This window comes from Curvibacter sp. Hmag1.1 (assembly GCF_059769165.1).
Genome location: NZ_JBMBGX010000002.1, coordinates 1556716 through 1782168, shown reverse-complemented (window position 1 = coordinate 1782168; position 225453 = coordinate 1556716). Strand labels below are relative to the sequence as shown.

Annotated in this window: 225 protein-coding genes and 7 pseudogenes (2 of these 232 cut by a window edge); 144 read left to right on the top strand and 88 right to left on the bottom strand. The window is 57.1% G+C overall.

From position 1 onward, the window contains the following. The 5 genes from ACOAP0_RS09050 to ACOAP0_RS09030 form a co-directional block, all read right to left on the bottom strand. Window positions 1-11, bottom strand: partial view of a DUF411 domain-containing protein gene (locus ACOAP0_RS09050; protein WP_138517140.1) — the 5' end (the start) only. Its footprint begins 463 nt before the window's first position; 11 of the gene's 474 nt are visible here — the first part of the coding sequence; the start codon lies at window positions 9-11; the stop codon falls past the left edge of the window. Between the two features lie 123 nt (window positions 12-134). After that, window positions 135-476: a copper-binding protein gene (locus ACOAP0_RS09045; RefSeq protein WP_138517138.1), complete on the bottom strand. Its 342-nt coding sequence runs from the start codon at window positions 474-476 to the stop codon at window positions 135-137. 53 nt (window positions 477-529) lie between these two features. Continuing rightward, window positions 530-1015 (bottom strand): cupredoxin domain-containing protein, encoded by a 486-nt coding sequence (locus tag ACOAP0_RS09040; protein WP_294766513.1) that lies wholly within the window; start codon window positions 1013-1015, stop codon window positions 530-532. Window positions 1016-1053: 38 nt separating this feature from the next. Further along, window positions 1054-2466 (bottom strand): multicopper oxidase family protein, encoded by a 1413-nt coding sequence (locus tag ACOAP0_RS09035; protein WP_294766515.1) that lies wholly within the window; start codon window positions 2464-2466, stop codon window positions 1054-1056. 12 nt (window positions 2467-2478) lie between these two features. Then, window positions 2479-3585 (bottom strand): TolC family protein, encoded by a 1107-nt coding sequence (locus ACOAP0_RS09030; protein WP_294766518.1) that lies wholly within the window; start codon window positions 3583-3585, stop codon window positions 2479-2481. 140 nt (window positions 3586-3725) lie between these two features. Here ACOAP0_RS09030 and ACOAP0_RS09025 point away from each other — a divergent pair, with 140 nt between their 5' ends. From ACOAP0_RS09025 to ACOAP0_RS09015, 3 genes are all read left to right on the top strand, one after another. Next, complete coding sequence (locus ACOAP0_RS09025; protein WP_498391384.1) at window positions 3726-4412, top strand: heavy metal response regulator transcription factor; 687 nt, start codon at window positions 3726-3728, stop codon at window positions 4410-4412. Then, window positions 4409-5821 carry a heavy metal sensor histidine kinase gene (locus tag ACOAP0_RS09020; RefSeq protein WP_498377745.1) on the top strand — a complete coding sequence of 471 codons (1413 nt, stop codon included), beginning with the start codon at window positions 4409-4411 and terminating at the stop codon, window positions 5819-5821. The genes ACOAP0_RS09025 and ACOAP0_RS09020 overlap by 4 nt, the downstream gene beginning before the upstream one ends. Window positions 5822-5991: 170 nt before the next feature. Further along, window positions 5992-6279, top strand: coding sequence for a CopK family periplasmic copper-binding protein (locus ACOAP0_RS09015; protein ID WP_214123551.1), 288 nt, complete (start codon window positions 5992-5994; stop codon window positions 6277-6279). Window positions 6280-6418: 139 nt separating this feature from the next. Here ACOAP0_RS09015 and ACOAP0_RS09010 read toward each other — a convergent pair whose 3' ends face one another. Beyond that, window positions 6419-6658, bottom strand: coding sequence for a hypothetical protein (locus ACOAP0_RS09010; protein WP_214123550.1), 240 nt, complete (start codon window positions 6656-6658; stop codon window positions 6419-6421). Between the two features lie 337 nt (window positions 6659-6995). Here ACOAP0_RS09010 and lspA point away from each other — a divergent pair, with 337 nt between their 5' ends. The 7 genes from lspA to ACOAP0_RS08975 all read left to right on the top strand — a co-directional run bounded on the left by lspA (window position 6996) and on the right by ACOAP0_RS08975 (window position 11468). Further along, window positions 6996-7520 (top strand): signal peptidase II, encoded by a 525-nt coding sequence (lspA, locus tag ACOAP0_RS09005; RefSeq protein ID WP_214123549.1) that lies wholly within the window; start codon window positions 6996-6998, stop codon window positions 7518-7520. After that, the gene (locus ACOAP0_RS09000; protein WP_214123548.1) at window positions 7517-7933 is read left to right on the top strand and encodes a disulfide bond formation protein B; all 417 of its coding nucleotides are present in this window, start codon (window positions 7517-7519) and stop codon (window positions 7931-7933) included. Before lspA ends, ACOAP0_RS09000 begins: the two co-directional genes overlap by 4 nt. Then, window positions 7930-8586 carry a DsbA family protein gene (locus ACOAP0_RS08995; RefSeq protein WP_498377747.1) on the top strand — a complete coding sequence of 219 codons (657 nt, stop codon included), beginning with the start codon at window positions 7930-7932 and terminating at the stop codon, window positions 8584-8586. Before ACOAP0_RS09000 ends, ACOAP0_RS08995 begins: the two co-directional genes overlap by 4 nt. 15 nt (window positions 8587-8601) lie before the next feature. Then, on the top strand, window positions 8602-9228 hold the full coding sequence (locus tag ACOAP0_RS08990; protein ID WP_498377748.1) for an SCO family protein: 627 nt from the start codon (window positions 8602-8604) through the stop codon (window positions 9226-9228). A 14-nt stretch (window positions 9229-9242) separates the two neighbouring features. Further along, entirely contained in the window at window positions 9243-10520 is a 1278-nt protein-coding gene (locus tag ACOAP0_RS08985; protein ID WP_498377749.1) for a L,D-transpeptidase family protein, read from the top strand. An 88-nt stretch (window positions 10521-10608) separates the two neighbouring features. Then, window positions 10609-10989 (top strand): DUF3703 domain-containing protein, encoded by a 381-nt coding sequence (locus tag ACOAP0_RS08980; protein WP_498377750.1) that lies wholly within the window; start codon window positions 10609-10611, stop codon window positions 10987-10989. Window positions 10990-11027: 38 nt separating this feature from the next. Then, complete coding sequence (locus ACOAP0_RS08975) at window positions 11028-11468, top strand: copper chaperone PCu(A)C (protein ID WP_498377751.1); 441 nt, start codon at window positions 11028-11030, stop codon at window positions 11466-11468. A gap of 266 nt (window positions 11469-11734) precedes the next feature. Here ACOAP0_RS08975 and motA read toward each other — a convergent pair whose 3' ends face one another. Beyond that, window positions 11735-12592, bottom strand: a complete 858-nt coding sequence (motA, locus tag ACOAP0_RS08970) for a flagellar motor stator protein MotA (RefSeq protein ID WP_214123542.1) — start codon at window positions 12590-12592, stop codon at window positions 11735-11737. 277 nt (window positions 12593-12869) lie between these two features. On the opposite strand from motA, the gene ACOAP0_RS08965 reads away from it, so the two are divergent. After that, on the top strand, window positions 12870-13124 hold the full coding sequence (locus tag ACOAP0_RS08965; protein WP_498377752.1) for a hypothetical protein: 255 nt from the start codon (window positions 12870-12872) through the stop codon (window positions 13122-13124). A gap of 91 nt (window positions 13125-13215) precedes the next feature. Here the strand turns inward: ACOAP0_RS08965 and ACOAP0_RS08960 are convergent, their stop codons facing one another. Next, a complete protein-coding gene (locus ACOAP0_RS08960; RefSeq protein ID WP_498377813.1) occupies window positions 13216-13347 on the bottom strand; it encodes a double zinc ribbon domain-containing protein in 132 nt (43 codons plus the stop codon). Between ACOAP0_RS08960 and ACOAP0_RS08955 the strand changes: the two genes are divergently transcribed. Then, window positions 13288-13497 (top strand): hypothetical protein, encoded by a 210-nt coding sequence (locus tag ACOAP0_RS08955; protein WP_498377815.1) that lies wholly within the window; start codon window positions 13288-13290, stop codon window positions 13495-13497. The two genes, ACOAP0_RS08960 and ACOAP0_RS08955, sit on opposite strands and share 60 nt — an antisense overlap. Window positions 13498-13569: 72 nt before the next feature. Here ACOAP0_RS08955 and ACOAP0_RS08950 read toward each other — a convergent pair whose 3' ends face one another. Further along, on the bottom strand, window positions 13570-15882 hold the full coding sequence (locus tag ACOAP0_RS08950) for a heavy metal translocating P-type ATPase (RefSeq protein ID WP_498377753.1): 2313 nt from the start codon (window positions 15880-15882) through the stop codon (window positions 13570-13572). Window positions 15883-15958: 76 nt separating this feature from the next. Between ACOAP0_RS08950 and cadR the strand changes: the two genes are divergently transcribed. The 5 genes from cadR to ACOAP0_RS08925 all read left to right on the top strand — a co-directional run bounded on the left by cadR (window position 15959) and on the right by ACOAP0_RS08925 (window position 20049). Continuing rightward, complete coding sequence (gene cadR / locus ACOAP0_RS08945) at window positions 15959-16390, top strand: Cd(II)/Pb(II)-responsive transcriptional regulator (protein WP_498377754.1); 432 nt, start codon at window positions 15959-15961, stop codon at window positions 16388-16390. A gap of 46 nt (window positions 16391-16436) precedes the next feature. Next, window positions 16437-17489, top strand: a complete 1053-nt coding sequence (locus ACOAP0_RS08940; RefSeq protein WP_214123601.1) for a DMT family transporter — start codon at window positions 16437-16439, stop codon at window positions 17487-17489. Between the two features lie 2 nt (window positions 17490-17491). Beyond that, window positions 17492-18067: a hypothetical protein gene (locus ACOAP0_RS08935; protein ID WP_214123537.1), complete on the top strand. Its 576-nt coding sequence runs from the start codon at window positions 17492-17494 to the stop codon at window positions 18065-18067. A 109-nt stretch (window positions 18068-18176) separates the two neighbouring features. Beyond that, entirely contained in the window at window positions 18177-18893 is a 717-nt protein-coding gene (locus ACOAP0_RS08930; protein WP_498391383.1) for a hypothetical protein, read from the top strand. A gap of 121 nt (window positions 18894-19014) precedes the next feature. After that, window positions 19015-20049: a DNA-binding protein gene (locus ACOAP0_RS08925; protein WP_498377756.1), complete on the top strand. Its 1035-nt coding sequence runs from the start codon at window positions 19015-19017 to the stop codon at window positions 20047-20049. Between the two features lie 70 nt (window positions 20050-20119). Here the strand turns inward: ACOAP0_RS08925 and ACOAP0_RS08920 are convergent, their stop codons facing one another. Continuing rightward, entirely contained in the window at window positions 20120-20296 is a 177-nt protein-coding gene (locus ACOAP0_RS08920) for a DUF3606 domain-containing protein (protein WP_214123534.1), read from the bottom strand. 116 nt (window positions 20297-20412) lie between these two features. Between ACOAP0_RS08920 and ACOAP0_RS08915 the strand changes: the two genes are divergently transcribed. The 7 genes from ACOAP0_RS08915 to ACOAP0_RS08885 all read left to right on the top strand — a co-directional run bounded on the left by ACOAP0_RS08915 (window position 20413) and on the right by ACOAP0_RS08885 (window position 24837). Further along, entirely contained in the window at window positions 20413-20703 is a 291-nt protein-coding gene (locus tag ACOAP0_RS08915; RefSeq protein ID WP_498391381.1) for a YHYH domain-containing protein, read from the top strand. A gap of 187 nt (window positions 20704-20890) precedes the next feature. Beyond that, the gene (locus ACOAP0_RS08910; RefSeq protein WP_294766581.1) at window positions 20891-21139 is read left to right on the top strand and encodes a hypothetical protein; all 249 of its coding nucleotides are present in this window, start codon (window positions 20891-20893) and stop codon (window positions 21137-21139) included. A gap of 18 nt (window positions 21140-21157) precedes the next feature. Next, complete coding sequence (locus tag ACOAP0_RS08905; RefSeq protein ID WP_498377758.1) at window positions 21158-22051, top strand: hypothetical protein; 894 nt, start codon at window positions 21158-21160, stop codon at window positions 22049-22051. Between the two features lie 89 nt (window positions 22052-22140). Beyond that, entirely contained in the window at window positions 22141-23478 is a 1338-nt protein-coding gene (locus ACOAP0_RS08900; RefSeq protein ID WP_498377759.1) for a hypothetical protein, read from the top strand. Then, window positions 23475-23801, top strand: coding sequence for a hypothetical protein (locus ACOAP0_RS08895; protein WP_498377760.1), 327 nt, complete (start codon window positions 23475-23477; stop codon window positions 23799-23801). Before ACOAP0_RS08900 ends, ACOAP0_RS08895 begins: the two co-directional genes overlap by 4 nt. 9 nt (window positions 23802-23810) lie before the next feature. Further along, complete coding sequence (locus ACOAP0_RS08890; protein WP_498377761.1) at window positions 23811-24518, top strand: hypothetical protein; 708 nt, start codon at window positions 23811-23813, stop codon at window positions 24516-24518. Further along, window positions 24511-24837, top strand: coding sequence for a KfrB domain-containing protein (locus tag ACOAP0_RS08885; protein ID WP_498377763.1), 327 nt, complete (start codon window positions 24511-24513; stop codon window positions 24835-24837). The genes ACOAP0_RS08890 and ACOAP0_RS08885 overlap by 8 nt, the downstream gene beginning before the upstream one ends. A 111-nt stretch (window positions 24838-24948) precedes the next feature. On the opposite strand, the gene ACOAP0_RS08880 is transcribed toward ACOAP0_RS08885, so the two are convergent. Together ACOAP0_RS08880 and ACOAP0_RS08875 are read right to left on the bottom strand one after the other, a co-directional pair. After that, on the bottom strand, window positions 24949-25674 hold the full coding sequence (locus ACOAP0_RS08880) for a hypothetical protein (RefSeq protein WP_498377764.1): 726 nt from the start codon (window positions 25672-25674) through the stop codon (window positions 24949-24951). Between the two features lie 245 nt (window positions 25675-25919). Beyond that, window positions 25920-28871, bottom strand: a complete 2952-nt coding sequence (locus ACOAP0_RS08875; RefSeq protein ID WP_498377765.1) for a Tn3 family transposase — start codon at window positions 28869-28871, stop codon at window positions 25920-25922. Between the two features lie 151 nt (window positions 28872-29022). On the opposite strand from ACOAP0_RS08875, the gene ACOAP0_RS08870 reads away from it, so the two are divergent. Then, a complete protein-coding gene (locus ACOAP0_RS08870; RefSeq protein WP_498374837.1) occupies window positions 29023-29640 on the top strand; it encodes a hypothetical protein in 618 nt (205 codons plus the stop codon). 483 nt (window positions 29641-30123) lie between these two features. Continuing rightward, window positions 30124-30915, top strand: coding sequence for a metallophosphoesterase (locus tag ACOAP0_RS08865; protein WP_498374836.1), 792 nt, complete (start codon window positions 30124-30126; stop codon window positions 30913-30915). Here ACOAP0_RS08865 and ACOAP0_RS08860 read toward each other — a convergent pair whose 3' ends face one another. Next, entirely contained in the window at window positions 30916-31527 is a 612-nt protein-coding gene (locus ACOAP0_RS08860; RefSeq protein WP_498374834.1) for a hypothetical protein, read from the bottom strand. Window positions 31528-31658: 131 nt separating this feature from the next. Between ACOAP0_RS08860 and ACOAP0_RS08855 the strand changes: the two are divergent. Next, window positions 31659-31798: pseudogene (locus tag ACOAP0_RS08855) on the top strand (hypothetical protein); the annotation flags it as partial. 28 nt (window positions 31799-31826) lie between these two features. Here the strand turns inward: ACOAP0_RS08855 and ACOAP0_RS08850 are convergent. Together ACOAP0_RS08850 and ACOAP0_RS08845 are read right to left on the bottom strand one after the other, a co-directional pair. Next, entirely contained in the window at window positions 31827-32924 is a 1098-nt protein-coding gene (locus tag ACOAP0_RS08850; protein WP_498374833.1) for a hypothetical protein, read from the bottom strand. Between the two features lie 200 nt (window positions 32925-33124). Then, window positions 33125-34204 (bottom strand): annotated as a pseudogene (locus tag ACOAP0_RS08845) (YifB family Mg chelatase-like AAA ATPase); the annotation flags it as partial. 248 nt (window positions 34205-34452) lie between these two features. Here ACOAP0_RS08845 and glnK point away from each other — a divergent pair. The 7 genes from glnK (at window position 34453) to ACOAP0_RS08810 (ending at window position 41572) form a co-directional block, all read left to right on the top strand. Continuing rightward, a complete protein-coding gene (glnK, locus tag ACOAP0_RS08840) occupies window positions 34453-34791 on the top strand; it encodes a P-II family nitrogen regulator (protein ID WP_087495551.1) in 339 nt (112 codons plus the stop codon). Between the two features lie 13 nt (window positions 34792-34804). Next, a complete protein-coding gene (locus ACOAP0_RS08835; RefSeq protein ID WP_087495550.1) occupies window positions 34805-36319 on the top strand; it encodes an ammonium transporter in 1515 nt (504 codons plus the stop codon). A gap of 149 nt (window positions 36320-36468) precedes the next feature. Continuing rightward, complete coding sequence (locus tag ACOAP0_RS08830; protein WP_498374832.1) at window positions 36469-37347, top strand: aldose 1-epimerase; 879 nt, start codon at window positions 36469-36471, stop codon at window positions 37345-37347. Further along, entirely contained in the window at window positions 37344-38255 is a 912-nt protein-coding gene (locus tag ACOAP0_RS08825) for an SMP-30/gluconolactonase/LRE family protein (RefSeq protein WP_498374831.1), read from the top strand. Before ACOAP0_RS08830 ends, ACOAP0_RS08825 begins: the two co-directional genes overlap by 4 nt. Before the next feature lie 105 nt (window positions 38256-38360). Further along, window positions 38361-39515, top strand: coding sequence for a glycolate oxidase subunit GlcE (gene glcE / locus ACOAP0_RS08820; protein ID WP_498374830.1), 1155 nt, complete (start codon window positions 38361-38363; stop codon window positions 39513-39515). 1 nt (window position 39516) lies between these two features. Further along, window positions 39517-40752, top strand: coding sequence for a glycolate oxidase subunit GlcF (glcF, locus tag ACOAP0_RS08815; RefSeq protein WP_498374829.1), 1236 nt, complete (start codon window positions 39517-39519; stop codon window positions 40750-40752). A 70-nt stretch (window positions 40753-40822) separates the two neighbouring features. After that, the gene (locus tag ACOAP0_RS08810; RefSeq protein WP_498374828.1) at window positions 40823-41572 is read left to right on the top strand and encodes a FecR family protein; all 750 of its coding nucleotides are present in this window, start codon (window positions 40823-40825) and stop codon (window positions 41570-41572) included. A 71-nt stretch (window positions 41573-41643) separates the two neighbouring features. Here ACOAP0_RS08810 and ACOAP0_RS08805 read toward each other — a convergent pair whose 3' ends face one another. The 3 genes from ACOAP0_RS08805 to ACOAP0_RS08795 all read right to left on the bottom strand — a co-directional run bounded on the left by ACOAP0_RS08805 (window position 41644) and on the right by ACOAP0_RS08795 (window position 48722). Next, window positions 41644-43641, bottom strand: coding sequence for a hypothetical protein (locus tag ACOAP0_RS08805; RefSeq protein WP_498374827.1), 1998 nt, complete (start codon window positions 43639-43641; stop codon window positions 41644-41646). Between the two features lie 2 nt (window positions 43642-43643). Beyond that, window positions 43644-47798 (bottom strand): autotransporter domain-containing protein, encoded by a 4155-nt coding sequence (locus tag ACOAP0_RS08800; RefSeq protein ID WP_498374826.1) that lies wholly within the window; start codon window positions 47796-47798, stop codon window positions 43644-43646. A 438-nt stretch (window positions 47799-48236) separates the two neighbouring features. Further along, window positions 48237-48722 (bottom strand): glutathione peroxidase, encoded by a 486-nt coding sequence (locus tag ACOAP0_RS08795; protein ID WP_498374825.1) that lies wholly within the window; start codon window positions 48720-48722, stop codon window positions 48237-48239. Between the two features lie 108 nt (window positions 48723-48830). On the opposite strand from ACOAP0_RS08795, the gene ACOAP0_RS08790 reads away from it, so the two are divergent. Then, complete coding sequence (locus tag ACOAP0_RS08790) at window positions 48831-50051, top strand: GGDEF domain-containing protein (protein ID WP_498374824.1); 1221 nt, start codon at window positions 48831-48833, stop codon at window positions 50049-50051. 29 nt (window positions 50052-50080) lie between these two features. On the opposite strand, the gene lplT is transcribed toward ACOAP0_RS08790, so the two are convergent. Beyond that, window positions 50081-51364 carry a lysophospholipid transporter LplT gene (gene lplT / locus ACOAP0_RS08785; protein WP_498374840.1) on the bottom strand — a complete coding sequence of 428 codons (1284 nt, stop codon included), beginning with the start codon at window positions 51362-51364 and terminating at the stop codon, window positions 50081-50083. A gap of 126 nt (window positions 51365-51490) precedes the next feature. Between lplT and alr the strand changes: the two genes are divergently transcribed. Together alr and ACOAP0_RS08775 are read left to right on the top strand one after the other, a co-directional pair. Beyond that, the gene (gene alr, locus ACOAP0_RS08780) at window positions 51491-52585 is read left to right on the top strand and encodes an alanine racemase (RefSeq protein WP_498374823.1); all 1095 of its coding nucleotides are present in this window, start codon (window positions 51491-51493) and stop codon (window positions 52583-52585) included. 6 nt (window positions 52586-52591) lie between these two features. Then, window positions 52592-53803, top strand: a complete 1212-nt coding sequence (locus ACOAP0_RS08775; protein WP_498374822.1) for an HD-GYP domain-containing protein — start codon at window positions 52592-52594, stop codon at window positions 53801-53803. Here ACOAP0_RS08775 and ACOAP0_RS08770 read toward each other — a convergent pair whose 3' ends face one another. Further along, window positions 53804-56383, bottom strand: a complete 2580-nt coding sequence (locus tag ACOAP0_RS08770) for a cation-translocating P-type ATPase (protein ID WP_498374821.1) — start codon at window positions 56381-56383, stop codon at window positions 53804-53806. It abuts the gene before it with no gap. A 178-nt stretch (window positions 56384-56561) separates the two neighbouring features. Here ACOAP0_RS08770 and radA point away from each other — a divergent pair, with 178 nt between their 5' ends. From radA to waaF, 11 genes are all read left to right on the top strand, one after another. After that, entirely contained in the window at window positions 56562-57929 is a 1368-nt protein-coding gene (gene radA / locus ACOAP0_RS08765; protein WP_498391515.1) for a DNA repair protein RadA, read from the top strand. Between the two features lie 39 nt (window positions 57930-57968). Beyond that, window positions 57969-58304, top strand: coding sequence for a hypothetical protein (locus tag ACOAP0_RS08760; protein WP_498374820.1), 336 nt, complete (start codon window positions 57969-57971; stop codon window positions 58302-58304). Window positions 58305-58373: 69 nt separating this feature from the next. After that, the gene (locus ACOAP0_RS08755) at window positions 58374-58808 is read left to right on the top strand and encodes a DUF1924 domain-containing protein (protein WP_498374819.1); all 435 of its coding nucleotides are present in this window, start codon (window positions 58374-58376) and stop codon (window positions 58806-58808) included. Between the two features lie 27 nt (window positions 58809-58835). Further along, window positions 58836-59363: a diheme cytochrome c gene (locus ACOAP0_RS08750; protein WP_498374818.1), complete on the top strand. Its 528-nt coding sequence runs from the start codon at window positions 58836-58838 to the stop codon at window positions 59361-59363. Between the two features lie 15 nt (window positions 59364-59378). Then, a complete protein-coding gene (locus tag ACOAP0_RS08745; RefSeq protein WP_498374817.1) occupies window positions 59379-60140 on the top strand; it encodes a cytochrome b/b6 domain-containing protein in 762 nt (253 codons plus the stop codon). 89 nt (window positions 60141-60229) lie between these two features. Then, entirely contained in the window at window positions 60230-60898 is a 669-nt protein-coding gene (locus ACOAP0_RS08740; RefSeq protein ID WP_498374816.1) for a winged helix-turn-helix domain-containing protein, read from the top strand. Between the two features lie 2 nt (window positions 60899-60900). Beyond that, window positions 60901-62250 (top strand): ATP-binding protein, encoded by a 1350-nt coding sequence (locus tag ACOAP0_RS08735; protein ID WP_498374815.1) that lies wholly within the window; start codon window positions 60901-60903, stop codon window positions 62248-62250. A 58-nt stretch (window positions 62251-62308) separates the two neighbouring features. Continuing rightward, on the top strand, window positions 62309-62767 hold the full coding sequence (locus tag ACOAP0_RS08730) for a glycerate kinase (RefSeq protein WP_498374814.1): 459 nt from the start codon (window positions 62309-62311) through the stop codon (window positions 62765-62767). A gap of 50 nt (window positions 62768-62817) precedes the next feature. Then, on the top strand, window positions 62818-63768 hold the full coding sequence (locus ACOAP0_RS08725) for a branched-chain amino acid transaminase (protein ID WP_087495534.1): 951 nt from the start codon (window positions 62818-62820) through the stop codon (window positions 63766-63768). 2 nt (window positions 63769-63770) lie between these two features. Beyond that, window positions 63771-63977, top strand: coding sequence for a zinc-finger domain-containing protein (locus ACOAP0_RS08720; protein WP_087495533.1), 207 nt, complete (start codon window positions 63771-63773; stop codon window positions 63975-63977). Then, window positions 63970-64971: a lipopolysaccharide heptosyltransferase II gene (gene waaF / locus ACOAP0_RS08715; protein WP_498374838.1), complete on the top strand. Its 1002-nt coding sequence runs from the start codon at window positions 63970-63972 to the stop codon at window positions 64969-64971. The genes ACOAP0_RS08720 and waaF overlap by 8 nt, the downstream gene beginning before the upstream one ends. 284 nt (window positions 64972-65255) lie before the next feature. On the opposite strand, the gene ACOAP0_RS08710 is transcribed toward waaF, so the two are convergent. Further along, entirely contained in the window at window positions 65256-65936 is a 681-nt protein-coding gene (locus tag ACOAP0_RS08710) for a nucleoside/nucleotide kinase family protein (protein ID WP_498374813.1), read from the bottom strand. A gap of 131 nt (window positions 65937-66067) precedes the next feature. Between ACOAP0_RS08710 and ACOAP0_RS08705 the strand changes: the two genes are divergently transcribed. The 5 genes from ACOAP0_RS08705 (at window position 66068) to ACOAP0_RS08685 (ending at window position 70699) form a co-directional block, all read left to right on the top strand. Next, window positions 66068-67060 carry a substrate-binding domain-containing protein gene (locus ACOAP0_RS08705; protein ID WP_498374812.1) on the top strand — a complete coding sequence of 331 codons (993 nt, stop codon included), beginning with the start codon at window positions 66068-66070 and terminating at the stop codon, window positions 67058-67060. 167 nt (window positions 67061-67227) lie between these two features. Continuing rightward, window positions 67228-68187, top strand: a complete 960-nt coding sequence (locus ACOAP0_RS08700) for an ABC transporter permease (protein ID WP_087495529.1) — start codon at window positions 67228-67230, stop codon at window positions 68185-68187. Then, on the top strand, window positions 68187-68975 hold the full coding sequence (locus tag ACOAP0_RS08695) for an ATP-binding cassette domain-containing protein (RefSeq protein WP_498374811.1): 789 nt from the start codon (window positions 68187-68189) through the stop codon (window positions 68973-68975). The genes ACOAP0_RS08700 and ACOAP0_RS08695 overlap by 1 nt, the downstream gene beginning before the upstream one ends. A 15-nt stretch (window positions 68976-68990) precedes the next feature. Then, window positions 68991-69443: an RbsD/FucU family protein gene (locus ACOAP0_RS08690; protein ID WP_481874910.1), complete on the top strand. Its 453-nt coding sequence runs from the start codon at window positions 68991-68993 to the stop codon at window positions 69441-69443. Continuing rightward, entirely contained in the window at window positions 69440-70699 is a 1260-nt protein-coding gene (locus tag ACOAP0_RS08685) for an ROK family transcriptional regulator (RefSeq protein WP_498374810.1), read from the top strand. Before ACOAP0_RS08690 ends, ACOAP0_RS08685 begins: the two co-directional genes overlap by 4 nt. 5 nt (window positions 70700-70704) lie before the next feature. Here ACOAP0_RS08685 and ACOAP0_RS08680 read toward each other — a convergent pair whose 3' ends face one another. The 3 genes from ACOAP0_RS08680 to ACOAP0_RS08670 all read right to left on the bottom strand — a co-directional run bounded on the left by ACOAP0_RS08680 (window position 70705) and on the right by ACOAP0_RS08670 (window position 74125). Continuing rightward, a complete protein-coding gene (locus tag ACOAP0_RS08680) occupies window positions 70705-71958 on the bottom strand; it encodes a sensor histidine kinase (protein WP_498374809.1) in 1254 nt (417 codons plus the stop codon). A gap of 2 nt (window positions 71959-71960) precedes the next feature. Continuing rightward, window positions 71961-72677: a response regulator gene (locus tag ACOAP0_RS08675; protein ID WP_087495524.1), complete on the bottom strand. Its 717-nt coding sequence runs from the start codon at window positions 72675-72677 to the stop codon at window positions 71961-71963. Window positions 72678-72781: 104 nt separating this feature from the next. Further along, complete coding sequence (locus tag ACOAP0_RS08670; protein WP_498391380.1) at window positions 72782-74125, bottom strand: AmpG family muropeptide MFS transporter; 1344 nt, start codon at window positions 74123-74125, stop codon at window positions 72782-72784. 40 nt (window positions 74126-74165) lie between these two features. Between ACOAP0_RS08670 and ACOAP0_RS08665 the strand changes: the two genes are divergently transcribed. After that, entirely contained in the window at window positions 74166-75032 is an 867-nt protein-coding gene (locus ACOAP0_RS08665; protein ID WP_498374807.1) for a M48 family metallopeptidase, read from the top strand. A 114-nt stretch (window positions 75033-75146) separates the two neighbouring features. After that, entirely contained in the window at window positions 75147-75794 is a 648-nt protein-coding gene (locus ACOAP0_RS08660) for a PEP-CTERM sorting domain-containing protein (protein WP_498374806.1), read from the top strand. Between the two features lie 71 nt (window positions 75795-75865). Here the strand turns inward: ACOAP0_RS08660 and ACOAP0_RS08655 are convergent, their stop codons facing one another. Beyond that, window positions 75866-76657: an exodeoxyribonuclease III gene (locus ACOAP0_RS08655; protein WP_498374805.1), complete on the bottom strand. Its 792-nt coding sequence runs from the start codon at window positions 76655-76657 to the stop codon at window positions 75866-75868. Between the two features lie 10 nt (window positions 76658-76667). On the opposite strand from ACOAP0_RS08655, the gene pyrE reads away from it, so the two are divergent. Then, window positions 76668-77339, top strand: a complete 672-nt coding sequence (pyrE, locus tag ACOAP0_RS08650; protein ID WP_087495521.1) for an orotate phosphoribosyltransferase — start codon at window positions 76668-76670, stop codon at window positions 77337-77339. A gap of 3 nt (window positions 77340-77342) precedes the next feature. After that, complete coding sequence (locus tag ACOAP0_RS08645) at window positions 77343-78005, top strand: DUF4124 domain-containing protein (RefSeq protein ID WP_498374804.1); 663 nt, start codon at window positions 77343-77345, stop codon at window positions 78003-78005. A 3-nt stretch (window positions 78006-78008) separates the two neighbouring features. Here the strand turns inward: ACOAP0_RS08645 and gatB are convergent, their stop codons facing one another. The 3 genes from gatB to gatC are packed head-to-tail and all read right to left on the bottom strand — an operon-like array spanning window position 78009 to window position 81360. After that, a complete protein-coding gene (gatB, locus tag ACOAP0_RS08640; protein ID WP_498374803.1) occupies window positions 78009-79526 on the bottom strand; it encodes an Asp-tRNA(Asn)/Glu-tRNA(Gln) amidotransferase subunit GatB in 1518 nt (505 codons plus the stop codon). Between the two features lie 2 nt (window positions 79527-79528). Then, complete coding sequence (gene gatA / locus ACOAP0_RS08635) at window positions 79529-81046, bottom strand: Asp-tRNA(Asn)/Glu-tRNA(Gln) amidotransferase subunit GatA (RefSeq protein ID WP_498374802.1); 1518 nt, start codon at window positions 81044-81046, stop codon at window positions 79529-79531. 14 nt (window positions 81047-81060) lie between these two features. After that, window positions 81061-81360 carry an Asp-tRNA(Asn)/Glu-tRNA(Gln) amidotransferase subunit GatC gene (gatC, locus tag ACOAP0_RS08630; RefSeq protein WP_498374801.1) on the bottom strand — a complete coding sequence of 100 codons (300 nt, stop codon included), beginning with the start codon at window positions 81358-81360 and terminating at the stop codon, window positions 81061-81063. Between the two features lie 201 nt (window positions 81361-81561). On the opposite strand from gatC, the gene ACOAP0_RS08625 reads away from it, so the two are divergent. The 4 genes from ACOAP0_RS08625 to mrdA are packed head-to-tail and all read left to right on the top strand — an operon-like array spanning window position 81562 to window position 86047. Continuing rightward, a complete protein-coding gene (locus tag ACOAP0_RS08625) occupies window positions 81562-82605 on the top strand; it encodes a rod shape-determining protein (protein WP_498391379.1) in 1044 nt (347 codons plus the stop codon). A gap of 32 nt (window positions 82606-82637) precedes the next feature. Next, window positions 82638-83561 carry a rod shape-determining protein MreC gene (mreC, locus tag ACOAP0_RS08620; RefSeq protein ID WP_481874919.1) on the top strand — a complete coding sequence of 308 codons (924 nt, stop codon included), beginning with the start codon at window positions 82638-82640 and terminating at the stop codon, window positions 83559-83561. Beyond that, complete coding sequence (gene mreD, locus ACOAP0_RS08615) at window positions 83558-84088, top strand: rod shape-determining protein MreD (protein WP_087495515.1); 531 nt, start codon at window positions 83558-83560, stop codon at window positions 84086-84088. The genes mreC and mreD overlap by 4 nt, the downstream gene beginning before the upstream one ends. A gap of 12 nt (window positions 84089-84100) precedes the next feature. After that, window positions 84101-86047: a penicillin-binding protein 2 gene (mrdA, locus tag ACOAP0_RS08610; protein ID WP_087495514.1), complete on the top strand. Its 1947-nt coding sequence runs from the start codon at window positions 84101-84103 to the stop codon at window positions 86045-86047. A gap of 6 nt (window positions 86048-86053) precedes the next feature. Here mrdA and ACOAP0_RS08605 read toward each other — a convergent pair whose 3' ends face one another. The 4 genes from ACOAP0_RS08605 to ACOAP0_RS08590 form a co-directional block, all read right to left on the bottom strand. Further along, window positions 86054-86818 (bottom strand): sulfite exporter TauE/SafE family protein, encoded by a 765-nt coding sequence (locus tag ACOAP0_RS08605; protein ID WP_498374800.1) that lies wholly within the window; start codon window positions 86816-86818, stop codon window positions 86054-86056. A gap of 291 nt (window positions 86819-87109) precedes the next feature. Further along, a complete protein-coding gene (locus ACOAP0_RS08600; RefSeq protein WP_498374799.1) occupies window positions 87110-88849 on the bottom strand; it encodes a GMC family oxidoreductase in 1740 nt (579 codons plus the stop codon). Further along, window positions 88846-90111 (bottom strand): putative Na+/H+ antiporter, encoded by a 1266-nt coding sequence (locus ACOAP0_RS08595; RefSeq protein WP_498374798.1) that lies wholly within the window; start codon window positions 90109-90111, stop codon window positions 88846-88848. Before ACOAP0_RS08595 ends, ACOAP0_RS08600 begins: the two co-directional genes overlap by 4 nt. Window positions 90112-90116: 5 nt before the next feature. Then, the gene (locus tag ACOAP0_RS08590; protein WP_498374797.1) at window positions 90117-90902 is read right to left on the bottom strand and encodes an enoyl-CoA hydratase/isomerase family protein; all 786 of its coding nucleotides are present in this window, start codon (window positions 90900-90902) and stop codon (window positions 90117-90119) included. Between the two features lie 62 nt (window positions 90903-90964). Here ACOAP0_RS08590 and ACOAP0_RS08585 point away from each other — a divergent pair, with 62 nt between their 5' ends. The 5 genes from ACOAP0_RS08585 to ACOAP0_RS08565 are packed head-to-tail and all read left to right on the top strand — an operon-like array spanning window position 90965 to window position 95330. Then, window positions 90965-92128, top strand: a complete 1164-nt coding sequence (locus ACOAP0_RS08585) for an MlaE family ABC transporter permease (RefSeq protein ID WP_498374796.1) — start codon at window positions 90965-90967, stop codon at window positions 92126-92128. Then, entirely contained in the window at window positions 92125-92922 is a 798-nt protein-coding gene (locus ACOAP0_RS08580; protein ID WP_498374795.1) for an ABC transporter ATP-binding protein, read from the top strand. The genes ACOAP0_RS08585 and ACOAP0_RS08580 overlap by 4 nt, the downstream gene beginning before the upstream one ends. Window positions 92923-92934: 12 nt before the next feature. Further along, complete coding sequence (locus ACOAP0_RS08575; RefSeq protein ID WP_498374794.1) at window positions 92935-93942, top strand: MlaD family protein; 1008 nt, start codon at window positions 92935-92937, stop codon at window positions 93940-93942. A gap of 56 nt (window positions 93943-93998) precedes the next feature. Next, window positions 93999-94664: an ABC-type transport auxiliary lipoprotein family protein gene (locus ACOAP0_RS08570; protein ID WP_498374793.1), complete on the top strand. Its 666-nt coding sequence runs from the start codon at window positions 93999-94001 to the stop codon at window positions 94662-94664. A 15-nt stretch (window positions 94665-94679) separates the two neighbouring features. Further along, window positions 94680-95330 (top strand): LON peptidase substrate-binding domain-containing protein, encoded by a 651-nt coding sequence (locus ACOAP0_RS08565; protein ID WP_498374792.1) that lies wholly within the window; start codon window positions 94680-94682, stop codon window positions 95328-95330. Between the two features lie 17 nt (window positions 95331-95347). Here ACOAP0_RS08565 and ACOAP0_RS08560 read toward each other — a convergent pair whose 3' ends face one another. Next, window positions 95348-95983, bottom strand: coding sequence for a MarC family protein (locus ACOAP0_RS08560; RefSeq protein WP_087495505.1), 636 nt, complete (start codon window positions 95981-95983; stop codon window positions 95348-95350). 119 nt (window positions 95984-96102) lie between these two features. Here ACOAP0_RS08560 and ACOAP0_RS08555 point away from each other — a divergent pair, with 119 nt between their 5' ends. Continuing rightward, complete coding sequence (locus tag ACOAP0_RS08555) at window positions 96103-97008, top strand: amidohydrolase family protein (RefSeq protein WP_498374791.1); 906 nt, start codon at window positions 96103-96105, stop codon at window positions 97006-97008. Between the two features lie 13 nt (window positions 97009-97021). On the opposite strand, the gene ACOAP0_RS08550 is transcribed toward ACOAP0_RS08555, so the two are convergent. Further along, the gene (locus tag ACOAP0_RS08550; protein WP_498374790.1) at window positions 97022-97768 is read right to left on the bottom strand and encodes an SDR family oxidoreductase; all 747 of its coding nucleotides are present in this window, start codon (window positions 97766-97768) and stop codon (window positions 97022-97024) included. A gap of 92 nt (window positions 97769-97860) precedes the next feature. On the opposite strand from ACOAP0_RS08550, the gene ACOAP0_RS08545 reads away from it, so the two are divergent. Further along, the gene (locus tag ACOAP0_RS08545) at window positions 97861-98880 is read left to right on the top strand and encodes a Bug family tripartite tricarboxylate transporter substrate binding protein (protein WP_498374789.1); all 1020 of its coding nucleotides are present in this window, start codon (window positions 97861-97863) and stop codon (window positions 98878-98880) included. Window positions 98881-98908: 28 nt separating this feature from the next. Beyond that, on the top strand, window positions 98909-99592 hold the full coding sequence (locus tag ACOAP0_RS08540) for a dienelactone hydrolase family protein (protein WP_498374788.1): 684 nt from the start codon (window positions 98909-98911) through the stop codon (window positions 99590-99592). A gap of 31 nt (window positions 99593-99623) precedes the next feature. On the opposite strand, the gene ACOAP0_RS08535 is transcribed toward ACOAP0_RS08540, so the two are convergent. Both ACOAP0_RS08535 and hemB read right to left on the bottom strand, forming a co-directional pair. Beyond that, window positions 99624-100742, bottom strand: coding sequence for a magnesium transporter CorA family protein (locus ACOAP0_RS08535; protein WP_087495500.1), 1119 nt, complete (start codon window positions 100740-100742; stop codon window positions 99624-99626). Window positions 100743-100815: 73 nt separating this feature from the next. Next, complete coding sequence (hemB, locus tag ACOAP0_RS08530) at window positions 100816-101829, bottom strand: porphobilinogen synthase (RefSeq protein WP_498374787.1); 1014 nt, start codon at window positions 101827-101829, stop codon at window positions 100816-100818. 478 nt (window positions 101830-102307) lie between these two features. Between hemB and ACOAP0_RS08525 the strand changes: the two genes are divergently transcribed. From ACOAP0_RS08525 to ACOAP0_RS08425, 21 genes are all read left to right on the top strand, one after another. Then, window positions 102308-102736: a CopD family protein gene (locus ACOAP0_RS08525; RefSeq protein WP_498374786.1), complete on the top strand. Its 429-nt coding sequence runs from the start codon at window positions 102308-102310 to the stop codon at window positions 102734-102736. 12 nt (window positions 102737-102748) lie between these two features. Further along, window positions 102749-103843 carry a VanZ family protein gene (locus tag ACOAP0_RS08520; protein ID WP_481874935.1) on the top strand — a complete coding sequence of 365 codons (1095 nt, stop codon included), beginning with the start codon at window positions 102749-102751 and terminating at the stop codon, window positions 103841-103843. Between the two features lie 9 nt (window positions 103844-103852). After that, window positions 103853-104203, top strand: coding sequence for a (2Fe-2S) ferredoxin domain-containing protein (locus ACOAP0_RS08515; protein ID WP_313876885.1), 351 nt, complete (start codon window positions 103853-103855; stop codon window positions 104201-104203). 64 nt (window positions 104204-104267) lie between these two features. Next, the gene (locus tag ACOAP0_RS08510; RefSeq protein WP_498374784.1) at window positions 104268-104900 is read left to right on the top strand and encodes an alpha/beta hydrolase; all 633 of its coding nucleotides are present in this window, start codon (window positions 104268-104270) and stop codon (window positions 104898-104900) included. A 62-nt stretch (window positions 104901-104962) separates the two neighbouring features. After that, window positions 104963-106147: a D-alanyl-D-alanine carboxypeptidase family protein gene (locus ACOAP0_RS08505; protein WP_498374783.1), complete on the top strand. Its 1185-nt coding sequence runs from the start codon at window positions 104963-104965 to the stop codon at window positions 106145-106147. 113 nt (window positions 106148-106260) lie between these two features. Then, window positions 106261-106638 carry a 30S ribosomal protein S12 gene (gene rpsL / locus ACOAP0_RS08500; protein ID WP_011466063.1) on the top strand — a complete coding sequence of 126 codons (378 nt, stop codon included), beginning with the start codon at window positions 106261-106263 and terminating at the stop codon, window positions 106636-106638. Window positions 106639-106801: 163 nt separating this feature from the next. Then, window positions 106802-107275 carry a 30S ribosomal protein S7 gene (rpsG, locus tag ACOAP0_RS08495; protein ID WP_087495494.1) on the top strand — a complete coding sequence of 158 codons (474 nt, stop codon included), beginning with the start codon at window positions 106802-106804 and terminating at the stop codon, window positions 107273-107275. Between the two features lie 146 nt (window positions 107276-107421). Beyond that, entirely contained in the window at window positions 107422-109524 is a 2103-nt protein-coding gene (gene fusA, locus ACOAP0_RS08490) for an elongation factor G (protein WP_087497295.1), read from the top strand. A gap of 110 nt (window positions 109525-109634) precedes the next feature. Then, on the top strand, window positions 109635-110825 hold the full coding sequence (tuf, locus tag ACOAP0_RS08485) for an elongation factor Tu (protein ID WP_313867780.1): 1191 nt from the start codon (window positions 109635-109637) through the stop codon (window positions 110823-110825). Between the two features lie 21 nt (window positions 110826-110846). Next, the gene (rpsJ, locus tag ACOAP0_RS08480; RefSeq protein ID WP_068674876.1) at window positions 110847-111161 is read left to right on the top strand and encodes a 30S ribosomal protein S10; all 315 of its coding nucleotides are present in this window, start codon (window positions 110847-110849) and stop codon (window positions 111159-111161) included. Window positions 111162-111358: 197 nt separating this feature from the next. After that, window positions 111359-112033: a 50S ribosomal protein L3 gene (gene rplC, locus ACOAP0_RS08475; RefSeq protein WP_087495493.1), complete on the top strand. Its 675-nt coding sequence runs from the start codon at window positions 111359-111361 to the stop codon at window positions 112031-112033. After that, the gene (rplD, locus tag ACOAP0_RS08470; protein WP_087495492.1) at window positions 112033-112653 is read left to right on the top strand and encodes a 50S ribosomal protein L4; all 621 of its coding nucleotides are present in this window, start codon (window positions 112033-112035) and stop codon (window positions 112651-112653) included. Before rplC ends, rplD begins: the two co-directional genes overlap by 1 nt. Next, a complete protein-coding gene (rplW, locus tag ACOAP0_RS08465; RefSeq protein ID WP_087495491.1) occupies window positions 112650-112976 on the top strand; it encodes a 50S ribosomal protein L23 in 327 nt (108 codons plus the stop codon). Before rplD ends, rplW begins: the two co-directional genes overlap by 4 nt. A 2-nt stretch (window positions 112977-112978) precedes the next feature. After that, window positions 112979-113803 (top strand): 50S ribosomal protein L2, encoded by an 825-nt coding sequence (gene rplB, locus ACOAP0_RS08460; RefSeq protein WP_087495490.1) that lies wholly within the window; start codon window positions 112979-112981, stop codon window positions 113801-113803. Window positions 113804-113814: 11 nt separating this feature from the next. Next, on the top strand, window positions 113815-114093 hold the full coding sequence (gene rpsS, locus ACOAP0_RS08455) for a 30S ribosomal protein S19 (protein WP_087495489.1): 279 nt from the start codon (window positions 113815-113817) through the stop codon (window positions 114091-114093). 10 nt (window positions 114094-114103) lie between these two features. Beyond that, window positions 114104-114433 (top strand): 50S ribosomal protein L22, encoded by a 330-nt coding sequence (rplV, locus tag ACOAP0_RS08450; RefSeq protein WP_075585605.1) that lies wholly within the window; start codon window positions 114104-114106, stop codon window positions 114431-114433. A gap of 16 nt (window positions 114434-114449) precedes the next feature. Next, entirely contained in the window at window positions 114450-115331 is an 882-nt protein-coding gene (gene rpsC, locus ACOAP0_RS08445; RefSeq protein ID WP_087495488.1) for a 30S ribosomal protein S3, read from the top strand. 2 nt (window positions 115332-115333) lie between these two features. Further along, the gene (gene rplP / locus ACOAP0_RS08440) at window positions 115334-115750 is read left to right on the top strand and encodes a 50S ribosomal protein L16 (RefSeq protein ID WP_087495487.1); all 417 of its coding nucleotides are present in this window, start codon (window positions 115334-115336) and stop codon (window positions 115748-115750) included. A gap of 16 nt (window positions 115751-115766) precedes the next feature. After that, window positions 115767-115976, top strand: a complete 210-nt coding sequence (gene rpmC / locus ACOAP0_RS08435; protein ID WP_087495486.1) for a 50S ribosomal protein L29 — start codon at window positions 115767-115769, stop codon at window positions 115974-115976. A 10-nt stretch (window positions 115977-115986) separates the two neighbouring features. Further along, window positions 115987-116256, top strand: coding sequence for a 30S ribosomal protein S17 (gene rpsQ / locus ACOAP0_RS08430; protein WP_087495485.1), 270 nt, complete (start codon window positions 115987-115989; stop codon window positions 116254-116256). A 92-nt stretch (window positions 116257-116348) separates the two neighbouring features. Then, window positions 116349-116855 (top strand): peroxiredoxin, encoded by a 507-nt coding sequence (locus ACOAP0_RS08425; RefSeq protein ID WP_313867928.1) that lies wholly within the window; start codon window positions 116349-116351, stop codon window positions 116853-116855. Between the two features lie 16 nt (window positions 116856-116871). Here ACOAP0_RS08425 and ACOAP0_RS08420 read toward each other — a convergent pair whose 3' ends face one another. Together ACOAP0_RS08420 and ACOAP0_RS08415 are read right to left on the bottom strand one after the other, a co-directional pair. Continuing rightward, complete coding sequence (locus ACOAP0_RS08420) at window positions 116872-117366, bottom strand: GNAT family N-acetyltransferase (protein ID WP_498374781.1); 495 nt, start codon at window positions 117364-117366, stop codon at window positions 116872-116874. A gap of 125 nt (window positions 117367-117491) precedes the next feature. Continuing rightward, window positions 117492-117989, bottom strand: a complete 498-nt coding sequence (locus ACOAP0_RS08415) for a TlpA disulfide reductase family protein (protein ID WP_498374780.1) — start codon at window positions 117987-117989, stop codon at window positions 117492-117494. A gap of 15 nt (window positions 117990-118004) precedes the next feature. On the opposite strand from ACOAP0_RS08415, the gene ACOAP0_RS08410 reads away from it, so the two are divergent. The 6 genes from ACOAP0_RS08410 (at window position 118005) to ptsP (ending at window position 123021) form a co-directional block, all read left to right on the top strand. After that, the gene (locus ACOAP0_RS08410) at window positions 118005-118709 is read left to right on the top strand and encodes a DUF4197 domain-containing protein (RefSeq protein WP_498374779.1); all 705 of its coding nucleotides are present in this window, start codon (window positions 118005-118007) and stop codon (window positions 118707-118709) included. Beyond that, the gene (locus ACOAP0_RS08405) at window positions 118706-119227 is read left to right on the top strand and encodes a hypothetical protein (protein WP_498374778.1); all 522 of its coding nucleotides are present in this window, start codon (window positions 118706-118708) and stop codon (window positions 119225-119227) included. Before ACOAP0_RS08410 ends, ACOAP0_RS08405 begins: the two co-directional genes overlap by 4 nt. Continuing rightward, the gene (locus ACOAP0_RS08400; RefSeq protein ID WP_498374777.1) at window positions 119224-120447 is read left to right on the top strand and encodes an MFS transporter; all 1224 of its coding nucleotides are present in this window, start codon (window positions 119224-119226) and stop codon (window positions 120445-120447) included. The genes ACOAP0_RS08405 and ACOAP0_RS08400 overlap by 4 nt, the downstream gene beginning before the upstream one ends. Before the next feature lie 22 nt (window positions 120448-120469). Continuing rightward, window positions 120470-120916, top strand: coding sequence for a PTS sugar transporter subunit IIA (locus ACOAP0_RS08395; protein ID WP_087495478.1), 447 nt, complete (start codon window positions 120470-120472; stop codon window positions 120914-120916). After that, window positions 120885-121154: an HPr family phosphocarrier protein gene (locus tag ACOAP0_RS08390; RefSeq protein WP_313867921.1), complete on the top strand. Its 270-nt coding sequence runs from the start codon at window positions 120885-120887 to the stop codon at window positions 121152-121154. Before ACOAP0_RS08395 ends, ACOAP0_RS08390 begins: the two co-directional genes overlap by 32 nt. A gap of 85 nt (window positions 121155-121239) precedes the next feature. Continuing rightward, window positions 121240-123021 (top strand): phosphoenolpyruvate--protein phosphotransferase, encoded by a 1782-nt coding sequence (ptsP, locus tag ACOAP0_RS08385; protein ID WP_498374776.1) that lies wholly within the window; start codon window positions 121240-121242, stop codon window positions 123019-123021. 75 nt (window positions 123022-123096) lie between these two features. On the opposite strand, the gene ACOAP0_RS08380 is transcribed toward ptsP, so the two are convergent. Next, window positions 123097-123942, bottom strand: coding sequence for a DMT family transporter (locus ACOAP0_RS08380; RefSeq protein WP_498374775.1), 846 nt, complete (start codon window positions 123940-123942; stop codon window positions 123097-123099). A 46-nt stretch (window positions 123943-123988) separates the two neighbouring features. Beyond that, window positions 123989-125035, bottom strand: a complete 1047-nt coding sequence (mgrA, locus tag ACOAP0_RS08375; RefSeq protein WP_498374774.1) for an L-glyceraldehyde 3-phosphate reductase — start codon at window positions 125033-125035, stop codon at window positions 123989-123991. A gap of 140 nt (window positions 125036-125175) precedes the next feature. Here mgrA and ACOAP0_RS08370 point away from each other — a divergent pair, with 140 nt between their 5' ends. The 9 genes and pseudogenes from ACOAP0_RS08370 (at window position 125176) to ACOAP0_RS08330 (ending at window position 136053) form a co-directional block, all read left to right on the top strand. Beyond that, entirely contained in the window at window positions 125176-125652 is a 477-nt protein-coding gene (locus ACOAP0_RS08370) for a hypothetical protein (protein ID WP_087495473.1), read from the top strand. Between the two features lie 216 nt (window positions 125653-125868). After that, the gene (locus ACOAP0_RS08365; RefSeq protein ID WP_498374773.1) at window positions 125869-126531 is read left to right on the top strand and encodes a TnsA endonuclease N-terminal domain-containing protein; all 663 of its coding nucleotides are present in this window, start codon (window positions 125869-125871) and stop codon (window positions 126529-126531) included. After that, a complete protein-coding gene (locus ACOAP0_RS08360; protein WP_498374772.1) occupies window positions 126528-128441 on the top strand; it encodes a transposase in 1914 nt (637 codons plus the stop codon). The genes ACOAP0_RS08365 and ACOAP0_RS08360 overlap by 4 nt, the downstream gene beginning before the upstream one ends. Beyond that, window positions 128438-129340 (top strand): TniB family NTP-binding protein, encoded by a 903-nt coding sequence (locus ACOAP0_RS08355; protein WP_498374771.1) that lies wholly within the window; start codon window positions 128438-128440, stop codon window positions 129338-129340. The genes ACOAP0_RS08360 and ACOAP0_RS08355 overlap by 4 nt, the downstream gene beginning before the upstream one ends. Before the next feature lie 5 nt (window positions 129341-129345). Further along, window positions 129346-130353, top strand: a complete 1008-nt coding sequence (locus tag ACOAP0_RS08350) for a TniQ family protein (protein WP_498374770.1) — start codon at window positions 129346-129348, stop codon at window positions 130351-130353. Between the two features lie 143 nt (window positions 130354-130496). Then, window positions 130497-131743, top strand: a pseudogene (locus ACOAP0_RS08345) (IS256 family transposase). 486 nt (window positions 131744-132229) lie between these two features. Next, window positions 132230-133150 carry a phosphoribosyltransferase-like protein gene (locus ACOAP0_RS08340; protein ID WP_498374769.1) on the top strand — a complete coding sequence of 307 codons (921 nt, stop codon included), beginning with the start codon at window positions 132230-132232 and terminating at the stop codon, window positions 133148-133150. An 8-nt stretch (window positions 133151-133158) separates the two neighbouring features. Continuing rightward, window positions 133159-135171: an ORC-CDC6 family AAA ATPase gene (locus ACOAP0_RS08335; protein ID WP_498374768.1), complete on the top strand. Its 2013-nt coding sequence runs from the start codon at window positions 133159-133161 to the stop codon at window positions 135169-135171. Window positions 135172-135177: 6 nt separating this feature from the next. Further along, a complete protein-coding gene (locus ACOAP0_RS08330) occupies window positions 135178-136053 on the top strand; it encodes a hypothetical protein (RefSeq protein ID WP_498374767.1) in 876 nt (291 codons plus the stop codon). 6 nt (window positions 136054-136059) lie between these two features. On the opposite strand, the gene ACOAP0_RS08325 is transcribed toward ACOAP0_RS08330, so the two are convergent. Continuing rightward, window positions 136060-137019 carry a site-specific integrase gene (locus ACOAP0_RS08325; RefSeq protein ID WP_498374766.1) on the bottom strand — a complete coding sequence of 320 codons (960 nt, stop codon included), beginning with the start codon at window positions 137017-137019 and terminating at the stop codon, window positions 136060-136062. 30 nt (window positions 137020-137049) lie between these two features. On the opposite strand from ACOAP0_RS08325, the gene ACOAP0_RS08320 reads away from it, so the two are divergent. After that, a complete protein-coding gene (locus ACOAP0_RS08320) occupies window positions 137050-138240 on the top strand; it encodes an HsdM family class I SAM-dependent methyltransferase (RefSeq protein ID WP_498374765.1) in 1191 nt (396 codons plus the stop codon). A 134-nt stretch (window positions 138241-138374) separates the two neighbouring features. Here ACOAP0_RS08320 and ACOAP0_RS08315 read toward each other — a convergent pair whose 3' ends face one another. The 12 genes from ACOAP0_RS08315 to ACOAP0_RS08260 form a co-directional block, all read right to left on the bottom strand. Next, window positions 138375-138779 (bottom strand): hypothetical protein, encoded by a 405-nt coding sequence (locus tag ACOAP0_RS08315; protein WP_498374764.1) that lies wholly within the window; start codon window positions 138777-138779, stop codon window positions 138375-138377. Between the two features lie 2 nt (window positions 138780-138781). Beyond that, complete coding sequence (locus ACOAP0_RS08310) at window positions 138782-139702, bottom strand: zinc dependent phospholipase C family protein (RefSeq protein WP_498374763.1); 921 nt, start codon at window positions 139700-139702, stop codon at window positions 138782-138784. Between the two features lie 131 nt (window positions 139703-139833). Beyond that, entirely contained in the window at window positions 139834-140145 is a 312-nt protein-coding gene (locus ACOAP0_RS08305; protein ID WP_498374762.1) for an HU family DNA-binding protein, read from the bottom strand. A gap of 101 nt (window positions 140146-140246) precedes the next feature. Continuing rightward, a complete protein-coding gene (locus ACOAP0_RS08300; protein WP_498374761.1) occupies window positions 140247-142073 on the bottom strand; it encodes an alpha/beta hydrolase family protein in 1827 nt (608 codons plus the stop codon). 49 nt (window positions 142074-142122) lie between these two features. Further along, window positions 142123-142680: a hypothetical protein gene (locus ACOAP0_RS08295; protein ID WP_498374760.1), complete on the bottom strand. Its 558-nt coding sequence runs from the start codon at window positions 142678-142680 to the stop codon at window positions 142123-142125. Between the two features lie 180 nt (window positions 142681-142860). Beyond that, complete coding sequence (locus tag ACOAP0_RS08290) at window positions 142861-143154, bottom strand: acyl carrier protein (RefSeq protein WP_498374759.1); 294 nt, start codon at window positions 143152-143154, stop codon at window positions 142861-142863. Between the two features lies 1 nt (window position 143155). Further along, window positions 143156-144382 (bottom strand): beta-ketoacyl-[acyl-carrier-protein] synthase family protein, encoded by a 1227-nt coding sequence (locus tag ACOAP0_RS08285; RefSeq protein WP_498374758.1) that lies wholly within the window; start codon window positions 144380-144382, stop codon window positions 143156-143158. 13 nt (window positions 144383-144395) lie between these two features. After that, a complete protein-coding gene (locus ACOAP0_RS08280; protein ID WP_498374757.1) occupies window positions 144396-144968 on the bottom strand; it encodes a toxin-activating lysine-acyltransferase in 573 nt (190 codons plus the stop codon). Window positions 144969-144976: 8 nt separating this feature from the next. Further along, window positions 144977-150427, bottom strand: coding sequence for a calcium-binding protein (locus ACOAP0_RS08275; protein ID WP_498374756.1), 5451 nt, complete (start codon window positions 150425-150427; stop codon window positions 144977-144979). Between the two features lie 42 nt (window positions 150428-150469). Beyond that, window positions 150470-151087, bottom strand: coding sequence for a hypothetical protein (locus tag ACOAP0_RS08270; protein ID WP_498374755.1), 618 nt, complete (start codon window positions 151085-151087; stop codon window positions 150470-150472). Continuing rightward, a complete protein-coding gene (locus ACOAP0_RS08265) occupies window positions 151084-152577 on the bottom strand; it encodes an HlyD family type I secretion periplasmic adaptor subunit (protein WP_498374754.1) in 1494 nt (497 codons plus the stop codon). Before ACOAP0_RS08265 ends, ACOAP0_RS08270 begins: the two co-directional genes overlap by 4 nt. Before the next feature lie 23 nt (window positions 152578-152600). Next, the gene (locus ACOAP0_RS08260; protein WP_498391376.1) at window positions 152601-154805 is read right to left on the bottom strand and encodes a type I secretion system permease/ATPase; all 2205 of its coding nucleotides are present in this window, start codon (window positions 154803-154805) and stop codon (window positions 152601-152603) included. A gap of 2265 nt (window positions 154806-157070) precedes the next feature. Between ACOAP0_RS08260 and ACOAP0_RS08255 the strand changes: the two genes are divergently transcribed. The 4 genes from ACOAP0_RS08255 (at window position 157071) to ACOAP0_RS08240 (ending at window position 161801) form a co-directional block, all read left to right on the top strand. After that, complete coding sequence (locus tag ACOAP0_RS08255; RefSeq protein WP_498374841.1) at window positions 157071-157541, top strand: hypothetical protein; 471 nt, start codon at window positions 157071-157073, stop codon at window positions 157539-157541. Window positions 157542-158611: 1070 nt separating this feature from the next. Continuing rightward, window positions 158612-158908, top strand: a complete 297-nt coding sequence (locus ACOAP0_RS08250) for a helix-turn-helix domain-containing protein (RefSeq protein WP_498374842.1) — start codon at window positions 158612-158614, stop codon at window positions 158906-158908. A gap of 799 nt (window positions 158909-159707) precedes the next feature. Further along, entirely contained in the window at window positions 159708-161285 is a 1578-nt protein-coding gene (locus ACOAP0_RS08245; protein ID WP_498391374.1) for an SNIPE associated domain-containing protein, read from the top strand. Between the two features lie 351 nt (window positions 161286-161636). Next, complete coding sequence (locus ACOAP0_RS08240) at window positions 161637-161801, top strand: hypothetical protein (RefSeq protein ID WP_498374844.1); 165 nt, start codon at window positions 161637-161639, stop codon at window positions 161799-161801. A gap of 41 nt (window positions 161802-161842) precedes the next feature. On the opposite strand, the gene ACOAP0_RS08235 is transcribed toward ACOAP0_RS08240, so the two are convergent. The 7 genes from ACOAP0_RS08235 to ACOAP0_RS08205 all read right to left on the bottom strand — a co-directional run bounded on the left by ACOAP0_RS08235 (window position 161843) and on the right by ACOAP0_RS08205 (window position 169165). Next, a complete protein-coding gene (locus ACOAP0_RS08235) occupies window positions 161843-162448 on the bottom strand; it encodes a plasmid pRiA4b ORF-3 family protein (RefSeq protein WP_498374845.1) in 606 nt (201 codons plus the stop codon). Between the two features lie 47 nt (window positions 162449-162495). After that, window positions 162496-164109, bottom strand: coding sequence for an IS66 family transposase (gene tnpC / locus ACOAP0_RS08230; protein ID WP_498374846.1), 1614 nt, complete (start codon window positions 164107-164109; stop codon window positions 162496-162498). 76 nt (window positions 164110-164185) lie between these two features. Then, a complete protein-coding gene (tnpB, locus tag ACOAP0_RS08225) occupies window positions 164186-164494 on the bottom strand; it encodes an IS66 family insertion sequence element accessory protein TnpB (RefSeq protein ID WP_498391372.1) in 309 nt (102 codons plus the stop codon). 20 nt (window positions 164495-164514) lie between these two features. Beyond that, window positions 164515-164922: a transposase gene (locus tag ACOAP0_RS08220; RefSeq protein WP_498374848.1), complete on the bottom strand. Its 408-nt coding sequence runs from the start codon at window positions 164920-164922 to the stop codon at window positions 164515-164517. Window positions 164923-165573: 651 nt separating this feature from the next. Beyond that, window positions 165574-168081: an HD domain-containing protein gene (locus ACOAP0_RS08215; protein WP_498391371.1), complete on the bottom strand. Its 2508-nt coding sequence runs from the start codon at window positions 168079-168081 to the stop codon at window positions 165574-165576. Next, window positions 168066-168530, bottom strand: coding sequence for a hypothetical protein (locus tag ACOAP0_RS08210; protein WP_498374850.1), 465 nt, complete (start codon window positions 168528-168530; stop codon window positions 168066-168068). Before ACOAP0_RS08210 ends, ACOAP0_RS08215 begins: the two co-directional genes overlap by 16 nt. 65 nt (window positions 168531-168595) lie before the next feature. Then, window positions 168596-169165: a hypothetical protein gene (locus ACOAP0_RS08205; RefSeq protein ID WP_498391370.1), complete on the bottom strand. Its 570-nt coding sequence runs from the start codon at window positions 169163-169165 to the stop codon at window positions 168596-168598. A gap of 239 nt (window positions 169166-169404) precedes the next feature. On the opposite strand from ACOAP0_RS08205, the gene ACOAP0_RS08200 reads away from it, so the two are divergent. After that, the gene (locus ACOAP0_RS08200) at window positions 169405-169644 is read left to right on the top strand and encodes a S1/P1 nuclease (RefSeq protein ID WP_498374852.1); all 240 of its coding nucleotides are present in this window, start codon (window positions 169405-169407) and stop codon (window positions 169642-169644) included. 315 nt (window positions 169645-169959) lie between these two features. Here ACOAP0_RS08200 and ACOAP0_RS08195 read toward each other — a convergent pair whose 3' ends face one another. The 3 genes from ACOAP0_RS08195 to ACOAP0_RS08185 all read right to left on the bottom strand — a co-directional run bounded on the left by ACOAP0_RS08195 (window position 169960) and on the right by ACOAP0_RS08185 (window position 177642). Further along, a complete protein-coding gene (locus ACOAP0_RS08195; protein WP_498374853.1) occupies window positions 169960-171066 on the bottom strand; it encodes a phosphorylase family protein in 1107 nt (368 codons plus the stop codon). A gap of 56 nt (window positions 171067-171122) precedes the next feature. Further along, entirely contained in the window at window positions 171123-176645 is a 5523-nt protein-coding gene (locus ACOAP0_RS08190; protein ID WP_498391369.1) for a molybdopterin cofactor-binding domain-containing protein, read from the bottom strand. A gap of 82 nt (window positions 176646-176727) precedes the next feature. Beyond that, the gene (locus tag ACOAP0_RS08185; protein WP_498374855.1) at window positions 176728-177642 is read right to left on the bottom strand and encodes a heme-binding protein; all 915 of its coding nucleotides are present in this window, start codon (window positions 177640-177642) and stop codon (window positions 176728-176730) included. A gap of 321 nt (window positions 177643-177963) precedes the next feature. Between ACOAP0_RS08185 and ACOAP0_RS08180 the strand changes: the two are divergent. Continuing rightward, window positions 177964-178483: pseudogene (locus ACOAP0_RS08180) on the top strand (IS5 family transposase); the annotation flags it as partial. 49 nt (window positions 178484-178532) lie between these two features. Here ACOAP0_RS08180 and ACOAP0_RS08175 read toward each other — a convergent pair. The 13 genes and pseudogenes from ACOAP0_RS08175 to ACOAP0_RS08115 all read right to left on the bottom strand — a co-directional run. Further along, on the bottom strand, window positions 178533-179057 hold the full coding sequence (locus tag ACOAP0_RS08175; protein ID WP_498374856.1) for a hypothetical protein: 525 nt from the start codon (window positions 179055-179057) through the stop codon (window positions 178533-178535). Between the two features lie 26 nt (window positions 179058-179083). Then, window positions 179084-180679, bottom strand: a complete 1596-nt coding sequence (gene tnpC, locus ACOAP0_RS08170; protein WP_498374857.1) for an IS66 family transposase — start codon at window positions 180677-180679, stop codon at window positions 179084-179086. Window positions 180680-180926: 247 nt separating this feature from the next. Continuing rightward, window positions 180927-182486 carry an IS66 family transposase gene (gene tnpC / locus ACOAP0_RS08165; RefSeq protein ID WP_498374858.1) on the bottom strand — a complete coding sequence of 520 codons (1560 nt, stop codon included), beginning with the start codon at window positions 182484-182486 and terminating at the stop codon, window positions 180927-180929. A gap of 110 nt (window positions 182487-182596) precedes the next feature. Then, the gene (gene tnpB, locus ACOAP0_RS08160) at window positions 182597-182932 is read right to left on the bottom strand and encodes an IS66 family insertion sequence element accessory protein TnpB (RefSeq protein ID WP_498374859.1); all 336 of its coding nucleotides are present in this window, start codon (window positions 182930-182932) and stop codon (window positions 182597-182599) included. After that, window positions 182929-183090 carry a hypothetical protein gene (locus ACOAP0_RS08155; protein WP_498374860.1) on the bottom strand — a complete coding sequence of 54 codons (162 nt, stop codon included), beginning with the start codon at window positions 183088-183090 and terminating at the stop codon, window positions 182929-182931. The genes tnpB (ACOAP0_RS08160) and ACOAP0_RS08155 overlap by 4 nt, the downstream gene beginning before the upstream one ends. Before the next feature lie 60 nt (window positions 183091-183150). After that, window positions 183151-183414 carry a transposase gene (locus ACOAP0_RS08150; RefSeq protein WP_498391368.1) on the bottom strand — a complete coding sequence of 88 codons (264 nt, stop codon included), beginning with the start codon at window positions 183412-183414 and terminating at the stop codon, window positions 183151-183153. Window positions 183415-183676: 262 nt separating this feature from the next. Next, window positions 183677-184711: an IS110 family RNA-guided transposase gene (locus tag ACOAP0_RS08145; protein WP_498374862.1), complete on the bottom strand. Its 1035-nt coding sequence runs from the start codon at window positions 184709-184711 to the stop codon at window positions 183677-183679. Between the two features lie 18 nt (window positions 184712-184729). Continuing rightward, window positions 184730-185038, bottom strand: a complete 309-nt coding sequence (gene tnpB / locus ACOAP0_RS08140) for an IS66 family insertion sequence element accessory protein TnpB (protein ID WP_498374863.1) — start codon at window positions 185036-185038, stop codon at window positions 184730-184732. Continuing rightward, entirely contained in the window at window positions 185035-185430 is a 396-nt protein-coding gene (gene tnpA / locus ACOAP0_RS08135) for an IS66-like element accessory protein TnpA (protein ID WP_498374864.1), read from the bottom strand. Before tnpA ends, tnpB (ACOAP0_RS08140) begins: the two co-directional genes overlap by 4 nt. A gap of 69 nt (window positions 185431-185499) precedes the next feature. Continuing rightward, window positions 185500-186099: pseudogene (locus tag ACOAP0_RS08130) on the bottom strand (S1/P1 nuclease). Window positions 186100-186281: 182 nt separating this feature from the next. After that, on the bottom strand, window positions 186282-186650 hold the full coding sequence (locus ACOAP0_RS08125) for a HepT-like ribonuclease domain-containing protein (protein ID WP_498374865.1): 369 nt from the start codon (window positions 186648-186650) through the stop codon (window positions 186282-186284). Beyond that, entirely contained in the window at window positions 186647-186937 is a 291-nt protein-coding gene (locus tag ACOAP0_RS08120; RefSeq protein WP_498374866.1) for a nucleotidyltransferase family protein, read from the bottom strand. Before ACOAP0_RS08120 ends, ACOAP0_RS08125 begins: the two co-directional genes overlap by 4 nt. Before the next feature lie 241 nt (window positions 186938-187178). After that, window positions 187179-187691: pseudogene (locus ACOAP0_RS08115) on the bottom strand (IS1595 family transposase); the annotation flags it as partial. A gap of 359 nt (window positions 187692-188050) precedes the next feature. Between ACOAP0_RS08115 and ACOAP0_RS08110 the strand changes: the two are divergent. The 15 genes from ACOAP0_RS08110 to ACOAP0_RS08040 all read left to right on the top strand — a co-directional run bounded on the left by ACOAP0_RS08110 (window position 188051) and on the right by ACOAP0_RS08040 (window position 198808). Beyond that, complete coding sequence (locus tag ACOAP0_RS08110) at window positions 188051-188494, top strand: LexA family protein (protein ID WP_313878302.1); 444 nt, start codon at window positions 188051-188053, stop codon at window positions 188492-188494. Window positions 188495-188514: 20 nt separating this feature from the next. Then, entirely contained in the window at window positions 188515-189816 is a 1302-nt protein-coding gene (locus tag ACOAP0_RS08105) for a Y-family DNA polymerase (protein ID WP_498374867.1), read from the top strand. Window positions 189817-189819: 3 nt separating this feature from the next. Next, window positions 189820-190608 (top strand): hypothetical protein, encoded by a 789-nt coding sequence (locus ACOAP0_RS08100; RefSeq protein WP_498374868.1) that lies wholly within the window; start codon window positions 189820-189822, stop codon window positions 190606-190608. Between the two features lie 328 nt (window positions 190609-190936). Continuing rightward, complete coding sequence (locus tag ACOAP0_RS08095; RefSeq protein WP_498374545.1) at window positions 190937-192484, top strand: IS3 family transposase; 1548 nt, start codon at window positions 190937-190939, stop codon at window positions 192482-192484. A 210-nt stretch (window positions 192485-192694) separates the two neighbouring features. Then, on the top strand, window positions 192695-192832 hold the full coding sequence (locus ACOAP0_RS08090) for a transposase (RefSeq protein ID WP_498374870.1): 138 nt from the start codon (window positions 192695-192697) through the stop codon (window positions 192830-192832). A gap of 73 nt (window positions 192833-192905) precedes the next feature. After that, entirely contained in the window at window positions 192906-193274 is a 369-nt protein-coding gene (locus ACOAP0_RS08085; protein ID WP_498374871.1) for a hypothetical protein, read from the top strand. Between the two features lie 72 nt (window positions 193275-193346). Continuing rightward, a complete protein-coding gene (locus tag ACOAP0_RS08080) occupies window positions 193347-193628 on the top strand; it encodes a copper-binding protein (RefSeq protein ID WP_498374872.1) in 282 nt (93 codons plus the stop codon). Next, window positions 193625-194275, top strand: coding sequence for a hypothetical protein (locus ACOAP0_RS08075; protein WP_498374873.1), 651 nt, complete (start codon window positions 193625-193627; stop codon window positions 194273-194275). Before ACOAP0_RS08080 ends, ACOAP0_RS08075 begins: the two co-directional genes overlap by 4 nt. 10 nt (window positions 194276-194285) lie before the next feature. Further along, window positions 194286-194612 carry a heavy-metal-associated domain-containing protein gene (locus tag ACOAP0_RS08070; protein WP_498374874.1) on the top strand — a complete coding sequence of 109 codons (327 nt, stop codon included), beginning with the start codon at window positions 194286-194288 and terminating at the stop codon, window positions 194610-194612. Continuing rightward, a complete protein-coding gene (locus ACOAP0_RS08065; protein WP_498374875.1) occupies window positions 194609-195004 on the top strand; it encodes a hypothetical protein in 396 nt (131 codons plus the stop codon). The genes ACOAP0_RS08070 and ACOAP0_RS08065 overlap by 4 nt, the downstream gene beginning before the upstream one ends. Before the next feature lie 452 nt (window positions 195005-195456). Continuing rightward, on the top strand, window positions 195457-195837 hold the full coding sequence (locus ACOAP0_RS08060; protein ID WP_498374876.1) for a hypothetical protein: 381 nt from the start codon (window positions 195457-195459) through the stop codon (window positions 195835-195837). 99 nt (window positions 195838-195936) lie between these two features. Continuing rightward, on the top strand, window positions 195937-196590 hold the full coding sequence (locus ACOAP0_RS08055) for a hypothetical protein (protein WP_498374877.1): 654 nt from the start codon (window positions 195937-195939) through the stop codon (window positions 196588-196590). Further along, complete coding sequence (locus tag ACOAP0_RS08050; protein WP_498374878.1) at window positions 196587-197243, top strand: hypothetical protein; 657 nt, start codon at window positions 196587-196589, stop codon at window positions 197241-197243. Before ACOAP0_RS08055 ends, ACOAP0_RS08050 begins: the two co-directional genes overlap by 4 nt. A gap of 17 nt (window positions 197244-197260) precedes the next feature. Continuing rightward, window positions 197261-197692: an HAD domain-containing protein gene (locus ACOAP0_RS08045; RefSeq protein ID WP_498374879.1), complete on the top strand. Its 432-nt coding sequence runs from the start codon at window positions 197261-197263 to the stop codon at window positions 197690-197692. Between the two features lie 315 nt (window positions 197693-198007). After that, window positions 198008-198808 (top strand): metallophosphoesterase, encoded by an 801-nt coding sequence (locus tag ACOAP0_RS08040; protein ID WP_498374880.1) that lies wholly within the window; start codon window positions 198008-198010, stop codon window positions 198806-198808. A gap of 123 nt (window positions 198809-198931) precedes the next feature. Here ACOAP0_RS08040 and ACOAP0_RS08035 read toward each other — a convergent pair whose 3' ends face one another. Both ACOAP0_RS08035 and ACOAP0_RS08030 read right to left on the bottom strand, forming a co-directional pair. After that, window positions 198932-199216, bottom strand: a complete 285-nt coding sequence (locus ACOAP0_RS08035; protein ID WP_498374881.1) for an HU family DNA-binding protein — start codon at window positions 199214-199216, stop codon at window positions 198932-198934. Window positions 199217-199240: 24 nt separating this feature from the next. Then, the gene (locus ACOAP0_RS08030; protein WP_498374882.1) at window positions 199241-199675 is read right to left on the bottom strand and encodes a hypothetical protein; all 435 of its coding nucleotides are present in this window, start codon (window positions 199673-199675) and stop codon (window positions 199241-199243) included. 307 nt (window positions 199676-199982) lie between these two features. Here ACOAP0_RS08030 and ACOAP0_RS08025 point away from each other — a divergent pair, with 307 nt between their 5' ends. The 3 genes from ACOAP0_RS08025 (at window position 199983) to ACOAP0_RS08015 (ending at window position 202919) form a co-directional block, all read left to right on the top strand. Beyond that, on the top strand, window positions 199983-200681 hold the full coding sequence (locus ACOAP0_RS08025) for a hypothetical protein (RefSeq protein WP_498391367.1): 699 nt from the start codon (window positions 199983-199985) through the stop codon (window positions 200679-200681). Window positions 200682-201109: 428 nt separating this feature from the next. Further along, window positions 201110-201274, top strand: coding sequence for a hypothetical protein (locus ACOAP0_RS08020; protein WP_498374885.1), 165 nt, complete (start codon window positions 201110-201112; stop codon window positions 201272-201274). Window positions 201275-201392: 118 nt separating this feature from the next. Beyond that, window positions 201393-202919 (top strand): amidohydrolase family protein, encoded by a 1527-nt coding sequence (locus tag ACOAP0_RS08015; protein ID WP_498374886.1) that lies wholly within the window; start codon window positions 201393-201395, stop codon window positions 202917-202919. Between the two features lie 417 nt (window positions 202920-203336). Here ACOAP0_RS08015 and ACOAP0_RS08010 read toward each other — a convergent pair whose 3' ends face one another. Next, window positions 203337-203978 (bottom strand): hypothetical protein, encoded by a 642-nt coding sequence (locus ACOAP0_RS08010; protein WP_498374887.1) that lies wholly within the window; start codon window positions 203976-203978, stop codon window positions 203337-203339. 13 nt (window positions 203979-203991) lie between these two features. Then, a complete protein-coding gene (locus tag ACOAP0_RS08005; protein WP_498374888.1) occupies window positions 203992-204369 on the bottom strand; it encodes a hypothetical protein in 378 nt (125 codons plus the stop codon). Between the two features lie 916 nt (window positions 204370-205285). Between ACOAP0_RS08005 and ACOAP0_RS08000 the strand changes: the two genes are divergently transcribed. From ACOAP0_RS08000 to ACOAP0_RS07990, 3 genes are read left to right on the top strand one after another with little or no spacing between them, the layout of a single operon-like run. Continuing rightward, window positions 205286-206311 carry an AAA family ATPase gene (locus tag ACOAP0_RS08000; RefSeq protein ID WP_498391366.1) on the top strand — a complete coding sequence of 342 codons (1026 nt, stop codon included), beginning with the start codon at window positions 205286-205288 and terminating at the stop codon, window positions 206309-206311. Next, the gene (locus ACOAP0_RS07995; protein ID WP_498374890.1) at window positions 206250-208841 is read left to right on the top strand and encodes a S8 family peptidase; all 2592 of its coding nucleotides are present in this window, start codon (window positions 206250-206252) and stop codon (window positions 208839-208841) included. The genes ACOAP0_RS08000 and ACOAP0_RS07995 overlap by 62 nt, the downstream gene beginning before the upstream one ends. A gap of 23 nt (window positions 208842-208864) precedes the next feature. Next, the gene (locus tag ACOAP0_RS07990) at window positions 208865-209752 is read left to right on the top strand and encodes a hypothetical protein (RefSeq protein ID WP_498374891.1); all 888 of its coding nucleotides are present in this window, start codon (window positions 208865-208867) and stop codon (window positions 209750-209752) included. Between the two features lie 266 nt (window positions 209753-210018). On the opposite strand, the pseudogene ACOAP0_RS07985 reads toward ACOAP0_RS07990, so the two are convergent. The 5 genes and pseudogenes from ACOAP0_RS07985 to ACOAP0_RS07965 form a co-directional block, all read right to left on the bottom strand. Then, window positions 210019-211139 (bottom strand): annotated as a pseudogene (locus tag ACOAP0_RS07985) (IS3 family transposase); the annotation flags it as partial. A gap of 199 nt (window positions 211140-211338) precedes the next feature. Next, window positions 211339-212982: a hypothetical protein gene (locus ACOAP0_RS07980; RefSeq protein ID WP_498374892.1), complete on the bottom strand. Its 1644-nt coding sequence runs from the start codon at window positions 212980-212982 to the stop codon at window positions 211339-211341. Window positions 212983-213051: 69 nt separating this feature from the next. Further along, window positions 213052-214077, bottom strand: coding sequence for a lipoyl synthase (lipA, locus tag ACOAP0_RS07975; protein ID WP_498374893.1), 1026 nt, complete (start codon window positions 214075-214077; stop codon window positions 213052-213054). A 43-nt stretch (window positions 214078-214120) separates the two neighbouring features. Next, on the bottom strand, window positions 214121-214768 hold the full coding sequence (lipB, locus tag ACOAP0_RS07970) for a lipoyl(octanoyl) transferase LipB (RefSeq protein WP_498374894.1): 648 nt from the start codon (window positions 214766-214768) through the stop codon (window positions 214121-214123). A 61-nt stretch (window positions 214769-214829) separates the two neighbouring features. Beyond that, the gene (locus tag ACOAP0_RS07965; RefSeq protein ID WP_498376078.1) at window positions 214830-215132 is read right to left on the bottom strand and encodes a YbeD family protein; all 303 of its coding nucleotides are present in this window, start codon (window positions 215130-215132) and stop codon (window positions 214830-214832) included. A 252-nt stretch (window positions 215133-215384) separates the two neighbouring features. Here ACOAP0_RS07965 and ACOAP0_RS07960 point away from each other — a divergent pair, with 252 nt between their 5' ends. Genes ACOAP0_RS07960 through ACOAP0_RS07920 form a run of 9 tightly spaced genes read left to right on the top strand, consistent with a single transcriptional unit; the run spans window position 215385 to window position 222537 of the window. Beyond that, window positions 215385-215885 carry an ATP synthase subunit I gene (locus ACOAP0_RS07960; protein WP_498374895.1) on the top strand — a complete coding sequence of 167 codons (501 nt, stop codon included), beginning with the start codon at window positions 215385-215387 and terminating at the stop codon, window positions 215883-215885. Window positions 215886-215898: 13 nt separating this feature from the next. Continuing rightward, window positions 215899-216777 carry a F0F1 ATP synthase subunit A gene (atpB, locus tag ACOAP0_RS07955; protein ID WP_087495438.1) on the top strand — a complete coding sequence of 293 codons (879 nt, stop codon included), beginning with the start codon at window positions 215899-215901 and terminating at the stop codon, window positions 216775-216777. A 60-nt stretch (window positions 216778-216837) separates the two neighbouring features. Continuing rightward, window positions 216838-217086: a F0F1 ATP synthase subunit C gene (atpE, locus tag ACOAP0_RS07950; protein ID WP_019429175.1), complete on the top strand. Its 249-nt coding sequence runs from the start codon at window positions 216838-216840 to the stop codon at window positions 217084-217086. Between the two features lie 36 nt (window positions 217087-217122). Then, window positions 217123-217593, top strand: a complete 471-nt coding sequence (locus ACOAP0_RS07945) for a F0F1 ATP synthase subunit B (protein WP_087495437.1) — start codon at window positions 217123-217125, stop codon at window positions 217591-217593. Window positions 217594-217602: 9 nt separating this feature from the next. After that, the gene (locus ACOAP0_RS07940) at window positions 217603-218133 is read left to right on the top strand and encodes a F0F1 ATP synthase subunit delta (RefSeq protein WP_087495436.1); all 531 of its coding nucleotides are present in this window, start codon (window positions 217603-217605) and stop codon (window positions 218131-218133) included. A gap of 48 nt (window positions 218134-218181) precedes the next feature. Then, window positions 218182-219735, top strand: coding sequence for a F0F1 ATP synthase subunit alpha (gene atpA, locus ACOAP0_RS07935; protein ID WP_087495435.1), 1554 nt, complete (start codon window positions 218182-218184; stop codon window positions 219733-219735). Window positions 219736-219764: 29 nt separating this feature from the next. After that, a complete protein-coding gene (atpG, locus tag ACOAP0_RS07930; RefSeq protein WP_087495434.1) occupies window positions 219765-220643 on the top strand; it encodes a F0F1 ATP synthase subunit gamma in 879 nt (292 codons plus the stop codon). Window positions 220644-220701: 58 nt separating this feature from the next. Then, a complete protein-coding gene (gene atpD, locus ACOAP0_RS07925) occupies window positions 220702-222117 on the top strand; it encodes a F0F1 ATP synthase subunit beta (protein WP_087495433.1) in 1416 nt (471 codons plus the stop codon). A gap of 3 nt (window positions 222118-222120) precedes the next feature. Next, a complete protein-coding gene (locus ACOAP0_RS07920) occupies window positions 222121-222537 on the top strand; it encodes a F0F1 ATP synthase subunit epsilon (RefSeq protein ID WP_087495432.1) in 417 nt (138 codons plus the stop codon). Between the two features lie 62 nt (window positions 222538-222599). Here ACOAP0_RS07920 and ACOAP0_RS07915 read toward each other — a convergent pair whose 3' ends face one another. The 3 genes from ACOAP0_RS07915 to ACOAP0_RS07905 are packed head-to-tail and all read right to left on the bottom strand — an operon-like array spanning window position 222600 to window position 224649. Then, entirely contained in the window at window positions 222600-223115 is a 516-nt protein-coding gene (locus ACOAP0_RS07915) for a TPM domain-containing protein (protein ID WP_498374896.1), read from the bottom strand. Further along, the gene (locus ACOAP0_RS07910; RefSeq protein WP_498374897.1) at window positions 223115-224014 is read right to left on the bottom strand and encodes a TPM domain-containing protein; all 900 of its coding nucleotides are present in this window, start codon (window positions 224012-224014) and stop codon (window positions 223115-223117) included. The genes ACOAP0_RS07915 and ACOAP0_RS07910 overlap by 1 nt, the downstream gene beginning before the upstream one ends. Before the next feature lie 5 nt (window positions 224015-224019). Further along, entirely contained in the window at window positions 224020-224649 is a 630-nt protein-coding gene (locus tag ACOAP0_RS07905; protein WP_498374898.1) for a LemA family protein, read from the bottom strand. Window positions 224650-224732: 83 nt separating this feature from the next. On the opposite strand from ACOAP0_RS07905, the gene ACOAP0_RS07900 reads away from it, so the two are divergent. Beyond that, a complete protein-coding gene (locus ACOAP0_RS07900; protein ID WP_498374899.1) occupies window positions 224733-225188 on the top strand; it encodes a YybH family protein in 456 nt (151 codons plus the stop codon). 38 nt (window positions 225189-225226) lie between these two features. Continuing rightward, a protein-coding gene (locus ACOAP0_RS07895) for a YheT family hydrolase (protein WP_498374900.1) crosses the window boundary here: on the top strand, window positions 225227-225453 show its 5' end (the start). 757 nt of this gene lie beyond the right edge of the window; 227 of the gene's 984 nt are visible here — the first part of the coding sequence; the start codon lies at window positions 225227-225229; the stop codon falls past the right edge of the window.

Genomic DNA, 225453 nt, shown 5'->3' with positions numbered 1-225453 from the left:
TGAGTGCCCATGGTTTGCTCCTTTGTAGTTTGACGACAAAACACCATTTCCGCTTTGACAAATAACAAGGCGCCATAACGGCGCCTTGTTATTTCCGGAAACTGCCTGCAAGCCTCACTTGCGTACAGGTAGTCTTACTTGACGGGTTGGATCTCGGTGACCACCAGCTTGCCGCCGTCGTTGATCACGGCAAACTTCACCTTGTCACCGGCTTGCACCTTGTCCAACATTGCTTTGTCCTTTGCCGTAAAAATCATGGTCATACCGGGCATGTCCAGGTTTTTGATGTCTCCATGCTTGATGGTGACCTTGCCAGCTTCCTTGTCAACTTTGCGGACTTCACCGTCCGTCATGGATGCCATCTGCGTTGCATCCATTTTGGAATGGTCCATCTGTGCGTTGGCAATGCTAGGCACGCCGACCATGGTCGCCGCGACGACGGCGATAGCTGTAAGAGCGCGTTTGATGGGTTTCATATTGAAAAATCCTGTACTTAAGAGAACGAAATTTTTAGAAGTAGCTGTACGGCTTACTTGGCACCGACCTTCACTTGACCTTTCATGCCGGCCTCATAGTGACCGGGCATCAAACAGGCGAAGTTGACGGTTCCTGCTTTGGTGAATTGCCAGACGATTTCACCTTGTTTGCCGGAGTCCAGCGTGATCTTGCTGGGCTCATCGTGTTCCATGCCGGGGAACTTCTTCATTTGTTCCAAGTGTTCCAGCAGCTCTTTCTCGGTGCCCAGGCTCAGCTCGTGCCGGACCTTGCCCACGTTCTTCACCACAAAGCGGATCGTCTCACCCTTCTTGACCTGGATCTCAGAGGGGGTGTAGCGCATGCTATCGGCCATCTCCACGGTCACTGTGCGAGTGGCCTTGGCGGCGACGCCAGCTTTTCCGATGGCGGACTCTTCATCATGGCCGCCGGCGTGATTGCCGCTGGCCAGGGCTCCAGTGGAAATTGCCGCAATGCTGGCGACAGCGATGATGGAAGAGACAAATTTTGCAAACTTCATGGTGGGTTCCTTGGGTTAAAAAACAGTGGTGTACGAGATCAGTGCCCCGAGTGCGACGACGGTTTGCGCGCATTCAGAACGGTGGTGGGGGTTGGTTTGTCGCTTACGGGCTTGCCCGAGGCGATCTCTGAGCGCAGCCGCGCAGGTTCAGGGAGCACACCTGTGAATTCCTGGGCCACAGTGCCAGCGGGGAATTGGTACGGGCCCGGATCGCTGTAGTCCCCCGGCTTTTGGTCCTTGCGCACCTTGAGCACGGTGAACATACCGCCCATTTCGACGGGACCAAACTGGGCTTGACCGGTCATCATGGGGGCAGTGTTTTCGGGAATGGGCATTTCCATTTCACCCATGTCGGCCATGCCGCGCTCGCCCATGAGCATGTAATCGGGTGTGACTTTCTGGATCTTCTTGATCAATCCCCGGTGGTCCACCCCCACCATGGTGGGCACGGTATGCCCCATGGCGTTCATGGTGTGGTGGCTCTTGTGGCAATGCATGGCCCAGTCACCTTCTTCGTCGGCGACAAACTCAATTTGGCGCATTTGCCCCACAGCCACGTCGGTAGTGACTTCGTACCAGCGAGAGGACGGCGGAGTGGGCCCGCCATCGGTGCCGGTCACCAGGAACTCATGCCCATGGACGTGGATGGGGTGGTTGGTCATCGTCAGGTTGCCCACGCGGATGCGGACCCGGTCGTTGTGGCGCACATTGAGGGTGTCGATGCCCGGGAATACGCGGCTGTTCCAAGACCAGATGTTGAAGTCGGTCATCGTGTTGATCTTGGGCGTCTTGGTCCCAGCTTCCACGTCAAAGGCGTTCAGCAGGAAGCAGAAGTCCCGATCCACATCACTGATATGGGGGTGTTTTTCCTTGGGGTGCGTCACCCAGAATCCCATCATGCCCATAGCCATCTGGACCATTTCGTCCGCATGCGGGTGGTACATGAATGTCCCCGGCCGACGCGCGACAAACTCGTACATATAGGTCTTGCCAACCGGAATAGCCTTCTGGTTGAGGCCACCCACGCCGTCCATGCCGCTGGGCAGTCGCTGGCCGTGCCAATGGATGGTCGTGTGCTCAGGAAGCTTGTTGGTGACGAAAATGCGTACCCGATCTCCTTCCACCACCTCAATGGTGGGGCCTGGGCTCTGACCGTTGTAGCCCCACATATTGACTTTGAAGCCCGGCGATACTTCGCGTTCAACGGGCTCGGCGACCAGGTGAAACTCCTTGACGCCATTGTTCATGCGCCATGGCAGGGTCCAGCCATTCAGGGTCACAACGGGGTTGTAGGGACGCCCGGTCGTGGGAATGAGCGGTGGCGCTGTGTTCACTGAAGTCTGAATGACCGGTTCCGGCAAGGTGGCCAGCGCGGAGCGAGCCACCGCCATACCCGCTACAGCAGTAGCAGCACCTGCAAAAAATCGACGACGGGAATTGGTTTGATCCATGGTGTTTCCTAGTTATTTCTCAGCCGTGGCGCCTGCGCCCACGCCCACAAAGCTGGCAGGTGCGCCGCCTTGCAAAACCAGTTGCAAATCAGCTTCGGCAATCAGGAGGTCGCGCTTGGAATTGATCGCGGAGACATTGGCCTGCAGCTGGGCGCCGGTCTCTGCCAGGAGATCCCAGACGCTCAACAACATTCCGTTGTACCGAAGCACGGTTTCGTCGTAGACAAACTGCCGCAATGTCTGCTCTTCTTGCGAAAGACGGGCAGCGGCGTAACTAGCTTCATAAATGTCAAAAGCCTGCCTTGCGGTTGCTTGAACGCGCATGCCCTCGGCACGCGGGAGCACCGGACGCAGGGCCTTCAGCCCTTTTTGAACAGCGTCTGCGGTGATCAGTGGCGCGCTGACGTCTGGCAAACCATCCGGCAAGCCCACGCTAGATGCCGTTCCCTGCAGTCGGAGCGCTTTGAGCAAGGCAATGTGGGCCTGTTTGGCTTCAGCCTCTGCCTTCAGGGTTTGCAGCTTGACGCCACCCAGCCTCGACTGGGACTGGGCCTGTTCCATGCGACTCCAATTGCCGACGCGCGCCATACGACGGGCCAGTTCGGCAGCGGCGGCAGACGCTTCTTGCATGTCGCGCTGCGACTTTAGGCTGGCTTGCGCGGCCACGGCCCCCCACCAGGCTTTGCGGGCGTCTACTGCGGTGTCGAGAATCGCGTCAAATTCGTCCACGTGGCGGCGTACGGCAGGATCGACCTCCAACCAGCGCCCTTGGGCAATATGCTCCTGGTTGGCTGCGCCCAGCTGGGATAGGGACGATCCGAGTTCGGGGCGCGCACGCCATGCTTGTCGAACAGCGGCATCGGCCGTCTTGAGCCAAAAGTCCGGCGCTACTGCGGGAGCTTCCTTGGATGCGGTGTCGTTGGCTTGCTCCCACTTGAGGACATCGGCATGCCCCCGCTTGAATTGGGAGACCGCTTCGTTGGCTTTACGCCAATCCGTGGAGCCTTGCTCCACAGGCTCTAGGGAGGTCGGCTGGGCGGATGCAACACCAGCCAGTGCGCACAAAGCGAGCGTTGCCAACCGTAACGGTTTGCGTCGCTGGTTCGGAACACGGTGCATGAGAGTCCTTTGGGGTTGTGTGAAACTGGCTGAACTCTATCGAGGCAGTCCCAACGCCAACCTGTCGTTCAGATTACAAATTTGTAATCTTCTGCAGTGACTAGGCCTGTCGGTGCACACTCGGGAAAAGGACGCCGACTGTGAAGATACTGATCATTGAAGATGAGCCCGAAACGGGCGAATACTTGCGCCAAGGCCTCAAAGAGGCCAGCTTTATCGTGGACTTGCTCCACAACGGAAACGACGGTTTGCACGCTGCCCTGGAAGACGAACATGACCTCATCATCCTGGACGTGATGCTCCCAGGCATGGATGGCTGGGAGGTGATGCGCAATCTGCGTCGCAAAGGCAATGAAGTTCCGGTGTTATTTTTGACAGCCAGAGACCAGGTGGAGGGCCGGATCAAAGGTCTGGAGTTGGGCGCTGACGACTACCTGGTCAAGCCGTTTTCATTTGCAGAGCTGCTGGCCCGTGTTCGCACCATCTTGCGGCGCGGCAAGTCTGGTGTCGAAGCCACCTCACTGAAAGTGGCTGATCTGGAGCTGGATTTACTGCGCCGCCGCGTGACCCGTGCGGGAAAACGCATCGATTTGACTTCCAAGGAATTTGGTTTGTTGGAGCTGCTGATGCGTCGGCAAGGTGAGGTTTTGCCACGCTCCCTCATCGCCTCGCAGGTCTGGGATATGAACTTTGACAGTGATACCAACGTTATCGAAGTGGCGGTGCGGCGCTTACGCAGCAAGATTGACGACGCGTTCGAGCCCAAGCTGCTCCAAACCGTACGCGGCATGGGCTATGTTCTGGAAAATCCGCTAACCATGCCATGACGAAGCGCTTCTCACTCACCACCCGTCTTACCCTGTTTTACACACTGGCATCAGCCACCGTTCTGCTGGGCCTGGGAGGGGTGACTTCGCTGGCGATGAATCAGCACTTCGAGGACCTTGATCGCAGCCTCCTGGAGGACAAGATCCACCTCGTCCAGGAAGTCGCATTGAAGGCCACGTCGCGCAAGGATTTTGAGGATCGCCTGAACGACGTACTGCATAGCCATGAAGGACTCATCGTTGCGGTTCAGGCCAGTGGCAAGATTCTGTATGAGACTGCACCGCTCAAGATACCGGACAGGTACGCAAGCCAAATCGGGCGGGATTTGCGCTCGCAAAGCGTATCGAACTGGCAAGACGCAGGGCATCAGTACCGCGCATTGGGCACGCTGATCGCCACAGATTTCCAACGGGATGAGCCTTTGGCAGTGTGGGTAGCCTTGGACACCAAGTCGCACGATCATTTCCAGGCGCATTTTCAGACGACGTTGGTGTTTTATGTGACTCTCGCCACGCTGTTCAGCGGATTGCTGGGGTGGCTTGCTGCAAACCGCGGATTGGCGCCACTGCGGATCATGCGAACGCGTGCCCAAGCCGTGACCTCGAACAAGTTCGAAGAGCGCATGCCGGTCGAAGCCGTCCCGGTAGAAATGGCGGACCTAGCCAGCACCTTGAACGACATGCTGGACCGCCTGCAGGAAGACTTTCGTCGTCTTTCAGAGTTTTCGTCAGACTTGGCACACGAGCTCAGAACGCCGATCAGCAATCTGCTGACGGAAACCCAAGTCACGCTATCGACAAAGAGAAGCAACGAAGACTACCAGGACGTGCTGGCATCCAATTCAGAGGAGCTGCAACGTCTAGCCAGAATGGTGTCGGACATGCTCTTCCTTGCTAAAACGGAGCACGGTCTGGCACTGCCAAGCCAAGAGACTGTTGAGGTAGAGGTCGAGGCGCAGGCCTTGTTCGACTTCTACGAAGCACTGGCAACGGACAAGGATATTCGCCTGGAGTTGACTGGCAGTGGCGCGATCAGTGGTGATCGTCTGATGCTGAGGCGCGCACTGAGCAACCTGCTTTCCAATGCGATACGTCACGCTACGCCGGACTCCACGGTCTCCATCCACATTGAATATACGCATGACTGGACGGAGGTGAGCGTCACCAATCCTGGGAACACCATCAGCCCGGATATGCAACCGCGTCTCTTTGATCGCTTTTTCCGGGTGGACAAATCTCGAACCCATCCCGAGAGTGATGGCGCGGGGTTGGGCCTGGCCATCACACGCGCCATCATGGATACGCATGGCGGTGGGATTGCGGTTTCGTCCGAGGCCGGCATGACGCGCTTCACGCTGCGGTTTCCCAAAGCCAGTGGCCTGACAGCAAATACCAACGCGCCGGTCTGATTCGGACCGACAAGACCACGGCAGTGCTTGACCAAAACATGACGTACTTGTAACGTGCAGGTCATGCTTGTGTTGGGGGCAAATTTCTACATTGGAGTCAACGGTGCAGCGATTGCATCGTACCCACGAAATACCTCGTGGGGTTTACTCACATTGAAGGAGTTTGAATTATGTCCATTCGCAAATCTGTCCTCGCCTTGGCCTTGGCCGTTCCCTTTGCCTCCGCCTTCTCCATGGATCTCGCCATCGACAAATCGATTCCGTTGAAGGACGGCTCGGTCGTTCATCAGTTCAAGAATGGCAAGATGGCAATGGAAGACAAGTACGGTCGTCCCACCCGGATGAATGCGGGTGAAACCATGACTGCGGCCGACGGGACAACGATCACGATGAACAGTGACGAAGTCGCACTGCTGTCTTCGGTGATTCGCGACCACTATGGTCGTCCGGTCAAGTGAGTTGGCGTCAGGAGTCTAAAATAAATGCTGCCGAAATGTTGACAGCAGTTTTTGGCAATTAAGTTCAGAGCCCCTCGGGGCTCTTTTTTTATTCAGACCAGGTACTCGCCGCTGCTGATCGCTATTCCTTGTGGTTCACTCAAAACTTGAAGCTACTACAATGTTGCCCATGCGCAAATGGCTTGCCGTTTTCTTGTTGCTGGTAATTCCGATGCAGTTCGCTTTGGCTGCAACGGCTGGCTATTGCCAGCACGAAATTGGCGTAGCTACCAAGCACCTGGGACACCATGGCCACCAGCATCAGGTGCAGCCAGGGGAGCTCTCCCAGTCGGACAAGTCCCCATCCAAAGGTTTTGATTTGGACTGTGGCAGTTGCCATGCGGGTTGCTCCTTGGCAGTGGCCACCGCTGTCGGTAGTTCAGTCCTTCCTGGCATTGCCGTCATTGAGCCAAGCGCCGATCGCGTCTTGGCCTCACTTCCGCTTAAGGTTCCAGATCGCCCTCAGTGGCTCTCCCGGTCTTAACCGGGGGTTAGCTTTCGCTTGGGTGGTTGGTCAGTCGCTTTTTGGCACTGGCTAGCCATCCTCGCAAAGCGCATTCAATACCCCGCCACGGTGCGTTCTCGCACTGCTGGTTGGCGTACTTCAATCCAGGCACGCCGAATGCATTGGCCCAGCCCACAAGGCTGGGAATACCAACATTCCTGGAACTGTTCCTATGCCTTCAATCGGGCTATTCCGATACCCGCGCCTGGTTTGGCTCTTGTTTGTCGCGCTACTGGTAGCGGCAGATCAACTCGCCAAGACCTACTTTGCCAACACCATTGCACTGGGATCTGGGATTGAAGTCACCAGCTGGTTCAACCTCGTCCACGTCCTCAACACCGGTGCTGCCTTCTCCATCCTGGCAGATGCCGGTGGCTGGCAGCGGTACTTCTTCATCGCCATTGGGGTCGTTGTAGTCATCGGAGTCACATTTGCTTCGCTGATGCGCAGAACAGACCCCTTTGAGCGCAAGGTAGGGGCGCTTGTCGTTGCCGGCGGGGGTGGAAATCTCATCGATCGCATTCAGTCGGGCGCAGTGGTGGACTATCTGGATTTGCATTGGCGAGGGCTGCATTGGCCGGCCTTCAACCTTGCCGACATCTTTGTCGTCGCAGCTGTATTGGCCTGGCTGATCCTGAGCCTCAAGTTGCAGCTTCAATCCACATCCAAGAGCCAGTTGCCGGAGACTGGGGCATGAAGGCGCCATGGCGTGTACTGCTACTGGCCTGGATCGTGTCCGTCCTTGCAACCCTAGGTGCACTGTTCATTGGCGAGGTCATGTTGATGACGCCGTGCACCCTGTGCTGGTACCAGCGGATTTGCATGTTTCCCATGGCCATCATCCTGGGCATAGGGTGTTTCAACGATGACCGCCGTAGTGCGGTCTATGCAATGCCATTTGCCATCGTCGGCAGCGGCTTTGCGGCATACCACTGCCTGCTCGTTGCGGACTTGATACCCAAGATCTGGGTTCCTTGTAGTGCGGGCGTCTCGTGCGCCGACCAGGAACTGGCAATCCTCGGGGGACTGCAGATCCCCTGGCTCTCAGTTGCAGCTTTTCTGACCATCTTGGTCTTGCTTACTCACTATCTCAAGAAAACATCCAAATGAACTCCAAAAAAATCACCGTCGCCGTCTTGGTGGCCGTTGTACTGAGCTTTTTCGCCTTTGGCATGTATTCCTATCAACAGCGGGTGAAGAATTCGCAGCAAGACAAGGTCAGCCAGGCAGAGGCGCGCTTGGTCCGCATGCATTCCCCGGTCCTGGGGCCGGTCAATGCGCCGGTCACGATCGTCGAATTCTTTGACCCGGCTTGCGAGACCTGCCGCGAGTTCTATCCCATCGTCAAAGAACTGCTGAAAAAGTACCCCAACGACGTACGGTTGGTGGTGCGCTATGCGCCGTTTCATAGGAATTCAGACCTCGTGGTCAAGATGCTGGAGGCATCCAAGGTCCAGGGTAAGTACTGGGAAGTGCTGGATGCCGTTCTGGCTGACCAACCTCTGTGGGCATCCCATGGGGAACCCAACTTGTACGTTGCATACCAGTCGGCGGTTCGGGTTGGTGTAGACCTTAATAAGGCCTTGTTTGATGCCCAATCCCCGGCGGTGACCGCAGCGCTCAAACAGGATGTTGAAGACTTGACCGCGCTGGAGGTGACCAAGACCCCTACGTTTTTTGTGAACGGCAGAAGCTTGCCCAGCTTTGGTGCTGCTCAGTTGGAGTCTTTGGTGGCGGAAGAAGTCGCCAAGATCAAGAAGTAAGCGGACCTCTGCGCCATGGACACCCACACTCCACACTTCAGCCCCATTCGTCGTAGCTTTTGCGCTACCGCAGCCCTGGGTATCGCAGCTGGATTCGCTTTGAACGGATGCTCACCCCGGCCCCCCAAGTTTGATAGCACCGACATCACTGGCGCGGACTATGCCAAGGACTTCCAGCTCAAGGATCACGGCGGGAACATGAGAAGCCTGGCTGACTTCCGCGACAAGATCGTAGTGATCTTCTTTGGTTTCACCCAATGCCCGGACGTCTGTCCGACCTCCATGAGCACGATGCCTGGCGTCAAAGAACTTCTGGGAGATCTTGGCAATCGGCTGCAGGTGCTGTTCATCACGGTGGACCCCGAGCGAGACACGCCGCGCTTGCTCAGCGAGTACATGCGGAACTTTGACCCGACATTTCTGGCCCTGCGGCCTGAACCAGCTCAACTCCAAGGACTGGCTGACTCCTTCAAGGTGTACTACCGCAAGGTCCCAGGCAAAACGCCTACCTCGTACACGATGGACCACTCGGCCGGCAAGTACATCTTCGACACCACGGGCAAGGTGCGCCTCTTTTCCAGCTACGGCACAGAGGCCAAAGTCATTGCCAGTGATATCAAGAAGCTTCTTGCTTACAAGTAATGCCGGAGACGTGGATGGATTTGAAAGAACGACCTTGGGCTAGGCCCTTGCGCCGAACCCGGCTACTGCATGTGTCTGCAGCCTTTTGTCTGGTGATGGGCATCAGCACCGAGGCGCTTGGAACAACTGACAAGAAGGTAAAACCCAAGCCAAAACCTGCCGCGCGAGCTGAGCAGCCCCGCGATGGTCTGGCCGAAGCCCGGCTGATTGAGGTGTATCGCCAAATTGGGAATGCCAATACGCAGGATGCGTTGAAGCTGGCCTCCTCATTGGTGGCCGACTATCCCCATTTCCAGCTGGCCCAGTTGGTGCTGGGCGATCTGCTCTCTGCACGGTCACGCCCAATCCAAGGCATAGGGGATGTGCCTGCTGATCTTGCCCAAGCCGGCGCAAAGAATCTGCAGGCACTCCGAGCGGAGTCTCAACTCCGCATTGCGGCCATCAAGGAGCCACCTCCCGCCGATCGGATTCCGGCGCAGTTCGTTGCATTGGCAAAGCGCAACAAGCACGCCATCGCGGTGGACACGGCAAAAGCGCGTCTCTATCTGTTCGAAAACACCGAAGCTGGCCCCCGGCTACTGGCCAACTACTACATATCCGTGGGCAAGGCGGGTGTCGGGAAGAACGTGGAAGGTGATCAGCGGACGCCCTTAGGAGCCTACTTCATCACCAGCAACCTGGACCCTACGAGCTTGAAGGATCTGTATGGGTCTGGAGCGCTTCCAGTGAACTACCCCAACGTACTGGATCTGCGCCGTGGGAAGACTGGGGGTGGTATTTGGCTGCATGGCACCCCGTCCACCCAGTTCACCCGCGCGCCCCAGGCGACGGATGGTTGTGTGGCCGTGGCCAATCCCGATCTTCTGCGGATCATCAACACCGTGGAGATTCGCACCACCCCCGTGTTGATCGGCAGCAACTTCCGCTGGGTCCAACCTTCCCACCTGGGCGCAGAGAAGAAATCTTTTACGGAGACGCTCCAGTCCTGGGCCCAGTCCAAAAGACCGGGCCGCGAGGCAGACATGATGCGGTTTTATGCCAATGACTTCAATGCCGAGGGCAAGGACTTGGTCCGCTTCAGTTCCTCGCTGCGCTCGGAGATTGCTCAACGGGGTGATCGCCCCGTGGAACTCAAAGACGTTTCACTGATTCGCTGGACGGACGATGCCGACACCATGATCGCAACCTTTGACGAACTGGCGGCTGGAGAAAAGACCGGCCGTACCGTGCGCCAGTATTGGCAATGGCGAGGCAATGCCTGGAAGATCATCTATGAAGGCGTGATCGGATAGCCCCAGTGGAAAACCAATTGACTCTGTAGCTACTACAGGTTGAACAATCTATGCCGATGATTTCATCAAGACTCGGAACTATCCAGCCATGCCAATACCAGCCAATAGCAACTTCTACAGTACAGATACTTACCAGCGCCTGATTGAGCACTACCGAAGTGCCGCCCATGAGCCGGATGGGCAGCGTTGGCGGTTGCTGGAAGCCGCCCACATCGTGGGGCAGACACGCTTCTTTCCGCACTTGCAAGTCCATTGTTTAATGCTCTCGCTGGCCTTGGAAAGACGCATGCCGAAGGAGGTGCTGGGACAGCTTTTTAGAATCGCACTGGTTCCCTTGGGGCATCTGTTCAGGCGCCTGCCAATTGGCAACTCTGGCCGCGCGGATATCAGTGCATTCCGGGCGATGGCGCCTTCGACCGAAGTACTCCAAGTGATTGCTGCTGCACGGGCTGCAAATTTTTCCCGCTGATGGGCCTGCATGACCTATTTCAGGGTGGGCATTGATCGATGAAACTGCTTCGAAAAATTGCGCTATTGGTTCTTGTCGAACTGTGCTTTGTGACGGCTCGGGCCCAAGTCGTCGCCACCGAAGCCTGGGCGCGTCCCAGTGATCCCGGTGAAAGATCAGCGCCGGTCTATATGCAGCTTTTGTCACCCAAAGACACGAAGCTCATCTCAGCCCGATCGTCGTCCGCAGAAGCTGTAGAAGTGCATGGGGCGGCTCAGGACAAAGGCGGCAAGACGATGCACCCCGTGGTCGATCTTCAATTGCACGCCGGCAAAACTCTGGAGTTCAAACCGGAGGGCTACCATTTGATGCTTGTGGACGTTAAAAAACCGATCCGTGCAGGGTTTGAGGTGCAGATCACGCTGATCTTTCAGAGTGCGGATGGTGCGCGCGAAGTCGTTTACGTGCATGCGCCTGTGTCACTGACCAAGCCGAAGTAATCTTGCCCGTCAGAGTGGCAAACACGTGTTGTCTGCTTCACTGTCTTCCTGGTAGTTTTTTGGGGCTCTTGGTCTTTCGTGTCCCTAAGACGATAAGAACCAGCAGAAAGCCTCCATGAAGCACCGTGTCTGCAGGCGAATCGGATTGAACGATCGCAACCAGTTGCACTACGCCGATTAAGACCAACAGGAGACGGCCGCCCATTTGCATGGCCGCATCCCGCCTCGTGGGCTTCACCCCTGATGGCAGGTCGTCCCCAACCGTTTTACTTCTTCTTGACATGTGCCTCCAGCTCCGAAAACGTGGGGCGCTCGGTGGAGAACAGAATCTGGCGGCCGAACTCAACCGCTGTGGACGGGTTGTAGCCTTGCATGCTGGCCAGCAGAATGGTCTTGATGCATTGCAACTCTTTGCCGCCTTCCTCAACCTTCTGCTCCAACAGGCCTGCCAAAGGCTCGGCAAAGGCATATGCCAGCAAAATCCCCAGGAATGTTCCCACCAGGGCAGAGCCGATCATCCCCCCCAGTACTGCCGGCGGCTGACCCACTGAACCCATGGTGTTCACAACCCCCAACACCGCAGCCACAATCCCGAATGCAGGCAGTCCGCCCGCAATACGCTGGATGGCAGCGACGGCTGCATGTGCCTCCACATGGTGCGCTTCAATGGCGCCATCCATGATGTTTTCGATCTCGTGGGCATTCAGGTTGCCCGACACCATCATGCGCAAGTAGTCGGTGACGAACTCCACGACGTGGTGGTCAGAGCCCACATTGGGATGTTTCTTGAAAATCTCTGACTGTTCGGGTTCTTCAACGTCTTTTTCGATGGCCATCAGGCCTTCCTTGCGGGCCTTTTGAAGGAGGTCGAACAGAAGTGCCATCAGCTCCATGTAGCGGTCCTTGGTGTACTTGCTGCCTTTGAAGCAAGACCCCAGACCTTTGATGGTGGCCTTGATGACCTTCATCTGGTTGTTGGCGACAAAGGCTCCCACAGTGGCACCACCAATCGTTATCAGCTCAAACGGCAATGCCTTGAGCACAACGCTGATGTTGCCACCGTGAATAATGAACACGCCAAACACGCAGGCGATGCAGATAAGCCATCCGACGATTACAAACATTTCAAATTCCTAGTCTGGAGCAAGTGGTGGCAGCGGGGCCGGAGTGCGGACTCTGTCCGTGGAGAGAGGCGCGAAACGCGCCGCATGGGCAATGCAGAAATGCACAGTGCCCCTCGTTGCAGGGCAATTCATCTGTGACAGTAGGGAGACACGGAAACAGGCGATCTGCGCCGTGTCTAAGGGGATGAATCAAGGTCCAAGGCCACTCAGGTGGCGATGGAGCTTGATGTCAAGAGAGGGCTCGTGGAGGTCGGAGAAGCCCAGCCAAAACCGGCGTTTGCCTCGCGACCGCAAGCGCACCAACTGCGTGTTGAGGGCGAAACACGGACAGTTTTGCGGGTTCATCGCCGATGACCGCGGCGATATCGGCAACAGCGCCGACATGGGCATGAGAAGCGGTATCCGCCTCACCTGTTTTGTGAGCCGTTTGATCAAGGTGGTGCTGATAAAACGCATGTGGCTCACCAGGTGTCTGATAGGAGTCTTCCCGCGCGTGCTGCACCAAACTCAAGGAGCTAAGGACTGCCAGTGACTGCCAAAAAATGACAGCCAATAGGAAAAGAGCGCGGTATTTCCCAGACATCGAAGAAATTCTAGCTTCAATTCCCCAATCCCCCGAACTATCAGCCGGCTGGTTTCCCACATTGCCCGCAGAACCTGGTCCCCACCATCAGCGTGGCCGCACACTGGGTGCAATGGGCAGGCTGCGTGGACTTCCCGCAGGATTGGCAGAACTTGGCATCTGCTGCATTCAGGGTGTTGCAGGCTGCGCAAGCGACTCCACCAAGGTTCGGAGGCCTACTCCCGTAGCTGTCGCCATGGCCACCGTGACGTGGCGCGTGGTGCTCCTCTCGATGATGGCCATGGTGGTTGCCACCGTGACCGCCGCCATGGCCGCCGAATAGTCTGTCGAAAAAGCTCATTGCATTGGTTCCGTTCTCTTACCTAGGGATTGTCTGAATCAGGCCACGCAAACTTCACTTGCGAAGCAAGCGCAGTCCGTTGCCAACCACCAGCAAGCTCGCACCCACGTCCGCAAAAACGGCCATCCACATCGTGCCTGCGCCCGTGAGGGTCAGGACCAGGAACACGGCCTTGATGCCGAGTGCCAGAACAATGTTCTGTACCAACAGCGCATGGGTGCTGCGGGAGAGACGAACAAAACGGGGCAATTTGCGCAGGTCGTCGTCCATCAAGGCCACGTCGGCAGTCTCAATGGCGGTGCCGGTGCCGGCAGCGCCCATGGCAAAGCCAATATCTGCCCGGGCCAGCGCAGGAGCATCGTTAATGCCATCCCCCACCATACCGACGGCTCCACCTTGACCGAGCATGCTTTCGATCACCTTGAGCTTGTCTTCAGGCAACAGATCGCCCTTGGCTTCGTCGATTCCAACTTGATCGGCAATGGCTTTTGCGGTGTGGGCGTTGTCGCCGGTCAGCATGACCGTCTTGATACCCAAGTCGTGGAGTTCAGCGATGGCCTGGCGGCTACTGTCCTTGACGGTATCAGCCACGGCAAACATGCCATGTACCTCCTGGTCGTCGGCCAGCAGAATGACGGTCTTGCCTTGCTCTTCCAGTACAGACAGGCGGGCTTCCAATGCGTTGGAGCAACGGCCTTGTTCGTGGATGAGGCGGTGATTGCCCAAATAGAAGAGCTTTCCGTCAATGACGCCTTTGGTTCCTCGACCCGGCAATGCCTCAAATCCGTCCACATTGCGCAGCACAACGTTGTCTCGCTTAGCCGCCTCGGTGATGGCTTTGGACACGGGATGGTCTGAGCGACCGGCCAAGCTTGCAGCGAGACTGCGCAGTTCGGCCTCATTCATTGCGCTGAGCGTCACAAAGTCAGTTTGCGCAGGTTTGCCGTGGGTAATGGTGCCGGTTTTGTCGAGGGCAATGATCTTGAGCTTGCGGCCATCTTCCAGATAGACGCCGCCTTTGACCAGGATGCCCTGGCGAGCGGCGGCTGCCAGGCCGCTGACGATGGTGACAGGGGTAGAGATCACCAAAGCGCATGGGCAGGCAATCACCAGCAACACCAGTGCCTTGTAAATCCACGCAAACCACAGCCCGCCCAGCAGAAGTGGCGGCACGATGGCCACCGCCAGGGCAATGGCGAACACCACGGGGGTGTAGACGCGGGCAAATTGGTCCACAAAGCGCTGGGTAGGTGCACGCGCGCCTTGTGCTTCTTCCACTGCGTGGATGATGCGCGCCAGGGTGCTGTCGTTGGCAGCGGCAGTCACCAGGTACTCAAACGAACCAGACTCATTGATCGTGCCGGCAAACACCTGGTCGCCTTCGGTTTTTTCTACGGGGAGGCTTTCCCCGGTGATGGGCGCTTGGTTGATGGTCGAACGGCCGCTGACGATTTTTCCGTCCAGGGCGATGCGCTCGCCCGGCTTGATACGGACGCGAGCGTTAACCGCAACCGATTTGGCGGCCATGTCTTTCCAAGAGCCATCGGCTTGCAACACAGTTGCAGTTTCCGGCGTCAGTTGCATCAAGCCGCGAATGGCATTGCGAGCCCGGTCAAGCGACTTGGCCTCGATCAACTCGGCAATGGTGAACAACACCATCACCATGGCGGCCTCTGGCCACTGTCCCAGGAAGAGCGCCCCCGTGACGGCAATGCTCATCAGTGCATTGATGTTGAGATTTCCATTGCGGATGGCAATCCAGCCTTTTTTGTAGGTCGTGATCCCGCATGCGAAGACTGCAACCAATGCCAGCACAGCAGCCATCCAGGTGGGTAACCCGGCCCATTCAACCGCTTCCGAGGCTATCGCGGCCACGCCGGCCAACGCCAAGGGCCACCAAGGTTTGGCAGGTTCCGGTGTCGGCTCTTCCAAAGCGGCGTTTTCAGTGGCGACTTCTGGGGTGAAGCCGAGGGAGCGCACGGCGGCCAGAATGGGTTCCAAGTCTTTCGGTGCGTGGGTGACCGTCAAGACCCGCTGCATTAGGTTGAACTCCAGTCCGCTTACGCCGGCCATGCCGCCCAGCTTCTTGCGCAGGAGCCCCTCTTCGGTGGGGCAGTCCATCTGCATGATGCGGATCGGCGTCTGAACGCCCCCATCACTGCGGGCGGGCTTTGCCAGTGGCACCAATGGCTGAGTAGCCGACGCCTCACTGCTGCAGCAGTCGGTCGCACAAGAGCTGGCCTTGCCCGGTTCTTCCAGTTTGATGGATGGGGCAGCGCAACAAGCGTCATCATGGGAATGGGCGTGCCCATGGCCATGATCTTGGTGATCGTGATCGTGCGAATCGTGTTTATGGGAGGCGGACATAAGGACTTTCCATTGAATATGTCCAAATTACACAACCTGTAGTTACTATAGAGTCAAGACATTTCTGGAGGCCTTCATGAAAATCGGCGAATTGGCCCAAGTGGCGCAGTGCACAGTGGAGACGGTTCGGTACTACGAAAAGGCGGGCCTGCTTCCTGAGCCGGCGCGGACACAGGGAAATTTCCGGATTTACGGTCCTGAACACCTTGAGCGCCTGCGGTTTATCCGCAATTGCCGGGCGCTGGATATGAGCCAAGAGGAAATCCACACTTTGTTGGATCTTGCGGATCAGCCTGCCGATGGTTGTGGCGCCATCAACGATGTCTTTGACCAGCACATTGCTCATGTGAATGAGCGAATTCAGGAGCTCACACATCTCAAGAAGCAGCTTCGGGAGCTACGCGAACGCTGCGCGTCAGAACAGGCGGTCGATTCCTGTGGAATTTTGCAAGGCCTTGCGTCCATGGAGACGGAGGCCAAGATCGAACGCCACACTCATCTGGGTTGAACTCGCCGTTTCAGCCGCACCGAACACACCCATCGCGCATATTCAAATGATATTTTCAAATCGGGCTGCACTTTTTGCTTTGGGGGCCGCCATCTTGTTTGGTGCCAGTACACCGTTTGCCAAATTGCTGGTTGGTGACATGTCGCCCATCCTTCTTGCAGGTTTGCTGTACTTGGGCAGTGGAATCGGGTTAGGTCTAATTCGCTTGATTCGTGATCGTGGGTGGCGAGCATCTGAACTGCCGCCAGGGGAGTGGCCTTGGCTGCTCGGAGCCATCCTGTTTGGCGGTGTATTCGGGCCCTTGGCCTTGATGTTTGGTCTCACAAGCACCAGTGGATCAAGCGCATCCCTCTTGCTGAATCTCGAAGCTGTTTTGACTGCCACCATAGCCTGGCTGGTTTTCAAGGAGAGCGCTGACAAACGTTTGGTATGGGGCATGGTGGCCATCGTGGCTGGCGGTGTTGTGCTGTCGTGGCCAGGCCAGACTTCCAATTCCTTAGACTGGGCCGGGCCGGTGTTGGTTGGGGTCGCCTGCTTGTGCTGGGCTATCGACAACAACCTGACCCGGAAGGTCTCTGCGTCGGACGCGCTCTTCATTGCCAGCAGCAAAGGAGTGGTCGCAGGCTTGGTGAACACTGCGATGGCTGCGATGTTGGATGTTCCTATGCCTGGCTTTGCAACCATTGGCGGGACGATGACCGTGGGCCTACTAGGTTACGGATTCAGTTTGGCAATGTTTGTTTTAGCCCTGCGTGGACTGGGTACTGCGCGCACAGGCGCATATTTTTCGACCGCTCCATTTATTGGAGCCGCTGTGGCACTACTGATGTTGGGAGAGCCCACCGGACTTGCATTCTGGGCGGCAGCTGCGCTTATGGGGATAGGTGTATGGCTGCATTTGACGGAAATCCATGACCACATGCATGCCCATGAGCCCATGCAGCATACGCACTCGCATTCACACGATGCGCACCACCAGCACACACATGACTTTGAGTGGAGTGGCGACAAGGCCCATGTGCACCCCCACACGCATGACATCTTGCACCATCATCACAGGCATTTCCCTGATATCCACCATCGACACGGTCATTCTTGAGTATGGGACTCAAAGCAGATTTTGACGAGGTTACGCAGCACTGGGATCGTTCACCATGGAGAGTGAAGGTGTTCCTTAGTGTCGCGTTGTTTCTGGCGACCAGTTCGCTGGCGTCCTTGTCAGAGGTCGTTTTTAAGTGGAAAGGCTTCGTACTCGACGCACTGGTGTTCTACCGCAGCAATCTTTCTCAGCCGGTTGCCGAGCTGCTCACAAAGGTTTTCGCGCACACATTCCCGGAGAACTTCGTTGATTGCGCTGTGCTTTTGGGGTTATTTCACGGAGCGCTTATTCGTGCATTGCTTCTAAGACGCGGAAAACCTTTGACCCGAATCTCCGATTTGGGTTACTTGGTGTTCTCATACCTAGGAATGCTTTATCTGACGGCGAAACCAACCGTCCCTGCAACCTCATCGATTCCCACGAAGGAGTCTTCCGTATGGATTCTTTATCCCGCGTTTGTGGTCCTGCTGTATCTTTTGACGAAAGGGGCTGAGCGGATTCTGGCCATGTCGTACATGCTCATCCCTGTTGTTGGCGTCGGGATCATCGCCGCTGTTTCCGCAGGTTTGGCGCGATGAATCCGTGTATCAACTGTCGGTACTGACCAGTGATCATTGGTAGCACAGATCTATTTGAAACTCATTAAGTAGCTACTTAGCGGTTAGTAGCTACTTTGGCACCTTAAGCATGACACAGAGTCCAAACCCCAATGCAAGGCTGGTTGCCATACTGCAGGTCGAAAAAGAAGCCCGAGTTCAGTGCCAAGAACCGGGCTGTGCCCATGGGGTATACCGAGCCATTCATGTTGTCGATGAAAACGGCAAGTTGACGGTGCTGGGCTCGACTTGCTTTGCCAAGCGGTTTGGTGGGGCCAATGCACTTGGTCAAGCCAAGTTTGGCGGTGGCAGTGGACGTTTGTTGACTACAGCAGAGCGCGAACTTCTACGGGGCAACACTGCGGCTCTTCTGGACTTGCTGGAGAAAGAGCAGCAGATGCACGCCCAGATCATGCAAGACAAGTTGCGAGCACTGCATGCAGCCTTTCATAGCCGTAAACCCTTGGTGGAGCCAAGCCCCAGACCCCAGCGAGAAGATGCACAACGCTTTGGTATTCCTTGGACCTGGGCCAAACCCTTGTCTTCCATTGCCTATTTGCCGATGCGGGATGGTACCGCCTGGGTGCGGGTTCAACATCGAAACGGTGAGCACCTGCTGATGCCCTGGCCCACGTTCGAGGGATGGGATGAGGCGCTTCCAAGCAGCGTCGGTGTGGCCGATCCAGAACTTGGTGGCTTGCGGGTGCATGATTTGGCCGAATCGATCAAATATTTGAAAGCCAAGGCCAGATTTATGCGGGTCGGGATTTGGCGCGAAGTCATTGGCCCGTCCAAAACAGAAAAATGACATATCGCATTTGATAATCCACCATTATCAAATCTCAATATTTCTGAAATTTCAATCTTGCACTCCATGAAACTGGTATGTATTATCGTGGTATGTAATTAGTATCAAATAAAGGTAAGTCATGGCCAGGTCAGGAATTTACAAATCTGAGGTCGTACGGGCACGCAGTAAGCTGTTGGCCACTGGAATCAACCCGTCCATTGACGCAATTCGAACCGAATTGGGCACTGGTTCCAAGACCACTATCCACCGATATCTGAAGGAAATTGAAGAGGAAGAAGGCGGTGCAACCGGCACCAAAGTGGCCGTCAGTGAGGCTATCCAGGACTTGGTTGGCCGCCTGGCAGCTCGGCTGAATGAGGAAGCGGATGCCCGTTCGACCGAGGCCCTAGCCGTCAGCGCAGCCAGTCTTGCTTGGGCTCAGAAAGAAAACACTGCGCTAAAGGTAGAGAGCCAGACAGTACGCGACCAATTGGAGCAGGTACAGCGCAGCCTTGCAGGTGAAAAGGCCGATCACACCAAGACCCAGAATGCACTGTCGAGCAAGACACTTGAGGTCACGGAGCTCAACCAGAGGGTCCTGGGCCTGCAGGAGCGGCTGGAGGCCGAAGAACGGCACCGGCAATCGTTGGAGGAAAAGCACCAGCATGCCCGCGAAGCACTGGAGCACTTCCGCACCTCCGCCAAGGAACAGCGGGAGCAGGAGCAGCGGCAACATGACCAGCAAGTGCAGTACTTGCAGTCCGAGTTGCGCAAGGTAACCGATACCCTGACCGGCAAGCAGCAGGAACTCATGCGGGCCCAGCAAGAAGGCGTCCGACTGATTGGAGATCTGACGCGGGTACAAGCCGAGCTGCATCAGGCCCAAGAAGAGCTGAGAAAGTTGCGACCACTGAAAGATGCGCTGGCGTTCGAACAGCGGCGAACCGAAGGGTTGGGCCAAAAGTTGGTGGTGGAAGCTGCTGCCAATCAAACTCTGACGACCAACATCGGCGAAATACAGGCCAAATTCACAGCGCTACAGGAGGTAAATCAGGGCCTGGAGTTGGATCTGGCTGTAGCAAAGGCTGCCGTATTAGCTCAAGAAGGCGTTGTGGCCAGCATGCTGCAGCGCCTCAGCGCGACAACACCTGCACCAGAAGCCGGCACTCTATAATTTGCTCAACATAGCCGCCACGCCTCTTAACAATGCGCAACCTTGGCGGCTTTTTCTTGCCTGGGTGGGACTATTTGGAAAGATGGCGCCGTACGTCTGCGACCATGACGCCCACAGCCTTTACTGCAGCGCGCAACTGAGTTTCCGTGCATTTGAACTCTGTGCACCAATGCTTGACTTCCCAGGGTTCGTTTACGTTCACACGGGAACGGTCTTGCGGACCGCGCTTGCTCAAATCGTCAGCCATGGCATCTCCTTGGATATTTTCTCCGAGCGTGACCACGCTCAGTTGAAAGCCATTCTTACGGGAGAAGTTGGTGCTTGGATATCCCCCAAACGGGTGAATTTGCGAAAAATCCTTAAATGATTCGGATGTGGACAGCGGTTTACCAACCACGTTCACCCGTTTGGGGGATTTGCAGACCCGCATGTACACGTCAGACTCGCCAGCAGCGAATCGAGCAGCCACATAGATGGATCAGCGCTGGACTGTGCCCACGCAGACCGTGGGAATGTTTTGGTGAGACCCCCATGAAGAAAATCGTTTTGTTCGCGCTCTTGCTGGTATCCAGCCTCGTTTTTGCGCACTCCGGCGGGACCGACAAAGACGGCTGTCACAACGATCGGAAAGCGGGAACACGACACTGTCATTGAACCATCCTGCTGTGTTGGGAGGTGCGGTTCCATAAACCTCTCTGCCATCGAAGGCGCTTACATGGATGCGTCGGTACTTCAACTACAGAGATGGCGTTTGGACACCATAGGTAGTGTCTTGCCTTGTATCCAAACACCATATACAGTGGTGTTGCGCTTTCTTTCCAAAAAGAAAAGGGGTCTTTATATGGCAACCAATTCAAAACAAACATCACCTTCTGTGGCTTCCCTTGCGGGAAAGACGCTGCAAAGCGGCAATGCTTCACAGGTGCAGAAGCAACTTGCTGCCTCTGCCTTGGCTCAGGCACGTACCGGGAAGCAAACTGGCGCAGCGATTGAAGCTACGGCGTCAAAGGCCTTGCGCAGCAGCTCCGCCAGTGCCACAACCCAGAAACTGGCCGGCTCGGTGGTTTCGCAGTCCAACCGCAAGCGCTGAAAAAGGGAACGCCATCCTGTGTCATTCAGCTACAACGGCTACTCCGTAGCAGACATTGAAGTTACGGGTGTTTTTGGCCGTGCAGGGGTTGGCGTTTCCCTGCTGTGTTTATGTATCGCCTTTCATGTCCCCGAAACTGCGTTGGCGGAGGTCAGGCTTCGCAATTTCCAGTTGCGGATCAACGTAGAAGGTGATGCTGGCAAGGTTCCTTCGTTTCTGGGCTTTGCTGAGCCTGAAATTCCTCTGGAGCTGGCCACCAGGAGCGGCCAAAACCCAAGGCGCCTGATATTTGAGCTGCCACTCGCGGAAGGTCAGTTGTTTGCTCTGGAAAAACTTCGTGGTGGAGACGATCTCCATCTCAAGCTGCGATTCACTGCCTTGGCAGATGGACCCAACGGAGCCTGGCCACAGCAAGACGAAATCAGTCATAGGCTCAATCTCAGCGAATGGTCAAAGGTCTTGAAAGAGCTGCAGGGACCGGAGTACATGGTCATCGGCATTCCCCTGCCCAAGTGTGCACAGGATCATGTCCTGACGGAAGCCGTTGGTCGAATTCGACGGGCTCATGCCCACTTGGTAGACGGGCGGTTCGACGCCGTGGTTTCAGAATGCCGCCTGGCCGTCGAAAGCGCCGCACTGGCGACTGGTGAAAAGTCGGCGATTGACGCCACTGCACAGAAATTGAAGTCTGCCAAACGCGACATGACGAAGCTCGAACGAGAGTTTTCTCTGATGGAAGCCGTTCGGCATTACACGCAGCTTGCCCATCACGTGGATGACCGTGGTGCCGCGGAATACTACAGCCGAGACGACGCGAACATGCTTCTTGCAACGGCTGCGGCACTCGTCTCGTCTTCCCTCGCGCGCCTTCAATCATCGGAAATTCATGGGCTGAGCGCCGCAAAAGTTTGAATGGATGAATTGGGATGCAGAATGCTTCCCTAGGGGGGACGTGGTGGCAAAGGCTTGCGCGTCCAGGCTGAAAAACACTAAAAACGCCCATGAAGCATTTAGCGAAAATCGACGTACCGCTGTACTTACGCAATAAGAACCAAGCCAAGCTCGGTAGGCGCGCCAACCGCATTTGGCGCGACAAGCGCCGCAAGGAATCCCACCACGAAATCATCGGAAAGCACTTTGGAACGCGCTCTCGAATCATTGAGATGGTTGCAGGCAATACCGTTGCCAAGGAAATTCTCAAAGGCAAGGTGACATTCCAGGCACCCGCAGTTTTTTCCTTGATTGAGAATCCCGAAGGGACTTTGCACGCGCTGATCCCGTTGGCCCGCCAGCTCCTGGTGCGTCGTTTCAGGCGTATCGCGATCAATTTGAGCGAGGCAAAGAGCTACGACCTTGGTGCTAACGCCATTCTGGATGTACTGGTGGACGAGCTGCGGGTGCAAGCCCGTCGAACCGGGCGCCGCCTGCATTGGAGTGGAAGTTATCCATCCGACCCGGGGCTACGTCGATTTGTGCGGGCCATGGGAGTCATCAAGAAGTTGGAGGTCAAACATGAGTACCCCCTTCCCGAAGAGGCCGCGGGCTTGGAAGTCTTCGATTGGCGATGCAAGCATTACATCCGCGCCGTGCGTCCCAATGAGTCGGACCTGAAATCACGCGTTACCCAAAAATTCGCTGATCACATCAACGGCTGCCTCAAGCGTGTGTCCAAGACGCTGACACCGCCAGCTCGACACCGGCTCTGCCAGTACATCGGAGAGGTCATTGACAACGCAGAAGAGCATGCAGGCATGCTTGATTGGTCGATTCAAGGGTATCTGGATACGAATTTGGCAGTTCCACTCTGTGAAATCGTAATTTTTAGCTTTGGACGAACGATTGCCCAGACTTTTGAGGCATTGCCTGCCGGCCACTACACACGCGATCAGGTTCAGAATTACATTGATTTACACCAACAAGGGGGCTTGTTTACTGCCGGGTGGCGCCCAGATGACCTATACACACTGATAGCGTTGCAGGGACATGTCAGCACCAAAAACAACAGCACTACAGACACCAGAGGCAACGGCAGTGTGGACCTGATTGAGTTTTTTCAGAAGGTGCACGCGGAATGTGCCAAAGAGTTTCCTGATTCCAAAGCCCGTATGGCCTTGGTATCTGGATCAACCCACGTCCAGTTCGATGGAACTTACAAAATGGAGCCGAATCAGAACGGTGTAAGGATCATCGCCTTCAATAAGGCTAATGATCTGCACCAAAGACCCGATAGTAGGTTTGTCCACGAGTTGAAGGGGGTTTACTTCCCTGGGACTATACTGAGCATCAAATTTCCACTTTCGACTGCCAAACTCAGCACTAGCGAGGGGGACGGCAAATGAATGAAAAAGTCAGCACTGTGATTGATCTCGCAAAGTACAACGGCCCCGTCTATACAGGCCGCCAACGTGGCGAACTGCTACGGGAGACTCTGCATCTGGATGCCATGGATGCCGAAGGCACTACCGTGAGCGTCGTGGTACCTACGGAAACCTACACTGTCAGCAGTTCCTTCTTCTTGGGGCTGTTTGGCCCTAGCGTTGTCAAAGCAGGAAGTAAGGAAGCTTTTTATAAGCGCTACGACTTCCAGGCACCAGCCTTCCTCCAGGAGGTGATGGACGGCTACGTTGCACGTGCGTTGCAGACAAGAAACCTGTTTGCATAGGCTTGGTTGGTGACATCGCCCCAGGCCGGTGCTCCTAAGCAAGCCGCTTCTTCGACGGCCCAGGCGCCATCGACTGCCGGTTCCGCTCCTCAATCCGTTGAACAAACCAAGTCCACTACGTTAGTGGTGGGGATGCCTTGCGAAGTGGCTACTGGGCCAACGTCCGCTGTCGTGCTGATGTGCAAACCAGATGAGGCTTGGTGGGAAAAGGGATTACTGACGCTCCCATCGCTTATTACGAGCATTGCGGCATTGATCTTGAGTGGGTTGGCGTACAAGTACAACCGAGCCAAAGATCAACGAGCGAGAAAACAGTCCATTAGCGACGATTTCTGGCTACGTAAAGTCGTCTCTCCGGTGGCCATAGAGCCCTTTGTGAAGTTCGTCATCTCTTTGTCCAGTACGCTTCCATCAACGACTTCGTCCGCCGAAGACACCAAGAAGTTTTGGGCGGCAGGCACCACCAATTTTGGGGAGTTCAGTGCATCCTTCTTCAACCTTGAGTTGATTTCTGCAGATCTTCACAAGGAGGTTGCGGGGCTACTGGAAGCCATGGAGGATGAGTTTTCGGACTACTGTGGTGCACTTCAACAGTACTTGAACGACAACACGCAACCGGTCCCGGACCACAAACAGACGCTATTGAACCTGGGCAAAACGAGTCGCGCCATGATGCAGGCTATCGCCAAATTCCAGGCCAATGTTGGTGATGACTGAGCCTTCATTGGATGACATGGTGGCCTGGGTAACTGCCTCACAGGGTGAACTGGAGGAAGTCTTGGCTGAGCGCCAATACTGCGGCCCGGTCCTGAAAATGTCAGAGCACCATGCACTTCAGAAAATTGGCCGAAGAAACTACACCATTCACAAATTGGATGAGCTGAACAGTATTCCGGAGCTGAATCACCCAAAAACGACCATCAGGTACAGAGACGGCCGGGGTTCCATCTTGGATGATGACTCGCTCCACGGTGGCGGGGTGGCCCATGTGCGAGACATCCTGTCCCATGCATTGAAGAAGTTTCCCGCCCGATAGCGCCGGCCCTGGCCAAGATTGTTCTTGGCAAGATCCGTTGGTGACATACAAGGCTTTATGCGCACATTTAATTTAACGCGCGCACATGAATCCAGCAAAAAATGTGATGTCTCAGTTGCGCGGTGGAGCGGGCACAATGGAAATTTGGTTGCTGCTGCGCAAAGAGGTGAATTGAGGCGCGTCCCGGGTGGCAATGACAGCTTCATAGGACGAGCTGCAGCCGGTATCAATGGCGCTGACCTTGGCAAACGCCTGGTCAAACCAGGTCAATCGTTCCTCCAAGTCCAGCCCTTCGGCCAGCCGCTTCACGAAACTGTTGATTTCCTCCAGTCCAACGGCTTTTTCAAAGTTATTGCTGCCGCTACCGACGTGAAGCAGCATGGGACTGGCGTTGGCCCGTCTGGCATAGAGCTGCACAGCGTGGGTGAATGGGGTGAACAGGTATAGGCTGGAGAAAAATGCGCCTTTGTCCGGGTCAAAGAATGTCACGATGGACTGGTTTTCCATCAACGCCTCGCCATTGAGCATCCGGTCTCGGGCATCAAAGTCGAATGCCAAATGGACAAAATCGCTCACGCACTCCAACGCGGTCTGGCCATCGCTCACATCGGCAAATGCTCCCAGGTAGCCATGGTCACCAACGATGCCCGCAATCCCAACGGCCTGGTTTGCGTTCTTGCTCAGGTAGATTTTCTGAACACCGTCGATGATGGTGTTCCCTGTCGTGGTGATGGAAATGCCCCCGGCGGACATGCTGACTGGCCCATCTGACTTCCCTCTACGGTCGGCGGCAAGCAAGGAATAGTCCTTGTGCAGGATGTTGAGTACAAAGGTCATGTGTTCAATAAACAGACAAATGCTGTTGTTGTGGGTCAAAAATAACTGCCTAAACGCGGGGCAGAAGTGCCCAGTTTCCCTCGAATTGGGGATCCCTGCGACGAACAGCTAAAAAGGGCTAACCGCTACAATTTGCACGCAAATCAGTAACGCTTAAAATTTGAGTGCCTTGTAAGTCATTGATTTATATAGGTTTAGTTTTTCAAACCGCTACAATTTGCACGTAAATCAGAAACGCCTAAAAATTAAGCACCACCACTGGCCCTGCGTTTTTGGGGTGGCTGATCCAACAAAGCATCGGCATAGCGTTCCACGCCAAACGCCATCAGCCCACGAAAATTGATGTGCCCGAAGTGGACTGGTCCCATGCGGCGCAACCAAAGATCTTCAATAGGGTACTTTTCCTTGCGCCAGCGATCGACGACTTGCTGCATCTTCATGGTGTTCCAGGCAATCACCAAATTGGTCAATAGCGCGTGTGAGCCAGAAACCGCCCGGATTTCGTCCCGCCGGCGTCCGCGCTCCGCAGCCAGCCGGCCGAAATAGATAGCCCGTTGCAACTGGTGCACGGACTCCCCACGGTTTAGCAAGGTATGTATTTCACGCCGAAACTCAGGGTTGCTGAAGTAGTCACACAAAAACAGCGTGCGCAGCAGGCGGCCCAATTGGTCAGCCGCCTTGTGGGTGGGATCGCCTTGGGCCGACGAGCCCATCTTTTCGAGCAGTTCTTTGGGGGTCACCAGACCGCTGCGAATCGAGGCAACGAGGCGTAGCAACTCATCCCACCCCTTGTGAATCGCACGCTCAGACACATTCGTGAGCGCGATACGCTCCAAGTTCTCGGGTATCTTGATTGACCGTGGCAAGTAAAGCCGACGTTCCGCGAGATCCCGCATCTGGGGACACAAATCAAAACCCAGAAACTTGCTAAAGGTCATCGCGACGAATGTGTAGCCATGGGTGTCAACCGCCAACAAAGACAACCGCATGCGTTCATCGGTCTGCATTGCGTTGTATTCCTCAACTCCGCTGACTGCCACTGACCCTTGCCGTTCGTTGTGGACGATAGGTTCGTCATGGGCAACCCCGTAGACATCCAGGACGTGGGTATAAAGACCAATGGCCCTGGTGCGACGCCGGGGGTCGGTTCTGGAGTTGTACAGGTGCCGGGAAGCGTCCAGCGCCATCATGTCCGAAGACGCCTTGGTACCCGAGCCCCAATTGGCCGTGATGGCGTGCTGGCGCTGGAACTCCACAACACGGTCGTTGGCCCGACGCAGGCGCCCATGCGCCTCCAGGGAGCGCATCGCCGCAGAAATATGAGCGACTTCGACGCCTGGAATCATCGCTGCCACACCTTTGGCATCGTTCTCCGTACCGTGCGCCAGCAGTGCCGCGTAGCAAGAGACCAGTTCCTGGGTGGACTTTGCGCGTCGGCCCAGCAGAACTTCGCTAAATCCGGTGGCGGCGTCCATTTCTACAATGATGTCGCCGATCTGAACCTCCCCGATGCTGGAAAACATCGCATTCCGGCTCGCGTCAATGGCCTGGTCCTGTGCCAACGCCTCCATCTGGGGCAAATGCACCAGGCCACTGTCGTCAATACTGACTTCACCAGCCTCCACCGCTTCGGACAGGGCTTGCAGGGCGACCTCCAGGTGGGCGTAGAGTCGGGTGAGGAATTTTTCTGGATCAGCATTCAGGCTCAACGCACTGATCAAGCGCAGTCGATCTTTCTTCCATTGCGCCGGAGGGATGAGCAAATCTTCTCGGTTGCGGTAGTCCCAGCTGTGGTCGACCCAAAGCCGGGAACTGCGAAAACCATGGCGAACTGCCAGCATGGTTGCCGCCTTCAACGCGGCGAATGCCTTGCTTCGGTCTTTGTCATTGAGCAGATCGTGCCAGCTCGGGTCGACAATGCTCACATCAAAATCCGCAGGAAGCTCCTTGATGCCTTTGGCTTCGAGTTCCTTGAGGGCCGTTACTTGTTTGAGCGGCTTTTGTGCCAAATCCCCCTTGATCTCCAAATCGGAGAAGACATTCAGCAGGGAGGTCACCTTGGTAGTGTCGTCAATCAGAGACTGGCGAACCAGCGCGGCGTGACCAATTGCGGCAGCGGACTCGTCGTTGGGTATGAGCTTCTTGAGGGCTTCGATTTTCTCGTCGGAAGTGGTTCCTTCCGCATGGATGATCAATCGCATTTCATCCCGCTGCTGCCGGTATTCGACTGCGGTACGCGCCTGCTTGCTGAGGACCCGCCCAGAGGCATGCCGTACCAAATCGTTCACACGGCGTCCGGTCAAATACATCAGGGTGTCGGTGAGATCCAGCAAGGTGACTCGCAAGAAGCATGTGACCTCCAGCATCTGGGTGTCATCGCTTAGGCGTCTGGTGTCAAAAGGCGGACGGTTCGCAACTGCCTGGGCATAAGCGCGCATACGCGCGGTGGATATGTGACTGAGCGGCCACTTGTCGACTTCAAGCGTCTTGAGATAGGTGATCTTTTCTGAGACTTCAGTCAGGGTGGTTGGGCTATGTTTACCTGGTGGTGTCTTGAGCCATTCCAGCATGGTGCCGCCCGTGCGCCCGCGGCGTGGTGAGAACACTGCGGAAACCATGTGCTTGCGTACGGGAGTAGGAATTTCCTTCTTGATTCCCGCCATGGCCAAGGCCTCTGTGGAGGCAAATGCATTGCGAGCAAGATCACGTAAAACCCGGTCTGAAGAAAGAAGAAAACGGCGATCAAATAACCATCGCTCTGCAGCCTGAACCAAGTCATCCACAGAAGCTGCCGTCTTCGTCAGCTCGGCCAGCGCTATTGCCAATTCGGCCAAATCAGCGTCATCAACATCGCTGATTCCTGCTGCTTCGCGGGCCCATTTTTGATGGTCGTAAAGGGTGGCGACTCGCTTGTAGATGGTCTTCAGTGAGCCTATAGCTGTTTCACTCAAACCAAGTGAGTGACACAACGACTTGAGCAGGGTGCGTGGGAGGTAGGTCGCACGGTCGAGGACTCGACCGGTTGCTCGGAGCACCACGAGCTGAACGGCTGCCCCAAGCCTGCGGTCCGTCCGGAAGCGGTCGCGGATTGCCGAGATGTCCCCAGAGCTCAGCTTGAAAGACTGTTCGACATCAAAGTCCGACAGGGATTTTGGAAGCTCCTTGGAGCCGACGAATCGCAAATGAAATCCGGCCAAAGCATCTCCCTGTGGGGTTGCAATTGCCGAACACTATAACTGGCGAGGGGATGCTAAATCGAGGGCAAGAAAACCAAGGGTTTACCCTTGGTAGAAAGCGCGACAATTTGCACGCAAACCTAGATTACCCCCTAAAACGGAAAATCAATTCATGAACAAGAAGTCTTTCAAGCTGTCCAATGGCGAAACTCTGGACGTCGGGATCTTCACAGGAGAGGTGCTGGACAGCAACAAGACCAGACACACGACGGTCCACCAAGGCAAAGCGGCCGTCGGCGCCAACGTTGTGGTGCCTGGCCAGGTGTACTCCGAAGTGCACACTGAGCACGAGGTGTGGTTGCGGGATGCCGACGGGAAGGAACGAGCCATTGATTTCGGGGAGTTGAGGGTACCGGTTCGAACCGGCCACCAGGTGACAGTCTTTTATGCAGGCCCGGCAACTGCGGAAACTTGGCGAATTGCCATGATCAAAAATGACACCACCGGCAGCTGGGACACTAAACCCGATCTCTGCAAGTCCCTTGGAGCAAATGATGCAACGTATCTCAAGGATTTCTTCCGAGTGATTGGAATTCCGCCGGTACTCTTCTTTGCCATCCTTGCGGTGGGTTCGCTGCCTTGGCCAAAGGCGGCCACTGACTGGCTGGTTGGGGCGGCTTTCCTGATCCCGATTGCCTACTTCCTCTACAAAATCAACAACATCATCAATCGAAAGATGAAGGTTGAACAGGAGCTCGAAGCCTTAATGAGGAGTTTGGTTCAAGCTTAATTGCCCTTTGGGGTAGTTGTCCTGTGTTCTCACGATTTGGAAGACGCTGGTCTTCGGTAATCATTAGCCGAGTTGAATGCGATAACCGATATCGCCTATTCATCCGGTTGCGCGGGCCAGCCGTTCCCGCTATCCTGTCCCTTCAAATCTGTCGTATCTCATGAGCCACGCTGCCTACGTTTCCCCCTATGAGTTGCCTCTCAACTCACGGGTTGCGCGCGCCCATGCTTCTTCAATAGTCCGCTGCTCCACCATGGTCGTGCCCGAACGAATTTGTCGCTCGACAGTCACTTCCCCCTGGAGCCCGGATTTCCCTTCACCCCGCCGAACCTGATCCCCTGACGGCGTCCCCGGGCTCCTCCCCCTCAATAGAACCAGGAGCCCAGAATGAGCAACGAACAGAATCTTTCGTCCGACACCAGCCTCGATCAAAGCGAGCGGTCGGCCGCCGAATCCCGGGCAACCGCCCTGAAGCTCCTGATCTTGTCCGATCTGCACTTGGATGTGGCGGCCATGGCCCTGGAGCAGGATGGCCAGTGCATCGATCGGGATGCTGATCTGGTTGTGCTGGCCGGCGACATCGACGAAGGAACCCGCGGCCTGCGCTGGGCACGGGAGTCCTTCCCGGACAAGCCCATCATCTACGTCGCCGGCAACCATGAGTTCTACGAGCACTCCTGGGGCGGACTTCTGGATGAGCTGCATGAGCAGGCCACGAAGTTGGACATCGCCTTCTTGGAGAACCAGGTGCTCGAATACAACGGTCTCCGCTTTCTGGGCTGCAGCCTTTGGACGGACTTCATGCTGTACGGCGAACAGCGCCAACCTAGTGCGATGCAAGCAGCGCAGTCCTGGCTGAATGACTATCGGTGGATCCATGTTCAACAACAGGACATCCCGCAGGGGATGGACTGGGTGAACCCGGGAACCCTGGTGCCGGAGCTGACGCAGGTGCGGCACCAGGAAAGCCTGGCTTGGCTGGAGCGGGAGTTGGCCAGGGGCGGTCCAGAATCCACTGTGGTGGTGACGCACCATGGGCCGCACCCGAACTCGGTGCCAGCTCAGTATCTGGGCGATCCGCTGTCGCCGGCGTTTGTGTCAGATTTGGGGCATCTGATGGGCAAGGCCAAGCTATGGGTGCACGGGCATGTGCACTCCAGCATGGACTACGTGGTGAATGGAACCAGGGTGGTGTGCAATCCGCGGGGGTATGCGCACCGGCGGGGTGGGCAGGAGAACGAGGGGTTCAGGTCGGGGTGGCTGGTCGAGGTCTAGTCACACTGGATAACTGTCATCCAAGTCACGTACCAAATTCGAGTTAATCAATGGCTCAAATGTCTTCTTTCTGTCCAACTTGAGAATTAGTCTGCGATTGAGAAAACATACATGCTGCCAGCGACTGATCAATTCTTTGCCGCGGAGTCCACTTTCTAGCGCGGCAATCAGCTCAGTTTCAAGGCCTTTAATTTCCTCGGCCAACGCCGCGAGTTCATCGCGATATTTCTCAAACTCGAGAAGCTTGGCCCCATACTCGTGATCAACCTTGTTTGAAAGAGCGGTTGTAAGCAATGAGACGGCGAGGGGGATGCCAATCAGCTCAATTAACTTCAACTCCCATTGCTGCCCCTGAATTGCTGCAGCAATTGTTGTAATTGCATTGGTGTCATTGCGTTCAACGGAACGTTCCAACGCCCTCTGAGCAACGGAGTTGGATTGGTCTAGATGCCAGGATAGCAAGACAAATATGCACAACAGCAAGAACCCCAAACCAAATGGTACCCAAGGCCTCACTTTCCATTTCCACCCGGAGTAGTCGTAGATGGTTTTCGCTGTGAAGGCGAGGCAAAGTGCCATCACCATTCCAAGAGCAGTGGACACGCTGTTCATTTCAGTACCTCCGTGAGTTTTTGAGTAGCATACCGAGCACCCATGGATTGCTTCACTTGAAGTCCTTCAGCTCTTCCCGGGTGGGTCTAGTGCGCGGCACCATTGCCAGCTCAGTGGCCAAGGCGGTGGCCAGCTTGCCTGCACTCCTGGCCTACTACAACGCCCGAAGACCTCATTCAGCCCTGGACTATCGGCCTCCGGCTTTCCCCCCCTTTGGGTGAATAACCCATTGCAACTCGACGCCTCGTCCGCCGAGCGACCAAGAGGATGATCGTTCTCGCAAAACTTCAAACAGGAGACTACAACTTGGGAGGAAGCGCTCCAAGCCCTCCATTGGGCCAATCCAAGTTGGCTTGTTTAAAAGCAGCTTCTGCAAGAATTTCTGTCAAGTGCGCCGCTTCTCGTTGGATCGCATATTGAGCCCGTAATACATTTTTTTGCTCATTGCTAGCGGATGCAAATGCTTGGGCCGTTGCCGTTGCGGTGTCATATGCAGCCTTGTAAGTGTCAAAAGCTGTTTTGGCCGTGGTTACATTTTTTTGTTTTGCCTCAGCTTCCACCTGCGCAGAAACCCCCTTCAATCTGTTATCAACGGTATCCTGAATGGCCGATTTCTGCGCAGTAATGGCATTGGCCAGTGCAGTAGTGAAGGCATTGGGCTGTGATGTTTCTACGAGAGTGAACTGAATATTCATTGGTCCTTTGGCTTCACCCAGAGAAAACCAAGGTAGCGCATACCCCGCTCCATTGTCAGTCGGTCGCAATACGTCTTGAATCTCTTCTGCGGTTGCATTAACTACAGCAAAGCCGATTGGCTCAGACGCAACTGTTCGTCCTTTTATGGTTGTGGCGGGTGATAGGAAGGCAAGTGAGACGGCAACATCACGACGTGAACAAGTCCGAAATACCGGACATGAGGGTTCAAGAAATGCTGGATATTTCCATTCAAGCACAACTGGCCGCATAGTCTTTTGGCCTTCGCTACCTGTTGCCGTCGCCGCCACAAAAAAGATTTTTGCGTAGAAGGCATCCTTGTTTGGTTCCATCTCTTTGCCGAGTGGCATGGAACTCACATATAAACACTTCTTCCCGTTCAAACTTGCATTTCCATAGGCTGAGCTCGGTACAGATGCAAGATCATTGATTGATTCGACGGGCAATATGACCTCGAAAGTTGACACTTTAGGGTTGTCAAGATAAGTCACTACAACATCGATTGCCGTACCCAAAAGGGAACGCACCACAGCAGTCGCAATGTCGCCGGGTATTGATGTGGCTGAGACTCTGGACTGAGCCGTACAACTTGCCACCGCTGCAGTAAGCCCTCCCGCATATGTCGGAGCTACCCATCCTCCAATAATGATTGTGAACAGGCTGACAAGAAGTTTTGTGCGCATGTTGCCTCCCCTTGATTTTTTGCTTATCACCGGCAATAGCCAGCTACTTTTAATTTGATCATGAAGTTATGCCCATGCATATCCCCCATTCGGGGGAGGTAAAAACTTCTCATGCAGTTTTTTGCTTAGAACGCAAACCTCGCCCATGCTGATCTATTGGTTCTTCGGCTTTCTCCCCGCAACAGGAGATTTCTCACAAAAGCTGCGATCAATTGAAATCGCGCCGGAAACTCGGCGCGCCGGGCCGCCCGAGCAATGGTGATGGTGCCAGTTTCGAGTGGTTCCCGCAGCGCCTCCAAGGCAGGGCGTGGAAACTCCGGGAGTTCATCCAGAAACAGGACACCGTGGTGCGCCAACGAGATTTCACCGGGTCGTGGAGGTGAGCCCCCGCCCACCAGGGCCACGGCGCTGGCGGAGTGGTGCGGGCTGCAGGTGGGTCGCTGCCCCCAGCGTTGCATGTCAAACCGTCCACACAAGCTACCAATGGCGGCACTCTCCAAGGCCTCATCGGTATCCAGATCCGGCAAAAGATTAGCAAACCGCTGCGCCAACATGGATTTTCCGGAGCCTGGTGGGCCAACCAAAAGGAGGCTATGGCCTCCAGCAGCAGCAATCTCCAAGGCACGTTTGGCGGCTACCTGCCCTTTGACATCAGCGAGGTCCGGGCCGATGTTGGCGCGCTGAGGAGCAGCTGCTTCTACCCGTACCCAGCCTTCGGGGTCCTGCTCCAAGGGAGTGCCATCGGCATCCTTGGCTTGGCCGCCCGGCGCAAAGTGGTGCACCACATCCAGCAAATGCCTCGCACGGATGACCCTGGAGTCGGGTACCAGCGCGGCCTCTTCGGCATTGCCGGGCGGCAACACCAATTGCGGGCGGGCGGTGGTCTTGCGCAAAGCCAGTGCCATGGCCAAGGCGCCCCGCACAGCGCGCAATTCACCGGACAGTGACAACTCCCCCGCAAATTCAAAACCTGCCAGTGCACCGGCATCGATCTGCCCGCTCGCCGCCAGAATGCCCAGCGCAATCGGCAAATCCAGTCGCCCGGAATCTTTGGGCAGGTCGGCTGGAGCAAGGTTCACGGTGATCCGCTTGTTGTTCGGGAACTCCAGACCACTGTTCTGGATGGCACAGCGCACCCGCTCGCGGGCCTCTTTGACTTCCACATCCGCCAGACCGACCAGGGTGAAGCTCGGCAAACCGTTCGCCAGATGCACCTCGACCGTCACTTGCACCGCTTCCAGCCCCAATAAGGCGCGACTTTGCACCAAAGACAAGCTCATAACCCTGATTTCCCAAAAAGGTGCGCAATAACTCGGTGCATTGCGCGACTCTGCACTAAAGCAGTGCATGCTGTGGTTTTATACAGGTATCTTAGCGTAAGCCCGCCTAATAGGTGGGGATTTTTGCTAATGCAAGCATTCAGGCAACTTGGCACGGCTTCTGCTTTATCGACCCTAGCTCCTGAAACCTGGCAAGACTTGCGACCAGGCCCGGACTCTGTAATCAACTATCAAGCTGAGGTGAACACATGAAACTCGTGACGGCCATCATTAAACCGTTCAAGCTCGATGAGGTGCGCGAAGCCTTGTCCGGCATGGGCGTGCAAGGCATTACCGTGACCGAAGTCAAAGGCTTCGGCCGTCAAAAGGGACACACAGAGCTGTACCGCGGTGCAGAGTACGTGGTGGACTTTCTTCCCAAGGTCAAGATTGAAGCAGCGATTGACGACGCTCTGGTGGAGCGCGTGATCGAGGCTGTTGAGGGTGCAGCCCGTACCGGCAAGATCGGTGACGGCAAGATTTTTGTCTACGACTTGGAACAAGTGGTGCGTATCCGTACCGGTGAAACCGGCAAAGAAGCGCTGTAAAAAGAAAGAGAGCATGAACATGAAAAAACTTCTCGCCACGCTGGCGCTCGGCATGAGCCTGCTGACAGCAGGAACATTCGCCCTGGCCCAAACCGCCGCTCCCGCAGCTGATGCGCCCGCGGCCACTGCCTCCGCTCCTGAAGCCGCTGCACCTGCAGCAGCCCCCGCAGCTGCTCCTGCCGCTGCTGAAGCGGCACCTGCTGCTGCACCTGCCCCCGTTCCCAACAAGGGCGACACCGCCTGGATGACTATCTCCACTGCGCTGGTTCTGTTCATGACAGTTCCCGGCTTGGCTTTGTTCTACGGCGGTCTGGTCCGCAGCAAGAACATGCTGTCCGTGCTGATGCAAGTGTTCGTAGTGACCGCACTTATCTATGTGCTGTGGGCTGTCTACGGATACACCTTGGCTTTCGGCGGTGACGGTGCCTTCTTCGGTACTTTCGACAAGCTGTTCCTCAAGGGCATCACCGTGGACTCGGTGGCCGCTACCTTCAGCAAAGGTGTGGTGATTCCGGAGCTGACATTCGTCGCTTTCCAAGCCACATTCGCCGCCATCACTTGCGCACTGATCGTGGGTGCATTCGCCGAGCGCATCAAGTTCTCTGCCGTGCTGGCTTTCTGCGTGCTGTGGTTCACTTTCAGCTACCTGCCCATGGCTCACATGGTCTGGTACTGGGCCGGCCCTGATGCGATCACTGACGCTGCCTCCCTGGAAAAAGTGGTGGCGGCTGCGGGCTACCTGTGGGCCAAGGGCGCACTGGACTTCGCTGGCGGCACTGTGGTGCACATCAACGCAGCGGTTGCCGGCTTGGTCGGTGCCTACGTGGTGGGCAAGCGTATCGGTTACGGCAAGGAACCCATGGCTCCTCACAGCCTGACATTGACCATGGTGGGCGCTGCCATGCTGTGGTTCGGCTGGTTCGGTTTCAACGCCGGCTCCAACCTCGAAGCCAACGGCCTGACTGCTCTGGCCTTCATCAACACCTTGTTGGCAACTGCTGCTGCCACCTTGGCCTGGATTACCGGTGAAGCTTTGTCCCGCGGCAAGGCCTCCATGTTGGGCGCTGCCTCCGGTGCAGTGGCTGGCCTGGTTGCTATCACTCCTGCTTGCGGTTTCGTGGGCCCCATGGGTTCCATCGCGATCGGCCTGATCGGCGGCTTTGCCTGCCTGTGGGGTGTGAACGGTCTGAAGCGCCTGCTGGGTGCTGATGACTCTCTGGACGTGTTCGGTGTGCACGGTGTTGGCGGTATCGTCGGCGCTTTGTTGACCGGTGTGTTCGCTGCACCTTCTTTGGGCGGTACGGGTGTGTACGACTACGTTGCTAACGCAGTCGGCGCTGAATATTCCATCGGCAGCCAAGTGTGGATCCAGTTGCAAGGCGTGTTGGTCACCATCGTGTGGTCTGCAGTCGTGGCATTCATCGCATTCAAGTTGGTGGACTTGGTGATCGGTCTGCGCGTCTCTGAAGAAGAAGAGCGCGAAGGTCTGGACATCTCCAGTCACGGTGAAACTGCTTACAACCGCTAAGCACTGAACGCAGCGCACTGCGCTGCAGTTTCGAACCAGTTTCTTCTTGAGACTTGAGCCCGGTAACCGCGAGGTTGCCGGGCTTTTTTGTGTCCGGGCGGTGCACAATGCCACGCTGTTGCATTCACCCTTCAAAACGGAATCCCTCTATGAGTACGCCCCTGACCCTGCGCCACGGACCTTTGCGCTGCGACATCTGCCCCGAACTCGGCGGCTCCATTGCCGGCATGTGGATGTATGAGGTTCCGGTGATGCGGTCTACCCCGGGCACAGAGCTCACGAGCGTGCGCCAGTCAGCAAGCTTTCCGCTCGTGCCATTTTCCAACCGCATCGGCTATGGGCAGCTGCAATGGTCCGGCACCAGCCACCCGTTGGTGAAAAACTTTGACCCCGAACCCCATACCATCCATGGCATCGGCTGGGAGCGGCCCTGGACGGTGTTGGAGAGCACGGAGAGCTTTGCTTTGCTGGCTATGGAACATAAGGCAGACGCCGCCTGGCCGTTTGACTTTGACTGCTCGCAAGTATTCAAACTCGAAGACGGCGCCCTGGAAATGAGCCTGAGCGTGACCAACCAGAGCCGGACCCCCGCGCCGGTGGGGCTGGGCTGGCACCCCTACTTCGTTAAGCGTGCCGACGCGACAGTGCGGTTCGCCGCCAGTGGCCGCTGGGAAATGGCGGCCGACAAACTACCTACCCATCGTGAGCCTCATGCCGGGCTGATTCAGCCGACTGCCGCATTGACGGTGGACCATTGTTTTGACGGCTGGGATGGTGTGCTCACGCTCAAGGACAGCCAACTGCAGGTCACCGTGCGATCTGCGCTCAGCCGCCTGGTGGTGTTCACCACGCCAGAGCGCGACAACATCGCCGTGGAGCCGGTAAGCCATGTGAACAACGCGCTGAACCTGATGGGTGCCACCGGCGCCAGCGCAGAGAGCCTGGGCGTCGTCACCTTGCAGCCGGGTGAAAGCTTCAGTTGCAGCATGCGGGTAGAAGTGCGTTCTACTGAAGAGGTGCAGGCATGAGCTGGCAGGCCCTGAGCGACGACGTGTTTGAACTGGGTGAATCCCCGTTCTGGCATCCAACGGAGCAGCAACTGTATTGGGTGGATATTCCCGGCAAGGCAATTTTGCGTGCCAATATTTACATGGGCTTTGTGCAGCGTTGGGACATGCCCAGCGAGCCCGGTTGCATTGCACCGGCTGCCAAGGGTGGTTTGGTCATCGCCCTGCGCGATGGGGTGTTCCGCGCGCAGGAGTGGGGCGGCGAGCTTGAGCGCATTGCCACCTTGCCCTATGACACGGCAGTGATTCGTGCCAACGATGGCAAGTGCGATGCACTGGGCCGTTTCTGGGTAGGCACCATCGACGAACCCAAGGCGGGCCGTGCTGCAGAGCTTTTTTCGGTGGACTGCCGCACCGGCAGCGCCACGGTGCAGCGCCATGCCGGTGATGCGTTGACCGCCAACGGCCTGGCATGGAGCCCCGACAACCGCACCGTGTTTTGGTCGGATACGCCCAACCACCTCACCCACGCCTGGGACTATGACCTCGCGTCCAACCTCCTGAGCGCACACCGGGTTTGGCGTACTTATGACCCCAAACCCGCTGGATGGACGTTCGAAAACACGGCCTATGCCGGCCGCCCCGACGGTGCCGCCGTGGATGTGGAGGGCAATTACTACGCCGCAATGTTCGAGGGGCGGCGCATTTGCAAATTCGCGGCTGATGGCAGCTTGCTAGATAGCTGGGAGACACCTGCGCAGTGCCCGACCATGCCTTGCTTCGGGGGCGAAGATCTAAAAACGCTGTACATCACCACTGCGCGCCATGGCCGCAGTGCGGCCGAGCTGGCGCAGTTTCCCCTGTCGGGAGCGGTGTACTTCATGCGGGTCGATGTGGCCGGCCTGCCGGTACATTTTTTCGCGGATTGAGCGGCTGGCAAGTCGTGCTCTGCCAACGCGGGGCGCAAATTTCCGGCGCTTTTGCATTCAAAAAATTCACACAAGGGGCAGGAGCGGCCGCTTACCATTGCCGCCATGTCCCAATCGCTCGACGCCCTTCAGCCCTTCGTTGACCAGATCCGCCAAGCCGCTGCGCAGCGCACGCCGCTGCAGATCCGTGGTGGTGGCAGCAAAGACTTTGTTGGCTGTTTGCAACCCGCAGCTTTGTTGGACACCCGCGGTTTGACCGGTGTGGTGGACTACGCTCCCAGCGAGCTGGTGGTCACCGTAGCTGCAGGCACGCCTTTGTCAGAGCTCGAAAATCTTTTGCTCGCTCAAGGGCAGTGCCTGCCCTTCGAGCCGCCGCACTTCGGATGGTCCGGCAGTGCCAGCCAAGCCACCGTCGGGGGTATGGTGGCCAGCGGGCTGGCCGGCCCGGCCCGCGCCAGCGTGGGCAGTGTGCGTGACTATGTGCTGGGTCTCAAGCTCATCAACGGGCAAGGCGAGCTGCTCACCTTCGGGGGCCAGGTCATGAAGAATGTGGCGGGTTACGACGTGTCGCGACTCATGGCAGGCGCCATGGGCACGCTGGGTTTGATCACCGAGGTCTCCCTCAAGGTGCTGCCGCTTGCGCCCAGTGAGGCGACTTTGGTGTTCCCCCTGCCGCAGGCGGACGCACTCGAGCACTTGCACCGCTGGGGCGGCGAGCCCTTGCCCTTGAATGCCAGTTGCTGGGTGCATGACGCATCAGCAGGGCAGGCGGGGCGGGATCTGTTGTTTGTCCGGCTGCGGGGTGCTGCAGCTGCTGTGGAAGCGGCGTGCGCTCGCATGCTGAAAGAGGTGCCCGGGGAGCGTATGGACACTGCGCAAGCGGCTGCAGATTGGGCCTTGTGCCGCGACCAGAAGCTCCCTTTCTTCACCGCTGGAGGCCAAGCCGACTACGTGCTGTGGCGCCTGTCGGTCGCCCAGACTGCGCCGGTGCTGGACCTGCCCTGGCCCCAGCTGGTGGAATGGCATGGCGGCCTGCGTTGGCTCTGGGCGCCCTTGCAGGCAGGCGCACGCTTGCAGGCGGCCGCCAAAGCTGCGGGCGGAAATGCTACTGTTTTTGTAGCTGCTGGCGCAGATACTACGGGCGCCAAGTGCCAAAATCATTCGCAATCTGCGGGGCAGGGCGCTTTGCTCAAGCGCTTGAAGGCTGCATTCGACCCGGCCGGCATTTTCAACCCCGGTCGCCTCTACTCCGACTTCTGACATGCAAACCCACCTCGCCCCCGAATACCAGAATACCGCCGATGGCCAGGCCGCAGAAGCCATTCTTCGCAAATGTGTGCACTGCGGCTTTTGCACCGCGACCTGCCCTACCTACCAATTGCTGGGCGACGAGCTGGATGGGCCACGCGGCCGCATTTACCTGATGAAACAGGTGTTGGAGGGGCAAGAACCCACCCGCGCAACCCAGATGCACCTGGACCGCTGCCTGACCTGCCGCAACTGCGAAAGCACCTGCCCCAGCGGTGTGGACTACGGGCATCTGGTGGACATTGGCCGCAAACTGGTGGATGCCAAAGTGCCCCGCCCCGCTGGCGAAAAAGCCCTTCGTTGGGCTCTCAAGGAAGGCCTGCCGTCCCCCCTGTTCGGGCCGGCGATGAAGCTGGGCCAGCTGGTGCGTCCGCTCTTGCCCCAGACCCTGAAAAACAAGGTGCCGGTGCCGCAGGATGCAGGCGCCTGGCCCGCGCGGCCCCATGCGCGCAAAGCCTTGATGCTGGCCGGTTGCGTGCAGCCCGCCATGTCGCCCAACATCAACAGCGCCACCGCACGCGTGCTGGATGCGGCAGGCATACAGCCTGTCGTAGCCCCCGCCGCCGGTTGCTGCGGTGCGGTGAAATTCCACCTGAATGACCAGGACGGCGGCAAAGCCCACATGCGCGCCAATATCGATGCCTGGTGGCCCTACGTCGAGCAAGGCGTGGACACTTTGGTGATGAATGCTTCCGGATGCGGTGCCACGGTGAAAGACTATGGCCACATCCTGCGTGATGACCCCGCCTACGCAGAGAAGGCCGCCCGCATCAGCGCGTTGACCAAGGATTTGAGCGAGCTATTGCCGGAACTCGTGCCCGTGTTGAAACCACGCCTGCAGCTCGGCGCTGACACGCCTGCCTTGGTGTTCCACCCGCCCTGTACCTTGCAGCACGGCCAGAAGCTCAGGGGTGGCGTTGAGACGCACATGGACGCATTGGGATTTGCCGTGCGGGTAGCGGCCAACGAGGCGCACCTCTGTTGTGGGTCAGCCGGCACGTATTCGGTGCTGAACCCTGAAATTTCCTACCAGCTTCGTGACCGCAAGCTGGGCCACCTAGCACCTGCGGCCCACGAGGTCATCATCAGCGCCAATATCGGCTGCATCAGCCACTTGCAAAGTGGTACTGAAGCCGCAGTCCGTCACTGGATCGAGGTATTGGACGCAGCATTGACTTCCATCGGCTAGTCCTTGCTTTCATAATGCACGCTAGCGCCCCGACAAGAGGCGCCTGGTTTTCAACCAATTCAGGGTGCTTATGAATTCACACGACGACATCGACGATCCACGCCGTCAATGGCTGGTGCGGGCTCTCGCGGCTGGATGGTTCGGTGCGGCGTTGCCGCAAGCCATGGCGCAAGGCCTCAACATTTTTGGTAGCAAGCCGGCAAAATTGCCACCCGGTCAATCCATCTATGGAATCACCGGTGATGTACGGGTGAATAACATTCCCGCGACTCTAAGCACAACCATCAAGCCCGGAGATACGGTGCAGACGGGCAAGAGCAGCGAAGCGATTTTCGTGGTGAATACTCACGCCATGATTCTGCGAGGTGACAGCAAGCTGGAGATTGAGTCTCCGAGCACCGTACCGGATACATCTGTGACGGGGTATGTGATTGGCGGCTTGCGGATGTTGACGGGCAAGCTGCTCTCTGTGTCGCGCAATTCCCCGATGTCGGTCAAGACATCGGCCTCCACCATCGGCATCCGGGGAACCGGGTTTTATATTGAGTCCGATCCGGACCTCACCTATTTCTGCACCTGCTACGGGTCAACCGTGGTCCAAGCCAATGACGATCCGGAAAGCCGTGAGGAAGTCGTATCGCGTCACCATGACCGCCCGCTGTACATCGTCAAAGATGGTGGCAAAGGCAAAAACATCCGCAGCGCCCCGTTTGTGAATCACACCGATCAGGAGTTGGCACTGATAGAGACACTAGTGGGCCGGACCAGTCCCTTCGTTTTCTCGAAGGATAGCTATAGCGGCCCCCGGCGCTCGTATTGATTGCACAAGCAGCTATAAAAATAGTAGCGAAAGCAAAGGAAGCCTAAGCTCCCTTTGCTTTTTGGCAATGCCTATTCCGGGGCTCCGTTGAGTATCCAGGCCACAAACTTGTCGTAGTCTGTGCGTGCAGCGTCGCCAACTGCCGCTGAGGTGTTGAATCCAGTGCGAAGTCCGCCGTTGTGGTGGTTGCCGGAGGGCTTGCGCAGCAGGGGGCTGGCGACGATGTCTGTGAAATTGATGCGTCCGCGCACCTCGGTATAGAGCCAGCTGCGGTTGGTGGCGTCTGCGCCATTTCCGGTCCCCGCACGGTCGAAGTCGTCGTAATAGATGGGTGGAACGCCGGAGGTAGTGCTGATGTTCTGGCCGCTGACATGGCAGGAGATGCAATTGCCATTGATTCCCTGCTGCAAGACGGTCCGTATGTCGGGGTTGAAGCGCAAGGCTGCGGGGTCCCATGCCAGTGCGGGGTTCACCTCGAGGGTTAGTGTTTTGGCGGTGCTGGTACTGGTGGCGTTGGCGGTGACCAGCTGAACGGTGTAGGTGCCCGGGCCGCTGACAGTCAGCGTCGGGTTCGCTGCGGTACTGCTACTCAAGCTGGCCGTCTGACCGCCCGGCACGGAGGTAACGGTCCAGCTGTAGCTGGTGGAAAACAAGCTCATACCTGCGGACAGGGCTGGCGTCAGGGTCTTGACGACCCGGTCGGGGCCGGGGTCTGCGACGGCGCGCCCCGGTTTGATGGCCCCGCCGGAGAATCCTTTGGTGCTGAGGTAGTTGGCCATGGTGTTGTACATGTCCGGAGTGCTCCAGTGCTTGTCGTACACCAGCTTGGCCAAGGGCATGTTGCCACGGTCCACCACGTGGGCCCTGATGCGGTCCGCATAGCCGTCAAACGCAGTGAAATCTTCGAAATTGATGTCGGACTGGTTGCCGGTTCCCCGGATGCCGTGGCATACACGGCACGCCTGTGTCACCGTCTTTTTGTACAAATCCACTTGGCCGGCGGCGGTCCAACTGGTGGGTACATAGCTGTCCGTGGTTTCGCTGCTCGCGTTGGGCAGGCCATTGCCTCCGTAAATGTTTTTCAGGTGGGCCGCCGCAGCACCTTGGTATTCGTTGGGGTTGGCTACGCGCCTGCAGGTGTCCTCTGCAAAGCCAGTAGGTGTTGCCGTTCCGTTAGGTAGGTTGTGGCCGCAGAGCACCATCTGGTTGATGGTTTTGATTTTTCCCTCCAATGCAGCCCGTGTGTAGCCGGACAGAGTGGAAAAATCGAATGACGCGGGCTCAAACGCATGGAGCTGTGCGCCAACGTCCCCCCGCGCACCGGATGCGGAGTTGCTAATACGGGGAAACAGCCCGCTGGGTGTCAGTGGATCACCTCGTCCGCCGTGGCAAGAAATGCAGATCGTGGGCAGGGCTTTGTTGCCACGTCCGTCCAGGTTGGCTGCAGTGAGTCGTGCGCCGGTAATGGGGTCGTAGGTGTAGAGTTTGACGAACTTGATCGCATTGGGTGTAGGGTTGGACGCTCCACTTTCCACCACACTGAATTCAATGGCATTGGTGCCAAGGTGCCACTTGTTTTCGCCCACAATGGCTGCTTGCAAACTGAAGGTGGAGTAGCCCCCGTAGCCGCCAACCATGTAGTTTTCCACCACGAAGGCAATGTTTCCGGTGTTGCTGTCCCTGCGGGCTGTCATCTTCCTGCCGTACCCGAGGTCACGCTGGTCTCCGATGATGATGGTCTCTTCCGTGATGCCCGCGCCAGCAGTGCCGAAACCATTCTTGGCCTTGAACTTCGCCAGGGTGTCGCGTTCGTTGTTGGGGTCAATGGCTGCGTAGTAGGCGTTTGCATAGGCAACCGAGTCGACCTGCAGCGTACTGTTGCTCTGACGTTGGGGATTTGGAAAAAGGAGAAAGCTATCTGGTCCAGTGGTGGCTGCGGTGACCTTGGAGGTCGGATCAACATCTCCGCCCGAGCTGCTGCCACTGCCGCCTCCGCCGCAGGCTGAAAGCAAAGTGCCCAGCACGAAGGCTGCGCAGACGAGGGGGAGACGGGCGTTGAGTGTCGGCATGATCAGAAGCGCATCAGATAGCTGGCAGACAGCTGGTTGGCGGTGTAGCTGCGCGGAGAGCTGGCCCATGTGGGGCGGAGCGTGGGGGTAGATTCCACGTAGCGCCAAGAGAAATCCATGGAGTCTCTGGCCCCCAGTCCGATGTTGTAGCCAAGAGTTGCCAATACTGTGCTGCCTCCAAACCGGTAGCTGAAGAACTGGCCGCCCATATAGGCGTCGTCTTGGACCAAAACCTTGGCGAGCGTAATGTTCTCAAGTGATGAGAGCCCCGTGGACACGATATCGCCCTCGCGGTACTCACCGCTGAGGTACACAGTGGCGTTGTTCCTCAGGCTGTAGTCCAAGTTAAAGCGCAGGGCTGTATCCACGGTTTGGAATACGGAACTATTTGCATAACGCCGGTTGTTGGAAAGAGCAGCAAATATTGTGATTCGGTCTGTCAGGGGCCGCGAAGCCGTGAGGCCTGCAGCAAATTTGTAGCCGTCCCGCAGGCTAGATTGGTGTTTGAGCGCTGTGGCCTTGAAAAAGAGGCCATAAGTCGGGGTGTCGAATTCAGCGTCAGCTCGGTATTGGAGTGCAGTTTCCCCTGTCAGGTTGAGATTGCTCAAGCCGTTGTAGGTCTGAAACCGTTCTCCGCCTGCTGATCCTGTAAGCAACAGGCGGGAGTTTCCACCCAGGAAAAACATTCGGGTTTGGCTGGCATTGAAGGTGTAAATGCTGTCGGCACGGATATCGGAATTGAGTTTGGCGCGGGTAATGTTGTCATCCCAGGTGTACCCGGCATCCACTTGGATCTCGTTGCTGTCGTCAAAGTTTTGCTCTACGCCTTGAAGCAGATTCGGCAACCCTTTTGCACCAAGCTCTTTGATGAGCTTAAGCCTCAGTGCATAGCTGGACTCGTAACTTCCAACCTGGGTTAGTTGGTAGTCCAATCCGAAGGCCCATCCATCGCGGAAAAGGAATTCACTGCCAACCCCGAAAACTAAAGCACCTCGCTGGCTGCCGCTGGAGGCGATGGCATAGCGGGTGCCATTGATCTGGTCCGCATACGACATGGCCGCTTCACTCTTGTTGCTCAAGTCTTGCCGCCATTCCACCCGGGCTCGAGGTATCGCCCAGCCAAAGGAAGTCGCATGAGTAGACTCGCCGCGCAGGCCAAGCGTGCCTTGCAGTGCCGAGTTGGTTTGGTCGTAATAGGTCAGCGAATAACTGCCAGCTCCCGTCTCGGTGTTCTCTCCCAGTTTGTCAGTGGAAAAATCCAGTCGCACATAAGGCGAAATCATGTTGACCTTTTCACGGAACTCCAAACCCGTCCCCAACGATCCGAATAGTTGGTAGCCCTTGCGATTACTGACTGCATAGGCATTCGCAGCTGAAACGTAGCGGTTCATATCGAAGTCCAACATTCCCACACCCAGCATGCCTTGAACGTACCCGCGTTCACCAGTCATGTAATTGCCATAAACGGCCAGCGAATAACCCCTTGCTTGGTTGCGGGTGCCGTCGGTGCCGATGTTGGTGGTGTCCTGCGCATAGCCAATTCCCATACCCACAGTGAGTTTGTCACTCAACACGCGGTCTACTCCTACGCTGATTCCTTTGGAGTTGAAGTCGGATGCGCTGACAGAGCCATTTGCGTCACGCGCGCCAAAACTGATAACGCCCTCTGCCCAAACTTTGGGGCCGGGCAACATCCCCGAGGGCACTACCTCAGCAAAGCCCTGAGACAGACTCGCCAAGTTCACGGAGCGGTTTTGCGCGAAGTCACTTGCAAGGTTGTATAGCGGGTTCTGTGACAAACCGAGTTGGCCAGCTGCAACATTTACTGCGTTGCTCAAGGGGAGCGAAGCGGGGGTATTCGTCGCGGGCAATTGAATGGGATCGCTACTCCCAATTGAGCCCAGTTGCGACAGGGTATTGGAAGATTTGAGTACTACGCCGTCATTCCGGCTGGAGAGCGTTGTCAAGGCGACGCTCGGGCTATTGTTGAGGCGAATGTTGCGGGACGTGGCTTGTTGAACCAGTGCCTCCATATGCCTGCCAAAATTTGAGATCTGGCTTTGCATGATTTGTTGCGAGGTGTCTATTTGAGCGGCAATGATGGCCGTCGTCGCTTTGTCTTGCGTGGGATCAGGCCTTCCAGTCACAGTGATGTTGACCGCCCCTGCGCTGCTACTGGAGCCGCCCGAAAATTGGGCTACAGCAGTGAATACATCTGTTCCAAAAAAGTTGTTGACTGGTGTGTAAGTTGCATTTGTCCCGCTGATGGAAAGGGTGCCATGGGCTGGTTGAACCGATACGGTGAACCCTGAGGGGGACAAGGTCGGGAACATGCAGGCCTTGAGGTCAATCAGTTTCGCATTGTTGAGTGGTGTGCTGACAGAGCAAGGAGCAGGCGCTGGTGCACCCACGGAAAAATTCACGGTCACCGCTGCACTAGCGCCGACTGCGTTGGAGGCAGTAAACGTCACAGCAACGCTGCCGCTTGGCGTGTTGGGAGTGCCGGAAATGACCCCGGTAGAAGCGTTAAAGCTCAAACCGGCGGGAAGCGTCCCAGACGTTTGTGCAAAGCCCGTCAGTGGTGGATTACTTGCAGTGATGTTTATAGGTGTCATTGCTACACCCAATGCCAAGGCCGCAGTGGTCCCGTTAGTCGGGCTCGAAATCACGGGTACTGCGTTTGGTGAAATCGTGAAGGTTACCGATTGCGACCCGGTGACATTGCCGGAATTGGTAGCCCCCAAAGTTGCAACAAATACTCCGCTACTCGTGGGTATTCCGGATACCACACCGGTGTTGGTGTTCAGGCTCAGACCGGGCGGGAGGCTTCCGGAAACCAGGCTGTAGCCGGTAATGGGGCCATTGGCTCCATTGGTCGTGATCGAATATGCCGTTGCGTTCACTCCCACACTGCCGGAAGCAGTGACGCTGCTGGAAATGATGGGTGCACTGGTTGAGTTCACCCGCATTACAACTGTGAGCGTCCCGGTTCCTGACAAATTGGTGGCTCCCAAGACTACAGAGTAGTCGCCGCTGGATGTGGGTGTGCCAGTGATGGCGCCGGTGGAAGTGTTCACGCCAAGGCCGGGAGGAAGGCCGCTGGCACTGTAGCTGCCCGCAGTGATGGGTGGATTCGTGGCGTTGATCTGGTAAGTGCTGATAGGAGAGCCGACAGTTCCGACGACGGAAATGGCTGGTGAAGGGGAAAGAGCAGGGGACGTCGAAATAGCCGGTACACCGGCAGATGACACATTGATCGTAAACAACTGGCTCACCATGCCGGCACTGGTGGTCGCCTGTAGTGTGACCGGAAAGCTGCCTGCAACGGTGGGAGTGCCAGAGATCTGGCCGGTTGCACTGTTGAAGTTCAAGCCGCTCGGCAAGCTTCCTGACAAGTTGTATGCACTGGGCGAGGCCGGGTATGTGGTGATCTGAAATGGGGCAATGGCTACGTTCTGTGTATAAGTGACGGTAGCCCCATTGGTGATGCCCGCCACATCCAGCGCTAAGGTTTTATTGACTGTCCCGTTATTGACAGCTCCGTTGATGGTCGCACCCAAGCTCACCGAGAAGGCTCCGGTCACGGTCGGTGTTCCGGTGATCTTCCCGGTAGTACTGTCAATGTTCAGGCCAGCAGGCAGGCCGGAGGCGCTAAAGTTACTCGCAGTACCGTCGTTGGAAGTAACTTGGTACACGGGACTTCCGGCCGAATAGGCCTGCCCCTTGTACCCTGAGGCAGTACCGGCACTCGTGATCCCCAGAACGGTTACAGCAATGGTGCGACTGTCACTTCCGGCTGGATTCACCACGCTGACACTGAAGCTGTCTGAACCGGTAAAGCCTGATGTCGAGGTATACGCTGCCTGGTACACCATTGACGTGCTGGCACCGGATTGAGAAAAGCTGGTACTCCCATTGGTCGCGGAGGAACCGGTAACCCCGTTGGAATCCTGGGCTGTGCCGCTGGAACCGTTTGTAGCCAAAAGCGGGTAGACATCTTTGCTTGCCAATGCACCGGACCGCACGCTCATTGCCAAGGCTGGAGCACCGTTCGCAACAGAAAAAGCGGGCGCCTTGTACTGACCGATGTAGAGTGAAAGCAGAAACAGATCGCTGGCAGTTGGAATCGCGTGTGCCACGCCGAAAGACAGATACATTTTTCCGGCAGGGCTGGACAACGCCGAGGAAATAAAGGATGGGTTATTGGATCCGGTTAAATGATTCGGGTAGGGGTTTGATGAGGAGTTTGGCGCAACGGCGGCGTTCGAGATGTGGCATCCCGAGCATGCGCCCCAGCCGGAGATGGCGCTCTGGTAATAACTGCGGGCCGCGGCTACTGACTGGGCGTGCGCTATGGATCCGCTGCTGCCTATCACAAAGAACAGCAGGGCAAATCCCAACATATTGATAAATGCCGCTCGCCAACGATGGCTCAGTACACTGCTGCATAGCTCTGACAACGCAGAATCTCCCTACGACTTTGAGGTGTATCAAAGCGGGAATGTAGCGAATCAACCCCGTCTCGGGGCGCTTTGTGTCTGCTGAACTGCTGAACGGTTAAGCGGGTGTTGCGCCGCTTCAACAAACGGGCGGGTTCAAGGGTGAAGAGCCGCTTCGATGTCCTTGGCCAGGCTGGCGGGTGTGTCCGTCGGCGCATAGCGCTTGAGGACCTGCCCGTCCTTGCCGATCAGGAACTTGGTGAAATTCCATTTGATCGCCTTGATGCCCAGGAGACCGGGCGCCTCTTTCACCAGCCACTGGTACAGCGGATGGGCATCACTGCCGTTGACCTCAATCTTGGCCATCATGGGAAAACTCACGCCGTAGTTGAGTTGGCAAAACGAAGAGATTTCATCATTGCTGCCGCTGTCCTGGGCGCCGAACTGGTTGCAGGGGAAGCCCAGCACCACCAATCCCCGGTCGCCATATTCTTTGTGCAGATCCTCCAACCCGGCGAACTGCGGGGTGAAGCCACAAGCGCTGGCCGTATTGACGATCAGCATGGCCTTGCCTTCGAATTCCTTCAGTGAAACCGTCTTTCCCTGGATGGTCTGGGCTTCAAAGTCGTAAACGCGCGTCATAAAAACTCCTCGGTGGGCAAACTCCAATCTCAACCATACCAGTTGCGTAAAGAGCTTGTGCTGGCATGCCAATGCTGGGAAGATTTGTCATGGGGAAGGAGACCATGCTTGGAACCATCACAAGAGACCACCGGATTTCTCGCCCGCTGGCGCGCCTCGCAAGAGGCCAATCACCAGGTGCAGGGCGAGGCCACCATGGAGTCGTTGCGTCGCTTCCGGGGCGTGGCTTGTTTCACTGCACCCCTGCACGCCATTCTGGCGCTGGTGTTTGCGTCCTACTCGCCTCCCTCCGCGCATCCTGAATTGGCGCATTGGGCCGGTGCCCTGGTCGATGCCCAGCTGGCAGCGTTTGTAGGTGTGGCGATTGCCGGCTTGATGACGCACGCGCTGTTGCGCCGGCGGCAGCGCGCCAATGCTGCCGCGATAGCCCTGCAAATTGCGATATCGGCCTTGTATCTTTACTTCGGCGCCCATGTCACTTTGATCGATCTGGTGTTCAATGCCGGGGCCGGGTTGGCCAGCTACCTCATGATTTGCATCATGTTCGGTGTTCTCTCGCTGATGCGGCCGGCCATTTCCGTACCTGTGTTCGGCATGACGTACCTTGTGTTCGTATACATGCTGGAGCACGCATCGGTGAACCCATTGCAGCTCACGAGTCTGCATGTCATCGCGGCGGTTGCTCCGGCTTTGGCGTTGGTCACTGCGTGGATGAACTGGTCGCAATATGCCAAGTCGGTTCTGCTGCGCCGCCAGCTCAAACGTAGCAACGAGGCACTCGTCGTCCAGCAGCAGGAGCTCGCGTTTCTGGCGGACCACGACGCCCTGACCGGGCTCTACAACCGGCGCGAGTTCATCCGTTTGGCGCAGATGGAACTGCTCAGAGCCACCCGTGTGCCTTGTGAAACCGCCGTCATCATGGTCGACCTGGATTTCTTCAAGAAAATCAATGACCGCTATGGCCATCCCGGGGGCGATGCCGTGCTCAAGGCCACTGCCGCGTGCCTGAACCAGGCATTGCGCGCCACGGATACGCTGGCCCGCTTGGGAGGTGAAGAGTTCATTGTGCTGCTGCCGGCCACGGGCCGGGAGGGCGCACTGCAGGTGGCCACCAAGCTGCGGGATGCTGTGCGTAACACTGCCATCGAATTCGACGGCGGGCTGATTGCCGTTACTGCCAGTTTCGGGGTCAGCAGCGTTCCGGCGCAAAAGCACGGCACCGTTGATGCCATTTACGCCGCCGCAGACAGGGCCTTGTATGTGGCCAAACAACTGGGGCGTGACCGCGTGGAGTACGCTGCCCCAGAAGCCTCAGAGCTGCGACCCTAACCCCGTAGGCCCGGCGCTGCCAACTTCAATCAACCGTGCAGGTTGTCGTTGCGCGCGATGTCCAGCAGATGATTTACTTCGGCCGCGTGATCGCGGCAATTGCGCTCATGCCAGCGCTTGATGAGCCACATGAAGCCGGCCACCACAATGCCGAACGCGCTGATGGCGCCGAACGCCGACAGCCCCAAGCTGGTCGACAAGGCGTAGAACCCGCCCAAGCCCAGAATGCAGGCCTGCTCGTTGAAGTTCTGAACCGCGATAGAGCGGCCTGCGCCCATCAAGTTGTGGCCCCGGTGCTGCAGCAAGGCATTCATGGGTACTACCAAAAATCCGCCCAGGCCACCCAGCAGAATCAAGAACGGAGCTGCCACCCAGACGTTGTTGATGAAGTTCAGCAAGATCACCAGCAGGCCCATGGCAATGCCCAAGGGAATGACGTTCACGGCATGCTCCAAGCGCATCCGCAAAGAAGCCACCACCGCACCGACGGCGGTACCGATAGCCACCACGCCGACCAGCGCCGAGGCTTGGGTGACGCTGTAGCCCAGCGCCGCTGCGGCCCAAGCCAGCACGATGTAGCGCAGGTTGCCGCTCACGCCCCAGAACAGGGTGGTGGTACCCAGAGAAATCTGGCCCAGCTTGTCTTTCCAGAGTTTGCTGTTGCAGGTCCAGAAATCTGGCAGCAGGCTCAGCAGGTTCTTGGGCATGGCGCGCATGCTCACGCCCGTTTCCGGAATGCGGGTGTTGAACCAGGCGGCAATCAGGTACACAAAAATCAGAACGCCGATCGCTGCTTCCGGTGCGGTGTCAATGCTGGTGGTAATGAACGGGAAGTCAAATGACAGCAGCGCGCTCGAAATCATCGGGCCTACCAATTGCCCGCCCAGCAACACGCCCAGGATGATGGATGCGATCGTCAGCCCCTCAATCCACCCGTTGGCCTTGACCAGTTGGGAGGCGGGCAGCAGCTCGGTAAGGATGCCGTACTTGGCCGGGGAGTAGGCCGCAGCCCCCAAACCCACAATGGCATAGGCCATGAGCGGATGGGTGCCGAACAACATCAGCAGACAGCCTACGACCTTGATGCCGTTGCTGATCAGCATGACTTTGCCTTTGGGCATCGCGTCCGCAAAGGCGCCTACAAAAGGCGCCAATGCGACGTAAAACAACGCAAACATGGGTACCAGTGCAGCTTGCTGCCATTCCGGAGAACCGGAACTGCGCAACAACTGGACGGCTCCCACAAACAAGGCGTTGTCGGCCAGCGAGCTGAAAAACTGCGCTGACATGATGGTGAAGAAGCCGCGTTTCATGGGCGGGGTCAAGGCGTATTAGCGGGGCTAATGCGCAGGATATTGTTGTGAGTCTCCAAACGTGCAACGGTTATAGCACGGCAGGGAATGTCAAAATCTTCGCAGTCCCTTCTTGCCTCTCACTCCATGCCACGTCCCATACAAGCCACTATTCATACCCAGGCCCTGCGCCACAACCTCGAAGTCTGTCGCCGCGCTGCGCCGGATGCCCGTATCTGGGCCGTGGTCAAAGCCAACGCCTATGGCCATGGCATTGAGCGTGCTTTCGAGGGCTTGCGGGGGGCGGACGGCATTGCGTTGCTGGATCTGGAAGAAGCCCAGCGGGTACGCAACCTGGGTTGGCGCGGGCCCATCCTGTTGCTTGAGGGCGTGTTTGAACAACGCGACCTGGAGCTGTGCTCCCGCCTGGGGCTGTGGCACACCTTGCACTGCCAGGAGCAGATCGACATGCTGGCCATCCACAAAACCAACGAGCCACACCGCGTGTTCCTCAAGGTCAACTCCGGCATGAACCGTCTGGGCTTTCAGCCGGAGCAGGTGCGCTCGGCCTGGACCCGCCTGAACGCCTTGCCTCAGGTGGACGAAATTTCGCTCATGACCCACTTCAGCGACGCCGACGGCCCCAAAGGCATTGCCGGCCAGATGGCCGTGTTCAAGCAAGCCACTGACGACCTGCCCGGTGAGCGCACCGTCAGCAACAGCGCGGCCACCCTGCGCCATTCCGGCCCCGGCCTGGTATCAGACTGGGTGCGTGCCGGCATTGCCACCTATGGCAGTGCGCCGGACTACCCGGAGCATGACATCGCGCATTGGGGTCTGCAGCCCACCATGACACTTGCTGCAAAAATCATAGCTACCCGCGCATTGTCTGCGGGCGATACGGTTGGATATGGTTCCAACTTCACAGCCGACAAGCCCATGCGCATCGGTGTGGTGGCCTGTGGCTATGCCGACGGCTACCCCCGTATCTGCCCCACAGGCACCCCGGTGCTGATCAATGGCGTGCGCAGCCGCGTCGTGGGCCGTGTCAGCATGGACATGATTACCGTCGACCTCGACCCGGTGCCCCAGGCCGGCATGGGCTCCGAAGTCACTTTGTGGGGCCGCGCAGCCAACGGTGCGGTGCTGCCGATTGATGAAATTGCCTCGACGGCTGGCACCGTGGGCTATGAATTGATGTGTGCGCTCGCACAGCGGGTACCGGTGGTCGTGGCAGACTAGCCCCCCATGAAATATGTGCCTATCCCCATTGCCATGCTGGAAGTGGGCCGGCCTTTGCCTATCGACATCTGGAGCGATACCGGCCAGCTGCTCCTGAAGAAAGGGCAACCGGTAGTCTCCGAGCAGCACCGCGACAAGCTCCACGCCTTCAACGCCAGCTCCACGCCGGGCGACGCCATGGCCTGGCAGCGTGCCTACGAGCGCATGGTGCACGAGATGCTGCGCGACGGTGTGGATGTGCAAACCATTGCCAAAGCGCCTATGCCCTCCCGCATCCGCGAGGTGGACTATGTGGTGGGCACCCCGCTGAGCGGCGGCTGGCCGGATTTGCAGGACGTGCTGCGCGGCATCCTCTACCAAGGCGGCTTGGCCATCAACCCGCTATCCCGCCTCGACGGAATTGCCCGCAGCGTGCTCAAATTGCTGGCGGCTGATGCGGACGATGCCTTGTTTCGCCTGTTCCAGATGCTGGGCGACAACAGCCTGGGCTACTGCTCCACCCATGCGCTGCTCACCGGCGCCATCAGCCTGCTCACCGCGGAGAAACTGGGTCTGGACGCGAGCCTGCGTCGCAGCCTGCTGGACGCAGCCCTGACCCAGAATATCGGCATGGCACGGGACCAGGACAGTCTGTCCCGCCAGAACACGGCACCGTCAGAGTGGCAGCGCAAGCTGATTGCTGAGCATGCAAGCCTGAGTGCCGACACCCTGCGCAACCTGGGGTTGGAAGACGAGGACACGCTGGATCTGGTCCGCTGGCACCACCAACCACAAAGCATGGATGCTTTGCCCCGCAATCGCATGGCGCGTCGCGTGCTGGCGACGGCGGATGCCTTCGTCGCCAAAATGGCAGCCCGCAAAACCCGGTCGCCCTTGCCGCCGATTGCAGCCGCCAAGTCGATTTTTGCCGGCACCGAAGGAGACGCAGCCAATGTGGGTGCTGCGATGGCCACCACTACGGGCTTCTACCCCCCCGGCACGTTTGTCCTGATCGCCAATGGCGACACCGCGGTCGTTGCCCAGCGGGGCACGCGGGCCAATGCCCCCTGGGTGGTACCGGTGATGGACAAGAACAGCATGCCCGTGGTGCAGTACATCTGCCGCGACACCAACGACCCGGCTTGGGCTTTGGTGACGCCCCTGAACTTCCAGTCGGTGAAGATAGCCGTCAGTGCCGACCGGGTGCAGCGCGCCCGCAGCCGGCTGCCCAAGGCCTGATCAGGCACCCGGCGGGGTGGGGTCTTGGTGGCCTGCCCATTTCAGACCCGCGCAGGCCAGCAAGGTAAGCGCTACCAAAACTGCGCACACGCCCCATTGCTCTGCATTCAGTGCCGCGAAAGCCGCCAATTGCCGTATCCATGGTACGTACACCATGGCCAGCAACACACCCAGTGCCACCGCACATACGCCCCATAACACGCCATTGGGACGCAGCAGCCAGGCGCGCGGGTTCAGATGCGCGCTGCGGTTCATGAAGATCAGGCTCAGGTTGACCAGCAGCAGGGTGGCAAACGCCAGGGTGCGCGCATGCTCCGGGCTGGCATGGGCCAAGCCCCAAGCCATGGCACCCATGACCGCCATCAGGCCGACCACGCCCTGGGCCAGTGCCTGCCAGAGCGTGCCACGGTTCAGCAAAGCCGCCTTCACATCGCGCGGGGGCAGTTGCATGCCGCTTTGCTCGGCGGGCTCGTTTTCAAACACCATGGAGCAGGCCGGGTCTATCACCAGTTCCAGAAAGGCAATGTGCAACGGGAACAAGGCGGTCGGCCAGCCCAGCAGCACCGGCAGCAGCGCCATGCCGGCAATCGGCACATGCACCGCCAGCACATAGGCCATGGACTTGCGCACGTTGTCAAAAATGCGCCGGCCCAACCGCACTGCGGCAGTGATGGACGCAAAGTTGTCGTCCAGCAGCACCAGCGCGGCGGATTCGCGCGCCACATCGGTACCGCGCTGGCCCATGGCAATGCCCACATGGGCCGCTTTGAGGGCCGGGGCGTCGTTCACACCGTCGCCGGTCATGGCCACGATCTGTCCTTCGGCTTGCAGGGCCTTCACGATGCGCAGCTTTTGCACCGGCGCCACCCTGGCGCACACCCGGGTGTGGCGCATGCGCTCGCGCAAGGCTGCGTCGTCCAGCGTGTCGATGTCGTCGCCACTGAGCACTTCATCGGCCGCCGAGTTACCCGGCCCTGTGGCTGCGGTGAGGATGCCCGCGTGTTTTGCGATGGCAGTGGCCGTGCCCGGGTGGTCGCCGGTGATCATCACCACCCGGATACCTGCCTGCAAACACTCCGCCACCGAGTCGGCAATACCAAGGCGCAGCGGGTCTTCCAGCCCGATGAGGCCGAGCAGAGTGAAGTCGAAATCGTGCTCCTGCCCCGGCAGGGTGATGGTGCCCGCCGCCCCCGGCACCCGGCTGGACGCCACGCCCAGCACCCTTAAGCCCTGGTCTGCCAGCGCTGTAGCAGCCGCTTGGGCACGGGCCAATTCGACGGGTGGCAGGTGACACAGGTCGAACACAGCTTCGGGCGCGCCTTTGGCGGCCACGATGTGTGCATCGCCGTCATTGGCCGTCCACACATGCGACATGGCGCGCAGCTGCGGGCTCAGGCCGTATTCGCGCACGAGGGTCCAGTCGCGGTGCAGGTGCTCGGTATCTTGCAGGGTCTGGGCACCCAGCCGGTGGAAGGCCTGTTCCATCGGGTCAAACGGCTCCTCCACACTGGCCAGAATGGCGTACTCGGCCACGCGGTGAAACGCCTCCGGCAGCGCGTGGGGCTCGCCGTCAGGGAGGGCCAGAGTTTGATCTGCTGCCGTGCCACCATAGGCAAACAAGGCGGCCACCCGCATGCGGTTTTCGGTCAGGGTACCGGTCTTGTCGACACACAGCACCGAGGTCGCACCCAAGGTTTCAATGGCGGCCAGGCGGCGGGTCAGCACCTGCTGCTTGGCAAGCCGCCAGGCACCCAATGCCGGCAGCACGGTGAGGATGACGGTGAACTCTTGTGGAAGCAAGGCCATGGCCAGCGCGATCCCCGAGAGCAGTGCGGCGGTCCAGTTGCCGTGCATCAGTCCACTGGCCAATATCAGCAGCAAGCTGGCAGCAAACGCCACCACTGCCAGGCGTTTGACCAGCACGGTCGTTTGTTGCTTGAGCGGCGAGTCTTCCGGGCCGAGCCCGTCCAGCGCGCTGCCGATGCGCCCCATGGCCGACGCCGCGCCGGTGTGTTCCACCCGCGCCAGCCCGTGGCCGCGCACCAGCAGGGTGCCGCCGAAGAGGGCGGCGTCGCCCCCGGTGGCGGCCTTTTCAACGGGCACCGATTCGCCGCTGAGCATGGACTCGTCCGCCATCACATCGCTGCCGCTCAAGAGCGTGGCATCCGCGGCCACCCGGTCGCCCTCGGCCAGTACCAGCACATCGCCGGGCACCACGGTGCTGCCCGGCACGGCTTGGGCCTTGCCGTCGCGCAGCACCTGGGCCTGCGGGCTGGCGAGCTGGCGCAGGGCTTGCATGGCGTGTTCGGTTTTACCCTCCTGGTAGAGCGTGAGCGCCACCACCATGACCACCAGCCCGAGCAGAATGCCGCCCTCTTGCCAGTCACCCAGCAGTCCGTAGAGCACGGCCGCCCCCAGCAGTAGCAGGAACATGGGCTCGGTCAGCGTCTCGCGGGCGATGGCGGTCCAGCGCCGTGAGCCGGCGCCGGGCAGTGCGTTAGGGCCGTGCGTGGCCAGCAACTCGGCGGCCTGTACGTTGCTCAGTCCTTGGGACGCAGTGCTGTCGGCAGTGGGGGCCATTGTTTCAGGTGAAATTGGCATGTAGCCCTTGTGAAATGTGCGCGAGCAGCTCCTGATTTGGTAGCAAACTCCCGGGGCACTTTTCATCATGCTAGAGATGCAGGGCGTTGCCGTCTGTGATCTGGCGCATGGTCTGCGCAGTTTGGTATCTGTGGTTTTGTACAGTATTATTCCCGCCATGGCCAAAGACAAAACCATCTACACCTGCAACGAGTGCGGCGGCACCAGCCCCAAGTGGCTGGGCAAATGCCCGCACTGCAACGCCTGGAACACGCTGATCGAATCCGTGGCCAGCAGCGATGGCCCGGCCAAAAACCGCTTCGCCTCGCTGGCCAAGACGGCCGAGGTCACGGTGCTCTCCGACATCGAAGCCCAGGACGTGGAGCGCACCCCCACCGGCCACGAGGAACTGGACCGTGTGCTGGGTGGTGGCATGGTGGAGGGCGGCGTGGTGTTGATCGGCGGCGACCCCGGCATTGGCAAGTCCACACTCTTGTTGCAGGCGCTGGATTCGCTGCAGCGCTCCGGCAAGAACACCCTCTACGTCACCGGCGAAGAGAGCGGGGCGCAGGTCGCGTTGCGCTCGCGCCGCCTGGGGCTGGACCACTCGCAGGTGAAAGTGCTGGCCGAGATTCAGCTCGAAAAAATCCTCGCCACCCTGGAGGCCAACCGCCCGGACGTGGCGGTGATCGACTCCATCCAGACCGTGTACTCCGAGCAGCTCACCAGCGCGCCGGGCTCCGTGGCCCAGGTCCGCGAGTGCGCAGCCCACCTGACCCGTGCGGCCAAAGCCAGTGGCACCGCCATCGTGCTCGTGGGTCATGTGACCAAAGAGGGCGCTCTGGCCGGCCCGCGCGTGCTGGAGCACATGGTGGACACGGTGCTGTACTTTGAGGGCGACACGCACAGTCAGTTCAGGTTGGTGCGCGCCATCAAAAACCGCTTTGGTGCGGTGAATGAGATTGGCGTGTTCGCCATGACCGAAAAAGGCCTGAAGGGCGTGAGCAATCCGAGCGCCATTTTTCTGAGCCAACACGCCGAGCCGGTGCCCGGCAGTTGTGTGATGGTCACGCTGGAAGGCACCCGCCCGTTGTTGGTGGAGATTCAGGCGCTGGTGGACATGGGTGGCCCGTCGCCACGGCGCTTGAGCGTGGGCTTGGACAAAGACCGCCTGGCCATGTTGCTGGCGGTGTTGCACCGCCACGCGGGCGTGGCCTGTATGGACCAGGATGTGTTCATCAACGCGGTGGGCGGCGTGCGCATCGGCGAGCCGGCGGCTGACTTGGCAGTCATGCTGTCCATTACCTCCAGCCTGCGCGGCAAGCCCTTGCCCAAAGGCTTTATCGCGTTTGGCGAAGTGGGTCTGGCCGGGGAGGTGCGCCCCGCGCCGCGTGGGCAGGAACGCCTGAAGGAAGCCGCAAAGCTCGGTTTCACCATGGCCGTGGTGCCCAAGGCGAATGCGCCCAAAAAACCGATTGAGGGCATGACCATCCACGCGGTGGAGCGGGTGGAAGAAGCCATGAATGTGGTGCGCGGCTTGACCTGAGGCAATACGCCCCGGCCCGCAACTGCCTACACTGCAGGCATGCGCTGGCTGAACAAACTGCCTCAATCGATCCGCTCAGCCTCCGGGCTGGAGTGGGCCTTGTGGCGCAAACTGCCGCTCATTGCCCTGGCGGGCACCGCGCTGCCTTTGTTGGGGCTGGCGCTCTACCACGCAGGCGTGGATGCCGGTAACCCTGCAGAGGCGCGGGCGCTGCAGCTGGCGGATTTCATCGTGTTCGGGGTCATCGTGTTCCACTGGACGCTGGTGATCACCGCAGCCATCGGGTGCGTGGTGGTCATGGTGATGAAGGGCCCCGCCTATGTGGCTGACGGGCTGGACGTCAGCCACAGCGAGCAACCGCGCGCCGACCTGTAGCGCGCCGCAGCGCAGCGCTTAAGACCTGCTTAATCTTCGCGGGCCACCATGCAGGTCATGGAGGTCACCATGTCACTCATCCCCGTTACAGCAGTTGCTGCAGCCCGCTTTGCAGCGCGCACGCTGGCATTCGCTACCGTCCTTGCCGTCACCCAGGCTGGAACTGCCTGGGCCGGCACCCCGCAAGAGCAGCTGGGCACCTTGAGCGCCCAAGCAGGCCGCAGCCCGAATGGGGCGCAGGGCCAGCAGTTTTTCAATGCCAAACATGGCCGCGAATGGAGCTGCGCGTCCTGCCATAACGCCCAGCCCACGGGCGAGGGTAAGCACGCGAATACGGGCAAATCCATCTCCGCGCTTGCGCCCGCTTTCAACCCCGAGCGCTTCACCGATCCCGCCAAAAGCGAGAAGTGGTTCCGCCGCAACTGCAATGACGTGCTCGCCCGCGAATGCACGGCCGCCGAGAAAGCCGATGTGCTGGCCTGGCTGATGAGCCTGAAGCGCTGAGTTGTGCCCCTTCGCAAAGGAATAACTATGAAAAACAAGCCCCTGACGCTCGTCCGATATGCGCGAGCAGCTATGAAATGGATAGCAATAGTGCTGCTGGCCGGCGCTGGCCTGGCGCGCGCAGACAGTCCGCAGCGCGTTACGCCGCTACCCAAGTACCAGCAGGAGTGCGCCGCTTGCCACTTGGCGTATCCGCCCGGCATGCTGCCCGCCGCATCGTGGAAGCGACTCATGGGATCGCTGTCCACCCATTACGGTACCGATGCATCACTCGACGAAGCCAGTGTGCGGGACATCAGTGGCTGGCTGCAAACCCATGCCGGTACGTACAAGCGGGTGTCTGAAGAGCCGCCGCAAGACCGCATCACCCGGTCGCAATGGTTCGTGCGCAAGCACAACGAGGTGGATCCGCAAATCTGGAAGCAGGCGGCTGTCAAAAGCGCTGCCAACTGTGCGGCCTGCCACAGCGCGGCCGACAAGGGCAGCTTCCGCGAATCCGAAATCCAATTTCCCAAAGGCCTGGACGCGCGCTTTCGCCGCAACTGGTCTGATTGATGGAGAGTTAAGTTCATGTCTTCCACTTCATTGCCCGGCCCGGCAGCCATGGCCTCTGCCGGAAACCCCGTCCCCGCCACGCGTAGCCGCCGCATCGTGGATGCGCCCACCCGGGTCTTCCATGCCTTGTTTGCACTGTGTTTTCTGGGCGCGTACCTCACCGCGGAGGGTGAGGCTATGCGGCTCTTGCACGTCACGCTGGGTTACAGCATGGCCGGCTTGCTCGTGTTCCGGTTGGTGTACGGCTTGGTCGGGCCCCGCCATGCGCGCTTGAGCCTGCTGGCAGGCAAGCTCCGGTCGTTGCCGCAATGGCTGGCATCCGTGGCCCACGGCACCTCAGACCGGGCCTGGGCTGCGGTGAACTGGCGCCAAGGGCAGAACCTGGCGCTTGCGGTGGCGGTCGTCGCCTTGATGGTGCTGGTGGTGCCGCTCACGCTGTCGGGCTACGCCACGTACAACGAATGGGGCGACTGGCTGGGAGACGTGCACGAACTAGCCGGCAATGCATTCCTGGTCGTGGTGCTGGCGCATGTGGGCATCGTGCTCTTGCTCAGCCTGCTGCGTCGCAAGAATATGGCGATGCAAATGGTGCACGGCCGCGGGCAAGGGCCGGGCCCCGACTTGGTGAAACGCAACCACGCGTGGCTGGCGGTCTTGGTACTGGTTGCGGTGCTGGGCTACTGGAGTTGGGAGTGGCAGCAGTCCCCTAACGGCTTGATCTCTGCGCAGGCTGTCACTGACCTCCTGAGCGGGCGGGAGTCCGGCGATTCCGATTGAGCAACAAGCAAGAGTTACGCGCGCTCGGTGCGTGCAAAATGACAAGGCGCACTCCCTGTGCCACTCCCTGAGTTTTGATGGAATGACCCATGCGTATCCTGCTGGCTGAAGACGACTCCATGCTGGGCGATGGCCTGCGCGCCGGCCTGCGGCAGATGGGTTTTCAGGTGGACTGGGTGCGCGACGGCGTGGCCGCCGAGCGCGAGCTGCGCGCCGTGGACTACGTCGCTGCAGTGCTCGATCTGGGCCTGCCCGGCAAAGATGGCATGGAGGTGCTGCAGGCCCTGCGCGCCGCACGCAACACCACCCCCGTGCTGGTGCTCACGGCCCGTGACGCGGTGCCCGACCGCATCCGTGGGCTGGACGCCGGTGCAGACGACTATGTGCTCAAACCGGTGGATCTGCACGAGCTGGCTGCGCGTCTACGTTCACTGGTACGCCGCTCGCACGGGGTGGCGCAAGACATGTTGCAGGCCGGCGCGCTGAGCCTGGACCCGTCGGCCCGGCAAGTCACGTGGATGGACGAGGCCGTACCGCTGTCTACCCGCGAATTTGATTTGCTGCATACCTTGATGCGCAGTGCCGGCCGCGTGCTGTCGCGTGAGCAGCTGGAGCAGCAGATGTACAGCTGGGGCCTGGAGGTCGAGAGCAACACCATCGAAGTGCATATCCACCACCTGCGCCGCAAGCTGCAGGCAGATGTCATCCAGACCGTGCGCGGTGTGGGCTACATGCTCAACCCCAAAGCAGGCATTTGACGATGATGCGCCTGCACTCCATGCAACTGCGCCTGCTGGCCTATCTGTCGGCCGGCGTGGCACTGGTCTGGCTGGCTGCTGCGGCCTGGACCTGGGTGGACGCCCGGCATGAACTCGATGAGCTGCTCGACAGCCATCTCACCCAAGCGGCCGCTTTGCTGGTGGTGCAGCAGTCGCATGTGGACGATGAGGCGGACGACGAGGAAGCGCCTGTTCTGCACAAATACGCACCGCGTGTCGCGTTTCAGGTCTTCCACGAAGGCGTGTTGGTGGCCCGCTCGGGCAACATCGGAACGACGCCCATGAGCCGCGAAACCCGCGGTTTCGACACCGTGGCCCTGGACAACGGCGAACGCTGGCGGGTGTTTGCCACCCGCGGCAGCAAGCGCGATATCCAGGTGTATGTGGGTGAGCAACTCGATTCGCGCAACGGTATCCTCAAGGCCGTGTTGCGCGGCATGTTGCTGCCGTCGATGCTGGCCTTGCCACTGTTGGCAGCCCTGATGTGGTGGGCTGTGCGCAAAGCCATGGCGCCCTTGGATGCCTTGGGTCAAAGCTTGCGCAGCCGCGCCCCGGACAGCACGGTGCCGGTACCCCGCGACGACTTGCCCACGGAAATGCGGCCCATGGTCGATGAGCTCAATGCCTTGTTGCAACGCATCGAGGGCATGGTGGCGTCAGAACGCCGCTTTACGGCCGATGCGGCCCATGAGCTGCGCACGCCCATCGCCGCCATCCGCACCCAGGCCCAGGTGGCCATGGGCGCGGTGGATGATGCGGACGAGCGCCGCCATGCCCTGCAAAACACCCTGGCCGGATGCGACCGGGCGGCCCGACTTGTCGACCAACTGTTGACCCTGGCGCGGTTGGACGCCCCCGTAGCCGCTGCTGCCACCGGGCCTACCGATCTGAGTGCCCTTGCCCGCAGTGTGGCAGCCGACATCGCTCCCCAGGCCTTGGCCCAAGGACAGGATCTGGAGCTGCAAGCGCCCTCGGCCTGCATGGTGGCTGCCGATGAAACCCTGCTGCGCATGCTGCTGCGCAACCTGCTGGACAACGCGAGCCGGTACTCCGGCCCCGGAGCGAGCATTTGGGTGGAAGTGACGGCCTCCGGCGGCATGGCGCATTTGACGGTACAGGACGGCGGACCCGGCTTGACGGATGCGGAGATGGCTCGCTTGGGCGAGCGCTTCTTCCGGGTACTGGGGTCGGCCCAAACCGGTAGCGGCTTGGGCTGGTCCATCATGCGGCGCATTGCCGAGGCTACGGGTGCCCGCGTGCAACTCGGCCGTTCAGGCACGCTGGGAGGCCTGCAAGTCCAGGTGCGCTGGCCACTGGCGACAGTGGGATAAGACCCGATTTTCGGCAGGGCGTCTCCTGAAAGGACCGCGGAGCCTGCCAGAATTACGCATGTTTTTTCAAAAAATCCAACGTTTCGTGATCCCCTTGGCTGCGCTGGCGGCCTTGGTCTTGAGTTACCGCCACTACAGCTGGCCGGGTGTGGCCCTGGTGGGCGGCGCTCTGGTGATGTGGCAGTTGCTGCATTTCACCCGCATGTTGCAGGTGCTCAAGCGGGCGGCCAACCGGCCCATCGGACATGTGGACAGTGCCGTGATGCTGCACGCCAAGTTGCGCCCCGGGGTGCCCCTGCTGCACGTGGTGGCCATGACCCGCTCGCTGGGCCAGCTCGAATCCCCCAAAGACACCCAGCCGGAGCGCTTCCGTTGGTCCGATACCTCCGGCAGCAGCGTGTTGTGCGTGTTTCTGGGTGGCAAGTTGCAAAGCTGGGAGCTGTTCCGGCCCGAGCCGCCAACGACTGAGGAGGCGGCAGGAACCCCGGCGGCCGCGGCTGTGGACGTCGCCCCGTAAAATCTTCTTTTTTGCAAAACCTGCAACCGAATTACTTCAAGGACACCCCGATGAGCGTACTACCTCCCTCCATGTCTGATCGCGACGGAAAAATCTGGATGGATGGCCAGATGGTCGAATGGCGTGATGCCAAGATCCACGTGCTGAGCCATACGCTGCACTACGGTTGCGGTGCTTTTGAAGGTGTGCGTGCCTACAACACCGTGAACGGGCCGGCCATCTTCCGCCTGCAGGAGCACACCGAGCGCTTGTTCAACAGCGCCAAGATTCTGCGGATGGCCATTCCTTTCACCCAGGAACAAGTCAACGACGCCCAGTGCGCCGTGATTCGCGAGAACAAGCTGGAATCCGGTTACCTGCGCCCCCTGACTTGGATCGGCGACAAGAAGCTGGGCGTGTCCCCCAAGGGCAACACCATCCACTTGATGGTGGCCGCATGGGCATGGGGCGCGTACCTGGGCGAAGAGGGTATGCGACGTGGCATCCGCGTCAAAACCAGCAGCTACACCCGCCACCACGTCAACATCACCATGACGCAAGCCAAGGCGGTGAGCAACTACACCAACTCCATTCTGGCCAACATGGAAGCCACAGATGATGGCTACGACGAAGCCCTGCTGCTCGACAGCTCCGGTTTCGTGTCCGAAGGTGCTGGCGAAAACATCTTCGTGATCAAGAACGGCGTGATCTACACCCCTGACTTGTCCGCTGGCGCCCTCAACGGCATCACCCGCAACACCGTGTTCCACATCGCCAAGGACCTGGGCCTGGAAATCGTGCAAAAGCGCATTACCCGCGATGAGGTCTACATCGCTGACGAAGCCTTCTTCACCGGAACCGCTGCAGAAGTGACCCCTATCCGTGAACTCGACCGTATTGAGTTGGGCAAGGGCGACTATGTGGGCAGCCGTGGCCCGATCACCGAAAAAATCCAAACCGCGTTCTTTGACATCGTCAACGGACGCAATCCCAAATACGCCCACTGGCTCACGAAAGTCTGATCATGTCCAAAGCTGTTGTTGAACTCCTGGCCAAAGACCTGAACCACCAGGGTGGTGTGTTTTGCCCCAGCCCGGTGGCAGGCATGCAAACCTGGAACACCCACCCCAAGGTCTACCTCGACGTAGGCCGCGCCGGCGAAGCCAAGTGCCCTTATTGCGGCACGGTGTACAAGCTGAAGGACGGCGAGCATTTCGACGGACATCATTAAGGCCCTGGTCATCGCGCCCCAATGGATAGGGGACGCGGTGATGACAGAGCCGCTGCTGCGTCGCTTGGCGGCGCGGGGCGAGCGCATCACGGTGGTGGCGGTGCCTTGGGTGGCACCGGTCTACCGTGCCATGCCCCAGGTCGCCGAGGTCTTGGTCCTGCCCTTTGCGCGCGGAGGCGTGCAGTGGGCCGCCCGCCGGGCGTATGCCGCTGCCTTGCGCGGCCAATTTGCCAAGGCCTACGTCTGCCCCAACTCCCTGAAAAGCGCGCTGATCCCGTTCTGGGCAGGCATTCCTGAGCGCATCGGCTACACCGGCGAGCTTCGGTTCGGGGTGCTGAACCAGCGCCTGCCCAATCCGTCTGAGGGCAGCCGTCCGCCCATGGTGGCGTTTTATTCCGCCCTGAGTGGTGAATCCGGCGTGGATGCAGACCGGCCTGCTTTGCAGGTGGCAGCAAATGCCATTGCCGCCGTGCTGGCGCCGCGTGGCTTGCAGGCGCAGGGCTTCTATGTGGTGGCGCCTGGTGCCGAGTACGGCCCGGCCAAGCGCTGGCCTGCCACCCACTTTGCATCCATGGTCACACGGCTGGACAAGCCTGTCCTGCTGCTCGGCTCCGCCAAGGACGACGCGGTGTGCAACGAGATCGCGGAGGCGGTGAACGCCGTCCGCCCCGGCCACTGTGTGAATCTTGCCGGACGCACCAGCCTGGACGAAGCCGTGGCGCTGATTGCCGGTGCCCATGCGATGGTGAGTAACGATTCCGGCCTCATGCATGTGGCTGCGGCATTCGGCGTGCCGCAGGTCGCGATCTTCGGATCCTCCAGCCCGCTGCACACGCCGCCGCTGAATCCGGCCGCCACAGTCTTGTGGCTGAAGAACGACCCCTCCTACCAGCCCCCTCTGGATTGCGCGCCCTGCTTCAAGCGGGACTGCCCGCTCGGCCACACCCGATGCCTGAACGACATCACCCCGGACAGGGTGCTATCGGTTTTGTAGCTGCCCGCGCATATTCCATGAGCGCCAGATCCAGATTTGGCACAAAAAAAAGCCACCCGAGGGTGGCTTTATAAAGTCCCCGGAGGGACGTCGTTGGAACCTGTTGAAGGAGGCCTATGCTTGGTCTTCTCTTCTATCCTTGTGAACTGTGACAGCAGCTGGGATGAATTTTCGTGCGGCGTCGCACAAAGCGGTATCCCCCATTCGGGTGAATTTGCACACTTTGCCGCACATTTTTTCATTCTTCAGCTTTTTTCAGGTGTCCCCATACGAGCCGCTGCGGCTTAAAACCCGGAAAGAATCCAGTCCGCCCGGTGCCGGGTTGCTGCAATGCGCACGGCATTGGGCTCGTCGGTGTCTCGTATCCAGTCGCGAGCTGCCTGTTCGCTGCGGCCGAAGCGCATATGCCGCTCCAGCAGGCGCTGGTGGCGGGTCACGGCATCCAGGTCGAGGTACCACGCCTCGTCGAGCAGGGCGCGCACTTCTGCCCATGGGCCTTCTTCCATCAGCAGGTAATTCCCTTCGGTGATCAGCAGTGGTTTGTCGCCTTCCAGCGCAATGCTTCCGGCGATGGACTCCTCCAGGCTGCGGTCAAAGTCGGGCGCATAGATAGTTTCACCCGGGGTCTGGTGGCGCAGGCGCTTGAGCAAATCCACAAAACCGGCACTGTCGAAGGTCTGCGGGGCGCCTTTGCAATGACGCAGCCCCAAGCGGGCCAACTCCCGGTTGGCGAGGTGAAAGCCGTCCATGGGCAGGTACTGGCTGCGGTCGGCAAAGTGGCGTTGCAGAGCCTGGGCCAGTGTGGACTTGCCGGCGCCCGGCCCGGCAGCAATGCCGAGAATGACGCGGCGCCCTCGGCCCAGCAGCGTTTCCACGCGCGCTATGGCCTCCAAAGGCAGGGTGAAGGCGGGAGCGGGGGCGGTTTCCGGAGTCGAAATATTTGCGGCCTGATTAGGGTTTTCCATAATTAAAGTAACTTGATTTAGTTGGTCGGTGAAGTTTATAGTCCGTCCACGCCGAAACCAGAGCGTAGTTCCCCGGGGCCCATTCCCGGGGTTTCATGACCACAAGTGTCGTACCGACCGAGGAGACTTGAATGAAAAAATCCACCACCCTGGCGCTGACCGCCATCGCATTTGCCGCTTCCGCTGCCACTTCTGCATTCGCCGCAGAGCCCGTGATCGGCCTGATCACCAAAACCGAAAGCAACCCTTTCTTCGTGAAGATGAAGGAAGGCGCGGAAGCCGAAGCCAAGAAACTGGGCGCCAAGTTGTTGAGCGCTTCCGGCAAGCAAGATGGCGACACCGCTGGCCAGATCGCCGCGATGGAAAACATGGTTGCCGCCGGCGCCAAGACCATCCTGATCACTTCTTCCGGCGACGCCATCGTCCCCACCATCAAGAAAATCAAGGCCCAAGGCGTGCAAGTGATTGCCTTGGACAGCCCCGTTGACGAAGCTGATGCCTTGTTCGCAACCAACAACTACAAGGCTGGCGAATTGATCGGTGCTTATGCCAAGACTGTGTTGGGTGGCAAGAAGCCCGTGATCGCGACCATGGACTTGTTCCCCGGCCACCCAGTGGGCGCACAGCGCCACAACGGTTTCCTGGCTGGCTACGGCTTGAAGTCCCTGGACGCCAAGAGCAACGAATTGGCTCAACCTGCTGAAGTGGTCTGCATGGCTGACAGCTACGGCGACGCTGCCAAGGGTCAGACCGGCATGGAAAACTGCTTGCAGAAAAACAGCAATATCAACGTGGTGTACGCCATCAATGAACCCGCTGCTGCAGGTGCGTACAAGGCGCTGAAGGCCGCTGGTAAAGAAAAAGATGTCGTGATCCTGGGTGTGGACGGCATGTGCTCCAACGGTGTGGGCAACGTCGAGAAGGGCGTGATCGCTGCGACCAGCATGCAATACCCCCTGAAGATGGCTGCAATGGGTGTGGCTGCCGGCGTGAAATACGCCAAAGACGGCAAGCGTCAGACCGGCTACACCGACACCGGTGTAGACCTGGTGGTGGGCAAGGCTGTGGCCGGCATCAAGAGCATCGACACCAAGACCGCTCGCGGTCAATGCTGGGGCGATTAATGGCCGAAGCGCCGGTCGGGCTTTGGGCCTGAATCGGCAAGGGGTCAGCCACTGCTGACCCCCTCTCCGGAAGCCCTCGGGATGGGGGCTTTCGTTTACTCTTCCCTTTGTGCATAGCCCGGTGGCACTGATTGTCCCTTGCCGCAGATCTAGCAAAGTTGACTTCCATGAACACGCTCAAAGCCAAACTTCCCCCCATGGGAACCTTAGGTCCGGCTATTGCCCTCGTGCTGGCCTGCGCCTTCTTTTCTTTCCAGCATGAGAACTTTCTCACGCTGAAGAACTTTTCCCTGATCCTGCAGCAAGTCATGGTGGTCGGCACGATCGCGATCGGCCAGACCCTGATCATCCTGACCGCCGGCATCGACCTGTCCTGCGGCATGGTGATGGCACTGGGCTCCATCGTCATGACCAAGTTCGCTGCCGACTACGGGCTGAGTGCTCCGGTCGCCATTTTGTGCGGCATTGCAGCGACAACCTTGTTCGGCCTGATCAATGGCTTGCTGGTAACCCGAGTCAAGCTCCCACCCTTTATCGTGACCCTGGGGACATTGAACATCGCGTTCGCCATCACCCAGCTCTATTCCCGCGCCCAAACAGTAACCAACATCCCCGACGGCATGAATCTGTTGGGTGAAACCTTCACCCTCGGTGCGGCCCGCGTACCCTTCGGCGTGGTGCTCATGCTGACTTTGTATGTGGCTGTCTGGATTTGGCTGCGTGACACCGCCCAAGGGCGCCACGTGTACGCCGTCGGCAACAGCCCCGAAGCCACCCGTCTTACCGGCATCTCCACAGAAAAAGTGCTGCTGGGTGTCTACGTTCTCGCAGGTGTGTTCTATGGCATCGCGTCCACATTGGCAGTAGCCCGTACCGGTGCAGGCGACCCGAATGCCGGTCAGACCGAAAACCTGGACGCCATCACCGCCGTGGTACTGGGCGGAACCAGCCTCTTCGGCGGCCGCGGCATCATTATTGGCACCCTGGTCGGCGCACTGATTGTGGGTGTGTTCCGCAACGGCCTGACGCTGATGGGCGTGTCCTCGGTGTACCAGATTCTGGTGACCGGTATTCTGGTGATTCTGGCGGTCGCCACGGATCAAATGTCCCGCAAAGGAGCACGTTAATGAGCGCCCCGCAAATCGTGATGCAGGCCAAGGGCCTGGTCAAACGCTATGGTCAAGTCACTGCTTTGGATGGCGCGGACTTTGAACTTCGCGCCGGTGAAATTCTGGCGGTGATCGGTGACAACGGCGCAGGCAAGTCATCGCTGATCAAGTGCCTCTCCGGAGCCACCATTCCCGACGAAGGTGAAATCCTTCTCGACGGCAAAGTGATTCGCTTCAAGAGCCCTATCGACGCACGCATGTCAGGCATCGAAACGGTGTACCAGGACCTCGCTGTGGCGCCAGCCATGACGATCTCAGAAAACCTGTTTCTTGGTCGTGAACTGCGCCGCGCAGGGTTGCTGGGCAAACTCGGCTTCATCGACAAGAAGCGAATGCTCACTGAGAGCATCACCCGCATGAACGATCTCAAGGTCGGCATCCGCTCCATGACGCAAGCGGTGGAAACGCTGTCTGGCGGTCAGCGCCAATGCGTCGCGGTGGGGCGGGCGGCAGCATTTGCACAGCACGTGGTCATCATGGATGAGCCCACTGCAGCACTCGGAGTCAAAGAAGGCAACATGGTGCTCGAGCTGATCCGCCGTGTGCGCGACAAGGGCTTGCCAGTCGTGCTGATTTCTCACAATATGCCACACGTATTTGAGGTGGCAGACCGCATTCACATTGCCCGCCTGGGCAAGCGCGCGGCGGTGGTCAACCCCAAGAAAATCAGCATGAGTGATACCGTGGCGGTGATGACAGGTGCCAAATCGGTAGACGATCTGCCTGAAGACGCGTTGGCTTATTAAGAAAGAGGCAAGACCTTGCTCAAGGGAATCGATCCGGTCCTGACGCCGGAATTGCTGAAGGTGATGATGGAAATGGGCCATGACGACACCATCGTGCTGGCTGATGCCAATTTCACCGCAGTGCGCTATGCCAATGGCAAACCACTCATCCGTTTGCCAGGCATTGGCATGGCACGCGCTGTCGCGGCCGTGACATCGCTGATGCCGCTGGTAGCGGACGAGCGACACCCGGTGGGCTTCATGCATGTGAGCGGGCAGCCCGAGGGTTACCGCTCTGCGCTCCAGCGGGAAGTGCTGGAAACCTTGGAGCCCGGCTTCCTGCAAGGGCAAACGGCCGAGCCTATTGAGCGCTATGCCTTCTATGAACGCACAGCGTCGGCCTTTGCCATTGTCCTCACAGGCGAGTTGCAGCCTTTCGGGAATTTCTTGTTACGCAAGGGAGTGATCGGCGACAATCTCCGACCATGAACTTCGTCGAATCCCTGCCGAACGCACGCGCTGATGCACTGGCCCCGCCAGTGGCCACGGCGCCCCCGGTATTGCGGCCACGTGGCTCGAACCACGTGGGCATGCGCCAGTTCAATGAACGTGTGGTTCTGCAGGCGGTTCGACTGAACGGAAGTTTGCCCAAGGCAGACTTGGCCCGATTGACCGGGCTGACAGCCCAAACCATCGGCTTGATCACCACCCGTCTCGAGGACGACGGACTTTTGCTGCGGCAAGACCGGGTACGCGGCCGTATTGGCCAGCCCTCCGTGCCCATGGCTCTGAACCCGGACGGTGCTTTCTCGCTCGGCATCAAGATCGGCCGGCGCAGTGCAGACTGGTTGTTGGTGGATTTCACCGGCGCGGTTCGTGCCCGTGAAACCCTGCCATATGACTTTCCGGATGCGGAAGCTCTGTTGCCTGAAGTGCAAAAACGCATGCGCGCCATCCAGGATGGTTTGGGCCCCTTGGCGCAGCGCATCGTGGGTGTGGGCGTAGCCGCACCCTTCAATTTGGGCGGTTGGCACAAGATGCTGGGCTTGTCCGAGACAGTGTCTGACCAGTGGAACCATATTGACCTGGCTGCCCAGGTACAGGCCATGACGGATGTGCCGGTAAGTTTTGCCAAAGACACGCAAGCCGCGTGTGTGGCGGAGCTGGTGTCCGGCCGTGGTCGTGATCTGAAAAGCTTTTTGTACCTGTTCGTCGACACCTTTGTAGGTGGCGGCTTGGTGCTGAACTCGCATCTGCACGGCGGCATCCACGGCAATGCGGGTGCGGTAGCGTCTTTACCCTTGCAAGTGGCCAGCGGCGGTGCAATTCCTGAGCAACTGCTGGCCCATGCCTCTTTGTGGGAGCTGGAGCAGCACTACAAAGAAAAAGGCCTGGACCCCACAGCGGCCTACGATGATCGTGCCCTAGAAGGTGCTTATGCACTCTTAACGGATGCCTGGATTGCCAGTGCGGCCCAAGGCTTGGCGCAGTGCGTGGTGAGCGGCACTGCTTTTTTGGATCTGGATGCGGTGGTGATTGACGGGTCGTTCTCCCGCACCATGCTGAAGCGGCTGATTGACCAGACCACATTGGCGCTTCGCAATTACAACTGGGAAGGCCTGTGGCCTGCCAAAGTCATTGCCGGCAGCATCGGTTCCGACGCTCGCGCCCTGGGCGGCGCCTTATTGCCCTTGCATGAAAACTTCGCACCGGACCGCGACCTGTTTTTGAAGGTCACCTCCTGAATCGATTAGCCCCTGCGCAAGGGCAGCCGGATTTCAAAGCACGCACCGCCTTCAGGCCGGTTGCTGCACTTCACGCTACCCCCATGCCGCTCGGCAATGGACTTCACCAAGGCCAAGCCCAGCCCGACACCGCCTTCCCGCTCGGAAGCGCCGGGTAGCCGGTAAAACGGCTCGAAGATGCGCTCTTGTTGTTCCGGCGGAACCCCGGGCCCCGAATCACGCACCTGCAACACCGCCCAATCGCCGTCCTGCCGCAGATTCAAATGGACTTCTCCAGCTCCGTATCGGCGGGCGTTTTCCAGCAGGTTGCGCACCGCGCGCCGCAATAACTTGGCCACACCGGGTACCGCAAGCTCAGCCGCTTCCACATCCAGCTGTGCCTGATTGCGCGCACATTCTTCAGCCGCCAGACCGATTAACTCCACGGCTTCAATCGTCCCGAGGTCGGCCTCTTTGGCGTCCAGTCGGCTGGCGAGCAGGATCTCTTCGATCAGCTGATCCAGCTCGCTGATGTTGCGTGAGATCTCTTGCTTGAATGCCGGGCTGGGCGAGCTTCCCATGAGCTCCAGGCCCATGCGGATGCGCGCGAGCGGTGACCGCAACTCGTGCGATGCATTCGCCAACAGAGACTTCTGGGACGCGAGCAAGGTATCGCGGGATTTGACCAATGTCTCTATCTGCTCCGCAGCATGGTTGAAGCGGGAAGCCAGAAAGCCTACCTCGTCGTCGCCTTGCATCGCTACACGCGCACTCAGGTCGCCATTGCCCCAGCGTTCGACGCCATGTTGCAAACTCTCCAAGCGCCGCGTGAGCCGCCGGATGATGGGGTAGGTGCCCAGCGCCACCGCCAATGCCACCAGCGCCAAAGTCCAGACGAAGCCGAAGGGGGCACGGAAGCTGCTGTTGGGCGGGCGCGGAAGGTGCAAATGAAAGGTCTGGCCGTCTTGCATGCGCACCAGAAATTCGGGGCCACGGCCAAAACGTCCAGGACGGTTTTCATCCAGGGCGTCGGGGCCGTCGTCCTTGTTATCGGCGGGAGGCGGCGCTTCGCCCATGCCCAGACCGGGGACTGGGGGCGGTGGCCTGCTCAAACGGGCTCGGCCGCTGCCAATGACTTCGCCATATTCATTGCGGACCACCACTTCCCGAAGGGGCGGCTCGCTGGTCATGCGCCAAGCCCAACCCGCGAGCAATGTCAGCACGATCACCGTCAGCACAACGGCGAGCCAGATGCGGACGTAGAGCCGGTGCAGGAACACGGTCAGTCCTGCTGGCGGGCGAACACATAGCCGACGCCGCGCACAGTCAGAATGCGCTTGGGGTCTTTGGCGTCCACTTCAATTGCCGCGCGGATGCGGCCCATGTGCACGTCAATCGAGCGGTCAAAGGCTTCCAGCTCGCGGCCCCGCACGGCCTCCATGATCTGGTCACGGGTGAGCACACGGCCTGCACGTTCAGCCAGTGCCACGAGCAAATCAAACTGGTAGGAGGTCAGTTCACAGGGTTTGCCTCCCACAACCACTGTGCGTGCATCCCTGTCAATTTCCAGGGTGCCAAAGCGAAGGGCTTTGCTGTTGGTTGCCGGAGCCTCGCCTTTGCGACGCAAGATGGCGCGTATGCGAGCCAGCAACTCGCGGGGCTCAAAAGGTTTGGGCAGGTAGTCGTCAGCGCCGATTTCCAATCCGATGATGCGGTCCATGGCATCGCCTTTGGCGGTCAGCATGAGTACCGGCACTTGGCCCATGGCACCGGGGAGGGCGCGGATGCGACGGCAGATCTCCAGGCCGTCCATGTCGGGCAGCATCAAGTCCAGGATGACCAGATCGGGAGCGTCATGTCCGGTGTCGGGTGCAAGCCGGGCGAGCCCGCTGTGCCCGTCGCCGGCATGGGCCACGGAGAATCCGGATTGGTCCAGATACTCGGCCACCATGGAGGCAAGCCGGGCATCGTCTTCGATCATGAGCAGGTTTTGGCGCATGCCCGCAGTCTAGTCCCGGACGCTACGGAAGGTATGCGCCGGGTCTGAAGTTTCCGTAAAGTTGGGTAAATTTCGCTATATAAATGATAGCTTTCCGCGCACATTCAATGGGCGGGAGAGTCAGTTTTCATTCTGGACGCAAATGCAATCAGCACCAATACCGGAACCCCCAGGCAGGCGGTACCGATGAAGAACTGGGTGTAGCCGAATGCGTTGACAAAGTCGCCCGAGAACCCGGCCAGAAACTTGGGCAATAGCACCATCATGGAGCTGAACAACGCATATTGCGTGGCGGAGTAGCGCACGTTCGTCAGCGACGACAGGTAGGCCACGAATGCAGCGGTGGCTATCCCGCTGGAGAAGTTATCTGCTGAAATGACCGCAATCAGGGCGTGCAGGTCATGCCCGCGGCTACCGAGCCAGGCAAATAGCAAATTGCTGCCGGCACTCAGCACCGCACCCAGCATCAGTACCCGCAACACCCCCATCCGCATGGCCAGTGCACCACCCACAAACGCACCCACCAGTGTCATGATCACTCCGTAAACCTTGGTGATCGAGGCCACTTCTCCCTTGGTGTAGCCCATATCCACATAAAAGGGATTGGCCATGATGCCCATGACTACGTCGCTGATCCGGTAGCTCGCAATCAGGGCCAGGATCAGGGCCGCATGCCAGCGGTGCCGTTTGAAGAATTCGGAAAAGGGTTCTACCAAAGCACTTTGCAACCACTCTGCCGCATTGCGCGCCGGCGCCAACGGGCGCGGTGCTGGCTCCCGGGAAAAGATCACGGTGAGCATGCCCGGCAACATGCTGAGCGCCATGACCAGGTAGGCGGTGCGCCACGCGGCGTATTGGTACAGCTCCGCATTGGGGGTTTCACTGGCGGCCGCAATCCACAGGGCGCCTGCACCGGCCCAGATCATGGCCAAGCGGTAGCCCGCCATATAGGTCGCAGACAAGGCAGCTTGGTGCTGGCTGTCGCCCGACTCAATCCGGAAGGCATCCAGTGCGATGTCTTGCGTGGCGGAGGCGAAAGCCAATGCAATCGCGCACCACACCACGGGCGCCAAGGCCTGCTTTGGATCGGTGAAAGCCATGATGCACAAAGCCAGCATGATGGCGCTTTGCGCCAGGATGAGCCAACTGCGGCGTCGGCCCAGCAAACGCGTTAATACTGGAATGGGCAGGCGATCCACCAGCGGTGCCCACGCCCACTTGAAGCCGAAGGCGATGCCCACCCAACTCATGTGGCCGATGGTGCTGCGGTCCACCCCCGCTTCACGCAGCCAGAAGCTCAGGGTGCCGAATACCAGCAAAAACGGCAGTCCCGCGGAAAAACCCAGCGAAAGCATGCGCAAAGAGGCAGGCTCCGCATAGACCCTGAGGGTGTCCCGCCAGTGGGGTTTGTCATCGGGGCGCGGGGTGTCAGGCGTTACAGAGCTCATCGGGGAATAATACCTGTCCACTCAGGAGTCTTAGCCAGCCATGCCGACCGTTCTCGTTGATTTGCCAGTCACCCGTCGCTCATTCCACCTTGGTGTCGCTGCGTTGGCTTTCGCCATCGCCGCGCTGGCTGCTTTGCCTGCCGTTGCGCGTGAGGGGGTGGACGTGGGCGGCAACTCGGCTTTCAGCAAGCTGGTGCCTGCTGAAGAAATAGAACAATCCGCCGCCCAGCAGTACGCGCAGATGTTGGCTAAGGCTGATCAGCAACGGGCGCTGGCCGGCAAAGAGCACCCGCAGCTGCAGCGCCTGCGCGCGATCGCCCGGCGCATCATTCCTTATGCAAACGAATGGAATCCGCGTGCCAGAAACTGGCAGTGGGAGGTCAACCTGATCGGATCCAAACAGATTAATGCGTTTTGCATGCCGGGCGGCAAGATTGCCTTCTACACCGGCATTCTGGACACCCTCAAACTCACCGATGACGAGGTGGCGATGGTCATGGGGCATGAAATCGCCCATGCCTTGCGGGAACACGCCCGGGAGCGCATGGGCAAAACGGCGGCCACCGGCTTGGGCGCGAACTTGCTGAGTCAGGTATTGGGGCTGGGTCAGGTCGGGCAAACCGTCACCCAATACGGCGCGCAGGTATTGACTTTAAAGTTCAGCCGCGAAGACGAATCAGAGGCCGACCTCGTAGGGCTGGAGCTCGCAGCCCGGGCGGGCTACGACCCGCGCGCCGGCATCAGTCTGTGGCGAAAGATGTCCGCTGCCAACAAAAATGCCCCGCCGCAGTGGCTTTCCACTCACCCTGCTGGCGACACCCGCATTGCTGACATGGAGGCCGCCATGCCCCAAGTGGTACCTCTGTATAACAAGGCGCAGAAACCGAGCAAGAATGCGACACCTTGAGCTTTGCAGCGGAAAGCGTGACAAAAATCACACAGCATTAGTCTGCGTGGACTATTGCTGCGATGCAACCCACCCACGAAAATTACAAGTACTTACACACCTAAAGGGAGCGCTATGCGCAACATTCTAAAAACCACTTTCGGCGGGCTACTGGTTGCTCTAACCCTCGCAGGGCAAGCTGCAGCAACAGTGGCGCCGGTGTTCACGATCAATGACACGAAGAAAACCACGACTGTAAATTTGAGCTCTACGTCTTCAAGTAACCGTTTCGATGTGGGTGTTCCCTCGGGCTTTAGTCTCGTAGATACCAAAATCGGAAGCTTTCTGTCCCTGAGCAGTGCCGCTGATCTGGTGTTCACGTTTGTCGGCGAAGAGGCTGGATACAACAACGTATTCGGTGCGATCAAGTTCAAACCATTTGATATAGGCTTGTTTTCCAACAATGCGTCAACAGCTGGTTCGACTTCATTCACTTTCTCCAACGTGGCTTCCGGTCATTTGAACTTCGGTTTCCTGTCCGACGCAAAGATTGGTCAGTACTTTGGGAACGGGAGCCTGAACATTGGCCTCAAGCTCAGCGATGACCACCGGAGTGCTTTGCTGATGTTCAATGACTCATACAAAGGGGACAAAGACTATGACGATATGGTTGTGAAAGTTTCCATAATGGCAGCAGTCCCTGAGCCTGAAACTTACGCGTTGATGTTGGGTGGGTTGGCAATGATCGGTGCCCTCGCTCGCCGGCGTAAACAGCAGGCTTAATTCTCTCCTTTGCAATGTTTAAAAAGAGCCCTAAGGGGCTCTTTTTTACTGATTCTGAAAAGGTTAGTTCGTCACAGAGAAAAGTCGTAGCTCACGGTGATGGGCGCGTGGTCAGAGAACTTTTCTGCCTTGTAGATGGCAACCTCTTTGGCTGTCGCAGCCAGGGCCGGCGTAGCCAGGTGGTAATCCAGGCGCCAGCCTACGTTCTTCGCATATGCCTGTCCGCGGTTACTCCACCACGTGTAGCAGTCGTCGGTGGCCGTAGGCTCCAGCTGGCGATACACGTCGACCAAGCCGCCTTCGCTGAGGGCCTTGCTCATCCAGGCGCGCTCTTCCGGCAAAAAGCCTGAGTTCTTCTTGTTGCCTTTCCAGTTCTTCAGGTCGACTTCCTGGTGCGCGATGTTCAAGTCTCCGCACAGCACGAGTTCCCGTTCTGCCCTGAGCTGCTGGAGGTGAGGGTAGAACTCGGCGAGAAAGCGGAACTTGGCCGCCTGTCGCTCTTCGCCTGAAGAGCCGCTGGGAAAGTACGCGCTGATGATGGAAAACTTGCGCGATGGGGTGTCGAAACGCAACTCAACATAGCGGCCTTCGGCGTCAAATTCGGCAGAACCGTAGCCGATGCGCACATCGCTCGGGGCATGTTTGGTGTAGACCCCGACGCCGGAGTAGCCCTTTTTCTCGGCAAAGTGAAAGTGTCCCTGGAGCTCACCGAAATACTCGAAGCGCCCGGCGATATCAGGTGCCTGCGCTTTCACTTCCTGCACGCAAATACAATCAGGCTGCGCCTGCGTGAGCCAGGCTTCCAGGCCTTTGCTGGTGGCGGAACGGATGCCGTTGAGGTTGAGGCTGGTTAATTTAAACAAGGAATTCCCCATGTCGGATAAAGACCCGTTGGCCCAAGAGTTTGTGCAGTTTGCAATCGAGTGCGGGGTGCTGCGGTTCGGCGAATTCAAAACCAAGGCCGGCCGCATGAGCCCCTACTTTTTCAATGCCGGGCTGTTTGACGACGGGGCCAAACTCGGACGGCTCGCCGGATTCTATGCGCAGCGTTTGCTGGCGAGTGGCATCGAGTTCGATATGGTGTTCGGCCCGGCCTACAAGGGCATTCCCTTGGGCGCGGCCGTGGCGATCGAGCTGGCGCGTCTCGGCCGTAATGTGCCATTTGCCTACAACCGCAAAGAAGCCAAAGACCATGGCGAAGGCGGCACTTTGGTGGGCGCGCCACTCAAGGGTCGCGTGTTGATCATTGATGACGTGATGTCTGCTGGAACCGCGGCACGTGAGTCCATCGCCATCATTCAGGCCGCTGGTGCGACCCCCCATGCTGTCTGCATCGCCCTGGACCGCCAGGAAATGGCGACAGAGAACGGCCAGGATGTGCCTTACAGTGCAGTGCAGTACGTGCGCGAGCAGTTGGGTCTGAAGGTCTGCGCAATTGCGAAGCTGGGGGATTTGATGCAGTATCTGGATCAAAGCACGGGCTCTACCCAGGATGCCCAGCGCGTGTTGGCCTATCGCCAACGTTACGGGGTTGAAGAAAGATAATTCATGAACAAGGCAACGATCGCAGCCTACCTGGCCCTCGCGGCATGGGTGGCCGGTACCTCCACCTATGTCAGCGCGCAGGCCGTTGCGCCTGTGCAAGGCGGGGTGTACACCTGCGTAGACGCCAAGGGCCGCAAATTGACCTCCGACCGGCCTATCGTGGAATGCATTGACCGCGAACAGAAGATTCTGAATCCCAGCGGTACGGTGCGTGCCAAAGTGGGCCCCAGCCTGACCGCTAAAGAATTGGCGGAAATCGAAGCCAAGGAAAAGCGCGAAGCCGAGGAGCGCAACCGCACTGCCGAAGAAAAGCGGCGTGACCGGGCCCTGCTGACCCGGTACCCCAGTAAAGCGGTGCATGACCAGGAGCGCGCGGATGCCTTGTCGCAAATCACAGTGGTGATCAAAGCGGCGAGCAACCGGCTCGAAGAGTTGGGGAAACAGCGCCGCTCAATCGACGAAGAGATGGAGTTCTATAAAAAGGACCCCACCAAAGCCCCGGCGTATGTGCGTCGCCAACTTGAAGAAAACACCCAGAGCCAAGCAGTGCAGCGCCGTTTCATCGGGGAGCAGGAAGCTGAAGTCAAACGCGTCAACGAGCGCTTTGACGATGAACTGGGGCGGCTGAAACAGCTCTGGGCTGCCGCAGCCGCGGTACCGAAATAACCATTAATTGGCGAGTTTGCTGCGCAGCAGGTCGTTGACCTGTTGCGGGTTTGCCTTGCCTTTGCTGGCCTTCATGATCTGACCCACCAAGCCGTTCAGGGCCTTTTCGTTCCCCGCCTTGAACTCAGCAACGTTCTTGGCATTGGCAGCAATCACGTCATCGACGATGGCTTCCAATGCGCCGGTGTCGTTCATCTGCTTGAGATCGCGGTCAATGATGATCTTTTCAACATATGCTGCCAGATCAATGATGTCGTTATGACGTTCAGCGCAAAGCGCTTGGAATGCAGTCTTTGCACCGCCCCCGTTGATCTCGCCGGACGCAATCCGCTTCACGATTTCGCCGACTGCCCGCGGGTTTGGGACCTCAGGATCGTCGATGGATATCCCCTGCTTATTCGTGAAAGCTGAGACTTCACCCAAGACCCAGTTCGCTGCGAGTTTGGGTTGGCCACTGATCTGTGCCGTAGTCTCGAAATACTTTGCGATCATCTGGCTTTGTGTAAGCTGTGTCGCATCGTATTCACTCAGACCGTAGTCCGCCTGGAAGCGTGCAGCCATATTGCGGGGCAATTCGGCCATTTGCGCGCTTACCGTCTCGATCCACTGCTCTGAAATACATAGCGGCGGCAGGTCGGGGTCGGGGAAGTAGCGGTAGTCGGCCGCATCTTCTTTGGTGCGCATGGCGCGTGTTTCACCCGTGTCGGGGTTGAATAGCACGGTGGCTTGTTGGATCTCGTGGCCGTCTTCAATCTGCTCGATCTGCCAGCGCACCTCGTAGTCGATGGCTTGCTGCATGAACTTGAAGCTGTTCAGGTTCTTGATCTCGCGGCGGGTGCCCAGGGGTTGGCCGGGTTTGCGAACCGACACGTTGGCGTCGCAACGGAAGGAACCTTCCTGCATGTTGCCATCGCAAATGCCGATCCAGGTCACGATCTTGTGCAGTTCTTTCGCATAGGCCACGGCTTCTGCACTGGAACGCATGTCTGGCTCCGTCACGATTTCCAGCAGTGGCGTACCCGCGCGGTTCAGATCGATACCGCTTTGCCCGATAAAGTCTTCATGCAGCGACTTGCCGGCGTCTTCTTCCAAGTGCGCGCGCACCAGGCGCACGGTTTTCTTTTCGTCACCCAAGAAAAACTCCACGGCTCCGCCTTGCACCACCGGAATCTCAAACTGGCTGATCTGGTAGCCCTTGGGCAGGTCAGGGTAGAAGTAGTTTTTGCGGGCAAAGATGCTGCGCGGAGCAATATGCGAGTTGATGGCCATGCCAAATTGGATGGCGCGCTCGACCGCGCCTTTGTTCATCACCGGCAAGGTGCCGGGCAGGGCCAAGTCCACTGCGCAAGCTTGTGTGTTGGGCTCTGCACCAAAGGCCGTGCTGGCGCGCGAAAAAATCTTCGACTGGGTCGAAAGTTGGGCGTGGGTTTCAAAGCCGATGATGACCTCGTAGCCATGCACCAGCGGGCCGGTGGGGCGGCCTTGTTGTTGTGCTTCGAATGTGTTCACAGTCTCACTCATGTTCAGAATCCTGCGGGCTTGGCCAGGTGGTAATCGGTGGCTTGCTGGAAGCGGTGGGCTGCGTTGAGCAGGCGCGCTTCGTCGAGGTAATTGCCCAACAACTGCATGCCGATGGGCAGACCTTTGTCAGCTTCAGACTTGGCAAAGCCGACGGGGATGCTCATGCCTGGCAGTCCGGCCAGTGAGCCGGACAAGGTGAAGATGTCGGCCAGGTAGTTGGCGACAGGATCATCCGATTTTTCACCGATCTTCCATGCCACGGTAGGTGCCACGGGCCCGGCGATCACGTCGCATTCCTTGAACGCGTTCTGGAAATCGTCCGCGATCATGCGGCGGATCTTTTGCGCCTGCAGGTAATAGGCGTCGTAATAACCATGGCTCAGCACATAGGTGCCGATCATGATGCGGCGTTTCACCTCGTCGCCAAAGCCTTCGGCGCGGGTCTTTTTGTACATGTCGGCCAAGTCGCCGTAGTTCTTGGCGCGGTGGCCGAACTTCACACCGTCAAAGCGGCTCAGGTTGCTGGACGCTTCTGCGGGCGCAATGATGTAGTACACCGGGATGGACAATTCGGTGCGTGGCAGAGCAATGGGCACCAGCTTGGCGCCGAGTTGTTCGTACTGTTTGAGCGCGGCATCCACTGCGCTTCGCACATCGTCGGACAAACCGTCCCCGAAAAACTCTTTCGGTACGCCTATGCGCAGGCCTTCGATGCTGTCGTTTAGCTTGCGAGTGAAGTTCTCCGCGGGCGCGTCCAGAGAAGTGGAGTCACGGTCCGGGTCCGGGCCGCACATCGCGGACAACAGCAAGGCGCAGTCTTCGGCACTGCGGGCCATGGGACCAGCTTGATCCAGACTAGAGGCAAATGCCACCATGCCGTAGCGGGAAGCACGGCCGTAGGTGGGTTTGATGCCGGTGATGCCGCAAAACGCGGCCGGTTGGCGGATGGAACCGCCAGTGTCGGTGCCTGTCGCAGCGGGTGCCAGGCGGGCTGCGACCACGGCCGCGCTGCCGCCGGAGGATCCGCCCGGAATGCGAGAGGTGTCCCACGGATTGAGTACCGGTGCGACGGTGTCGCTGCCCACTGCCGCAACCGCCGTGTTTTCGTTGCTCGAGCCCATTGCGAACTCGTCGCAGTTCACTTTGCCCAGGGTTATTGCACCTGCTTCTGCCAGCTTGCTCACCACGGTGGCATCAAACGGCGAACGGTAGCCCTTGAGCATGCGGGAGCCGGCGGTGGTGGCGAAGTCTCGGGTCACAAAGATGTCTTTGTGGGCCAATGGCAGGCCTTCCAGCGCACCAGCGGTTCCGGCAGCAATGCGTGCGTCGGCGGCCTTGGCCTGCGCCAGTGTGGCATCTGCGTTGAGGTCTACGAACGCCGCAAGGTTGGCGTGTGCTTGGCTGCGGTCTAGAAAATGCTGAGCCAATTCAGTGGCCGAAACTTGTTTGTCTGCAATCGCTTGCACCAGTTCCTGAACACTCAGGTCGTGCGGCGCGCGGGTGGAGAGAGGAGTCGTCATAACTTTACGTGGCTTTACTCAATGACCTTGGGGACCAGGAACAGGCCGCGCTCGACGGCGGGGGCACTGCGCTGGTTGGCTTCACGGTTGTCGGGCTCGGAGACGGCGTCGTCCCGCAGGCGCAAGGTGATGTCCTGGATGGCGGCTACCGGGTGTGCCAAGGGTTGAACACCCGTGGTGTCCACAGCCCGCATGGTCTCGACAATCCCAAAAAAACCATTCAATTGTGTGAGCATGCGCTCACTTTCATCGGGCTGCAATTCAAGGCGCGCCAAGTTGGCAATGCGGGCGATGTCGGAAGATGTCAGTGACATGGGTGTAGAAGAGTTGAAACCAAGGGTAATTCGTGTGAAACCACGGTTTCCCCTGAGAGTTATTCACAGGCGATGGGTTATTATCCTGCCTTTGGCCGAGAGACCGGAAAACCCCGGACTTTGACGTCAAGCTTACGATTTCAAATTGTTAAAACCGGTGATGCAGCGCCGAAGCGTGCTGTGTGCCTGAGAGGATATGTAATGTTTGGAGCTTTCCGTCAGTATTTTTCTACTGACCTGGCGATTGACCTCGGTACCGCCAACACCCTGATTTTTGTGCGTGACAAGGGCATCGTTCTTGACGAACCCTCCGTAGTCGCCATCCGCCACGAAGGTGGCCCCCAAGGCAAGAAAACCATCCAGGCCGTAGGCCGCGAAGCCAAGGCCATGTTGGGCAAAGTGCCCGGCAACATCGAGGCGATCCGCCCGATGAAAGACGGCGTGATTGCCGACTTTACGGTGACTGAGCAGATGCTCAAGCAGTTCATCAAGATGGTGCACCCCCGCGGCGTGTTCAAGCCCAGCCCCCGTATCATCATTTGCGTGCCTTGCGGCTCCACCCAAGTGGAACGTCGAGCTATCCGTGAATCCGCGCTCGGCGCAGGCGCCAGCGACGTGTACCTGATTGAAGAACCCATGGCAGCAGCCATCGGTGCCGGTTTGCCAGTGGCTGAAGCCAGTGGCTCCATGGCGGTAGACATCGGTGGTGGTACGACCGAAGTGGGCGTGATCTCCCTGGGCGGCATGGTCTACAAGGGCTCGGTCCGTGTTGGCGGCGACAAGTTTGACGAAGCCATCATCAACTACATCCGCCGTAACTACGGCATGTTGATCGGTGAGCCCACTGCAGAGGCCATCAAGAAACAAATCGGTTCTGCATTCCCCGGCTCTGAAGTCAAGGAAATGGAAGTCCGCGGTCGCAACCTGTCTGAAGGTGTGCCACGCAGCTTCACCATCTCCTCCAACGAAATCCTGGAAGCACTGACGGACCCGTTGAACAACATCGTGTCCGCCGTCAAGAACGCCTTGGAACAAACCCCGCCTGAATTGGGTGCCGACATTGCCGACCGCGGCATGATGTTGACCGGCGGTGGCGCCTTGTTGCGCGACCTGGACCGTTTGCTGGCCGAAGAAACCGGTTTGCCGGTGTTGGTCGCTGAAGACCCGCTGACCTGCGTGGTGCGAGGTTGCGGTATCGCACTGGAGCAGATGGAACGTTTGGGCTCCATTTTCACCAGCGAATAAACGCTTCGAGTTACTGAACGCCGGACGCAGCGATGCCACTCGGTACGCTGGACAGAGATCCTCCCCCCTTCTTCCGTCAGGGCCCTTCGGCCCTGTCCAAGCTGGCCGTCTGTAGTGCCTTGGCACTGCTTTTGATGGTGGCCGACGCGCGCTTCAAGGTCATGCAACCTTTGCGTGTTGCATTGGCCGCCGTGCTGTATCCGGTGCAGTGGCTGGCGTTACAACCCGTGGAGTTGGCGGGGCGCATGGGCAATTATTTTTCCACGCTCGCCACCGCAGAGACGGCCCAGGAAGAAGCCCGCCGCAAACTCAGCGTCCAGTCGCAGCGGGCCAACCAGGTTGAGCAGCTGGAGTTGGAGAACCAACGCTTGCGCAAGTTGCTGGATCTGTCGCAACGCTTGACCACCGACTTCCGTGCTGCACAGGTGATCTACGAAGCTGCAGACCCTTACACCCGCAAAGTGATCATTGACAAGGGCTTGATGCACCGGATGGTGGTGGGTTCTCCGGTGCTGGACGAAGCCGGCGTGATCGGACAAATCACCAATGTGTATCCCCTCGTGAGCGAAGTGACCCTGATCACCGACCGCGACCATGCCATTCCCGTGCTGAACGTGCGCACGGGCGCGCGGGGCGTCGCCTTTGGCGACACATCGACCCATGCCGATGCTTTGGAGCTGCGCTACATGGCGGCCAATGCAGACGTTGCCGTAGGCGACCTGTTGACGACCAGTGGTGTGGACGGTGTGTACCCCCCGGGCTTGCCGGTAGCCCGTGTGGAGAAAGTGGAGCGCAAAGTGGATGCCGTGTTCGCCCGCATTTACTGCGTCCCGCTCGGTCTGGTATCGGGCGCCGAACACGTGATCGTGTTGGACCCTCTGGGAGACAAAGTGCCAGCGCGTCCCGCGCCAGAAGCGCCGGTGCCTGCTGCCAAATCACGGGGGGCGCGACCATGATCATGCGTCCGGGCCAACAATTGTTGCTGCCGGCCAGGCCCCTGTTCATCTGGAGCAGTTTGCTGGCTGCGCTCTTGCTGAACATGTTGTTGAACATGGGCTTGTGGGGGCGCGCTGCGTGGACGCCGGACATGCTCGCCCTCGTGTTGGTGTTCTGGACGGTCCACCAACCCTTGCGTATCGGCATCGTTGCAGCGTTTTTTTTCGGTTTGCTGATGGATGTGCACCAGGGCGCATTGCTCGGTCAACACGCCATGTCCTACACCGTGCTCAGCTTTTTGGCGATCACGGTGCATCGCCGTTTGTTGTGGTTTACCGTGCCTTCCCAAGCTGCGCAGGTATTGCCTTTGTTTGTGGCTGCGCACGCATTGGAGTTGCTGTTGCGCATGTCCGGCGGTGGAGCCTTCCCCGGCTGGTCATTGCTGTTGGCGCCGGTGTTGGAGGCCGCCCTGTGGCCTGTGGCCAGTGTGGTGCTGTTGGCGCCTCAGCGTCGTGCTCCGGACCCCGATGAAAACCGCCCTTTGTAAGGCGCAGGCTGCATGACCGAGTTACGCAATGTCCAGGCGGATCTGGCGCGCTTCCGGACCCGGGTGTTCGTGGTCAGCGTGCTGGTGCTGGTGTGCTTCTTTTTGTTGTTTGCCCGCTTGGTGTATCTGCAGATCTTCCGGCACGATGACTTGCGCGCCCAAGCGGAAAGCAACCGTACCTCCATTGTTCCCATCGTGCCTAACCGGGGCCTGATCGTGGACCGTAACGGCATCGTGCTGGCCACCAATTATTCTGCATACACACTAGAAATCACCCCCTCCAAAAGCGGCGGCGTGGAAGAAACCTTGGACGAGCTTTCCAAGGTGGTGGATATCACGCCCCGCGATCGCCGGCGGTTCAAAAAGCTGATGGAAGAGTCCAAGAGCTTTGAATCCCTGCCGATCCGTACCCGATTGACAGACACGGAAGTAGCGCGCTTTGCTGCGCAGCGATTCCGTTTTCCCGGCGTGGAGATCAAGGCCCGACTGTTCCGCAACTACCCTTACGGGGATCTCGCCAGCCACGTGATCGGCTATATCGGCCGCATCAACCGTGCTGAAAAAGAGAAGATTGACGACAGTGAAGATCAAGCTAACTACCGCGGCACCGAATACATCGGCAAGCTGGGGGTAGAGCAAAGCTTTGAGTCGGTGCTTCATGGCATCACTGGGGTGGAGCGCATTGAAACCTCTGCAGGTGGCCGCGCAGTACGCAAGCTGGCCAGCAACCCTTCCACTCCCGGCAACGTGGTGGTGCTGTCCATCGACATCAAGTTGCAGAAGTTGATCGAGGACATGTTCGGCACCCGTCGCGGCGCCTTGGTGGCCTTGGACCCCAAGACTGGGGAAGTGCTGGCCTTTGTGAGCAAGCCCACATTCGATTCCAACCTGTTCGTGGAAGGCATTGACCAGGAAAACTGGCAGATGCTCAATGAGTCCATCGACAAGCCTTTGCTCAATCGCGCCTTGCGCGGCACGTATCCGCCGGGTTCGACTTACAAGCCATTCATGGCCATGGCTGCTCTGGAAACCGGCACCCGCACACCACAGACACTGATCAACGACCCGGGCTTCTACATGTTCGGTGGCAACCGCTTCGGCAGCCCGGAAAACGAACGCGGCGGCATCATGGACATGCGTCGTGCCATTGTGGAGTCGAGCAACGTTTATTTCTACTCGCTGGCCAATGAGTTGGGCGTAGACACCATGCACGACTTCATGGCGCCTCTGGGTTTCGGCCAGATCACCGGCATTGACATCAATGGGGAAGTGCGCGGTGTGTTACCCAGCCAAGCCTGGAAGCGCAAATACTACAAGCGCCCCGAGCAGCAAAAGTGGTACGCCGGCGAGACGATTTCATTGGGTATCGGTCAGGGCTACAACAGCTTCACCATGCTGCAGATTGCCCAGGCGGTGTCTACCCTGGCAAACAACGGCGTCAAGCACAAACCTCAACTCGTCACTGCGACGCAGGACGCCACGACCCGGGTGCGCACACCCGTGGCGCCAGAGCCTCCCATTGACCTCGCCTTCAAGCCGGAAAACCTCAAGGTGGTCAAAGATGCCATGGTTGGTGTGACCCAGGGTGGTACCGGTACGCGTGTGTTCGCGGGTGCAGGTTATGTGAGCGGGGGCAAAACCGGTACGGCGCAGGCGGTGAGTCTGGCCAAAAACCAGAAATACAACGCTTCCACCATGGAAGAGCACCAGCGCGATCACTCCTTGTACGTGGCCTTTGCGCCTGCTGAGGATCCCAAAATCGCCCTCGCGGTGATCGTCGAAAACGCAGGCTTTGGCGCTGCTGCTGCTGCCCCGATTGCCCGACGCACTTTCGACTATTGGCTGCTCGGCCAGTACCCCAGCGAAGAAGACTTGGCGGCGGTGAGTCAGGGCAAAGCCACCGCGCCCATCGGCAAGCCCCGCGTAGCCGCCGAGCTACCGTGGCCACCTCCGCGCTAACGCGCCTTACATGCCTCGTAAAAACGCGTCGTAAGCGGTCTTGAGAATCAGCGCGGAGACGACGGCGATGAACACCGAGCGTACAAACCCCGTACCGTGCTTCAGTGCCAAGTGGGTACCTGCCAGGCTGCCGATGACATTGGCCACGGCCATAACGACCACGTAGTGCCACCACACGTGCCCGGTCAAGGTAAACAGCACAAGTGCCGCTGAGTTGGAGGCGGTGTTGAGCAGTTTGGCGCCGGCGGAGGCATGCAAGAAGTCATAACCCAGCACACGGACCAACAGAAACACAAAAAAGCTGCCGGTGCCGGGGCCGAAAAATCCGTCGTAAAAGCCGATGCCACCCCCAATGGCACATGCCATGAACACTTCCTTGCGGCCGCTGAACTGTGGCAGGTGGTGGCGGCCCAGTTCTTTTTTCGCCAAGGTGTAACCCAGTACCAGGACAAGAATGAAGGGCAGCGCCTTGCGCAGGTACTGGGGCGAGATCTGGGTCACCAGCCACGCACCCGAAAGTGCTGCTGCAAAGCACACCAGCGTTGCGGGCAACAAGGCGCGCCAGGGCAGACTCACCTGACGGTTGTAGCGCACGGCGGCAAAAGCCGTGCCCGCTACCGCGGCCCCCTTGTTGGTACCAAACAGGGTCGCCGGATGGGCTGTGGGAAACAAGGCAAACAAGGCAGGCGTCAGGATCAAACCACCCCCGCCCACAATCGAATCAATAAATCCGGCAAGTCCGGAGGCGAGCGAGGCGATGAGCAATTCCATGCAAGGATTGTCGCATCCGCCTGTCGGAGCTTTCTGCTATGAATTCAGGAGCTGGTCACGCATATCTGGTGGGCGCTAGCCAAGCATTTGTCTCTGAAAATAAAAAAGCACCGGGGGTGCCGGTGCTTTTGTAAAGCTGCATCGTTATGTGCAGAGTTATTGGTTGTGTTCTTAGCCGTCTCCTCGGCGTCGTTTCAAGTCCGGCCTTGTGGGCCTCGCAGTTGCTGTTCGGTTCAGCGTTGGCACGAACTGTATCCGCCCTTCCTGCGGTCCGGCATCAGGACAAACCCTTCATTGGCGCAGCTCGGCATCCTCGGCAATCCATTGCGCGGCCTTCTCCGCAATCATCAAAGTGGGTGAATTGGTGTTGCCGCTGGTAATGAGGGGCATCACACCCGCATCGACCACTCGCAAGCCGGCCACGCCCCGCACTTTGAGGCGGCTGTCCACCACGGCCATGGGGTCGTGGTCCGGGCCTTCGACCCTTCCCATCTTGGTAGTGCCCACCGGGTGGAAGATAGTGGTGGCAATATCCCCCGCCAGTTGGGCCAGCTCAGCATCCGTCTGGAACTGCACACCCGGTTTGTATTCTTCGGGTTGGAACTTCTGCAGGGCGGGTTGCGCGACGATGCGACGCGTGATGCGCAGAGAGTCTGCGGCCACCTTGCGGTCTTCGTCGGTGCTCAGGTAGTTCGGCGCAATTTTCGGGGCACTCCGGAAGTCGTTGGACTGGATGCTGACTGCCCCACGGCTGGTGGGGTTCAGGTTGCACACGCTCGCGGTAAACGCGTTGAAGCTGTGCAGGGGCTCGCCGAACGCTTCCAGGCTCAAGGGTTGTACGTGGTACTGGATGTTGGGGTAGGCCTGGTCCGGGCTGCTGCGGGTAAAGGCGCCGAGCTGGCTGGGCGCCATGCTCATGGGGCCGCTGCGCTTGAGTGCATATTCCAACCCGATCCTGGCTTTGCCCCACAGGCTGTTGGCCTGGGTGTTAAGGGTCGTGGTGTTTTTGACCTTGAAGACGGCGCGAATCTGCAGGTGATCCTGCAAATTCGCACCAACGCCGGGTGTGTCCTGTACGACCGGAATGCCATGCTCTTGCAGGAGTGTCCCCGGGCCGATGCCTGAGAGTTGCAGGATCTGCGGTGAGCCTACGGCGCCAGCACACAGCAAGACCTCGTTGCGGGCAGTAGCGGTCACCATTTCGCTGCCGCTCCAGACCTGCACGCCCGTGCAGCGCAGGGGCGCATCCATAGTTCCGCTACCGCTGTGGGGCTCCACAACCAGCTTGGCGACCTGGGCACTGGTCCACAGCTCGAAGTTGGGCCGGGCGTAGCACATGGGGCGCAAAAAAGCCTTGGCGGTATTCCAGCGCCAGCCTGCGCGCTGGTTCACCTCGAAGTAGCCCACGCCTTCATTGCTGCCGCGGTTGAAGTCGTCGGTGGCAGGTACACCGGCCTCTGTGGCGGCTTGTGCAAATGCGTCGAGGACGTCCCAGCGCAGGCGCTGTTTTTCCACCCGCCATTCGCCGCCCGCCTGGTGGTGGCGAAGCACCTTGCCGTAATCGGTGCTGTTGTGCTGGATCAGCGGGGAGGCCGTTCCCTTGGCACCATGCAGTGCGTTGGCGCCCTTGTAGTGGTCTTCATGGAGCTTGAAGTAAGGCAAGCTGTTGTCCCAGGTCCAGCTGGCGTCGCCGGTGAGCTGGGCCCAACGGTCGTAGTCGCGGGCCTGGCCGCGCATGTAAATCATGCCGTTGATACTGCTGCAGCCGCCCAGCGTTTTGCCGCGCGGGTAGCGCAGGCTGCGCCCGTTGAGTCCGGCTTCGGCAGCAGTCTGGAACAGCCAGTCAGTGCGCGGGTTGCCGATGCAGTAGAGGTAGCCCACCGGGATGTGAATCCAGTGGTAATCATCTTTGCGCCCTGCCTCGATCAGAAGCACGCGCTTGGATGCATTGGCGCTCAACCGGTTCGCGAGCAGGCAGCCTGCAGTACCTGCGCCGATGATGATGTAGTCGAAAGTGGTGTCGTTGTTCATAGCATCAGGAAGCAGGCCGCAGCCACTGCGGTGGGGAGCAAGGCACCGAGTAGCAAGCCGCCCGCGCCTATCGATTGGTCTTCAAAGCCTTGACGCAGCAAGGCCACGCCGGCCGGGTTGGGCGCATTCGCGATGACGGTGAGGCCGCCACCCGCCACGGCACCGGCCACCAGCATGTACTGCGCAGCCGGTGAAATACCTTGAATCAGCGAGCCCAGGTAGGTGAGCGCGGCATTGTCGGTGACCGCAGTCAGTACCAGAGCGCCGAAGAAAAGTTCGGTGGGTGCAAGGCTGGACACGATGGGCTGCAGCCACCACTGCTGCATGCCGCCGAGAACGACGAGACCGGCAAGAAAGAAGCCGACCAGCAGGCCCTCTTTGAGGATCAGCGGACTCTGGAAACGGGCATAGGCCTGGGTGTAACCAAGGAAGAACAGGAACAGGCCCAGGAACAGCACAGGGTGGTGGGCCAGCACGACGACGCCAGCCAGAAATGCCAGATGCACCAGACTGACCAGCCAAGGTACTGCTTCTTGGGCGGCTGCCGCATTTGCGGCAATGGCAGCTGGCAAGTGCTTGCGCAAAACCCAGGCCATCGCACTGGCGTTGATCAACACAGCCAATGCCGCTTTCCAGCCGAACTGGCTGGCCATGAAAGCCGTGTCCCAGTTCCAGGTGGATGCCACCATCAGCACGGGTGGCGCGGCGTAGGAGGTCAATGTGCCTCCAATGGAAATGTTCACAAACAACACGCCCAAAGCGGCGTACTTGAGGCGCTCCGGCATGTCCGGCCGGAAGATCTGGGGTGCCAGCATCAGGGCTGCCAGGGTCATGGCTGCGGGCTCAGTAATCAGCGAGCCTAGCAGCGGCACCACTGCCAAGCCCAGCCATGCCAGTACCAGCGGCGCAGGCAAAGGTACTAAATAGCTGATGCCGGCCAACAGGGAGCGCACCGCTTCCAACACCGGCCGGGATGCGGCCACCACCATGACCACGCATACAAACAGCGGCTCGGTGTACTGGCGCGACTCGGCGTAATCAATGGCTTCTTTGCTTCCCGCTATTAAGGCCATGGCTGCCACCAGCACGAACGCCCAGAAGCCGAACACCACTTCGACTTCCCCCAGCAAATGCAAAAGACCTGCATGGGCGGGATGGCGGTGCGCGAGCGATTCAAAAAATTTGGCACAGAAGGTGTGCACCAGCGCTATGCCAAAGAGCACGGCACCGACGATATTCAACAGGGAAGGGGCGTCAGTCATGGTGATCATTGACCCGTCCAAACGGGTTTGCGCTTTTCCTGAAAGGCTTTCTGGCCCTCCTGAGCGTCTTCGGTCAGCGTGAAAAGCGCAATCTGGCTTTCCGTAAAGGCCATGGACTCTTCAAACGCCATGGTCTCTACGGACTTCATGGTGTAAAGCCCGCGGCGGATGGCGGCCGGCGACTTGTCCAGCAAGCGGTCCAGCAGCCATTGCAGCTTCTCGTCCACATCATCCGCCACATGGTTGACCAGCCCATATGTCAGGGCTTGTGCGCTGGTGATGGGCTCACCGGTAATGCACATCTCGGTCAATACCCGGCGTGGAATCAGGTGCTGCAGCACGGTCAGCACCTGCGCGGGAAATACCCCGACCTTCACCTCCGGTAACCCGAAGGTCGCATGCGTGGACGCCACCGCCATGTCACACATGGACAGCAGGCCCATGCCACCGGCCAGGCAAAAGCCGTTGACCCGTGCAATCAGGGGAATGTGGCTGGCCCGCGCTGCGCGCAGGAGCTGCGCCAAGTGGGCGTGGGGTTCAGAGAAGTTCCCCGTGAATACTTTGGAGGCTTGCAAATCGGCCCCCGAGCAAAAGGCCTTGGGTCCTGCGCCGGTAATGACGATGGCCCGAATATCCCGCTGCTGCTGGGCTGCGCGTATGGCCTGTGCCATTCCGGCAATGACGCCATGGCTCATGGCGTTGCGGCGCTCTTCGCGCTGGATGGTGAGCCACAACACGCCTGCGCGTTGCTCAATGGCCAGCTCGTCGGAAATGGGGTCTTGTTCTTGCATGTTCTGTCGGTCTCCTGCCGGTATTTTGCGTGGTTTCCTGACTGCCATGGTGAGCAGGTACCATGCGCACCTTAGCCACTCTCTATTGCAGCCTCGTGGAGGATACCCAGCCCGGACTTCAGCTCGCCCAAGACCCCGAGGGTCCCCGGGTGATCCTGCGTGGCCGCTGGACCGCCGATGCGCTCTCTGCGAAGCACGTCTGGCAGCCCCTGGAGAAGGCACTCCAAGGCGTGCCGGGTAATGGGGCACCCGCAGTAGCATGGGACCTGCGTGAGGCCCAGCGGATCGATCACACCGGTGCCCAGGTGCTGTGGAATGCGTGGGGCCGCCAATGGCCGGCCAAGCTCCAGGCCGAGCCGCTGCAAAAGGCGCTGTTGGACCGGGTCGCCAAATTCACGGTACCGACCCCACCCGTTGAGCGTCTGGACTGGCATGCCCTGTTGGTTTCGCTCGGGCGCAAGCTGGCCCGCGTGGAGAGTCACCTCGGTGGCATGGTGCGCCTGATCGGGCAGTTGATGCTGGATGTGCTGCAGCTGCTGCGACACCCCCTTCAAGGGCCATGGCGCGATGTGTCGGGGCACTTGTACCGCATAGGTGCTACCGCCCTGCCCATCACCGCCCTGGTGGGCTTTTTGATCGGTGTGGTGCTGGCCTATCTGATGTCCAAGCAGCTGCGCCAATACGGGGCCGACAGCTTCATCGTCAATATTCTGGGCATGTCGCTGATCCGCGAGTTGGGTCCGGTGCTGGCTGCCATTCTGGTGGCGGGGCGATCGGGTTCCGCCATTACTGCGCAGATCGGCGTCATGCGGGTGACGGAAGAGCTGGACGCCATGCGCGTCATGGGCATACCCAAGGGTTTCCGCCTCGTCATGCCCCGTACGTTGGCAATGGCCATTGCCATGCCTCTGGTGGCGGTCTGGACCACGATGGCGGCCCTGTTGGGTGGCATGCTGGCTTCTGACTTGTCCATGGGACTCACCCCGGCTTATTTCTTTACTGCCTTGCCCAAGACGGTGGAAATTTCCAACCTCTGGCTGTCCCTGGTCAAGTCCTGTGTGTTCGGGGTGTTGATTTCCCTGCTGGCCTGTCACCACGGTTTGCGTGTCAAGCCCGACACCCAGAGCCTGGGCGAGGGCACCACGGCTTCGGTGGTGAGTTCCATCACCATGGTGATTCTGGTGGACGCGCTGTTTGCGGTGATTTTCAAATCGGTGGGCCTATGAGCGACGCATTGGAGCCCATGGTCCGGATTGAAAAGCTCTGGTCGGTGTTCAAGACGGCGGGCGTGTCTACGGTCATTCACCAGGACCTGGATCTCACGGTAGCCCCCGGTGAAATGTTGTCCATCGTGGGTGGCTCAGGCGGTGGCAAAACGGTGTTGCTGCGCCAGATGCTGGGGCTGGAGACGCCCGCGCGGGGCACGGTCACCGTGCAAGGCCGTCCGGCTGCAGAGCTGGGCCGGGCCGGTGCGTCCAGCCGGGTGGGCATGTTGTTCCAGCATGGGGCTTTGTTCTCTGCCTTTACCGTATTGGAAAACATTGCTTTCCCTCTGCGTGAGCTGGGCACCTTGCCACCTGCGCTGGTGCGCGATGTGGCCATGGTCAAGCTGCAGATGGTGGGGCTGGATGCCAAACACGCCCACAAAATGCCGGCGGACCTGTCTGGAGGCATGATCAAGCGGGTGGCTTTGGCCCGCGCCTTGGCCATGGACCCGCCCTTGATTTTGTTGGACGAACCCACTGCAGGTCTGGACCCGGACAGTGCGGATGGCTTTTGCGCGCTGCTGAAAAGCCTGCATCAAGAGTTGGGGTTGACCGTGGTCATGGTGACACACGACCTCGATACCATCTTTGAGTTGAGCACCCGTATCGCGGTAGTGGCCGACAAGCATGTGGTGGTGGATGCCGCACCCGATGTGGTGGTAGCGTTTGACCACCCCTTTGTGCAGGACTTTTTCCGCGGCGGTCGGGGTCACCGTGCGCAAGTGCTCTTGCATTCCGCTGCCAATGCAGGTTAGATAGAACGACGTATGGAAAACAAATCCCACGCTTTTGCTGCCGGCGCATTCGTTTTGGTGCTGTTGGCCTTGATGACAGCACTGGCCGTCTGGCTGACCCGCGACACCACCGAGCAACGCGTGTTCGAAATCTCCAGCCCCGAAGGGGTGACTGGCCTTCAGTCTCAGGCAGCTGTCCGCTACAAAGGCGTACTGGTGGGCCGGGTGACCGAGATCGCGCTGGACCCGGTGCAACGCGGCAATGTGCTCCTGCGCATTGCCGTCAATGAGACGGCACCCATCACCAAAAGCACCTTTGCGGCATTGGGCTTCCAGGGCGTGACCGGCCTGGCATTTATCCAGTTGGATGACAAGGAAGAGGGCAGCGCGGCCTTGGTGGCGCAAGGCGATGCGGTGCCGCGCATCCCCATGCGGCCCAGCATGGTGTCCCGCCTGTCAGAGCAAGGTGGAAACCTGCTCACCCAACTGGAGCAAGCCAGCATCCGCATGAACAGCTTGTTGGCCACCGACAACCAGAAGCAGCTTATGGGGGCCATCGGCAACCTGAGCCAGGCGGCCGCCAATATCAGTGCTTTAACGCAGCGTGCCGGTGCTGTTTTGGGTGCCGAGGGTGCCCCGGACGCGGTGAACCTGCCCCGTATGGTGCAGCAGGCCGACGTCACTTTGAAAAGCATGCAATCCACAGCTGAACGTTTGAGTACCAGCGCAGAAGCGGTGCGCAACTCTGCCGACGAGTTCCGGCGGACCAACCGTCGTCTGAATGAGCCGGGCGGCACCTTGGACAAAATTGCACAAAGCACCGAGGCGCTGGCCACCACCAGTCGGCAGGTGCAGAGCCAATTGCTGCCACGCCTGAACCGCACCGTGGAAGACACGGGCCGCACCGTGCGCCAGGTGGGCCGCGCAGCAGAAACGCTGGGCGACAATCCGCAAAGTGTGCTGTGGGGTCGCAGCAGCACGGCGCCGGGCCCCGGTGAACGGGGCTTTGTGGCACCACCTGCTGCGGCGACTGCCCCATGAGCTGCATTGACCCTCGCGCCCCCGTGCATATGGAATCACGAATGTTGAGATTTGCTATGAAATCAGGAGCTGCTCGCGCATATTCCACGCGCGCCAAGGCCTTATTTGGCTTGATGTTGGCAGGTGTGCTTGCGGGGTGTGCCGCGCCGCGACCCGGCACGGCGCTCGTCTATGACTTCGGTCCCGGCGCCGTAGCGCTGGCGCCCGCCAACCGCATGGCACCGCTGCCGCCCCTGGTGCTGGCGGAAGTGCAAGCGCCGCAGTCGCTGGACAACACCTCGGTGCTGTACCGGCTGAATTACAGCGATGCCCACGTGCTGCAGCCGTATGCCCAGGCCCGCTGGAGCATGCCGCCGGCCCAATTGCTGCGCCAGCAACTTCGTGCCGCCTTGAGCGCGCAGCGCGCCGTGTTGAATGCCAATGAAGGTGTCCAGTCCCCGGCGGGCGCCTTGGTTCTGCGCTTGGAGCTCGAAGAGTTCAGCCAGATTTTTGACTCCCCCCAAGCCAGCAGCGGCCTGCTGCGCTTGCGCGCAACGCTCTCCCAGTCGGCACCCGGAGGCGAGGCGCTGGTCGCCCAGCGTGTGGTGCTGGTGAAGAGCCCGTCCGTAAGCCCGGATGCAGCGGGTGGCGTGCGTGCCTTGGCCGCAGCAGCGGCCCTGGCCGTAGAGCAGCTGGACCAGTGGGTGCAGCAAACCCAGGCCGCTTTGCCGGCCAAACTCTGAGCACCGGGCCACTGTATGCCCGAGTTGCTGACGCTGCAGTCCCTGCCGCTGTTTCCGCTGAACACGGTGCTGTTTCCGGGCGGGAGCCTGCAGCTGCAGATTTTTGAAGTCCGCTACCTTGACCTGATCGGCCGCTGTCACAAAACCGGTGCGCCTTTCGGTGTGGTCTCATTGCTTCAGGGTGAAGAAGTGCGCCGGGCAGCGCCGGCTGGCGAGGGGTTTGCCCAAGAGGACTTTGTCGACATAGGCACCCTGGCCACCGTGACCGAGTTTTCGGCCCCGCAGGCAGGGCTCATGCTGGTGCGTTGCACGGCCGGAGAGCGCTTTCGCATCACCCGCCGCGAGCGGCTCAAACACGGATTGTGGGTTGCCGATGTGCAAGGCTTGCAACCGGACAAAGTGATGCCGGTCCCCGAAGACTTGAAAGTCGTTGCGCAGGCGCTGGAGTCTTTGCTGGACAACCTGCAGCAGCGCACGGATGCCGCCCAACTACCGGTGCAGCCGCCCTACCGGTTTGATGACTGCGCCTGGGTGGCCAACCGCTGGTGTGAGCTGCTGCAGCTCCCGCCACCACTGCGCCAGGGGCTGATGCAACTGGACAATCCGCTGTTGCGTCTGGAGCTGGTGGGCGACTTCCTGAGCCGCAACGGCATCGCCGGCGCCTGAGTGTGGGCCGGACGGGTTTAGTGCCCGCTCAGCACCGGGAACAGTTTGGTCAGGCCGTCGCTCATCACTTCCACCGCGAGGGCTGCGAGGATCAGGCCCATCAAGCGGGTCATCACATTGATGCCGGTTTTGCCCAGCACGCGCGCTATCGGCTGCGCCAGTGAAAAGCACAAGGCGGTGGCCAGGGCGACCACCACGCCATAGCCCACCAGGGTGCTGAGCTGGAAAAAGGTTTTTGCCTTGTCGGCATAAATCACCACGGTGGACATGGTGGCCGGGCCGGTCAGCAATGGAATGGTCAGGGGCACCACGGCAATGCTGGCGCCCATGGCGGCTTTCTCCGCGCCGTCCTGCAATTCATGGGTGCTGGTCTTGGCTTCGGCGGGTTGGGCGTTCAGCATGTTGAGCGCACTGGTCAGCAGCAGCATGCCGCCGCCCACCTGGAAGCTGGCCAGCGAGATGCCGAAGAATTCCAGAATCTGCAGACCCAGCAGGGCGCTGACCGCAATCACCACAAAAGCACTGAAGGACGATACCCAGATGGTGTTGCGCCGCTGCGCGCCGGAAAAGCCCTGGGTGTAGTGGATGAAAAACGGCACGATGGCCAAAGGGTTCACGATGGCCAGCAAGGTCACCAGAGGTTTGAGATCCATAGCAGGGTCCGGTTGAGGCTGCCGGTGCGGCAGAGCGCGCATGGTAATGCACCTTGGCAGTGCGCGCCTCCGTAAAAACCGCTACAAAGCAGCTTGAAACTCTCACTGGAGCAAACACCATGACACAGCGGGTTGGGACATGGCTGGCAGTCGCAGGCTGGTGGGCTGCGTCAGCTGCTTACGCGGCAGACTATGCCGGGCCCATTTTTGATGCGCACTTGCACTACAACGTGGAGGCCCAGCAGGCGCACCCTGTGGACGACGTGCTGGGCCGCATGCAACGCAGTGGCGTGCGTGCCGTGCTGGCCAACTCCCGCCCGAATGACGGCACCCGCACGCTGGCAGATGCCGGCGCCCAGACTCGCGCTGCTGGCGTCACGGTGGTGCCCCTGGTGCGCCTGTACCGCGACCGGGCGGATTACGACAACTGGTTCCGCGACCCGACCATTGCCACCATGGTGGATACCGAGCTCCGCCGTGGCACCGCAGCCGGGCCCTACCGGGGGCTGGGTGAATTCCATTTGTACGACAGCGCCAATGCTGCCGGCCCGGTGGCGGTGCAGCTCATGGCCCGCGCCGAGCGCGAGGGGCTGGTGGTGCTGGCGCATGTGGACGATGTCGCCATTGACGGCTTGCTGCGTGCCACGCCTTCGGCCGGTGCCCGCAGCCGGCTTATTTGGGCCCACACCGGCATAGGTGGAGTGCCGGTAGAGCGGGTGCGTGCGCTGTTGCGCCAGTACCGGGGCTTGATGGGCGAGCTGTCTTACCGGCCGGGGCTGACCTGCTCTGCCGGGGGAGCTCCGGTGCTGTGCCCCGAGTGGCGGTCTCTGTTGCTGGACTTTCCGGGCCGCTTTGTGATCGGTTCAGACACCTGGGTCAACCAGCGCTGGCAGTACTACGAGGCCGTGATGCAGGAGTACCGCAGCTGGTTGGGGGACTTGCCCCCGGCGGTGGCGCGCCAAGTGGCCTGGGGCAATGCGGCGGGCTTGTTCGGCCTGCCGGCGGAGCCCGCCCCGCGGCCTTGAGGCGACGCAGGCTTTAGCGCCCGCCTGCCACGTCGATCAGCGCGCCGGTGGTGTAGCTGGCCTGCGGGCTCATCAGCCAGAGGATGCTGGCTGCCACCTCTTCGGCACGGCCGGGGCGCTGCATGGGCACCTGCGGCGCCAAGCGCTGGGCGCGGTCCGGCTGCCCGCCGGAAGCGTGGATGTCGGTGTCGATAATGCCAGGGCGTACCGCATTCACCCGCACCCCTTCACCCGCCACTTCACGCGCCAAGCCCACGGTGAAGCTGTCAATCGCCCCCTTGCTGGCGGCGTAGTCCACATACTGCCCGGGCGAGCCCAGCGTAGCCGCAACGCTGGAGAGATTGACGATGCTGCCACCTTCTCCGCCGTAGCGGGTGCTCATGCGGCGCACCGCCTCGCGGGCGCACAGCATGCTGCCCAGCACGTTCGTGTCCAGCATGCGGCGCAGGCGCGGTAGTGTCATGTCGGCGACCCGGCAGGCCTGGTCCACCACGCCTGCACTGTTCACCAGCGCGCTGATGCGGCCAAGCTTGGCGTCCACTTTGGCAAACATGGCCAGTACTTGGGCTTCATCAGCCACATCCGCCTGCACGGTCATGGCATTGCCGCCTTGTTGGCGGATGTGCCTGACCACCTCATCGGCAGCGAGGGAGTTGCTCGCGTAATTCACAGCGACGGCGTAGCCGGCCTCTGCGGCAGCCAGGGCGGTTGCCGCGCCAATGCCACGGGAACCGCCGGTAATGAGAACAATGGGTTGCATGCGCCCATGGTACCGGCGTGGCCCGGTTTTGGCTTACGCTTGCACGTTGCGGCCGCACCGAGCGGCATCCCCCCATGAATTCGGAGAGCTTTATGACAACTTGGTTGACTCAGGCAATGGCAGGCGCGCGCAGCGCCTTTTCCCACAGCGTTCGCACTTCTTCGAGCGCTGCAGCGGCTGCATTGATGGCGCTTACGTGTGCCGGCGCGGCCCATGCCCAAACCGGGCCGGTGCGCATCCTGGTGGGTTTTCCGGCAGGCGGCGGTACCGACGCGATTGCCCGCACCCTGGCCGACAAACTCAAAGACCAGCTGGGCGTGGCCGTGGTGGTGGAGAACAAAGCCGGAGCCGGCGGCCAGATTGCCGCCCAGGCGCTCAAGGCCGCAGCACCGGACGGCAACACCCTTTTCCTGAGCCACGACCACACCATCTCCATCCTGCCGCAGGTGGTCAAAAACCCCGGGTTTGAGCCTGCCAAGGACTTTGTGCCCGTAGCCGGGTTCGCTACTTTTGTGAATGCGCTGGCTGTCTCCGGGGGTACGCCTGCCAAGACCACCGCCGAATACATGGCCTGGGTGCGCACCCAAGGCGGCAAAGGCACGCTGGGCGTGCCTGCACCGGCCTCGACACCGGAATTCCTGGTGAGGGTGCTGGGCGAGAAATACAAGCTGGACCTGGTGGCGGCCCCCTACCGTGGCAGCGCCCCCATGATGGCCGACATGCTGGGCAACCAGATCGCCGCGGGTGTGGGTTCCGTGCCGGACTTCATCGAGAACCACAAGGCCGGCAAGATCCGCATCGTGGCCGTGCTGGGCGGTAGCCGCCAGGCCATCCTTCCGGATGTGCCCACTTTCAGCGAGCTGGGCTTGGCCGGTCTGGAAGACATGCCGTACTACGGCCTGTTTGCGCCGGCCGGCACTCCAAAGGCCACACTGGACAAGTTGTCGGATGCCTTGGCCAAGGTCATTGCACAGCCAGATGTCAAACAGCACCTCACCTCGATGGGCCTGACCGTAGGCTTTATGAATCAGCAGCAGCTCGCCAAGCGCGAACAGGCGTATACCGATGTCTGGGCCAAGATGATCAAGGCCAGCGGTTTTCAGGCCCAGTAAATTGATTTCTCGTATTCAGGACACCCCCATGGGCAGCACCATCACCCTCACCGCCGCCGACGGCACTTCCATTCCCGCTTACCTTGCCACTCCGGTGGGGGCGCCCAAGGGCGGGCTCGTGGTGTTGCAGGAAATCTTCGGGGTGAATGCCCATATCCGCGCGGTGGTGGATGGCTTCGCGGCGGACGGATATCTGGTGGTGGCGCCTGCTACCTTTCAGCGCGTGCAGGCAGGTGTGGAGCTGGGCTACACCAAAGACGACATTGCCGCCGGCGCAGCCTTGAAAGCGCAGGTGGAGGCTTTGCCGTCTCCCGGCGTGATGCAGGACGTGCAGGCCGCAGTGGACTACGCAGCCCGTGTCGGCAAAGTGGCGGTGATGGGTTACTGCTGGGGCGGTTGGCTCAGCTGGCGTGCGGCCGAGCAGGTGAAGGGCTTGGCTGCTGCGGTGCCTTACTACGGTGGCGGCATGACTACGCCGGTCGAGGCAGCTCGCGTGCCCGCTTGCCCGGTGTTGGCGCACTTTGGCGAGCAGGACCACGCCATTCCCATTGACACGGTGCATGCGTTTGCCAAGGCCCAGCCCGGTGTGGAGGTGCAGATCTATCCGGCCCATCACGGCTTTAACTGCGACCACCGAGCAGCCTACAACGCTGAGGCTGCGGCCTTGGCCCGCCAGCGGACGCTGGCATTTTTGCAACAGCACGTAGGCTGAGCGGAAAAGGGCAGGGCAGAACCCACTCGCGTTAACGGGTGGTACGGGCGAGGTAGCGTTTGCGCCAGAAGACGAGCGCCAGCCCGGCCGCTGTCAGGCCCATGGCGCCCAAGGTCCACCAGAAGCCGCTTTGCTGGTGCAGCAACGGGATGAAGTCGAAGTTCATCCCGAAAATGCCGGCCATCAGGTTCAACGGCAAAAAAATGGCGGTGAGCACCGTCAAGGTGCGCATGATGTCGTTGGTGCGGCTGCCTTGCACGCTGAAGTGCATTTGCACCGCGGTTTCCACGCTCTGCTCCAGCCGGCGCACGTGGTGCACCACGCGCTCGATGTGTTCCAGTACATCCCGGCTGCGCACTTGCAGCAGTTCGCGCTCTCGGGCTTCCAGGGGGCTTTCCGGTTCCGGCCAGGTTTTGATGGCCTCAATCCAGTCCTGAATGCTGGAGCGCTGCTCCTCGCACACGTCGTCCAGTTGATGCAGTGCCATTCGCGCTTCCAGCAAGGCGCTCCAGTTGGTGAAGCGTGCACGCGGACTGAGCAACTCACTCTGCCAGTGGTCCAGCTGTTGGGTCAGTTCGCGCCGCAGGGCGAGGTAGCCGTCCACCATGGAGTTCACGATGCGCAGCATCAGGTCTGCAGGGCTGGTGGGCAAGCGTGCACCCGCGGCACGGGATTCAGCGCTGGCGGTTTGCAGCAGCTTGTCGGCGTAGGTGTCGCGCACCGTGCAGTCGTCGGGGTGCACCGTGAGCAACACGCGGTCAAACACGGCAAAACCCACGGGGCTGGTATCTATGCGCCGCAGAATAGGTGGCCCGCTCAGGCGACCGGCGGGTGCACCGGTAACCGGCGCTGCACCTGGTTTTGCCGTGGAACTCGCCGCCAGGCGGCGGAACACCAGCACGTCGTACTGCGAGGTGTAGTCGTAGTGCGAGGGCAGCTGCTTGTTGATCAGGTCGGAGATGTGCAGATCCACCAACTGCACGCCGCACAGGGCTTGCAACGCGGCCTGCACGCGCATCTGCTCTGCCTCAAACTCCGGGCGTCCACAGGCGATCCACACATAGCCCTGCTGCTCCAGACCTTGTGCGGACAGGGCTTCCAGGTCGGCGCTTTCGCGGATGTGCCCCGGCTCGATGTGAAAGATGCGCATGGCGTGCCTTGTAGATAAAAAAGTGCTGCTACCGCTCGTGGAATGTGCGCGGGCAGCTCCTGATTTGATAGCGTCAGGCTTTCAGGGCACGAGCTGCGTCAAGGGCGAAGTAGGTCAGGATGCCGTCTGCCCCAGCGCGTTTGAAGGCCAGCAGGCTCTCCATCATCACCGCGTCATGGTCCAGCCAACCATTCTGGGCGGCGGCTTTGAGCATGGCGTATTCGCCGCTCACCTGGTAGGCAAAGGTAGGCACCTTGAACTCGTCTTTCACGCGGCGCACCACGTCCAAGTAAGGCATGCCGGGTTTGACCATCACCATGTCAGCGCCTTCGGCAATGTCCATCGCCACTTCGCGCAGTGCTTCGTCGGTATTGGCAGGGTCCATCTGGTAGACCTTTTTGTTGCCCTTGCCCAAGTTGCCGGCGGAGCCGACTGCGTCACGGAAGGGGCCGTAGAAGGCCGATGCGTACTTGGCGCTGTAGGCCATGATGCGGGTGTGCACCAGCCTTTCGCCTTCCAGGGCGTTGCGGATGGCGCCTATGCGTCCGTCCATCATGTCACTGGGCGCCACAATGTCCACGCCGGCACGGGCCTGGGTCAGCGCCTGCTGCACCAATTGGGCGGTGGTTTCCTCGTTCAGGATGTAGCCGTTTTCTTCGGGGCGGGTGTCGGGGATGCCGTCCTGGCCGTGCGTGGTAAACGGGTCCAGCGCCACGTCGGTCATCACCCCAAGCTCGGGGAATTCTTTTTTCAAGGCGCGCACCACACGAGGTACCAGACCGTCAGGGTTCAGGGCTTCGGCGCCGTCGTAGGTTTTGAGGGACTGGTCGACCACCGGAAATAAGGCCATGACCGGGATTTCCAGCTTCACGCACTGCTCGGCCACCGGCAGCAGCAAATCCAGGCTGAGCCGCTCCACGCCGGGCATGGATGCAATTGGCACGCGCTGTGCTTGTCCGTCCACCACAAAGACCGGGTAGATCAGGTCATGGGCGGTCAGGGCGTTTTCACGCACCAGGTTGCGTGTGAAGGTGTCGCGGCGCAGGCGGCGCGGGCGTCCGGCGGGGAAAGGTGCGTAAGGGGTCATGCCCAAAATTGTGCCCGAAAGCCGTGCGGCCCAGTGGTCTGACCGTTTAGTCAATTTGCTGAATACCTCAGCGAATAGGAAGGGTATTGCCAAAAAACGCTTGTCACACGCCGGCAACATTGCTAAATTCCGCTCCGGGTAGCTTGCTATCCCCCGCTTTTCCTCCCTGAGCGGGGCCTTGATGTGTGACAGCAAAAAAGGCTTACCACCCCAGCCGTGTGCTGGGGTTTTTTTGCCTGTACTTTCCCCTTTCTCCTTTTTGCTTGGAGGAGATCGGGCGGGCTGAGCGTTTTGCTCCGTGTCCCCCGGCCTTCGGCCTCCTCCTTGACCTGCGCAAAACGCTCAGCCCGCCCTAGGAATGTTGCGCACGCCAGTGCCTGCGACTGCACCATTTGCCGCCGGGCGGCCCCAAGGCAAATGAGCCCCCTTGGGGGGCAGCGACCCGCGCAGCGGTGGAGCGTGCGGGCTACACTTGCTCATGCTCTGGATCAAAACCCTCCACATCGTATTTATCGCCAGCTGGTTCGCCGGCTTGTTCTATCTCCCTCGCATTTTTGTGAATCTGGCGATGGTGCCCGCAGGCTCTGATGCCGAGCGGGCGCGCTTGCTGTTGATGGCGCGCAAGCTGCTGCGCTTCACCACCTTGCTGGCCGTGCCAGCCTTGGGTTTGGGTCTGTACCTCTGGGTGGGCTACGGCATTGGTATGGGACCCGGCAGCGGGTGGATGCACGCCAAGCTCACGCTGGTCTTGCTGGTCATCGGTTATCACCATGGGTGCTCCTTGATGCTGCGCAAGTTGGAAGCCGGTATCAGCCAGCACAGCCATGTGTTTTATCGCTGGTTCAATGAGATTCCGGTGCTCTTGCTCACGGCCATCGTCATCCTTGTGGTGGTGAAGCCTTTCTGACGACGCTTTGCCATGCACAAGTCCACCGCATGGCCTTTGGCTGCGCTGTACGCAGCGCTGGTGGTTTACGCGAGCCTGTTTCCATTTGTGGAATGGCGCGATCAGGGAATCGCCAGTTGGGAGTTTTTGCTGGCGCCAACGCCCCGCTACTGGACAGGGTTTGACGTCGCAGTCAACGTGGCCGGATACGTGCCATTGGGCGGCCTGGTCGCGCTAGGTGCCTTGCGTTCGGGGTGGCGGCGCTCTTCCGTTTGGTGGGCGCCTGTTGGCGTGATGCTGCTCTCCCTGTGCATGGAAGGGCTCCAGAGTTACTTGCCGTCGCGGGTGCCCTCCCGGGAGGACTTTTTGTTGAATGCTGCGGGGGCTTGGGTGGGTGCGATAGCGGCATTTGTGCTGCAAAAGGCAGGTGCAATTGATCGCTGGAACCAGTTGCGCAGCCGGTGGTTTGTGCCGCATTCCCGTGGTGGCATCGTGCTCTTGTCGACCTGGCCGGTGGGCTTACTCTTTCCCGCATCGGTGCCCTTGGGGCTGGGTCAAGTGGTGACCCGGCTGGAGGCGCTGCTGCAGTCCTACGTGGAGGATTCGAGTTTTGAGGCGTGGCTGCCGGTGCGTGATACCGAGTTGTTGCCGCTTGCGCCCGGCACAGAGTTGTTGTGCGTGGCCTTGGGTTTGTTGATTCCCTGCCTCTTGGGCTTTTGTGTAGTTCGTCCGGTGTGGCGGCGCATGGTGGTGGTGGGGGTGACCACCGGGTCTGCCATCCTGGTTTCAGCCTTGTCCGCCGCGCTCAGTTGGGGGCCGCTGCATGCCTGGGCGTGGTTGGATGTGCCAGCCCAAATCGGCTTGTTCACCGGGGCTTCGCTGGCGCTGCTGTTTGTCTTTGCCTCCTGGCGGGCCAGTGCCGCATTGGCTTTGCTCTCTCTCGGGGTGTATTTGAGTTTGTTGAACCAGGCGCCGGAGAGTCCGTATTTTGCGCAGACTTTGCTGCTGTGGGAGCAGGGGCGCTTCATCCGCTTCAATGGCTTGGCGCAGTGGGTCGGCTGGTTGTGGCCCTATGTGGCATCGGTTTATCTGCTCGGACAAATTGGCCGCCGGGATGCGAAAAACTAGAATCCCGCCATGACCGACACCACACAAACCACCACCTCTTACTACGAGCGCCACATCTTCTTCTGCCTCAATGAGCGCAAAAACGGGGAAGACTGCTGTGCACACCACAATGCCCAAGAGGGTTTTGACCGTTGCAAGCAGCTCGTCAAAGAAGCCGGTTTGTCCGGCCCCGGCCAAGTGCGGGTCAACAAGGCGGGTTGTCTGGACCGCTGTGCTGCCGGCCCGGTGGCGGTGGTGTATCCGGAGGCCGTTTGGTACACCTTTGTGGATGCCCAAGACATTGAGGAAATCGTCGAGTCGCATCTGAAGAACGGCAAAGTGGTGGAGCGCTTGTTGACGCCCGCCCATCTCGGCCGCTGATTTGAGTAAAAAGTGCCGGTAGCGCCCGCCGAATGTGCGCGAGCAGCTACTGAATCCATAGCAAATGAATTCCTCTACCCAAAAGTTCCAGATCGCGGGTCCGTCCGGCGTGCTGGAAGGGCTCATCGATGAGCCTGTTGATATCCCTGCGCAGGCCTGGCGCGGTACGGCGGTTATTGCTCACCCTCATCCGCTGTTTGGCGGAACCATGGACAACAAGGTGGTGCAGACGGTGGCGCGCGCCTTTGTGCAGACGGGGTGGCGTGCCGTGCGCTTTAATTTTCGAGGTGTGGGTGGCAGTGCGGGCTCTTACGACAACGGCACTGGCGAACTGCAAGACCTGCTGGCTGTGGTGGCGCACGCCGCCCCTGAAGGGACGCTCGCGCTGGCGGGATTTTCGTTCGGAGCATTTGTAACGAGCCACGCGGTGGCTGCCATGACGGGGCGTGACCTTGCCAAGGTTGTGCTGGTGGGCACTGCGGCGAGCCGCTTCGAGGTAGCGCCCGTGGCGCCTGACTTGCACGACCGCACCCTGGTGCTGCACGGCGAGCAGGATGACACCGTGCCCTTGGCTGATGTAATGAACTGGGCCCGTCCCCAAAGTCTGCCGGTGACGGTGGTGCCCGGTGGCGGCCACTTCTTTCATGGACAATTGCCCTTGTTGCGCAGCCTGGTGGCGCGTCATCTCCGGGCCTGACTCTGCGGGCCCGATCGCAAGGCTTGCGCCTCTCCCTCTTTGATTCCCAACTTGACTGACCTATGAAATTCTTGATTGCCTCCGTTTTGGCGGCCCTGAGCTTTGCCGTTGCCGCACAGGCTCCGCGTCCCCCTGAAGTGGCTGCCCGCGCTTATTTGCTGCTGGACGTTACTTCTAACCAAATCCTGGCATCCAAGGACATGGATATGCCGGTGGAGCCCGCCTCGCTCACCAAGTTGATGACGGCTTACCTCGTGTTCGACGCGTTGCGATCCAAAAAAATCGACTTGAAGCAGACATTCCCCGTCAGTGAGCGCGCCTGGAAGATGCCGGGCTCGCGCATGTTCATCGACCCCAAGATGCAGGTGCCCGTCGAAGACCTTATCAAAGGCATGATCGTGCAAAGCGGTAATGACGCTACGATGGCTCTGGCCGAAGGCGTGGGTGGATCGTTGGAGCGCTTCGTTCAGATGATGAATGACCAAGCGAAGGTGCTGGGCATGAAGAACACCGGCTACCGGAACCCGGAGGGTTTGACAGAGGCTGGCCACATCACGACTGCCCGTGACCTCAGCATCCTGGCCACTCGACTCATGAGCGACTTCCCGGACTACGTGGGTTACTACGCGATCAAGAAATACCGCTATCCCGGTACACCTGCTGCCAATGACAGCAACCGCAACCTTTTGTTGTTTCGCGATCCCACGGTCGACGGTCTGAAGACGGGCCACACGGATGCCGCCGGCTATTGCCTGGTGGCCACCGCCAAACGTGACTTCCCTGCGCTGGCAACGGCGGGCGCACCTGCAGGTACTCCGGCCGCCACTGGAAGCCGTCGTCTCCTGTCCATCGTGCTGGGAACCGAGAGTGAAAATGCCCGCGCCAACGAATCCCAGAAGCTCTTGAACTGGGGTTACACCGCTTTTGAAGCGGTAAAGCTATATGACGCCGGCGCTGCCGTTGTCACTCCCAAGGTCTGGAAAGGTGCCAATTCCGAAGTCAAGGCTGGACGTGCGCAGGGTGTGATCGTTGCAGTGCCTGCGGGTACCGCCGCACAACTCAAGACTGAAGTCGTCCGCAATGAGCCTATCGTGGCGCCTGTGGCCAAGGGTCAAGTACTCGGTACCTTGAAGGTGCGTGCCGGCGACCAAGTGGTGGCTGAAGTGCCGCTTTTGGCGCTCGACGGTGTGGAGCAGGCAGGGATCATCGGTCGTGCCTGGGACGCCTTGCGCCTTTGGATCCGCTGATTGCCGCAAGTAGTTTGCGTGGAAACCCTTGATCTGCTACATTAGAAGGCTTTTCGGAAATTCCGAAGGGATTCACGTTTTCGTAATATTCAAACGTTTAGGGACGTTTTTCAATGCCAACCATTAACCAACTCGTGCGTCAAGGCCGTGAGGTCGAGACCATCAAGTCGAAGAGCCCTGCTATGCAGAACTCTCCGCAGCGTCGCGGTGTATGCACTCGCGTGTACACAACGACTCCCAAAAAGCCTAACTCCGCTCTGCGTAAAGTTGCCAAAGTGCGCTTGACCAACGGTTTTGAGGTGATCTCTTACATCGGCGGTGAAGGCCACAACCTGCAGGAACACAGCGTGGTGCTGGTTCGCGGCGGTCGTGTCAAGGACTTGCCCGGTGTGCGTTACCACATCGTTCGCGGTTCTTTGGACTTGCAAGGCGTGAAAGACCGCAAGCAATCCCGTTCCAAGTACGGTGCTAAGAAGCCAAAGGCTAAATAAGCTCTGTAGGTTCGAATTTTTCGGTGCTGTTCCCCGCGTGGCGCGGAGATACAGCGAAGTGACCCGAAGCCCGGAATTGTCCGTGTGGGTCGAGTAAGTGGGAGTTTTGAATAACTCTCGCGGTGTCTGAAAAGATACCAACTGAAGCAATATGAGGTGAAATATGCCACGTCGTCGCGAAGTCCCTAAACGTGAAATCCTGCCGGATCCCAAGTTCGGCAACGTCGAGCTGTCCAAATTCATGAACGTGATCATGGAAGGCGGCAAAAAAGCAGTTGCAGAGCGCATCATTTACGGCGCACTCGAGCTGATCGCCAAAAAGCACCCCGATAAGGATGCTCTGGAAGCGTTTACCGTTGCAATCAACAACGTCAAGCCCATGGTGGAAGTGAAATCCCGCCGCGTGGGTGGTGCCAACTACCAAGTGCCTGTTGAAGTGCGTCCCGTCCGTCGCTTGGCTTTGTCCATGCGCTGGATCAAGGAAGCCGCTCGCAAGCGTGGTGAAAAGTCCATGGCTCAGCGACTGGCCAACGAAATGTTGGAAGCCACTGAAGGCCGTGGCGGCGCCATGAAGAAGCGTGACGAAGTGCACCGTATGGCTGAAGCCAACAAGGCCTTCTCTCACTTCCGTTTCTAAGCAACGGAAGTCGCGGCTTTCAGAGCTTGGCAGGTCCGGGCAGCGCAATGGCGCTGTCATGTGGGCTGGCCATACTCTGAAAGTCGTTTGTCTTGCTGCATTGTGCGGCAGACCCTCTCAAGAATTTGATCAACCAAGGATCCATCATGGCTCGCACTACCCCCATTGAGCGCTACCGCAATATCGGTATTTCTGCGCACATTGACGCCGGCAAAACCACCACGACCGAGCGTATTCTTTTCTATACCGGCGTGAACCACAAAATCGGCGAAGTGCACGATGGCGCGGCCACGATGGACTGGATGGAGCAAGAGCAAGAGCGCGGTATCACCATTACCTCCGCGGCTACTACTTGCTTCTGGAAGGGCATGGACTCTTCCTTCGCTGAGCACCGCATCAACATCATTGACACCCCCGGACACGTGGACTTCACGATTGAAGTGGAGCGTTCCATGCGCGTGTTGGACGGCGCCTGCATGGTTTACTGCGCAGTGGGTGGCGTGCAGCCCCAGTCTGAAACCGTTTGGCGTCAGGCTAACAAGTACAAAGTGCCACGTTTGGCCTTCGTGAACAAGATGGACCGTACCGGTGCCAACTTCTTCAAGGTCGTGGACCAGATGAAGCTGCGCTTGAAGGCCAGCCCTGTGCCTATCGTGATCCCAATCGGTGCCGAAGAAAACTTCACCGGTGTGGTTGATCTGCGCAAGATGAAAGCCATCATCTGGGACGAAGCTTCCCAAGGTATGAAGTTCACCTTTGAAGAGATCCCCGCAGAACTCGTGGAAACCGCTAAAGAGTGGCGCGAAAAGATGGTCGAAGCGGCTGCTGAAGCCTCTGAAGACCTGATGAACAAGTACTTGGAAGAAGGTGAGCTGTCCGAAGAGGAAATCACTGCCGGTCTGCGCGCGCGCACCATTGCTGGTGAAATTCAGCCCATGTTGTGCGGTACTGCGTTCAAGAACAAGGGTGTGCAGCGCATGTTGGACGCCGTGATTGAACTGATGCCTTCTCCTCTGGACGTGAAGGCCATCAAGGGCTTTGACGAAGACGAAAAAGAAGTCACCCGTAAGGCTGACGACAACGAAAAGTTTGCTGCTTTGGCGTTTAAGCTGATGACCGACCCGTTTGTGGGTCAGTTGACTTTCGTTCGCGTGTACTCCGGCGTGCTGAAAAAAGGCGACACCGTTTACAACGCTGTGCGCGGCAAGAAAGAACGTATCGGCCGTATCGTGCAAATGCACGCTAACAACCGCGAAGAAGTGGATGAAATCCGCGCTGGTGACATTGCTGCATGTGTGGGCTTGAAGGATGTGACCACAGGTGAAACCTTGTGCGACCCCGCAGCCGTGATCACTCTGGAGCGCATGGTGTTCCCTGACTCTGTGATCCGTCAAGCCGTCGAGCCGAAGACCAAGGCTGACCAGGAAAAAATGGGTATCGCTTTGAGCCGTCTGGCTGCAGAAGATCCATCTTTCCGCGTGCAGACAGACGAAGAATCCGGCCAGACAATCATTGGTGGTCAAGGCGAATTGCACTTGGAAATTATTGTTGACCGCATGAAGCGCGAATTCGGCGTGGAAGCTAACGTGGGCAAGCCTCAGGTGGCTTACCGCGAAACCATTCGCAAGAGCGTGTCCGATGTCGAAGGTAAGTTCGTTCGTCAGTCCGGTGGTAAGGGCCAATACGGTCACGTAGTGTTTACCGTTGAGCCGAACGAAGCCGGCAAGGGCTTTGAATTCGTCGACGCGATCAAGGGTGGTGTGGTTCCCCGTGAATACATCCCCGCAGTGGAAAAGGGCGTGATTGAAGCGCTGACCCAAGGCGTGATGGCGGGCTATCCCGTGGTGGATGTCAAGGTCACGCTGACCTTCGGTTCGTACCACGACGTGGACTCCAACGAAAACGCGTTCAAGATGGCCGCTATCTTCGGTTTCAAGGAAGGTTGCCGTAAGGCCAATCCCGTGATTCTGGAGCCCATGATGGCTGTGGAGGTGGAAACACCTGAAGACTACGCCGGCAACGTGATGGGCGATTTGTCTTCACGCCGCGGTATGGTGCAAGGTATGGACGACATGGTTGGCGGTGGCAAGGCGATCAAGGCTGAAGTTCCATTGTCCGAAATGTTCGGCTACTCCACATCGCTGCGTTCGATGTCGCAAGGTCGTGCAACCTACACGATGGAATTCAAACACTACGCGGAAGCCCCGCGTAACGTGTCTGAAGCCATCATGGCAGCGCGCGCAAAGTAATTTTTTGTTGTCTGCGACGGTGTGCCGCCCTGTTCCCGTGCGGGGCGAATCAGCAACATCGTGCAGACGTAAAACCAACACACGGGATTAGCTCTTTGGAGAATTGAAACATGGCAAAAGAAAAATTCACCCGTACCAAGCCCCACGTGAACGTGGGCACGATTGGTCACGTGGACCACGGCAAGACAACCCTGACGGCTGCTATCACCACCGTGTTGGCTGCAAAGTTCGGCGGATCTGCCAAGGCCTACGACCAGATCGACGCTGCTCCTGAAGAAAAAGCACGCGGTATTACCATCAACACCGCTCACGTCGAATACGAAACCGCTAACCGCCACTACGCTCACGTGGACTGCCCCGGCCACGCTGACTATGTGAAGAACATGATCACTGGTGCTGCCCAAATGGACGGCGCTATTCTGGTTTGTTCCGCTGCTGACGGCCCCATGCCCCAGACCCGCGAGCACATCCTGTTGGCTCGCCAAGTGGGCGTTCCTTACATCATCGTGTTCCTGAACAAGTGCGACATGGTTGATGACGAAGAATTGCTCGAACTGGTGGAAATGGAAGTTCGCGAACTCCTGTCCAAGTACGAATTCCCTGGCGACGACACCCCCATCGTGCGTGGTTCCGCCAAGTTGGCCATGGAAGGCGACAAGGGCGCTCTGGGCGAAGAAGCCATCATGAAGCTGGCTGACGCACTGGACACCTACATCCCCACCCCTGAGCGTGCAGTGGATGGCGCATTCCTGATGCCCGTGGAAGACGTGTTCTCCATCTCCGGTCGTGGTACCGTGGTGACAGGTCGCGTTGAGCGCGGCATCATCAAGGTCGGCGAAGAAATCGAAATCGTCGGTATCAAAGACACCCAGAAGACCACCTGCACAGGCGTGGAAATGTTCCGCAAGCTGTTGGATCAAGGTCAAGCTGGCGACAACGTCGGTATCCTGTTGCGCGGCACCAAGCGTGAAGACGTCGAGCGCGGCCAAGTGCTGTGCAAGCCCGGCTCCATCAAGCCCCACACCCACTTCACCGGCGAAATCTACGTTCTGTCCAAGGACGAAGGCGGCCGTCACACTCCTTTCTTCAACAACTACCGTCCCCAGTTCTACTTCCGTACCACGGACGTGACCGGTGCGATCGAGTTGCCTGAAGGCAAAGAAATGGTGATGCCTGGCGACAACGTGTCCATCACTGTGAAATTGATCAACCCCATCGCCATGGAAGAAGGCCTGCGTTTCGCTATTCGCGAAGGCGGTCGTACCGTGGGCGCCGGCGTGGTTGCCAAAATCATTGCGTAATTCGCACATTAAGGAATTACGATGGCCGCCAAGCAAAAAATCCGCATTCGCCTGAAGGCGTTTGACTACAAGCTGATCGATCAATCGGCAGCTGAAATTGTTGACACTGCTAAGCGCACCGGCGCGATTGTCAAAGGTCCCGTGCCTTTGCCAACACGCATGAAGCGCTTCGACATTCTGCGTTCACCTCACGTGAACAAGGCAAGTCGTGACCAGTTTGAAATCCGCACCCACCAGCGTTTGATGGACATCGTGGATCCAACGGATAAAACCGTGGATGCTTTGATGAAGCTCGACCTGCCTGCTGGCGTGGACGTGGAAATCAAACTGCAATAAGCAGACCAGCCCGGCGTGAAAATGCCGGGCCAATAACGTGAGTGGGTTGGGGCTTGCGCAAAACGCGAGCGCCGGCTATACTCGCTAGCTCTGCTCAGAGGCCGATGGCTTAGGGGCGGAGTTTTATTAACAGTCTTTCATCATCAAAACACAGCAGCCAATTGAAGTTGCTGTGGGTGGAAGTTACGGAGAAAACAATGAGTCTTAGCAATCACTTAGGGTTGCTGGGTCGCAAAGTTGGCATGATGCGTCTATTCACGGACGACGGGGACGCAGTTCCCGTTACCGTGGTGGATGTGTCTAACAACCGTGTGACACAGGTGAAAACCCAAGAGAACGACGGCTATGTGGCCTTGCAGGTCACATTCGGTGCACGCAAAGCTTCGCGTATCACCAAGCCCGTTGCTGGCCACTTGGCCAAAGCTGGTGTTGAAGCCGGCGAAATCATCCAAGAATTCCGCGTGACTGCCGAATCCGCTGCGAAATACGCAACAGGCGCAACTGTGCCTGTGACCGACGTGTTTTCAGTGGGGCAAAAGGTGGACGTGCAGGGTACTTCGATTGGTAAAGGCTACGCCGGCACCATCAAGCGCCACAACATGTCTTCCCAGCGCGCATCCCACGGTAACAGCCGCTCGCACAATGTGCCCGGCTCTATCGGTATGGCTCAGGATCCAGGTCGCGTTTTCCCCGGAAAGCGCATGACCGGTCACTTGGGCGATGCCACCGTGACGACTCAAAACCTCGACGTTATCCGTGTCGACGAAGCTCGCCAACTCCTGTTGATCAAGGGAGCTATCCCTGGATCCAAGGGTGGTTTCGTGACTGTTCGTCCAGCTGTCAAAGCCAAAGCCTCTAAAGGAGCGAACTGATGCAAGTCGAACTCCTGAATGAACAAGGTCAGGCAACTTCCAAATACGATGCTCCTGAAGCCGTATTCGGTCGTGACTACAACGAAGATCTGGTGCACCAAGTGGTTGTAGCCTTCCAGGCTAACGCCCGTCAAGGTACACGTGCGCAAAAAGACCGTGAACAAGTCAAGCACAGCACCAAGAAGCCTTTCAAGCAAAAGGGAACCGGTCGCGCTCGCGCTGGTATGACCTCCTCGCCACTGTGGCGCGGCGGCGGTCGTATTTTCCCGAACATGCCTGATGAAAACTTCGGCCAGAAGATCAACAAGAAGATGTACCGCGCAGGCATGGCATCCATCTTGTCTCAGCTGGTGCGCGAAGGCCGTTTGGCCGTGGTGGATTCCCTGAAAGTGGAGTCTCCCAAGACCAAGGCTTTGGCTGCAAAGTTCAAGGCAATGAATCTGGAATCCGTGTTGGTGATCGCTGATGAGGTTGATGAAAACCTGTATCTGGCATCCCGTAACCTGGTGAATGTTCTGGTGGTTGAGCCCCGTTATGCTGACCCCCTGTCTTTGGTCCACTACCGCAAGGTGTTGGTGACTAAGGCTGCCATGGACACACTCAAGGAGATGTTTGCATGAGCCACGGTCCCAATCTGACCAAATTCGACGAAGGTCGTTTGATGCAAGTGCTCGTCGCCCCCATCGTGTCCGAAAAGGCCACCATGGTTGCTGAAAAGAGCAATGCTGTGACTTTCAAGGTGCTGCAAGACGCTACCAAGTATGAAATCAAGGCCGCAGTGGAATTGATGTTCAAGGTCGAGGTAAAAGGCGTTTCTGTGGTGAACACCAAGGGCAAGACCAAGCGTTTCGGTAAGTCTGTTGGCCGTCGCGACAATGTTCGCAAAGCCTACGTGACCCTGAAGCCCGGTCAAGAGCTGAACCTCGGCGGGGAGGCTGCGTAATCATGGCTGTCATTAAAATGAAACCAACTTCCCCAGGCCGTCGTGGCGTGGTGAAGATTTCGCGTGACCACCTGTACAAGGGTGCGCCTCATGCAGCTTTGTTGGAACCCCAGTTCCAGCAAGCCGGCCGTAACAACAACGGCCACATCACTACCCGTCACAAGGGTGGTGGTCACAAGCATCACTACCGCGTAGTGGATTTTGTCCGTAACAAGGATGGCATCCCCGCGAAAGTGGAACGCATTGAGTACGATCCAAACCGCTCCGCACACATCGCATTGGTGTGCTACGCAGACGGCGAACGCAAGTACATCATCGCCCCACGTGGCTTGGAAGTCGGCGCAACCATTCAAAACGGTTCCGAAGCTCCCATCCGCGTTGGCAACACATTGCCTATCCGCAACATTCCAGTGGGTTCCATCATCCATTGCGTAGAGTTGCAAGTGGGCAAGGGTGCTCAGATCATCCGCTCTGCCGGTACTTCCGCCACACTGTTGGCTCGTGAAGGCACATACGCCCAGGTGCGTGTGCGTTCCGGAGAAGTCCGCAAGATCCACATCGACTGCCGCGCGACCATCGGTCAAGTGGCCAACGAAGAGCACAGCCTGCGCCAGTTGGGCAAGGCCGGTGTGAAGCGTTGGATGGGTATTCGCCCAACCGTCCGTGGTGTGGTGATGAACCCTGTTGACCACCCACACGGTGGTGGTGAAGGCAAGACCGGTGAAGGCCGTCATGCAGTCGATCCTTGGGGTAATCTGACCAAGGGCTACCGTACCCGTAACAACAAGCGCACGCAGGTCATGATCGTGTCGCGTCGCAAGAAGTAAGGGGTAGGTAAATGACTCGTTCACTGAAAAAAGGTCCTTTCGTCGACCATCACCTGATTGCCAAGACTGAAAAGGCCGTGGCAACCAAGGACAAGAAGCCGATTAAGACTTGGTCCCGTCGCTCCATGATCTTGCCCGAGTTCATCGGCTTGACCATCGCCGTTCACAACGGCAAGCAGCACGTGCCTGTCTATATCACCGATCAAATGGTTGGCCACAAGTTGGGTGAGTTCGCGCTCACACGTACTTTCAAGGGTCACCCTGCGGACAAAAAAGTCCAGAAGAAATAAGGAGGTGACCATGGAAACTCGTGCAACCCTTCGTGGCGTCCGTTTGTCTGTTGACAAGGGTCGTCTGGTCGCGGACCTGATCCGCGGCAAGAAAGTTGATCAAGCTCTGAACATCTTGCAATTCACACAGAAAAAAGCTGCTGTGATTATCAAGAAGGTTCTGGAGTCCGCTATTGCCAATGCTGAACACAACGACGGCGCTGACATCGACGAATTGAAGGTGAAAACCATCTACGTTGAGCAAGGTGCTTCTTTGCGTCGCTTCACAGCCCGTGCAAAGGGTCGTGGCAATCAAATCCGCAAGCCCACGTGCCATGTGTACGTGACGGTTGGAAACTGAAAGAGGCCAGGAAGATATGGGACAAAAAATCCACCCAACCGGCTTTCGTTTGGCGATCAGCCGTAACTGGTCTTCTCGCTGGTACGCAAGCAACCGTGATTTCGCCGGCATGTTGTCGGAAGACATCAAGGTTCGTGAGTACCTGAAGGCCAAGCTCAAGAACGCTTCTGTGTCTCGCATTCTGATCGAGCGTCCTGCCAAGAACGCACGTATCACCATTTTCTCGGCACGTCCGGGTGTGGTGATCGGCAAGAAGGGTGAAGACATCGAAAACTTGAAGCGTGACCTCGGCAAGCAATTGGGCGTGCCAGTGGCAGTGAACATCGAAGAAGTGCGCAAGCCTGAAATCGATGCAAAGCTGATTGCTGACAGCATCACCCAACAGCTCGAAAAGCGCATCATGTTCCGTCGCGCCATGAAGCGTGCCATGCAAAACGCTATGCGTTTGGGCGCTCTGGGTATCAAGATCATGTCGTCTGGCCGTTTGAACGGTATCGAAATTGCACGTACCGAGTGGTATCGCGAAGGCCGCGTGCCTTTGCACACACTGCGTGCTGATATCGACTACGGTACATCTGAAGCCAAGACAACATACGGCATCATTGGCGTGAAGGTTTGGGTCTACAAGGGTGATACCTTGGGACGCAACGATCTGCCAGCAGCCGTTGAGCCTCGCGCTGAAGAAGAGCGTCGTCCACGCGGTCCCCGCCGTGACGATCGTGGTGCACGCCCAGGCGCTGCTCCTCGTGGTGCACGTCGTCCCGCAGGTGGCAATGCCGCTCCTGCTGATGGCAGCGACAAACCCGCTGAAGCACTTGGTGCTGACGCTAAACCCGCCGTTAAGCGCGTTCGCAAAGTCGCCGCGCCAGCTGCAGCAGCTGACGGTAAAGGAGAATAATCATGTTGCAACCCGCTCGCCGGAAATACCGCAAAGAGCAAAAGGGCCGTAACACCGGTATCGCAACCCGCGGAAGCTCGGTTGCCTTCGGTGACTTCGGTCTGAAATGTACTGACCGCGGCCGTCTGACGGCTCGCCAGATTGAAGCTGCACGTCGTGCAATTTCCCGTCACGTGAAGCGTGGTGGCCGTATCTGGATCCGCGTGTTCCCTGACAAGCCGATTTCCCAGAAGCCTGCTGAAGTGCGTATGGGTAACGGTAAAGGTAACCCCGAGTACTACGTGGCTGAAATTCAGCCCGGCAAGATTGTGTTCGAGATCGTCGGCGTGCCCGAAGAACTTGCTCGCGAAGCTTTCCGTTTGGCCGCTGCGAAGCTGCCACTGCGTACTACATTTGTCAGCCGCATGATCGGCCAGTAATTCAGGAGATATCGAAATGACGAAAGCTGCTGAACTGCGCCAAAAAGACGTTGCTGGCCTGCAAAACGAAGTTAAAGAGCTGCAAAAAGCCCACTTTGGCCTGCGTATGCAAAAAGCCACGCAACAGATCAACAACACCGCTTCGGTGCGCATTGCGCGCCGTGACATTGCTCGCGCCAAGACTATTCTTGTCGAGAAGCAAAGCGCTGAAAAATCCGCCAAATAAGGAGCGATAAATGACGGAAGCTAAAAAATCCCTCAAGCGCACCTTGATCGGCAAGGTGGTCAGCGACAAGCGTGCTAAGACAGTGACCGTGCTGATTGAGCGCCGTGTGAAGCACGAGCTCTACGGCAAGATCGTTGCAAAGACCAGCAAGTACCACGCCCACGACGAAAAGGGCGAGTACAAGTTGGGCGATGTGATCGAGATCACTGAGAGCAAGCCCATTTCCAAAACCAAGAACTGGGTTGCTACCCGCTTGGTGGAAAAGGCAGCTGCGGTTTAAGTCTATAAGACTTGGTCACTGCAGTTGAATAAGAAACGGCCCACAATGTGGGCCGTTTTCATTGGTACTTACACATTGCATAAGGAGCAAACATGATTCAAGTAGGCGATACCCTTCCCGCGACCACATTGATGGAGTATTCCGAAGTGGAAGGCGAAGGCTGCAGCATTGGTCCCAACCCCGTGGATGTTGCAAAGGCTACAGCTGGCAAGACGATCGCTCTGTTTGCCCTTCCCGGCGCCTTTACACCTACCTGCTCTGCGAAACACGTTCCAGGCTATGTGGAAAGCGCAGAAGCCTTCAAGGCTGCGGGTGTGGATGAGATCTGGTGTGTCAGTGTGAATGACGCCTTCGTGATGGGCGCTTGGGCGCGCGACCAGAAGACCGGCACCAAGGTCCGTATGCTGGGTGATGGCGATGCAACCTTCACCAAAGCCACCGGCCTCACCCTGGATCTGACAGGCAAGGGTCTCGGCTTGCGTAGCAACCGCTACTCCATGCTGGTCAAGGATGGAAAGGTGGCTACCTTGAACGTGGAAGCTGCTGGCAAATTCGAAGTGAGCGACGCCGGCACCTTGTTGGCCCAAGCGAAGGCCTGATGACTTGACGCAGGGCCTAGAGCTCTGCCTTTAAATAGTGCGCCCCCGCTATCGGGTTGAAATAGTAGGGGGGCACTTCTTCAAAGCCCAGCTCCGCATACAAAGCTCGGGCAGTTTCCATATCATCCAAGGTATCCAACAAGATGCAATCGTAGCCTCTGGCGCGGGCAGCATCCATGATGGTCTCTGCGAGCAGGCGCCCGATTCCCAAACCGCGATGGCCCGGCTTCACAAACAGCCGCTTCATTTCGGCGGCGTTGGGGTAGTCCGCAGTGTCAAGTGGTCTGAGAGCACAGCACCCAGCCCAAGCATCATCCACCTCAGCCAGAAGCAATGCGCCCCTTGACGCGTCGTAGTCTCCGGGAAGGCCGCTCAATTCTGCTGAAAAATTCTGGAAACACAGATCCACCCCCAATTGGCTGGCGTATTCCTGGAAAAGCTCGCGCACTGCATCGAAATCGGCAGCGGTTTCAGCGAAACGAATTTTGGGAACGGGGAGAGGTGCGGACATGGGGGATGAACAGGACGCTGAAAATCTGCGCTAGGCGCACAGCATCACTTTATCACCGCCAAAAACCACCAGCGCAACCTGCCTGATGGCGAAGAGCCCCTCATTGCTTGCCCGAGCGGAACGACTCACGTTTCCTGGAGCAATTTCTCAATCAAACGGTGCAATTCTGCGAAGTCCGGCTGGCCGACATAGCGCTTTACGATCTCTCCGCGCTTATCCACGAGGTAACTGGTGGGCGTTAAGGTGACCTCGCCCCAAGACTTTGCGACAGCGCCGGTGTTGTCAATCGCCACATCGAACGGCAATTTGCGTGTCTGCGCGAAGTTGACCACGTAGCTGGGCGGATCGTAAGCCATGGCCACCGCAATCATGTTGTAGCCCTTGCCCTTGTACTTCTCATAGGTCTCTACCATGTGCGGCATCTCGGCCACACAAGTTGTACAGCTCGTCGCCCAGAAATTCACCAGGGTGACACGCCCGCGCAGGTCTTTGGTCTGCAACTGGCTACCATCGAGCAGAACGAAGGTGGACGCAGGTGCATCGTGTTTGCTGGTGGTCAAAAAAGCGGCTGCGCCTACGACGCAAGCCGCTACGATGCTACCCAACACCCAATGTTTTTTCATACGCAGGAAGTTCTCATGGATCGTCGCCAGTTTAATTCTTTCTCACTCGGTGCAGTCGGCTTGTGGGCCACCTTGGCACACCAACACGCCTATGCGTTGACATTGGCAGAACTGACCAACGCCGATGCCACCAAGGGACTGAAGGCCGCGCTCGACAAAGGCGCTTCCGCAGCCATTTCTCAGCTTGGAGTGTTGGATGGATTCCTCGGAAACGAAAAAGTTCGCATCAACCTGCCTTCGTATCTGGAAGATGCTGCCAAGCTCTTGCGTACCTTCGGACAGGGCGCTCGCGTGGACGAGCTGATTACTTCCATGAACCGTGGCGCAGAAGCGGCCGTCCCGATGGCCAAAGATGTGTTGACCAAAGCCGTACAAGGCATGACCGTTCAAGATGCCAAAGGCATTCTGGGCGGCGGGGACACCGCCGTCAGCCAGTTCTTCGCTGAAAAGACGCGAGCTCCCTTGGCAGTTAAGTTCCTGCCCATCGTGACTCAGGCAACCGCCAAGGTCGGTATGGCGGACAAATACAACCAACTGGCAGGCAAAGCGTCCGAACTCGGATTGATGAAAAAGGAAGATGCCAATATCCAGCAGTATGTGACGGCCAAAACACTGGATGGTCTGTATTTCATGATTTCCGAGGAAGAAAAGAAGATCCGTCAGAACCCGGTCGCCTACGGCAGCAGCATCTTGACCAAAGTGTTCGGCGCGTTGAAATGACGGGGTGGTCCGCGGTGTGTCTGCGCATGGGGGGGCTGCTCACGCTGGCGGCTTTGCAAGCATGTACGCCGGCGTTGAATTGGCGTCAGGTCCAACTGCAGGACTTGAAGGCGCGCCTTCCTTGCAAGGCCGACACAGCGACCCGTCCGGTCCCCCTGGCCGCCACGCCACTTGATTTGCAGATGATGGGTTGCGAGGCGGATGGGGCCCTATTCGCCATCAGCCATGTACGCGCTCAGGACACCGAGGCAGCCACCCAAGTAGTGCAGCAATGGAGAGCATTTGCACTGCAGGCGCTGCGCACGGAGGCTTCTCAACCCGCATCGTGGCAAGCACCAGCGTGGGCCACGCAAGCCGTATCGCTGCGTGCAGATGGCCAAAATCCGAAAGGACAGCCCGTGCAAGCCCGCCTGACATGGATACGCCGTGGCGCAGATGTCTATCACCTCGCGGTGTATGCAGAGACGCTGACGGAGTCCATTACGCAACCCTTTCTTGAAGACCTGCAAACCCCATGAATCTTCTAACTCGCCAGCGCGCCATTGCCGTGTTCGTCGCGTTTGCGCTGGCGTACTTCTTGTCGGCTTTGATCCGCGCCATCACTGCCACCATTGCACCTACCCTGGTAGCTGAATTCCAACTCCGCTCGGCAGACCTCGGTCTGCTCGCAGGCGGTTACTTTCTGGGCTTTGCCGCCATACAACTCCCCTTGGGGCGATGGCTCGACCGCCATGGCCCGCGCAAAGTCGAACTCGCCTTTCTGGGCGCGGCTCTCGCAGGTTGCATAGCCTTTGCAAAGGCAGACGGATTCCAGGGTCTGTTGCTCGCGCGCATCTTGTGTGGTGTGGGCGTGTGTGCCTGCCTGATGGCACCGCTGACCGGTTACCGCCGCTGGTATGCCCCGGAGCAGCTCATGCGCGCGAACTCATGGATGTTGATGGTCGGCGCTTTCGGCATGGTTGCCTCAACTCTGCCGGTTCAGTGGCTGTTACCCGCCATCGGATGGCGAGGCATCTTTCTGCTGCTCGCAGCTTTGGTTGCCATCAGCATGGCCGTGATTGCCTGGCAGGTACCGGCCTGGACAGGACAGAGAGATAGCGAAGCACCCAGTGCCAAGACCAACACCGGGTACAGCGAAGTGTGGCGCAACCCCTATTTCAGAGCCCTGGCTCCATTGGGATTCTTCAACTACGGCGGCCTCGTCGCCATGCAAACCCTGTGGGCCGGCCCCTGGATGACCAAGGTGGCTGGCTACACCGCGGCCGAGGCAGCCACGGGACTCTTCTGGCTCAATGTGGCCATGTTGCTTGCGTACTGGGTGTGGGGCATGGCCAACCCTTGGCTCGCCCGCAAAGGATATGCAGCCGAAATCCTGATTCGCCGGTGGACGCCCTTGACCTTTGCCCTCCTTGCTATATTAATCATAGCTACTCCCGCATATCCGGTGGGTGCCGCTGTCATATTTACTTTGTATTGTGTGGCTACGACAGTCGTGGCACTGGCGCAGCCTGCCGTGGGCATGGCCTTCCGCTCCGAGCTGGCCGGTCGCGCCCTGTCGGCTTACAACCTCGTGATCTTCGCCGGTGTTTTTGCCGTGCAATGGGGAATAGGCCTGTTGCTCGATGCGTTCAAGGTGGCGGGCCTTGCAGAGCCGGCTGCGTACCAATCGGCTTTCGGTGTTTATGGCCTTGCATGCGTGCTTGCTTATCTGGTGGCATGCCGGGCAAAGGCGCCATAATCAAAGCCCACTCTGACTTTGTATGAACACAGGCATCCTCATCATCGCCCATGCACCTCTGGCCAGCGCGTTGCGGGCCTGCGTGTTGCACGTCTATCCGGACGCCGGAGATGGCGTAGTCGCCCTCGATGTGCCCCCGAGTGAGAATCCTGAAATCACGCGGGCGGCCGCCAAAGCCTTGCTCAGCCGCTTCGACACCCCTCAAGCCCTGGTGCTGACCGATGTGTTCGGTGCCACCCCCTGCAACGTGGCGCAGAAAGTCGTGGACGGGCATATGTCCAAGCTTGTGGCGGGCGTGAACCTGCCCATGCTGTTGCGCACCGTGAACTACCGGAACGAAGCTCTGGACGTGCTCGTCACCCGGGCGCTCGCCGGAGGGACCCAGAGCATCATGCAAGTCGCCGTGACGGCACCCCAGAACCAACATCGCAAAACCCATGATCAGCACCAACACGACCATAGTCAATAAACTGGGCCTGCACGCACGCGCTTCCGCCAAATTCACCAAGTTGGCCGGCAGCTTCCCCTGCGAAGTCTGGATGTCCCGTGGCGAACGCCGCGTGAATGCCAAGAGCATCATGGGCGTCATGATGCTGGCAGCCGGCATCGGCTCCGAGATCACGCTGGAGACCCACGGTGAGCGCGAACAGGAAGCCATGGACGCGCTGCTTGCACTCATCAACGACAAGTTCGGAGAAGGCGAATGACTTCCACAGGCGGTGCAGGGCCGTCCCAAGCCGCTTGCGCCCCCTTGGGGGGCAGCGAACCACGCGTAGCGGGGAGCGTGGGGGCATGACATTCTCTATCCACGGTCTGGCCGTCTCGCGCGGCATTGCCATCGGCCGTGCCGTGCTTGTGGCGTCCAGTCGCGTGGATGTGGCGCACTACTTCATCCAACCTGAAGAGGTCGAGGCCGAGATTGCCCGCGTCCGTGCCGGGCGCGACGCCGTGGTTGAAGAAATCGCTCGCCTGCAGGCCAGCATCAGTCGCATGGGCCCCAAAGAGGCACCTACCGAATTGGCGGCCTTGCTCGACGTGCACCTGATGCTGCTGCAGGATGAAGAGCTGGTCGGCGGCGTCAAGCACTGGATTACCGAGCGCCTGTACAACGCCGAATGGGCGCTGACCACCCAGCTTGAGATCGTGGCCCGCCATTTCGACGAGATGGAAGATGCCTACCTGCGCGAACGCAAGGCGGACATGGAGCAAATCTGTGAACGCGTGCTGCGAGCCATGAAGGGCGCACAGTCTCCGGTCGTACAACCCACCCAACGCGGTGGCCGCAAGGGCTCTCAGCAGGACCTGTTGCTGGACGACACGGTGGATGTGCCGTTGGTGCTCATTGCGCATGACCTGTCCCCGGCCGACATGCTGCAGTTCAAGCAAAGTGTGTTTGCCGGCTTCATCACCGACGTGGGCGGCAAAACTTCGCACACCGCCATCGTGGCACGCAGCATGGACATTCCCGCCGTGGTGGGGGCTCGCACCTGCAGCCAATTGGTGCGGCAGGACGATTGGGTCATCATCGATGGCGACGCCGGCGTGGTCATCGTGGACCCGTCCCCCATCATCCTGGCCGAATATGGCTTTAAGCAGCGTCAAGGCGAATTGGAGCGTGGGCGCTTGCAGCGTTTGCTGCACACCCCGGCTGTCACCATGGATGAAGAAAAGATCCAGTTGCTGGCCAATATTGAAATGCCGGAGGACGCCCAACACGCCCTCAAAGCCGGCGCGCTGGGTGTGGGCCTGTTCCGCAGCGAGTTCCTGTTCATGGGGCGCCACGGCAAATTGCCGGATGAAGAAGAGCAGTACCAGGCCTACAAAAAAGCGGTCGAAGGCATGCAAGGCCTGCCGGTCACCATCCGCACCGTGGACGTAGGTGCCGACAAGCCGCTGGACGAATCGGTGCGCGACGACGCCCACCTGAACCCCGCGTTGGGCTTGCGGGCCATCCGCTGGAGCCTGGCAGACCCTGCCATGTTCCTCACCCAGCTCCGTGCCATTTTGCGGGCGGCGGCCCACGGCAAAGTGCGTTTGCTCATACCCATGCTCGCGCATGCCAGCGAAATCCGGCAGACGCTGGCGCATGTGGATCAAGCACGCGCGCAACTTGACCGTCGCGGTCTGGCCTACGGCCCCGTGCAATTGGGTGCCATGATCGAGATTCCGGCCGCTGCGCTGAGTCTGCAGCTGTTCTTGAAGTATTTCGACTTTCTCTCCATCGGCACCAACGACTTGATCCAGTACACGCTGGCGATTGACCGGGCCGATGAGTCGGTAGCCCATTTGTATGACCCTTTGCATCCGGCCGTGCTGCGTCTGGTAGCCGACACCATTGCTGAATGCCGTGCCCAGGGCAAGGACGTAAGCGTGTGCGGTGAGATGGCCGGGGACGTGACCCTGACCCGCTTGCTATTGGGTCTGGGGCTGCGCAGCTTCTCCATGCACCCCGCACAGATTCTGGCCGTCAAGCAAGAAATCCTGCGCTCGGACACCAGCAAACTGGCGGCGTGGGCCCAGCGGGTCCGAACGGCGGAAGACCCCGCCCTGGAGTTGGCGGGCGGCTACGTGTGAGTGCAGTGCGCTGCGCTATGTTTTTTATAGCTGCTCGCGCATATTCCATGGGCGCTAGCGCCACATTTCATTGAATTATGGTTTGGCGCGTGAACCCAAAATAGCTGCCCCCACGATCATGGCGGCAGCCAACGCCACACTGGCGCTAGGCCACTCGCCTCGTATCCAGAGCAGACCCAGGGTGGACAGCAACGGTGTCAAAAATGACAACACGCCGATGGTGCGTGCATCCCCGCGTTTGAGCGCCGCATCCCAGAGGTAAAACGCGCCGCCCAAAGGGCCCAGGCCTAACGCCGCCAGAAGCTGCCAATCGTGTGTACTTAGCGTGACGGATGGCTCCAGGAGCATGTGGCACAGCAGCGAGAGCAGCCCCGACACCAGCCCGAACAAGCCAATGGCCGCATTCGGGAAGGGTGGCACCCGCCGCGTCATCAGTGAATAACTTGCCCAGACGAATGCAGAGGCCATGGCCGGCAGGTAACCCCAGGCCCATCCGCCCATGTCACTGCCCGCATGACGGCCGCCCAGAATGGCCAATGCCGCACCTGCAAAGCCCAGCAAGGCTGCGGCTACGTGCAGCGCACGCAGACGCATACCGGGCAGAAACAGCGGGGCCATCAACACAATGCCCAGCGGCCACAGGTAGTTCACCAGGTTGGCTTGCACCGGTGGCGCATGGCGCAGGGCGATAAACAGCAAAAAGTGAAATCCGAACAGCCCGTACACCCCCAGTGCCAAGGTGGTGGCGGGCACCTTCCATTCGCTTACCCGCCCGCGCGATAGCACCAGGCCGATCACGCTGCCGATGACCAAGCCCACTCCAGTGAGCAGAAATGGCGGCACGTGGCCCAGAGAAACCCCCAAGGGGGCCAGGCTGCCCCAGAGGGCGATAGCGGCAAGCGCGAGAAGAGAGGCGTTCATTCGCTGAAGCTTAGCCGCACCGCATTCTCAATCCGGGGTATGCGGTTCAGGCCAGTCGCTGGTCGGTGGAAGGGCGCTTCCACAGGTTGATGCCGCCGTCCACCGCGTGGCCATCAATCGCAGCCAACTCTTCCGCGCTGAAATTCAGATTGCCCATGGCGCCCACCAGGTCCACGATCTGCTCGGGCTTGCTGGCGCCTATCAGCGCGGAGGTGACGCGTGCATCGCGCAACACCCACGCAGTGGCCATCTGGGCCAGGCTCTGGCCGCGGGCTTGGGCGATCTCGTTGAGGGCGCGCACATGCTTGAGGTTTTGCTCACTCAAATGGTCCTGCTTGAAGGAGCCACCACCCGGGCGGTTGATGCGCGCGTCTGCAGGCACACCGTTGAGGTACTTGTTGGTCAGCAGGCCCTGTGCCAGCGCGCTGAAGGCGATGCAGCCCATGCCGGTTTCATCCAGCGCGTCCAGCAGGTCTTCCTCGATCCAGCGGTTCATCAGGCTGTACGACGGTTGGTGAATCAGCATGGGCACGCCCATGCTCTTCAAGATGGCTGCCGCTTCGCGGGTTTTGGCGCCGGAGTAGCTGCTGATGCCGGCGTAGAGGGCCTTGCCCTGTTGCACAGCGGTGGCCAGCGCGCCCATGGTTTCTTCCAGCGGGGTGTCCGGGTCAAAACGGTGGCTGTAGAAGATATCCACGTACTCCAGGCCCATGCGCTTCAAGCTCTGGTCCAGGCTGGCCAGCACGTATTTGCGCGAGCCACCGCCCTGTCCATAAGGGCCGGGCCACATGTCGTAACCGGCCTTGCTGGAGATGATCAGCTCGTCACGGTAGGGCATGAAATCGCGGCGAAGGTGTTCGCCAAAATTGGTTTCAGCGCTGCCATACGGGGGGCCGTAGTTGTTGGCCAGATCGAAGTGGGTGATGCCCAAATCGAAGGCGGTACGCAGCATGTCGCGCTGAGTCTGGAACGGTGTGGCATCACCGAAGTTGTGCCACAGGCCCAGCGACACCGCTGGAAGTTTGAGGCCGCTTTTGCCGCAAGTGCGGTAGGGAACACGTCCGTCGTATCGGTCAGAGGCTGCGTGGTACATGGTGTGTTGGATGGGTGAAAGTGACAACTGAGGATCGCTATTGTTGTTCATTTTTTATGCGCTTAAATTCAGAAGCGGAATGCCCCGATTTCTGTCGATGTCACGGGAGTTGGAGTCGGTCTCCCTGCATACTCCACGCCATGAACTTGAACGAATCAGACATGAAGACCCAGGAGCCCCGTCTCTGGATCAGCGACGGCTGGACGGCCCGCGTGGTGAAAAACGAAGACGACGATGGATGGGCGGTCGCGATGACGGCCGACGGTGCCTCGGAGCCCGCGCTGGTCGGCCCCTGGACAATGGGGCGCGACAAAAAGAACCCCAAGCCGCTGGACCAGAGTGCCTTTTTGACCTTGGTGAAAACGGCGCGTGAATTCGTGCGCCGCAGCGAACAGCAGTTGCACGCCACCCTGCATCAGAGTCTGGAAGTGGCAGCCGGTGAAGGGCGCGTAAGGGTCTATCTAGACATCGAACCCGATGACGAAAACCCCAGCGCCACACTGACTGCCCGTGACGAAGGTGACGATCTGTTGGCGCAGGTCAAAGTGTCCCCTGCCTTCAAGCTGAGCCGCGCCAGCGCAGTGGCCTGGGTGGAGAGTGGCTACGCCAAGCCTTGAAGCAAAAATAGCTGCTGGCGCACAGTGCGTGTGCGCGAGCAGCTATTGAATTGGTAGCGCTTTGGGGTTCAGACCGCAGGTGCACTTGTGAACGATCAGTTGATTTTGAGAAAATAGCCCTCGATTTGGATAAAAAAATCAGAAGTTAATGAGAACATATCCAGAAGTTAATGATTCTGGATTGAAACACGGCCTCCGAATCGCTAGACTGGCTATATGCCCGTTCGCAAAATTCCCAAAAACCACCTCTTCGTCACAGGAGGTTACTCCAGCCGCAAAAATATGGAGATGGATGCGTTCGAGTCCTTGTTGGAGAAAGACTACCTTCTGCTTCTGGACTTTGACGACACAGTGGAGTCATTTGAGGTGCAGCCGGTTCATATTCCGGTGAAGGGCGTACCGCGTGGCTATGTGCCGGACATACTTGTGAAATACAGGCCAGATCCCGAAACGGGTGAATGTCAGCGCCCCTTATTGGCAGAAGTGAAGCACAGTGACTTCCTCAACAAGCATTCCGTCAAATACGCACCCAAGTTCGCCGCTGCCGTGCTTTTCGCGGAGAACCTGGGATGGGAATTTCGTACGGTCGATGAATCGGATATCCGTGTACCAAGGTTGAAGAACATCAAGTTTCTGAGGGAGTACCGCAATGTCAACCTGTCTGCGGATGACTGCGACCGAGTAAATCAGGTCATAGAAATCCAAGGCGGTAACTCTTCATCTGACCGTGTACTTTCAGTACTGGCGCCAACGGATGATGCCCGACTGTATTGGCTGCCTGTAATCTGGGCCATGGTTCAACAAAAAAAGCTCCTTACGGACTTGAATATTCCGTTTGCCAGTGACGTCGCACTTCGTTCCAATGGGAGCGTTTCTTGAGCAATAAAGCCACTCCAACTCAGTACTGGATCAGCAAAGGCGCTACGGTGACCAATGCTGGCCGCGAATATGTCATCTTGAACCTTGCCGACATCAATTTAGTCCTCGCCAGAGATGTTGAGACCGGCAACAAAGTACTACTCAGAATTGGCGATCTAGGACCGCCAACGCAAGTGCCTGCAAAACCCGGTGCAGTGACTACAGAAATGGATTTACTGCAGGCCACCGAGTTTGACTGGGCTGTTGCCAAAAAGAGGCGAGAGTGGATTGAGCCTTTGCTCCTCAATCACTATCAGCGCTCTAACGCGGTGTACGACAGGATTGCGGAAGAGGCAGGGGTCAGTAGAGCGACTGTGTACCGATGGGTCACGGCTTACCGGTCCACAGGCATGCTTTCGTCATTGTTGCCTATGTACCGCAATCGCGGGGGTAAATCAAAGTCACGGATCGCGCCAGAGGTTGAGGCCATCATCTCAAAGACACTGAAGGACTTCCACGACACAGACCAACACCGATCCATTGCCGCCACAATCAAAGAGATCCGCAGGCTGTGCTCCAACGCAGAACTAAAGTTGCCCGCGATCAACACCATTCGCGCAAGGATTAGCCAAACCAACGGACCAGAGAGAACTTTGGCACGCTATGGTGCAGCGGTAGCCCACGCCAAGCACCAGCCGATCAAAGGTGTGATACCGGACGCGGAATGGCCATTGAGCATCGTGGAGGTTGACCACACCCAGCTGCCGGTCATGATCGTCGACGATAAGCATCGAAAGTCCATCAAGCGTGCTTGGATAACATTAGCTATCGATGTCTTCAGTCGTGTGTGCCTTGGCATGTTCCTTTCGCTGGAAGCTCCCTCCGCCATGTCAGCGGGAATGTGTATTACCCACGCGATCCTGCCTAAAGAAGCATGGCTCAGGCGCAAAGGGATAAGCAGCATCGAGTGGCCCATGTGGGGTTTGATGGGCGTCCTGCATATGGATAACGCCCGCGAGTTTAGGGGGCACATGTTTAAGGCGGCATGCCGTGTCTATGACATCGACATCCACCTGCGCCCGGTCAAGAAACCTCGCTATGGAGCGCACATTGAGCGTTTGATGGGCACCGTCTCGGAAGGGCTCAAAACCGTGAAAGGGGCGACGTTTTCGGGACCAGACGAACTCTACGAATACGACCCTGAGGGCAATGCCTGCATGACAATGGGCGAGATCGAGAAGTGGCTTGTGCTGTTTTTTGCGAGGTACCACTTGGAGGACCACGGCGGCATTGGTATGCCTCCGTTAGTCAAGTGGCGACAAGGGTTGCTGGGAACCAAAGACAAACCTGGTCGTGGCTTGCCCGCTAGGCGCACGGATGAAGAACTGTTGCGTATCAACTTCACACCCTTCATCGAACGGACTATTCAGGCCTATGGCGTTGTCATCGATGACGTCCATTACTACCACGACATCTTGCGAGCCTGGATGGGCGTCATGGATCCGGAGTTTCCGAAGCACAAGCGCAAATTCAAATTTCATAGAGATCCGCGCGATATCAGCCAACTCTACTTCTACGACGAGATATCCAAGCGCTATGTGGCCATTCCTTACAGGGACAGTAGTCTGCCGCCAGTGAGTATTTGGGAACTGCGCAGTGCTCAGGGTCTCGCCGAGGAGCGAGGTATCTCCAAAGAAAATGAGAAGGCGGTTTTCGCCATCATCAATGAGCAACGCGCGCTCGAAGAGGAAGCTGCGGGCAAAACCAAGGTTGCCCGCCGCGAAGCGCAACGACGCGTAGAGCATGAGAAGACCAGAACTGAGAAGAAAAAGACCATGCCCAATGTCGCAGCTCCAGTTAAGTCTTCAGCGCCACCACCGGCGGTCCGGGGTTATAACCCCGATGATGTGCAAGCATTGGACGACGAATGACCAATTCATCCCAAGCCTATCCGCACCTCAACGACGCTGCCAGGGCATTGATTGACGCTTCGGATGCCGTACGCATCAAGTCGATTCAATCCGGAACTTGGTTGGGATACGCCAGAGCCAAAGAAATACTGGCGCGACTGGAAGAGCTATTGGAATACCCGCGTATTACGCGCATGCCCAATATGTTGCTCGTAGCTCCCTCATTCAACGGCAAGACATCCATTCTGGAGCGTTTTCTGGAACTGCATCCGGTGGATCTGGATGCTGCTGCGGAGATCACGACTTGTCCGGTAGTGATGGTGGAGTCGCCGCCTAACCCGGACGTGTCCGCTTTTTACAGCCGAATCCTTGATGCGCTAATGGCGCTTTACAAGCCTACGAGTTCTCCCCAAGAGAAGAACACTCAAATCAAATTGCTGTTCCGTCAGATGGACGTCAAGATGCTCATCATTGACGAAATCCACCATCTCATCGCCGGCAGCCTTAACAAGCAGCGTGACTTCAGAAATGCCCTGAAAAGTCTCGGCAATGAAACCAAGGTGGTTATCGTGGCGGCGGGTATTGAGGATGCTTACAACGCATTCAATACAGATCCGCAAATGTCCAGCCGGTTTACTCCTGAAGTACTTCCGTTGTGGAAGGCCGATCTAAACTTTGGAACCTTGCTAGCCACTTTGGAGAAGCGAGCGCCGCTTAAGAAAGCCTCCGATCTCAAGTCCCCCGAGAAAATGCAAGCGATCCATGACCGCAGCGAAGGTACCTTGGGCGATATGTGTGATCTCTTCAAGGCTTTGGCGATTGATGCCATCAAGACAGGCGCAGAAGAGATCACTCTCAAACAGATCAATTCGCTGCGCTGGATGCCTCCTTCCAAACGCAAAGAACATCAGCGGTTCTAGCGTGTATGCGAGGCCTGACATCACCGTTATGGCCGATACGCTACAAACCGCTCCCAGACGAGCTTCTTTCCTCATGGCTTGTGCGTCTGGCCAGGGGCCACGGACTACGTGTGCAAACGTTTTGTAATCTGATTTTTGGAAACCAGTTACAGGTCTGGAATCGGGATATTGATCGCTTGGGCCCGAACTGGATTGTTGATGTTTTGGCAGAGCGGACTGGAACACCCATTGAGGTAGCCCGCGCGACTACGTTGCGAAGTTATGAGGGGCGCCTGTACCCGGTGTTTCGTTCATCGGGTGCTCTCCAATGGATCACTACACTGCAACTGTTTCATAGGACACGGCAGGGCTTCGGCATGCAGTACTGTCCACAATGCCTGTTGGAAGATCAGATTCCGTATTTCCGCAAAGAATGGCGCGTGGCGTTTGTGACTACCTGCTACCGTCATCAGTGCATGTTGCGTGACAGATGTGTGGCATGTGGAGCCGGCGTGGCCTTTCACCGGGGGGATATGGGCAATTTGCAAGGCCACCATCGGGAGTCGATTGCCGACTGCTTTGCGTGCGGGGAAAGTTTGGCCGGTGGCTTAGTGGATCCCATTGAGCCTTACGTACCCGCAGTAATGAACTGGTTGTCAGGAATTTATGCTTCAGTAATGTCCAGCGACCTGAGCGCAACAGATTTGAACAATCTCAAAGTGATGCGACAACTGGCACTTTTGTTTCTGTCACGGTATTCAACAGTGAAGCTTCACGACCATGTCTGCGGTGAGCTTGGCTTGCAGCCAGTAGCACTGGCATACGGAAAACTTGGGTTTGAATCACGGCTACTAGTGGAGCGGCACCATGTCATTCAACTGATCGGTTGGATGATGATGGATTTGGAGCCTCGGCTGCGCAGTGCATGGCGGGCAAAAGCTGTGCGTTACAACCACATGCTCAAAGACTTTGACAAAGCACCGCAGTCCTATCTGGAGATTGTTGAGGGCTTTGCAGACTGGCGGGCTGAATGAAAAGAAACCCGCAACCTCCCAAAGAAGAGCCGAAACCACGGTGGAAATTCATATGCCTAGAGTCATTGGCGTTCTGCATTGGCACCCACCGAGCCTGTCAGAAATTTTGTGTTTGAGGCATACCATGTCACCAAGGAGCATGTATGCCGAGCAAGACAAGGAAGGCTGCAGCCGCACAGGCGCTGCCAACGATACCCAAAGAACTCATTGACCAGTTTGTCAATGGCCCCATGAGCGCAGAAGCGGTGAATGCCGCTTCCATGGCCTTCAAGAAGGCGCTGATTGCACGAGCCCTGGGCGCCGAACTCACCCATCACCTGGGCTACGCCCCTGGAGCAAACAAGCCTACTGATGCCAGCAACCACCGCAATGGTGCCACGGGCAAGACCGTCCTGACAGAGGACGGCCCCCTCCGCATCGAGGTTCCCCGCGACCGCGCTGGAAGTTTCGAGCCTTTACTCATCCCCAAGCACGAACGCCGCTTCACGGGCTTTGACGACAAGATCGTGGCCATGGCATGACGATGCGCGAGATTCAGGGCTTCCTGGCCGAGCAGTACGCCACTGAGGTCTCGCCGGAATTCATCAGCTCAGTCACAGATGCGGTGATGACCGAGGTGACAGCCTAGCAGGCACGCCCCCTGGAGCCCGTGTATCCGGTAGTCTTCTTTGACGCCTTGCGGGTGAAGATTCGAGAGGATGCGGTGGTGCGCAACAAGGCCATTTACCTGGCCCTGGGTGTGCAGAGCGACGGAACGCGTGACATTCTGGGTCTGTGGATCGAGAACACCGAAGGTGCCAAGTTCTGGATGAAGGTGTTCAACGACCTCAAAACGCGGGGTGTGAATGACATTCTGATTGCCGTCACTGACGGACTCAAGGGGATGCAGGAGGCACTGGGTGCAGTGTTCTCGGCCACCACGCTGCAAACCTGCATCGTCCACTTGATTCGCAACAGTCTGGACTATGCCAGTTGGAAGGACCGCAAGGCGCTAGCGGCGGCCATCAAGCCCATTTACACAGCGGCCAGTGCAGAGGCAGCCCTGGCGGAATTGGTTGCGTTTGAGACGGGTCCATGGGGTGCCAAGTTTCCCACTGTAGCGGCAGCCTGGAGATGCAACTGGGACAAGGTGATTCCGTTCTTCGCCTTCCCGGCACACATCCGGCGGGTGATCTACACCACCAATGCCATTGAGAGTGTCAATGCCAGGCTTCGCAAGATCATCAAGACACGGGGGCACTTCCCTTCGGACGATGCTGCTTCAAAGTTGATTTGGCTGGCCCTGAGAAACATCACCACCGATTGGGGGCGTGCCAGCAGAGACTGGAAAGAGGCGATGAACCAGTTCGCAATCCTCTACGAAGATCGCTTCACCAACAAAGTCAATTAAGATGAAATCCGCTTGCCCAATACCGTGGGTAAGCAATCCCGCCTCACACACAGAAATTCAGACACTCCCCACCCACCTTTTTCCGTTCTTTTACACGACACACAAGAATTTATTCATGAATTCCGCATTAATTTGCTCTAAATTGTCCTTCAATATACAAAAGCCTCACTTTTGACTCTTCACCTATCAGTTCTATCTCTAGAATAAATTTTGCTTCGTAAATCAATGGCGAAATTTCTGTTCAATCCATTAACAAATTCACCCGAATGGGGGATGGTTTGAAGGGTGTTATTGCGAAAAAATCACTGTTGGTGAGGCCATTTCACTACGAAATGGCTTTGAAAATGACTTACAGGGGGGGTCATTGAGCGCAATGCGATGTCACTCTATCGGGCTGGCAGAGTATCCAGAGCCGTTTCTCCATATGCAAGATCGGTCGAGACAGCAATTCACTTCGTTAATTCGACAATTCGTAGATTGCCCAAAATGAGTTCTGGGTTCTTCATTCCTGATTCGAATGCGCGCTTTTCAACAATGGTTGAGAAACGCTTTGATGTCCTCATTAAAAAACGTGTGTTGCACGGAATTGAAGTATTGCAATTGAGAAACTGGCTCGGCAACTTTCAGTCGGACGAAGCCAGATATCTTGCCGCTCAACTTCTTGATTCGCTGGTATATCGAAGTGACAAGATGCTGGAAAGCAGCTCAAACCATGTCCTTCAAATGATCCTGCCGAACGTGTTGTCCGACGCAGGGGTGTACAAAGCTAGCGATTTGCATACCTTCCTAGAACGAATTGGTAAAGGCGATGCAAGCCTTGGAATTCGATTTGTTGTTGTCGATGGTACCTTCACCAGGGAGCCTGGGAAAAGCGGTAGTACTGTACTTCGCACATTTGGTCGGGCAACCGGTGTGCCAGACTCCTTATTCATGCGCCCCGAAAACTTGAGTGGTTTGGGTAGGGACGTAAGGGCGTTGGTTTTTTTAGATGACTGCTTAGGAACCGGCACGCAGTTCATTAAATACAGTAAGGACTACAAGCTCAAGAATCAATGCGCAATTCGAAAGTTGATTTATGTTCCCTATGTTGCGCATGAAGACGGCATTCGGGCATTGCACAACAACTTCCCTGAACTAATAGTGAGGCCAGCAGAGACGCTAGGAGCGAATTCCGATTTCTTTGCCGCCGATCCTCAGAATCCATCGATTTGGGCGCGTGACAAAAAGAATTCCGTTGCTGACGTAAAAGCGTTTTACAAAAGGATTTTGAAGGATCGAGGTGTGAATCCTAATGAAAGTGAACTCTGCTTAAACCTTTCACTCGCCTTTTCCATGTCCGCGCCGAACAACACGCTCAAAATCTTTCATACCACTGAAGGGCAGTGGTCACGCCTGGTGATAAGGTAGCTAGCTTGATGACTTCCAGAAAAATTGCCGATGCATTTCTAAACAATCGGGCAGAGTTGCTCCCCGACGATGTCTGGGGGCGATATATTGTTCCGCCACTGTTCGGGCGAAAGGCGATTTTTGAAGAACGCAAAGCGCAGCGTATTCAGGGGGGCAGAGGATGTGGCAAGACTATGTTCATCCGGTATTTGTGCCATCCAACACGCTTCAGTCCAACCCGTCGCAATATTTCCAGCGTGGAATTTAGCTGGTTAGGACTGTATTGGCGTCCTGACACTCAGTTCTGCCGATTGATGAAGGAGATCTGGCTTGGGGATAGGGATGCCCAATTGGCCTTTATTCACTATGCTACTTTAGTGATATTAAATGAGGTGGCCTGTTGCATAGACAGCATTGCGAATGCTGATTTGGAGGGCGGTCCTTGTGATTTGCGGAATATGAAGTTGCCGCCAGCGGTGTGTGAATTCCTAGGTGGGAAAGTCGACACTATAGAAGGCTTAAAGGATTTTTCGGCCGTTGAAAGGGCCAAGCTTGAACTCTGGGTTCAGAACCCAAGTCTGGAACGGCCAATCATGCTGAGGTTCGAGTCGGTTCTCGAGCAAATCGCAAACAAACTAGCAACAGCGGATCTTCGACTGAAGAACATATTCTTTCGGATTTTCGTTGATGAGTTCGAGAATCTTGAGGAGCATCAACGACGCTTGGTATGCGATTATGTAAAGCACCCGACAAAGCGCTTCAGCGTGAGCTTTGCAATGAGGCAGCACGCGATTTCGCATTTTCTCACGAGTGGAAGCGAGCAGATAGTTGAAGACCATGACGTCAAGACCATCGATCTTGAAGGTGAGCTCAGCAAGAATGATGGACGCGACTTTCAGCTGGTCGCCGCTGAATTTTTGATCCTTGGGCTGATTCGAAGCGGGCACATCTCCGATGGGGGCGTAGTCACCCAAGAGCGGCTCATGGATGTAGCTTATTTGCCAGAAAGGAATCTGGATAGCTACCGTACAGCGGTGTTAGCCCGGGCCCGCGATGTATTGCCTGCCTTGACCTCTCGCGAAGTCGCAGCCGCTGTCATGACTGATAAGGCATTGTGCAACCGTCTAAAAGAAGCGGTCGATAAGGGACTACGTCTGCATGGCGAAAAGAACTTGAAGAATGACGATTTCTTCAATTCCAAAAGGCCTGAAGCGAGTATTGTTGCTGCTGCTGCTTTGAACAGACTTAAGCCAGGTCCAGCTGAAGTGCATCGGCAAATGAAATTGCTGGACGGCGAAGACGCGGCAAGCAGTTCGTTTCATGGATTGATAGACAACAACTTGCATGGTTGTTTGTTCTATCTCTATATCGGCTTGCCCCGTAGAGCCAACCTTCTTTATGCTGGTTTCGACCGTTTTTGCTCATTAGCATCGCCGAACCTGCGATTCTTCCAGGAGCTGTGTCATGTGGCATTCCTTCTCAATCAGGAGCAACAGGGCAGTGTTCAGAGCACAGCGTTATCTGTAGACGTCCCGGTAGAGCTCCAAGCAGAAGCCGCCGAACAGGTAAGTGAGACTTTCTTGAACGAGATTTTACGTCTTGGTCTGCAAGGAACGCAGCTCTTGGAGATCATGCGACGTCTAGGCCGGTTGTTTGAGGCGGCGCATCGCCGCCCGAGTCAAAGTGAGGTTGAAATTAATCATTTCTCGATCGACGAGTCCGATAGAGTTGGTCTGAGCAAAGAGTCCAAAGACCTGATTACGCAAGCGAAAATTTGGTCAGTTTTCTATGAAGAGCAAGACACCAAAAACAAAAGCAACTACGACTTGGTTCAAACAGACATCATTCCCAATCGAATCTTTTGCCCGTCCTTCGGAATAAGCTATCGAAAGAAGAAGAAACTGACCCTGACCGCGGCTCAAGTTAACACAATCATGACCGGCAGTGGGGAGCAGTTCGATGCCATTCTTCGAGACTACTCAGAGCGCTGGCGTGTTGGCGACGCCCCAGAGACGCCTACCACTCGCGACTTCTTCCAGTAGCCGTATATGCGCATCACCTTCCAAAAAGAATTGGACGAGGGAACAAAAGGACTTCGGACCACCTACGACATCGCATTTTTTGGGCAATGTATAGACGATCGCGGAAAACATTCAATTGACTTAACCAAGTCGGCTTCCAGATTCAGCCACCTGATCAACTACGTCCCTGAGGATTTTGTGCTTGTCAGTGGAGCTGATCGATTCAGAGCGGATGCCTCGAAGGCATTTTGTGCGAAGTTTCCCGGCACAAGCGTATTGCTTGATGCAACAACTCTTGACGTACCTGAGCTGCTACTTCTTTGTCGTCATTACTTTTCTGACAATGCCACCAAACACATTGGATTCATCTACGTTGAGCCAGAAGGCTACAAAAGCAAACTGAGTGCATCTTTCAGTCCTTTTCATCCTATTCCAGGTTTCACCCCTGAACTGAGTTCAACACGTGTTGGTCGTCTACTAGCATTCCTTGGTTTTGAACCAACCAGGCTACACCGTGTATTGTCGGCTGAAGAGGGATCAAATATTAAGGCATTCTCAGTTGCGTTCGGGGTTCCACCGTACAGGGCGAGTTGGGAAATGCGGGCAATGATGCCTAATGCTGACGTGTTGAATGAGCAAAATGCGGCTGAAGATGTGCACTATGTAGGCGCCAATAACCCTTTGGCGGCCTACCGCCTCATTGAGCAGACTTCGAAAACAGTTTCCGATAAATCGGAGCGCCTCATACTGGCTCCTCTGGGTACAAAGCCTGCATCGATTGGCGCAGTGCTATTTGCTGCTTTACATCCTAATGTGCGAATCATGTTTGATTTTCCGCTACGTGCAGCAGATCGGACCTTTGGAGTTGGCCGAATACACCACTATGGCGTGAGCCCAAATTGATGTTTTTTACAGGTGGGTCACCGTCTTCGTGAGCTGATCAATCATTTGAGGTGAAAGGTCCGTGCCTGTGCTATTCGTCAAAATCGACGTGAGCCCAGCGCGGTAGGCCTTATCGCCGGCGTGGCAAGGCGCTGGTTCGAGAACTTGCATAAAGGCTCGCCTGAGTCTTTGTGGCGACGCATTGGGCGCATCGCCTAATGCGGATCTCACGCAACGCCGTACTTTCCAGTGCTGGAGGCCTTCTTCAGAACTGCCGGTCGTGAATAAAAAAGCGGGCTGTACCGAGTGTTCGGTGTTGAGCTTACGTCTGAGGCGAAGGTAAGCCATCATCGTTGGCCTCAAGTGCCCCGGGAGGCGCAGGTGACGCGCCTGCTCACCATCGATTTCCGTCAGAACCTCATCACGTAACAATTTGACTTGATCGAGCTTCATGTTTGCGAGCTCGGACGTCGTTGCGCAGCACCAAAATGCCATGTTGGCGAGGAGTGCATCGCGCAGCTTTCTGTAGTCATGCGTCGTTTCGGTCGCAAGGAGTACGTTCTGAGCTTGGCGTATAAGGTCCAATAAGTTGTAGTTTGCTACCTCTCTTCCTTTTCCCGCGAGCTGCATGACGTTGTCTGGCTTCATGCTCCATTTCTCCCCATTCTTCGCCTTGCCAGTTAGCACCAACCAACGCAAGTATGCCTGGATAATTCGTCTGGTCTGATCGAGACTAGGGCCATTGAGTTTTGTATTCGGTTCGCGTTTTAACAGTCGCTTGCTTGCGACAAATTTCACAAACTCAGCAAGGTCCATATTTTGAAGTTCTGCGAAGCTGGTGACTCGCTTTCGGACGCACACCCACTCCGAGAATCGGTCGATCTCGACTGAATACGACCTTACCGTGTTCGGCTTAAGGTGGCGCTCCTGAATCCAAGATTGCGCGGATTGTTTGAGCAGAAAGTGGAAGCTAGATATGTCTTGCATTGTGTCAGATTATAAATATAATCTGACACAATGCGCAATCGATACTCTTCTGCTAAACAAGAGCTTGGTCAGTTTTTAACGCCTGCTCCCATTGCGAACTTGTTAGCGAGTTTGCTGCCGCCGGGCGGAGAAAGCATACTTGAGCTAGGTGCGGGTGCTGGAGCGTTGCTGGAGGCGGTGTCTAGTCGCATGCCACACCTGGATGTGACGGCGGTCGAGAAGGATGTGGCTCTTAAGAGAGAGTTGCGTGCAAGGGGGCTCGCCAGCCTGTTAATTGGGGGGGATGCAACGTCTCCAAAAACTATTCGGCGACTGGCGGAGCGGGCGCCCTTCGACTACATCGTTGGTAACCCTCCATACGCAATGGGAGTTTCCAGGAAGGCATCGATAAAGCTACTTGAGCAATATGGTTTGTATAACGCACAGCGCGGAGTGAGGCTGGATACTTACTTCCTTGCGCAGTCAATTTCTATGATGGCTACCACAGGGGCCGGCGCGTTCATTCTGCCCATGCCACTTTTCTCTGATGGGTCGTATGCGACATTTCGGCAAGCACTGCTGCAGCGTTTCTCGAACATTACCATTGTTGAACTTCCAATAGACACCTTTGGAAATGCGGAAGTATCGACTGCGATTTGCAGCTTCAGTGGCCTCGAAGGGAGGCGTAAGAGGGTCAAAGTCGCACGGGCAAATTCACAGGGGCAGATTGAGGACTCGATCGAAATCGCAATGCGGCAGGCCGTGGAAAGGATGGATTTCAGCTTCCACAAAGAACGGCTGCACTTGGATGCATTGATAGGTGATGCCACCCACAACCTGCGTGGACTAGGAGCGCAAGTTGTGCGGGGAAGCGCAACTTCTTCGGAACTGAAAGAGATCGGAATTCAATACTTGCACACATCGGATCTTCCAACTTCCGGAATTGGAGAGCTGGTGTACAACCGGAGCGCCGAAAACCGATACCAAAACGCAGGCGAGGGTGACATTGTTGTGCCGCGTGTAGGTACACGATGCCTATTTCGACAAGCCGTAGTGCTCAAGGGAGAGGTTCCCTTCACTGAGAGCGTGTTTCGCATTCGGGTTGACCCAAAGGTGCGCGACGCTGTCTTGAATAGTCTCGCGGGCCCGATAGGCCAGTCCTGGCGCCGCCTACATGCAAGGGGCGCGTGCGCAAAGCACATTACGGCGACGGATCTGTTTGATCTGCCGATCAGTATTTAGCGTCTTAGGCATCCGATAATTCAATAATTATGCAAATCAAATCCTCCCAACACGAAACTGGTACCAGAGACTAGTCCTGCAAGCCATAAACGTAACGCTCCTGCAGGCAAGTTACACCGTAAAGAGCTAGCTTCTTAAGGACAAGCTGCCGGACTCAACGAAAAAGTGCAGATGCGATCAGGTTCATCCCTCCAATGATGTTTGTCTATTCCTGGCGTGCAGGATAGGTCCTCAAGTAAGGCCTTTGCCCCTCCCTCTGTACACACCAAGACCACGACGCCTTTCTCTCCGCGCTGGAGAAGAAGTTTGTCAGTACCTAGCTGTGGCTTGAGAGTAGGGTTGTCTGCAAAGGCTTTATCGAGAAGCGCTTGGTCACTTTCAGATTTGCCAGTGGGGCTAAACAGAACTGCAGCATCTACGTGCGCCGTCAGTTTCGTGAGCGCAGAGGCTTTGTCAAACATGTGCTGAGGCTCTTGAGCACTCGAGCACGCCAGAAAGACTGTAGAAGTGGCTGCAACCAGCCAGTATTTCTTACTCATTGTTAGTTCCTCCAAAACACATACTTGCCTGTCGACACTGATCTCCCTGTGTCAAGGTTCCAGTCTTCCAAACCATCCACGAAAGACGTGTTCTTGCTGATCAGTGCGTTGTCGATGCCAGTCCATACATGAATAATGTTGGCAAGGGCCTGCTCGAATAGCTCCTCGTAACTCATCACCCACTCGGGAGTCTTGAGATGTTGCGTGTAGGCCTTGTTCAACTGTGAGAGATCCGGATACAGCAAACCTTCGTTGGCGGCTACATGCCTGGCGAATGGAAACAGCTTCGTAGTGGAGCCGACACTTTTTAGAATGGTGCAAAAACCTGCATGCCACCGGTCGGGCTTTGCTTGTGGGCCCCCATCTTTTTCTGGGTTGGAGTAAGTCGCATTGAGCATCTGGACCCACACCTTATTGATCGTCAGGTCCAGCATGAGTCCGTTATCCGGAGCACAGCAACTCGCGATTCCCGTATTCAGGTGCTTTGTGAGTCCGACGTCGCCTAAATCCAGCGTACTGAAGATGAGTGCATCTTGGTGCATCTCGCATAACCGGTGTGCGGACTTGTTCTGTTCATAGGGTCCCACAATGCCTTCGACGATGGGATGAATGGTCATATCGGCAGTCATGTGACACGCCACCCCAAGAAGCCAACTGGTTGCTTTTTGTCTTTCCACACCTTGCAGCTTCTGCACGGCATTGATACCAGATCGAAGCAAGGTAGCCGTGTTCTTGTAGTGCATCTGGTCCGCCCAGTACCCTTGCCCGGGCCCTCCCAAATAGGGATAGTCCGGACTCACGCATCCTAGTTCAGCAAATGGAAACCAAGTGCCAAGGGCGTAGAGGCTTTCTTTACTTAGCTTTCCTCTGGCAAGACTTTTTGCTTTGTTAACAGCAGTGATATGGGCATATGCACCGGGCATTTTTAACTTCTCCTTCTAGTTCTGAATCTCATGGGTCAATGGGTACAAAGTGAACTGAACTCCCGTAAGGCTGATCTCCGATCACGGAACCCACTGCAAAGTTGCCGGCTGCAGGTTTTGAATCGCCAGCGCTAACTCTCTCGACATGCAAAGCCCCCCGAGTTGCCACCGGCCATTCGGCTTCGAAGTTCTTTTCCTTCTTTGAACCGGATACTTCGTGTGGAACGCCTTTTCAGCTTTTCGCCCGTGCGAGGATTGCGGTACGTCGTACTGGGGCGAGTACGAGCCTGGAGGATTCCGAAGTTCCGGATCTCAATCCGGCGTCCTTTGACCAAAGCGTTCGCCATTTCATCGAAGATCAGACGTACAGCTAGCTCTGTGTCTTTCTTGTCGATTTCATTGAAGCGATTTGCAAGTTGGTTGATGAGATCTGAGCGATTCATCAGTTGTTCCAGTATAGATTTACGCTAGGTCAATGGGGCAATACAAGAGCTAGTCCAGTACAACCAGCTACTTTTGCTGGATGTACTGTCTGGCAGTTCAACTAGTTACCTGTGAACAAGTTCGTAAGATGGTTGGTGACTGCGGTCTGAGTTGCAGGGATACTGAGTACGCCACCATGGGTGGCAGAGTTACTTTCGTGATAGCTCAATGACACCTGCGACCCCTTGGACTGCATAGTGGTCAGCAGGGCTTGAGTGCTGGAAGGAAGCACCGTGGTGTCAGCAGATCCTTGAACAATCAAGGTGTTACCGGGCAACTTCACTTGGCCCGGCTCATTCATATTCAATACCCAAATGACGGCCGGCGTATTGATCGCAGAATTGATGACACCGGAATAGCCAGCTGGTGTTGCACCGCCACTTGCTGCGTATTGAGTGACATCATTGGTGATGGACGTGCTGAATTCAACTAGGCACTGCGTCGCTACCTTGTCGTCATAGACAGCCAGCATTCTTACGCCGAACACGCTATTTTTAGATACCGGTGTTGGCGTACTTTCGGTTCCCTTGACCAAGTACGCGGCGTAGAGATTGCTGATTCCCACCGCCTCGTAGCCTACCGAGTAGTTTGCAGGATTGGCCGAACTGGTTTGAATGCCTGCCCACATGGTGTTCAGCGACGATTTCAAGTTAGATGCCGGGGCAATGGCGATGGCGCCTTTGTAGCTCAAGCTTGACTCTCGTTTCTTGGCCAGTCCAGCGAATTGGGCACCTGCCAAGGCGGCATGCCCACCCTGGGAGTGACCCATCGTCGCCCACGCGCCAGAAAGCTGGGTCGTCAGTAGCTTCTTGGCGCCAACAGCTGCCAGTGCCATGGAGCGCCCGGCACTGCCAAGGTCAAGATAAGGGTGACCCGCCGTTACCCCCATGCTGGTGCTACCCAGTCCCTCGTAGTCCGGAGCAACGACCACAATACCTCTTGAAACCAGCAACGCCACGAGGTCCGCATATCCCCATGTGCCGGTGGCTTTCATGGTCACACTCGGCGCACAGTTTTGTCCAACACCTGCGGTACCGTGACCGAAGACCACCAGAGGCCAACCACCCTGCGGCATCGTAGTCTTCGGTGTAAACAACATCGCCGTGGCATTGATCTGCTTACCCAATGCGCTTGGCATTTTGTAAGCGAAGAGCCTGCCGGTCGCCACATTGGAGAGAGTCGCCGCCATGTTCAAGGGATTGACATCCGAGGATTCCAAGGCGATTGATCCGGCAGCGTCTTGTGCCGCCTTGATGGTTTCTTGGAGTTTTGTCAGACGTTGTTGTGCGGTCGTGCCGATTGGCAGATCCTTTTGCGCCTGTTGGAGTTGCGCAGCCAGTTGTCGTGCGGCTCCGTGGACAACGCTATTTCCGGAGGCGATATGGTCATCGTGAGGGTTGGTGTCCGATGGCAGCCCCAATTCTTCCAACACGCGTGTTCTGGCAACGACAGAGGAAACATTGTCTGTCTTTACCTTGCCCACAATCATGGTGGTGATGGGGGTCACGACGGATGGCTGCGCCGCTGATGTCGCCATGGTGTATGCCGACTTACCAGCCGCCAGCAAGGTAAGACCTCCGTCATCGGAGTCTTTGGCGGAATCGGAAATCTCCGCGATGACATTCAGCCCGCTGGTGTCTATGCTTCCCGTATCCAGTTTGTACTTGCCCCCACTATCCGTCGTTGCAGAGGGCTCACCTGTATCGCAAGCTCCGTTGGAGTTGACATCCAAGCAAACCTTAGCGCCCTCGATATAGCCATCGATCACTGTGCCGGATAGGGTGTTTGGAGTGGAACTGCCGCTGCCTCCACCTCCGCAAGCAGCTAGAAGAACAGCAGTAATTGTGGATAGAGCAATGGCATGAGGTTTCAGCTTGATAGTTCGCATGATGGTTAGTAGGTAGGGTTGAGAATTAGTGGGTTGGGTGGAGTCGTTATCAGGGTTCGAAAGAGCCGACGAAAGATGGTTTCAGTGGATGCTTTTTGCGTGGTGTGATGGGCAAATTGATCACAAGATTCGAGGACCCGATGAAGCCCTTTCGCATCACTGGGTCCGGAAGCGCTACCTTGCGCAAACTGATCTCATCGGAAACCGGCAGAGTTGCGTTCAAATGAAATTCACTATCTACAGGTGCATTCCAGTTTTGACTGGCTCGGAAGATCGCCGCTCTCACGTCTGCGGAGTCCAGTAGCTCTTTGTATGATCCATTGACCCGCACGTAGTCGCCATTTGGATCGATCGTTAAGAGTCCGAACTCCAGTTCCCATCGGACAATCCCGATTGCCACAAATGTGGGGCCTGATATGGTGAACGCTTTCAATCCTTTGGGAGTTAACGCGACCGTCATGATGGAACGCTGCAGACGTACCTCCAACGGCGCACGAAAGTACTTCTCCTTGATCTTCCTCAAGGGTCGACTGCGCTTGGATTTTCGGAAACCACCAGATGTACCGGAATGATTCAAGATACTCTTTGCATTGTTGACATCTATCATTTCAGCGCCCCAATATGTGCGTTCATTTCGGTTGGTACCGGCAGCTGAATGCACCTATGGACCTTCTGGACACTACGAGCAGGAATGCAAACGCAGCCTCCCACACAGGCACACCTCGACGTTGTGAAGCCAGTTGGAATCATCTCCGCCATAGGCCTGCCCAAATGCAAAAGGTCCACATCACTGTTGCGGGCTAGTCGATGCCTTAAGCGACGCTTCTTGCAGGGTATTGGTCACCAGTTCCAGAACGTCACCAATCCTTTGCAACTTCACCCCTTGATCCAAGGGAATGGTCGTTTTGAGTTCTTCTTCCAGCAGAAAGAACATCTCCGCGAGATCCAGCGAATCCATCTGCAAGGACTCAAAGCTGGTTTGCAAGTTGAGCTCTTCCACTGGCCTCCTCATTCGCTTGGCCAGCGTCTCGCAGATCAGCTTGGTAAGCTCGTCCGATGTGGGGGTAGGCGGTAAGGTCATTTCATTCATGGCTTTTGAAGACAAGTGAGACATTCGTTCCCCCAAAGGCAAAGCTGTTGGAGAGGCAAATGCCTTGTGGTGGTAGTGGTGTGGCCTGAAGTGGCGCCTTGAAGCGAATCAGCGAATCAAGCTTGCGAACCCCAGTGTTCGGCGGACATTTCTTGAGGCGCAGAGCATTGATGGAAAGAATCGCTTCCATCGCACCTGCAGCACCCATCAAATGTCCTGTCGCGCCCTTGGTGGAGCTCACCAATGCGTCCGATGTCTGAAACAAGGCATTCAGGGCTTCAATCTCTGATGTGTCACCAGCAAGCGTTCCGGTAGCGTGTGCGTTGACATAGGCCACCTGATGGGTTTTGACACCGGCTTGCTGGAGTGCGGCGTACATGGAGCGCAATTGCGGCTCCGCATGGGGGTGCGTCACACAATCAGGATCATTGACCTGGGCATATCCAATGCAATGCGCAAGGACCTGAGCTCCCCGCGCTTGCGCATGACTCCCGCTTTCCAACACCAAACACGCTGCGCCTTCGCCCAATACAAAGCCGTTGCGAAGCTGGTCAAAAGGACCATGCCAATCCATGTGAGGTTGGTTAGACACTGACTTTGCCAGTGCACCCAATGACTCCCATGCTTTGACGACACCTGGCACTATCAATGCTTCAGATCCTCCGACGATCGCCACGTCACACCGACCTTGGGCAATGGCTAGCATGGCTTCACCTATAGCCACTGCAGATGAAGCGCAGGCATTAGAGTAGGTCATGACCAGACAATCCAACCTTGCCCATGCGGCAATGCTCGCTGCACTGGCATGGTTCATGGCTTTGGGAATCGTCAAGGGCGATACCCTGCCGGAGAGGTCATGTTGCCCAAGGTACAAACGTTGATAGGCATCATCCAGGGTGGCTGCACCTCCGAAACCGGTACCCCACGCTAGCATGCCGACTTGGACCGGATCAAGCCCGGCTATCTGCATCGCCTGCTTTGCAGCGAACACGGACATTTGGGTAACCCGGTCTGCATCCTCAACCCGTCGGTCAAACATTCCTTCGGGAAGAGTTTGTGTGAGCTTTGCGGCCCAAAGATCAGTAGCGCCCGGGAGTTCACTCAGGCGGTGACGGGCCACAGCAGTTTTTCCTGCAAACACAGGTGCTAGATGTTGGACGCCCCATCCATAGGCGGACACAGCTCCCCAACCGGTAACAACGACTGAGCGATCTAACATGGTGCTCACTGAACTAGGCTGCCGCTGCGGGTGTATTTAACTGCGCTCGATGCTCTGCGCGCTTTGACGCTCCCTCCAGGTCCACGGGGGGGTTCATATCTGGATCCTGGGCTTTTCCTGCAGCATTGGCGCCGTGGATGTAGATGATCTGCATTTCGTCCGAGCCGGGCTTGACGCGCAGCGCGCGACCCACTTCGTCTTTGAACAAGCCTTCGCGGAGGTCTTTCATGACCAATGCGCTGTCCCCAAAGGGGGCGATCCAGTCCACGATCCAGCCACGCTCTCCACTGGTCCAGTCCTTGGGGTTCAGGCTGCGGGGATTGAGCACATAGCCTTCCTCCACCTCCTTGGACATACGGGCCCAGGCCACGTAAGCCACGGGCCGTCCGTCGCGCTTATACAAACGGCACTGCTTGTGCATCAAGGCCGGCACCACCCATTGGAAGATGCTGGCCATGGGCCAACCCTTGTGCAGTGGAGAGTGCGCCATGAGCCACACGATCTCCCCCAGCATGGTCATGTTGGTGGAGTCGGCCTGAACAGCAGGCGCAGCTGCGCCCGCGCTTGTCGCGGTGTTTTGAGACATGGGCACCCTTAAGCCACAGAGACCCAGGCCGAGTTCACGGCGGAACGCACGCTTCCCGGCAACTCAACCGCATTCACGCCATAGGCGGACTGACCGTCATTGGGCGTGAAGCCGTTCATTGCATTCACCAAGGTTTGCACCTTGTTGTAGGTCAGAAGCTCACCGTTCACTTCAAAACCATACACATAGCGCTGCGCGGTATCGGTTTGCGCACGCTTGATGGCGTCGTCGCTGTAGTACCAATCCTTGAAGGTCATGGTGTCTGTGGCACCCAACAAGCGCATGGTCAGGTCATTGCCGACCCGCTCGAACCAGAGAGATTCCTTGGTCACGCCGGATTCCAACTGGATCACGTCGGTTCCATTGATGTCGGCTTGCTCGCTACCGATGTAGGTGTCGTTGCCATCCCCAAAGCCGAAGCGGTAGGTATCAAACCCAGTGCTGGCTTGGTAGGTGTCATTGCCCGCATCACCCATGATGAAGTCATCCCTAGCTCCACCGTTGAGGATGTCGTCTCCCTTGCCGCCCGCCAGAACGTCATTGCCTTCATCGCCAAACAGGGAGTCGTTGCCAGCATCACCGACCACGATGTCGTTGCCTGTTCCACCGTAGACGGTGTCATTGCCCAGACCGCCGGAAAGCAAATCGTCATCCGCTTCACCGTAAATGGTGTCGTTACCGGAGCCGCCTTGCACGAAGTCTTTACCGGCACCGGCGCGCAGGGTGTCATTGCCTGCAAAGCCATCCATCCAGTCCGCACCTGCGGAGCCGGTCAAGGTGTCAGCGGTGTCCGCACCGGCCTGGCCCAGGTAGGTGTTGGTGATTCCCGAAACATCAAAGTCCTTGCCATCAAAGAACTGGAACACTTCCACCCGGTTGGCGGTGTTGGACCAGTTCTTCATGGTCACGGAGTCGGTCAATGCCGACAGGGCGCCTTCCGGGTTGTTGCGATCCCGCAGGTAGACCACCATGTCCTCGCCGAAGCGTTGGAGCACCAGGTCTTCCATAGTGATGTTGGTGCCGAACAGCAGCTTGTCGCCACCCGGGCGGGACTTGTCGGTTCCAACCCCCGCACTTCCGCTGTCATTCAGGATGTCTTTACCATCCCCACGACCGAAGATGTAGACATCGTCGCCGGTTCCACCAGTCAGGGTGTCCGCACCCGCGCCGCCATGCAAGATATCAGCTGCGGACGAACCGGTCAGAGTGTCGTTGCCGGCGCCGCCGCCCAGCCAGCTGGCCACGTTGGCATCAGCAGTCAACACGTCGTTGCCAGTAGTGCCTTTGCGGGCATCAGCAATATCGCCGATGTCTACAGCGAAGTCGTTGATGAAACGCAGGTTCTCAATCCGATACTCAGGGGTGTTCCAACCTTTGATGGTGATGCTGTCGGTCACCTCCGTGCCGGTGAGCGGAAGCAGGGAGATCACCATGTCGCTTCCGTTGCGCGAGAGCATGATGTCGGAGATATCAATGTTGCGACCGAACTGGAGAGTGTCTTCACCACCTTCCACGGCCCGCAATACCGAGCGGTAACCCGTGCGAGTTTCGTTCACCCAGACCTGGTAGCTGCTCTTGCCGTCCGATTGGGTCTGCAGGACTTGCTCTGTGTAGGTATAGGACTGCTGGATGGTCTCTGTACCCAGCGCAGCTTCATTGATGGTGTCTTGTCCATCACCCCGGTTGAAGTGGTAGACATCGTTGCCGCGGCCACCATTCAAGATGTCGTTGCCCGCACCGCCCGTGATCACGTCATTGCCGTTACCGCCGTTAATGGTGTCAGCACCGGAGCCACCGATCAGGTAGTCCACACCTTCGCCACCTTCCAGGGTGTCGTCGCCAGTACCACCAAACAGGTCATCGTTGCCGTCGCCACCGTTCAGCTGGTCATTGCCGGCACCACCGATCAGGTAGTCATTACCGCCCAAGCCGTTAAGGGTGTCATTGCCGGCTCCACCGGAGAGCAGGTCACCGCCGGCGTGTCCGGTCAGGGTGTCATCAGCTCCATAGCCACTGGCAACCTGGTCGATGTTGCCCATGTTCAGGCTCAAGCCATCAGCAAAACCAAAGGTCTCAATCCGGTTCTTGGCGTTGCTCCAATCTTTGATGGTGACTTGATCGTCCATGTCGGCGAGCAAGGTATTGGCCTCTTCGCGCAAACCCACCACCAAATCAGCGCCCGACATCGCAAAGAACAGATCGTCCAGCACAATGCCTTGGCCGAACTGCAGGCTGTCTTTACCGCCGTCGTCCTGTACGGTGCGTACACGCGTCTCTGTGCGGTACTGGTTTACCCAGTTGCCGCCCTTGCCGTAGTCTTCATAGACCTGACCGGTGTACACCTGTTCCTGGTAGGTTTCCTGGTGATCCAGGTTGTCATAGATCTGGTCTTTACCGTCTCCACGGAAGTAGAAATAGGTGTCGTCACCGCCACCGCCTTGCAGGAAGTCAACCCCGGCACCGCCGAGCAACATGTCTTTGCCTGCCCCACCGCGCAGGGTGTCGTTACCATCCATGCCGACCAGCACGTCGTCACCGTCGCCGCCTTCCAGAACATCGTCACCCGTTTCAGCGATCAGGTAGTCATTGCCATCTCCGCCGATCAAGGTGTCGTTACCTGCACCGGCAAACAGGAAGTCCTTGTCTGCTCCGCCGTCCAGCCGGTCATCGCCGGTGCCACCCACCAGAATGTCTTTACCGGCAGCGCCGGACAGGGTGTCGTTGCCACCACCTCCAGACATGAAGTCGCCTTCCGCTGTGCCGCTCAAAGTGTCATTGGCACCCATGCCGCTTTGGGCGTTGACGATTTGGCTGAAGTCCAGCAGGTTGCCGTCGGTGAACGCAAAGTTTTCAATGCGGTTCCTGGTGTCAGCCCAGCCTTCGATGGTGACGCTGTCAGCGGACAGTGTGTTTTCGTCGTCGCTTGAGCGCAAGGAGACAACCATGTCCTCACCCACGCGGGACAGAACCAGGTCCTGCACCGAGATGCCAAGGCCAAACTGCAGGGTGTCAATGCCACCATCGACTTCGCCAAAGACGTCGCGGTAACCATTGCGGTTTTCCATACGGGTAGCAGCACGGTATCCACTGCGCAGCTCGTTGACGTAGCTGCCGCTCTTGCCGTCGGTGTGGTAGACGCTTTCGTAATAGTTGTACTGCTCGCTGTAAGAGACTTGCTCCTGGTAGCTGTACTTTTGCTTGTACCAGTCTTCTGCGTAATCGAGAATGCGGTCAGCACCATCGCCACGGTTAAGCACGTACACGTCGTCACCGGCTCCGCCCTCCAGACGGTCGGTACCTGCGCCACCGGACAACACGTCAGCGCCTGCACCGGACCTGAGGGTGTCGTTCCCGGCACCACCCAACAGTACATCTTCACCACCTGCCGTGGTCAAGGTGTCATTGCCTGCACCACCGTCGAATACATAGTTGATCGTGTTGTTCTTGCCCGAGATGCTGTCGTTGGCACTACCTGCCAATACTGATTCGACGTTGATGTCATCGGCGATTAGATTCAACTGGCTGTTATCCAGCACCACCAGGCTGTCATAACCATCGCCGCCGTTAATGCGGGTAGCTTTAGCGGAGCCTGTGAGGGCAGATAGAGCCGCAAGGTCCGCGCCATCCACAAACAGCTGGTCGTTGCCCGCACCGCCTTGGAGTTGGTCTGCACCAACACCACCGAGCAAGATGTCGTCACCCGATCCACCCAACAGGGTGTCATCGCCAGCTCCGCCATCCAACAAGACTTCGGTGGTTTTGCTGCTGGCGTTCAGTACGTTGGCGCCGGCGTTGCCGCTGGCACCTACCCACACAATAGCGTCGGAGTCAGTACCCAGGTTGAAGTTGGCGTTGCCTTCTGTGGCGCCGATGTTGCGGTAGTGCAGTGCGCTGCCGCTTTCGAACTCGACAACGGTGTTGCCATTGGCATCGGTTCGGGTGCGGTAGCCCAGGTCGTTGTAGGCGAGGGAAACGTCTGCACCTTGGATGATTTTTCCGTCGGCGCGCTGGATGTCGAACAGGCCGTGGATCACGCTGCCGTCATCAAGACTCAGATTGGTGCCGTCTTTGACCTTGAGGTTGAAGCTTTTAATGCCGGCTTGGGCCAGGGTTTGCATTTCTCCGGCGTCTACAACGCCATTTGAGTTGGCGTCTTTCCAGACCTTGAAGTCGGCATAACGCGCGTCCCGGGCGTCCAGCACGCCGTCGTGGTTGCTGTCAAAGGTGGCAGCCAGTCCTTCGAGGTCGGTGTCTCCTTCTGCGGCTGTCCACTTGGCAAAGGCGATTTCTTTGCTTTGGGTGATGTTGTTGTCGTTGCCTTCGTCGATGACCAGGATTCCGTCTTGCGGGCCTGCCCATGCGGTGGTTTCTGCATAGCCGTCGTCGTCAAAGTCGAACTGTGCGGGGCTGTTGTTGCGGGAATAGAGCTCTATGCCGTTGCCGTCGAGGTCGATGACGATGGGGTCTCCGTTGGAGCTGCTGCGCGTCAGTCGATTCGTTTCTGCAGAACTCTGATCTGGCCCACTAGTCCATCCACCCCAACTGGAGCTACTGCCACCTTGGGAGTTTGTATAAGTAGTTTCGCTGGCACGGAAAGCGTCACGAGCAGCTTGCGCTGCTGCTTGGGCAGCCGCAGCGGCGGCCTGCGAAGCAGCGGCAGCGTCGGCAGCGGCCTTTGCTGCGGATGCGCTGCTTTCTGCTCGTGCCAGTCGACTTACCTCAGACAAGCTTTGGTTGCTGGTGTCGACCTTCTGCTCCATCTGTTGCTGCAAACTCAGATTGGTGTAGTTCGCAGCGCTAATGATGCTTTGGGAGAGGAGGCGGTTGCCGCGCTCTAATTTTGCTGCTTCGGCGGCAGCGACCTTCTTTGCAGCGTCGGCTGCTTTACCGTCCATTCTCAATAAACGGTTTGCTTCGTTGATTGTTTCGCTAGGGTAGTTGCTGTAGTCAAACGAGGTCTCTTGAGGTGCAGCTTGGGGCGCAACCGGCAAGTCGGAAATCTTGCGACATATGTACTCGGCGGCTTTGGAGCCGCCGTATCCAGTTAGCGCACCTAGTCCCGGTCCACCAATTGCGCCACCACCCAAACCTCCTACTACGCCTCCAGCTGCCGAGACTACCTTGCATAGCGCCTCGTCTGTTTTGCCTTGGGAGGCTAGTGAAGCTGCTTCACCCAAATCCAACGACACGCCTAAGCCAAAGCCAATACTCTTCATGACCGTTCCGCCAACCTTTGCGGCCTTGGCGGCTTCTTCGACACCCCGGTTAAATGGGGCCACCCAGCCTGTGGTTTGGGTCGCTGCTTTTGCAAATCCGTCATAGGCCAGGCCCGTGCCTGTACCGAACACAGTCTTGGTAGCTTCAGATGCAGTTTGTGTTTGCCAGTCGTTTGCGACCCAAGTAATGAACTCTTTAACGCTGGCAGAAGTTGTCGTATTGGAATCTTTTTGATCAGCCATGTATACCTCGCTTAACTAAATTGAAAAATAGATATCTGTGAATTAATTGTTTGTCGATTTGGCTAGGAATTCGTTTACGTGGCCAAAACGAAGGCGGGTGTAGATACTTCTGCCGACAAGCCCCCACGCCCAGAAATAGCCACACATGATGAATACCGTGTGTGCGATACCAACTACTCCACTGGAAACGCTTCGATCTCGCCAGCCATTGATATCCGGTATTGGCCAAAAAAAGACTATCCAAATGCCTAATGGGTAGACCAGCAACACTCCAAAGCCCAGCGTCAAGTCGGAAAAGGTGCGTGCCATCTCCTTTTTCTCTTTGCACTCCTGTCTGCGCATGTACCACCCCGACAAAATAAAGAATGGTGCTAAAAGCCATACTCCCGCATAGAAAGTACGTATCCAATCATTCACGCCGGGTATTGCGCGAATGCTGTCAAGCATCGGAATCCACTGCGCCATCGCTGCCACTGCTGCCTTGACGGCGGGTTGACTGGCCCACTCCGGACTTAATAGGTTGGTTGCCAATATCAAGTAGCCCAGCCAGACACTGAAGTTGATTACTCTGAACTGATTCAATTTCCAGCTGGTCATTCGAATACTCCAAGATGGCTTTTCTTGAGCAGCGTCAGTTTTCATATCGAGGTTGTCTTTCATCTTTCTCCCGCACTCTCATCAATCGTTTTCTGAATCGGACTTAACAAGTAATCCAATACCGTCCGCCGTCCTGTCTTGATCTCTGCAGTAATGTTTAGCCCCGGTGTCACCGGCATGGTTTTCCCCTCTACATCGATGGTTTGCTTATTCAATTTCACGTGCGCCGGAAAATAAGCCAGAGGCGCCTGTCCGTTACTCGCCGGGTTATTCGCTGAATTGGAGTTTTGTGGGTCACGGGTTAGCGCGTCTGCGCTCACCCAAGTCACTTCCCCATCAATCGTTCCGTATCGGGTGAAGTTGAAGGTTTCCAGCTTGATACGCACCTTCTGGCCGGTATGGATGAACCCGATGTCTTTGTTGGCCACCATGACTTCGGCGCTGATGTCATGTGCTGCAGGCACGATCACCATCAGGGCTTGGGCTGGCGTGACAACTCCACCCGCGGTAAAGACGGCCAGTTGTTGCACGGTTCCTTTGACGGGTGAACGCAGTTGGAGCAGTTCTAGGCGCTGTTGGGACTTCACCTGTTCCTGGGCCAATCGCTCGATCTCTTGCTGCGCAGTGAACTGGCGTTGCGCCAGGCTCTTCTGAATCTCTGCCAGGTAGGCGTTCTGTTCTTTGAGCGCTTCCTGGTGCGCTGACATGGCGGTTGTCAGTTCTGCACGCACTCTCAGCAGTTCGTTATCAATATCCTGGCGATCTCGGGTTTTGTCTTGCAGGCCGTGTTGGCTCACAAATCCTTGTTGGGCTAACGCTGCGTAGTCCACCTCCCGCTGGTTGAGGGTGACTAGCAATGACTGCAAGCGGTTGATTGCAGCTTTACTGACCTGGATTTGGCTCTCCCGGGTCTGGACGGTGGCGGCGAGTCTTTCCCGTTTGCTCCGTATGTCCTGCCATTCGGTTTGAAGTTGCTGGCGCAAGGTCTGCCATGACTCGCAACTTTCTATCTTGGTGGCTGCGCACCACAGGGAGCTTTGCTGCTCTGCCAGTGCAGGTTGACCCCCAGAGTTCAATGCCCGTTGCAAGCTATGACTGCGGAGCTTCTCGGAGTTCGCCGCCAGCCACTGTTGCTTATTCTGTGAATGCTCCGCTCCGACTTGCGTACTATCGAGCTCAATCAGGAGCTGGCCCTCTTGTACTTCCTGACCATCCTGGACATGAATGGCCCGGACGGTGGCCGCCTCCAGGGGTTGTATGACTTTGCTGCGTTCACTAACGATGACACGCCCGGGTGCCAGAGCCACCACGTCGATCTTGCCGAACGCTGCCCAGATCAGAGCTGCGACCACGCAGGTGCAGATGATGGCCATGATGCGCCGGGGTGCTGGGTGAGGCGGGGTTTCCTGCAAGCTGAGAGCTGCTGGCATGAAGGCACGTTCACTCGCCAGTCGGTCTGGCCCTGCTATCTCATGACGGGCCGCCCATGCCAGTTGAAGCACCTGCTGGTAGCGTTTTAGCAATGCTTTGAGAACAGATAGTCGATCTGTCATTCCTTGCATCCAACCGGGAGTCCTCATGCCTGCACCTCCTGACCGGATTGCATTCCCCACAGTCGGGCATACAGAGACGGCTTGGCCAGCAACTCGTCGTGGGTTCCGCCTTCTACGACGCGCCCTTTGTCCAGCACCACGATGGCGTTGGCATGGCGTACAGCACTCAGACGGTGGGCAATGATGAGGACGGTTCGTCCTTTGCAGATGGCGGACATATTGCGCTGCAGGATCTGCTCACTCTCATAGTCCAAAGCACTGGTGGCTTCGTCAAATATCAGAATGCGGGGGTTGGAGAACAAGGCGCGAGCGATCGCCAGGCGTTGCTTTTGCCCGCCGGAGAGGCTGCTGCCTTGCTCCCCGACCAAAGTGTCATAGCCTTGGGGCAGTTCACTGATGAATCCATGGGCCCCCGCCAGCTTGGCCGCATAGACGATCTGGTCCATGGAGGCAGCGGGTTGGCTGATGGCGATGTTTTCTCTGACTGAGCGGTTGAAGAGCCAGTTGTCTTGGAGAACCACACCGATCTGGCGTCGAATCTGGGCAGCATCCACCTGGGCAATGTCGACGTTGTCTATCAAGACTCTGCCGTGCTCTGGCACATACAGGCGCTGTACCAGTTTGGTCAGGGTGGATTTGCCGGAACCTGAGCGGCCCACAATGCCGATGACCTGGCCAGGGGCGATGTCCAACCTCACATCCCGCAATACCGGACTGGAATCCGCGTGGTACCTGAAACTCACTTGATCGAAGGTGATGCGCCCGTTCAGCTTGGGTAACTGAGCCACCACACTGGGCGGTACTTCTGCAGGAGCGTTCAGGATGTCACCCAACCGCTGCATCGAAATCCCCACTTGCTGAAAATCCGCCCAGAGCTGGGCCATGCGCATGATGGGTTGTGCCACCCGGCCGGCAAACATGTTGAAAGCGATGAACATCCCCATGGTGAGCTCACCGGCCATGACCAGTTGTGCCCCGAAGAACAAGGTCGAAGCAGTCACCAACTTGCCGATGACACTGATGCCCTCTTGACCTGCACTTGCCAAAGTCTGGGTACGGAATGAGGCGGACACGTAGGCGGCCAGTTGGTCATCCCAGCGCTTGGCCACCATGGGCTCCAAGGCAGAGGCCTTGACGGTTTGAACACCGGTAATGGTTTCCACCAGAAGGGCTTGGTTCTCGGCTCCGCGGGCGAACTTCTCATCGAGACGGCGACGCAGCGGGGGGACGATCAGGACCGTCAGCGCCACATAGCACGGGATGCTCAGCAGGACGATGGTGGTGAGCTGCACGCTGTACCAGAGCATGACGGCGATGAATACGACTGAGAACACCACGTCCAAGACCACGGTCAAGGCCTGCCCTGTCAGAAAGCTTCGGATGCTTTCCAGCTCACGGATACGGGCGACCGAATCACCCACCCGCCGCGCCTGAAACCAAGCCAAGGGAAGGCGTAGCAAATGACGGAACAGTCTGGAACCCAACTCCACATCGATGCGGCTGGTGGTGTGGGCGAATACATAGCTGCGCATGAAGTTCAGTGCACTCTCAAACAAAGAGATGACGACCAAACCAATGACAAGCACATGCAAGGTGGACAGGCCTTGGTGCACCAGCACCTTGTCCATCACCACCTGAAAGAACAAGGGCGTGACCAGGGAAAACAGCTGCAACACAACCGACGCACCCAACACTTCACCCAAAAGACGGCGATAGCGGACCAGACTGGGAATGAACCAGCTGAAATCGAAGCGTGCTATATCGCCCACCAAGGACGCCCGACTGGCAATGAGCAGCATGGGGCCGCTGGGCTTCTCTGAGGATTTCGCGGAAGCTCCTAGCCAGGCTTGAGCAAACTCGGCATGCGTCATGCGCACTGGCAGGTCTTCTGGTGGGACCGCGCCTGCAACAGTTCCAGCACCCATGGCTTTAGGGGCGGAATGTTGGACCAGGACTTGGTTTTCAATCGCAGCGGCAACCATAGCCCAAGAGCCATCTGCCAGTTGGGCCAGAGCGGGGAGCGGTGTGTAACGCAACCGGTTGAGAGCAACAGACTCTACCCGCGCCTTGAGATTGAGCTTCTTAGCTGCCAGACGCAGCAAATCAAAGTCTGCTTGGGTGTCTTCTGTCAGTGCTAATTGGTGAGAGAGAGACGCGGCATCCACAGCAACGCCGTGCAGGCGCGCGACCATGCACAGGAGTTCCAGCGACTGTGTCGCCGAACTCATAACTACTGACTCTGCCATTGAACCCAATGCTGACTCCGTCACTTCAACGGTTGATCAGCAAGAATGGAAAGAGTGAAAGGAAAGAGGGGAACACGAGATTCGTACAGGCTGCGTGGAAACAAATCCTGAAGCCATACGGCCTGAAGAAATCATTGGTGCGACTGTGCGCGCACTCGAACCTGAAATGAACATACTCTCCCCATTTATTGACTGCGATCTGACCGCCTAGCACTCTCTGTTTCGAGAGTTTTACTAGTCTTCACTTCCAACGCTGCGCTTGGTGCATGCGATGACTACTGATGTACACACCAAACTAAAGTCACGAACCTTAGTGAAAAAGCGACTTAAAGATAGGCAACACTGTCCACTGGAAAACAATACAATTAAAGACGGTGGTCGATTGCTTGAACTCGAATCTCTTTAAAAGAGGTGACGATTGGTTATGAGCTTTCATGCATGCTCATCATCTGTCACTTCTCGCATGAGTTCTTTTGAAGGGCGGCAAGCGTCTTTTGATTCCCGGCTTCCTATGAACTTTTGCTTGCGAATTCCTTTGGGGACACATCCCTTTCCAGACGCTTGACCTTGCGGTCAGAAGAATTTTGTTCCAAACAGCGAACCGAATCGCCCACGTTGCTCGCAAAAGCTGCTTTCACTGCGTTGGGCGCATGCAATCAGTCAAGTTACTTTAGGCTCGATGATGGACCCGAAGATTGTTGCTGGATCCATAGTGGCAAGTGACACGCAAGCAGGGCCTAGCAGCTAAGCACCTTTACCTGACGGTCCATGAATGCGGTGCAGAGTACAAAAACAATATGTACGCAACTCAGAAACAAACCGCTCCAACTGGAACAGTCGCCGACGCATGCATCGCAAGTTGATGCTGCCCTCAGAGATTGCGCGACCTGCTGACAGTGACAGAGTCAACAGCACTTTCCTGTTAAGTTCAGGCCATGTCCAAACCACCTGCACTCAAAGGTTCTGTCGTGAGTCCCTCTTTCAATGTCCCATTGGTAGAGGGGCAGATGCCCGGTGCTTACCGGTTTTGCGATGGCAGTTGCAAAGCCAACCGGCCCGAAGAAGGCGGAGTGGCTGTATCTTCAAGCAAGTGGTTGTGTGCCCGATGCTGGCCACAGTTTCAAAGTCGGTGGCGCCAGAAGAGACCCGGCTAATCAGCGTCACTTTTTGGGGATTCAAATCAGGGATCGTAAACAAGCAAGAGCAGTTGAGCTGGTGTGTGCTTTTTAGCAAAACCAACGCCACAATGCGCTCACCATGGATTGCACAAATCGTTGAAAGTGTGCTTTGTCAAGTCTGAAAAAATGCAGAAATTACTGGAAGATGCATGTCACTGCGCTGCAGAGATCCAGTCGATTCAGGAAGCTGAATTGACCGCCGCTTGCGAATTGAAACTAGTGGCATTGCCATAGGTATTCTGTTTCGTCTTGAGGCTGCAATTAACCGAGCTCTGATGGGGTGTGGGTCTTGGCACTTGCAGATCGCTGCGCATACTGCCCGTTGGACCAAGTGTTCAACATACCATCCGTTCACACGGACAAACATCCCATCCGGAGCAATAGCCAACAAGCCCAGGTTCATGCCACGCCGGATAGTTCCAATGACTTCATATCCCTGTGGATATACGAGGATGCTTTTGAGACTCAATGGCCGTAAAGACACGACGAGAGGGTTTGTGCCCTGCGGTTTACGCAACGGGATGGGTTTGATATCGTCCACTTACAGTCTCCCCTTTGAGGCGGTAAGCTAAACAATTCCCGTGAAATCAACATGCGAATTTGTCTACTCGGGGACAAATCGTCAATTTGGTTAATCGTAAATCTCTGGATGATTCGACTACGCATTGCCGATTTTTCGAGGCTACTTACATTAGAAAGAAATTTTTCCAGTCAAGAAGAACCTATATGCAGACAGATGTGACTGCACAACTCACGTAATCGACTCAAAACGGTCCTGCGCACCCTTGGAGTAGATGCCTAAAAGCGCACATCCGCCCTGATACAAATAAGGCGGACTTGTCTCGGTCGCCTATGCAAAGATAGCGGTCGGTTGCAGAGTCACCCAAACGGGGGATATTCAGCAGCCTGGTTCGTCGCAATTTTTATATCCGTACAAACGCACATAAAAATTTCTGAGGTCGAGAATACGAGGGGCTTTTCAGCAAAATTTGCACCCAGTCTATCCCGCAGCCCCCAGAATTTCCTGCACGGTTTGGGGCGCAAATTACGTTAGAGGAGTTCTTCTCACATGCTTAAACTTGTCTTGTTGTTGCTGATCTGGCTATCCCTAGTCACAATATTCATCTTCTACGTTTGGTGGGAGTACAAGACCAAGAAAGCACGAGCGCCACTCCGTAGCTCGAGCGAACAACTCCTGTACAACCAGTACCGTGAGTTTCTAAATGACCGTGTAGGCTTCTTTTCCTTCACTTTCGCTTTGGCCGCACTTGGTACTGACTCACCCCAGTTTTATGCCCTCTTGTCACTAGCCTTCGTTTTAATCATCTGGACTATACGCGCCTATGATTTTCGCCGCGTTGTTCGCGTGTGGCATGAAGAGAAATCTCATCTCCTCAGCATTTGGTCCATCGTCAGGCAGTTTCCTGTTTTCATGTTTGGCTACCTGTCATTGCTGGCCGTGCTATTCGGTTGGCTCGAAAAGCCAACACTCAAACTTGAAACAGCTAAGGCAGTCGCCAAAATATTGGCCTTCCTCTAACACCGCACTCAACCCGGACGCCTTACATGCCGCTTCGCGGCATTCCGTGCGGGGGGTAGCTCCGGGTTGACGACTGCTTCGGAGCGCGCCGAATGTCTGCAGTCAGCCCAACTCTGACGCTCGCTCGAACTGACCTAGCAAAGTTTCTCCCCAGATCACACAGCTTCAATGCAGTCAGTCACCGGAGTCCGGACCTTGCCCCGATATGACTCTCAAGTCTCGTCAGTGATCGACTGCATTGCAAATTTCATAGCTCTAGAGCTTGCATGAATATCTCTCAAAGATGGCCACTGCTAAAGCTGCACCTTAGGGATTCAGGAGTTCGCCCTAGATCTGATCGAAATTTGCCTCTTCTAAGCATGCAAGTCCCCGCTGCTGGCCCCTAACGAAAACAGCGTCGACCACCGCAATTGATCATTTAGCTGAGTGTAGAAACCTGCGAAGAAATTCGGTGGAAGGATATCTGTTCCACCCGGAACCATAAGCGTGCCATTTTGAAAATCGCAATTGGTGGTATCTGTCTAAGAAAAGCGCTTTTCGTCCAACGTATGCCGAAACTACGACCAATTTTGGTAGCAAATTCGATTTCGATACGGAAGCATTTGTGTTCCGCTAGTACATGGAAGCAAATGTGGGCCTATACGGCCCAGATATGGTTCCAGTGACAACCACGCCCATGTGGTCCCCATCTCAGGAGACTCCTACCGCCCGCAAGATAAGCTGCGTGCCGGCGAGATTGCCGCCAGTAGCAATGCTCTACTCAAACGAAAACGCAGTTACCTTTATACGCAGGAGGAGCGAGCAGCCAAAAGGCGCCAACGTAGCGTTCACAGCGCCCATGATTGACGGTTGAGGTTGTTGGTGCGAGCAGGTGCCTAGATCATTTCAAAAAACTGTCCCCAAAGGCATTGAAAACGCTTCAGATTTGGAATGAGGAGGCCATTCAATTCCAAGGCTAGCTCAGTTGGTCGGAACTGGATGTTGCAGATCGAGTGCTTTTGCATAATGGATCCAAATAAAGCCACAATCTGCCAATATTTGATTTTGTAGCTCTATTTGAGTCCATAAAAATGCAGGCAAATACGATCGAAGAGTTTGAGGTGGACATTGGGCGGCAGATCAAATCGCTGCGCCTTAAACTGAACATCGAACGAGCCACCTTGGCCTTGCGTGCGGGGTGCAACGTCAGTGCGTTGAAGAATTTGGAGTCTGGCAACGGATCAACCTTGAGAACGCTCATTGCAATCGTCCGTGCGCTTGGCCGAGAGGACTGGTTGCGCAATGTTGCACACATGATCACCATAAGCCCCTTGAACATGCCCAAGGCCGGAGGCATCCGCCAGCGAGCACGTGCATCTAAGAAATAGCCCCTAGCGCACCGCAAAATCTTAGTTGCTGCGTGAAGTTGGCACGTGACCCAAGTGCGCTAAAATTCACGCCAACATAACCGCCACGCCTCTGCTGTCAGCACGCGCAACCTTGGCGGTTTTTTTATGGCGTTTCCGCTTTCGTGTTGCACCGCAAATAGTAGGTATTGACGAAGGATTCGGTCTACGCCAGTCTTGTTGCTGTCACAAGGTCAAGGGCAAAACCACCAAGGCGCAGAATGGAAAATAAACAGCGCGAGAGGCTTGGACTCGCAGGACAGTCAGCTGCCTATAGGTGCCGAAGCGCTAAAGTAAGCGCAAGAGGCCGGCCTGCTTGATCTGTTCCGATTAAAACGCCACGAAGCAGCCCGTTGTCAGCGGGACTGGCAGTAGTCGGTCGACCAGCACCTATGACCGGCCGCACCCGCTACGAAGTAGATATTCAGAAAATTCTTGCAAAAGACCGCTTTGTCTTACTTGCTCCAGTGACACCTCGGCACGCTATGGCTGCCGCTTGAAAAATGGGCCAATAGTGATGCGGTGTTTTCCTTGGACATTTCAAGAAGGAAAACAGCAAGTTGGAAACAGCTGCCATTAACTTAAGTTGCCTAGGTTGCAGGCGGACGCAATCAACGCTATGAAAAAATTCAGGACATAGCAGCTTTCCTGAGCGTCTCTGCCCGTCGTGGCTGGGGTATTGAGGGTAAATCTGAATGACTTCCAAGGTACAAAGAGTGATGGCGATTTTTACAAGTCGAAGTAGTATTCGACGTCAAAAAACAGAGGGGAGCTCCGACCTATGGGTTTGTTACTTGTTCTTGCCTTAACGGCATTGATATGGCTGTATCTGAAACTGCGAAAAGCTTCACAGGTTTCAAAAGAACTCAGTCAAGCCGTTTCTCAGCGTGATTCAAGAATCACAGCGCAAGCAAATGAACTTGTCGAACTTCAAAGACGAATGGAAGCGTTAGCGAAGTATCAAGGGGTGGTCGATGCTGAGGCCAAGGCGCAGGAGATTCTTTCCGAGGCCAATGAGGCATTGAGTCTGGCAAAGACACAGGCAGCTAAGGAAAAGCACGAAGCCAATCAAACTGCGAAGGACGCCATTACCCGTGCCGAACAGCGTTTGGCTTCCGCAGACATAGAGGCTACAAACATCATCGCTGCAGCAAGAAAACGGGCTGAGGAAATAGCCGGTGATGCTTATTCAGCCATGAACCGTGCAAAGGAATTCCAAGATACGGCCACAGCGATCAAGAGCATCATTGAAGGCTACGGCGACCGGTACATCGTTCCGACCTACAGTCTGCTTGATGATCTAGCTGATGAATTCGGCTATGCGGAAGCAGGGCAAAAACTAAAGGCGGCTCGCGATTCAACTCGCGCAATGATCCAGGCCGGTCGCGCTGCTAGCTGCGACTATGCGGAGGCTTCCCGAAAGACAACGGCGATCCGCTTTGTCACAGACGCTTTCAATGGCAAGGTTGATTCGATTTTGTCCCGTAGCAAAGCGGACAATTTCGGGAAACTTGAGCAAGAGATTCGTGATTCGTTTGCCGTGGTGAACAACAACGGAGCGGCGTTTCGAAATGCTCGCATCACACCTGAGTTCCTGGCCGCTCGGTTGGAAGAGCTTAAATGGGCAGCGACGGCAAATGCCCTGAAAGACAAAGATCGAGAAGAGCAGCGCGCATTGCGGGAGCAAATGCGTGAGGAAGAAAAAGCACGGCGTGAATATGAGCGCGCGATCAAGGATGCAGCCAAAGAAGAAGAAGCGCTCAAAAAAGCCATGGAGAAGGTTCAACAACAAGTAGCCACAGCCAACGACGCACAACGTGCAGAGTTTGAAACTAAATTGCGCGACTTGGAGGAGAAGTTAAAACAGGCCGAAGAAAAGAATCAACGCGCTTTGTCCATGGCCCAGCAAACGCGCACCGGCCATGTCTATGTGATCTCCAATATCGGCTCTTTCGGTGAAGAAGTATTCAAGATAGGTATGACCCGCCGACTGGAGCCCAAGGATCGAGTTCGTGAACTTGGTGATGCCAGTGTTCCCTTCGAATTCGATATTCACGCCATGATTTTCAGTGAGGATGCACCAGGTTTAGAGAAGTCACTGCATCGCCACTTTCTGCGCCAGCAACTGAACAAGGTAAATCCTCGCAAGGAATTCTTTCGTATCGGATTGCCCGAGATCAGAACGGAGTTGGAGAAACTTGGTGTTTCCACGCACTGGACCATGAAGGCTGAAGCCCAGGATTACAGAGCGTCACTCCAGATCGAGCAGCAGATTCGCGAAAACCCAAGTGTCGAGATGGAGTGGACGCGCCACCAATTAGCAATTGACGAAGAAATTGAGCGCGAGGAAGTCGCTTGAAAAACGGTTGTTAACGCCCCTAATTTTACGTGCGGGAGTTTGGACTTTTTCAGGCCGTTGAGTCTTGGAATCTCTACGTCCCACGCAGTGGGCAATGGTGGACCATTTGCCAGTTTATTGTGAGCGCTTTTGCTTTGTCATCCCCCTTTTGATGCTTGTCCTTATGCGATAGATGGTCCGTCTATCTAAACATGCGTGCGGTACTGCATTCATCTTCGTCTCGCCAAGGGATAGGCGCCATATGGAAGCGCCAGCCAGCATCCAAATCACTTTCTTATTCCGAACCTACAGGACTAGCGCAACCTACTGATAGTTACAGAGGCAACTGCACTTTCCTGTTAACTTCAGGCCATGTCCAAACCTCCTGCACTCAAAGGTTCTGTCGTGAGTCCTTCTTTCAATGTCCCATTGGTAGAGGGGCAGATGCCCGGTGCTTACCGGTTTTGCGATGGCAATTGCAAAGCCAACCGGCCTGAAGAAGGGGGTGTGGCTGTATCTTCGTATGCGTCCGGCTAAGTCACCTTGACTAAGGGCGCGCCGCAGCTGCAGTCATTCGCTCATTCACCCTCGATGAGCCATCTGCGAATGTCGCGATTGGCTGAGTTGATGTCAAACCCGATCGGGTCGAACGGCCCACCGCACCATCGGCGCATTGCATCGTGCTCTTCATGCGAGGGGTCCCGGATGGCCTCAAGAAACTCTTCGTAGCCACCCAATCCGCCTACATCTTCTGGTGGACAAGCATTTGCACCGGCTAGGCACATTGGCCAGCTGTTGTGCCCCTCGTTGGCGATCATGACCATCTGTACGCTGACCTGATGCTGCCAGCCATCTCCGAGGTCATACTCGTAAAAGAAGGTTTTTACCTTTGTTCCCAGTACTTCGTCCAAGGTGAATTCGTCGTCGGGCAGGTTGGGCATCTCATCCACCGATTCATCATCAGGCATCCCGTACACGTGACCGTCAATTGTGAATAGGTGCAAATGACTGTTGGTCCAACCCATAGCCGCCTGGATGATGCGGTCCAGGTCTGCCAACGTCATGTTTCCTGGCACACTGATCTGGCGCCAGATGAGCGGCTCGCTATCCACTAGCCTGACCAACATTTGGTAGGCGTACTTCTGTTTACGCTTTTTGATTGATGCGGTTTTTCGCAATGCCATCGGCATAGCTTATCAGTCCAATGCGGGGCGATTCAAACCGCAGCGGTCTATACAGCTGCATGGGTATCAGCAGCCGCAGGTGGCGCCCAGCGATGAGGCAGTAGTTCGTCAATGCGGCTTGCTGGTTGGGTCGGCAAACGCTCCAAGACGTCCTTGAAGTAAGCATAGGGATCGTGCCCGTTGATGCGCGCTGAGTGCAACAAGCTCATCACCGCAGCGCCCCTCTTGCCCGCGCGCAGGCTGCCGGCGAAGAGCCAGTTGGATCTCCCCAGGGCAATCGGGCGAATCTGGTTTTCGACCCAGTTGTTACTGATGGGCACATCGCCGTCGTCGACGAAGCGTGTGAGCTCAACCCAGCGTTTGAGGCTGTAGTCAATGGCCTTGATGGTGGCAGAACCAGGCGGAACCAATTGCCGCCTGGCAATCAGCCAGCGGTGGAATACTGCCAGTACTCGTCTGGACTTTCGCTGTCGAGTCCGTCGCCTTTCATCACTAGGCTTGTCTTCAATCTCGCGCTCGATTCGGAACAGGCTCTGGTAGAAGCGCAGCGCCTGTTTGCCAACCTCACTGCCGTGGTGGACCCACAATTCATGGAACTTGCGTCGTGCGTGTGCCATGCACTGTGCTGAGGTCACGCCCTTTTCAACGCAGGCTGTATAGCCACTGAATCCGTCCGTCACCAGCGTGCCCGTCCATGCCTGATCCGATTCAAGCTTGAGGAAGTCCCGCACGTTCTCGCCGCTGCGGGTCTCGCAGAACTCGAACACCACCGCCTTGACCGGGTTGGAGCTGGGTGTGCAATACGACCAGATGTATGCCTTGTGGGTCTTGCCCTTGCCAGGCTTGAGCATGGCCACTGGTGTCTCGTCAGCATGGAGCACCACGTGGCGGCGAAGTTCGTCGGCCAGTGCGTTCACCAGAGGCTGCAACTGGGCGCCGCATTCACCGACCCACTGGGCCAGCGTTGAGCGCGCGATCACCATACCGGCGCGCTCAAAGATGTGTTCCTGACGATACAAGGGAAGATGATCCATGAACTTGGCGACCAGCACATGAGCCAGCAGTCCGGCTGTCGGGATACCTTTGTCGATCACGTGTGCGGGCACCGGCGCCTGTATCAGCCGCTCGCAGTGCCGGCATGCCCACTTGCCGCGCACGTGGCGCTCTACCGTGAACACGCCGGGCTGGTAGTCCAGCTTCTCGGATACGTCTTCGCCAATGCGTTGCATCTGGCAGCCGCAGCCACAGGTGGTGGATGCTGGCTCGTGGCTCACCTCGCGCCGTGGCAGGTGTGGCGGCAGAGCCTTACGCTTGGCCTTCTTCTTCTCATCATCAGCGCTCTTGGGGGCCAGGCCGAGTTGGTTGATCTCCTGCTCGAGTTCAGCCAGGTCGCTGTCCAGTGTTTCTTCGAGCAGGCTGCGCTGCTCGGGCGCCAGGGTGCTGGCAAACCGTTCGCTGGTGGCGGCGAACTTCAGGCGCTTGAGTACCGCAACTTCGTGCGTGAGCTTGTCGATCACTGCCTGTTTGAATACGGCCTCGTGCTCGCGCTGCGCAATCAGCGCGTCCTTCGCTCTCAGTTGCGCATCGTGTTCGGCCTGCAAGTTCTGCAGCAACTGCTGCACTTGCGGGTCCAAGGAAACGAGCTGCTGCGCGCTGATCATGGAAGGTGATCATGCTGGCGTTTTGCAAGGCGCGCATCGGCATTTACAGCAATTGCAAAGCGTCGATAAACACGCCTCAAATAATGCGAATTACTCCGGCTTCACCCAGTAGTTTCCATGGCAATCCCAGCACCAATGCGTTCAGTTGTGTTCTGCTCAGTTGCAGGTTCACGCTGCCCTGTGAGGTCCAGACGAACTTGCCGGCGTTAAGCCGTCGCGCAACCAGCCAAACGCCGATGCCGTCATGCACCAGCGCCTTCATGCGGTTGGCACGCCGGTTGGCAAATACATAGGCATGGTGTGGATGGGCGGCGCCAAAGACAGACACCACGCGCGCCAATGCGGCTTCACTCCCCATACGCATGTCTAATGGTTGCGCCGCCATCCATACTTCATCTACCCGGATCAACCCAGCACCTCGCGCACCCATGCGGCACTGTCACTGATCATCGGCAGGCTGACCACAACACGGGTTTCACCTCGCTGAATCTGCACTTCAATAACGGGGGAAGTCGCCGGTGCAGCTGGAGTGGCCAGGGACTTGTCAAGTTGGATGGGCAACTGTACAAACGACAGCGCTTGGGCGTTGAGGTCATCACGAGCGACTGTGCTGGGCAAACTTGCGGACGAGGACGCGCGCACCCAGCAGCGCAGCATGTTTGCGTTGATTCCGTTAGCGAGCGCCACGGACGCCATCGATGCATGGGGCTCAAGAGCCAACGCGACAACGCGGGCCTTGAATTCATCAGAATGCTTGCGCCAACTGCGTTTGTGCTGGTTGCCAGCGGCCGGTGAGGTTGGAGTTGTGTACATGTGTCCATCTAAAGTTTGTGGACACAAGCATCCTTGTTCAGCTACGCGAATTCAATGTGTGTTCGCCGGACGCATACGTATCTTCAACCAAGTGGTTGTGTGCCCGATGCTGGCCACAGTTCCAAAGTCGGTGGCGCCAGAAGAGACCCGGCTAATCAGCGTCGGCTTCTAGGTGACCTTGCCCACGCAGCGGGCCAGTCAGATCGGGGAATTGCTGCCTCACAACTGGGCACCGCAGACCACGTAAACATTGCGCCGTCAATGTGCGTTGACCGGTTGCTTACAAATCGCCCCACACAACGGTGTATCAAATCCACGCCGCGTTTGCGTTCCACAGCTGTATCAAATCGAGACTGCGTTTGACACAGGCACGCCTCAATCAACAAGGCGACTTGGCTGGTCGCTTACGGAGTGGACGATTGCCCCGCCAATACATCTTTGCAAAGTCTACCAATGCTCTTCAACAGTACAGATGCAACTCAAGGCAGGGTTGGGTTGTCAGCCAACTTGGCGGCCCATAGAGCAGACGGCATCGCACCTGTGTGTGTGGCGGTACAAATGGCCCGCTAGGCTAGTGTGGGTGCACACTAACAGTGGCCTACTTTTCGATGTACAAAATTATGGGCACGGGTAAAAAGGCGCCGGTACTACTCACACTGCCACTGATTGATGTCCACGTGCACTAGGCTTATCGGTCATCATCATTGCAACACAAATTGCAAGAATGGGGATTTGATTTCCGGACGACGTTTTTCTTAGCTGAATCGAATCAGCTGTCTTCCCTAGGTCGCTTCCTTTGGATTGGCAAAACAGAATGGAGACACGGCTCATTTCTTTGTCTTGCTGATAGGCCATGGGCTGCCCGGCATGAGCGTCGTACATTTTTGAAAAGTTTGCGTCCTCAGACTTCAACTCGACCACTATGGAGTTTGATCCGTTTTGCGGTTTAAATACCAAGTCGGTAGTGCCATTGGCCGCTCCAGGGTGACGGGAGACGCTGAACAGCCTTTTCAGTTTTTTGCCTGCATCGCTGCTGTCTATCCATTGCTCCAGATTTTCCTGCAGAAAGTCTTCTTTGCGTTGTCCCTTGGTGTCGTCGAAAGTCTTTGTGAACCTGTGGGCCTGAATGTAGTTGAGCAAGAGCGATAGCACTTCCATTGAGTTCAAGTAGTCAGCGTAGTGGTCGCGTGTGAGCTCCGAAGCGATTACGCCGCTTCTTATCCGCATTGCGACTGCCTCGTGGTCTGTAGTACCGATATCAGACAGGAATGCTTTCAACTGATGCATTGCCGGTCTGATCAGTTGCTGTGATGTACTGGTCGACTTCAAGTCCGAGACAATTCGCCGCGCGACAGGTTCATTGCCTCCTTCTGAGGCTATGAACTTTTCCAGATTGTCATCGAGGCTTTTGTTGAACTCGTTCGTATCTACTTTGGCCCGGCGCAACGCTTCGCGATTGATCAGTGTGTCGTACTTACTGGCAAGTGTGTATGCGGCGGCAGCGGCAAATTCCACGCGTTTGCCATCGGGAGCAAAAATCCAGCCTGTTTGCTTCACCTCTTGGTAGGCATTGGAGAGCTGTTGTGCGTCGAAGTAGCGATTGATCTTCATCGCCCCTTTGAGCATGAACTCGTCATGACCAACAATGTCCGGGTTCTCTTGAATCGGGTTTTTGTGTGGCCAGTCCACATACAAGGAGTCGAAGTCTTTGGAGCCGATGGATTTACAAATTTCACGCTGAAGGACCTGAGGATCGGTCTCAAGCACTCGGTTCCATGAAAACAATGCGTCGGAGCTCATCTTGCCGGCGCTCTTCGTTTGCCCCCAGACGGTTTGTCTTGAAATGGCGAGTGCACGTTTCGGGATCTCCCGGTTCAATACCTGGGTCGCGAAATCTCGAATGTGTTCATCGTCGTTTTCTTGCAGATGGTGAGTCGCCATTTCATGCAATACCCCATCGTCACCTGTGGGGTGAAGTAGGTACGACAAGATCTTTTCGGTGTCCCATTTTTCCTCTTTGTGAGCCAACATCAAGCGTTGTCTCAAAAGGCGCTCGATCATTCGTTCGGCTGCGCGGACTTTGTGATGGCAATAGATGCGCTCAAACAGATAGGAGCGCGTCATTACAAACATCTCTAGCGCCGATGCACCAGCAGGCTTGAGTCCAAATAAGTAAGCGTCCGTGATGGAGTTGTCTTCTTGGTCAAGATGAATGTCTGAGTTCGTGTCGCTATCTTTGTCAACGTGCACGACAGTCAGTTGTGAAAGCAGTCGGGATACATCAGCTGGAATTGGGAGGCCGCTAAAGTAGGCATCGCGGGCGACGTAATCAATCTTGTCTGCATCCAGGTCGCCAGAGACGATGCACTTCAAGAAGCTAAGGAAGTGCTTTTTCCCCCCGTCCTCCATGATCAGATTCTTGGGGCGCCCGATGATGAAGCCCGTGATGGTTAGCATGCGATCTTCAACAGAACTTAGTCCAATATCTGTCAAAAGCTTTTGCATTGCAGGCGACAAGGCAAACAGCACTGACAGTAGCTCTGCAGGCGCAGAGGATTTGGATTTTTCTACTTCGGGACTAAGAGAACTTTCTCCCGCTTTGGGCAAGAAAGTACTGGGGAAGTGCTTGTCCAGTACCAGATTCAATTGCTTGAACTGCTCTGTAAACAGAGACTTCAGAACGCGCTCGCCGACATGGCTAAAGGCGAGATGACCGCAGTCATGAATTAAGCCCGCGATACATATGCTTTGCCGATGATCGGCAATCTTGTCGCTAATTGAGGTAGGAAGATGTTTTTGGCTAGCACGATATAGCTCATCGAACATCAGGCTTGAAGCCTTCATTGCCCCTATCGAGTGTTCGAGGCGCGAGTGGAGTGCGCCTGGGAAAACGAGGAATGCGAGGCCCAGCTGCCTCACACGTCGTAGACGTTGCATCAGCGGCGTCGAGATGATGGTTTGAGCCGTGGGGTCAGCGGAGACGATCTTCCAAATGGGATCGTTGAAGGCCTTGGTCCGGGATGTGCCTACTTTGACTGTCTCACTCGGAACCAATAACTTCGGAGCAATCCGATCGAAGATGGCTTCGATAAGTGCTGGCGCCGCATTTCTTAGATCGGCGCGTAGTGCGTCCAGAGGGGGGGTTACGCTGGTAGACATGCTTGAGTAGGCAGTTGTTTTTCAACCAACTGTTCTACCCAGGCAACCTCGTCAGGGAAGTCGACTGCATATTGCTTCAAAAGCAAAGACGCTTGCATGGAATCAATGCGCGCAATGACTTTCACATTGCTCGGATTCATTCTCGAAACGATGCCGGCGTTCTGAGCGCCCGCGACAATCTGAGTTCGCTCTTGCAAGAGCGGACCGTCAATGCGGCGCTCCAAGTGCAACGTACTTGCAATCTTTCCGGGCGGATTCGCTTCAACAACAATCCCCTGCAGGAGCTGCTCGACAGGGATTTCGTCATCAGGCGTTAAGGAGTCGGCCGTCGCGCGCCAGGCGCACATCAACATGCACCCGAGCAGCTCTGGTGAGAGGCGTGCCTGCGGGGGCTTGTCGTCGATCCAGCCGTAACTTTCGCGTTCGTATGCTGAGTAATCTCGTGCCATTTTTCTAACCTCCTCTGCATTGGAGGACGGGGCTGACTCCCTCATTTGCTGAGAGATTTTGTATTTTACGCCGCCTCGCCCATCGGGTTTCCACTCATCCTGTCGTCTCGCGCCACTTGAATCCGCGCCCAGATTTCATGCCGAATGTTATCCGCGCGAACGCGCGCTTCTTCGGTCAATGAAATGCTTTTGGTCACAGGATCCACTTCCAATTGCTCTGCAAGTGCCTTCGTCACCTGAGCCAAGTCAATGTGAAATGCAAAGACCATCTGCCCAGTCAATGTGTTCGTCGCCTGGCCCATCTCGTCGCGGACGTACAACTGGCCACCATACGACACAAAAACATCATTGAGTGGTGTTTCAGGTGTGATCGCACCGTACCGCTCCCGGTACGTAGACAGGCATTGCCTCAAGTGCTGAATCTTTCCAGAACCATCACAAATAGCCTTGAGGGCCCGCAATAGCACCAAGTCTACATAGGTGTATTTGCGTCGGACTCCGCGGCCACTCTTCGATGCATCGCCGGCCACATAAATCTTCTCACGGGCCAAGTAGTCCAGCATGTACTTGCTGAACCCAGTTAGCGCACTGACTTCATGGATCAAGAAATGTGATCGGATTTTGACCATAACCATATCTAGTCTATAGCTAGACTAAATATCTGTCAAGTTCCCATATTCGTAGTTACTGTCCCCGCTATCGCTCCTTATATGGATTGGATCTAATTTCGGACTCCACCCCATACTTGGGTGTGCACTGGAATTTCTTGATGGATTCCCGACAAGGGTTGGCCGGTGGTTGCATACGGACACGCCCAAACTGGCATGAATAAATAAGGTCAAGCTTGCTATCTCTGTCAAATAAGGAAGCACGCATGCCACATTTCAAAAAAGCCTTGATCAGTCTCTGTCTGGTGGTCAATGCACCTATGGCCATAGCTTGGGGCGCTGATGGCCACAGTATCATTGCCATGTTGGCTGATGCCCAGCTCAGTCCTGCAGCGCGCAAAGAGGTGCGTCAGTTGCTGGCACTGGAGCCGGGTGCTACGTTGCCGGGTATCTCCACGTGGGCAGATGAACACCGCATCCAGCGACCGCCTCCTGGCACTACGTGAACTTGCCGAGGGGTGACTGCAACTACCAGCCAGAAAGAGACTGCCCGGATGGCAAAATGCGTCGTGGCTGCCCTTGATATGCAGATCGAAATCTTGCGTGCGCCTGGTGACGACGTAAAGCGGCTGACTGCCCTGAAGTATGTGGTTCACCTCATTGGCGACGTCTATTATGGCTTCCAGTGACAAACCGTCCGCGTGCGGCAGGAGACGCAGTATGAAAGCGCCCGAGAAGGACGCCACCACCAGCATCAGCGGCATGCAGTTCTGCGGTGAGGAGGCCGAGAAGCAGTAACCGTCACGCTGGAGCGCAGCCCATCAAGACGGCGCACCCATGCCTGCAATGATGGCCCAGGCGGCCAGGGCGCCGTTGTAGCTGGTGTAGAAGCCAAACACGTCGTACACCGCGCTGCCCCAATTGGCTTGCATCTTGCTTGGTAGGTCGGGGTTTTGGGCCGGATCGGATACGTTGCGAACAAAGCCAAAGGCGACGCTTTGTGCTTGGCAGGTCTGCGCGATCACGGCGTCGTCCATTTCAATGACGGCGAAGTTGGCGTACTCACCCGCGGTGGTGCCGACCACAAAGGTGGAGGCTGTGAGTAGTGGGGTTTGGCTTAGGGTGAGGTTGTTGAGGGCAGGCAGTGTGGTGGGGGTGTCCAGGCCGTCGGCATTGAGTATGGAGAGTGGGTAACTGGTGCCATAGAAGGTGTTGAACTGGTCTGCAATGGATTGCAGGTTGTCGCTGGTGGCGGGGATGTGGAACAGCAAAGAGCTAAAGCCTGATTTGGCGATGATGCTCCAAGCCGGGGCATAGCTGTTGCTGTAGTTGGGCCACGCGCTGGGGGATTGGCCTTGCTCGTACATGGTGGCGGCGTTGACGACGTTGACGGTGCCCAAGTGGTCTTGGGGGCGGCAGCCTCCGGCGGTGCCGATGGACATGATGAGCGAGGGCTGCACTTGGGTGCAGAAGCGTTCGGTCAATGTGGCCAAAAAGCTCGCACCCGGCCAGTCCAGATGGGTGTTGGATTTGAAGAGGAGGACGGTTTGCCCCTCGATTTTGACCAAGCGGTAGTAGCCCCAGTAGGTCCAGTCGGGGGTGTGGGAGTGGTCGGGCAGGTCGGTGTCGTACTTGGTCCAGCCGTCCCAGTAGCCTTTGACGGCTTCTGAGTAAGGCATGTCGCGGTCGCTTTCCACAAACACGTGTTCCATCGCGGCCCATTCGGCAGAGGCCCAAGTGATAACAACCACATCGGCCGACGGGAGCATGTTGGCTGGCGTTCCGGCGGGCAAATCCTGCAACTTGGGGGCAGGTTTGCCAATGGCTGACCAGTCAATTCGCGGCAGCGCGGGCAGGCCCGTGACTTTGGGGTAGAAGCGGTTGCTTTCTGTGGTCTTCTCAGCGCGGGTGTAGTGCTTTGTTGTCATAGAAACCTCCTTGAAAATGGAAACACGGGGGGAACAGGGTTTATGGATTTGGGGATTCAAATCGTGAGCTCGGGCATGGCCGTGCGGCATGCGGACTGGATGCGCACCACCGAGGCGGGTGCATCCAGCTCAACCCAGGCGTCATGCCCTTCGGCTTGGTAAAACGCCTGGATGGCTTGTTTGATGGCAAAAAATACGGTGTTGCTCAGCACCAAGGGAGGCTCGCCCACGCCCTTGGACCGCTTGACCGCGGCCTCATCGCGTTGGGGGGGCTTGGGTTGTTGCTTGCAGCCATTGGCGTCGGTAATCCACACGCGCATGTCCACGGGAATGGAGCGTGAACCCGGTGGTTTGTATTCCCAGGTGTTGGTGGTGGTGAGCGCGCCTGTGGGGTAGCCCTGACGGGGGGCTTCTCGGGAGCCTTGGAAGGTGAGCTCTTCCATCGTGAGGTAACCAATGCCTTGCACAAAGCCGCCTTCGATCTGGCCCACGTCAATGAGCGGATTAAGGCTGCGGCCCACATCAAACAAGATGTCGCTGCGCAGCACGGTGAAGTCCCCCGTGAGGACGTCGATTTCGACTTCACTGGCCGCTACGGCATAGGTGAAATAGAAGAAGGTGTTGCCCAGCGAGTGGCTGATGTCCATGCTGGAGAAGTTGGGCGTTTTGTAGCGTGCCTCAGCCGCCAGACCGACGCGGTTGGTATAGGCCAGTGAGCACACCAGGGGCCACACTTCGCTCCAGTGGTCGCGCCAGTTGCGGGTGACGGCCAGCATTTGCTCGACGCTGGCTTTGTCCATGGCGGTGGTGTCGAATTTGGAGAAGTACACGGTGTATTGCTCCAAATCTTCGCAAAACTTTTCTAAGCGTTCACGCAAGATGCGACAGGCCAGCTCCACCGCGCCGCCATTGAGGTCGGCCCCGGTCGAAGCGGCGGTGGGACTGGCATCGCTGACGACAGTGGTGTCGGTTTCCGCCATTTTGACGAGGGTGATGTCAATGCCCAAGGTCTGCGCCGCAATTTGCGCCAGCTTGGTTTGCATGCCCTGCCCCATTTCCACACCGCCGTGTGACACCAGCACGGAGCCGTCGCTGGCGTAAGCCACTACATAAGCGCCCGCTTGGTCGAGTGTGCCGCGCGAGTCGGAGTACGAGATGCCGTACTTGAGCGGAATCATGGACAGGCCCCGCTTGCGCCAGCGGTTGTTGGCATTGAATTCGGTCACCGCCGCACGGCGCTGGTCGAACGCGCTCACTTGCTTGAGCTGCTGCCAGAGTTGCACCAGCTTGCTTTGCTTCAAGCCTTCCATGTAGGGGGTGAAGTCGTAGGCGGTGGTGCTGACTTCTTTGAGCGCCACCATATTGCCCAAGTTGGCCGCTCCAGTGAAGGTGTTGGTAGGGTCATGGGCCTGCACAGCGGCGGTGAAGACAGCTTCGTCCGCAAATAGCTGGCCCAGCAAAGGCTCCAATGCCTTGATGGCGGGCGGGTCTAAGCGAAAGCGCAACAAGGTGCCCAGGGTCTGGGGCGTGATGCGGAACGCACCCCACTCGCCCACGCCGTCTTTGTAGAGGTTTTTCTCGCGCACCTCTTCCGGCGTCTTGCCCAACTTGTAAGCCACATGCTCTATGGCCTGCTCGCTCAAATTGACCGCCTGCACAAACCCAAAGCTGCGAAAGGCGGTGTTACTCAGCGAATTGGTTTGGCACACCTGGCCGCGCACGCGGTAGGTGGGGATGTTGTAGGCGTTGTCGTTGGACTGCAAAGAAAAATCCATGACAGGCAAAGACAGGTCGTAGGTGTTGCCACCATCCGAGATGAAGTCCATCGAAAAGCCTTTAATGGCTCCGTCTTCGGCATAGGCCACGGCGTATTGGCCTTGGTAGGCGTGGCGTCCACCGCAGTTGATGAAGTTGGTGTTGCGATCCAGCGCCAAGCGCACGGGCTGCTGTAGCGTCCAGGCCGCCACCGCAGCGGCAGTGGAGTTGAAGTGGGAGAGCGACTGCCGCCCACCAAACCCACCACCAATGCGCGTGAGCCGCACGCGCACGTTCACCGCGGGCACGCCCAGTGCACCCGCCGCAGCGTATTGGTTGTCCGCGATAGCTTGGCTGGCAGTGTTGAGGGTGATGGATCGGTTTTCCCCCGGCACGGCCAGGGTGTTCATGGTCTCGAGATAGAAATGGTTTTGGTATCCGGTGCGGCGCAAGCCGTGCACCACAGGAAACTCTGTCGCCCCTTCTTTCAAGGCATGGTGATGGGGTTCTTGGAGCCAAGCATGATTGCTGCCCGGACGCACGATTTCGGGGATGTGGGTGAGCGAGGGTGCGGTGGGCGGGTTTTGCTCAAAGTAGTGTTTCTCGGCCAAGGCCACATCAAAGTCTCTGGTTTTTTCGGGCAAGAAAACAATGCATTGGGTGCGCACAAAGTTGGCAATTTCTTGCGCTGCACGCCGGTTCCTAGCCACCACCAAGCCGATTGGGGCACCCACGCTGGTGACGTGGTGGGGGAAGAAGTTGCGGTTGGCGGCAATGCCGTCGGGCAGCGCCTGGTCTTGGCTGGGCACAAAGACGGGATCGTCTCCTCCCAGCCCGATCCAATTGGCGGCTTTGACGGGGACGTCTTCGTAGGTAACCAGGGCGGTGAAGTCGGCATACCAGTCGCGCAAAAACTGCTGGAGCAGTGCCACGGACACCCGCTCGCCTTTGTTGCCATAGGCAGTGGTGATGGGGAGCTGGTAGTAAAACTGGCCGAACGCAATCAGGCTGTACACATAGGCAGCCTCCAGCGTGTGGGGCGGGCGCACCAAGTCGTGGGTGTATTGCACCTCGCCCGTGGTTTGCATAAAGGCGGATAGCTTGACGAACGGCTCCGATACCGGGGCCTCTGCGGGGTAGGAGTTGTAGTACTGCTGCCCGGTTGACACGGGGCGCACATAGTTTTGCCCTGCCGAGCGCACTTGGGGTGGCACGGCGGTGGCCCCACTGGCCTCGGCCACGGCGACAAAGAATTTGTAAAACAGGTTTTCTGCCAGTGTCGCGCGGAAGGAGAAGGGGATTTGCCCAATTTCATAGGGACCCGCCGGCCCCACGGGGGGAGCCCACACCGCCACCTCTTGCGCAAGACTGCGCAGGGCCTGGCGCAAGGTTTCCTCGTTCCACAGTCGGCCCATTAGCAGAGCGCGGGTGGCATCCACCGTGATGGGGTGGAATTGCACGCCATAGGTGGTGGAGGCCAAGGCGTAATCGGCGCGAATGCCGTCGTACACCAAGCGGCATTCGGCCACACGCCCATCGGCCTCCAAACGCACGAAGAATCCGGCGTTCACCAAGGCGTGCGCATCTTCATCGCGGCGGCGGATTTTGTAGCTGCGCACGTAGCTGCGCTCGACCGTCCAAGGGATCACGATGGATTCATAAATGGCGTCCACAGGCAACTGGCTGTCCTGTGGCAATTGCAAGATGTCGTACAACTTGCTGCCGGACTTCCAAGACACCTTCACCTTGGCGGCCAAGGCGCCCAGCACCAGCACCACATCTGACAAGAAGCCCAGATTGGTAGCCATATGGATATTGCCCGCCACGCTGGCCTCATTGCGCACTTGGTGGTTGGCCACCACTTTGAGGTGGTCACGAAGTGCCACCATGCCCTGTGTTTGCACCGGGTCGCGGCTGTCGATGGTGGTTTGCAAAATCTCCAGCAAACGGGTGAGCGAGATCGCGCCACCGCACTCCAGCCCTTGATCCGTCACCCGCACGGCCTGCAACTCGGCAATGACGGACACATCCACCAACGACTGGGGGTTGAGCGGGGTTTCGGCGTAGATGGGCTGTGTTTCGTAAATGCCTACCGAGGTGTTGCCACACACCAGGCGAAAGTTCGCTCCCGTGGGGCCAGCAGCGGCTTTGTGCGCATAGAGCGCATCCAACGAGATGGGACGCTGGTAGGTGTAGCCGTTGCGAGCAAAAACTAAGGGCTGCGGGCTGCGCATGTATTCCACAAAGTCCGCAGGAGGCGTGATCTTGCTGAAGGGTTTGATGCCGCTGGGGGCAAAGGCCGGATCTATCTTGATGGTCGGCTGCGGGCAAGGTGGTTTGTAATCGACCGCAAATTGCTTGAATGCTTCTAATATGGGGCGATAGCCCGTGCAGCGGCACAGGTTGCCGTCAAAGTTGTCTTCGATCTCGCGCTCGGTCAGACACGCTTTGTTTTGCCGCAAGGTGAACATGTTCATGGTGAAGCCCGGCGAGCAATAGCCGCACTGCGATCCGTTGTTCGCCGCCAGCTTGTATTGCACCTCATCCACACCGTCTTGCACATTGCCAATGCCTTGGGTGGTGGTGACCATCGTGCCATCCAGCGCCACCAGTGGACGCAAACAGGCATTGATGGATTTGTTCACCACCTTGTCCTGGCCCAGGTCGTAGCTGGTAAGCATGACCGTGCACGCGCCGCAGCCGCCCTGACCGCAGACCAGCTTGGTACCGCCCTTAGCCACTTCGGGCAGATGCAGGTAGTCGATCAGGCGGGTCTGTGGGGACACGTCGGTGAGGGTAACGCGCTCGCCATCCAAGATAAAAGTGATCTGGTTGCGCGGCACGGGCTCGTTATTGAGTGTGGAGAGAAACAGGTCTTCAAACGCGGGCGTGGTCACGTTAAAGCACGCCCGAATTGGCGAACCATCGTCGCGCAGCAGCAACTCACCAGAGCGTTCGTCGTTGGGGGTGTACACCACCAAACGCACATCGCGGTACACACCCAAATCCCCTTGCGTCAGAATGGCAGCGGCCAGCGGGTCCCAAAAATCAAAGTCCCCGGACGCAATGAATCCATAGTCCGCGGTGAGCGCCTGGTACACAAAGTCTGCTGACGGGGTGATGTGGTTTTCCAGCAAGCGCAGGTAAAACGCGGTGGTGATGGGCGCGTGCTGTGTAGCGTCCAAGGGGATCAGCGTAATGGGTACACCGCTGCGAAACACATAGTCCGCAGCCACAGGATCGCAGTAGATATTGAACTCGGCCACCACGTTCGGGTTGCTTGGGTCTGCTGCATGCACATTGCCCGGCGCATCAATCGCCCCACCCATAATGTAAATGCGCTCAATGCGCTGCACGAGCTCGGGGGACTCTTTGAGCAGGGTGCCCAAATTGGTCAACGGGCCAATCGCCAAAATATGCAGCTTGTCGGCCGAGGCCAACAATTGCTCTCGCAAAAAGGCCAGCGCATCAGGTAGCGCAGCATGCGGGTTGGCAGGCAAAGCAATGCCAAACATGGTGTCCATCTGCTCCCGAATGCCTTCGGGGAACTGGTGGTCGTATGCCATCGGTTTGGTCAAACCTTTGGCCACTGGCAACTCGGGCACGCCCGCCAGTTGCACCAGCTTGAGGGCGTTGCGCGTGCCTGGCTCCAGATGTGCGGCACCCGTACCCACCACCGTAATGCCCACCACCTCGATCTGAGGGTGGTTGAGCAGATAGAGCATGGCCATCCAATCGTCGATATCGACATCGGTATCAATAATGACGCGTGTTCTCTTGGCGGTAGTAGGCATCCGCACCTCCTGAATGTGTGTTGTTGTCATGGGGTTTGCCAGTCGCACGCCGGCATGTCAGCGTGCTCCTGTAGACACATCCACAGGAGCACGCCAAGACTGCGACGAGGGACTATTCGCCCTTAATCAGCGTGGCCACGGCGGTGTGGGGCCAGTTGATCATGGGCCCGTCTTTGAGCGCGGGGAACTGCAGCATGATGACCTGCGAGTACTGCAGCATGTAGTACGGTTCCCCCCCATCCCGTGACACGATAGAGACAGCAAATGTGGCGGTCATGTCGGTGGACTTGGCCTGCTTGTCCAAGAACGGAATGTTGACAATATCGCCTTGGTTGCGCGTTTTGACGGTGAGCACCTGGGTTTTCAAAAACGTCAGCCCCTTGTGCGCATCATTGAGCTGCTTGTTCACATCGCCGGTGTTGTCAGAATCGTAAATCGCGGGGGCCGGGAAGTTCTCTTTGGGAAACGGAATCGCGTGGAACGGGGGAAACTTGTACGGCCCGGTTTGCTCGTGCGCGCTCCCAAACAAGATGACTGCATTTCCGTGAGGAATGGTCAGCTCCCGGATCAGACTGGCGGAGGCTTTGGGATTTTTGGTGGCAGGCACATTCAACCAAAAGCCCATCTCATCGTGCAAGGGCTCCATGGTTTTTCCGTCCACCACTTGGTGGTGATACCGCAAACCGTTGAGAAAAATATCCGGCTGCTCAAACCCACCACGGTCCGGCGTAGGTGCAGCTACCGAGAAGGTCAATGTCTCGTTGGTCAAGGGATGTCCTATGGCGCGAAACAAACCCTCTTTCGCAGGCGTAGCGAGCATAGTGTTGCCCTGTCCGTTCCAGGTGCCCACCAGCATTGACAAGGGCCCCAGCTTCGGGTGAATCGGGGCGAATGTGGGCCCAGGCACGGGGAAGCCGTTGATGTATTCCTTGCGGGTGTAATGGGGTTGGCTGCTGGGTGTAGCAGTTTTCTTGTTAGATGCTTTGGTGGCTGGTGCAGCCGCAGGAGAGGCAGTGGTTTCTTTCATGAATGCAATGATCTGAATTGTGTTGTTCACACACTCCAGCCACAGCAGGCCGCCCAGCCGGAGTGCACCCCCAGAAGCTTTGGACAAGCCAATACCGTTAGCACCAATGCTCCGCGAAGAACATCGTTTTTTACGAAATTCTTTTGTTCCCAAACTCCCAGCACTAAGGTTAAGGATGCTCTGCAAAACCTCGGCGGCAATTTAACGTGCCGGGTGATGCCTGAAATATCAATGTGTCTTCCGAAAGACAAATCACTAAAACATTTTCATTACGCAGATGCGAGCACACTGTTGTTTAGCGTTAGTTTGGATAATTTGCGCATGAAACAAGCCAGCCTGAAGCTCAATCTGAATGTCAAAAAGACGCGTAAGGAAGTGTTCCTCGAGCAAATGGAGCTGGTGGTTCCATGGGCTGCTTTGGTTTAACTCATTGCGCCGTATTGCCGCAAAGGAAAGACCGGGCTGCCCCCGTTTTCCCTGCAAACCATGTCGCGTTCACTTCATGCAGCAATGGTTCACGTTATCTGATCCGGCCATGGAAGAGGCGTTCTTTGATACCCCGCTGTACCGGGAGTTTGCGCAACTTGAAGAGTATGGCCGCCTGCCCGATGAGAGCACCATCCTGCGATTTCGCCACCGACTAGAAAAGCACAAACTCTCCGAGCAAATACTGGCCACAGTCAACGCACTACTGGAGCAACGCGGGCTGCTGCTTAAGACAGGCACCGTCGTGGACGCGACCTTGATCGCAGCGCCATCGTCCACTAAAAACAAAGACAAAGGGCGAGACCCCGAGATGCACTCCAGCAAAAAGGGCAAGCAGATGTACTTTGGGATGAAGAAATTTCGTATGAGTCCGGCGAATACCGTACTTAACGGTTGTGTTGAAGTCAGATGTCTGCGAGGTGACGAAGCAGGCCGAAGGCGACGCGCCAAGTCTGACCATCGCAGTCGAGTGTGGCTGTACGCTGGTTGATGCGCACGATCAAGCCGACACGCTGTTGCAAATCCTGGTCTGTAAAGCTCACCCTACTGCCAACGCGGAAGTCTTCACGTCTTGCGATTTCCGGCGGCGGGCTGGGGGTATTTTGTGCGCTCGAGGCAGCAGTAGCGTCGTTGGAAGTCGTTGGTTCGCTTGAAGGCGTCAACATGATTGCCTCATAGGGCACGGTAAAGTGGCTGTGGCTGGCCTCGTCAAGTAATGTCACGCGGCTATCCTTCATGGCGATGACACGCGCAGCCTTCAGTTTGCCCGTATTCCAATCAAAGAACTGCACCTGCTGACCGGCGTGCAATTGCGTTCGTGCCTGGATGATGCGTCGTGGATCAGCCAACAATCGATCAATGACCCAGCTCAGTTGGTAGAGCTCAGCGCTGGTGGCCATTGGCAAGTCTTCGATCAGTTTGATACGCATGGCAATATTGTGCCAAGCCGCACGGCTCAGGCGGCCAGTTGCAGGACTTGACTGGGCGTCCCGAGTTGGCTTGCCACCACCCATGGCAGCAATTCATCGATCCGATTGATGGGGTGATCGGCAATGCGCTCCAGTACATGTCGCAGGTACGCATAAGGGTCAACGCCATTGAGCTTGCAGGTACCAACCAGGCTGTAGATAACGGCAGCCCGGTCGCCACCGCTGTCGGAGCCGAAGTGCAAATAGTTCTTGCGCCCAAGCACCACACCACGCAGGGCACGCTCGGCCGTGTTGTTGTCAATCTCGATGCGGCCGTCGTCCACATAGACGTTAAGGGCCCGCCAATTACTCAGCGCATAGCCGATGGCTGACGCCATGGGCGACTTGGCCGAGAGCTGCGACAGACTTTCGTTCAACCAAACCTGCAGTTCCAGCAGCTTTGGCCTGGCATGCGCTTGGCGGTATTGCCGGCGCTGCTCGGCACTGTGCCCGCGAACCGCCTGCTCAATGGCATACAGAGCGCCGATACGCTGCAATGCTTGGTGGGCCAAGGTGCCGCTCACATGCTCCTGGCGTTCATGGATCTCATAGAACTTTCGCCGGCAGTGGGCCCAGCACGCAGCCTCTACAACACTTCCATCCGCAAAGAGTCGGTCATATCCGGCATAAGCGTCGGCCTGCAGAACGCCGGTAAAACCACTCAAGTGACGTTTTGGGTTCTCTCCCTTGCGGTTCTCGGAATACTGGTACCACACCGCCGGCGGCGACGGGTCCGCCCACCCTCGGTCATCACGGGCATACACCCATAGTCGTGCGGTTTTTGTCTTGCCTTTGCCGGGACTCAGAACCGGCACCGGGGTGTCGTCGGTGTGAACCTTGTAGGCACTCAGAACGTATTTGTGCAGAATTTCTACCAGTGGCTCCAGCAAACTGGCGCAACCGGCCACCCAGTCGCACTGGGTTGAGCGTTCAACGTGCACGCCAGCACGGGCATAAATCTGGTTTTGCCGGTACAGCGGAATGTGATCGCAGTATTTGCTCACCAGAACCTGTGCCAGCAAGCCGGCACCGGCCAGGCAGCGGTTGATCGGGCGGCTGGGTGCCGCCTCCTGCGTAATCGTGTGGCACTGGCTGCATACGAACTTAGGGCGGATGTGGCGAATGACCTTGAAGCTACCGGGCACGTAGTCCAGCACCTCGGAGACGTCCTGTCCAATTTGCTGCAGGCCGGTACCGCATGACCCGCATTTGCAATCCGCTGCACAGCCACTGTGCACCACGTCCTCGCGGGGTAGGTGCGCTGGCAGGCCTTGCTGCGGCTGTGCAGATGTTTTGTTACGCTTCTTACGTTCCGCGTCCAAGTCGGCAACATTGCCTGCGTCGGTATCGGTCACGGGGGCATTCGCCGGCAGCAGTGGCATCAGAGCCACACTGAGCAATTCCAATTGGATTTGCGCTGCCTCCACCTTCTCGCTGGAGCGGCCATAACGCATACGCTTCAAATGCGTGAGCTCCATCTTGAGCTTGTCAATGGTCAGGCGAAGCGCCTTGATCGTGAGGTCGCGCTGCACCACATCCTGTGTCAGGGTGTCTATGGTTTGCAGCAGCACATCGGAACTCATGGGGCAATACTTTGCCAGGCAATTTAGTACCGCAATAGAGGATTTCCACTGTCAACCGAAGTACCCATTTATGCAGTGCAGGACGCCTACATCGCAAGCGTCGGCTGGGCTGTGCGCACCGGCATGCGCCAGTCAATTCCCTCAAGCAACATGGACAGTTGCGCTGGCGTCAGTACCACCGAACCACTCAAGGCCTGTGGCCATATGAAGGTAAGCAACCGGTCAACACACATTGACGGCGCAATGTTTACGTGGTCTGCGGTGCCCAGTTGTGAGGCAGCAATTCCCCGATCTTACTGGCCCGCTGCGTGGGCAAGCGTGTGAGTACGTCTTTCAGATAGGCGTACGGATCGTGCCCATTGAGCTTGGCACTCTGAATCAAACTCATCACCGCCGCCGCACGTTGACCAGCTCGCAGCGAACCCGCGAATAACCAGTTGCCCCTGCCGATAGCTGCCGGGCGAATTTGGTTTTCGCACCAATTGTTATCTATGGGTACTTGCGCATCGTCCAGATACAGCGTCAACGCCTCCCAACGTTTGATGCTGTAGTTAATCGCTTTTGCGGTGGCCGATCCACTGGGCACCTTGCTGGCCTGCAACAGTAGCCACTGGTGCAGTAGGTCGGCAATGGGCCTGGATTTTTCCTGCCGGATTTGCAGACGAATGGCCGCTGGTAATGACTTGATGTCACGTTCGACGTCATACAGTAGGTCGAAGAATTTCAGGCCCTCTGCGGCAATCAGACTGCTGTGATTGGCGTGCAGTTCAAACAGTTTTCGGCGCGCATGCGCCATGCATCCGGCTTCTTTGACGCCTTTGGTGAACAGCGATTTATAACCCCCGTAATCGTCGCAAACCAGAGAGCCACGCCAGCCACGGTCATCGTCATCAGACTTCCCCAGAAACGTTCTGGCATTCTGGCCGGCGCGGGTCTCGCAGAAGTCGTAGACGACGGCGCGTATCTGCTCAAAGGCACCAGGAGCGTATGCCCACAAGTAGGCCTTGTGGGTCTTCTTATTGCCGGGCTTGAGCATCGGGATCGGAGTCTCATCGGCATGCACCACAGCGTGACTCAGTACCGTCTCTTTCAACGCATCCACCAGCGGCTGCAATTGCACGCCGCACATGCCCACCCAGGCTCCCAGCGTGGAACGTGCAATCTCCAAGCCGGCGCGGCCAAAGATTTTCTCTTGCCGGTACAGCGGCAAGTGATCCGCATATTTGGCCACCAGCACCTGTGCCAACAGGCCAGCGGTTGGAATGCCTTTGTCAATGACTTGGGCCGGTACCGGCGCCTGAATCAGTGTTTCACACTGGCTACACGCCCATTTGCCGCGAACATGCAGCTCAACAGTGAATACGCCGGGCGTGTAGTCCAGCTTTTGCGCGACGTCCTGGCCAATGCGCTTGAGCTGGCAGCCACAAGTGCAGGTGGTGGAGTCTGGTTCGTGGTGGATTTCTACACGGGGCAGGTGATCCGGCAGCGCTGCACGTTTGGGCTTGCTACGGTGGTCTTTATCGGGCTTGGGCGCCGGCGTGAGGTTTTTGAGTTCTTGCTCAATCGCCGCCAGGTCTTCATCGCAGGCTTCATCGAGCAGACTGGTCTGCGTGGCATCGAGTTGTTCGCGGCTACGACCAAACTGTAGTCGCTTCAAGGTCGCCATCTCGTGCGTGAGCTGGTCGATCTTGCTCTGACGGTACAGCAGCTCTTTGCTCTGCGTGCTGACCTTTTCCATCAGTCCACTGACCAGATTGCACACATCGTGCGCGCTCATTTGTTGCAGTGAATCGGGCGTAAAAACCATGGATTGAAGTGTGCCAAATGGCGCAGAATTTCGCCATCGGTGCATGCACTAATGGACGCCAAGTACGCGCGCTACTCGATTGGCAAACCATCGGCGTACACGCCCACCCCTCAGACGACGGTGATGATTCCTGCGCTTCCAATGCGCTGCCAGGGAAGTCCCAATACCAGCGCTTGGAGCTGTTCATTGCTGAGTTGCTGGTGCCGACCGACGCCCGGTGTGGGCCAGACAAATTTGCCTTGATGGAGCCGACGCGCGGCCAGCCAGATGCCAATACCGTCATGTACCAGAACCTTCATGCGGTTGGCACGGCTGTTCGCAAATAGGTAGGCATGGTGCGGGTGGGCAGCGCCAAACACCTGCACGACTCGCCCCAGCGCCGTATCCGTACCCGCACGCATGTCCAGTGGTTGAACTGCCAACCAGGCGCAGTCGATGCGGATCACTTGAGAAGGGCGCCCGACCAGCCGGCAAATTCATGGGCAGCAGATATGGGCCAAGTGACGGTCATGCTCAAACTACCTTTGCGGACCTCCACACGAATCGTGCGCTCCACGGGCTCGGCCGTTTGCGTGAGCAGGGGCACCGGGATAAATGCTGGCATGTCTATCGGCTCTGACGGACGGGCTTCGGCGTGAGCGTCCGGTTGTGCTTGCTCCTTCAGCTAGCGGTGCAACACATTGGCGTTCATGCTGTGCGCGCTGGCCACCGCTGCGATGGACGCGCCCGGCGCCCTGCACGCGGCAAGCAAGGCGGCTTTGGTATCTGCTGAATAGGTTCGCTTGCTACGGCGCACGAAATACCTCGGGGTGTCTGAGTCTTTGAGCATTGCGTCCACGATCATGGTTGTGGACACAATGGTGCTCAGGCACGCCTCAATCAACAAGGCGACTTGGCTGGACGTACATGGACGCTCCCGGTTTGCCAAGCTTTCAATTCATGACGACTCGAAGGTAAAGATTGCACCCGTACATTCGGACTTTAGTTGTGACTTTGGATCACTGTCCCTGATGGGATTCGCTGGTTGACGCCTCGATCGCTTACACGCACTCTAGGTGCCTCGTCCGGCACGGGCTTTGTCAACCACGGTCTGACCTATCTTGCCATCACTTCATGATTGCCTGAGCAATCGGTGGTTCTGTTCTCCCTGTCTGGCTTTCTTATTGCATTACTTCACTCGGCCGGCTTGGCTACGTGGCCGCCGTGGCGGGCGTGTAGTCAGGCCGGAACTCTCGCTCATGGGCTAACAATGCCCAGACGATGCGCGCATTTTTATTGGCCAGCGCCACGGCCGCCACATTCTTGTTCCGGCGATTAACGACCCCGTTAATCCAACTACAGGAATCCGGTTTCTGCTGCGCGCGGTAAATGACCGAACGTGCACCGTGAATCAATAGGGTGCGCAGATATGTGTCACCGCGTTTGCTGATACTCAGCAGGTTCTGCTTCCCACCACTGGAATGCTGCTTTGGTACCAGGCCCAGCCAAGCTGCGACCTGACGGCCTCCGTCAAAGTTCTTCGCATCTCCCAGTGAGGCAACCAGCGCGCTGGCAGTGATAGGTCCGATGCCTGGCACTTGTGCCAGTTTGCTACTGGCATCACTTTGGCGGTGCCACTTCACGATCTGCGACTCCAGTTCGTCGACTTGCCGGTCGAGCTCCTTCAGGTGATCCAGCAACCGCTGCACGAGAACCCGGAATGAACCCGGCAAATCGTTGCCGGCATCTTCAATGAGTTCAGGCACTCGGCCCGCGATATAGCCAATCCCCTGGGGAATGACCAATCCAAATTCCGACATCAAGCCCCGAATTTGGTTGGCCTGTGCCGTGCGCGCCCTGACAAAGCCCTGTCGAACGCGGTGCAATGCCAACACTGCTTGCTGCTCGACATTTTTGATTGGCACAAATCGCATGTTGGGCCTGGCTACCGCCTCACAGATTGCTTCAGCATCTGCCGCATCGTTCTTGTTGGTCTTGACGTACGGTTTGACAAATTGCGGAGCCATCAATTTGACCGTGTGACCGAACCCTTGCAGTTTGCGGGCCCAATGGTGGGCACCGCCACAGGCCTCCATACCGATAAGACAAGCAGGGAGATTCACGAAAAATTCCGCCAGTTGGTCGCGGCGCATTTGCTTCTTGATGACGACCTTCCCGTACTCATTCACGCCGTGCACCTGGAAGAGATTCTTTGCCAGATCAATACCTACAGTAGTAACCTTCATATCAGACGCTCCTTCTGTTCAAGTGGTTGTTTCGCATCTCCACTTTGGCACACTACGATGCCGCGAAAGGTGGGAGCGTCCATCCCATTGCTTACATATGAAGCGGCCTTTCTCCAGCCGTTTGGCAAACAGACACAAGCCCTGTCCGTCCCACCAGAGTAACTTTACAATGTCACCACGGCGGCCGCGAAACACAAAAACATGACCGCTAAATGGGTCATGCTCTAGCGCGCCTTGTGCAATGGCCGCCAGCCCATCAAAGCCACGACGCATGTCGGTAAGTCCTGCAGCCAGCCAAATCCGCGTTCCCGCGGGCAAGCCAATCACGCGATATCCCTAAGTGCCATCAGAACGCTGCGTACCTTGGCTGGATCAACGCTGCCACGCAGCACTACGCGCGCGCCACCAATTTCAACCTCAATGACACCCTCATCGCGCACAGCCTTGTCAGGCGCCAGTGAAGGCATGGCCGGATGCGCCTCTTGGGCATTCACTGAAACTGGCAGCAGCAGCGGTTGATAAGTGACTTGTGGAGCACGCTTGCGATCAAGTTTGGTTCGCCTCCACTTGAAGACCAGATTGGCGTTGATGCCGTGCTCCAAGGCGATGGCGGCAACCGATGCTCCTGGCTGATGTGTCAGCTCGACAACCTTGCGCTTGAAGGCCGCGCTGTATGTGCGTTTGGTCTTAATGACGGTGGGCGAAACTGGCTCTTGCATGGTATCCACCGTGGCTTGTTAAGTGCACACCTCGATGGAGTGTGTCTTGAGCCAAGAATGCCCGTCATATCAGTGGCATGCAATGACGGTATTCGCCGGACTCTTACTTTTGACAATCTGTTCGTTGTCTTGCTTCAGTGACTTGATGAGTCCTGTGTCCCAAACCGCGTGCAAGTTGCTACCGCGCATAAAGGCTTGGAGCTGGTAGCTGTTGCCTCCGCGGTCGTCCCCGAAACCGGCGTGAAGAGGTTGATGAATGTCGCCGATGAAGTGCACCACGTACTTCAATGCTGTCAGTCGTTTCTCGTCATCCCCGGGAGTGCGTAGGACTTCAATCTGTCGGTCAATCGCGGCGATCACGCACTTCCCATCGGGGCAGTCTCGCTCTTGCTGGTAGTTGCAGTCCCCACGCGGGAAGTTCACATAGTGTCAAGCGGCGGTAGCAGGACTGCGATGTTCGTCCGCCCAAGTAGAGATACTGGCCAGAGTGGCGCCTGGCTCCTGGGCCAATAGACGGTCGACTTCCTTACGCGCAGCAGGTGAGAGTTGAGCTTCTGCCAGCATGGCAACGATCTTGTGTCCATCGCTCCCCCAAGCCAGCGCGTGATGGCTATGAGCCGCCAATGCAAGCAGGCATGTGTGGAACAGTGTTTTCAGGAAACGGTGCATGGATGGTTCTGGAGGCAGTCTTTGCTTTGGATTGAGCCTACCCGAATCCCATGGGTTTGCGTTTGGACAGTCAGATCGTTAAACTGTATAAATGTAAGGGGTATCCCTTTAGCTTCTCTTGGGCCTTACCCTGCGCAAGCTGCGCAGGGTAAGTATCCATAAACCATTAATGTTTCAGGGAATCATTGGTCCACATCATCATTGGACGGCATTGAGCGAACTTTCTCCAGTAATACTGGTAAATCTGAAGTAATCGTCTCCCAAACGATATCCAAGTCTACTTGGAAGTAGCCGTGCGAAAGTACATTTCGCATCCAATATGCATCGTCCCAAGGAAAGTCTGCATTATTCTTTGCGAACTCCTGATGGAGAGTTTGCACGTTGTGCGAAGCTTCGCCGATGATTTCAATATTGCGAATCACGGCATCCTGAATCAACGTGTTCCCAAGCCAAACATCTTTGTCAATGCCTTTGGTATAGGTGTTAATTCGTTCGATGGCTTGAGCGATGTGATTCAAATAGTCAGGTAAACGAATATTTACCTTCTTCATAAAGGCTGCGCCTCAGCCAATACGTGGGCTCTGAATTTCTCAGGCAGCGCCTTCGGCGTCAGGACGTCCACAGGAACGCCCAACACTGCCGTCAACCCTTTTTTAATCCTTGCAATATCTAGCAAGCTGGTTTTCGGGGTGGGGTCCACGAGAAGATCCAAGTCACTGCTCTCGGTGTCATCCCCATGCAGCACAGAACCAAAAACACGAGCGTTCAGCGCATTGTTCATTTGAACAATACGAAGAATTTCAGTTCGATTGGCTTTGAGCGCCTCTGAAGGTTTCATTTCTGCATTCCGCTTGTCCGCAAGGGGGGCCGTTGCATGCAATATATCTCATATAACTGCTTCAATGGAATACACAGAGCAGCTGTGCCCACGGAGCACATTTGCCCCGTGAGGGTTTAATTTCGCTTCGTTTTCGTAGCTGTGTCGAGCTCAGGGCTCGACTATAGTTGACATGCCGCTACAAGAGCGGCGCGATGAGCCGAAACTCAAAGTGGGGTCAGTATATCCACTGCCTACTAATTCAGCAACCGGCAACCAGGTCTCCATAGGTAACAGGCCCCGTAGCCACTGCTTGTTGCAGTAGCCGGTAAAACAGCAGCCCCCTAGAGCGGGACGTTCTCCGGTTGAACCGAAACACAAACTCGTCCAGTTAGTAGTCCAATTGGCTAGGCTGGACAGCACCGTGATGGGTTCCCATCATCCAGCGTTGCAGCAAGGCAGCCACCCGGTGAACACCTGGCATGGATTGATGGGCTGGGACATCGGATCTCATGTGAACCGTGACTTTGTGGTCAAACCCGAGGTCTTCAATCTTCCGATAAGCACCCGATCCATCGCTATGTACTTTGGACCGGACTTCGACGGTTTCCATGATGAAGGATTGGAGGCTTTGCTGGTTTCCGTGTTCCAGCCGCTGGATTCGGATTCTCCCAAATCCTTTGGGCAATACCTCCACTGCAATCGCAACCATCGCTTTGGTCGTATTGCTTTGCCGCCCTTTGGCAGAAATTGGGTGTTTGCGATCTGTCCATGCCTGTCCCAGATCATCCGCTCGCTGTGCCTGAATTCCTTTGGCGCCTGTCCGTCGCCCCCATGATGGATTGGGCCGATAGTCGTAAAAAGTCCGATTTAAATCAATGACTTACGACTTTTTGAAATCGTGATGTAGCACTTTCGTAGCACCGAAATTGAAGTATCGAATGGCAGTATTCACTTTTTGTGGAAAAAAGCTGCCCCAATTTTGTTTTTTCATTGCGGTTTTCAACTTGGGGTTGGGCCTTGGCTTGAAATTAAAAGCTCCAAATTTCGACTGACCGCCACTGCACTGAGCAAAAAAAGATCAGCTCTAGGTCGTTGCTTGTCAGGAGGTTAGCTTGTGGATAAACTGTATAAATGTACAGTAACTGCGTTAGCTACCCGCCGGTCCCCATCACCGCCACTCCTTGCCTGCTGGACCTCGTCCCAACGCGCATCTGTGCAGGCTTCCCAAGCCCTGCGGAAGACTTGGGAGCTGAACGCATTGATCTTTCCAAAGTCCTGATCACCCACCCGCAGGCGACCTTCCTGCAGCGTGTCTCCGGTCACTCCATGAAGGACGCAGGCATATTCGACAACGACATACTGGTCATTGACCGAGCCATCAAGCCGCGGCACAAGATGATCGTGGTCGCTGTGGTGGATGGAGAGTTCACCGTCAAACAGCTCTACCAGCGTGCCGGGCGGGTCAAGCTGCAGGCTGCAAACCCCACTTATCCGGACATAGTGCCCAAGGAAGGCCAGACCATAGAGATCTGGGGTGTGGTCACCAGCTGCATCAAGCAGTTTCCTTCCGCCTGAAACATTGCCTTGGTGACTCCATGTACGCCCTGGTAGACGGCAACAACTTCTATGTTTCCTGTGAGCGGGTGTTCAGACCTAGTCTCAACGGCTTGCCGGTGGTTGTCTTGTCCAACAACGACGGATGCGCCATTGCCCGCAGCAACGAGGCCAAGGCGCTGGGTATCGCCATGGGTGCCCCCTGGTTCCAGATCAAGCACTTGGCTGAGGATGCCGGCTTGGTAGCCCTGTCTGCCAACTTCGCCCTGTACGGTGACATGTCCGATCGGATGATGAGCCTGGCAGCCGGCCTCGGCCCAGCCCAAGAGATCTACAGCATCGATGAATCCTTTATCGACCTCAGTGGCGTCAAAGGTGACCTGATAGAGCGCAGCCACAAGATCCGCGCTCGCATCCTGCAATGGGTAGGCATTCCCTGCGGTATCGGTATCGGCCCCACCAAGACCCTGGCCAAGCTCGCCAATCACATTGCCAAGACCGCCGAACGCAAGCCAGGTGTCTACCCCGACAAGCTCGCGCAAGTCTGCAATTTGGCAGCTCTGGATCAACCAGAGCGTGATGCCGTGTTCGCAGCCACCGCAGTGAACGAAGTCTGGGGAGTGGGCAGGCAGATCAGCAAGCAGCTTCAAGCCGGAGGCATCCACACGGTGTTGGACTTGATGAAGCTAGACCCTGCCACTGTAAGAGGCAATTGGTCTGTGGTGCTGGAGAGGACCGTCCGGGAGCTGCAGGGCACTTCCTGTATCGATCTGGATCACACCCCAGCTGCCAAGAAAGAAATCGCATGCACGCGATCCTTCGGTCGTCCCATCATCGAACATCATCACCTGGCCGAGGCCGTTACCGAATTCGCCTCTAGGGCCGCAGAGAAGGTCAGGAAGCAACACAGCCAGGCAGGACAGGTACTTGTCTTCATTCGTACAAGCCCGTTTCGCAAAGATGCTCAGTACAGCCGCTCCATGGTCACGCCCTTACGACGCCCCAGTGCTGATACCACCTGCATCGTCAAAGCAGCCCTTCAAGGCCTGAACCATATCTTCAAGCCAGGATTCAACTACGCCAAGGCAGGCGTAATGCTGCTGGACCTGCAACCCGATACCAACCAGCAGGCAGAACTGGATCTGGAGGATGGCGACTCCGAAGAAGACCGAACCAAACTCATGACTGCCATGGACACCCTAAATCAGCGCTTCGGTAAAGGCACGGTTCTGACCGCTAGTGCAGGCCTTGATGGAGTGCGGAGAGAGTGGTCGATGAAGCAACTGCGGAGAACCCCGGCATACACCACACGCTGGGATGACATGCCAGTGGCAAGAGCGTGAAACATGACAGAAACCAAAACAGAAACCAGCAAAGACTCCAGCAAACTGCGAAGTGCAAAGCACATTGCAGTCGTCAACGGCATTGGACTCAAGAAGGTACATGCCAAAAGACTCAGAGACATGTACCGGTCTGCCGGATGGCCCTGCCTAGATGTCGTGGAGATTGAACTCTTGGCTGCCGGTCTGCTGGAGCGATTGAAAGAGGAGGGTGGTCATGAACGTATGCGAGTCACTGATGTCGGTATTCAGTTCCTCGCACTAGCTGCCAACTCCAACCGACAAGCCAAAGACCCTCACGAAGCGCTCGTTGAGAAGGTCGCCCACGACATGCTCAAAGAGGGGCGACTGGTGTGGACCAACCTGAGCCTCAGAGCCAAAGTCACTTTGCAAGAAGAAGAGCAGGGGAGTTGGCGCTACTGCATGCCGGATGTCTTCTCTATCCGCAATTCCTCAGTCCAGGCCTATTTGGAACCGGTAGTGCATGAGATCAAAGTGAACAGAGCCGACCTGCTGGGAGATCTCAAACGACCGGAGAAGCGAGCTGCTTACCTGGAGCTCGGCGGGCAGTGCTGGTACGTCTTGGGTCGAGACGCCAAAGACAGGCCCATCGCAGAGCCCGATGAAATTCCGGTTGAATGTGGCGTCATCCAACTGGTTCAAGAACGACTAGAGATTTTGCGGATGGCGCCCAAGAGGCAGTTCAACCACCTGCCATTTGCTGTCTGGATGAACTTGGCTAAGGCTACGCCGTTGAGGCGATCAGATACGGAATCGCATCAGCAGATGTATTGATGCGCAGTGCAACCCATCCATCTTGAAGGTGTGAGGGGTCTGAATATGGGCCTACAGCGTCCGACCTTGTACGGACGGAGAAGGCGCCCATCTGAGGCAACTTGCGGCTTCCTGTGTAGGTGACCACCTCAGCTGAGTGCCTTTGGAGCCGGCATTCATCGACACCCAGCATCCGCCGGGCACTGATTTCCTCATGCAGAGGCACAGTTGAAGGGCGTCTCTGACTTCTCCTACGCTCAAGATCTCAGGGCCGCTTCGAATGGAGTGTCGGGCAATTATTGGGAATTAGGGGGTGCGGACAAAATCTTGGACTACCTGGAGGTAGTTTATGTATTCATACGAAGAGCGAATTCGTGCAGTAAAGCTGTACATCAAGCTTGGCCAGCGCCTCAATGCGACCATCCGGCAACTAGGCTACCCCACCAAGAACGCTTTGAAGGGCTGGTATCGGGAGTACATCCAGAGTCAGGATCTGAGGACCGGCTATGTACGCCTGTGGCAGAAGTATTCAACCCAGCAGAAGCAAGTTGCAGTTGAGCACTTCATGGAGCATGGTCAATGCATGGCCTTCACCATGAGAACTCTGGGTTACCCGAGTCGGGAAGCTCTGAGCGATTGGATCAACGAGTTACACCCGGAACTGCGGCGCAAAGTTGTCACCAAAGCGGCTAACGTGTCCCACACTCCAGCCCACAAGGCTGCTGCTGTCCTTGATTTTTGTACCAGGCAAACCAGTGCAACTGCGGTTGCAAAGTCCGTTGCAGTGAGCAGGTATACGCTGTACAAGTGGAAGGATCAGTTACTTGGCAGGGAGGCACCAACACCTATGAAGCAAAAGACCACAGATACACCTGACGTAGATCCCGCCAAGCTGACGGAATTACAGCAGCAGGTGGTTTCTCTTCTGCGCGATATCCGACGTCTGCAACTTGAGCACGACATCTTGAATAAGGCCAATGAACTCCTAAAAAAAGGCCTGGGCGTCACCCCGCAGCTCCTGAGCAACAGGGAGAAGACCCTGCTGGTTGACGCCATGAAGAACACCTACACATTGACCGAATTGCTCACAGCGTTGGACTTGGCTCGCAGCTCCTACTTCTACCACTGCGCCCGGCTCAAAGGTCCGGACAAGTATGCAAACGCCCGCATAGCTATTGCCGACGTATTCCAAAGCAATCATCGTTGCTACGGCTACAGGCGAATGCGGGCTGCACTTGGCAGGCGGCATGTGCACCTCTCGGAGAAGGTCGTGCAACGGCTCATGAAGCAGGAATGCTTATTCGTCACGGCAAACAGAAGGCGCCGCTATGGGTCATATCTCGGAGAAATCAGCCCAGCGCCGCAGAACCTGATCAATCGGGACTTCCAGGCAGATTCTCCCAATGAGAAATGGCTGACAGACATCACAGAATTCCAGATCCCAGCGGGGAAGGTGTATCTCTCGCCCATGATCGACTGCTTCGATGGCCTGGTGGTGAGCTGGACTATCGGCACGCGTCCTGATTCCGATCTGGTCAATACGATGCTCGACGCTGCCATTGAGACAGTTGCCACCAGTGCAATGAAACCCGTCATCCATTCTGATCGTGGTGCTCACTATCGCTGGCCTGGGTGGCTGCAACGGGTGCATAACGCCAAGCTCACGCGTTCGATGTCGCGCAAGGGTTGTTCGCCTGACAATGCGGCCTGTGAGGGATTCTTTGGTCGCTTGAAGACGGAGTTGTTCTATCCACGCAACTGGCAGAACACAACAGTGGATCAATTCATCCAGACCGTCGACTCTTACATCCGCTGGTACAACGAGAAGAGGATCAAGATATCCTTGGGTTCACTGAGCCCCATCGAATACCGGGCAAGGCTTGGAATCAGTGTTTAACCAGTTCAAGTTTTACGCCGCACCCCCTTATTGTGGAATCAATAATTTATTGACTCCACAATAATTCCCAATAAAAGCGCTGCAAGAGCGCATCCGAGGCCCGCTCTTCGCAAGCTAAAGCCTGCCGAATAACTCACGAATGACCTGCCCGGTGTGTTTCGGACCAGTTGATGCTTTAGAAGCCGGTTTCTTCTTAAAAGAGAGACGGAGATGAAGCAGGGGCGGTTCAGCACCGAGCCGATTGTTCGGATACTGCGTGAAACGGACCAGGACAGTTTGGCGGTGGTGGCCAAGCGCCACGGAGTGAGTGACGCCACCAGCTACATCTGGTGCAAGAAGTTTGGATAACTCAACAGCCGCTTTGGGCCAACTGCAGCCATCCATGAACGACTGCTTTCGGGCAATGGGATACCATTCACCCATGGGTCGCCTTTTGCTCATCCTGCTGGTCATGTTGCTACCTCTGCGCGCTTGGAGCGCGGAGCGCATGGTCCTCCAGATGACCCTGAGCCAGGCAGCGGTGCAAGTCGCCGATGAGCAGATGGCCATGTCTGGTATGCCCGCAGACTGCCCCATGATGGCCCTGCCCGCATCGGAAGCGGAGAAGTCACCCACACCGTCCAAGAGCCACATCGGCTGCCAGACCTGCCAACTGTGCATTACTCTGGCAACACTGAGCTTTCCGTCCACCGATCTCTTGACCCATGCGCGGCAGACCCTTCCAGCGTCCACCAGCGCCAGCTTCATCAGCGCCGACCTCGCGCGCCAGGTCAAGCCACCCATCCTCTAGTCCTTACAGCACAAGTACGTCCGCACCACGCGGGTTTTGTTGGGGCTGAGTGCCCCGCCGACAAGGATTGTTATGAAACATTGGATTTTGGCCATCGTGCTGGCCTGTACTACGTCCGTCTGGGCCGCCCCTGACTGGACACAAGCACGCATCGTCACCCTCGAACCCGAGCGAGCCCGGGTCACCCTCAAGCACCAGCGCATCGAGAGTATCGGCATGGAGGCCATGACCATGCCCTTCAAGGTCGATGGAGCGATCAAGCTGGATAGCTTCAAAGCCGGTCAGAAGGTCCGCTTTACCGTCGCTGCAATGGAAAACCACTTGGTAGTGGACCAGATGGAGCCCGTCAAATGAGCGGCCGCGTACGCAGCCGGCTGCTGGGCTGCCTGGCTCTGACGCTATCCCTTCCAGCCTTCAGCGGGCCCATGGGGTTCAAAGACAGCTGGATGGCGATGGGCGACTTCAGTCCCAACTGGCAGGAGGCCTTTGCCAACTACGCACTTACACCACGGGATGCGATTGGGGCTTCTACGCTCTACATGCGCTCGGATGACGAGAGCAAGAGCCGCCAGCTGGTGGACGCCACCTACACCCGGTTGGTGAAGCGCTGGAACCTGCCAGACGCCCAAGCCAATGTCTGGTTCCTGGGTGGCCTGGGCAACGTGACCGGCAATGACTTCTCCGGCTCCAAAGCCATGGCATCTCCGGGGATTCAGGTGGACTATGAAACCACCCGTATCTACGTGTCGGCTACGACCAGGCTGTACCGCGCTGACGGCATCAACCATGACTACGCATCTGCCCGCCTGGGTTTCTCGTTCTACGAGGTGGATTACGACGAGACCCAGCCCTGGTTGATTGTTGAAGCGCGGCGCATGAACGACCTGTCAGACAAGACGGAGGTCACTCCCATGCTGCGCCTGATCCACAACCGCTACTTCGTCGAACTGGGGGTCAACAACAGCTCCCAGGGTCGCATCAACTTTATGTACATTTTTTGAGGAGTTCATCATGAACAAACTAGTCATTACCTTAGCACTCGCGCTTGCCGCATTGCCGTCCTTCGCCACCACCAGCATCAAGGCGACAGTCAACGGCATGGTGTGCGCCTTCTGCGCCCAGGGCATTGAAAAACGCATCTCCAGCATGCCGGCCACCAAAGCGGTCTATGTAGATCTGAAAAAGAAGACAGTCGCCATTGAGGCCAAGGAGGGACACTCCTTGGATGCGAATGCAATCACCGCCGAAATAACCGACGCCGGCTATGACGTGGTGAAGCTGGAAACCGTGCAGAAATCCGTTGAGGAGATTAAGGCTGAAATCAAGGGGGGTAAATGAGTGCGGATGGCGTCAGAGAATCCCGCAGCAGCTTCTGGACTTCGGTGGCGAGCCTGTTTGCCACCTCCAGCACCCTGGTGTGCTGCGCCATTCCGGCACTGCTGGTGGCCATGGGTGCAGGCGCGGCGTTGTCCTCACTGGTTGCTATCTTCCCGCAGGTCGTCTGGTTGAGTGAGCACAAGGAGGCTGTCTTCGCCCTGGCCGGCGTGATGATGGCGGGAAGTGGGGTCTTGCAGTGGCGCAACCGCCATGCGCCTTGCCCTACCGATCCGGCCTTGCGCGATGCCTGCATGCGGACTCGCAAGGTCTCCTGGAAGGTGTACCTGCTGAGCGTGGCTTTCTATCTCATGGGCGGTTGGTTCGCCTTTATTCAGCCTTGGTTGAGCGAATGAGGCGGCGAAGGGCGTCCAAGGACGCCCTTTTTACGCAATTCACAGTTCGCTCTTTCGCTTTAACGCAACCCATGAATCGAATGTCTGCTATTGGGTGGAAAATTTCAGCTCAGCACTTCCGCTCTGGGTCGGCAGCGTAGATCTATTCGACCGATCTAACGGCTCTTGGCCACGGGGGCCGATGTCGAAATGCCTGAAATACATGGGCTCAAAAGTATCTCTTCGTAATTGACATCACAGGTAGATGTCGTACCTTGATTTCGCCAGAGATTCGACATGAGCAACCAGTCCGGACATAGGTACCCATTTATGGTACCGATGCGTTTTGCTCAGGTTCTTTAGGTAGCCATTTGTGGGATCTGTGCTTGTCGCGGGATTATTCGGGCTCGCGAAACGCAATTCCGCGTTTGGTGAACCGATAGATTTCACCATCGCAAACCTGGGATGCCAACATGCCTGAAAACTTTAAGTCCGATGACTCTCTGCATCATGAGAACTCATCAAGGGTGGTAGTTCCAGGCGACTTTCCGACTGATGTTTATCCCTCTGCGCTTGCCGGCTCCCAAACCAAGTTTTCAGCGCGTGTTATCGACGGTAAGTATGTGGTCGGGCTTACACCAGCGGAACGGTCTCAACACTATCTGCAATGCTTGGATCTACTCAATCAACTTACCGAGTACACACAACGCAAGCTGGATCAAAAGCCCGAGGCTCCGCGTGCTGAAATCTTGGATGACATTGTCAAGCGCATTCCCTTGCAGGGCTGGGCACTAAGCACTCCGGAGTTGGAGTGGATAGCGAAGCAGCTCACACAAAGTTTTGCATCAAAGTAGCCGCATGGAGAACCCAGCTTTGGTTCTAACTATCTGCTGCAAAAAAAGCACCCCGTTTTTTCCCTTCGAAGTCAGCTTTTACTCTCGATGGAGTCCCCGATGAAGATCGAAGCCGTTCGTCCACAACCCTATACCCAAAAGCTCATGTGTGATCGCTGCGGTAGATCGGCAGAACCGGACGACCAAGACTGTGAATTCCATGAGTTCACCTTCATCCAATATCGTGCCGGATACGGTTCCATCTTCGGTGACGGAAATCGGGTTGAAATTGACCTTTGCCAACACTGCGTCAAAGACACTTTAGGCACTTGGCTACGCATCACTGACCCGCATGCCGGCTATAGCCAAGAGGCGCATGGTGGTGAGTTCCCGAACGAGTCTGAACGGTCTTTTAGAGCGCGTGCAAGAGCGAATATTGCCAGGTCCATACAAAATGATGATGGCGTTCCGGCAGACCAAGTCATCGCAAGATTGGAAGAGCGCCTCGAAAAAGCAAAGAGTCAGAAGCGTCAACGCCAACTAAACGAACAATCCGGTGGACTTTCGTCATCCAAGATGTTTCGAATCGGCTCTCCTATCGTCACAAACGTACCGCTTCCGGCCTTGGATCTCGAAGCTGGTACTCGCGGCTCGGTCGTCCACGTTCATGACACCACCGGCCTGGTTGATGTGGAATTTGTGATTGGTGTTGACGGTAGTACGAGCGTCAAGACACTTGATGTCCAATATCTCGACGCGTGGAGCTTGATATGAAAATCCCTCGCCTTGAGGCCATGCGCCGCTCGCAAAGTGAATACCACCGGTCTCATCCCTGGCGATTGTCAGGTGGCGGTCTTTTTGTTCCCCACAGCTACGCTGACATGACATCAGAGAGCCTCAGCACCTGGGATGACGTGGGTTTCATTTTGAACAGACGACGTGTGATCGTGTGGTGGCAGCATCCCAGACATGTCTATTCCGAGGCTCTGTGGGATGAAGTCTACAAAGTGGTGGGTGATGGCCCCTCTGACAATTGGTTAACCGAGGGTGGCACCAAGAACTACAAGCGGGTTGGTCGTTCCAGAAAGAAACTGGTATCCACCACACTGAGGGAGCCGTCCTCCGCGAAGCAGGCGCACTTTGCCCTTCTCAGATCAACGTTTGAACGACTGAGTGACGAAGGCATTCATCACTCCGTATCTGTCAACTGGAAACCAAAGCGAATATGGTGGGCCATGGGTGTGAACATCGTCGCCCCTTTGGAAGTTCGCAACGAAACGGACTTGGCTGAGCTCGCAAGCTTGGCCAAAAGGCTCATCAAGGGTCACACAGACCTCAAAACAGAGTTTCCTGATTACTCCTATGCCCGCGAAGACTGGCTCCGAGAGCGCGCTCTGCAATCAGGAAAAAACGCCCCAGGTGCTTGACCACGGATTGCGCATCCATGACATCCCCATTCATCTTGTTCCTCGACTTCGATGGAGTACTGCACCCGGACCCACCCACTAACGAAGCTCCCTTGTTCTGTCGAGCGTTCTTGCTAAACGAATGGCTAGAAGCTCACCCGCATGTGGATGTTGTGATCTCATCCACATGGAGACTCAATCGTTCTCTTTTAGAACTTCAACTGATGTTTCCGCTATGGGGTGATCGGATCGTTGGCGTCACTACGGAAATTCCACATGAGAGCTACCAAAGACAGCACGAATGTGAATCCTGGATGCGAGATAACGCCAATCCCTGGATTCCATGGCTTGCTCTGGACGATCGTTCATGGAACTTCCGGCCTTTTGAAAAGCGGCTCGTACTGACCGACCGAAAAACCGGACTGACTGAAACAGACCTCGTTTGCTTGACGAAGGCCATGGGCACTTAAATGACTTCTCTACTACCTATCATTTGCATTGATCCGGACTTCAAAAGACTACCGGCCCCAAGCAGCGCTCGATTGGAAAGTTTGCAGCGAAACGGACATCCGCCCTCCGTAGCACGCTTGGATTTGGCTTACACTTCGCCCCGAAGCGCCGATCGGCATTACCCATTTGGGCGCCCCGGTGTAGAGAGTGAAGGCCTCCCTTGTGGAGGCTTTTCGCTTTTTCGGCGGGGAACAGTGATTACTGGACATGCCTCAAGGCACTCGAGCAATGTACCTTGAAGGTTTTGCAACTGCCCAGTTCAACGGACCTCGCTTATGAAAATCCAGATCGCTTCTGATCTTCATCTTGATCTCCTACCGAGACTAGATGGAACTCCCCCAACCATCATTGAACGCACAGATGCTGATGTGGTGGTTCTTGCTGGTGACATTCACGACGGATATGAAGGTATTGAGCGCTTCCAATCGTGGACTTCACACGCCGATGTCATCTACGTGGCTGGTAACCATGAGTACTACGGTCATGTCTATCGAAGCAAACAGGCTCAGATTCGTGAGCGAGCGAAGGACTTGGGCATTCATTTCTTGGAATGCAGTTCTGTCGTTCTCAAAGGTGTGAGATTCCAGGGTGCGACACTTTGGACGGACTACCGACTCTTTGAACCAGAGTACTCACAGCCTCTAGCGATGCATGAGGCCAAGGAGAAGTTGAATGACCACCGGTTGATCCGGATGGAAAGAGGCGCCTTCTCTCCTGCTGAAGCGTTGGCGATACATGCTCAGTCACGTCAATGGCTCAAGGAAGAACTTGCGAAACCTTTTGATGGCAAGACCGTAGTCGTGACGCATCACGGTCCACATCCAAATTCAGTCCATGAGAAATATACAGACGACCTTTTGAGCGCAGCATTTGTCAGTGACTTAGGTGACCTTCTGCAGGGTGCAGACCTCTGGATTCATGGCCATGTCCACGATAGCTTCGATTACCAGATAGGCCGATGCAGAGTGATAGCGAATCCGGCGGGATATGTGTTGAATCGTCGTTCAATCAAGAATTCGGAGGAAGCCGTCTTTGAGAACTCCAAGTTTGATCGAAGCTTGGTTTTGGAGATATAGGTCCGACATATCCTTTAGGAGCCATAAGTTGCCTTAATGCTCTGCGATGTTGGTGTTCCCATCAACCAAAAGAAAAGGCGCTCGATGGTCATATCGAGCGCCTTTGTCATTGGGTAAGTTTTCTTACTTTTTCTTCTTGGCAACAGCTGCCTTGAAGGCTGCACCCGGTGTGAACTTGGGCACTGTCGTCGCAGTAATCTTCAGTGCTTCACCAGTACGTGGGTTCTTCCCAGTGCGTGCAGCACGCTTGGCAGCCTTGAAAGTGCCAAAGCCAATCAATTGCACATCTTCTTTTTTTGCCACTTTGGCAGTGATGATCTCAATCAAAGCATCCAGAGTTCGTCCGGCAGCAGCTTTGGACAGTTCAGACTTTGCAGCCAATGCTTCGATCAATTCGCCTTTGTTCATGGGGTTCTACTCCTTGGTGTGTCGTTACTTTTTGGAGATCAGCTTCAGAGCACCTGATGCGTTCTCTTCCAAGTAGGCATTTTCTATCAGCTTGTTGAATGACGCCGTCACAGAACCCAGAGGGAGACCAGCTGCAACCCCAACTTGCGATCTCTTGATCTCCGTGAACTTCTTTGCGTTCAGCAATGGTTTCAAGTGAGTCCAGAGTTTTTGGGTGTTGGGGCTGAGTGCAGACTTGGTCGCTACTTTGCGAGCTTGAGCTGGTTTCGGGGTTGCCTTTACTTTCTTGGGCTTCTTGGCAACGACGTCTGTGGCGCGAGAGTTAAAACAAGTCAAACAAATAGCCGTTACGGGCCAAGAGCAGCCAGAGGGCTTCTGGGCCGAAAGCAGACGCTGAATCCCCCGAATGGGGGATAGTCTAGGGCTGATGGAGTTGGCAGAATCGACCCAATCAGACATCCGGTATCTATCAAGAAGTATGGCAACAACGCCTTTTTATACCCAGCGATCGGCACGCCTATATGTCGCACTCGGAGTCGTCCTCAGCGTATCTGGGCTGCTTGTGCTATTGCTTCGGACCGACATCGATTTTCTAATCTTAGGTCGCCCGTCGGAGTTTCCTTCTCGGACGACTTTGCTTTTGGGCCTAGGCCTATTGGGCTACGGCGCTGCATTCTTAATGCTGCAGTACCTTCGCGGGGGACTATTTTCTACGCGCGAAAAGGCCAACTTAGAAGGTCTCCCCCTACCACTGGGTGTTGCGGGTGTGGCTGCACTAGAGCAAAAGATCGGCTCACTTGCTGAAGAAGTAGCCTCCCTCAAGACTGCTCAACTTGATGCTCTGGGTGGTAGTCGTCAAGAACTCATAGAGACTCTTCGGCCCACCGTGCACGGTGGGGTAGCTGACGAACTGGAAGCAAGGTTTCGGCAGAAACTGTCGCAGTCAGCGCGTGACCAAGAAATTCGAGAATCATTCGCCACAGCGGAGCATCGCCTAAGAGCTGAACTTGGGGCCCTTGGTCGTCGCAGCAATCTGAATCTTGTCATAGGGGTTCTGACGACCTCTATGGCGGTTGGACTCCTCACATATATGGTGTTGGGTGCAGCCGTGAATTTTGACAGCCTGACATCCCTCCTGTCGCACTACATACCGAGGCTTGGCTTAGTCCTTTTCATCGAGATTTTTTCATTCTTTTTTCTGCGCCTTTACAAGGCCACGCTTGCTGAAATGCGCCTGTACCAGACTGACCTCAGTACGCTGACAATTCAGCATGTCGCAGTGGTAGCTAGCCTATCGACGGGTGACCACTCTGGTGCTGCAGCACTATCTAAGGAATTGTTGGCATGTAAACCTGCGGTAGCCGAGCCGCCTAGCCTCAAAGGAAATGAAGTAGACCCGAAGGCACTCGCAGAGCTCGTTCAAGCGCTGGCAAAAATTCTCCCCGCGAAAGCAAAGAATGACTAACCCTTCGCTGCACTTAACGGCCTAAGGCTGGCTTCGCCAGCCTACGCCCATGAGTAAATTCCAACGTTGAGCGTCTGCTCTCTCGTGGCTTGACTGACTGCTTTGGGTCGATTTCTGCTTTACTCACGCGCGCCGGTCCAATGGAATACGCGTACCGCAGGACAAGATTTTCGCCACGGACTCTTGCCCCCACCCAATTGAAGTAATTCCGTGCCGCAGTTTTCAAAAGCGTGCCATGTCAAAAACTGCATTTAGAAGAATCTGCGTCAGATCCGCCAGCTTGAGCAGACTACTGCCCCGTTCGCGGGCGAAACGAAGAATAATTCGCTGTTGGGCTTGTGAAGCATATGCGTGCCGCCCAATTTTGGAAGTAATTGCGTGCCAAAGCGGCACGGTTATGAGTGCAGGTACCCCCGTAGCTGTGCCACGTGGAGCAGTTCAAGACCAGCGATGGGAAGGTGCTGCTCGATAGTCAGGTGCAGAACCTAGTGGATGCCATGGCGGCGTTTACTCCGCCGGCCGCAGGGCAGGCCATGCTTACAGGTAGTGCAGCGACTAGGCTTACGCTGGTAATTCCTGCCAACTGGCAGTAAAAGATAGGGGGAGTGTTGCCCGAGTGGCAGCACTCCCTCATTTGCCAAACTCGAGGAGAAATCCAATGATGTACATTCGCAACAATGAATCCTCGCAAATCGCAATGGAGGTGGTCTTATGAATCTTCCCGCTCGCATTCTTGACCTGCACACACATTTGTTCAATGCGAGGTATGTGCCGCTGGCAAGCGTCATTGCAAATGCCATGGGCAAGGACGAAAGCCACCTTGCGAATCAGGTCGCGCGCTTGCTTGAGGCGCTAACTGGCTCCTCCTATCCGGAACAGATTTCACTGGTGGAACAGCAGTTCCAGGATGAAGATGCACATGACGAATACCGTCTGGAGCAGTTCTGGAGCATCACTGAGCACGAACTACTAGCTGCGACAGGGTCGCTGGACGGAATGAGCAAGGGCGCGAGTGCCTTGCACGGGGAGTCGCTGGCCGCACCCGTATTCGGATTGCTGCGCTCATCCAATCTGATGGACATTATCGAGTCGCTCTCGAAGATTGATTACGCGGCAGAGGGTTGGGCAGGTGCGCTACCGTCCGCGTACGCAACAGTTGCATCATATAAAAGTCTGGAAGCATCTCTGTTGTTCGGAGACTTTCTTGCCTGGGCCAAGAGTGTGGTCAAAAAGGCATTGCGGGTGGTCACTGCGCTCATGGACCCGAAAGCCTGGGGCGAGGTGGAGAACTATCTCGAGTTTTTTCTTACGATGCTGAAGTCAGAAGAGACAATGCTAGCGAAAGTTCTTGCCGGATATGGCAACGATCTCCCCCCACTGCAGATCTCGCACTACATGATGGATATGCAGATGGCATATGCGTTGCATAAGCCACCGTACTATTCCTTTCACCCGGTCCAGGTGGACCGCATGCAGACACTGCAGCGTTCCAATCCCTCTCGCGTCTTCGGATTTTCAGCATTTGATCCTCGACGTGACGATTGGCGTCTGCGTGCTGAAGAGTCGCTGGCCAAGGGGTTCCTGGGATTTAAGTTCTATCCAGCGATGGGATACAAACCTACAGGCAATGATCCCGATATCCAAGCCAGAGTCGATGCTTTCTTTGACTTCTGCGTTGAAAGAGACGCAGCCATCTTTGTGCACTGCACTCCGCAGGGTTTCCAGACGCGTCTGAAACAGGGGGCGTACGCCCATCCGAAGCATTGGCGCGACGTGCTGGGCAACACTCGCTGGAGCAAGTTGCGATTGTGTCTTGGACATGCCGGTGGGGGGCGTATGGAAAACGGGAGTTTGAAGTCGCCTGGTTGGATGGCAGACTCCGACAAAGAGTGGGCCGATACTGACAACTTCGCCCGCATCGTCACCGAGCTGTGTACTACACATCCGAACGTGTACTGCGAAATCGGTTACATCACTGCACTGTTCGAAAACGACAAGCGCGAAATCTTCGTCGCAAACATAGAACGCGCGAGGCGCGCGGCCGTGGAAGGCAATCTACCCTACGACCTCTTGGACAAGATGGCCTATGGTTCAGATTGGCACATGCCAGACATGGTGGACAACACGCGCAAGTACTTGGATGTATTCCTTGAGATCATGAATCGGGATACGTACAAAGGCTATCTCGACCAATTCTTTTGGAAGAACGCTTATCGCTTCCTCAAGCTACCGTCATAGTAGCAAGGGTATTCGAGCGGAATACCCAAAGCTCTGGACTGCGCAATGAGTCCTCGGGACTCAGATCTTGGAAGGGGGGTGCTGATCATCGCTAATGGTCTGACTTGGCGAGACAACGATGATGTGGCTGGATATACAGGCGGAGCATCTCTTAGTTCAGGGAGTTCGAGAATAGGCCAAGGCCACCACTGTATTGGCACTCCGGAAAGTACCACGCCCGACTGGGTGAGCCCGATATTCCGGTAAGGCTCCCCAAATGCTCTTGGGACCCAACGGGCGAAATATAGCCTAACTCCGCATCGGGTAGTGCTACTTTTGCTATCGAAATCTCAAAAACTCATTGATTTCATTGAGAGTTTTTCTTAACGCCAAAGATGACATGGCTCGCACGGGAACCCTTGGTCGGTCCAGCGCTACTCAGGCAAAACGATGGGAATCGTTTGACAGGGCAACATCAATGGTTTGCTGGTCCACAAAATTGGAGGCGACCCATCTGGTAGAACGGACCCAAACGAAATTGAACACTCTGCCCATGTGCATCACATCGCGAATTACTACGCTGCCCAGGACTGATATTCCCTTCTGGCACTGATCAACAAAGGTGCTAATCAGAAAGTACGGCGTAATCAGTACGGTCAATAGCACTAACAGGCCAGAGTTGTACACGGCGAAGTCCGTCAAAGCATTTCCGGCTCGACGACGTACATCAGCAACGTATTCTTGTTGCTCTTTTGTGCCCGCCTTGAAGTTCGCGTCGATGCGCGCAACCAAGTGTTCGCGCAATCCGGATTGCGCTTGCCTAGACAGCTCCACACGCAATGCCACGACTTGCCAGACAGAGTAATTCTCGGTGTAGCGTAGGTAGGCGTTGATCATTGAACGCAGGTTTCCGTAGAGCGCCGTGTCAATGGACCATCCTCGCTCAAGGTGCACGCGGCGCACTTCATCACGCAAGTCGAATAACTTGTCTCTGGTATGGTCCAGCAGTGTTTTCTTCACAACGAAGTGCCAGGTTCCCATGATGAGCAGGATGTTGATTCCCAAAAAGAGCATTGTCATCACTTCCTCCGTTTCACTTAGGCGTGTGCCCGTTTTCGTCCAAACCGCTTGTAGACCGATGAGGGTCGCCTGATTCAATCTGCTTGCGCAATTCACTGTTCACTTTGTAGGCGCGCTTTTTTCCTTTGCGTTCATACAGCCAAGCGCCTCCACCCATCACGGCACCTACCCAACCCAGAATGGAGTTGAGGTGCATGCTTTCAACCACTTTTGATAGTGCATGTATAGCATCGGGGTTAGCCTGAACAATTGATATCAGCCCATCCATGATCAAGTGGATGGCCCAAACCCAACCACCTACCGTAGCGACTTTTGCGAAGGTATCCATGATGCGATGGAACCGTTCAGCGTCAAGTCGTAGCTTCTCAAGTTCGAACTCATTCTTATTCATTTTCTCGCATGCAGGTCAGCTGCGTGGCTACCTGCTCTCCCTTGGTGCGCCCCTGTCAAATTAAGTTCAGCGCTGTGAAGGGGCGGCAGTCAATACAAGCTATCTTTTTCATAGCAGCAACTCCACGGCTTGAGACCCATAGATGCAATTATCATACCCTGTTGTGGCCATGCTTTGTAACCTCGGGAAAGCCCTTACAGCAGAAGGTAAATCAGGCTAAATGGGTGTGGATGTATCCATTTTTTTACTGGCGGTCGAGCAATGTCCTCAGCGCCAGCGCGTCGTGATGGATACGAGAGCCCAAACTCTTACCTTAGCCTGCAATTAGGATCCAAAAGATAGCATATCTGTGCCATCCATCAGGAACTAGAGCGAGCCTCTCATGTTCTGTTTCCTTGTAGCGACAATAAACCGAAACATTTGCAACACTTGTTGCGCTTTAAGCTGTTGCGGTTTATGCTTGGGGACATCTACAATCTAGAAAGATTACGCGACATGCCCAAATGCAAGCCTGACCCCGCCCTGCAAGATCGGGTACATCGCTTCATGAGAGAGAATCGACTTACTGCGAGTGGGGCAGCCTCTGAGCTAGGTGTCGACCGTACCACGTTCTGGCGATTCTGTGAGTCCGGCAGAGCTCGCGGCGACACGAGGGCTTTGTACAGCGAAGCGCTTGAAAAACGCAACAGAATTGGTCAAAAAACTGTTGCATATGATGCGGTTAAAGCGGATGCCCCTATGACTCGCACCCGGGCCTCCTCGCAAGGAGGGTTGGCAGGCCATGAGTTGAAGCTGATAAGAAATGCCTGCGAAGGAGTTCTCGTGCTGCTTGATGCCTACGAGGCTCAAGCGTTAGGCAGAGACATTTAAAGGTATTTGATGCGGCAATTAACGCACAAGGGAAAGGGAGCAAAATATGACCGTGGCTAAAAGTGACCGAGATCGGCAGGCGCTGCAGCAGACGATGAAGGCAATCATTGCCGAGTCGAAGCGCACCTCTGCAAAGGCATCTTCCCAAGCATCTTTGCCTGGGCTGGAGGCGCCTTCACGCTCCCGCGCCCGCCCCCAGTCCAATGACTCCGAACTTCCTGAGCGCGTTGCCGAACTGGTCCATTCCATTCCAGCGAAGCGTCGCCTGGCGGATCTCGTTCTCGCTCCAGAGGTAGTCGACGCCATCGAGGAATTCGTTGATGAGTTCTCTCAAGCGGCGCTACTTCGGTCTCATTCGCTTGAGCCACGCCACACGGTCTTACTTCTGGGGCCTCCGGGCAACGGCAAGACAAGCCTTGCCGAAGCGCTGGCGACCGAGCTGTCGCTTCCACTTTTGTCTGTGCGTTACGACGCCATCGTCGATAGCTTCCTGGGTGAAACGTCAAACCGCCTGCGCCGGTTAATCGAGTTCGCGACGTTCAATCCCTGTGTACTGTTCTTCGACGAGTTCGAGGCAGTGGGCAAGGAACGCAGCGATACACAGGAAACCGGTGAGATCAAACGCGTGGTCTCAACGCTGCTTGTGCAAATGGATCAATTGCCAAGTCATACGCTGGTCGTCTGTGCGACCAACCACCCCGAGCTCCTCGACCGAGCGGTGTGGCGCCGATTCGAAATGAAGCTAGAAATTGACAAACCAGGGCCTCAGCAGTTGAAAGACTGGTTCAAGAAGTTTGAGCAAACTCTTCAAGGCCCATCGGGCATCACACCCGAACAATTCGCCGAATACATGAAGGGCGAAAGCATGGCAACAGTCGAAGCGTTCACATTGGACGTCCGACGGAAAGTGGTGTTGTCACGGGGCAAGATTAGCCCAGCGGAAGCCATTCGTTTAGTTGTAACAAGAAGTAGTATCCTTGCACCCATAAAAAATAGCAGGGAGCGAGAGGGTGCCGACAAACTATCCGATAGTCCGTCTAAAGCGCGCGCCAGAGGCACGCGAAAGAATTAAGGGCCGCAAGGCCCGCTTTCCAAAAAAGATCCCGTACGACCGTCAGGCGCAACGCCTGGGTGAGGTTTTCTCCAAGGCTGAGCGTAGCCTCGCGTCGTACGCTAGCGACGTTTCCGTTGCTGCAGATCCGCGGGCCGTTGTGCCCGATCGCTGCTTGGTGTTTGAGTTGCTCGGCGACGTGCCCGAGTTCAACCTCGCCGCCCAAGCCCTAGGTCTTGACTGGCTGGCGAACGAGGCGACGACGGACGATGCAGAGGAGGCCGAGTTCGACGAAGATGTCGACGCGGACGCACCAGAACGGCAGCCGGCGCAGCGTCTGTACCTGACGATGCCCACCGAGCAGGCGTTGAAGCGGCTCCTGGCGCAGTGGAAACGCTACACGAGCGGTGCAGCGCCTAATACCGAGCAGAAAGGGCTGTGGAAGCTCTTCGACTACCTGCACAACTTGCGCGTCTGGTCTGTCGAAGACCGCCTTGATCCTACCCTGACCGACTACGTCGCCAAGATGCTGGCAGATGATCCGGACGAGGACGTCATTGTCGAACTCGACCTCTGGTACCGCAATGATGATGACCGCCGCGACGAGTCCCTGGACACCTTGAATGAGATGCTGGACGAGGTGGGCGGCGAACTGCTGGACCAAGTCGACATCCCGGAGATCCGATACCAGGGCGTCTTCATCCAGATTCCGGGGGAAGTTGCCGAGCAACTGGTGCAAGGCAACGGCAGGATCGCTCGGTTCCATGACGTGATGACAATCCGTCCGCAGTCGGCATATGAGTCGCCGATCGAGGGGGACGCCGTCGGCGTGGTGACAGAGCTGGAAGAACCTCAATTGCATGGCGACTGCATCGCAGCGCTGCTGGATGGCTACCCCATTGATCAGCACGAGCTGCTTGCTGGTCGCCTGAAGATCACCGAGGTAGACGTAAGTGGCGCACAAGCGCCCGCCCTCACCCGCCAGCATGGCACAGCCATGGCGTCGTTGATCGTGCACGGCGACCTGAACTCGCCAGACACCATGCCGCTCAATCGGCCGTTGGCCGTTTTGCCGGTGTTGGTGTCTCCCGGCGGTACGCGCAAGGAAGTCACCCCCAAGGGCAAGCTGCCCATCGGAGTGATCTACCGGGCCTTGAAGACGATCACGTCAGCGAGTCGGAGCATAAATCCCGAACTCCGGCGCGTTATCGTTATCAACCACTCCATTTGCGACGTCTACGCACCATTTGTGCGGCGCTCTTCACCCTGGGCGACGCTGCTGGATTACTTCAGCCACGCGCACAACTTGCTTTTCGTGGTGAGTGCCGGGAACATTTTCACACCGTTCCCGGTCGGTGTGTACGCCAACATCGCGGCATACCAAGCCGAAGATGAGGATGTGCGCGAAGCGGCAGTGATGGCCGCGATCGAGATGTCCAAGGCGACCCGGACTATCCTCAGCCCCGCCGAATCGATCAACTCACTCACCATTGGTGCGGCGCATGCCGATCACGCCGACCCTGATCCCACGGCGCCGCCGGACCCGTACCCGAATTTCGCCATGAGCAACCTTGCGTCTGCATTGGGCCTGGGCGTGAACCGAAGCGTCAAACCTGACTTCCTGGAGAATGGAGGAAGATTCGCTGCCGGCTTGACCAATGTGCGCGGTGGCACGCTTGAGGTCCATGCGCGCGCCAGCGCACACTATGGACAGCAGGTCGCAACCCCGTCGCCCACTGGCCGGTTGAATCGGCGCATGCTCACGTCCGGCACCAGCAACGCGGCCGCGCTGACGACCCGCGCGGCTCACTTCATCGCCGATGCGCTGGACGAACTGTATGAGAACGACGATGAGAAGTGGCACGCACTGAAGACACGTGCGGTGATGCTGAAGACGCTGCTCGCTCATGGTACCTCATGGGGCGCCATAGGCAATACCCTTGACGACGCCTACCCGCCGCGAGACCGCAGCAAGTGGTCACCGCGCCGGAACACGATCACCCAGTTTCTAGGTTACGGACAGCTCGATATCTCGCGCGTGGTGAGCGGCGATTCCAATCGCATCACGCTGCTCGCGCAGGACCTTATCCATGCGGAGCAGCGCCACGAGTACATCGTGCCAGTCCCTGCATCGATGCTCAACAACCGGGAAGTCCGTACTGTCACGATCACACTTTCGTGGACTAGCCCAATGACCCACACGACGGCAGATCACCGGGCAGTCGTCCTCCAACTCGTTGGCACCAAGAAAAACACCAGCAGTTTCTGGGATGGCGTCGCTCGGAGCAAAAACCAAGCTCAACCTAACGCGTCGACGGCAGATCGCGGCACGTTGATCCACACGGTTCAGGAAGGCAAGAAGAAAATGCTTGATGAAAAAGGGCGAATGGTCATTTGTGTACAGGCAATCTCAAAGCAGGGGTTCGAACGGCATGACGTGCCCTACGCCCTGGCCATCACGCTGGAGCTCGGCCAACAAACCCGCAGCCAGCTCTACACGGAGGTCGAGCAACGCGTCCGCGGTCGTACACGCACTCGCGCCAGCACCTAACCCGCTGCAACAAAAGGAAAAACATGCCCACGTTCGACAAAAATGAGTCACTAGGCTCGCGGCACCACGGAGCAATCGCCGCATACCTGCAGTTGATCGGCGACAAGGATGAGGTGCGCTACTTCGTCCCTGATGCCGGTGGGCAGGCAGCTAGCATTTGGAGTCGCCCGTATGCCTGTACGGGAATGGTCCTCGGGTTCATTCCGCCAGGATCTACTGCGAAGCAGATCACGAGCATCTCCAAGGTTCAGGCTGATCGAACACTTGTCGGTCAGCGGATCAAAATCACCCTCGACAAGTTCTTCATCGCCAAGTACCCAGGACTGGGCAAGCATTCAGTTTTGTGCGAATTCTCTGGCAAGAACCAGGTGCCGGGTGAGAGTGAGGAACTTTCGTTCGCGTTGCGGTTCGAGGCTCAGGACAACTCGGGCCCCGCTATCACTGGCGCGCCCATCTTCATGGGCCTTACGGTCGCAGAAGATGGAATCTCCTTCAAGGGCAAGACGGTAAACGTCAGGAACTCAGGGGACGACATGGTGATGGCCATCCTGGACACCCCGGCATTCAAGAGTGGGCTGACGCTGCTGCACACCGCCCAACCGGCTTTGAAGCCCCTGACAAGTTTGGCTACAACGACCGTCAGCGCGATCGCGAAACGCAACGAGAACGCCCAGATCCATACTTTTGAGCTTGGACTCGATTTCGACGGCAGCGCCACGTCGGCGCGCCTAGCCTACGGCTCCTACATCGTGGTACAGACTGATGACGGTAGCAACTGGGACTGGCGCGATTACGAGTGGAATGCAAATGGCATGGCGCTCCATCCCACAGGTAACCCCAACGAAACCCCACACTTTAACTACATGGTGTTCGCGGTTTCACCGTTCTCGCTTGCAGTCACTGCGCTTTGATTGGTGCATCGTTCCTGCAGTGGCAAAAATCAGTTTTCGTAAAGTTGCCAGAAGAAGTGACAACTGATTGGATTCTAAAGATCCGTCGGGCGACTACATTGATCGCCTAGGCGAAGACTTCAGACTCGTTTGTAGATGTTATAGAAGTAGATCGACAGTGCTTTTCTGGTCTTCGCATTGCATACGCGAGCAAGACAACTGAATTGAATATTTAGATTATGGACTTCATCCGCTTCCGTAGACAGATTTCGACTTCCAGTTCGAAGTTGTTCGAAGTCCATCGGGCTCAGCTGGTCGAGGTGGCTGTGCCTGCGTACCCGATTGTAGAAACCTTCGATGTAGTCAAACACGTCTGACCTCGCATCTTCACGGGTTGCATAGATGCGCCGCTTAATCCGTTCCTTCTTCAGACTGCTGAAGAAGGATTCGGCAACAGCATTGTCCCAACAGTTCCCCCGACGACTCATACTGGGCACCAGTCGGTTGTCTTTGCACCAGCGGTTGAAGTAGTCGCTGCCAAATTGACTTCCCTGATCTGAATGGATCACCGCAGGTGTCTTAGGTCGTCTGCGCCAGACTGCCATCATCAGTGCATCGAGCACGAGATCGGTAGCCATACTTGAACCCATGGCGCAGCCAACCACTCGGCGTGAATACAGATCGAGCACCACCTTCAAATACAGCCATCCTTCCTAAGTTCGGATGTAGGTGATATCGGTCACCCAGACTTGGTCCGGCTGAGCTACTGTGAACTCCCGCTGCAAGCGATTGGGCGCAGTTGTCCCAGGCGTTCCCATCTGGTAGCGGGGCCGCTTGTAGCCACGTACCGCGCGCAATTGGGCTTGCTGCATCAAGCGCGCCACCCGTTTCTCTCCACATCGAATGCCATCTTCACGCAGGTCGCGATGTACGCGGGGACTGCCGTAGATACCTTGGCTTTCCTCTAAGAACCGCTTGATGCTGATAAGCATGGCTTCATCCGTCAACGCGCGATCCGATTTCGGTTTGGCCTTCCAAGCGTAGTACCCACTGCGCTGAATGCGCAGCACTCGACACATGCTGCTCAGGCGAAACTGTCCATGGTGTTGGGCCACGAATGCGTACTTCACCCGGACAGCTTGGCAAAGTACGTTGCGGCCTTTTTTAGGATGTCACGCTCCTCATTGGCTCTCTTTAGATCCGCCTTCAGGCGCGACATCTCGGCTCTGAGTTGGGCCATATACCCGCCAGTGCTACCTTGTTGCTCTTGGGCTTGGCGCACCCACAGGTAGAGGCTTTTGTCGGACATGCCCATGCGTTTGGCCACATCAACTACACCGTGACCACGCTCGGTCACTTGCTTGGCCGCTTCAGCCTTGAATTCGGCTGGGTATCTCAATCTCTTAATGAATCGTTCTCCCTTTCAATTTCGACCTTAACAGGTGTCTATTGAAGCGGGGGAAGTCCAATACCGAATCGTCAGCCAATCGTTCAGCTAGATGGTCGTTTCTAAAACTGGCTTTTCAAGCCAACGTAACAGATATGCTTCCACCTGCGGCACAGTAATAATTCCTGCGTTAGTGGTAACTCGAAACTGACCTACTTTTTCAGTAATCCAAAAATCGGCCAAGCACCTCTACAAGCGCCGTTCTTTCGGAAGACCCGCGAGTAATGAAGTCCAGCGCAGCGGATTGAATCAATGAACTCAGCGTTGACCGTTGTGCAATTCCACTTTTTGAAAAATACAAATGGGCAGGCTTGCCCTCAATGACTGCCAGATAGGCTAATCTTTGATTGGCGCCACTTATTTGCAGGACGCAGACTCTCCGGGGTCTGACTTGGCCATCCCTCTTTATCATTAGGCGCTTGTCGATTGGACGCTGATCTTCCTGCAATGCATGGATCGGGATGCACCATCCATCAGATGGACTTTCAGTTATGGATTTGAAACTAATGCCAGAGTTCGATGCAAGTTGCTTGAGTGTGTTTTGCAAGAACTTCGGTGCATTGTTGATATCAGGGGACTCGTTTCCGACCGCCACCTCCGCTGGGCGAACTTGGCGGCGGGTTCCTGTGGCGTCCGCAACACCCATCGCAGTAACTTGCGAGCTACGTGCAAATTTACTGTTGCAATTCACCATTGAAAGTGGGGGGAGCTGTAGTCTAAAGACCGCCTTACCCTCAAGGTCTGGAAACTTGGGTCGTTTACTAAATGTCAGTTGTACTGGATGCAGTGCCTGCGACGGATCTTGATTCACGAACTCTGATGGCTTTTTGGCAACTGAGCGAATGCCATTTTGGCTGGTCATGTTGCTCAGTTCTTTCTGAGTCCGATTGTTAGATAAATTGGACGAATAGCCCATCCGGTATTGGAGTGTTTGGAACGGAAACGGATGGGAACAAGACACAATAGTCTGAACAAGAAATGTTTGTTCCGCGATTTTCCCTAGAGGTAACCATTTTCCCGTAACAACCAAATTGGTTGCCCCTTGAAACGGGAAGTGGGTGTACGGATATGCCCTCTGCCTACGAGTGCTGCCCCGAAGGAGCGATGTACCAATGGTTGCGGCTGCGTGCCAAGCGTCGTTACTACGTGCAATTCGCCCGATGTCCGCAGCCGAATAGCCGGACATACCTGGCCCCAGTTGTAAAACTAAGCGTCCCGATCGGGGACGCAATGAGTCGAACAAATATAACGACTCGCGCCTAAGCGGCGGGGTAAAAAGTCGCCCGAGTAGCTTGCTTGACGATCCGAAGTAAAAGCGAATGAGCTCTGCACAGGGGATGACCAAAAGTTTAGAGCCGGGTAGTCGCGTCAGTAGGCAATATGACTGCGTATGCTGCGAGTGCCCTGCATGGGCACTGAAGGGAATTAAAAAGCCCCTGTCTTGGAATTCTGCACCCGCTTTGATGATTCGTGTGCTGTCCTGATTAATCTGCAAATTCTTGAACGCTGTCCATGTCGCTGGCGCAGTATCTACCCTTTGCCCAGCTTGCCAGACATCTCCAATTTGCAGCAAAGATAAGAGCCCAACAGGGGCATACCTCTGAATTTGGCGCTGCTTTGGAGCAGCTGATTCGTATCCTTTTTTCGTGCGAACAACCTCCGACAGAGATACCGCAATCGACGGTTGCCGATAACTATCTCGTTTGTCTGGGTAGCAAACGTCTCCAAGCCAGTCAATTCGGTAGTGTTTTTTTGTTTTGGGAAAGAAACCCAGAATGAGCCCGCTTTCATTGGAGTTTTTCATGAAAGGAGGCCTGCAAACCACGACTATGCGAATTGATTTTTCTCAGTAACTATTAATTTTTCTCAAATTCTACTGAATGTTCACAGCACTCATTGCGTGACCGGCTTGAACGTCCGCGTGGTAGCTGGAGCGCACCATGGCACCGACCGCGGCGTGCTTGAAGCCCATCTTGTAGGCCTCATCCTCGAACATCTTGAAGGTGTCGGGGTGCACATAGCGGCGCACCGGCAGGTGGCTGGTGCTTGGGGCGAGGTACTGGCCGATGGTCAGCATTTCGATGTTGTGGGCGCGCATGTCGCGCATTACTTCGAGGATTTCATCGTCGGTCTCGCCCAAGCCGACCATCAAGCCGCTCTTGGTGGGCACGTCGGGGAACAGCGCCTTGAACTTCTTGAGCAGGTTCAGTGAAAATTGGTAATCCGACCCGGGGCGCGCTTCCTTGTAGAGGCGGGGAATGGTTTCCAGGTTGTGGTTCATCACATCCGGTGGCGCGGCTTTCAGAATTTCGAGCGCGCGGTCGTCGCGGCCGCGGAAGTCAGGCACCAGCACCTCGATCTGCGTCTTGGGTGAGAGTTCGCGTGTTTTGCGGATGCACTCCACGAAGTGGCCGGCACCGCCGTCGCGCAGGTCGTCGCGGTCTACGCTGGTAATCACCACGTAATTGAGCTTGAGTTGGGCAATCGTCTTGGCCAGGTTGTCGGGCTCGTTCACATCCAGCGGGTCAGGCCGGCCGTGACCCACATCGCAGAAGGGGCAGCGGCGGGTGCACTTGTCACCCATGATCATGAAAGTGGCTGTGCCTTTGCCGAAGCATTCACCAATGTTGGGGCAGCTGGCCTCTTCGCACACGGTAACCAGCTTGTTGGCGCGCAGTGTCTCCTTGATTTCGTAGAAGCGGGTGGTCGGGCTGCCGGCTTTGACGCGGATCCAGTCCGGTTTTTTCAGCACTTCTCCTTGCTGCACCTTGACCGGGATGCGCGCCAATTTGGCCTGTGCTTTTTGCTTGGCCAATGGGTTGTAGTCCGCGGTCGATTGGGCTTCGCGCACGGTGGGGTTGGCGGTGCTGGAATCGCGGGTGGTGTCGCTTTGGCTCATGGTGTGGCGTAGGTTCAGGGAGGCAGTTGCCCCGGTGGCACCCTCAGGGTGCAAGGTAAGTGGCGAGCTTGTGGCCCAACACATCAGCGGCGTCCTGCCAGCTGACTTGGACCCCGATTGTAGAAAGATCCACCGTTTGGAGCTTGGCATAGCCGCAAGGGTTGATACGTGAGAAGGGTTCCAGGTCCATGGCCACATTCAGGGCGACGCCGTGGTACGTGCAGTTGCGGCTGACTTTGATGCCCAATGCCGAAATCTTGCCCAGCCCCGTGAAATCCGGGTCGGAGCGGGTGGCGGCGCCGTGCTGTGGGCGTTGCACCAAGGGCGCGTGTCCGGTGGGGTCGTCCAGTCGCACGTAAATGCCGGGCGCACCTGCGACGCGGTGCCCGGTCACCCCAAAATGGAACAGCGTCTTGATCACCGCCTCTTCAATGCGGTACACGTATTCTTTGACGAAATAGCCTGCGCGCTTGAGATCAATCATGGGGTAGCCCATCACCTGCCCGGGGCCGTGGTACGTCACCTGTCCGCCCCGGTTGGTTTGCACCACCGGAATGTCGCCGGGCATAAAGATGTGCTCCGGCTTGCCTGCAAGGCCCTGTGTGAAAACGGGAGGGTGCTCACAAATCCATAGCTGGTCGCGCACTTCTGACGAGGGGCCCACGCCTCTTTCGTTAGTAAAACTTTGCATGGCTTCATAGGTTGGCACATAGTCCAACCGGCCACGCTGCTGGAGGTCGATGTCCACCGCTTTACAGCACCACTTTCACCATGGGGTGCGTGCTCAGCGTGCGGTACAGCTCATCGAGCTGCTCGCGGCTGGTGGCGGTGATGGTGATGGTCACGCCGAGGTAGTTGCCGCCCTTGCTCTCGCGCAATTCGATGGTGGACGCGTCAAAGCCGGGGTCGAATTCCTTGGCGATCATGGTGATGGCATGCACCAATCCATCCACCTTATGCCCCATCACCTTGATGGGGAATTGGGAGGGGTACTCGATCAAGGATTCAGTGCGTGAGATTTCCGGAAAGTTGCCGGGTGTCGGTGGGGTGGCCATGGATGCGCCTTTCAAATGGGTGGACATGCCGTGCCTGTCACAGCACAGTCATAGAAGCCTGTAACGAAGCGCCAGGCAACCGTGTTTGCGCATTATCGTTGCCGCGGTTTTGCCTGCGTGGCGCCTGACTGCGCATCCTTACAGAGAACTGATGCTGTGGGGATTTCGCGGATTTGCTGGTGAAAGCGGGTTTCTACGTATAATCAGAGGCTGTGCATTGAACTGGGTAGCAGTCTGAGCGCGAATTTGACAATGACAAACACGCACGCAGCCCCTGTTTCCGCAGACTCTGACAACCCAGATGGGGGGTCGGATGAGGAGTTCAAGCCCCTGACGGCTGAAGAAGCCCGGCAATGGCGCCAGCGCAACCCTCCGGTATCCCCTTGGCGGGTCATCGGTATGCAGATTGCAACCGCTTTGGTGGTTGCGGCGATTGCGGGTTGGAGCTTCGGTCGTGCAGCAGGAATGTCTGCGGCATACGGAGCGTTGGCTGTGATTGTTCCTGCCATGGTGTTGGCCCGCGGATTGCGCAGGCAAGCATTGTTGAAGGACTCAGGGGCGGCCTTTTTGAGTTTTGTGGTGTGGGAGGTAGTGAAGGTGGTTTTGACGGTGGCATTGCTGCTGGCGGCTCCCAAACTGGTTCCCGCGCTGAATTGGCTGGCCCTCGTGGTTGGCTTCGTGGTGACGATGAAGGTGTACTGGGTAGCCGCGTGGCTGCAATCCAAGCACCGGCATCCCGCTGTAAACCTTTGAATTTTGGTGACATATGGCTTCTGAACACGCTGAAACCCATGCCCCATCTGCTGGTGAGTACATTCAGCACCACCTGCAGCACTTGCAGAAAAACTTTGACTTCGAAAGCGTCAAGCAAACGAGCATTGTTGACTTCAGCCTGTTCAATCTGGACTCCGTCTTTTTCTCGGTGGTCCTAGGTGTTTTGGGATGTTTCCTTTTGTGGAACGCAGCCCGCAAGGCAACTTCCGGAGTTCCCGGTCGTTTCCAGGCAGCTGTAGAAATCCTGTCCGAGATGGTGGAGAACCAGGCCAAGGGCGTGATTCACAACGCCACCAGCCGCAAGTTGATTTCTCCTTTGGCTTTGACCGTGTTTGTCTGGATTTTCCTGATGAACGCTATGGACATGTTGCCAGTCGACCTGATTCCTGCCATCTGGCACAGCGCCGGTCCTGCCATGGGCTTCAAAGACTACATGCGCGTGGTTCCTACCGCTGATTTGTCGACCACATTGGGCTTGTCCTGCTCTGTTTTGTTTGTCTGCTTGGTTTACAACATCAAGATCAAGGGTCTGGGTGGCTGGGCGCACGAACTGATTGCTGCACCTTTCGGTGATCACTGGGCTTTGTATCCCGTGAACTTCCTTATGCAGATGATCGAATACCTTGCCAAAACCGTGTCCCATGGCATGCGGTTGTTCGGCAACATGTTTGCAGGTGAATTGGTGTTCATGTTGATTGCCCTGATGGGTGGCGGCTGGGCGCTGTCGGCAACCGGTGTTGGTTTGGCCATTGGTCACATCGTCGCCGGAACCGTGTGGACACTGTTCCACATCCTCGTGATCACCTTGCAAGCCTTCATCTTTATGATGTTGACGCTGATCTATACCGGTCAAGCGCACGACGCACATTGATGTAACTTTTTCTCTGTTTCGTTTTTCTTTTTCTTTTCCACTAACTTTTAGGAGCTTCTCATGGAAAACATTCTCGGCCTCGTGGCACTGGCTTGCGGTTTGATCGTTGGTCTGGGCGCTATCGGCGCATCTATCGGTATCGCACTGATGGGTGGCAAGTTCCTCGAATCTTCTGCTCGTCAACCCGAATTGATGAACGAACTGCAAACCAAGATGTTCATCTTGGCTGGTCTGATTGACGCTGCGTTCCTGATCGGTGTTGCTATCGCTCTGCTGTTCGCATTCGCCAACCCCTTCGTTCTGAAGTAATCAACGGCCCCTTCACGTTAGAGAAGGAATCAAACCGTGAACATTAACGCTACCCTGTTCCTGCAGGCTATCGTTTTTGCGATCCTGGTGTGGTTCACGATGAAATTCGTGTGGCCCCCGATCACAAAAGCGCTGGACGAGCGGGCACAGAAGATCGCCGACGGCCTTGCTGCCGCCGACAAGGCCAAGGCGGAACTCGCCAACGCCAACAAGCGCGTGGAAGCCGAACTGGCTACATCACGCAATGAAACTGCAACCCGCTTGGCTGATGCCGAGCGCCGTGCCCAGACGATTGTCGAAGAAGCCAAGGCTCGCGCCGTGGAAGAAGGCAACCGCATCATTGCCGCTGCAAAGGCTGAAGCCGAGCAGCAGTCCGTGAAGGCCCGGGACGCTTTGCGTGAACAGGTCGCCGCTCTTGCCGTCAAAGGTGCTGAGCAGATCCTGCGCAAGGAAGTCAATGCTGGCGTGCACGCAGATCTGCTGTCCCGCCTGAAGACTGAGCTGTAAGGGAATCACATGGCTGAACTTGCCACCATCGCCAGGCCTTACGCCGAAGCTTTGTTCAAGGCTACGCAAGCGGACTTGAGCGCTGCAGCTGTGTGGCTGGACGAACTTGCTGAAGTTGCGCGCAACAGCCAACTGCAGCAATTCGCCGGCAACCCCAATAGCTCCAACACTCAAGTTTTTGACTTGGTTGCCGGAGTTATCAAGGCTGCATTGCCTGAGCAGGGAAAGAACTTCCTGCGCACTGTGATCGATAACGGACGCCTCGCAGCGTTGCCGGAAATCGCAGCCCAGTTCCGTGCACTGAAGAACGCCCAAGGCGGCTTTTCTGATGCCGTCGTGTACAGCGCCTTCCCGATCGATGCAGCTGCATTGGCGGAAGTCGCCGCTTCTCTCGAGAAGCGTTTCGGCCGCAAACTCAACCTTTCCGTTGAGTTGGACGCTGAATTGATCGGCGGGATCCGCGTGGTGGTGGGTGACGAAGTTCTTGACACATCCGTCAAGGCCCGTCTGGAACAAATGAAAGTGGCTCTTTCAGCGTAAGGCTTAGCCTTTCGCTGTCAGCCCAACCAAAGAAAGAAGGAAAGAGTCATGCAACTCAATCCCGCAGAAATTTCTGAATTGATCAAGAGCCGCATTGACGGTTTGTCCGCGAGCGCAGACATCCGCAACCAAGGTACCGTGGTTTCTGTGACCGACGGTATCTGCCGCATTCACGGTCTGTCCGACGTGATGCAGGGCGAAATGTTGGAATTCCCCGCCGGTAGCGATGGCTTGCCCACCTACGGTCTGGCTTTGAACCTGGAACGTGATTCCGTGGGTTCCGTGATTTTGGGTGAGTACGAGCACATTTCCGAAGGCGACACTGTGAAATGCACAGGTCGTATTCTGGAAGTGCCCGTGGGTCCCGAGTTGCGTGGCCGCGTGGTCAATGCGCTGGGTCAGCCTATCGACGGCAAAGGTCCTATCAACGCCAAGATGACTGACGTGATCGAAAAGGTGGCACCTGGTGTGATCGCCCGCGAATCCGTGAGCCAGCCTATGCAGACCGGCCTGAAGTCTATCGACTCCATGGTTCCCGTCGGCCGTGGTCAGCGCGAATTGATCATCGGTGACCGTCAGACCGGCAAGACTGCCGTGGCGATTGACGCGATCATCAACCAGAAGGGTCAAAACATGACCTGCGTGTACGTAGCGATCGGTCAGAAGGCTTCTTCTGTCAAGAACGTGGTGCGCGCACTGGAACAAGCCGGTGCCATGGAGTACACCATTGTGGTGGCTGCTACTGCCTCTGAGTCTGCAGCGATGCAGTACGTGTCTGCCTACTCGGGCTGCACCATGGGCGAGTACTTCCGTGACCGTGGCGAAGACGCCCTGATCGTGTACGACGACTTGTCCAAGCAAGCCGTGGCCTATCGCCAGGTTTCCTTGCTGTTGCGTCGTCCTCCAGGCCGCGAAGCTTACCCCGGCGACGTGTTCTATCTCCACAGCCGTTTGCTGGAACGCGCAGCTCGCGTGAACGCTGACTACGTGGAAGCGTTCACCAAGGGCGCCGTGAAGGGCAAGACCGGTTCTTTGACCGCATTGCCAATCATCGAAACCCAAGCAGGGGACGTGTCTGCCTTCGTTCCTACCAACGTGATTTCCATCACTGACGGTCAGATCTTCTTGGAAACCTCGTTGTTCAACGCCGGTATCCGCCCCGCTATCAACGCCGGTATCTCCGTGTCCCGCGTCGGTGGCGCAGCGCAAACCAAGCTGGTGAAGAACCTGTCCGGTGGTATCCGTACCGACTTGGCCCAGTACCGTGAACTGGCAGCGTTCGCGCAGTTCGCTTCCGATCTGGACGAAGCTACCCGCAAGCAGTTGGATCGTGGCGCACGCGTGACTGAATTGCTGAAGCAAGCCCAGTACAGCCCCCTGACCATCAGCCTGATGGGCGCTACGCTGTTTGCCGTGAACAAGGGTTTCATGGACGATATCGAAGTGAAGAAGGTGCTGGCGTTCGAACACGGCCTGCATGCTTTCCTGAAGGACAAGCACGCTGCCCTGTTGGCCAAGCTGGAAGCAGACAAGGCCATGGACAAGGATGCTGAAGCCGAGTTGAACGCCGCAATTGCTGCGTTCAAGAAGTCTTTCGCCTAATTCCGACCTGATGACCCAAGGAGCCTTGTATGGCAGCAGGTAAGGAAATACGCGGCAAGATCAAATCGGTGGAAAACACCAAGAAGATCACCAAGGCCATGGAAATGGTGGCCGCATCCAAAATGCGCAAAGCGCAGGACCGGATGCGGGCTGCCCGTCCGTATAGCGACAAGATTCGCAATATTGCTACCAACCTCGGCAAGGCCAATCCGGAATACACGCACGCATTCATGCAGACCAACGACGCAAAGACCTCCGGGTTTATCGTTGTAACCACAGACAAGGGTCTGTGCGGTGGTATGAACACCAACGTGCTGCGTTCGGTGACCGGCAAGCTGCGTGATTTGCAAGCTGCAGGCGTTTCGGCGCAAGCAGTGGCAATCGGTAACAAGGGCTTGGGTTTCTTGAACCGTGTGGGCGCCAAAGTGGTTTCGCACGCAACCCAGTTGGGCGATACGCCCCACCTCGACAAGCTGATTGGGCCTGTCAAGGTTTTGCTGGATGCGTATGTCAAGGGTGAAGTGAATGCGGTGTACCTGTGCTACACCAAGTTCATCAACACCATGAAGCAGGAACCCGTGGTTCAGCAGTTGTTGCCTCTGTCTGCTGCGCAGATGGAAGCTGAATCTCAAGCCAGTGGTTCCAACCACGCTTGGGATTACATCTACGAACCCGATGCGCAAGCGGTGATTGACGATCTGTTGACCCGTTACGTCGAGGCACTGGTGTACCAGGCCGTGGCCGAAAACATGGCGTCCGAGCAATCGGCGCGCATGGTGGCCATGAAGGCTGCGACGGACAACGCTGGAAGCGTGATTGGTGAACTGAAGCTGGTCTACAACAAGACCCGCCAGGCCGCCATTACCAAAGAGTTGTCGGAAATCGTGGCCGGTGCCGCGGCGGTGTAAACCGAACCGCACGGAAGCATCCGAGTTTTTGTTAAAGATTTAATTTTTGGAGCGAAAAATGGCTCAAGCTAACTCCCAAGTCCAGGGAAAAATTGTTCAGTGTATTGGCGCGGTGGTGGACGTTGAGTTCCCACGTGACAAGATGCCCGGCATTTATGACGCGCTGAAGATGGAAGGCTCCACCCTGACGCTGGAAGTTCAGCAGCAGCTGGGTGACGGCATCGTCCGTACCATCGCTTTGGGATCTTCCGATGGCCTGCGCCGCGGCATGATCGTGTCCAACACCGAGAAGCCCATCATGGTCCCCGTGGGCCAGGCTACTTTGGGTCGTATCATGGACGTGTTGGGTGCGCCCATCGACGAACGTGGTCCTGTGGCTTCCGAGCTGACAGCATCTATCCACCGCAAGGCACCTACTTACGATGAGCTGAGCCCATCGCAAGAGCTGCTGGAAACCGGTATCAAGGTGATTGACTTGGTATGCCCGTTCGCCAAGGGCGGTAAGGTCGGTCTGTTCGGTGGTGCCGGTGTGGGCAAGACCGTGAACATGATGGAACTGATCAACAACATCGCCAAGGCGCACAGCGGTTTGTCCGTGTTTGCCGGTGTGGGTGAGCGTACCCGTGAAGGTAACGACTTCTATCACGAGATGGCTGACTCCGGTGTTGTGAATCTGGAAGACCTGCCCAAGTCTAAAGTGGCAATGGTGTACGGCCAGATGAACGAGCCACCAGGCAACCGTTTGCGCGTTGCGTTGACCGGTTTGACCATTGCGGAATCCTTCCGTGACGAAGGCCGTGACGTGTTGTTCTTCGTGGACAACATCTACCGTTACACCTTGGCTGGTACCGAAGTGTCCGCTTTGTTGGGCCGTATGCCTTCCGCGGTGGGTTACCAGCCTACATTGGCCGAAGAAATGGGCCGTCTGCAAGAGCGTATTACCTCTACCAAAGTGGGTTCCATCACTTCCATCCAGGCCGTTTACGTGCCTGCCGATGACTTGACCGATCCGTCGCCTGCGACCACCTTCGCTCACTTGGACTCCACCGTGGTGTTGTCTCGTGACATCGCTTCCTTGGGTATTTATCCTGCTGTGGATCCTCTGGACTCCACCAGCCGCCAGCTGGACCCCAATGTGGTGGGTGAAGAGCACTACAACACTGCCCGTGCAGTGCAGGGTACTCTGCAGCGCTACAAGGAATTGCGTGACATCATCGCGATTCTGGGTATGGATGAATTGGCTCCTGAAGACAAGCTGACAGTGGCACGCGCTCGTAAGATCCAGCGTTTCCTGTCCCAGCCTTTCCACGTGGCTGAAGTGTTTACAGGTTCTCCTGGCAAGTACGTCACCTTGGCCGAAACCATCCGTGGTTTCAAGATGATTGTTGCCGGTGAATGCGATCACCTGCCAGAACAAGCGTTCTACATGGTCGGTACCATCGACGAAGCGTTCGAAAAAGCCAAGAAGGTCTAAGTCATGAACACCATCCACGTTGATGTGGTCAGTGCAGAAGAGTCCATCTTCTCCGGTGAAGCCGTCTTCGTGGCGCTTCCCGGTGAGGCTGGCGAGCTAGGCATCAAGCCCCGCCACACGCCGCTGATCACGCGCATCAAGCCTGGCTCGGTGCGCATTCAGAAAGCCGATGGCAGCGAAGAGTTTGTGTTCGTGGCCGGCGGCCTGTTGGAAGTGCAGCCTAACTGCGTGACCGTGTTGTCTGACACGGCCGTGCGCGGCAAGGACTTGGATGAGGAAAAATCCAATGCTGCTAAAGCGGCCGCGGAAGAAGCCTTGAAGAACGCCAAGAGCGAAATCGACATTGCCCGTATCCAATCGGAAATCGCAGTGATGGCGGCAGAGATCTCGGCAGCCCGCAAGTTCCTGAAAAAGAAGTAAGCCCTCGGTTTACCTCCTTCACAAAGCCACCCTCGGGTGGCTTTGTTGTTCGTGGAACTTTACTATCGGATACTTGGCGTGTCCGAAAGCTCATTCGGGTTGTGCTGGTCGGATACCAGTGGAAAGTGCGTCTGTAGCGTCTGGCTCACCGCATCAATGGCCGTGCACAATCCGGGCTCCCAGCGGCCGGCCTGCAAGCTCTCTCCTAAAGAGCCAATTAACTTTGCCCAATGCGTGTCGTCGACCTTGTGCTGTATGCCGCGGTCTGCCACCAACTCTATGGCTCGCTCAGCCAGGCACAGGTAAATAAGGACCCCGTTGTTGTATTCGGTGTCCCACACTCGGAGGCGCGAGAACTCGTCCACGGCGCGCTGGCGTACAAGGGTCTTCATAGCCGCAGACTGCAACAGGTAGCTACTAGGAAGCGCTGACTCGATAGAGACCCTGATCTCTCCGCTATGGGTACGCTCACCCCGGCGAACGTGGGCTGCCAATCGATCACTCAAACCTGAGGGCAACTGTCGCACGGCGTCGTCGGCCCAACGATGGCGAAGCCAACGGATCCAAAGCTGCAACATCACCAGCCTCCTGAGGCGCCACCGCCTCCGAAATTACCCCCACCGCCGGAGCGGAACCCGCCGCCGTTGTCGCTACTTGTCCAGCCACCCGTGCGGCCACCGGAATAGCTGCCCGCATTTGCAGAGCCCGTTCCAACGCGACTGAGGCTGGAGATCAAGGTCATTAGCAGGCCGGCAAAGCTAGCTAGCAGCGCCAGCCACCAAGCCTTTGTCACAAAGAAAACCACGACTCCACAAGTTACACCAACTAACATGGAGCCTAATCGTGTCCCGAAGGCCCGGCGGGCCATGGAGCCTGCAATGGTGGACGCAAAAAACAAAAAAACGGCCAAATCCATCCATTGAAATCCGGGGCCATTGCGCTGATCGCTCTGCGGCGCAGGGAGCTGCTCGCCACGTATCAGGCCGGATAACTGGTCTACGCCGGCATCTACACCACCCACAAAATCCCCTTGCTTAAAGCGGGGTGCAATGGTCTGCGAAATCACCCGGCTGGCCAAAAGGTCTGGGATGGCCCCTTCCAGTGTTTTGGCTACTTCAATCCGGATTTTCCGGTCTTGTTTGGCGACCAACAGAAGGAGGCCATCGCCAACGTCTTTCCGCCCCAACTTCCAGGTGTCTCCGACACGTTGGGCAAACACCGCTATATCTTCCGGCGTTGTGGTCTCTACTATCAACACAACCAGTTGTGCACCAGTCTGCTTCTCCAGTGCGGCTAATTTGGATGCAAGAGCCTCACTCTGCACAGCAGTCAACGTGCCTGTTTCGTCAATCACACGCGAAGACAGTTGAGGAACGGGCCGAACGGACTGGGCCAGTGCGCCCATGACAAGCACACTCCACAGGAAGGCAGTGCCGACGGCACGCCCAAGGAGACGGGAGGCCAATAATGCAGGCAAGGTTTCTACTTCTTGTTGAAGTCGACCACCGGCGGCGCGCTGATGGCCGCCTCATTGGCCACAGTGAAGGCTGGCTTGGGCTGGTAGCTGAAGACCATGGCCGTCAGGTTGCTCGGGAAGCTGCGCGCCAGTACGTTGTATTCCTGCACGCTTTGGATGTAGCGATTACGGGCTACGGTGATGCGGTTTTCTGTGCCCTCCAGTTGTACGCGCAGATCGCTGAAACCTTGATTGGCCTTCAGGTTGGGGTACTGTTCACTCACCACCATCAGCCGGCTGAGCGCTCCGCCTAATTCACCTTGGGCTTTCTGGAACTTGGCGAAAGCATCCGGGTTGTTCAAGGTCTCGGGGCTGACTTGCATGGAGGTTGCCTTGGCACGTGCCTCGACCACCTTTGTCAAGGTGTCTTGCTCAAAGGCCGCTTCGCCCTTCACGGTGGCTACGATGTTGGGCACCAGGTCGGCACGGCGCTGGTACTGATTCAACACCTCACTCCATGCCGCCTGCGTCTGCTCGTCCAAGCGCTGGAAATCGTTGTACCCGCAACCACTCAACAGGAGAGCCAAGGCCACGGCAACACCGCCCGCCAGTCGATGCAACCAACGTGTGCAACCCGATTTCAAAGACGATTCCATACCCGATCCTCCAGGACAAACATAGCCTCACATCCTACAGCCAGCGCACAGCACAGCCGCCGCAGATGCGAGAGAATCCCACCATGCCAAGACAAAAAGCAAAACTGCATGCCGTAATGGGCGGTACACCCGACGAAGTCGAAGCCGCTTTCTACGAGGCCCTGCAACTGGGTGACCTCGAGAAACTCATGGCTTGCTGGGCGGATGAGGACGATATCGCCTGCATTCACCCCGGCGGCGGCCGCCTGATGGGTGCGGGCGCCATCCGCGCGGCATTTGAAGCCATGTTTGCGCATGGTGGCGCCGTGCAAGTGCGGCCGGAACAAATACGACGGGTGGACTCCATCGCGAGCGCTGTCCACCATGTGCTGGAAAAGGTCGACATTCTCACGCCTGAGGGGCCGAGCAGCGCCCATGTGATTGCCACGAACGTCTATCACAAGACCCCGCAAGGCTGGCGCCTCGTAGTGCACCACGCCAGCCCTGGAACACCTGAAGATGCAACGGGTCATCTGCACACCCCCCAGGTATTGCATTGAATAGGCACCTAGCGCTCATGAATAATGCGCGAACAGCTATGAATTATGTAGCGCCAGCCTGGCTCCCCGGGGGTAACCTCCAGACCATTTGGCCGGCACTGTATTCCAAGCGTGTATTTGGGCCTCACCCTCAATATCGCCGGGAGCGCTGGGATACCCCCGACGACGACTTTGTCGATGTCGACTGGCTACACTCCTCCGTAAGCAACGAAGCGCCATTGCTGGTGCTGTTCCACGGGCTCGAGGGCACCTCCCGCAGCCACTA

Bases quoted from the DNA above. Each gene is read 5' to 3' on its own strand.
- ACOAP0_RS09045 (WP_138517138.1), bottom strand. From the start codon at position 476: ATGAAACCCATCAAACGCGCTCTTACAGCTATCGCCGTCGTCGCGGCG.
- ACOAP0_RS09040 (WP_294766513.1), bottom strand. From the start codon at position 1,015: ATGAAGTTTGCAAAATTTGTCTCTTCCATCATCGCTGTCGCCAGCATT.
- ACOAP0_RS09035 (WP_294766515.1), bottom strand. From the start codon at position 2,466: ATGGATCAAACCAATTCCCGTCGTCGATTTTTTGCAGGTGCTGCTACT.
- ACOAP0_RS09030 (WP_294766518.1), bottom strand. From the start codon at position 3,585: ATGCACCGTGTTCCGAACCAGCGACGCAAACCGTTACGGTTGGCAACG.
- ACOAP0_RS09020 (WP_498377745.1), top strand. From the start codon at position 4,409: ATGACGAAGCGCTTCTCACTCACCACCCGTCTTACCCTGTTTTACACA.
- ACOAP0_RS09015 (WP_214123551.1), top strand. From the start codon at position 5,992: ATGTCCATTCGCAAATCTGTCCTCGCCTTGGCCTTGGCCGTTCCCTTT.
- ACOAP0_RS09010 (WP_214123550.1), bottom strand. From the start codon at position 6,658: ATGGCAACTGCCACAGTCCAAATCAAAACCTTTGGATGGGGACTTGTC.
- lspA (WP_214123549.1), top strand. From the start codon at position 6,996: ATGCCTTCAATCGGGCTATTCCGATACCCGCGCCTGGTTTGGCTCTTG.
- ACOAP0_RS09000 (WP_214123548.1), top strand. From the start codon at position 7,517: ATGAAGGCGCCATGGCGTGTACTGCTACTGGCCTGGATCGTGTCCGTC.
- ACOAP0_RS08995 (WP_498377747.1), top strand. From the start codon at position 7,930: ATGAACTCCAAAAAAATCACCGTCGCCGTCTTGGTGGCCGTTGTACTG.
- ACOAP0_RS08990 (WP_498377748.1), top strand. From the start codon at position 8,602: ATGGACACCCACACTCCACACTTCAGCCCCATTCGTCGTAGCTTTTGC.
- ACOAP0_RS08985 (WP_498377749.1), top strand. From the start codon at position 9,243: ATGGATTTGAAAGAACGACCTTGGGCTAGGCCCTTGCGCCGAACCCGG.
- ACOAP0_RS08980 (WP_498377750.1), top strand. From the start codon at position 10,609: ATGCCAATACCAGCCAATAGCAACTTCTACAGTACAGATACTTACCAG.
- ACOAP0_RS08975 (WP_498377751.1), top strand. From the start codon at position 11,028: ATGAAACTGCTTCGAAAAATTGCGCTATTGGTTCTTGTCGAACTGTGC.
- motA (WP_214123542.1), bottom strand. From the start codon at position 12,592: ATGTTTGTAATCGTCGGATGGCTTATCTGCATCGCCTGCGTGTTTGGC.
- ACOAP0_RS08955 (WP_498377815.1), top strand. From the start codon at position 13,288: ATGGGCAGGCTGCGTGGACTTCCCGCAGGATTGGCAGAACTTGGCATC.
- ACOAP0_RS08950 (WP_498377753.1), bottom strand. From the start codon at position 15,882: ATGTCCGCCTCCCATAAACACGATTCGCACGATCACGATCACCAAGAT.
- cadR (WP_498377754.1), top strand. From the start codon at position 15,959: ATGAAAATCGGCGAATTGGCCCAAGTGGCGCAGTGCACAGTGGAGACG.
- ACOAP0_RS08940 (WP_214123601.1), top strand. From the start codon at position 16,437: ATGATATTTTCAAATCGGGCTGCACTTTTTGCTTTGGGGGCCGCCATC.
- ACOAP0_RS08935 (WP_214123537.1), top strand. From the start codon at position 17,492: ATGGGACTCAAAGCAGATTTTGACGAGGTTACGCAGCACTGGGATCGT.
- ACOAP0_RS08930 (WP_498391383.1), top strand. From the start codon at position 18,177: ATGACACAGAGTCCAAACCCCAATGCAAGGCTGGTTGCCATACTGCAG.
- ACOAP0_RS08925 (WP_498377756.1), top strand. From the start codon at position 19,015: ATGGCCAGGTCAGGAATTTACAAATCTGAGGTCGTACGGGCACGCAGT.
- ACOAP0_RS08920 (WP_214123534.1), bottom strand. From the start codon at position 20,296: ATGGCTGACGATTTGAGCAAGCGCGGTCCGCAAGACCGTTCCCGTGTG.
- ACOAP0_RS08915 (WP_498391381.1), top strand. From the start codon at position 20,413: ATGATTCGGATGTGGACAGCGGTTTACCAACCACGTTCACCCGTTTGG.
- ACOAP0_RS08910 (WP_294766581.1), top strand. From the start codon at position 20,891: ATGGCAACCAATTCAAAACAAACATCACCTTCTGTGGCTTCCCTTGCG.
- ACOAP0_RS08900 (WP_498377759.1), top strand. From the start codon at position 22,141: ATGAAGCATTTAGCGAAAATCGACGTACCGCTGTACTTACGCAATAAG.
- ACOAP0_RS08895 (WP_498377760.1), top strand. From the start codon at position 23,475: ATGAATGAAAAAGTCAGCACTGTGATTGATCTCGCAAAGTACAACGGC.
- ACOAP0_RS08885 (WP_498377763.1), top strand. From the start codon at position 24,511: ATGACTGAGCCTTCATTGGATGACATGGTGGCCTGGGTAACTGCCTCA.
- ACOAP0_RS08880 (WP_498377764.1), bottom strand. From the start codon at position 25,674: ATGACCTTTGTACTCAACATCCTGCACAAGGACTATTCCTTGCTTGCC.
- ACOAP0_RS08870 (WP_498374837.1), top strand. From the start codon at position 29,023: ATGAACAAGAAGTCTTTCAAGCTGTCCAATGGCGAAACTCTGGACGTC.
- ACOAP0_RS08860 (WP_498374834.1), bottom strand. From the start codon at position 31,527: ATGAACAGCGTGTCCACTGCTCTTGGAATGGTGATGGCACTTTGCCTC.
- ACOAP0_RS08850 (WP_498374833.1), bottom strand. From the start codon at position 32,924: ATGCGCACAAAACTTCTTGTCAGCCTGTTCACAATCATTATTGGAGGA.
- glnK (WP_087495551.1), top strand. From the start codon at position 34,453: ATGAAACTCGTGACGGCCATCATTAAACCGTTCAAGCTCGATGAGGTG.
- ACOAP0_RS08835 (WP_087495550.1), top strand. From the start codon at position 34,805: ATGAACATGAAAAAACTTCTCGCCACGCTGGCGCTCGGCATGAGCCTG.
- ACOAP0_RS08830 (WP_498374832.1), top strand. From the start codon at position 36,469: ATGAGTACGCCCCTGACCCTGCGCCACGGACCTTTGCGCTGCGACATC.
- ACOAP0_RS08825 (WP_498374831.1), top strand. From the start codon at position 37,344: ATGAGCTGGCAGGCCCTGAGCGACGACGTGTTTGAACTGGGTGAATCC.
- glcE (WP_498374830.1), top strand. From the start codon at position 38,361: ATGTCCCAATCGCTCGACGCCCTTCAGCCCTTCGTTGACCAGATCCGC.
- glcF (WP_498374829.1), top strand. From the start codon at position 39,517: ATGCAAACCCACCTCGCCCCCGAATACCAGAATACCGCCGATGGCCAG.
- ACOAP0_RS08810 (WP_498374828.1), top strand. From the start codon at position 40,823: ATGAATTCACACGACGACATCGACGATCCACGCCGTCAATGGCTGGTG.
- ACOAP0_RS08805 (WP_498374827.1), bottom strand. From the start codon at position 43,641: ATGCCGACACTCAACGCCCGTCTCCCCCTCGTCTGCGCAGCCTTCGTG.
- ACOAP0_RS08800 (WP_498374826.1), bottom strand. From the start codon at position 47,798: ATGTATCTGTCTTTCGGCGTGGCACACGCGATTCCAACTGCCAGCGAT.
- ACOAP0_RS08795 (WP_498374825.1), bottom strand. From the start codon at position 48,722: ATGACGCGCGTTTACGACTTTGAAGCCCAGACCATCCAGGGAAAGACG.
- lplT (WP_498374840.1), bottom strand. From the start codon at position 51,364: ATGAAACGCGGCTTCTTCACCATCATGTCAGCGCAGTTTTTCAGCTCG.
- alr (WP_498374823.1), top strand. From the start codon at position 51,491: ATGCCACGTCCCATACAAGCCACTATTCATACCCAGGCCCTGCGCCAC.
- ACOAP0_RS08775 (WP_498374822.1), top strand. From the start codon at position 52,592: ATGAAATATGTGCCTATCCCCATTGCCATGCTGGAAGTGGGCCGGCCT.
- ACOAP0_RS08770 (WP_498374821.1), bottom strand. From the start codon at position 56,383: ATGGCCCCCACTGCCGACAGCACTGCGTCCCAAGGACTGAGCAACGTA.
- radA (WP_498391515.1), top strand. From the start codon at position 56,562: ATGGCCAAAGACAAAACCATCTACACCTGCAACGAGTGCGGCGGCACC.
- ACOAP0_RS08760 (WP_498374820.1), top strand. From the start codon at position 57,969: ATGCGCTGGCTGAACAAACTGCCTCAATCGATCCGCTCAGCCTCCGGG.
- ACOAP0_RS08755 (WP_498374819.1), top strand. From the start codon at position 58,374: ATGTCACTCATCCCCGTTACAGCAGTTGCTGCAGCCCGCTTTGCAGCG.
- ACOAP0_RS08750 (WP_498374818.1), top strand. From the start codon at position 58,836: ATGAAAAACAAGCCCCTGACGCTCGTCCGATATGCGCGAGCAGCTATG.
- ACOAP0_RS08745 (WP_498374817.1), top strand. From the start codon at position 59,379: ATGTCTTCCACTTCATTGCCCGGCCCGGCAGCCATGGCCTCTGCCGGA.
- ACOAP0_RS08740 (WP_498374816.1), top strand. From the start codon at position 60,230: ATGCGTATCCTGCTGGCTGAAGACGACTCCATGCTGGGCGATGGCCTG.
- ACOAP0_RS08735 (WP_498374815.1), top strand. From the start codon at position 60,901: ATGATGCGCCTGCACTCCATGCAACTGCGCCTGCTGGCCTATCTGTCG.
- ACOAP0_RS08730 (WP_498374814.1), top strand. From the start codon at position 62,309: ATGTTTTTTCAAAAAATCCAACGTTTCGTGATCCCCTTGGCTGCGCTG.
- ACOAP0_RS08725 (WP_087495534.1), top strand. From the start codon at position 62,818: ATGAGCGTACTACCTCCCTCCATGTCTGATCGCGACGGAAAAATCTGG.
- ACOAP0_RS08720 (WP_087495533.1), top strand. From the start codon at position 63,771: ATGTCCAAAGCTGTTGTTGAACTCCTGGCCAAAGACCTGAACCACCAG.
- ACOAP0_RS08710 (WP_498374813.1), bottom strand. From the start codon at position 65,936: ATGGAAAACCCTAATCAGGCCGCAAATATTTCGACTCCGGAAACCGCC.
- ACOAP0_RS08705 (WP_498374812.1), top strand. From the start codon at position 66,068: ATGAAAAAATCCACCACCCTGGCGCTGACCGCCATCGCATTTGCCGCT.
- ACOAP0_RS08700 (WP_087495529.1), top strand. From the start codon at position 67,228: ATGAACACGCTCAAAGCCAAACTTCCCCCCATGGGAACCTTAGGTCCG.
- ACOAP0_RS08695 (WP_498374811.1), top strand. From the start codon at position 68,187: ATGAGCGCCCCGCAAATCGTGATGCAGGCCAAGGGCCTGGTCAAACGC.
- ACOAP0_RS08685 (WP_498374810.1), top strand. From the start codon at position 69,440: ATGAACTTCGTCGAATCCCTGCCGAACGCACGCGCTGATGCACTGGCC.
- ACOAP0_RS08675 (WP_087495524.1), bottom strand. From the start codon at position 72,677: ATGCGCCAAAACCTGCTCATGATCGAAGACGATGCCCGGCTTGCCTCC.
- ACOAP0_RS08670 (WP_498391380.1), bottom strand. From the start codon at position 74,125: ATGAGCTCTGTAACGCCTGACACCCCGCGCCCCGATGACAAACCCCAC.
- ACOAP0_RS08665 (WP_498374807.1), top strand. From the start codon at position 74,166: ATGCCGACCGTTCTCGTTGATTTGCCAGTCACCCGTCGCTCATTCCAC.
- ACOAP0_RS08660 (WP_498374806.1), top strand. From the start codon at position 75,147: ATGCGCAACATTCTAAAAACCACTTTCGGCGGGCTACTGGTTGCTCTA.
- pyrE (WP_087495521.1), top strand. From the start codon at position 76,668: ATGTCGGATAAAGACCCGTTGGCCCAAGAGTTTGTGCAGTTTGCAATC.
- ACOAP0_RS08645 (WP_498374804.1), top strand. From the start codon at position 77,343: ATGAACAAGGCAACGATCGCAGCCTACCTGGCCCTCGCGGCATGGGTG.
- gatB (WP_498374803.1), bottom strand. From the start codon at position 79,526: ATGAGTGAGACTGTGAACACATTCGAAGCACAACAACAAGGCCGCCCC.
- gatA (WP_498374802.1), bottom strand. From the start codon at position 81,046: ATGACGACTCCTCTCTCCACCCGCGCGCCGCACGACCTGAGTGTTCAG.
- gatC (WP_498374801.1), bottom strand. From the start codon at position 81,360: ATGTCACTGACATCTTCCGACATCGCCCGCATTGCCAACTTGGCGCGC.
- ACOAP0_RS08625 (WP_498391379.1), top strand. From the start codon at position 81,562: ATGTTTGGAGCTTTCCGTCAGTATTTTTCTACTGACCTGGCGATTGAC.
- mreC (WP_481874919.1), top strand. From the start codon at position 82,638: ATGCCACTCGGTACGCTGGACAGAGATCCTCCCCCCTTCTTCCGTCAG.
- mreD (WP_087495515.1), top strand. From the start codon at position 83,558: ATGATCATGCGTCCGGGCCAACAATTGTTGCTGCCGGCCAGGCCCCTG.
- mrdA (WP_087495514.1), top strand. From the start codon at position 84,101: ATGACCGAGTTACGCAATGTCCAGGCGGATCTGGCGCGCTTCCGGACC.
- ACOAP0_RS08605 (WP_498374800.1), bottom strand. From the start codon at position 86,818: ATGGAATTGCTCATCGCCTCGCTCGCCTCCGGACTTGCCGGATTTATT.
- ACOAP0_RS08600 (WP_498374799.1), bottom strand. From the start codon at position 88,849: ATGAACAACGACACCACTTTCGACTACATCATCATCGGCGCAGGTACT.
- ACOAP0_RS08595 (WP_498374798.1), bottom strand. From the start codon at position 90,111: ATGACTGACGCCCCTTCCCTGTTGAATATCGTCGGTGCCGTGCTCTTT.
- ACOAP0_RS08590 (WP_498374797.1), bottom strand. From the start codon at position 90,902: ATGCAAGAACAAGACCCCATTTCCGACGAGCTGGCCATTGAGCAACGC.
- ACOAP0_RS08585 (WP_498374796.1), top strand. From the start codon at position 90,965: ATGCGCACCTTAGCCACTCTCTATTGCAGCCTCGTGGAGGATACCCAG.
- ACOAP0_RS08580 (WP_498374795.1), top strand. From the start codon at position 92,125: ATGAGCGACGCATTGGAGCCCATGGTCCGGATTGAAAAGCTCTGGTCG.
- ACOAP0_RS08575 (WP_498374794.1), top strand. From the start codon at position 92,935: ATGGAAAACAAATCCCACGCTTTTGCTGCCGGCGCATTCGTTTTGGTG.
- ACOAP0_RS08570 (WP_498374793.1), top strand. From the start codon at position 93,999: ATGAAATCAGGAGCTGCTCGCGCATATTCCACGCGCGCCAAGGCCTTA.
- ACOAP0_RS08565 (WP_498374792.1), top strand. From the start codon at position 94,680: ATGCCCGAGTTGCTGACGCTGCAGTCCCTGCCGCTGTTTCCGCTGAAC.
- ACOAP0_RS08560 (WP_087495505.1), bottom strand. From the start codon at position 95,983: ATGGATCTCAAACCTCTGGTGACCTTGCTGGCCATCGTGAACCCTTTG.
- ACOAP0_RS08555 (WP_498374791.1), top strand. From the start codon at position 96,103: ATGACACAGCGGGTTGGGACATGGCTGGCAGTCGCAGGCTGGTGGGCT.
- ACOAP0_RS08550 (WP_498374790.1), bottom strand. From the start codon at position 97,768: ATGCAACCCATTGTTCTCATTACCGGCGGTTCCCGTGGCATTGGCGCG.
- ACOAP0_RS08545 (WP_498374789.1), top strand. From the start codon at position 97,861: ATGACAACTTGGTTGACTCAGGCAATGGCAGGCGCGCGCAGCGCCTTT.
- ACOAP0_RS08540 (WP_498374788.1), top strand. From the start codon at position 98,909: ATGGGCAGCACCATCACCCTCACCGCCGCCGACGGCACTTCCATTCCC.
- ACOAP0_RS08535 (WP_087495500.1), bottom strand. From the start codon at position 100,742: ATGCGCATCTTTCACATCGAGCCGGGGCACATCCGCGAAAGCGCCGAC.
- hemB (WP_498374787.1), bottom strand. From the start codon at position 101,829: ATGACCCCTTACGCACCTTTCCCCGCCGGACGCCCGCGCCGCCTGCGC.
- ACOAP0_RS08525 (WP_498374786.1), top strand. From the start codon at position 102,308: ATGCTCTGGATCAAAACCCTCCACATCGTATTTATCGCCAGCTGGTTC.
- ACOAP0_RS08520 (WP_481874935.1), top strand. From the start codon at position 102,749: ATGCACAAGTCCACCGCATGGCCTTTGGCTGCGCTGTACGCAGCGCTG.
- ACOAP0_RS08515 (WP_313876885.1), top strand. From the start codon at position 103,853: ATGACCGACACCACACAAACCACCACCTCTTACTACGAGCGCCACATC.
- ACOAP0_RS08510 (WP_498374784.1), top strand. From the start codon at position 104,268: ATGAATTCCTCTACCCAAAAGTTCCAGATCGCGGGTCCGTCCGGCGTG.
- ACOAP0_RS08505 (WP_498374783.1), top strand. From the start codon at position 104,963: ATGAAATTCTTGATTGCCTCCGTTTTGGCGGCCCTGAGCTTTGCCGTT.
- rpsL (WP_011466063.1), top strand. From the start codon at position 106,261: ATGCCAACCATTAACCAACTCGTGCGTCAAGGCCGTGAGGTCGAGACC.
- rpsG (WP_087495494.1), top strand. From the start codon at position 106,802: ATGCCACGTCGTCGCGAAGTCCCTAAACGTGAAATCCTGCCGGATCCC.
- fusA (WP_087497295.1), top strand. From the start codon at position 107,422: ATGGCTCGCACTACCCCCATTGAGCGCTACCGCAATATCGGTATTTCT.
- tuf (WP_313867780.1), top strand. From the start codon at position 109,635: ATGGCAAAAGAAAAATTCACCCGTACCAAGCCCCACGTGAACGTGGGC.
- rpsJ (WP_068674876.1), top strand. From the start codon at position 110,847: ATGGCCGCCAAGCAAAAAATCCGCATTCGCCTGAAGGCGTTTGACTAC.
- rplC (WP_087495493.1), top strand. From the start codon at position 111,359: ATGAGTCTTAGCAATCACTTAGGGTTGCTGGGTCGCAAAGTTGGCATG.
- rplD (WP_087495492.1), top strand. From the start codon at position 112,033: ATGCAAGTCGAACTCCTGAATGAACAAGGTCAGGCAACTTCCAAATAC.
- rplW (WP_087495491.1), top strand. From the start codon at position 112,650: ATGAGCCACGGTCCCAATCTGACCAAATTCGACGAAGGTCGTTTGATG.
- rplB (WP_087495490.1), top strand. From the start codon at position 112,979: ATGGCTGTCATTAAAATGAAACCAACTTCCCCAGGCCGTCGTGGCGTG.
- rpsS (WP_087495489.1), top strand. From the start codon at position 113,815: ATGACTCGTTCACTGAAAAAAGGTCCTTTCGTCGACCATCACCTGATT.
- rplV (WP_075585605.1), top strand. From the start codon at position 114,104: ATGGAAACTCGTGCAACCCTTCGTGGCGTCCGTTTGTCTGTTGACAAG.
- rpsC (WP_087495488.1), top strand. From the start codon at position 114,450: ATGGGACAAAAAATCCACCCAACCGGCTTTCGTTTGGCGATCAGCCGT.
- rplP (WP_087495487.1), top strand. From the start codon at position 115,334: ATGTTGCAACCCGCTCGCCGGAAATACCGCAAAGAGCAAAAGGGCCGT.
- rpmC (WP_087495486.1), top strand. From the start codon at position 115,767: ATGACGAAAGCTGCTGAACTGCGCCAAAAAGACGTTGCTGGCCTGCAA.
- rpsQ (WP_087495485.1), top strand. From the start codon at position 115,987: ATGACGGAAGCTAAAAAATCCCTCAAGCGCACCTTGATCGGCAAGGTG.
- ACOAP0_RS08425 (WP_313867928.1), top strand. From the start codon at position 116,349: ATGATTCAAGTAGGCGATACCCTTCCCGCGACCACATTGATGGAGTAT.
- ACOAP0_RS08420 (WP_498374781.1), bottom strand. From the start codon at position 117,366: ATGTCCGCACCTCTCCCCGTTCCCAAAATTCGTTTCGCTGAAACCGCT.
- ACOAP0_RS08415 (WP_498374780.1), bottom strand. From the start codon at position 117,989: ATGAAAAAACATTGGGTGTTGGGTAGCATCGTAGCGGCTTGCGTCGTA.
- ACOAP0_RS08410 (WP_498374779.1), top strand. From the start codon at position 118,005: ATGGATCGTCGCCAGTTTAATTCTTTCTCACTCGGTGCAGTCGGCTTG.
- ACOAP0_RS08405 (WP_498374778.1), top strand. From the start codon at position 118,706: ATGACGGGGTGGTCCGCGGTGTGTCTGCGCATGGGGGGGCTGCTCACG.
- ACOAP0_RS08400 (WP_498374777.1), top strand. From the start codon at position 119,224: ATGAATCTTCTAACTCGCCAGCGCGCCATTGCCGTGTTCGTCGCGTTT.
- ACOAP0_RS08395 (WP_087495478.1), top strand. From the start codon at position 120,470: ATGAACACAGGCATCCTCATCATCGCCCATGCACCTCTGGCCAGCGCG.
- ACOAP0_RS08390 (WP_313867921.1), top strand. From the start codon at position 120,885: ATGATCAGCACCAACACGACCATAGTCAATAAACTGGGCCTGCACGCA.
- ptsP (WP_498374776.1), top strand. From the start codon at position 121,240: ATGACATTCTCTATCCACGGTCTGGCCGTCTCGCGCGGCATTGCCATC.
- ACOAP0_RS08380 (WP_498374775.1), bottom strand. From the start codon at position 123,942: ATGAACGCCTCTCTTCTCGCGCTTGCCGCTATCGCCCTCTGGGGCAGC.
- mgrA (WP_498374774.1), bottom strand. From the start codon at position 125,035: ATGTACCACGCAGCCTCTGACCGATACGACGGACGTGTTCCCTACCGC.
- ACOAP0_RS08370 (WP_087495473.1), top strand. From the start codon at position 125,176: ATGAACTTGAACGAATCAGACATGAAGACCCAGGAGCCCCGTCTCTGG.
- ACOAP0_RS08365 (WP_498374773.1), top strand. From the start codon at position 125,869: ATGCCCGTTCGCAAAATTCCCAAAAACCACCTCTTCGTCACAGGAGGT.
- ACOAP0_RS08355 (WP_498374771.1), top strand. From the start codon at position 128,438: ATGACCAATTCATCCCAAGCCTATCCGCACCTCAACGACGCTGCCAGG.
- ACOAP0_RS08350 (WP_498374770.1), top strand. From the start codon at position 129,346: ATGCGAGGCCTGACATCACCGTTATGGCCGATACGCTACAAACCGCTC.
- ACOAP0_RS08340 (WP_498374769.1), top strand. From the start codon at position 132,230: ATGAGTTCTGGGTTCTTCATTCCTGATTCGAATGCGCGCTTTTCAACA.
- ACOAP0_RS08335 (WP_498374768.1), top strand. From the start codon at position 133,159: ATGACTTCCAGAAAAATTGCCGATGCATTTCTAAACAATCGGGCAGAG.
- ACOAP0_RS08330 (WP_498374767.1), top strand. From the start codon at position 135,178: ATGCGCATCACCTTCCAAAAAGAATTGGACGAGGGAACAAAAGGACTT.
- ACOAP0_RS08325 (WP_498374766.1), bottom strand. From the start codon at position 137,019: ATGCAAGACATATCTAGCTTCCACTTTCTGCTCAAACAATCCGCGCAA.
- ACOAP0_RS08320 (WP_498374765.1), top strand. From the start codon at position 137,050: ATGCGCAATCGATACTCTTCTGCTAAACAAGAGCTTGGTCAGTTTTTA.
- ACOAP0_RS08315 (WP_498374764.1), bottom strand. From the start codon at position 138,779: ATGAGTAAGAAATACTGGCTGGTTGCAGCCACTTCTACAGTCTTTCTG.
- ACOAP0_RS08310 (WP_498374763.1), bottom strand. From the start codon at position 139,702: ATGCCCGGTGCATATGCCCATATCACTGCTGTTAACAAAGCAAAAAGT.
- ACOAP0_RS08305 (WP_498374762.1), bottom strand. From the start codon at position 140,145: ATGAATCGCTCAGATCTCATCAACCAACTTGCAAATCGCTTCAATGAA.
- ACOAP0_RS08300 (WP_498374761.1), bottom strand. From the start codon at position 142,073: ATGCGAACTATCAAGCTGAAACCTCATGCCATTGCTCTATCCACAATT.
- ACOAP0_RS08295 (WP_498374760.1), bottom strand. From the start codon at position 142,680: ATGATAGATGTCAACAATGCAAAGAGTATCTTGAATCATTCCGGTACA.
- ACOAP0_RS08290 (WP_498374759.1), bottom strand. From the start codon at position 143,154: ATGACCTTACCGCCTACCCCCACATCGGACGAGCTTACCAAGCTGATC.
- ACOAP0_RS08285 (WP_498374758.1), bottom strand. From the start codon at position 144,382: ATGTTAGATCGCTCAGTCGTTGTTACCGGTTGGGGAGCTGTGTCCGCC.
- ACOAP0_RS08280 (WP_498374757.1), bottom strand. From the start codon at position 144,968: ATGTCTCAAAACACCGCGACAAGCGCGGGCGCAGCTGCGCCTGCTGTT.
- ACOAP0_RS08275 (WP_498374756.1), bottom strand. From the start codon at position 150,427: ATGGCTGATCAAAAAGATTCCAATACGACAACTTCTGCCAGCGTTAAA.
- ACOAP0_RS08270 (WP_498374755.1), bottom strand. From the start codon at position 151,087: ATGAAAGACAACCTCGATATGAAAACTGACGCTGCTCAAGAAAAGCCA.
- ACOAP0_RS08265 (WP_498374754.1), bottom strand. From the start codon at position 152,577: ATGACAGATCGACTATCTGTTCTCAAAGCATTGCTAAAACGCTACCAG.
- ACOAP0_RS08260 (WP_498391376.1), bottom strand. From the start codon at position 154,805: ATGAGTTCGGCGACACAGTCGCTGGAACTCCTGTGCATGGTCGCGCGC.
- ACOAP0_RS08255 (WP_498374841.1), top strand. From the start codon at position 157,071: ATGCTTAAACTTGTCTTGTTGTTGCTGATCTGGCTATCCCTAGTCACA.
- ACOAP0_RS08250 (WP_498374842.1), top strand. From the start codon at position 158,612: ATGCAGGCAAATACGATCGAAGAGTTTGAGGTGGACATTGGGCGGCAG.
- ACOAP0_RS08245 (WP_498391374.1), top strand. From the start codon at position 159,708: ATGGGTTTGTTACTTGTTCTTGCCTTAACGGCATTGATATGGCTGTAT.
- ACOAP0_RS08240 (WP_498374844.1), top strand. From the start codon at position 161,637: ATGTCCAAACCTCCTGCACTCAAAGGTTCTGTCGTGAGTCCTTCTTTC.
- ACOAP0_RS08235 (WP_498374845.1), bottom strand. From the start codon at position 162,448: ATGGCATTGCGAAAAACCGCATCAATCAAAAAGCGTAAACAGAAGTAC.
- tnpC (WP_498374846.1), bottom strand. From the start codon at position 164,109: ATGATCAGCGCGCAGCAGCTCGTTTCCTTGGACCCGCAAGTGCAGCAG.
- tnpB (WP_498391372.1), bottom strand. From the start codon at position 164,494: ATGGCGGCGCAACCATTAGACATGCGTATGGGGAGTGAAGCCGCATTG.
- ACOAP0_RS08220 (WP_498374848.1), bottom strand. From the start codon at position 164,922: ATGTACACAACTCCAACCTCACCGGCCGCTGGCAACCAGCACAAACGC.
- ACOAP0_RS08215 (WP_498391371.1), bottom strand. From the start codon at position 168,081: ATGTCTACCAGCGTAACCCCCCCTCTGGACGCACTACGCGCCGATCTA.
- ACOAP0_RS08210 (WP_498374850.1), bottom strand. From the start codon at position 168,530: ATGGCACGAGATTACTCAGCATACGAACGCGAAAGTTACGGCTGGATC.
- ACOAP0_RS08205 (WP_498391370.1), bottom strand. From the start codon at position 169,165: ATGGTTATGGTCAAAATCCGATCACATTTCTTGATCCATGAAGTCAGT.
- ACOAP0_RS08200 (WP_498374852.1), top strand. From the start codon at position 169,405: ATGCCACATTTCAAAAAAGCCTTGATCAGTCTCTGTCTGGTGGTCAAT.
- ACOAP0_RS08195 (WP_498374853.1), bottom strand. From the start codon at position 171,066: ATGACAACAAAGCACTACACCCGCGCTGAGAAGACCACAGAAAGCAAC.
- ACOAP0_RS08190 (WP_498391369.1), bottom strand. From the start codon at position 176,645: ATGACAACAACACACATTCAGGAGGTGCGGATGCCTACTACCGCCAAG.
- ACOAP0_RS08185 (WP_498374855.1), bottom strand. From the start codon at position 177,642: ATGAAAGAAACCACTGCCTCTCCTGCGGCTGCACCAGCCACCAAAGCA.
- ACOAP0_RS08175 (WP_498374856.1), bottom strand. From the start codon at position 179,057: ATGCGTATCAAACTGATCGAAGACTTGCCAATGGCCACCAGCGCTGAG.
- tnpC (WP_498374857.1), bottom strand. From the start codon at position 180,679: ATGAGTTCCGATGTGCTGCTGCAAACCATAGACACCCTGACACAGGAT.
- tnpC (WP_498374858.1), bottom strand. From the start codon at position 182,486: ATGGTTTTTACGCCCGATTCACTGCAACAAATGAGCGCGCACGATGTG.
- ACOAP0_RS08155 (WP_498374860.1), bottom strand. From the start codon at position 183,090: ATGCCAGCATTTATCCCGGTGCCCCTGCTCACGCAAACGGCCGAGCCC.
- ACOAP0_RS08145 (WP_498374862.1), bottom strand. From the start codon at position 184,711: ATGAAGGTTACTACTGTAGGTATTGATCTGGCAAAGAATCTCTTCCAG.
- tnpA (WP_498374864.1), bottom strand. From the start codon at position 185,430: ATGCAAGAGCCAGTTTCGCCCACCGTCATTAAGACCAAACGCACATAC.
- ACOAP0_RS08125 (WP_498374865.1), bottom strand. From the start codon at position 186,650: ATGAAGAAGGTAAATATTCGTTTACCTGACTATTTGAATCACATCGCT.
- ACOAP0_RS08120 (WP_498374866.1), bottom strand. From the start codon at position 186,937: ATGAAACCTTCAGAGGCGCTCAAAGCCAATCGAACTGAAATTCTTCGT.
- ACOAP0_RS08110 (WP_313878302.1), top strand. From the start codon at position 188,051: ATGTACAGTAACTGCGTTAGCTACCCGCCGGTCCCCATCACCGCCACT.
- ACOAP0_RS08105 (WP_498374867.1), top strand. From the start codon at position 188,515: ATGTACGCCCTGGTAGACGGCAACAACTTCTATGTTTCCTGTGAGCGG.
- ACOAP0_RS08100 (WP_498374868.1), top strand. From the start codon at position 189,820: ATGACAGAAACCAAAACAGAAACCAGCAAAGACTCCAGCAAACTGCGA.
- ACOAP0_RS08095 (WP_498374545.1), top strand. From the start codon at position 190,937: ATGTATTCATACGAAGAGCGAATTCGTGCAGTAAAGCTGTACATCAAG.
- ACOAP0_RS08090 (WP_498374870.1), top strand. From the start codon at position 192,695: ATGAAGCAGGGGCGGTTCAGCACCGAGCCGATTGTTCGGATACTGCGT.
- ACOAP0_RS08085 (WP_498374871.1), top strand. From the start codon at position 192,906: ATGGGTCGCCTTTTGCTCATCCTGCTGGTCATGTTGCTACCTCTGCGC.
- ACOAP0_RS08080 (WP_498374872.1), top strand. From the start codon at position 193,347: ATGAAACATTGGATTTTGGCCATCGTGCTGGCCTGTACTACGTCCGTC.
- ACOAP0_RS08075 (WP_498374873.1), top strand. From the start codon at position 193,625: ATGAGCGGCCGCGTACGCAGCCGGCTGCTGGGCTGCCTGGCTCTGACG.
- ACOAP0_RS08070 (WP_498374874.1), top strand. From the start codon at position 194,286: ATGAACAAACTAGTCATTACCTTAGCACTCGCGCTTGCCGCATTGCCG.
- ACOAP0_RS08065 (WP_498374875.1), top strand. From the start codon at position 194,609: ATGAGTGCGGATGGCGTCAGAGAATCCCGCAGCAGCTTCTGGACTTCG.
- ACOAP0_RS08060 (WP_498374876.1), top strand. From the start codon at position 195,457: ATGCCTGAAAACTTTAAGTCCGATGACTCTCTGCATCATGAGAACTCA.
- ACOAP0_RS08055 (WP_498374877.1), top strand. From the start codon at position 195,937: ATGAAGATCGAAGCCGTTCGTCCACAACCCTATACCCAAAAGCTCATG.
- ACOAP0_RS08050 (WP_498374878.1), top strand. From the start codon at position 196,587: ATGAAAATCCCTCGCCTTGAGGCCATGCGCCGCTCGCAAAGTGAATAC.
- ACOAP0_RS08045 (WP_498374879.1), top strand. From the start codon at position 197,261: ATGACATCCCCATTCATCTTGTTCCTCGACTTCGATGGAGTACTGCAC.
- ACOAP0_RS08040 (WP_498374880.1), top strand. From the start codon at position 198,008: ATGAAAATCCAGATCGCTTCTGATCTTCATCTTGATCTCCTACCGAGA.
- ACOAP0_RS08035 (WP_498374881.1), bottom strand. From the start codon at position 199,216: ATGAACAAAGGCGAATTGATCGAAGCATTGGCTGCAAAGTCTGAACTG.
- ACOAP0_RS08030 (WP_498374882.1), bottom strand. From the start codon at position 199,675: ATGTCTGATTGGGTCGATTCTGCCAACTCCATCAGCCCTAGACTATCC.
- ACOAP0_RS08015 (WP_498374886.1), top strand. From the start codon at position 201,393: ATGAATCTTCCCGCTCGCATTCTTGACCTGCACACACATTTGTTCAAT.
- ACOAP0_RS08010 (WP_498374887.1), bottom strand. From the start codon at position 203,978: ATGACAATGCTCTTTTTGGGAATCAACATCCTGCTCATCATGGGAACC.
- ACOAP0_RS08005 (WP_498374888.1), bottom strand. From the start codon at position 204,369: ATGAATAAGAATGAGTTCGAACTTGAGAAGCTACGACTTGACGCTGAA.
- ACOAP0_RS08000 (WP_498391366.1), top strand. From the start codon at position 205,286: ATGACCGTGGCTAAAAGTGACCGAGATCGGCAGGCGCTGCAGCAGACG.
- ACOAP0_RS07990 (WP_498374891.1), top strand. From the start codon at position 208,865: ATGCCCACGTTCGACAAAAATGAGTCACTAGGCTCGCGGCACCACGGA.
- ACOAP0_RS07980 (WP_498374892.1), bottom strand. From the start codon at position 212,982: ATGAAAAACTCCAATGAAAGCGGGCTCATTCTGGGTTTCTTTCCCAAA.
- lipA (WP_498374893.1), bottom strand. From the start codon at position 214,077: ATGAGCCAAAGCGACACCACCCGCGATTCCAGCACCGCCAACCCCACC.
- lipB (WP_498374894.1), bottom strand. From the start codon at position 214,768: ATGCAAAGTTTTACTAACGAAAGAGGCGTGGGCCCCTCGTCAGAAGTG.
- ACOAP0_RS07965 (WP_498376078.1), bottom strand. From the start codon at position 215,132: ATGGCCACCCCACCGACACCCGGCAACTTTCCGGAAATCTCACGCACT.
- ACOAP0_RS07960 (WP_498374895.1), top strand. From the start codon at position 215,385: ATGACAAACACGCACGCAGCCCCTGTTTCCGCAGACTCTGACAACCCA.
- atpB (WP_087495438.1), top strand. From the start codon at position 215,899: ATGGCTTCTGAACACGCTGAAACCCATGCCCCATCTGCTGGTGAGTAC.
- atpE (WP_019429175.1), top strand. From the start codon at position 216,838: ATGGAAAACATTCTCGGCCTCGTGGCACTGGCTTGCGGTTTGATCGTT.
- ACOAP0_RS07940 (WP_087495436.1), top strand. From the start codon at position 217,603: ATGGCTGAACTTGCCACCATCGCCAGGCCTTACGCCGAAGCTTTGTTC.
- atpA (WP_087495435.1), top strand. From the start codon at position 218,182: ATGCAACTCAATCCCGCAGAAATTTCTGAATTGATCAAGAGCCGCATT.
- atpG (WP_087495434.1), top strand. From the start codon at position 219,765: ATGGCAGCAGGTAAGGAAATACGCGGCAAGATCAAATCGGTGGAAAAC.
- atpD (WP_087495433.1), top strand. From the start codon at position 220,702: ATGGCTCAAGCTAACTCCCAAGTCCAGGGAAAAATTGTTCAGTGTATT.
- ACOAP0_RS07920 (WP_087495432.1), top strand. From the start codon at position 222,121: ATGAACACCATCCACGTTGATGTGGTCAGTGCAGAAGAGTCCATCTTC.
- ACOAP0_RS07915 (WP_498374896.1), bottom strand. From the start codon at position 223,115: ATGTTGCAGCTTTGGATCCGTTGGCTTCGCCATCGTTGGGCCGACGAC.
- ACOAP0_RS07905 (WP_498374898.1), bottom strand. From the start codon at position 224,649: ATGGAATCGTCTTTGAAATCGGGTTGCACACGTTGGTTGCATCGACTG.
- ACOAP0_RS07900 (WP_498374899.1), top strand. From the start codon at position 224,733: ATGCCAAGACAAAAAGCAAAACTGCATGCCGTAATGGGCGGTACACCC.